The organism is Paradesulfitobacterium aromaticivorans (assembly GCF_054657415.1).
On the sequence record NZ_BAAHYT010000010.1, the window covers coordinates 287,033 to 517,718 of the forward strand.

232 protein-coding genes, 2 tRNA genes and 3 pseudogenes (2 of these 237 cut by a window edge) are annotated in these 230,686 nt (G+C 46.9%); 59 read left to right on the forward strand and 178 right to left on the reverse strand.

Annotation, left to right across the window (positions count from 1 at the left end; translation table 11 throughout):
• From ACYQ2N_RS06770 to ACYQ2N_RS06840, 15 genes are all read right to left on the reverse strand, one after another.
• Positions 1 to 185, reverse strand: partial view of a 4Fe-4S dicluster domain-containing protein gene (locus tag ACYQ2N_RS06770; protein ID WP_459998369.1) — the 5' portion only. Its footprint begins 22 nt before the window's first position; only the first 185 of its 207 coding nucleotides appear in the window; its start codon is at positions 183 to 185; its stop codon lies beyond the left edge, outside the window.
• A gap of 71 nt (positions 186 to 256) precedes the next feature.
• Positions 257 to 2,545: a xanthine dehydrogenase family protein molybdopterin-binding subunit gene (locus ACYQ2N_RS06775; protein ID WP_459998371.1), complete on the reverse strand. Its 2,289-nt coding sequence runs from the start codon at positions 2,543 to 2,545 to the stop codon at positions 257 to 259.
• 4 nt (positions 2,546 to 2,549) lie between these two features.
• Positions 2,550 to 3,023 (reverse strand): (2Fe-2S)-binding protein, encoded by a 474-nt coding sequence (locus ACYQ2N_RS06780; RefSeq protein ID WP_459998373.1) that lies wholly within the window; start codon positions 3,021 to 3,023, stop codon positions 2,550 to 2,552.
• The gene (locus ACYQ2N_RS06785; protein ID WP_459998374.1) at positions 3,007 to 3,879 is read right to left on the reverse strand and encodes an FAD binding domain-containing protein; all 873 of its coding nucleotides are present in this window, start codon (positions 3,877 to 3,879) and stop codon (positions 3,007 to 3,009) included. Before ACYQ2N_RS06785 ends, ACYQ2N_RS06780 begins: the two co-directional genes overlap by 17 nt.
• A 108-nt stretch (positions 3,880 to 3,987) precedes the next feature.
• Positions 3,988 to 5,271 carry an ABC transporter substrate-binding protein gene (locus ACYQ2N_RS06790; protein WP_459998375.1) on the reverse strand — a complete coding sequence of 428 codons (1,284 nt, stop codon included), beginning with the start codon at positions 5,269 to 5,271 and terminating at the stop codon, positions 3,988 to 3,990.
• 112 nt (positions 5,272 to 5,383) lie between these two features.
• Positions 5,384 to 6,100, reverse strand: coding sequence for an ABC transporter ATP-binding protein (locus tag ACYQ2N_RS06795; protein ID WP_459998377.1), 717 nt, complete (start codon positions 6,098 to 6,100; stop codon positions 5,384 to 5,386).
• A complete protein-coding gene (locus tag ACYQ2N_RS06800) occupies positions 6,097 to 6,582 on the reverse strand; it encodes an ABC transporter ATP-binding protein C-terminal domain-containing protein (protein ID WP_459998378.1) in 486 nt (161 codons plus the stop codon). Before ACYQ2N_RS06800 ends, ACYQ2N_RS06795 begins: the two co-directional genes overlap by 4 nt.
• Positions 6,579 to 6,854 (reverse strand): ATP-binding cassette domain-containing protein, encoded by a 276-nt coding sequence (locus ACYQ2N_RS06805; RefSeq protein ID WP_459998380.1) that lies wholly within the window; start codon positions 6,852 to 6,854, stop codon positions 6,579 to 6,581. The genes ACYQ2N_RS06800 and ACYQ2N_RS06805 overlap by 4 nt, the downstream gene beginning before the upstream one ends.
• 12 nt (positions 6,855 to 6,866) lie before the next feature.
• A complete protein-coding gene (locus ACYQ2N_RS06810) occupies positions 6,867 to 7,805 on the reverse strand; it encodes a branched-chain amino acid ABC transporter permease (protein WP_459998381.1) in 939 nt (312 codons plus the stop codon).
• On the reverse strand, positions 7,792 to 8,655 hold the full coding sequence (locus ACYQ2N_RS06815; RefSeq protein ID WP_459998382.1) for a branched-chain amino acid ABC transporter permease: 864 nt from the start codon (positions 8,653 to 8,655) through the stop codon (positions 7,792 to 7,794). The genes ACYQ2N_RS06810 and ACYQ2N_RS06815 overlap by 14 nt, the downstream gene beginning before the upstream one ends.
• 30 nt (positions 8,656 to 8,685) lie before the next feature.
• Entirely contained in the window at positions 8,686 to 11,433 is a 2,748-nt protein-coding gene (locus tag ACYQ2N_RS06820) for a molybdopterin-dependent oxidoreductase (RefSeq protein ID WP_459998383.1), read from the reverse strand.
• A gap of 79 nt (positions 11,434 to 11,512) precedes the next feature.
• Complete coding sequence (locus ACYQ2N_RS06825) at positions 11,513 to 12,202, reverse strand: DUF2848 family protein (RefSeq protein WP_459998385.1); 690 nt, start codon at positions 12,200 to 12,202, stop codon at positions 11,513 to 11,515.
• A gap of 21 nt (positions 12,203 to 12,223) precedes the next feature.
• Complete coding sequence (locus tag ACYQ2N_RS06830; protein WP_459998386.1) at positions 12,224 to 12,997, reverse strand: carbon-nitrogen family hydrolase; 774 nt, start codon at positions 12,995 to 12,997, stop codon at positions 12,224 to 12,226.
• A gap of 38 nt (positions 12,998 to 13,035) precedes the next feature.
• Complete coding sequence (locus tag ACYQ2N_RS06835; protein WP_459998388.1) at positions 13,036 to 14,244, reverse strand: tRNA-dihydrouridine synthase; 1,209 nt, start codon at positions 14,242 to 14,244, stop codon at positions 13,036 to 13,038.
• Between the two features lie 256 nt (positions 14,245 to 14,500).
• Positions 14,501 to 14,845: a cupin domain-containing protein gene (locus tag ACYQ2N_RS06840; RefSeq protein ID WP_459998389.1), complete on the reverse strand. Its 345-nt coding sequence runs from the start codon at positions 14,843 to 14,845 to the stop codon at positions 14,501 to 14,503.
• Between the two features lie 297 nt (positions 14,846 to 15,142).
• Here ACYQ2N_RS06840 and ACYQ2N_RS06845 point away from each other — a divergent pair, with 297 nt between their 5' ends.
• Positions 15,143 to 16,075 (forward strand): DMT family transporter, encoded by a 933-nt coding sequence (locus tag ACYQ2N_RS06845; protein WP_459998390.1) that lies wholly within the window; start codon positions 15,143 to 15,145, stop codon positions 16,073 to 16,075.
• A gap of 9 nt (positions 16,076 to 16,084) precedes the next feature.
• Here ACYQ2N_RS06845 and ACYQ2N_RS06850 read toward each other — a convergent pair whose 3' ends face one another.
• Entirely contained in the window at positions 16,085 to 18,553 is a 2,469-nt protein-coding gene (locus ACYQ2N_RS06850) for a cyclic nucleotide-binding domain-containing protein (protein ID WP_459998392.1), read from the reverse strand.
• A gap of 254 nt (positions 18,554 to 18,807) precedes the next feature.
• On the opposite strand from ACYQ2N_RS06850, the gene ACYQ2N_RS06855 reads away from it, so the two are divergent.
• Complete coding sequence (locus ACYQ2N_RS06855; RefSeq protein WP_459998394.1) at positions 18,808 to 19,026, forward strand: DUF2197 domain-containing protein; 219 nt, start codon at positions 18,808 to 18,810, stop codon at positions 19,024 to 19,026.
• A gap of 41 nt (positions 19,027 to 19,067) precedes the next feature.
• Here ACYQ2N_RS06855 and ACYQ2N_RS06860 read toward each other — a convergent pair whose 3' ends face one another.
• From ACYQ2N_RS06860 to ACYQ2N_RS06880, 5 genes are read right to left on the reverse strand one after another with little or no spacing between them, the layout of a single operon-like run.
• A complete protein-coding gene (locus ACYQ2N_RS06860) occupies positions 19,068 to 20,450 on the reverse strand; it encodes a sensor histidine kinase (RefSeq protein ID WP_459998395.1) in 1,383 nt (460 codons plus the stop codon).
• A complete protein-coding gene (locus ACYQ2N_RS06865) occupies positions 20,428 to 21,120 on the reverse strand; it encodes a response regulator transcription factor (protein WP_459998397.1) in 693 nt (230 codons plus the stop codon). The genes ACYQ2N_RS06860 and ACYQ2N_RS06865 overlap by 23 nt, the downstream gene beginning before the upstream one ends.
• A gap of 46 nt (positions 21,121 to 21,166) precedes the next feature.
• The gene (locus tag ACYQ2N_RS06870; RefSeq protein ID WP_459998399.1) at positions 21,167 to 21,745 is read right to left on the reverse strand and encodes a hypothetical protein; all 579 of its coding nucleotides are present in this window, start codon (positions 21,743 to 21,745) and stop codon (positions 21,167 to 21,169) included.
• Positions 21,746 to 21,747: 2 nt separating this feature from the next.
• Positions 21,748 to 22,506: an ABC transporter permease gene (locus ACYQ2N_RS06875; protein ID WP_459998400.1), complete on the reverse strand. Its 759-nt coding sequence runs from the start codon at positions 22,504 to 22,506 to the stop codon at positions 21,748 to 21,750.
• Complete coding sequence (locus ACYQ2N_RS06880) at positions 22,503 to 23,456, reverse strand: ABC transporter ATP-binding protein (protein ID WP_459998401.1); 954 nt, start codon at positions 23,454 to 23,456, stop codon at positions 22,503 to 22,505. The genes ACYQ2N_RS06875 and ACYQ2N_RS06880 overlap by 4 nt, the downstream gene beginning before the upstream one ends.
• Positions 23,457 to 23,674: 218 nt before the next feature.
• Here ACYQ2N_RS06880 and ACYQ2N_RS06885 point away from each other — a divergent pair, with 218 nt between their 5' ends.
• On the forward strand, positions 23,675 to 24,058 hold the full coding sequence (locus ACYQ2N_RS06885; RefSeq protein WP_459998402.1) for a hypothetical protein: 384 nt from the start codon (positions 23,675 to 23,677) through the stop codon (positions 24,056 to 24,058).
• A gap of 354 nt (positions 24,059 to 24,412) precedes the next feature.
• Positions 24,413 to 25,027 (forward strand): phosphatase PAP2 family protein, encoded by a 615-nt coding sequence (locus tag ACYQ2N_RS06890; RefSeq protein WP_459998403.1) that lies wholly within the window; start codon positions 24,413 to 24,415, stop codon positions 25,025 to 25,027.
• A 14-nt stretch (positions 25,028 to 25,041) separates the two neighbouring features.
• Here the strand turns inward: ACYQ2N_RS06890 and ACYQ2N_RS06895 are convergent, their stop codons facing one another.
• The 4 genes from ACYQ2N_RS06895 to ACYQ2N_RS06910 all read right to left on the reverse strand — a co-directional run bounded on the left by ACYQ2N_RS06895 (position 25,042) and on the right by ACYQ2N_RS06910 (position 28,664).
• Positions 25,042 to 25,788, reverse strand: a complete 747-nt coding sequence (locus ACYQ2N_RS06895; protein ID WP_459998404.1) for an ABC transporter ATP-binding protein — start codon at positions 25,786 to 25,788, stop codon at positions 25,042 to 25,044.
• Positions 25,789 to 25,883: 95 nt separating this feature from the next.
• The gene (locus ACYQ2N_RS06900; protein ID WP_459998406.1) at positions 25,884 to 26,669 is read right to left on the reverse strand and encodes an ABC transporter permease; all 786 of its coding nucleotides are present in this window, start codon (positions 26,667 to 26,669) and stop codon (positions 25,884 to 25,886) included.
• Positions 26,659 to 27,651 carry an ABC transporter substrate-binding protein gene (locus ACYQ2N_RS06905; RefSeq protein WP_459998407.1) on the reverse strand — a complete coding sequence of 331 codons (993 nt, stop codon included), beginning with the start codon at positions 27,649 to 27,651 and terminating at the stop codon, positions 26,659 to 26,661. Before ACYQ2N_RS06905 ends, ACYQ2N_RS06900 begins: the two co-directional genes overlap by 11 nt.
• A 197-nt stretch (positions 27,652 to 27,848) precedes the next feature.
• On the reverse strand, positions 27,849 to 28,664 hold the full coding sequence (locus ACYQ2N_RS06910) for a DUF6385 domain-containing protein (protein ID WP_459998409.1): 816 nt from the start codon (positions 28,662 to 28,664) through the stop codon (positions 27,849 to 27,851).
• 139 nt (positions 28,665 to 28,803) lie between these two features.
• Between ACYQ2N_RS06910 and ACYQ2N_RS06915 the strand changes: the two genes are divergently transcribed.
• The 3 genes from ACYQ2N_RS06915 to ACYQ2N_RS06925 are packed head-to-tail and all read left to right on the forward strand — an operon-like array spanning position 28,804 to position 33,927.
• A complete protein-coding gene (locus ACYQ2N_RS06915; RefSeq protein WP_459998411.1) occupies positions 28,804 to 30,825 on the forward strand; it encodes a glycosyltransferase in 2,022 nt (673 codons plus the stop codon).
• Between the two features lie 31 nt (positions 30,826 to 30,856).
• Positions 30,857 to 32,806 (forward strand): glycosyltransferase, encoded by a 1,950-nt coding sequence (locus ACYQ2N_RS06920; protein ID WP_459998412.1) that lies wholly within the window; start codon positions 30,857 to 30,859, stop codon positions 32,804 to 32,806.
• On the forward strand, positions 32,803 to 33,927 hold the full coding sequence (locus ACYQ2N_RS06925; RefSeq protein ID WP_459998413.1) for a glycosyltransferase: 1,125 nt from the start codon (positions 32,803 to 32,805) through the stop codon (positions 33,925 to 33,927). Before ACYQ2N_RS06920 ends, ACYQ2N_RS06925 begins: the two co-directional genes overlap by 4 nt.
• Before the next feature lie 43 nt (positions 33,928 to 33,970).
• Here the strand turns inward: ACYQ2N_RS06925 and ACYQ2N_RS06930 are convergent, their stop codons facing one another.
• Positions 33,971 to 35,062, reverse strand: coding sequence for a DUF6385 domain-containing protein (locus ACYQ2N_RS06930; RefSeq protein ID WP_459998415.1), 1,092 nt, complete (start codon positions 35,060 to 35,062; stop codon positions 33,971 to 33,973).
• Between the two features lie 225 nt (positions 35,063 to 35,287).
• On the opposite strand from ACYQ2N_RS06930, the gene ACYQ2N_RS06935 reads away from it, so the two are divergent.
• Entirely contained in the window at positions 35,288 to 35,602 is a 315-nt protein-coding gene (locus ACYQ2N_RS06935) for a peptidoglycan-binding domain-containing protein (protein ID WP_459998416.1), read from the forward strand.
• A 14-nt stretch (positions 35,603 to 35,616) separates the two neighbouring features.
• On the forward strand, positions 35,617 to 35,904 hold the full coding sequence (locus ACYQ2N_RS06940) for a glycosyl hydrolase family 18 protein (RefSeq protein WP_459998418.1): 288 nt from the start codon (positions 35,617 to 35,619) through the stop codon (positions 35,902 to 35,904).
• A 285-nt stretch (positions 35,905 to 36,189) separates the two neighbouring features.
• Here the strand turns inward: ACYQ2N_RS06940 and ACYQ2N_RS06945 are convergent, their stop codons facing one another.
• The gene (locus ACYQ2N_RS06945; protein ID WP_459998419.1) at positions 36,190 to 36,558 is read right to left on the reverse strand and encodes a hypothetical protein; all 369 of its coding nucleotides are present in this window, start codon (positions 36,556 to 36,558) and stop codon (positions 36,190 to 36,192) included.
• 190 nt (positions 36,559 to 36,748) lie between these two features.
• On the opposite strand from ACYQ2N_RS06945, the gene ACYQ2N_RS06950 reads away from it, so the two are divergent.
• Genes ACYQ2N_RS06950 through ACYQ2N_RS06960 form a run of 3 tightly spaced genes read left to right on the forward strand, consistent with a single transcriptional unit; the run spans position 36,749 to position 40,625 of the window.
• Positions 36,749 to 38,320: a spore germination protein gene (locus ACYQ2N_RS06950; protein WP_459998420.1), complete on the forward strand. Its 1,572-nt coding sequence runs from the start codon at positions 36,749 to 36,751 to the stop codon at positions 38,318 to 38,320.
• Between the two features lie 3 nt (positions 38,321 to 38,323).
• On the forward strand, positions 38,324 to 39,412 hold the full coding sequence (locus ACYQ2N_RS06955) for a GerAB/ArcD/ProY family transporter (RefSeq protein ID WP_459998421.1): 1,089 nt from the start codon (positions 38,324 to 38,326) through the stop codon (positions 39,410 to 39,412).
• The gene (locus tag ACYQ2N_RS06960) at positions 39,405 to 40,625 is read left to right on the forward strand and encodes a Ger(x)C family spore germination protein (protein WP_459998422.1); all 1,221 of its coding nucleotides are present in this window, start codon (positions 39,405 to 39,407) and stop codon (positions 40,623 to 40,625) included. The genes ACYQ2N_RS06955 and ACYQ2N_RS06960 overlap by 8 nt, the downstream gene beginning before the upstream one ends.
• A gap of 89 nt (positions 40,626 to 40,714) precedes the next feature.
• On the opposite strand, the gene ACYQ2N_RS06965 is transcribed toward ACYQ2N_RS06960, so the two are convergent.
• Genes ACYQ2N_RS06965 through ACYQ2N_RS06975 form a run of 3 tightly spaced genes read right to left on the reverse strand, consistent with a single transcriptional unit; the run spans position 40,715 to position 42,592 of the window.
• Complete coding sequence (locus ACYQ2N_RS06965; protein WP_459998423.1) at positions 40,715 to 41,554, reverse strand: hypothetical protein; 840 nt, start codon at positions 41,552 to 41,554, stop codon at positions 40,715 to 40,717.
• The gene (locus ACYQ2N_RS06970) at positions 41,551 to 42,054 is read right to left on the reverse strand and encodes an anti-sigma factor family protein (RefSeq protein WP_459998424.1); all 504 of its coding nucleotides are present in this window, start codon (positions 42,052 to 42,054) and stop codon (positions 41,551 to 41,553) included. Before ACYQ2N_RS06970 ends, ACYQ2N_RS06965 begins: the two co-directional genes overlap by 4 nt.
• A 4-nt stretch (positions 42,055 to 42,058) precedes the next feature.
• Entirely contained in the window at positions 42,059 to 42,592 is a 534-nt protein-coding gene (locus ACYQ2N_RS06975) for an RNA polymerase sigma factor (protein WP_459998425.1), read from the reverse strand.
• A 301-nt stretch (positions 42,593 to 42,893) separates the two neighbouring features.
• Here ACYQ2N_RS06975 and ACYQ2N_RS06980 point away from each other — a divergent pair, with 301 nt between their 5' ends.
• Positions 42,894 to 44,045 carry an MGDG synthase family glycosyltransferase gene (locus ACYQ2N_RS06980; protein WP_459998426.1) on the forward strand — a complete coding sequence of 384 codons (1,152 nt, stop codon included), beginning with the start codon at positions 42,894 to 42,896 and terminating at the stop codon, positions 44,043 to 44,045.
• 7 nt (positions 44,046 to 44,052) lie between these two features.
• On the opposite strand, the gene ACYQ2N_RS06985 is transcribed toward ACYQ2N_RS06980, so the two are convergent.
• The 6 genes from ACYQ2N_RS06985 to selD form a co-directional block, all read right to left on the reverse strand.
• Positions 44,053 to 44,712, reverse strand: a complete 660-nt coding sequence (locus ACYQ2N_RS06985) for a TVP38/TMEM64 family protein (protein WP_459998428.1) — start codon at positions 44,710 to 44,712, stop codon at positions 44,053 to 44,055.
• A gap of 339 nt (positions 44,713 to 45,051) precedes the next feature.
• Positions 45,052 to 45,438, reverse strand: a complete 387-nt coding sequence (gene gcvH / locus ACYQ2N_RS06990) for a glycine cleavage system protein GcvH (RefSeq protein ID WP_460000484.1) — start codon at positions 45,436 to 45,438, stop codon at positions 45,052 to 45,054.
• Positions 45,439 to 45,605: 167 nt separating this feature from the next.
• Entirely contained in the window at positions 45,606 to 45,923 is a 318-nt protein-coding gene (locus tag ACYQ2N_RS06995; protein WP_459998430.1) for a DsrH/TusB family sulfur metabolism protein, read from the reverse strand.
• A gap of 11 nt (positions 45,924 to 45,934) precedes the next feature.
• Complete coding sequence (locus ACYQ2N_RS07000; protein WP_459998431.1) at positions 45,935 to 46,300, reverse strand: DsrE family protein; 366 nt, start codon at positions 46,298 to 46,300, stop codon at positions 45,935 to 45,937.
• Between the two features lie 12 nt (positions 46,301 to 46,312).
• A complete protein-coding gene (locus ACYQ2N_RS07005) occupies positions 46,313 to 46,669 on the reverse strand; it encodes a DsrE family protein (protein WP_459998432.1) in 357 nt (118 codons plus the stop codon).
• A 33-nt stretch (positions 46,670 to 46,702) separates the two neighbouring features.
• The gene (gene selD / locus ACYQ2N_RS07010) at positions 46,703 to 47,689 is read right to left on the reverse strand and encodes a selenide, water dikinase SelD (RefSeq protein WP_460000485.1); all 987 of its coding nucleotides are present in this window, start codon (positions 47,687 to 47,689) and stop codon (positions 46,703 to 46,705) included.
• Between the two features lie 159 nt (positions 47,690 to 47,848).
• Between selD and ACYQ2N_RS07015 the strand changes: the two genes are divergently transcribed.
• Together ACYQ2N_RS07015 and tsoY are read left to right on the forward strand one after the other, a co-directional pair.
• Positions 47,849 to 48,802 carry a LysR family transcriptional regulator gene (locus ACYQ2N_RS07015; RefSeq protein WP_459998433.1) on the forward strand — a complete coding sequence of 318 codons (954 nt, stop codon included), beginning with the start codon at positions 47,849 to 47,851 and terminating at the stop codon, positions 48,800 to 48,802.
• A 46-nt stretch (positions 48,803 to 48,848) separates the two neighbouring features.
• A pseudogene (tsoY, locus tag ACYQ2N_RS07020) lies at positions 48,849 to 49,616 on the forward strand (selenoprotein TsoY); the annotation flags it as partial.
• 122 nt (positions 49,617 to 49,738) lie between these two features.
• Here tsoY and ACYQ2N_RS07025 read toward each other — a convergent pair.
• Entirely contained in the window at positions 49,739 to 50,191 is a 453-nt protein-coding gene (locus ACYQ2N_RS07025) for a hypothetical protein (RefSeq protein ID WP_459998435.1), read from the reverse strand.
• Positions 50,192 to 50,628: 437 nt separating this feature from the next.
• Between ACYQ2N_RS07025 and iscB the strand changes: the two are divergent.
• Together iscB and ACYQ2N_RS07035 are read left to right on the forward strand one after the other, a co-directional pair.
• Positions 50,629 to 51,860: pseudogene (gene iscB / locus ACYQ2N_RS07030) on the forward strand (RNA-guided endonuclease IscB).
• Between the two features lie 5 nt (positions 51,861 to 51,865).
• Positions 51,866 to 52,405 (forward strand): flavodoxin family protein, encoded by a 540-nt coding sequence (locus ACYQ2N_RS07035; RefSeq protein WP_459998436.1) that lies wholly within the window; start codon positions 51,866 to 51,868, stop codon positions 52,403 to 52,405.
• On the opposite strand, the gene ACYQ2N_RS07040 is transcribed toward ACYQ2N_RS07035, so the two are convergent.
• From ACYQ2N_RS07040 to ACYQ2N_RS07090, 11 genes are all read right to left on the reverse strand, one after another.
• Complete coding sequence (locus ACYQ2N_RS07040; RefSeq protein ID WP_459998437.1) at positions 52,374 to 52,715, reverse strand: GGDEF domain-containing response regulator; 342 nt, start codon at positions 52,713 to 52,715, stop codon at positions 52,374 to 52,376. The two genes, ACYQ2N_RS07035 and ACYQ2N_RS07040, sit on opposite strands and share 32 nt — an antisense overlap.
• Positions 52,699 to 52,947 carry a hypothetical protein gene (locus ACYQ2N_RS07045; RefSeq protein WP_459998438.1) on the reverse strand — a complete coding sequence of 83 codons (249 nt, stop codon included), beginning with the start codon at positions 52,945 to 52,947 and terminating at the stop codon, positions 52,699 to 52,701. The genes ACYQ2N_RS07040 and ACYQ2N_RS07045 overlap by 17 nt, the downstream gene beginning before the upstream one ends.
• Positions 52,948 to 53,248: 301 nt before the next feature.
• Positions 53,249 to 55,057 (reverse strand): response regulator, encoded by a 1,809-nt coding sequence (locus ACYQ2N_RS07050; RefSeq protein WP_459998439.1) that lies wholly within the window; start codon positions 55,055 to 55,057, stop codon positions 53,249 to 53,251.
• Positions 55,058 to 55,218: 161 nt separating this feature from the next.
• Entirely contained in the window at positions 55,219 to 57,042 is a 1,824-nt protein-coding gene (gene glmS / locus ACYQ2N_RS07055; RefSeq protein WP_459998440.1) for a glutamine--fructose-6-phosphate transaminase (isomerizing), read from the reverse strand.
• Positions 57,043 to 57,612: 570 nt separating this feature from the next.
• Positions 57,613 to 58,950, reverse strand: coding sequence for a phosphoglucosamine mutase (glmM, locus tag ACYQ2N_RS07060; RefSeq protein ID WP_459998441.1), 1,338 nt, complete (start codon positions 58,948 to 58,950; stop codon positions 57,613 to 57,615).
• A 16-nt stretch (positions 58,951 to 58,966) separates the two neighbouring features.
• On the reverse strand, positions 58,967 to 60,571 hold the full coding sequence (locus ACYQ2N_RS07065) for an NAD(P)/FAD-dependent oxidoreductase (protein ID WP_459998442.1): 1,605 nt from the start codon (positions 60,569 to 60,571) through the stop codon (positions 58,967 to 58,969).
• A 20-nt stretch (positions 60,572 to 60,591) separates the two neighbouring features.
• Positions 60,592 to 61,815 carry a CdaR family protein gene (locus ACYQ2N_RS07070; protein ID WP_459998443.1) on the reverse strand — a complete coding sequence of 408 codons (1,224 nt, stop codon included), beginning with the start codon at positions 61,813 to 61,815 and terminating at the stop codon, positions 60,592 to 60,594.
• A gap of 3 nt (positions 61,816 to 61,818) precedes the next feature.
• The gene (gene cdaA, locus ACYQ2N_RS07075; protein WP_459998444.1) at positions 61,819 to 62,628 is read right to left on the reverse strand and encodes a diadenylate cyclase CdaA; all 810 of its coding nucleotides are present in this window, start codon (positions 62,626 to 62,628) and stop codon (positions 61,819 to 61,821) included.
• Positions 62,629 to 62,789: 161 nt separating this feature from the next.
• Positions 62,790 to 63,809, reverse strand: coding sequence for a DUF1786 domain-containing protein (locus ACYQ2N_RS07080; protein ID WP_459998447.1), 1,020 nt, complete (start codon positions 63,807 to 63,809; stop codon positions 62,790 to 62,792).
• A gap of 92 nt (positions 63,810 to 63,901) precedes the next feature.
• Complete coding sequence (locus tag ACYQ2N_RS07085; RefSeq protein ID WP_459998448.1) at positions 63,902 to 65,050, reverse strand: DUF362 domain-containing protein; 1,149 nt, start codon at positions 65,048 to 65,050, stop codon at positions 63,902 to 63,904.
• Between the two features lie 4 nt (positions 65,051 to 65,054).
• Complete coding sequence (locus ACYQ2N_RS07090; protein ID WP_459998450.1) at positions 65,055 to 65,774, reverse strand: PIG-L deacetylase family protein; 720 nt, start codon at positions 65,772 to 65,774, stop codon at positions 65,055 to 65,057.
• 362 nt (positions 65,775 to 66,136) lie between these two features.
• On the opposite strand from ACYQ2N_RS07090, the gene ACYQ2N_RS07095 reads away from it, so the two are divergent.
• Positions 66,137 to 67,849 carry an IS1634 family transposase gene (locus tag ACYQ2N_RS07095; protein WP_459997420.1) on the forward strand — a complete coding sequence of 571 codons (1,713 nt, stop codon included), beginning with the start codon at positions 66,137 to 66,139 and terminating at the stop codon, positions 67,847 to 67,849.
• A 269-nt stretch (positions 67,850 to 68,118) separates the two neighbouring features.
• Here the strand turns inward: ACYQ2N_RS07095 and ACYQ2N_RS07100 are convergent, their stop codons facing one another.
• A complete protein-coding gene (locus ACYQ2N_RS07100) occupies positions 68,119 to 68,349 on the reverse strand; it encodes a hypothetical protein (RefSeq protein WP_459998451.1) in 231 nt (76 codons plus the stop codon).
• Positions 68,350 to 68,692: 343 nt separating this feature from the next.
• Here ACYQ2N_RS07100 and ACYQ2N_RS07105 point away from each other — a divergent pair, with 343 nt between their 5' ends.
• Positions 68,693 to 69,553 carry a CAP domain-containing protein gene (locus ACYQ2N_RS07105; protein WP_459998452.1) on the forward strand — a complete coding sequence of 287 codons (861 nt, stop codon included), beginning with the start codon at positions 68,693 to 68,695 and terminating at the stop codon, positions 69,551 to 69,553.
• 122 nt (positions 69,554 to 69,675) lie between these two features.
• Here the strand turns inward: ACYQ2N_RS07105 and ACYQ2N_RS07110 are convergent, their stop codons facing one another.
• The 3 genes from ACYQ2N_RS07110 to ACYQ2N_RS07120 form a co-directional block, all read right to left on the reverse strand.
• On the reverse strand, positions 69,676 to 70,758 hold the full coding sequence (locus ACYQ2N_RS07110; protein WP_459998453.1) for an NAD-binding protein: 1,083 nt from the start codon (positions 70,756 to 70,758) through the stop codon (positions 69,676 to 69,678).
• Between the two features lie 159 nt (positions 70,759 to 70,917).
• Positions 70,918 to 71,622: a glycosyltransferase gene (locus ACYQ2N_RS07115; protein ID WP_459998454.1), complete on the reverse strand. Its 705-nt coding sequence runs from the start codon at positions 71,620 to 71,622 to the stop codon at positions 70,918 to 70,920.
• Positions 71,609 to 72,217, reverse strand: coding sequence for a methyltransferase (locus ACYQ2N_RS07120; protein ID WP_459998455.1), 609 nt, complete (start codon positions 72,215 to 72,217; stop codon positions 71,609 to 71,611). Before ACYQ2N_RS07120 ends, ACYQ2N_RS07115 begins: the two co-directional genes overlap by 14 nt.
• A 152-nt stretch (positions 72,218 to 72,369) precedes the next feature.
• On the opposite strand from ACYQ2N_RS07120, the gene ACYQ2N_RS07125 reads away from it, so the two are divergent.
• The 6 genes from ACYQ2N_RS07125 (at position 72,370) to ACYQ2N_RS07150 (ending at position 79,711) form a co-directional block, all read left to right on the forward strand.
• Positions 72,370 to 73,365, forward strand: a complete 996-nt coding sequence (locus ACYQ2N_RS07125; RefSeq protein WP_459998456.1) for a glycosyltransferase family 4 protein — start codon at positions 72,370 to 72,372, stop codon at positions 73,363 to 73,365.
• A 73-nt stretch (positions 73,366 to 73,438) separates the two neighbouring features.
• Positions 73,439 to 73,786: a hypothetical protein gene (locus tag ACYQ2N_RS07130; RefSeq protein ID WP_459998457.1), complete on the forward strand. Its 348-nt coding sequence runs from the start codon at positions 73,439 to 73,441 to the stop codon at positions 73,784 to 73,786.
• A 47-nt stretch (positions 73,787 to 73,833) separates the two neighbouring features.
• Positions 73,834 to 75,318 carry a collagen-like domain-containing protein gene (locus tag ACYQ2N_RS07135; protein WP_459998458.1) on the forward strand — a complete coding sequence of 495 codons (1,485 nt, stop codon included), beginning with the start codon at positions 73,834 to 73,836 and terminating at the stop codon, positions 75,316 to 75,318.
• 75 nt (positions 75,319 to 75,393) lie between these two features.
• Positions 75,394 to 76,494 (forward strand): tetratricopeptide repeat-containing glycosyltransferase family 2 protein, encoded by a 1,101-nt coding sequence (locus ACYQ2N_RS07140; RefSeq protein WP_459998460.1) that lies wholly within the window; start codon positions 75,394 to 75,396, stop codon positions 76,492 to 76,494.
• 64 nt (positions 76,495 to 76,558) lie between these two features.
• Entirely contained in the window at positions 76,559 to 78,841 is a 2,283-nt protein-coding gene (locus ACYQ2N_RS07145) for a methyltransferase domain-containing protein (RefSeq protein WP_459998462.1), read from the forward strand.
• A gap of 15 nt (positions 78,842 to 78,856) precedes the next feature.
• Positions 78,857 to 79,711, forward strand: coding sequence for a hypothetical protein (locus tag ACYQ2N_RS07150; RefSeq protein ID WP_459998463.1), 855 nt, complete (start codon positions 78,857 to 78,859; stop codon positions 79,709 to 79,711).
• A gap of 96 nt (positions 79,712 to 79,807) precedes the next feature.
• Here the strand turns inward: ACYQ2N_RS07150 and ACYQ2N_RS07155 are convergent, their stop codons facing one another.
• From ACYQ2N_RS07155 to ACYQ2N_RS07170, 4 genes are read right to left on the reverse strand one after another with little or no spacing between them, the layout of a single operon-like run.
• Entirely contained in the window at positions 79,808 to 80,722 is a 915-nt protein-coding gene (locus ACYQ2N_RS07155) for an NAD-dependent epimerase/dehydratase family protein (protein WP_459998464.1), read from the reverse strand.
• Positions 80,723 to 80,727: 5 nt separating this feature from the next.
• Entirely contained in the window at positions 80,728 to 81,423 is a 696-nt protein-coding gene (locus ACYQ2N_RS07160) for a sugar phosphate nucleotidyltransferase (protein WP_459998465.1), read from the reverse strand.
• 28 nt (positions 81,424 to 81,451) lie between these two features.
• Positions 81,452 to 82,450, reverse strand: a complete 999-nt coding sequence (locus ACYQ2N_RS07165) for an SDR family NAD(P)-dependent oxidoreductase (RefSeq protein ID WP_459998467.1) — start codon at positions 82,448 to 82,450, stop codon at positions 81,452 to 81,454.
• Between the two features lie 50 nt (positions 82,451 to 82,500).
• Positions 82,501 to 83,631 (reverse strand): glycosyltransferase family 4 protein, encoded by a 1,131-nt coding sequence (locus ACYQ2N_RS07170; protein WP_459998468.1) that lies wholly within the window; start codon positions 83,629 to 83,631, stop codon positions 82,501 to 82,503.
• 182 nt (positions 83,632 to 83,813) lie between these two features.
• Between ACYQ2N_RS07170 and ACYQ2N_RS07175 the strand changes: the two genes are divergently transcribed.
• The 6 genes from ACYQ2N_RS07175 to ACYQ2N_RS07200 all read left to right on the forward strand — a co-directional run bounded on the left by ACYQ2N_RS07175 (position 83,814) and on the right by ACYQ2N_RS07200 (position 91,571).
• The gene (locus ACYQ2N_RS07175; protein ID WP_459998470.1) at positions 83,814 to 84,815 is read left to right on the forward strand and encodes a glycosyltransferase; all 1,002 of its coding nucleotides are present in this window, start codon (positions 83,814 to 83,816) and stop codon (positions 84,813 to 84,815) included.
• Positions 84,816 to 84,907: 92 nt separating this feature from the next.
• Positions 84,908 to 86,467 carry a YncE family protein gene (locus ACYQ2N_RS07180; protein ID WP_459998471.1) on the forward strand — a complete coding sequence of 520 codons (1,560 nt, stop codon included), beginning with the start codon at positions 84,908 to 84,910 and terminating at the stop codon, positions 86,465 to 86,467.
• 129 nt (positions 86,468 to 86,596) lie between these two features.
• Entirely contained in the window at positions 86,597 to 88,183 is a 1,587-nt protein-coding gene (locus ACYQ2N_RS07185; RefSeq protein ID WP_459998472.1) for a hypothetical protein, read from the forward strand.
• A gap of 217 nt (positions 88,184 to 88,400) precedes the next feature.
• Positions 88,401 to 89,351: a CgeB family protein gene (locus tag ACYQ2N_RS07190; RefSeq protein WP_459998473.1), complete on the forward strand. Its 951-nt coding sequence runs from the start codon at positions 88,401 to 88,403 to the stop codon at positions 89,349 to 89,351.
• A gap of 77 nt (positions 89,352 to 89,428) precedes the next feature.
• On the forward strand, positions 89,429 to 90,460 hold the full coding sequence (locus ACYQ2N_RS07195) for a glycosyltransferase (protein WP_459998474.1): 1,032 nt from the start codon (positions 89,429 to 89,431) through the stop codon (positions 90,458 to 90,460).
• Positions 90,461 to 90,614: 154 nt separating this feature from the next.
• Complete coding sequence (locus ACYQ2N_RS07200) at positions 90,615 to 91,571, forward strand: cation diffusion facilitator family transporter (protein ID WP_459998475.1); 957 nt, start codon at positions 90,615 to 90,617, stop codon at positions 91,569 to 91,571.
• Between the two features lies 1 nt (position 91,572).
• Here the strand turns inward: ACYQ2N_RS07200 and ACYQ2N_RS07205 are convergent, their stop codons facing one another.
• A complete protein-coding gene (locus ACYQ2N_RS07205; RefSeq protein WP_459998477.1) occupies positions 91,573 to 91,794 on the reverse strand; it encodes a hypothetical protein in 222 nt (73 codons plus the stop codon).
• A 4-nt stretch (positions 91,795 to 91,798) separates the two neighbouring features.
• Positions 91,799 to 92,176 carry a hypothetical protein gene (locus tag ACYQ2N_RS07210; RefSeq protein WP_459998478.1) on the reverse strand — a complete coding sequence of 126 codons (378 nt, stop codon included), beginning with the start codon at positions 92,174 to 92,176 and terminating at the stop codon, positions 91,799 to 91,801.
• Positions 92,177 to 92,722: 546 nt separating this feature from the next.
• Here ACYQ2N_RS07210 and ACYQ2N_RS07215 point away from each other — a divergent pair.
• From ACYQ2N_RS07215 to ACYQ2N_RS07245, 7 genes are all read left to right on the forward strand, one after another.
• Entirely contained in the window at positions 92,723 to 92,932 is a 210-nt protein-coding gene (locus tag ACYQ2N_RS07215; protein WP_459998480.1) for a hypothetical protein, read from the forward strand.
• 12 nt (positions 92,933 to 92,944) lie between these two features.
• A complete protein-coding gene (locus ACYQ2N_RS07220; protein WP_459998482.1) occupies positions 92,945 to 93,235 on the forward strand; it encodes a spore coat protein in 291 nt (96 codons plus the stop codon).
• 56 nt (positions 93,236 to 93,291) lie between these two features.
• Entirely contained in the window at positions 93,292 to 93,504 is a 213-nt protein-coding gene (locus ACYQ2N_RS07225; protein ID WP_459998483.1) for a hypothetical protein, read from the forward strand.
• Positions 93,505 to 93,516: 12 nt separating this feature from the next.
• Entirely contained in the window at positions 93,517 to 93,780 is a 264-nt protein-coding gene (locus tag ACYQ2N_RS07230; RefSeq protein ID WP_459998484.1) for a spore coat protein, read from the forward strand.
• A 488-nt stretch (positions 93,781 to 94,268) separates the two neighbouring features.
• Positions 94,269 to 95,399 (forward strand): MGDG synthase family glycosyltransferase, encoded by a 1,131-nt coding sequence (locus ACYQ2N_RS07235; protein ID WP_459998485.1) that lies wholly within the window; start codon positions 94,269 to 94,271, stop codon positions 95,397 to 95,399.
• Positions 95,393 to 96,646, forward strand: a complete 1,254-nt coding sequence (locus ACYQ2N_RS07240) for a polysaccharide deacetylase family protein (protein ID WP_459998486.1) — start codon at positions 95,393 to 95,395, stop codon at positions 96,644 to 96,646. Before ACYQ2N_RS07235 ends, ACYQ2N_RS07240 begins: the two co-directional genes overlap by 7 nt.
• Positions 96,647 to 96,773: 127 nt before the next feature.
• Complete coding sequence (locus ACYQ2N_RS07245; RefSeq protein WP_459998487.1) at positions 96,774 to 97,070, forward strand: hypothetical protein; 297 nt, start codon at positions 96,774 to 96,776, stop codon at positions 97,068 to 97,070.
• A gap of 578 nt (positions 97,071 to 97,648) precedes the next feature.
• Here the strand turns inward: ACYQ2N_RS07245 and ACYQ2N_RS07250 are convergent.
• From ACYQ2N_RS07250 to ACYQ2N_RS07325, 16 genes are all read right to left on the reverse strand, one after another.
• The gene (locus tag ACYQ2N_RS07250) at positions 97,649 to 98,806 is read right to left on the reverse strand and encodes a toll/interleukin-1 receptor domain-containing protein (RefSeq protein WP_459998488.1); all 1,158 of its coding nucleotides are present in this window, start codon (positions 98,804 to 98,806) and stop codon (positions 97,649 to 97,651) included.
• 73 nt (positions 98,807 to 98,879) lie between these two features.
• Positions 98,880 to 99,581 (reverse strand): TIR domain-containing protein, encoded by a 702-nt coding sequence (locus ACYQ2N_RS07255; RefSeq protein WP_459998489.1) that lies wholly within the window; start codon positions 99,579 to 99,581, stop codon positions 98,880 to 98,882.
• A gap of 26 nt (positions 99,582 to 99,607) precedes the next feature.
• On the reverse strand, positions 99,608 to 100,024 hold the full coding sequence (locus ACYQ2N_RS07260) for a hypothetical protein (protein WP_459998490.1): 417 nt from the start codon (positions 100,022 to 100,024) through the stop codon (positions 99,608 to 99,610).
• 15 nt (positions 100,025 to 100,039) lie between these two features.
• Positions 100,040 to 101,068, reverse strand: a complete 1,029-nt coding sequence (locus tag ACYQ2N_RS07265) for a PDDEXK nuclease domain-containing protein (RefSeq protein WP_459998492.1) — start codon at positions 101,066 to 101,068, stop codon at positions 100,040 to 100,042.
• A 114-nt stretch (positions 101,069 to 101,182) separates the two neighbouring features.
• The gene (locus ACYQ2N_RS07270) at positions 101,183 to 102,034 is read right to left on the reverse strand and encodes a hypothetical protein (RefSeq protein WP_459998493.1); all 852 of its coding nucleotides are present in this window, start codon (positions 102,032 to 102,034) and stop codon (positions 101,183 to 101,185) included.
• Between the two features lie 31 nt (positions 102,035 to 102,065).
• Entirely contained in the window at positions 102,066 to 105,368 is a 3,303-nt protein-coding gene (locus ACYQ2N_RS07275) for a DEAD/DEAH box helicase (protein ID WP_459998494.1), read from the reverse strand.
• Positions 105,369 to 105,635: 267 nt separating this feature from the next.
• A complete protein-coding gene (locus ACYQ2N_RS07280) occupies positions 105,636 to 106,484 on the reverse strand; it encodes a DUF4368 domain-containing protein (RefSeq protein ID WP_488199461.1) in 849 nt (282 codons plus the stop codon).
• 6 nt (positions 106,485 to 106,490) lie between these two features.
• Positions 106,491 to 107,237 (reverse strand): recombinase family protein, encoded by a 747-nt coding sequence (locus tag ACYQ2N_RS07285; RefSeq protein ID WP_488199456.1) that lies wholly within the window; start codon positions 107,235 to 107,237, stop codon positions 106,491 to 106,493.
• Between the two features lie 34 nt (positions 107,238 to 107,271).
• The gene (locus ACYQ2N_RS07290) at positions 107,272 to 107,475 is read right to left on the reverse strand and encodes a hypothetical protein (RefSeq protein WP_459998495.1); all 204 of its coding nucleotides are present in this window, start codon (positions 107,473 to 107,475) and stop codon (positions 107,272 to 107,274) included.
• 409 nt (positions 107,476 to 107,884) lie between these two features.
• Entirely contained in the window at positions 107,885 to 108,961 is a 1,077-nt protein-coding gene (locus ACYQ2N_RS07295; RefSeq protein WP_459998496.1) for an AAA family ATPase, read from the reverse strand.
• Between the two features lie 391 nt (positions 108,962 to 109,352).
• On the reverse strand, positions 109,353 to 110,132 hold the full coding sequence (locus tag ACYQ2N_RS07300; RefSeq protein ID WP_459998497.1) for a DUF6550 family protein: 780 nt from the start codon (positions 110,130 to 110,132) through the stop codon (positions 109,353 to 109,355).
• 291 nt (positions 110,133 to 110,423) lie between these two features.
• A complete protein-coding gene (locus ACYQ2N_RS07305) occupies positions 110,424 to 110,927 on the reverse strand; it encodes a 3'-5' exonuclease (RefSeq protein WP_459998499.1) in 504 nt (167 codons plus the stop codon).
• On the reverse strand, positions 110,912 to 112,204 hold the full coding sequence (locus ACYQ2N_RS07310) for a UvrD-helicase domain-containing protein (RefSeq protein WP_459998500.1): 1,293 nt from the start codon (positions 112,202 to 112,204) through the stop codon (positions 110,912 to 110,914). Before ACYQ2N_RS07310 ends, ACYQ2N_RS07305 begins: the two co-directional genes overlap by 16 nt.
• Positions 112,185 to 114,221, reverse strand: coding sequence for an ATP-dependent nuclease (locus ACYQ2N_RS07315; RefSeq protein WP_459998502.1), 2,037 nt, complete (start codon positions 114,219 to 114,221; stop codon positions 112,185 to 112,187). The genes ACYQ2N_RS07310 and ACYQ2N_RS07315 overlap by 20 nt, the downstream gene beginning before the upstream one ends.
• A 45-nt stretch (positions 114,222 to 114,266) precedes the next feature.
• The gene (locus ACYQ2N_RS07320; RefSeq protein ID WP_459998503.1) at positions 114,267 to 114,515 is read right to left on the reverse strand and encodes a hypothetical protein; all 249 of its coding nucleotides are present in this window, start codon (positions 114,513 to 114,515) and stop codon (positions 114,267 to 114,269) included.
• A 138-nt stretch (positions 114,516 to 114,653) separates the two neighbouring features.
• Positions 114,654 to 114,728 (reverse strand) — tRNA-Thr (locus ACYQ2N_RS07325).
• Between the two features lie 453 nt (positions 114,729 to 115,181).
• Between ACYQ2N_RS07325 and ACYQ2N_RS07330 the strand changes: the two genes are divergently transcribed.
• The 3 genes from ACYQ2N_RS07330 (at position 115,182) to ACYQ2N_RS07340 (ending at position 116,200) form a co-directional block, all read left to right on the forward strand.
• The gene (locus ACYQ2N_RS07330) at positions 115,182 to 115,448 is read left to right on the forward strand and encodes a helix-turn-helix domain-containing protein (protein ID WP_459998504.1); all 267 of its coding nucleotides are present in this window, start codon (positions 115,182 to 115,184) and stop codon (positions 115,446 to 115,448) included.
• Positions 115,449 to 115,567: 119 nt separating this feature from the next.
• On the forward strand, positions 115,568 to 115,810 hold the full coding sequence (locus ACYQ2N_RS07335; protein ID WP_459998505.1) for a hypothetical protein: 243 nt from the start codon (positions 115,568 to 115,570) through the stop codon (positions 115,808 to 115,810).
• Positions 115,811 to 115,846: 36 nt separating this feature from the next.
• Positions 115,847 to 116,200, forward strand: coding sequence for a hypothetical protein (locus ACYQ2N_RS07340; protein WP_459998506.1), 354 nt, complete (start codon positions 115,847 to 115,849; stop codon positions 116,198 to 116,200).
• A 231-nt stretch (positions 116,201 to 116,431) separates the two neighbouring features.
• On the opposite strand, the gene ACYQ2N_RS07345 is transcribed toward ACYQ2N_RS07340, so the two are convergent.
• From ACYQ2N_RS07345 to ACYQ2N_RS07390, 10 genes are all read right to left on the reverse strand, one after another.
• On the reverse strand, positions 116,432 to 116,704 hold the full coding sequence (locus ACYQ2N_RS07345; RefSeq protein WP_459998507.1) for a hypothetical protein: 273 nt from the start codon (positions 116,702 to 116,704) through the stop codon (positions 116,432 to 116,434).
• A gap of 79 nt (positions 116,705 to 116,783) precedes the next feature.
• Positions 116,784 to 117,815 carry a hypothetical protein gene (locus ACYQ2N_RS07350; protein WP_459998508.1) on the reverse strand — a complete coding sequence of 344 codons (1,032 nt, stop codon included), beginning with the start codon at positions 117,813 to 117,815 and terminating at the stop codon, positions 116,784 to 116,786.
• A gap of 134 nt (positions 117,816 to 117,949) precedes the next feature.
• Positions 117,950 to 118,201, reverse strand: a complete 252-nt coding sequence (locus ACYQ2N_RS07355; RefSeq protein ID WP_459998509.1) for a hypothetical protein — start codon at positions 118,199 to 118,201, stop codon at positions 117,950 to 117,952.
• Between the two features lie 13 nt (positions 118,202 to 118,214).
• Positions 118,215 to 118,376: a hypothetical protein gene (locus ACYQ2N_RS07360; protein ID WP_459998510.1), complete on the reverse strand. Its 162-nt coding sequence runs from the start codon at positions 118,374 to 118,376 to the stop codon at positions 118,215 to 118,217.
• A 923-nt stretch (positions 118,377 to 119,299) separates the two neighbouring features.
• Positions 119,300 to 119,878, reverse strand: a complete 579-nt coding sequence (locus ACYQ2N_RS07365) for an STAS domain-containing protein (protein WP_459998511.1) — start codon at positions 119,876 to 119,878, stop codon at positions 119,300 to 119,302.
• 69 nt (positions 119,879 to 119,947) lie between these two features.
• Positions 119,948 to 120,841: a hypothetical protein gene (locus ACYQ2N_RS07370; protein WP_459998512.1), complete on the reverse strand. Its 894-nt coding sequence runs from the start codon at positions 120,839 to 120,841 to the stop codon at positions 119,948 to 119,950.
• 207 nt (positions 120,842 to 121,048) lie between these two features.
• Positions 121,049 to 121,528 carry a hypothetical protein gene (locus ACYQ2N_RS07375; RefSeq protein ID WP_459998513.1) on the reverse strand — a complete coding sequence of 160 codons (480 nt, stop codon included), beginning with the start codon at positions 121,526 to 121,528 and terminating at the stop codon, positions 121,049 to 121,051.
• A gap of 33 nt (positions 121,529 to 121,561) precedes the next feature.
• Positions 121,562 to 121,816 (reverse strand): hypothetical protein, encoded by a 255-nt coding sequence (locus ACYQ2N_RS07380; RefSeq protein ID WP_459998515.1) that lies wholly within the window; start codon positions 121,814 to 121,816, stop codon positions 121,562 to 121,564.
• A 25-nt stretch (positions 121,817 to 121,841) separates the two neighbouring features.
• A complete protein-coding gene (locus ACYQ2N_RS07385; protein ID WP_459998516.1) occupies positions 121,842 to 122,477 on the reverse strand; it encodes a M23 family metallopeptidase in 636 nt (211 codons plus the stop codon).
• 16 nt (positions 122,478 to 122,493) lie between these two features.
• Positions 122,494 to 122,742 carry a hemolysin XhlA family protein gene (locus tag ACYQ2N_RS07390; protein WP_459998518.1) on the reverse strand — a complete coding sequence of 83 codons (249 nt, stop codon included), beginning with the start codon at positions 122,740 to 122,742 and terminating at the stop codon, positions 122,494 to 122,496.
• Between the two features lie 349 nt (positions 122,743 to 123,091).
• Here ACYQ2N_RS07390 and ACYQ2N_RS07395 point away from each other — a divergent pair, with 349 nt between their 5' ends.
• Positions 123,092 to 123,625 (forward strand): hypothetical protein, encoded by a 534-nt coding sequence (locus tag ACYQ2N_RS07395; RefSeq protein WP_459998520.1) that lies wholly within the window; start codon positions 123,092 to 123,094, stop codon positions 123,623 to 123,625.
• 137 nt (positions 123,626 to 123,762) lie between these two features.
• On the opposite strand, the gene ACYQ2N_RS07400 is transcribed toward ACYQ2N_RS07395, so the two are convergent.
• From ACYQ2N_RS07400 to ACYQ2N_RS07505, 23 genes are all read right to left on the reverse strand, one after another.
• Entirely contained in the window at positions 123,763 to 124,008 is a 246-nt protein-coding gene (locus tag ACYQ2N_RS07400; protein WP_459998521.1) for a hypothetical protein, read from the reverse strand.
• Positions 124,005 to 125,114 carry a hypothetical protein gene (locus ACYQ2N_RS07405; protein ID WP_459998522.1) on the reverse strand — a complete coding sequence of 370 codons (1,110 nt, stop codon included), beginning with the start codon at positions 125,112 to 125,114 and terminating at the stop codon, positions 124,005 to 124,007. The genes ACYQ2N_RS07400 and ACYQ2N_RS07405 overlap by 4 nt, the downstream gene beginning before the upstream one ends.
• Entirely contained in the window at positions 125,114 to 127,960 is a 2,847-nt protein-coding gene (locus ACYQ2N_RS07410) for a DNRLRE domain-containing protein (RefSeq protein WP_459998524.1), read from the reverse strand. The genes ACYQ2N_RS07405 and ACYQ2N_RS07410 overlap by 1 nt, the downstream gene beginning before the upstream one ends.
• The gene (locus ACYQ2N_RS07415; RefSeq protein ID WP_459998525.1) at positions 127,950 to 130,364 is read right to left on the reverse strand and encodes a phage tail tape measure protein; all 2,415 of its coding nucleotides are present in this window, start codon (positions 130,362 to 130,364) and stop codon (positions 127,950 to 127,952) included. Before ACYQ2N_RS07415 ends, ACYQ2N_RS07410 begins: the two co-directional genes overlap by 11 nt.
• 36 nt (positions 130,365 to 130,400) lie before the next feature.
• A complete protein-coding gene (locus tag ACYQ2N_RS07420) occupies positions 130,401 to 130,697 on the reverse strand; it encodes a phage tail assembly chaperone (protein WP_459998526.1) in 297 nt (98 codons plus the stop codon).
• Positions 130,698 to 130,705: 8 nt separating this feature from the next.
• Positions 130,706 to 131,059 (reverse strand): hypothetical protein, encoded by a 354-nt coding sequence (locus ACYQ2N_RS07425; protein WP_459998527.1) that lies wholly within the window; start codon positions 131,057 to 131,059, stop codon positions 130,706 to 130,708.
• A 20-nt stretch (positions 131,060 to 131,079) separates the two neighbouring features.
• Positions 131,080 to 131,478, reverse strand: a complete 399-nt coding sequence (locus ACYQ2N_RS07430; protein WP_459998528.1) for a phage major tail protein, TP901-1 family — start codon at positions 131,476 to 131,478, stop codon at positions 131,080 to 131,082.
• Between the two features lie 15 nt (positions 131,479 to 131,493).
• The gene (locus tag ACYQ2N_RS07435) at positions 131,494 to 131,898 is read right to left on the reverse strand and encodes a DUF3168 domain-containing protein (protein WP_459998529.1); all 405 of its coding nucleotides are present in this window, start codon (positions 131,896 to 131,898) and stop codon (positions 131,494 to 131,496) included.
• Positions 131,899 to 131,907: 9 nt separating this feature from the next.
• On the reverse strand, positions 131,908 to 132,252 hold the full coding sequence (locus ACYQ2N_RS07440; protein WP_459998530.1) for a hypothetical protein: 345 nt from the start codon (positions 132,250 to 132,252) through the stop codon (positions 131,908 to 131,910).
• The gene (locus ACYQ2N_RS07445; RefSeq protein WP_459998531.1) at positions 132,252 to 132,440 is read right to left on the reverse strand and encodes a hypothetical protein; all 189 of its coding nucleotides are present in this window, start codon (positions 132,438 to 132,440) and stop codon (positions 132,252 to 132,254) included. The genes ACYQ2N_RS07440 and ACYQ2N_RS07445 overlap by 1 nt, the downstream gene beginning before the upstream one ends.
• Positions 132,441 to 132,460: 20 nt before the next feature.
• Positions 132,461 to 132,865, reverse strand: coding sequence for an HK97-gp10 family putative phage morphogenesis protein (locus ACYQ2N_RS07450; protein ID WP_459998532.1), 405 nt, complete (start codon positions 132,863 to 132,865; stop codon positions 132,461 to 132,463).
• Between the two features lie 5 nt (positions 132,866 to 132,870).
• Positions 132,871 to 133,191, reverse strand: a complete 321-nt coding sequence (locus ACYQ2N_RS07455) for a phage head closure protein (protein ID WP_459998533.1) — start codon at positions 133,189 to 133,191, stop codon at positions 132,871 to 132,873.
• Positions 133,188 to 133,772 carry a head-tail connector protein gene (locus ACYQ2N_RS07460; RefSeq protein ID WP_459998534.1) on the reverse strand — a complete coding sequence of 195 codons (585 nt, stop codon included), beginning with the start codon at positions 133,770 to 133,772 and terminating at the stop codon, positions 133,188 to 133,190. Before ACYQ2N_RS07460 ends, ACYQ2N_RS07455 begins: the two co-directional genes overlap by 4 nt.
• Positions 133,684 to 134,016, reverse strand: coding sequence for a hypothetical protein (locus ACYQ2N_RS07465; protein ID WP_459998535.1), 333 nt, complete (start codon positions 134,014 to 134,016; stop codon positions 133,684 to 133,686). The genes ACYQ2N_RS07460 and ACYQ2N_RS07465 overlap by 89 nt, the downstream gene beginning before the upstream one ends.
• A gap of 41 nt (positions 134,017 to 134,057) precedes the next feature.
• A complete protein-coding gene (locus tag ACYQ2N_RS07470; protein ID WP_459998536.1) occupies positions 134,058 to 134,786 on the reverse strand; it encodes a hypothetical protein in 729 nt (242 codons plus the stop codon).
• 57 nt (positions 134,787 to 134,843) lie between these two features.
• Positions 134,844 to 136,175 carry a phage major capsid protein gene (locus ACYQ2N_RS07475; protein ID WP_459998537.1) on the reverse strand — a complete coding sequence of 444 codons (1,332 nt, stop codon included), beginning with the start codon at positions 136,173 to 136,175 and terminating at the stop codon, positions 134,844 to 134,846.
• Positions 136,176 to 136,181: 6 nt separating this feature from the next.
• Positions 136,182 to 136,964: a head maturation protease, ClpP-related gene (locus tag ACYQ2N_RS07480; RefSeq protein ID WP_459998538.1), complete on the reverse strand. Its 783-nt coding sequence runs from the start codon at positions 136,962 to 136,964 to the stop codon at positions 136,182 to 136,184.
• The gene (locus ACYQ2N_RS07485) at positions 136,964 to 138,205 is read right to left on the reverse strand and encodes a phage portal protein (RefSeq protein WP_459998539.1); all 1,242 of its coding nucleotides are present in this window, start codon (positions 138,203 to 138,205) and stop codon (positions 136,964 to 136,966) included. The genes ACYQ2N_RS07480 and ACYQ2N_RS07485 overlap by 1 nt, the downstream gene beginning before the upstream one ends.
• Before the next feature lie 4 nt (positions 138,206 to 138,209).
• A complete protein-coding gene (locus ACYQ2N_RS07490) occupies positions 138,210 to 138,401 on the reverse strand; it encodes a hypothetical protein (protein ID WP_459998541.1) in 192 nt (63 codons plus the stop codon).
• 13 nt (positions 138,402 to 138,414) lie between these two features.
• Positions 138,415 to 139,965 (reverse strand): terminase large subunit, encoded by a 1,551-nt coding sequence (locus ACYQ2N_RS07495; protein ID WP_459998543.1) that lies wholly within the window; start codon positions 139,963 to 139,965, stop codon positions 138,415 to 138,417.
• Entirely contained in the window at positions 139,965 to 140,516 is a 552-nt protein-coding gene (locus tag ACYQ2N_RS07500) for a hypothetical protein (RefSeq protein WP_459998544.1), read from the reverse strand. Before ACYQ2N_RS07500 ends, ACYQ2N_RS07495 begins: the two co-directional genes overlap by 1 nt.
• 100 nt (positions 140,517 to 140,616) lie before the next feature.
• Positions 140,617 to 140,997: an HNH endonuclease gene (locus tag ACYQ2N_RS23125; protein WP_488199457.1), complete on the reverse strand. Its 381-nt coding sequence runs from the start codon at positions 140,995 to 140,997 to the stop codon at positions 140,617 to 140,619.
• Positions 140,998 to 141,048: 51 nt separating this feature from the next.
• The gene (locus tag ACYQ2N_RS07505; protein WP_459998545.1) at positions 141,049 to 141,291 is read right to left on the reverse strand and encodes a hypothetical protein; all 243 of its coding nucleotides are present in this window, start codon (positions 141,289 to 141,291) and stop codon (positions 141,049 to 141,051) included.
• Positions 141,292 to 141,425: 134 nt separating this feature from the next.
• Here ACYQ2N_RS07505 and ACYQ2N_RS07510 point away from each other — a divergent pair, with 134 nt between their 5' ends.
• Complete coding sequence (locus tag ACYQ2N_RS07510; RefSeq protein WP_459998546.1) at positions 141,426 to 141,626, forward strand: hypothetical protein; 201 nt, start codon at positions 141,426 to 141,428, stop codon at positions 141,624 to 141,626.
• A 516-nt stretch (positions 141,627 to 142,142) separates the two neighbouring features.
• Here the strand turns inward: ACYQ2N_RS07510 and ACYQ2N_RS07515 are convergent.
• The 12 genes from ACYQ2N_RS07515 to ACYQ2N_RS07570 all read right to left on the reverse strand — a co-directional run bounded on the left by ACYQ2N_RS07515 (position 142,143) and on the right by ACYQ2N_RS07570 (position 150,573).
• The gene (locus ACYQ2N_RS07515) at positions 142,143 to 142,271 is read right to left on the reverse strand and encodes a hypothetical protein (protein WP_459998547.1); all 129 of its coding nucleotides are present in this window, start codon (positions 142,269 to 142,271) and stop codon (positions 142,143 to 142,145) included.
• 108 nt (positions 142,272 to 142,379) lie between these two features.
• A complete protein-coding gene (locus tag ACYQ2N_RS07520) occupies positions 142,380 to 143,291 on the reverse strand; it encodes a DUF2971 domain-containing protein (protein ID WP_459998548.1) in 912 nt (303 codons plus the stop codon).
• The gene (locus tag ACYQ2N_RS07525; RefSeq protein WP_459998549.1) at positions 143,279 to 143,761 is read right to left on the reverse strand and encodes an ArpU family phage packaging/lysis transcriptional regulator; all 483 of its coding nucleotides are present in this window, start codon (positions 143,759 to 143,761) and stop codon (positions 143,279 to 143,281) included. Before ACYQ2N_RS07525 ends, ACYQ2N_RS07520 begins: the two co-directional genes overlap by 13 nt.
• A 27-nt stretch (positions 143,762 to 143,788) precedes the next feature.
• Positions 143,789 to 144,175 (reverse strand): hypothetical protein, encoded by a 387-nt coding sequence (locus ACYQ2N_RS07530; RefSeq protein WP_459998551.1) that lies wholly within the window; start codon positions 144,173 to 144,175, stop codon positions 143,789 to 143,791.
• Between the two features lie 129 nt (positions 144,176 to 144,304).
• Entirely contained in the window at positions 144,305 to 144,754 is a 450-nt protein-coding gene (locus ACYQ2N_RS07535) for an ASCH domain-containing protein (RefSeq protein WP_459998553.1), read from the reverse strand.
• A gap of 5 nt (positions 144,755 to 144,759) precedes the next feature.
• The gene (locus ACYQ2N_RS07540) at positions 144,760 to 145,164 is read right to left on the reverse strand and encodes a RusA family crossover junction endodeoxyribonuclease (RefSeq protein ID WP_459998554.1); all 405 of its coding nucleotides are present in this window, start codon (positions 145,162 to 145,164) and stop codon (positions 144,760 to 144,762) included.
• 12 nt (positions 145,165 to 145,176) lie between these two features.
• Complete coding sequence (locus tag ACYQ2N_RS07545; protein ID WP_459998555.1) at positions 145,177 to 146,133, reverse strand: DnaD domain-containing protein; 957 nt, start codon at positions 146,131 to 146,133, stop codon at positions 145,177 to 145,179.
• Between the two features lie 23 nt (positions 146,134 to 146,156).
• Entirely contained in the window at positions 146,157 to 147,212 is a 1,056-nt protein-coding gene (locus ACYQ2N_RS07550; protein ID WP_459998556.1) for a DUF3102 domain-containing protein, read from the reverse strand.
• Between the two features lie 15 nt (positions 147,213 to 147,227).
• Positions 147,228 to 149,168: a PcfJ domain-containing protein gene (locus ACYQ2N_RS07555; RefSeq protein ID WP_459998558.1), complete on the reverse strand. Its 1,941-nt coding sequence runs from the start codon at positions 149,166 to 149,168 to the stop codon at positions 147,228 to 147,230.
• A 13-nt stretch (positions 149,169 to 149,181) separates the two neighbouring features.
• Entirely contained in the window at positions 149,182 to 149,541 is a 360-nt protein-coding gene (locus ACYQ2N_RS07560) for a hypothetical protein (protein WP_459998559.1), read from the reverse strand.
• Positions 149,542 to 149,648: 107 nt separating this feature from the next.
• Positions 149,649 to 150,125 (reverse strand): DUF551 domain-containing protein, encoded by a 477-nt coding sequence (locus ACYQ2N_RS07565; RefSeq protein ID WP_459998560.1) that lies wholly within the window; start codon positions 150,123 to 150,125, stop codon positions 149,649 to 149,651.
• Between the two features lie 298 nt (positions 150,126 to 150,423).
• On the reverse strand, positions 150,424 to 150,573 hold the full coding sequence (locus ACYQ2N_RS07570; RefSeq protein WP_459998561.1) for an FmdB family zinc ribbon protein: 150 nt from the start codon (positions 150,571 to 150,573) through the stop codon (positions 150,424 to 150,426).
• 64 nt (positions 150,574 to 150,637) lie between these two features.
• Here ACYQ2N_RS07570 and ACYQ2N_RS07575 point away from each other — a divergent pair, with 64 nt between their 5' ends.
• Complete coding sequence (locus tag ACYQ2N_RS07575) at positions 150,638 to 150,817, forward strand: hypothetical protein (RefSeq protein ID WP_459998563.1); 180 nt, start codon at positions 150,638 to 150,640, stop codon at positions 150,815 to 150,817.
• Here the strand turns inward: ACYQ2N_RS07575 and ACYQ2N_RS07580 are convergent, their stop codons facing one another.
• The 9 genes from ACYQ2N_RS07580 to ACYQ2N_RS07620 form a co-directional block, all read right to left on the reverse strand.
• Positions 150,818 to 151,318 (reverse strand): J domain-containing protein, encoded by a 501-nt coding sequence (locus tag ACYQ2N_RS07580; protein WP_459998564.1) that lies wholly within the window; start codon positions 151,316 to 151,318, stop codon positions 150,818 to 150,820. It lies immediately after the preceding gene.
• 214 nt (positions 151,319 to 151,532) lie between these two features.
• Positions 151,533 to 153,413: an ATP-dependent helicase gene (locus tag ACYQ2N_RS07585; RefSeq protein ID WP_459998565.1), complete on the reverse strand. Its 1,881-nt coding sequence runs from the start codon at positions 153,411 to 153,413 to the stop codon at positions 151,533 to 151,535.
• Positions 153,406 to 155,619: an AAA family ATPase gene (locus ACYQ2N_RS07590; protein WP_459998566.1), complete on the reverse strand. Its 2,214-nt coding sequence runs from the start codon at positions 155,617 to 155,619 to the stop codon at positions 153,406 to 153,408. The genes ACYQ2N_RS07585 and ACYQ2N_RS07590 overlap by 8 nt, the downstream gene beginning before the upstream one ends.
• The gene (locus tag ACYQ2N_RS07595; protein WP_459998568.1) at positions 155,616 to 156,536 is read right to left on the reverse strand and encodes a hypothetical protein; all 921 of its coding nucleotides are present in this window, start codon (positions 156,534 to 156,536) and stop codon (positions 155,616 to 155,618) included. The genes ACYQ2N_RS07590 and ACYQ2N_RS07595 overlap by 4 nt, the downstream gene beginning before the upstream one ends.
• Before the next feature lie 98 nt (positions 156,537 to 156,634).
• Positions 156,635 to 156,856, reverse strand: coding sequence for a hypothetical protein (locus ACYQ2N_RS07600; RefSeq protein WP_459998569.1), 222 nt, complete (start codon positions 156,854 to 156,856; stop codon positions 156,635 to 156,637).
• 24 nt (positions 156,857 to 156,880) lie between these two features.
• Positions 156,881 to 157,138: a hypothetical protein gene (locus ACYQ2N_RS07605; RefSeq protein ID WP_459998570.1), complete on the reverse strand. Its 258-nt coding sequence runs from the start codon at positions 157,136 to 157,138 to the stop codon at positions 156,881 to 156,883.
• A 50-nt stretch (positions 157,139 to 157,188) separates the two neighbouring features.
• Positions 157,189 to 157,737 (reverse strand): helix-turn-helix domain-containing protein, encoded by a 549-nt coding sequence (locus ACYQ2N_RS07610; protein ID WP_459998571.1) that lies wholly within the window; start codon positions 157,735 to 157,737, stop codon positions 157,189 to 157,191.
• Positions 157,715 to 158,170 (reverse strand): 3D domain-containing protein, encoded by a 456-nt coding sequence (locus ACYQ2N_RS07615; RefSeq protein ID WP_459998572.1) that lies wholly within the window; start codon positions 158,168 to 158,170, stop codon positions 157,715 to 157,717. The genes ACYQ2N_RS07610 and ACYQ2N_RS07615 overlap by 23 nt, the downstream gene beginning before the upstream one ends.
• 26 nt (positions 158,171 to 158,196) lie before the next feature.
• Complete coding sequence (locus tag ACYQ2N_RS07620; protein ID WP_459998573.1) at positions 158,197 to 158,568, reverse strand: GcrA family cell cycle regulator; 372 nt, start codon at positions 158,566 to 158,568, stop codon at positions 158,197 to 158,199.
• Positions 158,569 to 158,610: 42 nt separating this feature from the next.
• Here ACYQ2N_RS07620 and ACYQ2N_RS07625 point away from each other — a divergent pair, with 42 nt between their 5' ends.
• Positions 158,611 to 158,832 carry a hypothetical protein gene (locus tag ACYQ2N_RS07625; RefSeq protein WP_459998574.1) on the forward strand — a complete coding sequence of 74 codons (222 nt, stop codon included), beginning with the start codon at positions 158,611 to 158,613 and terminating at the stop codon, positions 158,830 to 158,832.
• A gap of 39 nt (positions 158,833 to 158,871) precedes the next feature.
• Here the strand turns inward: ACYQ2N_RS07625 and ACYQ2N_RS07630 are convergent, their stop codons facing one another.
• The 3 genes from ACYQ2N_RS07630 to ACYQ2N_RS07640 form a co-directional block, all read right to left on the reverse strand.
• Complete coding sequence (locus ACYQ2N_RS07630) at positions 158,872 to 159,054, reverse strand: hypothetical protein (RefSeq protein WP_459998575.1); 183 nt, start codon at positions 159,052 to 159,054, stop codon at positions 158,872 to 158,874.
• Between the two features lie 151 nt (positions 159,055 to 159,205).
• Complete coding sequence (locus ACYQ2N_RS07635; RefSeq protein WP_459998576.1) at positions 159,206 to 159,442, reverse strand: helix-turn-helix domain-containing protein; 237 nt, start codon at positions 159,440 to 159,442, stop codon at positions 159,206 to 159,208.
• 153 nt (positions 159,443 to 159,595) lie between these two features.
• A complete protein-coding gene (locus ACYQ2N_RS07640) occupies positions 159,596 to 159,850 on the reverse strand; it encodes a helix-turn-helix domain-containing protein (RefSeq protein WP_459998577.1) in 255 nt (84 codons plus the stop codon).
• Positions 159,851 to 159,997: 147 nt separating this feature from the next.
• Between ACYQ2N_RS07640 and ACYQ2N_RS07645 the strand changes: the two genes are divergently transcribed.
• Positions 159,998 to 160,393 (forward strand): helix-turn-helix domain-containing protein, encoded by a 396-nt coding sequence (locus ACYQ2N_RS07645; RefSeq protein WP_459998578.1) that lies wholly within the window; start codon positions 159,998 to 160,000, stop codon positions 160,391 to 160,393.
• 50 nt (positions 160,394 to 160,443) lie between these two features.
• Here ACYQ2N_RS07645 and ACYQ2N_RS07650 read toward each other — a convergent pair whose 3' ends face one another.
• Positions 160,444 to 161,175: an Rv1352/Rv1906c domain-containing protein gene (locus tag ACYQ2N_RS07650; protein WP_459998579.1), complete on the reverse strand. Its 732-nt coding sequence runs from the start codon at positions 161,173 to 161,175 to the stop codon at positions 160,444 to 160,446.
• A 131-nt stretch (positions 161,176 to 161,306) separates the two neighbouring features.
• On the opposite strand from ACYQ2N_RS07650, the gene ACYQ2N_RS07655 reads away from it, so the two are divergent.
• From ACYQ2N_RS07655 to ACYQ2N_RS07675, 5 genes are all read left to right on the forward strand, one after another.
• Positions 161,307 to 161,723 (forward strand): ImmA/IrrE family metallo-endopeptidase, encoded by a 417-nt coding sequence (locus tag ACYQ2N_RS07655; RefSeq protein WP_459998580.1) that lies wholly within the window; start codon positions 161,307 to 161,309, stop codon positions 161,721 to 161,723.
• A gap of 38 nt (positions 161,724 to 161,761) precedes the next feature.
• Complete coding sequence (locus ACYQ2N_RS07660) at positions 161,762 to 162,835, forward strand: type I restriction endonuclease (protein ID WP_459998582.1); 1,074 nt, start codon at positions 161,762 to 161,764, stop codon at positions 162,833 to 162,835.
• 187 nt (positions 162,836 to 163,022) lie between these two features.
• Positions 163,023 to 164,642, forward strand: a complete 1,620-nt coding sequence (locus ACYQ2N_RS07665; RefSeq protein WP_459998584.1) for a DEAD/DEAH box helicase — start codon at positions 163,023 to 163,025, stop codon at positions 164,640 to 164,642.
• 278 nt (positions 164,643 to 164,920) lie between these two features.
• Complete coding sequence (locus tag ACYQ2N_RS07670) at positions 164,921 to 165,250, forward strand: hypothetical protein (RefSeq protein ID WP_459998585.1); 330 nt, start codon at positions 164,921 to 164,923, stop codon at positions 165,248 to 165,250.
• A gap of 187 nt (positions 165,251 to 165,437) precedes the next feature.
• Positions 165,438 to 166,688 carry a tyrosine-type recombinase/integrase gene (locus ACYQ2N_RS07675; protein ID WP_459998586.1) on the forward strand — a complete coding sequence of 417 codons (1,251 nt, stop codon included), beginning with the start codon at positions 165,438 to 165,440 and terminating at the stop codon, positions 166,686 to 166,688.
• A gap of 164 nt (positions 166,689 to 166,852) precedes the next feature.
• Here ACYQ2N_RS07675 and ACYQ2N_RS07680 read toward each other — a convergent pair.
• The 5 genes from ACYQ2N_RS07680 to ACYQ2N_RS07700 all read right to left on the reverse strand — a co-directional run bounded on the left by ACYQ2N_RS07680 (position 166,853) and on the right by ACYQ2N_RS07700 (position 172,008).
• A tRNA-Thr gene (locus ACYQ2N_RS07680) sits at positions 166,853 to 166,927 on the reverse strand.
• A 62-nt stretch (positions 166,928 to 166,989) separates the two neighbouring features.
• A complete protein-coding gene (locus ACYQ2N_RS07685; RefSeq protein WP_459998587.1) occupies positions 166,990 to 168,363 on the reverse strand; it encodes a sigma-54 interaction domain-containing protein in 1,374 nt (457 codons plus the stop codon).
• Between the two features lie 435 nt (positions 168,364 to 168,798).
• Positions 168,799 to 170,223 carry a sodium:solute symporter family protein gene (locus tag ACYQ2N_RS07690; RefSeq protein WP_459998588.1) on the reverse strand — a complete coding sequence of 475 codons (1,425 nt, stop codon included), beginning with the start codon at positions 170,221 to 170,223 and terminating at the stop codon, positions 168,799 to 168,801.
• 130 nt (positions 170,224 to 170,353) lie between these two features.
• A complete protein-coding gene (speB, locus tag ACYQ2N_RS07695; protein ID WP_459998590.1) occupies positions 170,354 to 171,370 on the reverse strand; it encodes an agmatinase in 1,017 nt (338 codons plus the stop codon).
• A gap of 338 nt (positions 171,371 to 171,708) precedes the next feature.
• Positions 171,709 to 172,008, reverse strand: coding sequence for a hypothetical protein (locus ACYQ2N_RS07700; protein ID WP_459998591.1), 300 nt, complete (start codon positions 172,006 to 172,008; stop codon positions 171,709 to 171,711).
• Positions 172,009 to 172,331: 323 nt separating this feature from the next.
• Between ACYQ2N_RS07700 and ACYQ2N_RS07705 the strand changes: the two genes are divergently transcribed.
• The 3 genes from ACYQ2N_RS07705 (at position 172,332) to ACYQ2N_RS07715 (ending at position 175,675) form a co-directional block, all read left to right on the forward strand.
• Positions 172,332 to 173,450 carry a hydrogenase small subunit gene (locus tag ACYQ2N_RS07705; protein ID WP_459998593.1) on the forward strand — a complete coding sequence of 373 codons (1,119 nt, stop codon included), beginning with the start codon at positions 172,332 to 172,334 and terminating at the stop codon, positions 173,448 to 173,450.
• Between the two features lie 94 nt (positions 173,451 to 173,544).
• Entirely contained in the window at positions 173,545 to 174,897 is a 1,353-nt protein-coding gene (locus tag ACYQ2N_RS07710) for a nickel-dependent hydrogenase large subunit (protein ID WP_459998595.1), read from the forward strand.
• A gap of 109 nt (positions 174,898 to 175,006) precedes the next feature.
• A complete protein-coding gene (locus ACYQ2N_RS07715; protein WP_459998596.1) occupies positions 175,007 to 175,675 on the forward strand; it encodes a cytochrome b/b6 domain-containing protein in 669 nt (222 codons plus the stop codon).
• 37 nt (positions 175,676 to 175,712) lie between these two features.
• On the opposite strand, the gene ACYQ2N_RS07720 is transcribed toward ACYQ2N_RS07715, so the two are convergent.
• Positions 175,713 to 176,135: an AMP-binding enzyme gene (locus ACYQ2N_RS07720; RefSeq protein ID WP_459998598.1), complete on the reverse strand. Its 423-nt coding sequence runs from the start codon at positions 176,133 to 176,135 to the stop codon at positions 175,713 to 175,715.
• Positions 176,136 to 176,375: 240 nt separating this feature from the next.
• On the opposite strand from ACYQ2N_RS07720, the gene murC reads away from it, so the two are divergent.
• A complete protein-coding gene (gene murC, locus ACYQ2N_RS07725) occupies positions 176,376 to 177,725 on the forward strand; it encodes a UDP-N-acetylmuramate--L-alanine ligase (protein ID WP_459998599.1) in 1,350 nt (449 codons plus the stop codon).
• A gap of 52 nt (positions 177,726 to 177,777) precedes the next feature.
• Here murC and ACYQ2N_RS07730 read toward each other — a convergent pair whose 3' ends face one another.
• The 29 genes and pseudogenes from ACYQ2N_RS07730 to ACYQ2N_RS07870 all read right to left on the reverse strand — a co-directional run.
• Positions 177,778 to 178,329, reverse strand: coding sequence for a 5' nucleotidase, NT5C type (locus ACYQ2N_RS07730; protein ID WP_459998600.1), 552 nt, complete (start codon positions 178,327 to 178,329; stop codon positions 177,778 to 177,780).
• A complete protein-coding gene (gene nadE, locus ACYQ2N_RS07735; protein ID WP_459998601.1) occupies positions 178,329 to 179,102 on the reverse strand; it encodes an NAD(+) synthase in 774 nt (257 codons plus the stop codon). Before nadE ends, ACYQ2N_RS07730 begins: the two co-directional genes overlap by 1 nt.
• Positions 179,092 to 180,561, reverse strand: coding sequence for a nicotinate phosphoribosyltransferase (locus tag ACYQ2N_RS07740; protein WP_459998603.1), 1,470 nt, complete (start codon positions 180,559 to 180,561; stop codon positions 179,092 to 179,094). The genes nadE and ACYQ2N_RS07740 overlap by 11 nt, the downstream gene beginning before the upstream one ends.
• A gap of 344 nt (positions 180,562 to 180,905) precedes the next feature.
• Positions 180,906 to 182,288 (reverse strand): argininosuccinate lyase, encoded by a 1,383-nt coding sequence (gene argH / locus ACYQ2N_RS07745; RefSeq protein ID WP_459998605.1) that lies wholly within the window; start codon positions 182,286 to 182,288, stop codon positions 180,906 to 180,908.
• Positions 182,289 to 182,982: 694 nt separating this feature from the next.
• Complete coding sequence (locus ACYQ2N_RS07750) at positions 182,983 to 183,936, reverse strand: ABC transporter ATP-binding protein (protein WP_459998606.1); 954 nt, start codon at positions 183,934 to 183,936, stop codon at positions 182,983 to 182,985.
• An 18-nt stretch (positions 183,937 to 183,954) separates the two neighbouring features.
• A complete protein-coding gene (locus tag ACYQ2N_RS07755) occupies positions 183,955 to 184,953 on the reverse strand; it encodes an ABC transporter ATP-binding protein (RefSeq protein WP_459998607.1) in 999 nt (332 codons plus the stop codon).
• A 261-nt stretch (positions 184,954 to 185,214) separates the two neighbouring features.
• Entirely contained in the window at positions 185,215 to 186,132 is a 918-nt protein-coding gene (locus tag ACYQ2N_RS07760) for an ABC transporter permease (RefSeq protein WP_459998609.1), read from the reverse strand.
• Positions 186,133 to 186,135: 3 nt separating this feature from the next.
• Positions 186,136 to 187,065 (reverse strand): ABC transporter permease, encoded by a 930-nt coding sequence (locus ACYQ2N_RS07765; protein ID WP_459998610.1) that lies wholly within the window; start codon positions 187,063 to 187,065, stop codon positions 186,136 to 186,138.
• An 86-nt stretch (positions 187,066 to 187,151) separates the two neighbouring features.
• Entirely contained in the window at positions 187,152 to 188,780 is a 1,629-nt protein-coding gene (locus ACYQ2N_RS07770) for a peptide ABC transporter substrate-binding protein (RefSeq protein ID WP_459998611.1), read from the reverse strand.
• A 136-nt stretch (positions 188,781 to 188,916) separates the two neighbouring features.
• Positions 188,917 to 189,564 carry a response regulator gene (locus ACYQ2N_RS07775; RefSeq protein ID WP_459998612.1) on the reverse strand — a complete coding sequence of 216 codons (648 nt, stop codon included), beginning with the start codon at positions 189,562 to 189,564 and terminating at the stop codon, positions 188,917 to 188,919.
• Positions 189,561 to 190,901 carry a sensor histidine kinase gene (locus ACYQ2N_RS07780; protein WP_459998613.1) on the reverse strand — a complete coding sequence of 447 codons (1,341 nt, stop codon included), beginning with the start codon at positions 190,899 to 190,901 and terminating at the stop codon, positions 189,561 to 189,563. The genes ACYQ2N_RS07775 and ACYQ2N_RS07780 overlap by 4 nt, the downstream gene beginning before the upstream one ends.
• A gap of 103 nt (positions 190,902 to 191,004) precedes the next feature.
• A complete protein-coding gene (locus tag ACYQ2N_RS07785; protein WP_460000487.1) occupies positions 191,005 to 191,325 on the reverse strand; it encodes a DUF2935 domain-containing protein in 321 nt (106 codons plus the stop codon).
• Between the two features lie 147 nt (positions 191,326 to 191,472).
• Positions 191,473 to 192,669: an MFS transporter gene (locus tag ACYQ2N_RS07790; RefSeq protein ID WP_459998614.1), complete on the reverse strand. Its 1,197-nt coding sequence runs from the start codon at positions 192,667 to 192,669 to the stop codon at positions 191,473 to 191,475.
• 47 nt (positions 192,670 to 192,716) lie between these two features.
• Positions 192,717 to 194,351 (reverse strand): class I adenylate-forming enzyme family protein, encoded by a 1,635-nt coding sequence (locus ACYQ2N_RS07795; protein WP_459998615.1) that lies wholly within the window; start codon positions 194,349 to 194,351, stop codon positions 192,717 to 192,719.
• 115 nt (positions 194,352 to 194,466) lie between these two features.
• The gene (locus tag ACYQ2N_RS07800; RefSeq protein WP_459998616.1) at positions 194,467 to 194,598 is read right to left on the reverse strand and encodes an NADH pyrophosphatase zinc ribbon domain-containing protein; all 132 of its coding nucleotides are present in this window, start codon (positions 194,596 to 194,598) and stop codon (positions 194,467 to 194,469) included.
• Positions 194,599 to 194,901: 303 nt separating this feature from the next.
• Entirely contained in the window at positions 194,902 to 195,237 is a 336-nt protein-coding gene (locus ACYQ2N_RS07805) for an XdhC family protein (protein WP_459998618.1), read from the reverse strand.
• Entirely contained in the window at positions 195,227 to 196,015 is a 789-nt protein-coding gene (locus ACYQ2N_RS07810; protein WP_459998620.1) for an XdhC family protein, read from the reverse strand. Before ACYQ2N_RS07810 ends, ACYQ2N_RS07805 begins: the two co-directional genes overlap by 11 nt.
• Before the next feature lie 283 nt (positions 196,016 to 196,298).
• Positions 196,299 to 197,549, reverse strand: coding sequence for a serine hydroxymethyltransferase (locus ACYQ2N_RS07815; RefSeq protein WP_459998621.1), 1,251 nt, complete (start codon positions 197,547 to 197,549; stop codon positions 196,299 to 196,301).
• Positions 197,550 to 197,590: 41 nt separating this feature from the next.
• Complete coding sequence (gene xdh / locus ACYQ2N_RS07820; RefSeq protein ID WP_459998623.1) at positions 197,591 to 200,140, reverse strand: selenium-dependent xanthine dehydrogenase; 2,550 nt, start codon at positions 200,138 to 200,140, stop codon at positions 197,591 to 197,593.
• Positions 200,121 to 201,536: a dihydropyrimidinase gene (gene hydA, locus ACYQ2N_RS07825; RefSeq protein ID WP_459998626.1), complete on the reverse strand. Its 1,416-nt coding sequence runs from the start codon at positions 201,534 to 201,536 to the stop codon at positions 200,121 to 200,123. The genes xdh and hydA overlap by 20 nt, the downstream gene beginning before the upstream one ends.
• A 300-nt stretch (positions 201,537 to 201,836) precedes the next feature.
• Positions 201,837 to 202,787 (reverse strand): carbamate kinase, encoded by a 951-nt coding sequence (gene arcC / locus ACYQ2N_RS07830; protein WP_459998627.1) that lies wholly within the window; start codon positions 202,785 to 202,787, stop codon positions 201,837 to 201,839.
• A gap of 49 nt (positions 202,788 to 202,836) precedes the next feature.
• The gene (locus ACYQ2N_RS07835) at positions 202,837 to 203,841 is read right to left on the reverse strand and encodes an ornithine carbamoyltransferase (protein ID WP_459998628.1); all 1,005 of its coding nucleotides are present in this window, start codon (positions 203,839 to 203,841) and stop codon (positions 202,837 to 202,839) included.
• 66 nt (positions 203,842 to 203,907) lie between these two features.
• Positions 203,908 to 205,185 carry a YgeY family selenium metabolism-linked hydrolase gene (locus ACYQ2N_RS07840; protein WP_459998629.1) on the reverse strand — a complete coding sequence of 426 codons (1,278 nt, stop codon included), beginning with the start codon at positions 205,183 to 205,185 and terminating at the stop codon, positions 203,908 to 203,910.
• Positions 205,186 to 205,551: 366 nt separating this feature from the next.
• Positions 205,552 to 207,315: a sigma-54-dependent Fis family transcriptional regulator gene (locus ACYQ2N_RS07845; RefSeq protein ID WP_459998631.1), complete on the reverse strand. Its 1,764-nt coding sequence runs from the start codon at positions 207,313 to 207,315 to the stop codon at positions 205,552 to 205,554.
• Positions 207,316 to 207,506: 191 nt separating this feature from the next.
• A complete protein-coding gene (dpaL, locus tag ACYQ2N_RS07850; RefSeq protein ID WP_459998633.1) occupies positions 207,507 to 208,778 on the reverse strand; it encodes a diaminopropionate ammonia-lyase in 1,272 nt (423 codons plus the stop codon).
• Between the two features lie 275 nt (positions 208,779 to 209,053).
• Complete coding sequence (locus ACYQ2N_RS07855; protein ID WP_460000488.1) at positions 209,054 to 209,566, reverse strand: YgaP-like transmembrane domain; 513 nt, start codon at positions 209,564 to 209,566, stop codon at positions 209,054 to 209,056.
• Positions 209,567 to 209,706: 140 nt separating this feature from the next.
• Positions 209,707 to 210,066, reverse strand: coding sequence for a PadR family transcriptional regulator (locus ACYQ2N_RS07860; RefSeq protein ID WP_459998635.1), 360 nt, complete (start codon positions 210,064 to 210,066; stop codon positions 209,707 to 209,709).
• A gap of 32 nt (positions 210,067 to 210,098) precedes the next feature.
• On the reverse strand, positions 210,099 to 210,680 hold the full coding sequence (locus tag ACYQ2N_RS07865; RefSeq protein ID WP_459998636.1) for a class I SAM-dependent methyltransferase: 582 nt from the start codon (positions 210,678 to 210,680) through the stop codon (positions 210,099 to 210,101).
• A 154-nt stretch (positions 210,681 to 210,834) separates the two neighbouring features.
• A pseudogene (locus tag ACYQ2N_RS07870) lies at positions 210,835 to 210,918 on the reverse strand (sigma 54-interacting transcriptional regulator); the annotation flags it as partial.
• Positions 210,919 to 211,124: 206 nt separating this feature from the next.
• Here ACYQ2N_RS07870 and ACYQ2N_RS07875 point away from each other — a divergent pair.
• Positions 211,125 to 212,609: an FTR1 family iron permease gene (locus tag ACYQ2N_RS07875; protein WP_459998637.1), complete on the forward strand. Its 1,485-nt coding sequence runs from the start codon at positions 211,125 to 211,127 to the stop codon at positions 212,607 to 212,609.
• A 33-nt stretch (positions 212,610 to 212,642) separates the two neighbouring features.
• Entirely contained in the window at positions 212,643 to 213,095 is a 453-nt protein-coding gene (locus ACYQ2N_RS07880; RefSeq protein WP_459998638.1) for a hypothetical protein, read from the forward strand.
• 193 nt (positions 213,096 to 213,288) lie between these two features.
• On the opposite strand, the gene ACYQ2N_RS07885 is transcribed toward ACYQ2N_RS07880, so the two are convergent.
• Positions 213,289 to 213,597 (reverse strand): hypothetical protein, encoded by a 309-nt coding sequence (locus ACYQ2N_RS07885; protein ID WP_459998639.1) that lies wholly within the window; start codon positions 213,595 to 213,597, stop codon positions 213,289 to 213,291.
• A gap of 494 nt (positions 213,598 to 214,091) precedes the next feature.
• Between ACYQ2N_RS07885 and ACYQ2N_RS07890 the strand changes: the two genes are divergently transcribed.
• Positions 214,092 to 214,220: a hypothetical protein gene (locus ACYQ2N_RS07890; RefSeq protein ID WP_459998640.1), complete on the forward strand. Its 129-nt coding sequence runs from the start codon at positions 214,092 to 214,094 to the stop codon at positions 214,218 to 214,220.
• 97 nt (positions 214,221 to 214,317) lie between these two features.
• Here ACYQ2N_RS07890 and ACYQ2N_RS07895 read toward each other — a convergent pair whose 3' ends face one another.
• The 10 genes from ACYQ2N_RS07895 to argF all read right to left on the reverse strand — a co-directional run bounded on the left by ACYQ2N_RS07895 (position 214,318) and on the right by argF (position 229,608).
• Positions 214,318 to 215,682 carry a PLP-dependent cysteine synthase family protein gene (locus tag ACYQ2N_RS07895; RefSeq protein ID WP_459998642.1) on the reverse strand — a complete coding sequence of 455 codons (1,365 nt, stop codon included), beginning with the start codon at positions 215,680 to 215,682 and terminating at the stop codon, positions 214,318 to 214,320.
• 47 nt (positions 215,683 to 215,729) lie between these two features.
• Positions 215,730 to 216,977, reverse strand: coding sequence for a threonine synthase (gene thrC / locus ACYQ2N_RS07900; RefSeq protein ID WP_459998643.1), 1,248 nt, complete (start codon positions 216,975 to 216,977; stop codon positions 215,730 to 215,732).
• Between the two features lie 43 nt (positions 216,978 to 217,020).
• Entirely contained in the window at positions 217,021 to 218,349 is a 1,329-nt protein-coding gene (gene ssnA, locus ACYQ2N_RS07905; RefSeq protein WP_459998645.1) for a putative aminohydrolase SsnA, read from the reverse strand.
• Between the two features lie 93 nt (positions 218,350 to 218,442).
• Positions 218,443 to 219,786, reverse strand: coding sequence for a nucleobase:cation symporter-2 family protein (locus tag ACYQ2N_RS07910; RefSeq protein WP_459998647.1), 1,344 nt, complete (start codon positions 219,784 to 219,786; stop codon positions 218,443 to 218,445).
• 223 nt (positions 219,787 to 220,009) lie between these two features.
• Positions 220,010 to 223,069 (reverse strand): putative selenate reductase subunit YgfK, encoded by a 3,060-nt coding sequence (ygfK, locus tag ACYQ2N_RS07915; protein ID WP_459998648.1) that lies wholly within the window; start codon positions 223,067 to 223,069, stop codon positions 220,010 to 220,012.
• Positions 223,070 to 223,197: 128 nt separating this feature from the next.
• Entirely contained in the window at positions 223,198 to 223,698 is a 501-nt protein-coding gene (gene xdhC / locus ACYQ2N_RS07920; protein WP_459998649.1) for a xanthine dehydrogenase subunit XdhC, read from the reverse strand.
• Positions 223,691 to 224,572: a xanthine dehydrogenase FAD-binding subunit XdhB gene (xdhB, locus tag ACYQ2N_RS07925; protein ID WP_459998650.1), complete on the reverse strand. Its 882-nt coding sequence runs from the start codon at positions 224,570 to 224,572 to the stop codon at positions 223,691 to 223,693. Before xdhB ends, xdhC begins: the two co-directional genes overlap by 8 nt.
• A 15-nt stretch (positions 224,573 to 224,587) precedes the next feature.
• Positions 224,588 to 226,879: a xanthine dehydrogenase molybdenum-binding subunit XdhA gene (gene xdhA / locus ACYQ2N_RS07930; RefSeq protein ID WP_459998651.1), complete on the reverse strand. Its 2,292-nt coding sequence runs from the start codon at positions 226,877 to 226,879 to the stop codon at positions 224,588 to 224,590.
• Between the two features lie 515 nt (positions 226,880 to 227,394).
• Positions 227,395 to 228,600, reverse strand: coding sequence for an argininosuccinate synthase (locus ACYQ2N_RS07935; RefSeq protein WP_459998652.1), 1,206 nt, complete (start codon positions 228,598 to 228,600; stop codon positions 227,395 to 227,397).
• A gap of 63 nt (positions 228,601 to 228,663) precedes the next feature.
• Positions 228,664 to 229,608, reverse strand: a complete 945-nt coding sequence (argF, locus tag ACYQ2N_RS07940; protein WP_459998653.1) for an ornithine carbamoyltransferase — start codon at positions 229,606 to 229,608, stop codon at positions 228,664 to 228,666.
• A 340-nt stretch (positions 229,609 to 229,948) separates the two neighbouring features.
• Between argF and ACYQ2N_RS07945 the strand changes: the two genes are divergently transcribed.
• A protein-coding gene (locus ACYQ2N_RS07945; protein WP_459998655.1) for an MFS transporter crosses the window boundary here: on the forward strand, positions 229,949 to 230,686 show its 5' portion. 456 nt of this gene lie beyond the right edge of the window; the window shows 738 of its 1,194 coding nt (coding positions 1-738); it begins with the start codon at positions 229,949 to 229,951; the stop codon falls past the right edge of the window.

Genomic DNA, 230,686 nt, shown 5'->3' on the forward strand with positions numbered 1-230,686 from the left:
ATGGCAAAATCCGGGCACCGTAAATCGCACAGGCGGCAGTAAGTGCAGCGCTCCGGGTTCGTGACCTCAGGGGAGCCGTCTTTGGCTAGGCTATACACTGCTTGCGGGCACAGGCCCTGACAGATGCCGCAGCGTTTACAAGCTCTTGAATCAATTGCAATCTGGATTTTTCTTTGTTCACTCACCACTACCGCCACCTCTTCCAACCCTCTCTAAATAAATGCATTGTTCTTCTGATTGAGTTTATTACAAAAAATTAATTTTCTTTTTCTTTAAGCATTGCCAATACTTGCTCAGGTGTTATCGGCAGTTGAGTAAAGCGGACACCGATCGCATTGTAAATGGCATTGGCAATGGCCGCCGGAACCGGGTTCAGGGCAGGCTCTCCTATCCCTTTTGCTCCAAACGGTCCATTGGGTTCCACCGGTTCTACCCACATGGTATGAACCCGCGGGACATCTTTCGGACCCGGAACCCGGTAATCGAGAAAACCCGCATTGAGAACCTCGCCATTTTTAGTAATCATATTTTCCATCAGAGTCCAGCCAAGGCCCATACTTACCCCGCCTTCGACCTGGCCCTCTAATAAGGTTGGGTTAAGCGCCCTGCCGACATCATGGGCCGCCCAGTAATTTACCACTTCGACCCGGCCGGTCTCTGTGTCGATTTCCACCTCGGCGATATGAGTCCCAAACACATAGGCCGGGGAAATATTGCCGTATTTCGTCTTGGGATCAGGGGCAACTGTATCCGGCACATAGTAGCCATTTCCGATAATCGACGCCCCGCCATGCTTGAAAACATAGCTGCGGGCAACCTCAGCAAAATTTAACTTTTTATCCGGCGTGTCAGTTACATAGAGTACACTTTCGCGGGAAGAGAGTTCTTCAGGCTTAACTCCCAGTAAAACCGCCGCCGCTTCAAATAAAATCTTTTTTGCGGCTTCGGCCCCAGCTTTGGCCCCCATACCCCCGATCGTGGTACCCCTGGTAGCCCAGGAACCCAGACCAAAGGGTGAAATCTGGGTGTCGACTGTACCCACTTGCACATCCGCGAATTTTGCTCCTAATTCCTCAGCCACAATCTGGGCAAATACTGTATTTTGTCCTTGGCCCATATCACATTCCCCGTGGTAGAGCACTACTTTCCCGTCTTCCCCGATTCTAACCACTGCAGCCGAGCCGTCAAAGGTCGGGAAAAATCCCCTATTGCCGGATACATGGTTGCAGCAAGCTAAACCAATGCCACGCACTTTCCCCGGTTTAACCACTTCTTTTTTCCTTTGTTCCATCGCTTCCACGGCTTTATCGACGGATTCGATTAACCCGGCCGTCCCAATCTTCCATCCGTGAATATTGGTGTAATTCGCTTGAACTGCATTGATCTTGCGCAGCTCCCCAGGGGGTATGTTTAATTTTTCCGCCGCCATATCCATCATTGACTCCAAGACAAAGATTGACTGCGAGTTTCCAAACCCCCGAAATGAGCTCGTCGGAACTGAGTTAGTATAGACTGCATATCCTTCAGCTTTTACGTTTTCAAAGACATAGAGTGCATCAATCCGATAACAGGCTGTAGACATAATAGCCGGGCCATAGACAGTTCTCCCGCCGTTCCCTGCGACCACGCGCATGTGTTTCGCGGTAATTTTCCCATCTTTCCGAAATCCCATCTTGACCCAATATTGCATCGGAACCCTGGGATTACCTGCAATAAAGTCTTCATGCCTGGTATTTACAATCTTGACCGGCCGCTTCGTCTTTTGCGCCAAAACCGCACACGCAAGATGCAGGTTCGTTTCCATTTTTGCCCCAAAGGCACCCCCAATGAAAGGTTTAATGACCCTGATATCCTCCGAGCTTATTCCAAGTGCTTTGGCATAAATAAGACGCACCTTATTCGGTATTTGAATAGGAAGCCACATTGTTAAACGATTTCTGTCTTCAGGCCTTACGATTACGGCCATTGTTTCCATATAAGCGTGGTATACCTGACTGGTCGAAAAGGTTTCTTCTATAATTAGGTCTGAGTCGGTAAATCCTTGTTCAACATCACCGTGTTCGATATGGGCCTCAGCGGCAATATTCCGGGGCCAATCCTCATGAATAACCGGGGCACCCGGTTTCATTGCCTCCTCAAGATCGAAGACAGCAGGCAGTTCTTCATAAACCACCTCAATTAATTCCAAAGCCTTTTCCGCTGTATCTTCATCAACTGCAGCGACCGCGGCCACTTCTTCCCCGATAAAACGCACCTTGTCCTTAGCGAAGATATACCAATCTTCGTTGCTGGCCATGGGGCCGAACTTCACTTTAGGCGTATCCTCAAAAGTGACGACGGCTTTCACTCCGGGCATTTCTTTAGCCTTGCTTGTGTCGATCCTAACGATACGGGCATGAGCATACGGACTGCGCAAGATCTTGCCATACAGCATCCCAGGCAAACTAAGATCTGTTACAAATTGAGCCCTGCCCGTGGCCTTTTCCCAGGCATCTATCGGCGTAACGGATTTTCCGATATAGCTGAACTCGCTTTTTTCACTCACCGATTCAGCGCCCCCTTTTTTCCGAAGCGTCTAAAACTGCATCGACGATCTTCTGATAACCGGTACAACGACACAAGTTTCCGGATATTGCATCCTTGACCTCTTCTTCCGTCGGATGAGGATTTACTTTCAGTAACGCTTTAGACGTCATAATCATCCCGGGACTGCAATATCCACACTGAATCGCGCCTTTAGACATAAAACTCTCCTGAACCGGATCAAGCTCACCGTTTTCGCTTTCAAGCCCTTCGACTGTAACCACGGTTTTGCCATGAGCCTGAGGGGCTAACACTAAACAGGAACTGACAGGCTCCCCGTCCATCAACACGGTACAGGCTCCGCACTCACCCTCGCCGCAGCCTTTCTTCGTCCCGGTAAACCCTAAATCTTCTCTGAGCACATCCACCAACTTGCGGGTGGGTGCAACCAGCAACTCGAATTTGTCACCGTTAACCGTCAAACTAATCGGTATTTTCATCACTACCACCATCTTTCACCAGAGATGTAAGAGCCCGTTTAACTAGAACCTGCACCAGTTCCCTGCGATAGGAAGCCGTGGCACGTATATCATCTATTGGCTTACACTCCTCCACTGCCAGGCGAGAAGCTTCATCGATCATGCTGGTTGTTAAAGTTTTCTCAGTTAAAAACCGCTCTGTTTTGGGAACACGAATTGGCGTAGGTGCTACAGCCCCTAGACCAATGCGGGCTTCCAGACACTTGTCTCCATCCAACCTTAGAGCGCAGGCTACCCCAACAAGAGCGATATCCATTGAACGGCGCAAGCTATGTTTAAGGTAAATGCTCTTAAAATCAGATGTAAGTTTCGGCAATTCGACTTCCGTTAAAACCTCTCCTTGTTTAAGAACCGTTTGCCCGGGCCCTCGGAAAAATTCCGCGGCAGGAACCTTTCTTTCTGTGTTTTTACCTTTAATAATCATTGTGCCATTCAACACTAATATAGGTGTTGCTGTTTCTGCTGAAGGGGCAGCATTTGCCAAATTGCCTCCGAAAGTCGCCAATGTCCTTATCTGCCATGATCCTAAACCATGCGAAGCCTGAGCAAGCAAGGGATATTCCGTTTGAATAAGACCAGAGGTTTCCAGCTTCCTTATGCTTGTTAAGGCCCCAATTCGAATCGTCTCACTCGCTGTAATAAAGTCTAATTCTTTAACATTCTTCAGGTTTATTATATGTGAAACCTTAATTTTCTTATTTTCGAGCTTAACGGTTAAATCAGTCCCACCCGCCCACAAGGTGGCTGCTTGATCTTGTTCGAGTAATTGAAACAACTCTTTTAAGTTTTCCGGACTAGAGTAAATTACCTTAGACAATGAGAAATCACCCCACAATCCCAAATAATGAAAACCTTTGTTCTCTCTGGTGCGTGATATCCGGGACGTGGGAGGTCTTCCTTTGCAGGAAGATCCTCCCACTAAGATTTATTTAGTCTTTTCAAAAGTAGAGGCAGGATAAAACTTGAATTGGTCCCACTTGCCATTATTGGCAATCAAGGCATTAAAACTTCCTGAAGTCGTTCCATGATCGTCAAAGTTCACATCGCCGGATGGTCCTTCATAGTCAATGTCGTTCCCTTTCTTTAACTCGGCAACCGCATCTTTGAAAGTGTGTACTTTAACCCCAGGCGGGCTGGCAATTTTTTTATAGTTTTCATTAATGGCAGTGCCGTCTACTTTTCCACCGGCTACCATGGCCAAGGCCATAATCATAGCGGCGTCATAAGAGTTAGCTTCAAAATTTCCGCCCGGATCTTTGCCATAAGCAGTCTTATAATTTGCGGCAAACCGCTTATAATCTTCGCTTTGACTGTCCCCGGCAGGGATTTCCGTGAGAATCCCGTTCATGGTATCAGTGCCGACAAGTTTGAATATCTCCGGCACAGCGATATCGCTCGAAACCATCCACTGCCATTTATATCCACGTTGCTTCCATTGTTTTAAGATGGTAGGAGCAGTTTCTTGGCCTGATCCCAGCCAAACCGCATCTGGATTGGTTTCAGATACTTTCTTTAATTCAGCAAGATAGCTTGATTGGCGACTCTGGAAGGGTTCCATAATGCTAACGGTACCCCCGAGTTGTTGAAATTGTTGGGCAACCGCATTGGCTATGGACGTTGTGCTCTCTGCTGTTTCATACATAACAGCAATTTTACGGTACCCTTTGTCCCATAGCACATGGGCAGCAACCCTTCCATCCAAAGAATCCGACGGCACCGTCCGGTACTGATAGTCTCCCCCTGTTGTGTCCAGTTTCGTTGTGCCCGCATAGGGGGATGTAACCATTACTTTATTTTGCTTGGCAAAATCCCAGGTGGCCAATAATACATCAGAGACCATGCCGTGCATGGCAATAACGCCATTGGCTGTAATTAATTTTCTGGCCCCGCGAATGCCGCCCTCAACCGTGCTTTGGTCGTCTTCCGTGAATAACTTGACCTTCTTGCCTTCGATACCGCCTTCGGCATTAACCTCGTCAAAGGCTAACTTGGCTGCATTATAAACCGGCACCCCGAAGGCACCCATTTCCCCGGTATAAGATGTCAAAATTCCAACCGGAATGTCCCCTCCTGAATTACTGCTGCTGTTATTGCTGTTATTACTGCTAGTGCCGCCTCCACCCGTTTGTGTGCTAGCAGGAGTTTGGCCACAACCGGGCAGCACCAGCATGCTTAAGACCAAACAAGATACCAGAAACTTTTTTAACATTCCTTCCCAACCTCACTTTCAAAATCAACTCTTAAAGGTCAACTTTTGTAACTAACAGTAGCTGTCTCGAAGTCTTTTACCCATCTGCGCCGTTGCCCACCTCCTTTTCATTTCAACCAACGTTGTGGCCTAAAAACAAGGTCTCGAATTCCTCCTCATCCTCTAGGAATTCACGCCCGGTGCCTTCTTTTTTCACTAGTCCTGACTCTAAAAGGTATACCCTGTCCACATGGGCCAGCACCTCTTTGGGGCTTTCCTCAACGACCCAAATTACCGCCGTACCATCATCCCTAATTCTGCTAATTGTCTCGATCATAGACTCTGTTGCTTGAGGAGATAATCCGGATGTTGGCTCGTCAAGTATCAGTAAACGCGGCTTAAGTAACAAAGCACTGCCCACTGCCAGCAATTGCCGCTCTCCCCCGCTCAGAGTTCCGGCTTTTTGTTTATACCGTTCTTTGAGCTTGGGAAAACGCTCATAGATGGCTTCGATCGCCTGTCTGGCATTTCTGATCGTAAAGGCACCCATTTCCAAGTTTTCAGCTACGGTAAGGTCAGCAAACACGTTTTTCTCCTGCGGGACATACCCCAGACCCATCTTTGCGAGCGTATGATTCTTTAACAAAGTGATATCTCTGCCATCGAAAACCATGCTTCCCTTCATTAAAGGCAAAATTCCTGCAATTGTTTTCATCAGGGTAGACTTTCCAGCCCCATTTGCGCCTAATAATGCGATCATCTCGCCCTCTGCTACCCTAAGGTTTACTCCATGGAGGATAGGCAGTCTGCCATACCCGGATTCAACATTCTCGCATTTTAACAAGCTCATGCTATCCCCCCCAGGTACACTTCTACTACCTTCGGGTTTCTAAAGATCTCTTGCGGCGTGCCTTCTGCTATGATTTGACCTAAATGAAGTACATAAATATAATCACATAAGCTTGAAATAAAACCGAGATTATGATCTACGATGAGCAACGTCAGGCCTTGTTTCCTAAGCTTTAATAAAACTTGGACGAGGTGATTTTGAAGCGCCGGGTTAATTCCGGCCGCAGGCTCATCGAGCAGCAACACTTCAGGATCTAACATCAGTTGGCGGGCGATCTCAACGATCCGCGCTTCGCCAGCGCTCAGATTGGCGATTAGATCGTTCTTCTGCTCAGATAATCCGAAGTCCGCCAAAAGCTTGAAGGCTTTCTTCCTAATTACCTCTTCTTGCTCTTTAACCTTTTTACCGTTGATTAAACCTTGCCAAGGTTTCTCTCCGGCCTGCCCTTTAGGGACAACCATCAGATTTTCCATAACCGTCATTTGGGCAAAGCCTTGCGGTGTCTGGAAGTCCGGGCCAGCCCCCTCTTAGCGATTTCATCTGCAGTAAACCCGCTGGTTTTTTCCTGCTTAAAAAAAATCTCGCCGGCTGACGGACGGTAATACCCCGCTATACAATTAAATAAAGTGCTCTTACCAGCTCCGTTAGGCCCAATTAGACCGGTAATTGAGTTTTCGTTTACCTGAAAACTCGCTTCATGCACGGCCCTTAAGCCGCCAAAAACTTTACTGACATTTTTTACTTCTAGAACCACAGCTTCACCTCCCTAATTAACAGCATTGCGTTCAGGCAAAATTCCTTTAGGTTTGAACCGAATGATTAAGACCAGGATTAAACCCATGGCAATAAACCTGCTGGCAGCCAAAATCGGTGCCAACTCGGCCGATGCCTGCAAGAACCTAGTGGCTTCCTGAATTCCGACGATGATAGCCGCTCCCAAGATCATCCCTTTATAGTTCCCTGTTCCGCCAATGGTCAAGGCAATCCAGGCTACCCAGGTTACTTCACTGACAAACAATGAAGGAACCACTAAACTTGTAAACCAAACATAAAACGAACCGGCGAACCCAATAATGGCAGCTCCGATCACAAACGCCCACATCTTAAACTTTTCGATATCCTTACCGGCTGCCCTAGCAGCATCTTCGTTTTCCCTTATTGCTTTAAGGGTGCGCCCAAACGGCGACCGATCCAAACGGGAAAGAATATACCAAAAACAAGCAACTGCGAGCACGATTAAGAACGCATAAAAATACTGGTAGGAATTCGCAGACACAAAGAATTTGCGGAACGGTTGCTCAATCCCGATGAATCCCTTAACTCCGTTTGTCAGCCAATTCTCGTTGGTGAAGAGGTATTTAATGACTTCGGCAAAGGCATAAGTCGCAATCGCCAAATACTCTCCTTTTAACCGAATCGCAGGCAAACCAATGAGAAAAGCAAAAAAGGCAGAAATTAACCCTGATCCTAAGAAGCCTATGAACATGGGCAAGTGAAAGCCAAACATGTAAGCATCTGCAGTGCTTGGCGCAGGAGCTGTAAGAATTACATAGCTATAGGCTCCTATAGCAAAAAAACCTACGACACCGAGATCGATGAGCCCTGCCGTACCAAACCTTATATTGAGCGCCAAGGCCAGCATTGTATAAATGCCCATCAAAACAACGATTCCTGCCAGAAAAACTCCAATATTAATGGCCCTCACCTCCCAAGATTCCCTGTGGTTTAAATAAGAGCACGACGATTACCATGGCAAACGCGACAGCAGGCCTATAAGAGGCCGGCAGAATAATTACGCTCAAGTCCATGCTTAAGCCAATGATCATGGCTCCGATCATAACTCCGTACAAACTACCGAGTCCGCCTAAAACCGCAGCCGACAGAATCAACAAAATAATAGCCCATCCCATGTCCGTGTAAACGGTGCCGATCAAACCGGAAAATATTCCAGCCATAGCACCAAGAGCTGAAGACAAAAGCCAGGCCACGGAGGCAATTTTTTCGGTGTCAATCCCTCTGGCATTCGCTAAGGACAGATTACTGGCCATGGCCCGTATTGCCTTCCCGGTCAAGGTTCTGGTCAAAAACAAATGAAGCCCGAAAGCGCTGCCTAGAGCTAAAACTATGACCGCCGCTTCTGTACCTGATATAATAGGAATCCCATTAATCTCAAAAACTTTAGAAACCGGCACACTGTAAGTCTTCGCCTGCACTCCGTAAAAAGCTTCGATAGCCCCATGAATGATATAAGCCACTCCAACCGATGTAAATAATAGGTACAGGTTGCCATAACTACGGATCGGCTTATAAAAAACTTTGAAAATCAACCAGCCTACCAGAGTTGTGACCAAAGTAGCTGCTATGAACGAGAGAAAGATATTCCAACCCAGTTTCACGTTAAATGTATAACCAAGATAAGCTCCAAGTGTTAATACCTGGCCATGCGCGATATTAAGAAAATTCTCAATTCGTTTTACAAGGGAAAAACCGACCGTACCAAGCAATAAAATCGTACCCGTAACTAACCCGGACACAAGATAAGGAATATAATCCATACCCGACCTCCTCCCAATTATTTTGTAACTTTATGATCCGTTGTTCCCTTGCTCCGCTAGTGCAGCTTTAACTTTAGCCACAGTGATTGGCAGGTCAAAGAACCGGTGCCCGATAGCCCGGGAAACAGCGTTGACAATCGCCGGTGCCGTGGGAACTAAAGAACACTCGCCGGCACCTGCAGCACCGAACGGTCCATGTTCGTGCTTTACATCCAAATGAATAACCTTCGTTTCCGGAGCGTCCTTAATCCTGGGAATGCGATAATTTCCAAAATTCTTGGTTTTGCCTGTGATGTACTCCTCTTTTAACGCCATGCCCAAGCCCATTAGAACTCCGCCTTCGAGCTGTCCTTCAACATTTTGGGGATTAACAGGAGTTCCGGTATCATGTGCCGCCACCACCCTAAGAACCTTGACTTCGCCGGTTTCGGTATTCAATTCAATTTCCGCCATTTGTGTACCAAAGGTGTAGGTCTCATAAGCCAAGCCTTGCCCCTCATCATCAAGAGGAGTGACCTCGGCAGCATACTGTCCATAAGCATTAGGAATATTCTGGCTGTAAAGCTGAGCCAACCCCAGAGAAACTTCCGGGTTTTGCTGCGCTTTGACCAGGCCGTTCTTAAATACTAATTGTGTTGGCGGAATTTCTAGGACCTCGGCCGCTCCCCGCAGCAAGTTTGCTTTGAATTTGTCCGCGGCTCTGAGAACTGCGTTCCCCGTGTTGTAAGTTTGCCTGCTGGCACAGGTAAACCCACCGTCCGGTGATCCAAAGGTATCTCGGGTAGATACTTCAACCATGGCGTAGGGTATTTCCAACGCCTCAGCCACGAGCTGAGCCATGACCGTATCGAGTCCCTGTCCAATATCAGCCGCTGCTGTAACCAACCGGACTTTGCCCTCGGGACTTAACTCCAACATAACCTCGGACTTCTCCGCCAAACCTGTTTTGCCTGGGCCGAACCACATTGAAGCAATGCCAACACCTTTTCTAATTTTGCCCTCTTCCTGTTGGCTTTGGACCTTTGCTATAGCCTCTTGATAATCCGTCCGAAGAGCTGACAATGTCTCCAAATACCCGAGCCTCTCCTCCAATGTTTGCCCTGTGGCCGTCACGTCTTTGCCCACGTAGCCATTACGCCAACGCAATTCCAACGGGTCAAGGCCCAGCTTGTCAGCCAGTAAATCCAGTTGCGCTTCCATCGCAAAAGCGACCTGCGGCACCCCAAACCCGCGCATGGCTCCACTGGGAGGATTATTGGTGTAGACCGCTTGCCCGGACACTTTGACATAGGGAAGACGGTAGGGGCCGGTAGCATGGACCACCGCCCGAATGACGACGCCGGGACCAAATGAAAGATAAGCTCCTGTATCGGCGAGGAACTCCACTTCAAGGGCTTTTAAAACCCCTTCTTTGGTTGCCCCTAGGCGGTGTTTAATGTAGAAGGGATGCCTTTTCGTCGTCCCCTGAAACGATTCTTCGCGTGAGAACACGATTTTTACCGGTCTCTTCGTCAGATGCGCAGCCACAGCCAATAACCCCTGAATGGTAATGTCAAGCTTTCCGCCAAACCCACCGCCGGTAACCGTTTGAATCACCCGGACTTTGTCTACGGGCAGGTTAACCACACCGGCCAACTCCGTGCGCAAATGCTGGGCATTCTGGGTTCCGACCATCACCACCAGAACCCCCTCCGAATCAACATAAGCGACCCCTGCTTCCGGTTCGAGATACGCATGCTCATGAGCCGGAGTCGTATATATGTTCTCGATAATAATCTCGGCCTGCGCAAAACCCTCTGCGGCATTTCCTTTAGTCAGGGACTTGGCAAAGGCAATGTTCGGACTATCTTCATGAATCCGGATATTTTCTTCCGCTGCCGCATGATGTGGATCGAAAAATACCGGGAGTTCTTCATACTCCACTACGACCTTGCCACATGCTTCCCTGGCTCTTTCCAGACTGTCCGCAACAACCAGCGCCACCGCATCGCCTGCAAAACGCACTTTGCCATCTGCCAACACAGGCCAATCGGGGCGGAAAATCTTCACGCGGTTAAACCCCGGGACATCCTCGGCCGTGAAAACAGCCTCGACCCCGCGCAGCGCCAAAGCGGGACCCTTATCGATTTTCTTGATCAAAGCGTGATGATACGGGCTCCTCACAACCGCCGCGTACAGCATGCCTTCCATTTTAATGTCGTCTGCAAATACCGCTTCCCCGATAGCCTTGGCCACGGCATCTACACGCGGCAGACTTGCGCCCAGTACCTTGCCCTCATCTCCGTTCGTTATTGCCTGTCCGCTTCCGGCCATAATTGCTGCCGCCCGCTCAACCGCGTCAATTATCTTGACATAGCCGGTACACCGACAGAGGTTGCCCTGAAAAGCCCTGATGATGTCCTCTCTCCCCGGCTTAGGATTCGCATCTAGCAATCCCTTGGCCGTAATAATCATTCCGGGAGTGCAAAACCCGCATTGAATGGCCCCGGTCTCAATGAAAGCTTGCTGCAAGGGATGAAGTTTGTCCTTGGTTCCCAAACCTTCGATCGTGGTTACGCTTTTGCCTACAGCCTTCTCGACCGGAAAATGACAGGACTTTTCCACTTTGCCGTCAACGAGCACAGCACACGTTCCACAGTGCCCTTCACTGCACCCTTCCTTGGTGCCGGTCAGATTAAGATTTTCTCTCAGAACTTTAAGCAGGCTGGTTCCGCTGTGAGCCTGAACTTTTCTCTCAGAGCCATTGACCGTCAATACAAATTCCCTTAATTCATCCATTTTTTCACCCCCTCGGTTCAATTTCCATTTTTCTCTTGCTGCCGCCTTAGCACTACGGGATCCAAGATTAGGCTTTTGATTAGATCTCACCCTTAAACCAATTTAGTTGTTTAATCCGGTAGACATGGCTGATTCTCTCATTTCTTACTTTGTCAAATAGCTCAATGTGGAAATACTCGCTGAATCTCAATTCTTCGAGCGTTGCCAAGGTTCCGGAATAAAGTACGGTTCCGGTCATATCTCCGTCAACCAGTGCCTGTGCTCTCTCCATAAGTTCCTCAGGACGCATCAGAAGTGCCAGCTGGCCTTCCTGATACACAGTCTCCTTACTTTCGCCAAGCCAAGCGCGCATCTCGATCTCATCCCAATGACTGATCACGTCCTCATAACGCCAAACCGTTGGGGCAATGACGTTTGGATAAGCCTGTTTCGATTTAATAATGCTGGTTTTTTCTAATTCACGGTCAGTATGGTCACTGCCAAGGCCGACAAACAATCCCCCCTGACTATAGAGAATCACAAATTCCACTTCTCCGGAGTTGCCGTTCCCGATGACCTCCACCTCTTCGCCGGTGGTTAATTTATCCGGGAGCAGAGGGTAGAAGACCGGGGTCTCCTTGGGAGCAGGCACGCCCAGGGCGGCGAGTTCCTCAATATGCTTTCTGACCTGATCTTGATTGCGCCCTGCGAAGCCCCCGTTCAGTATTCTCTCAACATTAAAATCAATGACCTTTTTTGCATCCCCATTCACAAAAAACTTCAAATTCATTCAAAGTCCTCCCTGCCCAAATTAAAGTTGGACCCTGTCCGTTACCGGTGGAAATACTTCCCGCACCCGCTTGACTTCTGCAGCATTAATCTCTGCTGTGATTACACTTTCCTCATCCCCGGCACCGGCGATGGTCACTCCCCAGGGATCAACGATCGCACTGTGACCCAGATATTGTTTCCCTCTATTGATTCCTGCACAGTTGGCCGAGATGAGATAACATTCATTCTCAAAGGCCCTCGTCTGATTGAGTGTACGCCAGTGATCTAACCTGGGATAGGGCCAGGCGGAAGAGATCAAGAAAAATTCCACTCCCTGATCGAGCATCCGCCTAAACTGTTCCGGGAACCTGAGATCGTAACACGTTGCCAACCCGAAAACTCCATGTTCCGTTGCAACCGTTACAACCTCGGCACCGGGGGTGAGCAGCCGTGTTTCATCGGAGCCGAAGCCAAAAAGGTGAATCTTGCGATAGGTTGCAATGATCTCCCCTTGGGGATTTAGAAGGACACTGGTATTAAACAATTTGCCTCGGTCATTTTCGACAAAGCTCCCCATCATAACATAGGCCTGCAAGTCCTTGGCTTTAGCCGCCATCAGCGTTACCGTCTCACCCTGCAAGCTCTCGCTCTCTGCGGCATAGAGATCAAAATTGAAATACCCCGTATTCCAGATTTCCGGCAGGATTATAAGCTGCGAACCACGGCATGAGTCAATTTTTGTTATCATACGCTGGAGGCGTTGTGCTTTCGTTTCGTCGTCCCGAATCTGAAATTGAATGGAAGATACCCGCATTGATACACATCTCCTTAATCGGTGCGAAAATTAAGCAGTTAACGGAAATTACCGAGATAGCTTTGACCAGGGCCGTCCATGGTAATAGCGTCTTTGGGACATAGTGCCGGACATAAGCCACAGCCGTCGCACTTGCTACGGTCAATCACAGCGCTTCTCCCATCCATGCTGATCGCATCAAAGAAACACCAGTTAAGGCAAAGTTTGCAGCCTGTACATTTTTCCGGATCGACTTGGGACAGATACCGCGATTCGCGGTCAACAACATCCCAGGTTTTTAATTGACTTAAGGTAATCCCGCGCATCTCAGTAATGCTGTTATATCCTTTAGATTCCATAAAGGATTCCATACCCTTAATAAAGTCCTCAATCACCCCAAATTTTTTGGTGCCGTACATTATAGCGGTCGTAGTCTGAACCGTTGAAGCGCCAACCATGATCGCTTTAACTACATCTTCCCAAGTCCAAATTCCATTCGTGGCCGAAATGGGGATATCTAACGACCTCGCAACTTTAGCCACCCACTTAAGCATGATCGGACGCATCCAAGGACCGCCAATACCCGCAAAAGTAGAATGGAGCAAAGGTCGGCCGGTTTCAATATCAATGTCCAAAGCAGGGAAACGGTTGTGCACTGTCACTCCGCTGGCACCGACAGCAGCCACTTTTTTGGCAACATAAACCGGGTCAACAGCCTCTGCCGTCAGTTTGATGATTACAGGAATTTTCACGGAATCCACTACTATCTTCGATACTTCAGCTGCGGCCTCGGGGTCGCTTCCTAATTCCTGTCCACTTTTGTATCCTAAATCACGGGGGTGCGGGCAGCCAAAATTGCACTCAATCATATCGGCACCAGCGTTTTCCATCATTTTGGCAAGTTTACCCCAGTTTTCTAAGGTATCCCCTGAAATACTCCCGATAAGAACAGTACCATTTTTTTCGCAGTACTTCTTCGTTTCCTCCATCTCAGGCATCCATTCATCCGGAGTATAAGTTGCAAGAAATTCCGCAGAGTAATTCGAAAAAGCGTGAGGCCACCCTTTTTTATGCAAAACCGTAAAGCGCGGTGAAACATACTTTTGCAACGCTTTTTCGTAAGTAACCGTCTTTGAGATAAGTCCTCCGGCTCCGGCATCCACGCACCGTTTCATATAGTCAGCATCTTTAGTTGGCGTTGCTGATGCTACAACAATTGGATTCTTGAACTTCTTGCCCCATACTTCTACACTTAAATCAGGTTTCATGTGAGCATTCCTCCTAAAATTGATGTTAAGATTCACTAGATTTAGATTTTTGCAAAAACTGTGCCAAGATAGCTCTACATGTTTTGACCTCAATCCTACCTACTAGGCACTGTGTTTAGCCCCATCTATCCAGAAAGTCCGTGTGTACAGGTATTATCAAACTTGCGAAAAAGCTTCAAACTTTTTCGCAAGTTTGTAAAATCTGAAAATAAAGAAAGAACAAATTGTGTTCTGGCCTTTCTTTGCCCAAACTTAGTTATTTAACATAGTACCTAATCTCTAAGGTTGTACAACCGTTTGGAATACTGTAGGGGCCATGCGTCATTTGGGGCGGCCTGCAGGCGTACATTCCTTCAACATACGTCTCCTTTTTATTAAGGTCAGTTAAACTGCCTTTTAAAATATACACTTCCTCCCAGAATTCATGTACCAGCACCTCGTTCGTTGTTAAACCGGGAGGAAACTTCAAGAGCCTGGTGTATGAACCTGTATCAGGATCATCGCTAAGTATCTTCTCAATAATCCCCTCCTGTGCTCCTTCTACCTGACGCCAGCCAATGTTGAGATCGTGGTCAAAGAATTCCAATTCAGGTTTTGCCATATCATCTTCCCCCTTTAGATTTTTAATAAACAAATAAGATTCTGTTTACTGATCATATGCAAGTATCATGCCATTGCTGTTTTTATCCCCCTTATTCTCCATACTCCGTTCAAACAATCACGCTAACAGGCATTATCCTTAGTTCACAGCCGCCCCTTAGATCATCATAGGGTTTTGCGTTTTTGCGAAGTTTTCTCAATCTTGCAAAAATACCTCTGAAATGTGAGCAGAATCCGTGGTATGAATCTTGCACTATAAATTTTAGTTGTGCTAATAAATATTGCGAGGCTGATGTAAGTGGAAAGAAAAACTAGAGCTATTGTTCCTCACCTTATGCTAATCTCAGTGGCTTTTATCTTTAGTACAAATTTTATTGTAGGTAAAGCTTTAACCGAGTTTCCTCCCTTCTTTTTAGGGACGGCCCGCTTCTTAATTGCGTCTGTCATATATCTTCCATTTTTATTGTCTAGGCAAGTTGCTCGCCCCAAAAAGCAAGTTTTAGGGTATTTAATCGTAATGGGGTTTAGCGGAATCTTCTTATTTAATCCCTTGGTGTACTGGGGTCTTCATTACACAACGAGCATTAATGCCACTTTGATTAATTCCTTTAATCCCATGACAATATCGTTGTTTAGTAGTTTGTACTTGAAAGAGAAACTCCCTCTCCCTAATAAACTTGGTTTATTTGTCTCGTTTCTGGGAATCTCTTGTATTGTGGCAAGAGGGGATTTGATAAATTTCCTAACTTTTCAGATTAATCCGGGTGACTTGCTTGTGGTCTTAAGCACATTCGTATGGGCTGCTTACACTGTTTTAGTCCGCAAGACTTCAGCCTATGTTAATTCCTGGCATGGAACAATTTTTGCGACATATATCGGACTAGCGTTCTTGCTTCCGGCATCCTTACTAGAGTCCCATTGGATGCCTCTACCAACTATGACCCTTACAACTGGTTTAGCCCTTATCTATTTGGGGCTATTTCCTTCCGTTATTGCCTTTATGTTTTGGAATAGCGCAGTTTCGCGCTTAGGTCCAGCCCGTTCAAGCTTGTACTATAATTTGATCCCGATTTTTAGCTTTTTACTCGCATCCTCTTTATTCGGAGAAAAACTAAGGGCATATCATTTGGAGGGAACTTTACTTATTCTTATGGGGCTTTCGGTACCACATTTAATTAAAAAATACTTCCGACCCCAAGCAAGTGCTAAGGATCCGAAAGCATTTTTGTGATGATGCCGTTTACATTTCTGTTTTGAGCGCAGTTCCTGCCGTTTTGCCTCCTATGTTTTGATCATCTCCCTTGAGTTTCCCCCGTTCTCTTTCTTTAGCCCTTAACACCACCAGCACCACCGTCACCACGGTCAGGAGTGCCCCTATGCCAACGGCCAATGCCTGGCCGACCTGATAAGCGGGAATATAAACAGCCTGCGTAATCCCTAAAGAATTCTTTAACCCTACTCCGAGCATTAAAGAGGTTGCACCCGGAACGAAATGGAGCTGATACACTATGTGTCCAGCTAAGACTAAGGGGATGAAAGCAAACACCAGCTTAACGCGGCGCGTAGCCGCTTTCTTTTTGAATGGTTCCGCAATCAGCCAAGTAAAAACCCCTGCAGCCAAAGCCGCACCCCAATAAGACAAACTAAATGCCGCTCTCCATTGTTCAGGAGGCCAAACTCCAATGAGCGGTTCAAAGTAATTTAATGGAATGAGGATTGCCAATACGACCGCAATGAAGATAGCATACCCTTGATTAACCCGTACTAAATGCCATACCTCACGAGCGGGCACACGCAAATTCAACTGCACCGCACCGTTGGGACAATTACGCACACAGTTAAAGCACAGTTTACACGACAGGTTATTATCAAGGTAAGGCAAGTGCTGAGACATAGGACAGCCAGCAATTTCACCCGTACCCACATAGCATTCGTGGGTTGTGCACTTATTTAAGCACACAGTGGCATCAGCCCTAACCTCCAGCATCGCTCCGATCGAGGCGGTGCCCACAAACCCACCGAGCGGACAGAGATGGTGGCACCAGGCATGGCGCGTAAAGATGACGCCGGTCAGGATCGCTGCTAATTGAATAGAAAGCAGCAGCAAAGCCGTGTACCAAGGGTTAGAACGCATTCCGCTCATGATCTCAATCCAAAAAATCAGGGTAAACAAAAAAGTTACAAGAATATAATCATATTTTTTCAGAAAATCGGGCACCGGCTTGTTCAAGTGCATTTTCCGTTGCGCCAAATCCATAATGTACGAAAATGGACAAACCGTACACCATACCCTCCCGATGATCGGGGAAATGATGGCCAACGCAGGCCACCACAAACCCCAGACTGCAATGAAAACCTTGGTCACAACAGTTGTCTTTGACAGGAAGAGCAATAACAACACAATCCCCACGAATATTCCAGAGGTAATGATCCTTAGGGAATTTACCAAACGTCCCTTCTTAAAGAGGTCAGAGATCCAGTCCCACGAAAGCAGATTAATCGAGCTTCCGATTTTCTCAGCAGTCGGGCCGAAGAAGATGTGTTCCAACCCGATAACATTGTTTTCCGCCAGGAAAAAAGAGCGCTCAATCACCTGGATTAATTCCGTTACGTTCCCCTGCCGGTAGTTGTGCGATAGGAGAAGCTTCGTGGCTTCCTGATCAAGAACCGGAGCTGGGCGTTGATGTTTGCGGGCAAGCTTCTCCAACACCCCTTGGGCGATAACCGGGATATCCCGTTTGCGCTCGCGCAGCGGAGATATTTTATAAGTAGAAAGAAAGCACTCTTTTAACTCCGGAATGAGCTTGGAAGTAAGCAAGTCAGGCTCCGTCTGGACGGTAGCCACAACCAGGCATTTTTTAGCCTGCATGCGCAATGAATGTGCTAATTTAAGCTGTGCGCGCGGAGAAATGAGGTTAACTTCCCTAATCAGCACTGAGCCGCCTTGGGCAGCTTCAAGCAGGCTGCTTCCTCTAAATGCGGCTGCCGAGCCGTCTCCAGCGTCTAAGACTGAGTCCCCCCACTGGCGGTCAAAATTGCGCCCGTCAACCACCACAAACGGTGCCGCCTCGCCGCAGCGCATTTTATGCAGGTACCAGGCCAGCATCTGACGGCCTGTTCCTCTTTCTCCGATCAGCAGCAGGTTATCTCCGCTTTGGGCCAGTTCGTTAAGCTTATTCTCTACTTCACTGGTCGTCTTAACACTTCCCCAAATGCCGTAAAATTTTTCCTCATAATGCGTAAGCTGCAAAGCGGAAAGCAAGAATTCTTTATGCTTAGTATCCCACAACACATGGTTCGCTTTATTTAAGCTTTGAGACAACACCTCAATAAACTTGGGATAAAGCTTGGGCCAGCGCACAAGCATGCGTGAAAAACCTTCAGAATCGAGGGCCAGCACTCTGCAGTTCTCGACAGCACGTACACCGGCAGGAGCCGGTTTACCGGTAAAGAGGGAGATCTCGCCAAAAGCATCCCCGTCCTCAAACCAACTAACCTGCCAGGAAATCCGGCCTGCTTTTTCGATCACAGTCTCAGCCTTCCCCTGCGCCAGTACATAAAAACTATGCTTTTCCTGCCCTTGCTCAATGATGACAGACCCAGCAGCATACTCCTGCCAGAAGAAATCTTCAGCAAGTTCAATTAATTCTTGTGTGTTTAAGTCAGCAAAAAAATCTAATTTTGATAGGTAGTAAACCTTTTCCCTCATATTGCCCTCCGCTGCTGTTCGCATGCATCATGAAAACGTTTGTCCATACTTACTTATGTCTCTATATCATACTAGATTTTATGGTTTTAGAGAATATGAAAGTATTTCCCAATCTCTTAATTAATTAAGAACCCCAAACGACTGATTAAACGACAAAAAACACCGCTCAGCCCTCAAAACCAATACTCCCTCGCTAAATAGAATATATTAGGGTAACTCTGCAAGCACGGTGTTTAATAAAGGAGGGAGGGAAGATGGAAGTACGGTGTAAAGTTTGCGGGGATCTCAAGTATGTTACCAAAGTCCACAAAGACTACCACTCCATCAGTAAAAACCCAAATTACCCTTATATCTGTGAAACCTGCAGCACCAGAATCCAAACGGAAATGCAAAAACTTAAAGGCCTGCGCAAGTTCAGCCACTATCCCTCCAACGAAGACTGGAGCGAAGGCTCAGAAAACAACTCTTTCTGACACAGACTGCCCCGGAAATTAAAAATTCCGGGGCAGCTACTTTACAAAGGAAGTTCAACCCAAAAACGAGCCCCCTGCGGGTCAACATTTTCCGCCCACATCCGTCCTTCATGCTGTTCCACAATCTTTTTCGCGATGCTTAATCCTAAGCCGTAGCCTGGTACCCTGCGTGAGCGGGCCGGGTCTACACGATAAAAACGGTTAAATATCGCTTTTAAGGATTCCGGCGGAATTCCAGGGCCATCATCCTCAATTGTAATCCACGCCCGCTCCTCTTCATTCTTCAGCCTAATGACAATATGTCCCCCTAGCGGCACATATTTGCTGGCATTTTCCATAATGATGCGCAACACTTGCTTTAAGTAAAGCGCATCCCCGTGCACATATATCTCCGGAGCCACGTCGTATTGCACATGATAAGTGCGCATAAAAGGGAGCCCGGATGTGCCTTCCAGCACGAGTTCGCTTAGATTGACCAAGCTTAATGCTAAAACCAGTTCTTCCCGGGCAAGGGTCAACAAGTTTTCCACTAACTTGGTCATCATTCCCACCTCGTTCGTGATGGCACGGGCCGAATCCCTGACAACGTTAGGGTCTGCCGCACCCCAACGTTCTAAAATATCCGCGTGCCCACCAATCACCATGAGGGGCGTACGCAACTCATGGGAAGCATTGGCGACAAATTGTTTCTGCTGGGCAAACGAAATTTCCAGGCGCTCAAGCATTCGGTTGAAATTCTGGCCCAAGCGGTCCAGTTCATCCCCATTCCCTTTTAAGGGCAGGCGTCGGCTTAAGTCGCGGGCCGTTAAGCCCGCAATCGCCTCATTAAGCTTTCCTAACGGGGAGAGAACCTGCCGTGCTAGGATCAGCCCGCCGAGCGCGGCCAGGAGCAAGGCAGAGCCTCCGACAATAAAAATCTGTTTAAGAAGTGTCCTCTGTGCCAGTTCCACATCCTCTAAGTCAAGCGTACTCTGAAGGTAGGCAATGGTCTTGCCTTGGGACTGAACCGGACGTGCAACATAGAGAAAATCCTCCCCATTAAAAACCCGAATTTCCGGATTTACATTTTCGGCAACCGGTAAAAAGGATTTGCCTGAGTGCTGCAGGACATCCCCTGACAAGGAACTAATTTGGAGGTTAACCCCCTGGGGAACATTTCCTTTAAACAGCTCAGAATCCTTTATGTCCATCGCCTGCCCCTCACCACGGTCATTAAGGATATTCGAAATTTGTGAGACACTATTCTCTAAGAACTGCCGCTTTTCGCGCAATAAAGCCTGGCTATTTCCCCAATACGTTAGGCCGGAAAGCATCAAGACCGTAAGCAACAGCAACAGCATGTACCAAAGGGCAATTTTCCAGGCCAAACCTGCTTGCAGCCTCACCCGCCCGGCAAATCTTCTAATCATCCCGGCGAAGGACATACCCTACCCCCCTCACCGTTTGAAAATAGTGGGTCTGAAACCGTTCATCAATTTTGCTCCGTAAAAACCGCATATACACATCAACCACATTGGTATCCCCAAAATAGTCATATCCCCAAATCGCTTCCAGAATCTGCTCGCGCGACATAACATGCCTTGGATGCTGTAAGAAAAATTTAAGCAACTCAAACTCTGTCTTCGTCAGTTGTATCCCTTCCCCATCGAAACGGGCTTGATGGGCACTGATATCCAGTTCCAACGCGTCAAACTTGAGAACGTCCTTAGGTGTACCCTGATGGGGACGCCGCATCACCGCCCGCATGCGCGCAAGGAGTTCTTCCATCGCGAAAGGTTTGGTTAAATAATCATCGGCACCAAGATCCAGGCCAAATACCTTATCCTGAATTTCGTCCTTCGCCGTCAAAAGTAAAATAGGGGTATCTTTTTCCACTCGAACCTGTTTGCAGATCTCATAACCACTGAGGTGAGGGAGCATGATGTCAAGCAGAATAATATCCCACGTCTGGGTTAAAGCAAGGCTTAAGGCGCTGTTTCCTTCTCTGGCCGCTCTAACTCTATACCCTTGATGTTCGAGCTCCATTTTAATCACTTTGGCAATGGCCTCGTCATCTTCTACCAATAAGACATTCAACTCAGGATTTAGGGCCACTTCGCTTACCTCCTTGGTACCTCTGATGGGATTTCCTAGTGGAAACTTAGTTTCGTTCTTTCCTTTTCTTCATAACTGTGTGCATCAATAACACGAAGAACAACACGAACACCGGTTCAAGCGAGGAAACGAGCAGCACTTGATTTTTATCCACTTGGGTATTCCCCACGATTTCCACTGGGATCGCGGAACTAGAGCTGGTTTCAGGCAAACTTTTAGCAATCGCCGTCACATACAGATCATACTGACTCGTATACACAAAGCGCACGGGTAAGTTCACGATTTTTGACTTTTTTTCCCCCAGCTCTGAAATGAGGACAGGTTTATCCGCATTAAAATCCTCTAAGTTTACGGTCGAGTTCTTTTGAAGATCAGCCATAGTAATATATACCAGAATATCATGAAGCGGCTGGTTTGTGTTATTGTTCACGCTCACTTTTACCGTATCCTCTTTTCCGGCATACCCCTTCACTTCTTGGGGAGAAAGAATATGGACACCCAATGCGGGAGAGTTCCCCATATCCTGAGCAAAAACTGCGCTCGTGTTTAATGATAACAAGAGCATCAAAGAAAGGCAAAATCCTACGATCCCTCTTGCCGTAAATGCATGCGGCCATCCTTTCATGCTTACTCCCCTCCTTCAAATTCTAATTTCTTAAGTGCGTAAAGCAAGCATCCGTAAGCGACAATGATTCCCGCAAAAATAGGAACGGCCATTGCTAGGGAAGCCATGATCCCTTGATTGTGAAGAATAATACCCTTCAAGAGATTCATCGCATTCGCTGCGGGGCTGATGTGCGCGATGAACGCACCCACACCGGCTTTGGTCGCCGCTGAGGAAAGTAAGGCCGGAACGCTTAAAAGCATAAACACCATCAGGGAGGTCATAATCGCACTCTTGGACGAACCCAATACGATCGATAGCCCCATGGAAATACAGGCAAAAAGAAACACCACTCCGCTCCCGACAACGAACAGAAATGCGAGCATCGGAACAATCATGTGCGTCCCTCTGCCTAAAACTACGATATACGGAATCGCAAGGATAAAAGTTAAAAACCACATCAACAAGACCGCCACGAGCTTGCCCCAAGCTAGGTGAATTCTCGCAACCGGTGTCAGCAGGATGCTTTCCAAGGTGCTTTGCTCCTTTTCCGAGGAAAAAGAGACAGCGGCCAAGATAATGGAAATGATAAGCCCCAGACCCAGGATAACTTCCCCAAACGTGACCATCATTTCGGTCTGCGCCAGTAAACTAAGTTCTTTAACCCCTACGAAACTATACGCCATGGTACTGAAAAGGAGCGCCACAATCACAAACCATAGTTTTCCTTTCCAGGCCAGTACGTTTTCTTGAATTTCCTTCTTGCTGATCACTAAGTTCATGCCTTCTCCCCTCCCTCTTTTGCTCCACCGACTAAGTCAAGAAAGATATCTTCAATCGAGGTCTCTACGTTGCCGATTTCATGAATGTCAATTCCTTCAGCAAAGAGAAGTCCAACGATTTCCCGTTTTCTTTGGTCGAGGGCTGAAAGGTTTGTTTGGAAGAAATAGCTATAAATAAGCTCTCCTTTTACCTCTACCCTTAAACCTTCAAATCCTTCCAAGATCGTTTTCGCCGCGAGATTATCTGAGGTTCTGAGTTTTATCATGTTGTTCTTGCCGTATTTTTGGTGTAAATCTTTGATTTCCCCCTGCTCAATCAGCTTACCCTCTTTCACAATGCCAACTTTGTTGCAGAGAACCTCGATATCTTTGAGTAAATGGGAGGTTATAAAGACAGTAACCCTCAAACTTTGGTTCAAATCAATGATATGATTCTGAATCTCTTTTTGCCCCATCGGATCAAGTCCCAAGGTCGGCTCATCCAGAAAAATAACTTTGGGATGGTTAATCAGCGTCTTGGCTAGCCCTAACCTCTGCCGCATTCCACGGGAGTAGTGTCCGATTAATTTATGCTTATCTTTTAATCCGACTTTATCAAGCAGGAAAGGAATATAGCTTTTGGCTTCCCTGGGGTCTTGTTCAAATAACTTGGAGAAATAGGCCAAATACTCTTGACCTGTCATCCAGGGATAGTACCCGTGTGACTCCGGCAGCACCCCGATGATTCGTTTAACAGCCTGTACGTCTTGGTTGATGTCTTTCTTTTCTATCCACACTTGCCCCTTCGTCGGCTTCATCAGTCCGTTCAGCATCCTAATCGTGGTCGTTTTTCCTGCTCCGTTCGGCCCTAGAAAACCGTAAATATCTCCTTCCCCGACGGCCAAATTCAAGCGATCTACGGCTCTAAACCCGTTTTTGTAGGTCTTAGTCAAGTTATTTGTAACGATCAAGTTCAATACCCTCCCTTTCTCGTGCTGGAATAATAATGAATGTACACAAAACCTATCCTAACAGCCCATGATTAAATTCGGATTAAAACGAAATGTAAATTATATTAATAAAACTTCAATGTAAGCTTAATCTGTTTTTTAGGGGATTTTAATCTTTCAGGTCTAGGATAAAAACAGGGCTCAGAACAAGAGCCCAAAACATAAAGGAGGATCTCAGGATGAAAAAAACAATGTGGACAACGATTGGAACGCTCGCCATCGCAGGCGCACTGGCAGGCTTGGGCTCATTTAGCGGCACAGCCCTGGCCGCGAACTCTCCCGCGCCCACGCCACCAGCAGTCGCGCAACCGGCTGCTACCACTGGCCAAACGGTGGCCACAGCGGCTCCTCAGGCAAATGCAGTAACGGTTGACACTGAGAAGAGTTCCAGTAAAACAGAACAAGCTAAAACGCCCGAAACAGACAACGATAATGTGCAATATGAAGAACAGGGCGACCACGAAGGAAACAACGGTGTCGTGGACAAAGCCGGAGCAGCCTCGGACAAAGAAGATGGTGGCAATGAAGCTGCAGAGGCTGCGGAACCTGCGGAAACTAAATGATCTAGGCTGCACAAAGCCTAAACGAACATGGATACTACCACGCGAAAATTTAGATAGGAAGTAGACTTGGCCGACCCAAGCCAAATAGCTCAAGAAGAAGGCTGCCTCACTCGTGAGACAGCCTTCTTCTTTAACATCTCGCAAGCCCTATGCTTAACTGAACCTTTTGCCCAGCATCTCATAAGATCTTTGCTCAAATTTCTCCTAAAATCATTTTTGCTTTTTCACTCCAAAATATCTGGCCGGACACCAAAAACTTCTCAGAATCGCCTCGAACTTTGTCGAACCTTCCATCGTCTTATTATATGGTAAAGATGAAAGCACAATTAACCTGCTTGAGGGAGGACAATCTAAATGAACGTATTTGATCTTGCTGGCTACCATTTAATAAACCACTTGGCGGGGCAAGTTGCACTCGTGGACAAACTAATGGCCTTCGGGGCCCAATATGCTCTCGAACTTTACGCTCTTCTGTTTCTTATTGCTTGGTTTGTATTACCAAGCTCTGATACGAACCACCGTCACGCCCTCATGGTTATGGGATTTTCAGGTATATTCGCCCTCATTATTAATGTCCTGATCGCCCAGGTCTGGTTTAGACCCCGCCCCTTTGTCACGCTGCCACAGGGCTCATTTCACCAGCTTATCCCGCATGCTCATGATTCATCATTCCCCAGCGATCATACGGCTGGAAGTTTCGCCTTTGCAGCAGGCTCCTGGAGGAAGTCTGAGCGCTGGGTGAGTCTCAGTTTCACATTCTTAGCTGTTTTTGTGGCAGTTGCACGCATCTACACCGGCGTTCATTGGCCGACTGATGTGCTTGCCGGAGTTGTGGTCGGTCTCTTCAGTGCCCGTATCACCTGGGCTCTAAACCGCTTTTTTAAGCCGCTCACCAATCTTGGTCTGCGTATCTTTCATTATGGACAATATTCCAAGAAGCTGGTCATCGGCAAGGAAGTACCCCGTTAATTTTAGGGATTCTGTTAGCACTTTAACATCTGATAGATATAATGATAGAGTCTGCCGAAATCAGCAGCTGAAGGATCACGCGGTCGCATCAAATCATTGTCAAGAATAGCACTGATATGTTGCGGAGCCTTGCCCATGACCACAAGCCTGTTGGAGAGAGCGAGAGCCTCTCCGATATCATGGGTTACAAAAATGATGGTAACGCCGGTGTCCTGCCATAGCTCAATCAACATCTGTTGCAGTTCTTGGCGGCTTTGGGCATCAAGGCTGCCGAAAGGTTCGTCCATCAAGAGGATTTCGGAATTAATGGCCAAAGCCCGGGCAATCGTCGCTCTCTGTTTCATCCCTCCTGATAGTTGATGAGGATAAAAGTCATAGAAACCATCAAGTTTGACCATGGCCAGATACTTTCCGGCTATTTCTTTGCGTTCTTTGTCCGTGCTTCCGAGCTTGTGGATCTTCAAGGGGAAGAGAACATTATCCAGGATGTTCTTCCAGGGAAAGAGCTGGTTGAAGTCCTGAAACACCATAATGCGGTTGGTTTGGGGCTTTACTACTTCCTGCCCGTCAAGCATGATCTGACCGGAATCAGGCTGCTCAAACCCGGCAATGAGACCTAAGAGAGTGGACTTGCCGCATCCTGACGGCCCGACAATACACAGAAAATCTCCTTTGTTTACCTGCAAGTCGATCTTTTCCAGGACCGTCAATTTCCTTTTATCCACATAAAAAGACTTAGATAAACCCTTTAGTTCAAGCAAAGGTTTTACTTCTTGAAGCTCATTTGGGGTTCGGAAACTTTGTGTTTCCCATACATTATTCTTTTGACTTTGACTTGCAAGCTTTAAGAAGGTACTCAAATCGTCATACCCCATTTTTTTACCGTTGCTTTTTCTAAGCGGTTTAAAATCAAGTCCTCGACCAAGACCCCGATCAGGATGATCACAAAGATTCCGGCAAACATACCCGCCGTATCCATGAACACTCTGTTGGTAAAGATGAACCAGCCGATCCCGCCGGTTCCGCCTGCCGCCCCAAACACCATTTCAGCTCCGATCACGGCCCGCCAGGCTCGGGCCCAACCCGTCTTTAGACCTGCGATAAAATAAGGGAGGGCTGCCGGAATCATAATATGCATGGCGATTTGCACAGAACCGAGCTCATAGTTTTGCCCGACTTGCTTATAGATCTTGGGAATAGACTTAAAGCCAATCAGTAGGTTTAAAAGCAAAGGCCAGATCACGGAATGAACAATGATGAAAATGACCGAATTGGCTCCGGTGCCAAGCCAGAGAATAATTAAAGGAAGCAAAGCGAGCCCCGGGAGAGGATGGGCAATCGCTAAAAGGGTTTCTACCAGCCCTTCAACTATCTTAGATGCAAAGCCCAGTACGGATAAAACAACGGCAAGAACTAAAGCGATGACAAACCCTTCTAATATCAATTTCAACGTGTAAACAACTTGCTTAAGCAGGTTGCCATTGAGGATAGAATGATAAAGCGCGGAAAAAATCTGTTCAAGCGAAGGAAAGATTAAAGGGGAGTACTTGCCGCTGTGTGCGACCACTTCCCAGAGAACAAGCAACAAACAAATCCAGAAAATGCGCTGGATGTATTTGTGTTGTACAAACTTAGTTTTCATAATTCACGTCTTCCCACAACACGTCCTGGCTCTGCTTTATCGGTTTGGTTAGATATCCGTTACGAACCATGAAGTCCGCGAACTGAGGAATACCTCTAACCTTAGTGCTATATTCCGTATCCTCATAGGTTAAATATTTGAGAACTTCTTCTTGCGACAGCTTATAGTCTGCTGCTAAAATCTCCGCTGCTTGTTCCGGATTATTTTGGACAAAGGCTACCGCTTCAGCAACGGCTTCCACAAATGCTTTATACACCTCAGGGTTATTGTCATGCAGCTTCTTCGTAGCCACTCCCACAATGAAAGAAAAATCCTTCCCCATCGCTTCCTGACCGCTCAATAATTGATGCATCTCTTTATTCTCTAACTCTTTAGATAAGTAAGGCATGGCTGTAAAATGAGCGGTAATGTCTTTCTTAGCCAAAAGCGCATTCATGCCATCCGGATGGTTCATTGTCACCAGAAGGTTGTCGAGCTTCTTGGCATCCCCAAGCTCTCTTTCCGCCGCCATCGCCAGTAAGATATGCTGAACACTCCCAGGCTGAGGCAGGGCGATGCGGTCGCTGGTCGTAAAATCCTTCAGCGATTTGATTCCCTCCTTAGAGGTTACAAGCCCTACCGGACTTGAAGACAACCCGGTGGCTATCTTCCAGTCCATACCCTTGTCCCACCCAATTAAGAAAGGCGGGATGGCCATAAACCCGGCGTCAACTTTTCCGGCCAGCATCCCTTCCCGAATTTCCGTGGTATTGCTGAGTTGATGCCATTCCACCTGGATTCCCGGCAGCTTCTGCTCCAGGATCTTTTTTTCTTTAACGATTTGCAAAGGCGCATACGCTATCCCATACTGTTCGGCGATCGAGATTTTCGGGCTTGCTGCTTGCTGCCCCCCTTGAGAGCCACAGCCGCCCAACACAAATGTGATTATTAGTGCAAATATGAGAACAGAAAACCATCTCTGCCTTTTATTCAAATCAACCATAGTTAATCTTTCCCTTCCTTCATTTGGTCATTAACATATATTACTTCGGCACCAAACAGCAGAAATCCTTTTTTGAAATTGAAACAGATAAAGAGCATAAGAATTATACAAAAATTCAATCTAAAACCTAAAGCTCGGGCATAATGTCCGAGCTTTAGGTTCCAAACTTTCTCTTTTAGTAAATTAATTACCTGCGCTTATATTTGCCCTTGGAAAAAAATATTGAGAGTAACGGCGCTTGCTGCATTAACCGCACTGTAATAGAGCCTGGCATACTTCAAGAAAGTTGTAGCAACCAAAGTTGCAAGAGCGTTTTGATTAATCGTAACCGAACTGCCCTCATCCGCCCATATTGCCCCATCCGGGCTGGTCTGCAGTTTTACCAAAGCTTGAGCATTGGCGGCAAGGGACTGATTCGTCACGCCAAAGGTCCAGGTGCGCACCCCTAACACAGTATAGGTTGTATCCGCGCTCCCGGCCGTATCTGTAAAGTTGGCCCGCGTTGCCGAAACATCTGTTGTGGCAACTGCCATTGCCAAACCCGGTGACGTAATCAATAAGCCATTAGTCGGAGGGGTGATTGCCAAGCCTGCCGCCGGAGCGGTCACAGTGAGTCCGTTCGCCGGAGCAGTGACCGCCAGTCCTGTGCTTGTAATCGTAAGCCCGTTAGTAGGAGGAGTAATCGCCAAGCCTCCCGCCGGAGCAGTAATAGACAGTCCTGTGCTTGTAATCGTGAGCCCGTTGGTCGGAGGAGTGATTGCCAAGCCTCCCGCCGGAGCAGTAATAGCCAGCCCTGTGCTTGTAATCGTGAGCCCGTTGGTCGGAGGAGTGATTGCCAAGCCTCCTGCCGGAGGAGTGATTGCCAAGCCTCCCGCCGGAGCAGTAATAGCCAGCCCTGTCGAGGTAATGGTTAAGTTACCGCTTGAATCCGTGTTAAATGGAACATTGTTATTCCCGAAAATTTTTACGCGCGCCTGGTCAGGCGAATCCTGAAAGATCTTAAAATTTGACATTAACTTTCTCCCTTTCAAACTAATTTCGGTTTGTCCCGTGCTAATACCATAATATTCCACTAGATACCGGAAAGTTTACTTTTCCGTCACATATATTGGATATATAGCGTAAAACTGTGACAGGAAATAAGGGAGAATTATGACGGCGAAAATCAGCTTATGTATGATTGTTAAGAACGAAGGGGCTAACCTTGCCCGCTGCTTAAACAGCGTGAACGGCATCGTGGACGAGATAATAATCGTTGACACCGGTTCCACCGACAATACCACCCACATAGCTCTCGATTACGGAGCACAGGTTCATTTCCATCCATGGACAGATAATTTCAGTGATGCGCGCAACGCTTCCTTAGAATTGGCCACCGGGGAGTGGATTCTGTTCTTGGATGCAGACGAAGAGTTAGATCCTGGCAGCGGCGAGGCCTTGCACCACATAACCTCTCCTGATCGGGCCGACCCTGGGATAGAGGGTTGCTTTGTGAAAATCATTAATTACGTTGGCAACGAGGGCTGGGTTGAGACATGCCCCGACTTGGTCTTTCGCCTCTTCCGCAATCGACCCGACTACCGGTTTCGCGGCGCGATTCATGAACAAATTGTGGATGTTATTTTAGAGAGAAGCAGAGAGGCCAGGTTTACGATTGCTGAAGGGATCTCCATTATTCATTATGGTTATTTAGATGGAGAAGTCCGTGCCAAAAACAAAAAGAATAGGAATCTAGGTATTATTCAAACAGAACTGGAAGCCCACCCGCACAACAGATTGTTAAGATACCATTTTGGAGTGGAACTGTTCCGCGCGGAAAGATACGCCGAAGCAGCCCAAGTATTTACCCAAGCTGCCAACGGTATAGATCCCAACACAATTTACCTCCCGAAATTGTTGCGTTACCTCGTTCTCTCTCACCAAGCAGCAGGGCAACTGCACCAAGCCCTTGAGACAGCTCTGCTGGGCCTTAGGTTTTTTCCGGATTATGCTGATCTCCACTATTATGCCGGTCTTGTTTATCTGGACCTCAAGCAATACGGAGCAGCGGAAAAATCCTTGCAGCAAGCCGCGTCCATGCCTGAACAACCGCCCCAGTACGCATCATTCGGGGGCATGCGCGGATTTCGGGCCTATTACCAGCTCGGGAAAATTGCGGATACTTTCCTGCAGTTTGAAGAAGCGCTTAAGTATTATATCTTAAGCCTCCGTGACAATCCGCAATTCACCCCTGCTCTCGAATGCATTGTTCAAATTCTTAAACCCCACAAATATCCACAGGATACCAAAGAGAGCCTGGATAAAATTTGTGAGTTTTGCACACCTGAGGCCAACCGGATGATTGGAGAAATCTATTTTCGCCACGGCGCTTATGCTCTGGCCCTGGAACATTTTGAACGCATGACAGAACACCCTGCTGCAGATGCTACCCTCCCCTCGGAAATACGTTTATGGAAAGCAATCTGCCTTATCCAGGAAGGACGGCATTTAGAAGCTTTGCGGCTTATCGAAGAATTCTCGGCTACCAGCCCTCTGTACCCGTTGGCTAAGCTAAACAAGCTCCTCTCTTTTTGGCTCCAAGGCAGACCACAGAAAGTGCGGGCTTTGTATAAGGACCTTGAGACCCTAGGTCTGGCCGAAGACACGCGCACAGTCTTAAGTCTTTTTTTGGCGCACCCTAAGCCTTCCCCCAGCGCAAAAAAACAAAGAGGTGCCCACGCTTTAACCTTAGGATCAGACGGCCTAGCCCTGCTCGCGGACATCATTCAACGTTTGCTCGCGCTGCATGAGGTAGAGCGGGCAGACTTCCTGCTCGCGCAAGTTCAGCCCGCAAGTCTAGCCCCCAAAAATGTGGAGCTTGCCAAGCTTTATTACGATTATGATCAGGAGCCTAGAGCCATAGACCTCCTTGCAAAACATCTATCCTTCTTCCCGGACGATGCTGCGGCACACTTCCTCCTGGCCGAGGTTAACCACAAGTGCGGGAATTACCCGGAATCTGAGCAGCACTACCGCTATGCGGTGGAATTAAATCCGCATGAGCCCCGCTCCTATGTGCGTCAAATCGAGCTTTATCAAGACTGGCAGCAAAGAATCTTGGCTGAGGCCAGACAGAAATACCCTGACAGCGAAGTCCTGCGCCAATTAGCTGCACGCCTTGAAACCAACAATTAACAGAAATGTCCCCCAGGGAGGCCTCAGACACGTGAACAAGCCCACCATCACCTTAACCATGATCGTGCGCAACGAAACCCTATTCCTTAAGAACTGCCTGCGCAGTGTGAGCGGTCAAGTTGACGAGATCATAATCGTCGATACCGGCTCAAGCGACAATACCATGGACATTGCGCATGACTTTACAGAGAAAGTATTCAGTTTCCCCTGGCAGGAAGATTTTAGCGCCGCTCGCAATTACGCCCTTCAAATGGCAACCGGGGACTGGATTCTTTCCCTGGACGCAGATGAAGAACTGGTTTGGCTGACAAGCAATGAACAACCCTTAAAAAATCTCATTGTCCAAAACCCTACCATTGAAGCTTTTCTGCTGCCCCTGGACAATCCCATTTCTAATAGTGGGGAATACAACCGTTATTGCGTGCTGCGGTTATTTAAAAACAACGGAAAATACCGGTTTAAAGGCAAAATTCACGAGCAGATCAGCGTAAGTAAGCATGAAGTGGTAAGCATTGCCGAGGAACCCCTAATTCGTCATAACCTCCTTGTGGGCAGAGAGCATAACCGAAAAAGAGGGCGCAACCTTGCCCTCTTAAAAAAAACGATAGCCGAGGACCCTGACAACAACTTCCTTAAGTATTACCTTGGCCTTGAGTGGTTAATGCTAGGGAAGCCTACGCAAGCCCTTCCTCTCTTACAAGAAGCCTACCGGAACCTTACAGATGAATACCTGTTTTTCCGTGCTCCTGCCCTGCGTCACCTCCTAATTTGCTTGCATGCTTTAGGCAGGTATGATGAAGGAATCTGTCTCTGTCTGGAAGCTGACTTCCGCTATCCGGAATATACGGACATTTATTATCTGGCTGGAATTTTCTTTGAAGAAATGCATGAGTATACCCTGGCCGTTAAGTGGTTCGTTCAGGCTCTCAAAACCGGGAACCCCCCGGCTGTTTTCAGCCACATGAACGGTTCGGAAAGCTTTCTTGTCCGCTATCACTTGGGACATTGTTATGAAATGCTGGGCATGCTCGAACAAGCACACCTGGAATACGAACAAGCCCTGGCACTAAATCCCAATTACATTTACCCAGTCTATAACCTTTTCGCGATCACGCTCTTAAAGTCTGGACCCCGGCCCACGTTCGAATATTTTATGGACAAAGGAATCCTCAGCACAGCCCCTCACAGCCGAAATTTGGATTTCTGTTTGACAGTTGCTAACTTATTCCATATCTCGGGCTACCCCGACCTGGCCCGGCAATTCCTTGAAAGGCATTACCTTACGGTGGATGCTTACTCTAAACTCGGGTTACCTCAGCCCAAGCTTGATGAATTATCCTTTTCGCTCGCGAAATATAGTGTCCTTTCCGGATATCTGGCTGAGGGCAAAGGCCATCTTCGCAAAATAACTGAGACTAGCAGTTTTTATCCAAGAGCCTTGCGTGTGGGCGCACTAGCTGACCTGTTGTCAGGCGACTACCTCGGAGCACGAAATCTGGCCCTTAAACTTTGGGCAGGCAGGCCCACCCGCTGTGAGGCCTACATTCTTTTAGCCCTAACCCGCCTGCTCCCAAACCATGGTACAACAACCCGCCCCTCCCCCCACCAGATATGTGGGACCAACGTAGCAGAACAGGCCATGAACCTGCTTGACGAGTTAGGCAGCTTCCTCCCGAACTATCATTTTTATATACAAGAACCCTTGTCATCGCAACCGCCTCCCTGCAAACCTTACAAATCCTGCAAATCTCCGCAGTCCCGACCATTAACAGCCGGTAACACAATCGGGATTAACCGGCATTACGCCCGTTTGCTGGAAACACTGACCTCATTCATACTCACTCTCCCGTCAGCCGAGGTGAATTCAGAGCGTGTCAGAGGAACCGTCCCTTTGACACCGGTCGAATATTATCAGCAGAAAGCCCTGGCTTTAGCACAGTTGCTAGCCCACAAATTTGGTTATAAAGGCGAACTCATATGAAAAATGAACCAACAGTTGCTCTATGCCTAATTGTTCAAAATGAAGAAGAATTTATTCTGTCCTGCCTTAAGAGCGTCAAACAGGTGGTCGATGAATGCATTGTCATCGATACAGGCTCGTCAGATGAGACTAGGAGGCTGGCTGCCGAGGCCGGAGCAACAGTCTTTAATTTTTCCTGGTCCGGCGATTTTGCAGAGGCACGTAATTTCGCGCTCACACAAGCTAATTCAGACTGGGTTTTGGTGCTGGATGCTGATGAAACCCTCGAGCCCGTAAGCAGGGAAGCATTCCAAGATCTGCTCTCCGCACCCGCAATTGAGGGGTATTTTGTGCGGATTAAAAACCTGGTGGGTTCAGGCGGTGAGGCAACCTGGGATGAGGCCGTCCGCTTGTTCAGAAACAAACAGACTTACCGTTTTACAGGGGCTATTCACGAGCAAGTAGCCACTTCAATCTTGAACCTCAACGAGGGGCAAGGCCTCGCTCATGCTCCCCTGGTCATTCTGCACTACGGTTATCTGGATCACCAAATAGCTGAGAAGAACAAATTCGTACGCAACACGCAAATCCTTAAGCGCGAACTCAAACACAACCCAGATGATCCGTTCCTTTTATACTGCCTGGCCTTGGAATATTACCAACAAAATGAAGTTGCCGAGGGCTTGGCTTGCTTGGAAAAGTCTCTGTTACAGTTGCATGGCAAGGAGGGGTATTTCGAGCACACCCTTTATAGTTTGGCCTGGGGTCTTCTTTATCTGGGGAAGATTGAACAACTTATTGACTTCATCACTAAATCCCTGCAGATGTTTCCCAACCAAGCAGGCCTGTTGCTGCTTAGGGGCATAGGATATCTTTGCCGGAGCCAATACCAACAAGCGTCTCAAGACCTTGACCAAATGCTTGTGAAAGCTGACGTCCGGACTGTTCCACACGCTGAAGCTCATACCCGGACACCTGTGCTCGCTTACCTAGGTTTAATCCGCGCTGAACTCTCAGTCACGGCCAAACTCATAGAAAAAGGATTTAACCCTGACTTCTTTCCTATTTCAAGAAGGGCCCAGGAACTCCTGCAAGATCTGCTTGTGCTGACAGCACCCCTTCTGTCCGGCCCTCAGCAATGATCTCAGAGTTTAACATCTCGGAACAGGTCTAACGAACAGAAATCTAGCCCTGAGCCTGAAACCATATTTTAAGCGGCGTGGGGGAGCCTGCCCGGCACACCAGCCGATTAAAACGCAGAAAACATGTAGGTACTAAAACCTCAAGGTTCCCCGGCACCACCTCTTTCTCCGGAGTGTCCGTTTTCCAGCTGTACCCGTCCGGACTAATCTCTATCTTGACCAAAGCGGAAACTGACCCGTTGTTATAAACTGCATACGAAAAAACGGACAAAGTCGAAATGTCCCAGATATTCGTCACCACCGGACTTAGTCCGGCAATTAGAGTATCTACACTCTCCTGGTACAGACGCCCCGCAATCTGGACCATCGTCCGACCGTCTGTCGTCGTAGCCACCGGAAGCTCCCCGCTGCCATACACCCTTACTCCGTCACGGATAGGAGTCAAATTCCGGATATCGCTTGTCACCGTAGCATGAACATCGACTGGAATGGGAACTGAACTTATGACTTTTACATATACCGGCTTTTGAATCTGGCCAATACTGTCAACCTGTCTCACGTACAGTTGGCCTTTTTCATCAAGTCTAAGCACACGCGGCGGATATAGGCGGCTAGCCGCAACCCCGTGTATAGTCAACTTGCCTGCACCTAAAATCCCAATTTCCAGGCGCAAGCCCCCGGTTCCCGCCGGCGTGGCAAATACACGGCTGAAAGTTTCCTGTTCACTGCCAGGCATAAATGAAAATATTTGCTGACTAACGGCCCCCAAATACACCTTCAAATAAGACTTAACTCCCGCCGGTTCGGTCTCAAGCATAAGGTCTGCCTGCCAGCGCTGTGCTTCCCCGGCCTGGATCGCAGTATCCAGCGCTTGGATAATCCCGGCCTTGGGACCGGACGGATGCTCAATGGCCAGAGCCCGCGGCCCCTGGGGCGGCCCCAACCAGCTCCAAGAGGTGCTGCTATCCCCTCCTGTCCGCCCCCAACCATCGGGAAAATCTGTTGAAACGTGTTCTTGTGCCAGCAGGAAATCTCCATTATATACTTCGTTAGATACTTCGTTAGATACTTCGTTAGATACTTCGTTATACACCTGCTTGGATACCTCGCTATATATCTCAGGCTGTATGCCCATAATTTGTACCCCTAACCCACGGAACTTCCTCATATATTATAGTGGATTAAAGATATTTCAGTTAACAAAGTAATTCAAAAATATTCTATTAATACTCCTTGTGCTAAAAGGCAACAGTCCTTTGGCAACCGAATTCACTATTGCCCCTAATCCGACATATGATGTTAGACAAATACAAGAGCCTTCTACTTAAAACTTTGTCTAATTGAGTTAGGAGTGACGGTAATGAGAACCTTAAGACGAGGATCACGGGGTACGGATGTCCAAGAACTTCAAGTTTTGCTTCAAAGACTGGGCTATAATCCCGGACCGGTCGATGGCATATTCGGTGCAAGAACTGAACAAGCCGTCATCCAATTTCAGCGGAACAACGGCTTAGTACACAAATTTACAGGCGCGGAAGATAGTGCTATTCTTGCCTTTGCCCGTACACACGGAATGAATATAATCCCGCTTATCTCCAATAATTTTAGCAGCGAACTGATATCAACTGTGCATAACGACCCAGTTCGGCGGCAAAACCATACAATAATATTGTAAATAAAGTCACACAAATGAATTATACCGGGATCGACATTAACTATGAGAATTTATTCGTCAAGGACAAGGATATTTTCGTTACTTTTATCCAGGAACTTAAATCTGCCTTTGCCGCCATGGATAAGCAGTTAATTGTAACGGTACATGCTAAGACAGACCCCACTGGGATTTGGAGTGGTGCGGAAGCTCATGATTACATCGGGATAGGCCAAGCCGCAGATATCGTAAGGATTATGGGCTATGACTATCACTGGTTTGGCATGGACCTATTGCCCCTGCGAATTGGGTGGATGCGGTGTTAGTCACGAAGTCTGGTTTACCGATGCCACATCGTTCATAACCCTGTTAGATTTGGTGAACAAGCATGCTCTCAATGGCATCTGTCTCTGGCACCCCGGCGAAGAAGATCCGAAGATTTATGATGCTATTCGGGCAAAGCTGTGAGCCTGTTGAATTACCCGGTAGATCCGACTAAGGTAATTGTCTGGCCCTTAGTAATATTTTGACTTGAGGATACAAGAAGTTTGCATAAAAACACGGCAAGTGTAATCACCTGCCGTGTTCTACATGTTTTTATACTGCCCTAGTTATTTCGAAGAGTTAAACTTCCCGTTGAACTGCCCCATCATTTGATTCATCTTCGCTACATTTTCAGCCCCAATTTGCGCTTTCAGTTCGCGGTCCGAATTCATTAGAGACTGCATGCGGCCAAAGTCCTGAGACTGCATGGCCTGCTGCATATCCGGAGAACTGTGCAAGTCTTGCATAGCCTGAGAACTCATGAACTCTTGTTGCTCAGCCGGAGAAAAGTTTTGATTCATGAGAGTCTGCATTTGTGAGAACCAACCGCCGCCCAGGTCTTGGGACGAGTCTGCCAGGGCCGGAAAGGCAACCAATCCTACAGCCAGAAGAGACGTTCCAACGATAGCCACAATTTTCTTATTAAGTTTTTTCATTTTGAATGTACCTCCTCAGATTTGCGGGAATACTTTTGCCCGCTGTTATTTTGTTTACAGTCCTAATATACGCATTGCTTAAGATTATCTCATGAATAAACTTTGAATTTTTAATGAATAAATCCAATTCATATTAAAAATACCGTTCCTGCGCATACTATAATGATTAAGCTTCAGAGGAGCGATCAGTGTGTTCCGCAGGTTCTTGCAAATGCGTAAAGCTAGTAAAAAGCCAAGCTTCCCCGCCCAAATAACCGGCCGCACTTCCCGTAGCCCTTCTAGCCAGGCGCTTCCTTCTGATTTCGATGAAGCAATCACTGCAATCCAAGCAGCACTTGGGCACAGCTCCGACCTTTATGTACATAGGTTCCAGGCCTTTACAGGAGATACCGACTGTGCCTTTATCTATCTTAAGTCTTTCATAGACCTGGAATTCCTTAACCATTTCGTGCTGTCCCCCCTGCAACAGCTTGCCGACCTGCCTGCGGATATGGAACAGCTTATGAAAGTTTTGCCCTATGCCAGGGCTAAAGTATCAACCTCCCGCGCAGAATGCGCTCAGGCTGTTTCCCGGGGAGAAGTAGTCCTGCTCATCTCCGGTCTTAAATGCGCTCTTACCCTTCCCTTAAAAAAGTACGAGCAAAGATCTCTGACTGAACCCCAGAATGAAAAAGTGGTCCAGGGGCCACGGGATGGGTTTGTGGAGTCTATTTGGTCTAATATCGGGATACTCAGACAAAGGATAAAGAACCCGGATTTGAGGTTTGAACTGATAACCCTAGACACCAGGACTTCCGTTGAATTAGGTATCGTATACATAGAAGGAATAGCCAACCGGAAAATAGTTGCCGAGGTCAGGAGTCGGCTTACGCGTATTAAGATCGACAGATTGTTGGCCACGGGCTCTGTTAGCGAAATGATTACAGACTCGCCCCTGTCTCCTTTTCCAACCCATCAAGTGACCGAGCGGCCGGACCGTCTTACCTCTGCCCTTTTGGACGGCCGCATCGGGATTTTCCTTGATGGAACGCCAATCGTGATGATCGCTCCGGCAGTCTTCTGGGACTTCCTCAAGTCTCCGGATGATTATAACGAGAACCCCTACTTTACCAGTATTGTTCGTTTGATCCGCCTGTCCTCCCACTTGGTAACGCTTTTGCTTCCTGGATTCTATCTCGCAGTTACAACCATCCATCTCGAAATGCTCCCCCATTCTCTAGCAGTGATTATAGCAGGAGCCCGCACCCGTACCCCGTTTCCCACCGTCGTCGAATTACTGACCATGGAGCTTATGATCGAAGTCTTACGGGAAGCAGGGCTGCGCATGCCCGGTGCTTTCGGGCAAACGCTAAGTATCGTTGGGGCTCTCGTCATTGGAGAATCAGCGGTTACGGCTGGCCTCATCGAACCCATCATTGTGGTGATCGTTGCTTTTTCAACCCTTGCCTCTTTTGTCGTTCCCGGGTACAATGCCGCGATTTCACTGCGGGTCTTGCGCTTCCCCCTCATTTTGTTAAGTTCCATCTTAGGATTTTTCGGTCTCCTCCTGGGTGCCATGTTCTACCTCATGCACTTGGTCAGCCTGCGTTCCTTTGGGGTTCCTTATTTTGCTCCCGTAGCACCGCTCTTTCTCAAAGACATGCGGGATATGTATGTTCGACTCCCTTGGTGGAAGCAATCCCAGCGTCCAACTTACTATAGACCGGAAGACCAAATCATGGAAGGCCCTCAGCAGAAGCCGGGGCCTGAGAAGGAGCCCTAAAATATGTTTATGGAGAAAATTTCTTCCCGTCAGTTTATGTGGTTAATCATTACCGTCAGTATTGCTTCTTCCACGATCGTGGTACCGGCGATGGTCATCTTCTATGCCAAACAAAATTCCTGGCTGGCGCTCATTTTGGCAACAGGGGCCATTCTGGCAGGCCTCATGTTAAATCTGAGCTTAGTCAGGGAATTCCCCGGGCAAACAGTGGCTCAGTACGCTCAGATTCTGCTCGGAACTTGGCTGGGCAAACTTGTCGGTCTTTTCTATGCCCTGGCTTTTCTGTATCTGGTCGGGATCTGCCTAAACTTTGTCGCGCGTATGTTTACGATTGCCGTGATGCCTGAAACACCCCTCTGGCCCTTCGTCACTGGTCTTACCCTTCTGTCTGTTTACAGTGCCTGGCTGGGACTTGAACCGATTGCCCGGGCCAACGACCTGGTCTTACCCGTTACCGTGCTTTTTCTTCTTATCATTCTTATGCTGGCACTCCCTGAGGGTAAAATCTATCAGGCTTTGCCGACAACTCAAATAAATTTTGCCGAAATCCTCAGGGGGAGCTATCCCATGGCAGCCTGCTTAAGTGAAGTGTTTTTCATTCTAACTCTGGCCCCTGCCCTCAACAAACCGGAAGAACTAAAGTCTGCCACCGTAAAAGGAATACTGCTTGCCGGTCTCTTCCTCACAGTGATTACGCAGACACTTGTGGCCGTACTCGGTGTATTCCGGGCTTCAGTTTACCTTTTTCCGCTGATGAGAATTAGCCAGGAACTTATCATCCTGGAAGTGTTTGAAAAATTTGAACCCCTGGTCCTCTCAGGCTGGATTATTATTAATTCAGTTAAAATGGGTCTATTTACTTATCTTTTCGCCCTCACGGCTGCCCACACTTTTAACAAGAAGACCTACAAACCCTTTCTCCTGTTCGCCCTGTTTGTCATCCCTTTCCTTGCTCTTACTCCCAAAAGTATTGCTGAGACCATGCAATTTTGGACAAACCTAGTAAGTTTTCAGTACCTGCTTCCAACCGCTTTCTTGTTCCTGCCCGGAATCCTGCTCATTATCGCTAAGGTGAAACATCGCCATGTCTAAACGTTCCTTAAGCTTAGCCTTAATCCTGGTTCTGTTAACCTTAACCGGGTGCTGGAATCGAATAGAACCTGAGCAATATGCCTGGCTGACTTGGGTTGGCCTCGACACAGCCGCAGGTGGCAAGATCCAAGTAACCGTAGCTGTTTCTCCGCCGTTAAGTCCGGTTCCAACCGGGGCTGCCCAACCTGAGAAACTCCTGCTTTATTCCTCAGCCACGGGAGACACCTTATTTGAAGCTGTGCGCGAGATCAATGCCCATTTGCCCAAGCGCCTGTTCTGGTCTTACCTCGAAGCCGTCTTCATTAGCGAAGATTTAGCACGGGCCGGGGTAGAGCAGCATCTTGATGCTCTCTTTCGCAATGTGAGAGTCCGCAAAAACGCCTGGGTCTTCATTACGAAAGGACCGACAAGTCCCCTTTTCCAAATCAATCCGCAAATTGAGAAGAACCCTATGGATTTAATTGATTCTTTGGTCAGGGCAGAAGCAGGTTTTCTGGGCAATAGCCGGGTCATCAGGCTCAAGGATCTCCATCGTGAAATGTTTGACCCCGGTCTTGACCCAGTTGTTAGTGTCCTGAGGATTTGGGATCAGAAACAGAAGGAACTCATTCCTCCCGGAGCGGAAGTTCCTAAAGAGAGCGAGCTGGCGCTTAACGGCAGTGCCGTGCTGCGGGGAGATAAATTAGTAGGGTGGCTGACCCCGGATGAATCCCAGGTCTATCTCCTGGCCAAAGGGGAAATGAAAACAGGCTTAATCGTTGTCCCCCACCCCGACAACCCCAACAACCGGGTGGGAATTGAGGTTATCCGGGGTAATGCCAAGTTAAAACCACAAATAAGCGGCGACCAGGTCAAAGCTAAAATCACCATCAATGTTAAGGGCAAACTGGGAGACCAAGTCTTCTATGAACCCGGGCGTGCATTAGAAACTCCCAACGAGGATCCCACATTCTATCGCCAGTTGGGCGAAGCCCTGGAACAGAAAATCAAATCTGAAGTGGAAGAACTTCTGACTAAATCCCAAACAGAATTCAATGCGGACATTCTGGGGGTCGGAGAGCGCCTGATGTACCGTTATCCCAAAGATTGGGAGCAAGTCAAATCTGAATGGCGGGAGCTCTATAAAGAAGCCGTGCTTGAAGTAGAGGTTAAGGTCAACATTACTTCGTCCAATATTATGCATTCCCGCGTTCCCCACGATGATGAGGATTAATTTTCGGTTCGAGTTCAATAGATTGCGGTTTTTCATCTGAATTGAGTCCCATTAAAAGCTGCATATCCTAGGGAGCTTTCACATAGGATTTAGGATTTAGGACGAAAAATATGTCTTTTTTTCCAGAAGGAAACCCACGTCACAGCGACGCCGGTCCACCCGACACACAGAATAAAAACAAACCCGACTAGCGGAAGATTAGCGAGGGCCACCAATAGCACTGCCTGAGCAAAAAAATAGGTTAACGGCGGATGGCTGGACAGACTGGAAGCAAGCAATTTATCACTAAGATACCCCATGACCGGAAGCAGACCAATGACAGCGGAAACCAGTGCAATAACACCTATAAGCAGGGCCAAAGGAATTCCGATCACAGTGAAAGTCAACAGCACGGAAACGGTCAGGGAAATTAACGCCAGAGTGAGCCCTAACCCAAGCATGCGTACGCCCTGTTCTTGCAGCAGTTCCCTGGCGTATCTTAATCGGTTTCTAAGTGCCAGCCCCAAAGCGGAAAGCGCCAGAATACCCAAAAAACTGAGTGTCAACCGCAAGCTCCATAATCCCAGGATCAAAGAACCTGCCAGAAGGAGCTGATTAAGCAGCTCTTGGTTAAACGAGACCTCAAAGATGTCTTTATAACTGCTCTTTCCCGAGGAATCATGAACGTGTCCACCAAGATCCATCACCAAGTCAACTTTCGCGGTAGGTTCCAGGTAAACATCCCCATAGATCACCACCACGATTTCTTTAACAGTTCCCGCTATCCGGACATCATTTCCCCAGACAACAACCCTTTCAACCGTACTGTTCTCGGGAACAAATACCGGCGTTTTGCCAAAATCTCGCTCAGACTGGGCAAAAGTTTGCAGCGGTGCAGCCAATACAAACATAAGGGCACATACTAAGATGATAAACTTAAAGGGTTTCATGAAAACACCTCTCTTGAATCCGGTTCACGCAGCAAGCCCCGCATCACGTATAGACCCAGACCCATAAGAACTGTCAAAGCCATTACGGTTGCGAAAACAGTGATCGGCGACAGATAACCCAACGCCGTCTGTACTAAGCCCAAGAACGTTAACCCAATGGCATAAATTAAGCGTACCAGGGTTAGAATGCGGCGGGAAAACAGAAACAGCAGAGGACTTCCCAAGAGAATCAAAACAGCAACCGTAACCCAGGTGAGTCTTTGCATTTTTTTTGTGTGGTCAGTTTTCACAGCGCTTAGGACCATCGCTCCTAAATCGCTGCGCACGGGAACTTCGTTAATCGAATCTATGATTTCCAAGCGCATATCCTTGAGTTCCCTATAAAACTTATTACATTCAGGACAAGAGAGCAAATGGCTTTGAATATCTTTCTCTGCCCAAGGCGTTAATTCTTCATCAACATATTCCGAAATTTTTTCCAGGCAATGACGGCAATCCATTTGTCTACCCCTCCTCATGTGCCAGTTTCTGATCACTTAACAATTTTCGCATCTGCATCCGGGCCGAACTGATTCTCGATTTGACCGTACCCAGAGGGATTCCCAGGATCGACGAAATTTCATTATAATCATACCCTTGCCACTCGCGCAAGACCAACACCGTACGGTGTTCCTCACTTAGATTACTTAAAGCTTCTTTGATAATAAGACGCCGATCGTAGTTGCCATGCGCGGGTGACGCCAGTGATTCTAAAGACTCATCAGAAATTGGCGTCGCCTGCTTTTTCTTTGCTCGATCCAGGCATTGATGGGTGATAATCTTCGATAGCCAGGAGTGAAAGGCCCGCGCTTCGCTCAATTGTGGCAATGACCGGTAAACCTTAATGAAGACCTCCTGGACAACATCTTCAGACTCCATCGAATCATGCAGAAAAGCAAAGGCTGTCCGGTAAACGTAGGGCGTATAGTTTAAGATTAATGCTGACAATGCGTCTTCATCGCCACCACGGGCTCTTTCAATTAGATATGTGTCGATCACAGCACAGCCCCTTACCTTTTCTGCAAAGCTGATTGTAAAGTATGCACTGTCTAAGCATAAAGACGATTAATTCCCGGTAAAAGTTCACACAATCTTAATCGATCTTTAACATAATTGTGAACTGCCTAAACGAACTTTTTACACACTGGCGCAGTCTTATAAGTGTAAGTTTTTAACAAACATAGCCTAAACATTTTAGCGTCACAAGCAAAGCAAACAGAATAATGCATCGGGGATCTGAAAAAAGGAAAAAATATATCCAGAGCTTAAACAGTATCAGGCCTTAGAGGAGGGTTTTACGTTGAACAATTTACGCGTACTCATTTTTTCAGCCACCTTTGGCGCAGGCCACATCCGGGCGGCTGAGGCCATAATTGAGGCCATGCAAAGCAGAACTCCGACAGTTGAAATCTCTCATTTGGATTTTGGAGAATTCCTAAATAAAAGTTTAAATTCAGTGTTAAAAAACACGTATCTTGAAATGATCAAGCATACTCCCAAACTCTGGGGCACATTCTATTACGGAACAGCGAAAATATCCCCCGATTCCATGTGGCAGCGCATGCTGAATAGCCTTGGAAGGCAGGAATTCTTAAAATATATCTATTCCTATCAACCGGACCTCATCATCTGCACCTATCCTACGGTTGCGGGAGTACTGGCCAAGTTAAGGGAAAGAAAAATCCTAAATATCCCGTTAATCACGATTGTAACAGATTATACCGTACACAGCCAGTGGGTGCATCCGGGGGTTGATCTTTATATTGTCGGCAATAAATTTGTACGAGAGGGGCTTATATCCCGGGGAATTGATCCGAGCACCATCAAGGTCACAGGAATTCCGGTCAGCCCTAAATTTGAACGGCCCTTACACCGTGAAGATTTGACAAGGCGATTTGGCCTTACCCCTGATCTACCTACTGTATTACTCATGGGCGGGGCGTTCGGAGTTCTGGGCGGTATCAAACGAATATGTCAGATGTTGTCCAACTCTCAAACTCCGGTGCAATCCATCGTTGTCTGCGGCCATGATGATAAGCTATACAAGTCCTTGGACAGCATAATCAGCGAAGCACGCAACCCTGTACACAGGTACGGGTTCGTACGCAACGTGGAAGAGCTCATGAGTGTCTCGGATTTGATCGTCACCAAAGCCGGAGGCTTGACTGTTTCGGAAGCCCTGACCAAAAAATTGCCCATGATTATTTATAAACCGATCCCGGGACAGGAAAAAGAAAATGCCGAATATATCCGTACAATTGGAGCTGGGGTAGTGGCTAATACGGAAAGCGAGATGGAGCAGATCCTTACCTCTCTGTTCAATGATCCTCAGCAGATCGAGACAATGCGTCAGGCTGCAAGTCAAGCCCTCCCCGAACGGGCTGCTGAGCAAGCAGTCGAATACATGCTTAGAATTGCTGAGGATGTCGGTTTGGGGCAAAAGATTGGATAATCTCAATTCATGTAGACAGTCGACGGTTGAACATGTAACCTAAGGACCAAAATGCGATAATCATGATCCCGCCAACAATGAGCCAAACCCAGATTGCTCTGGATACCCCCAGGAAAACCAAGGCCGTTCCGACATAATAAGGAATTATCGACAAGGCTCCCGTCCATACGTACGGCCAAAATCTTACCGAGGGAATAACCCCGGCAATATAATTAACCATGAAAGCCGGAATCGGGAGCAAACGGGCAATGAGCAACCCCAAACTTCCTTTGCGCTTAACCCAATTGTCCACCATGTTAAAACGCTCTGGAGTAACTAACTTCTGTAAAAATCTTTGCCCATAGTATCTAGCAACAAAAAAGATAAGCAATGTGCTAAGAGCCGACCCCAACCAGGCAATTAAAGTCCCTAAGTAAATACCGTAAATCTTTAAATAGAGAACCAAAAGTCCTTCCGATGGTACCGGAGTCAGGTGGAGAAAGGCCATGAAAACTATGGCAATAAACATCCCCAAGAACCCCAAACCCTGAATTGAAGAAGAAATCTCATTACGTCGATCCAGGTACAGAAAAACAACGATCAGGGTCACCAAGATTCCCACAACCAAAGCGATCGAGGCATATTTTCCAATTTTAGTCCGGTCGGACAGCACACTAGTATCTGACATATACGCTCCATTTCTTAGAAACAACCTTTGTTCAAAATATAAGTATGCTTCATGATGATTAAGATTATACATCAAGGTTCCAGCTCGATCTATAGACAAACAATATTATTATACCGTGTATTCTGGCGCTGTTTATCTGCCTCAACTTTGATTAGCGATAGATTTCAAGGGTACGCCGGAGCCAAAGGCATTGGCCCCGAGTTCAGTTTCCCGGATAAATAAGTGGTAAGAGTCTGGTACCTGGCTATGCTCTGGGTAGGGGATAAACCAACAGCCAGAGCCACACGCAGAGTTTCTTTTTCTTTTCAATATTACAACTGTAGCGGAATCCAATCAGATTTACTTTTCTTCTTTAGACACAAAAGTCTCATATTCGGTAGCACTCATCATGCTTTCTAACGGTAACAGATCCTCAGCCTCAACTTTAATCAGCCAACCTTCACCATATGGATCGCGGTTCAAAAGATCGGGAGCATCCTGAACAGTCTCATTGACAGCCATAACTTTTCCATTGATGGAGGCAATAATATCAGATACGGCTTTAACGGATTCGACCGAGCCATAAGGTTCTCCTGCCTTGACAGTAGCTCCTACCTCTGGGAATTCTACAAAAACGATATCGCCCAAACTTTCCTGGGCATGATCCGTAATCCCTAAGATGACAGTATTACCTTCTACCTTAGCCCACTCGTGATCTTTACTATACTTTAATTCAGTTGGATTCATGGGCACTGCTCGCATAACTAGACCTCCTTAAATGCACTTTTTAAGTATTAGAAAATGTCCCACTTTTTCAAGCCTTTAGTAAAATAGCCCCTTAACGGGGCTATAATTTATGTGTGTCCTATTTCGTTTTTAATAATGCCCGCATCCGATAGAAGTTGTACCGATTCTTAAAACGACCCTAAGACCCGCCGATCTTCATTCATCATCATTTGGACTAAATGCGCATAATCAAGGATTTGGACGCCATGCCGCAGGTCTTCGTCCTTGAATCCTCTTAATTGCAAATCGTCAGCTAGCGTAAACCATTGTGCCGACTCCACGTCTCCGGTCATCTTGGCTTGAGCCAGGGAAGCATAGACTCCATCCTGGATCAGGCAAATCTTCACAGAACGGCCTTGTTTAAGCCATGCTGCCGCTAAAGCCAGTCCCCGTTTGGCATTGGCCGATTCCGGAGGACTGGAAATCATACATAATACTTCTTTCATCCCATACCCTCCTAAAATAGCATAACGTTAGGGGTTTCCGCCATCAGCTCAGCCAATTCGCTGTCGCTGATCCAAGTCACACCGGAAATTAAATCGTCCTCGCCTAATCCCCGCGCCTCGGCCGAAGTACGATGAACCAGTATTTGCGCCCGTGGTTCGGGCTTTGCCAAGGTGTCATTCAACGCTCCGCCCAAACTGGTGAAACTGGTATTCCCTGCATCCTGACCGACTTTTAAAACATAGATGCCATCATCGGCAAATACCGCAGTCGCAGCAAAACCATTGGCCACGGCTCCGTTGATGTGCCGGACTGCCTCGGCAGCCTGGATCACGCCGTAAGGAGCCCGCCGCACTAAAATACAAACGGACTTAGCCATTTGTCATCCTCCCTAAAATCCTAAATTAATAAAGACATCACTTTCATCCATAAGTGCAAACAAATTCTTTAATGAACTGGGGGCTGCCCCCTCCACTCTATGTTCAGCTTTAACACCACGGAACTGCAAGCACGTGCCACAGAGATCAACCCTCATACCACGGTCTATGAGTTCTTTAAACTTTTCCTCTGGGTTCAGAATTCCTTTGGGATTTTGGTTCACGCTGAAGTTATGGACAGCATCACCAGAAGCAAAAAGGGTTACACGGTGACCCTGGGCAAGCGCTGCATCCGCCAAGTTAAAAGCTGTCGTGGAGTTTTCAAAACTATACGGCGTGGTTGACAAGAGAATCATTAAATGTTTCGGCATCCTATTCACCTCACTTTCCATAAAAATCGCATTTCAAGCCCCACGTCTAACCTCGATGGGAAAATCCTTTCGTTGAGAAACATAGCCGATGATGTGTGCGGCCAGCGTTCCTACTTGGTTTAGCTTAGTTATCAGTGATTCGGCCAGGTCTGGCGGAGTTGCCATCAACAAGCCGCCGGAAGTTTGGGCATCATATAAAACCATCCGCTCCTGTGGGTTAATGCTTTCCTCCCACCTGACCAGATCACGCACATACCGGGCATTGGCATGGGTGCCACTGGAAACCCCCCCATATTTGAGAACATCCCAAACCTGGGGTAAAATCGGCACCTTGTCATACTCAAGAATTGCCGCTAGATCCGGACTCAGCATCTCTTTGAGATGACCCAAAAGGCCGTAACCGGAAACATCCGTACATGCGTGCACCGGAAAAGCCTGCATGACTTGGGCAGCCTTTAGGTTAAGTTCCAACATGACCGCGGTTAAAGCAGTCTCAATTTCTTCCCCGGCAATCCCGGAATCCACCCCGGTAGCTAAAATCCCCGTGCCCAGGGGTTTGGTCAAAACTAAAACATCTCCCACCTGAGCACCGCTTTTGCGGATCAATTTCTGCGGATGAACCAGGCCGGTCACTGTCAGTCCGTACTTTGGGGATGTATCATCCACTGAATGTCCACCGACAATCGGAATCCCGGCTTCTGCGGCTTTTGCCGCGCCCCCGGCCAGGATTGCCCCCAGCGTATCGATCGGCATGCTTCGAATTGGGAAACTCACGATGTTCAGGGCAAAAATGGGCTTGGCTCCCATGGCATAAATATCACTGATCGCGTTTGCCGCCGCAATAGCCCCAAACGAATACGGATCATTGACAACCGGAGTAATAAAATCAAGAGTTTGGACAATCGCCAAATTGTCATCAAGGCTAAAAGCAGCGGCATCGTCCTCAAGCCCGGACAACAAACCGGGGGAGTTCTGCTTTGGTATATAACTTAAAAGTGTAGTTAGATCCTCCGGACCTATCTTACACGCTCAGCCTGATCCCGGAGAATAGTTTGTTAGGCGAATAGATCGGTCGAAGCTTGACAATCCCCTTGCCCCCTTAGCGATTTTAGCTTATCATAATTTTAGCTATAACTGAAATGCAACATAGGCATAATCCCTATGCAAAAGGAGTATACCATGGATATCCAACAGCTCAAAGCCTTTTATGAAGTCGCCCGCTGGCACAGCTTTTCAAAGGCCGCCAAAGAGCTATACTTAAGCCAGCCGGCTGTCTCCCGCCAGATATCCTCTTTGGAAACAGAAATCGGACTGCCGCTGTTTATACGGATGGCTAATCATGTATCCCTTACCGACTCCGGGCGCAAGCTTCTTGCCTATGCCGAAGAAATCATTCATACATTCGAACAAGCAACCCGTACGATCCAAGACCTGCGGGATTTGCGCCAGGGGACTGTTACCGTTGCTGCCGACAGCTTTTTAAGCCAATATTTTTTACCGCGTTTTGCCGGGGAATTTCATCGCCGCTACCCCAGCCTCCAAATCCAAATCCGCACTCATCCCCATGCCGATTTACCCCAGCTTTTGACCGAAGGGCAAATTGACCTCGCCTTCTTCTGTGGAATGGAACCTGCCGAAAATTTACCGCTGACCCTGGAACCGCTGTACCAGGAACAATTGTTCCTGGTGACCCCGGCCAAGCCTAACCTAAAAGCCAAAGGTCAAGCCAGTGCCTCACCTGAAATGTATCAACCTAACCCAGCAATCCCTGATCGTTCCGGCAAAATAACCGATATCGCTGGAGCAGTTGCTGAATTTCCCCCTTTTCTCTTCCCTCCTTCAACCTATTCCTTTACCAAAAAATATACAGAACTGTTGCCACCGGAGCTCTCCTCTGCTGAAGCCCCGATAACCGTTGATTCCTTGGAAGGGATCAAAACCCTTCTCCTCAGTGGCTTTGGCTGCAGCATCCTTCCGGAAAGCCTAATTAATCTGGAATTAGAACAGCAGCACCTGCAAGGAATCCCCCTTAACTCCTCATTCCCAATAATATTAACATACCCTAAAGATTCCCGTTTACCTCATCCAGTGCTTTTACTGATCGGGATTATTCGCAAATTGATCAATCAGTGAACAGGCCAGCTATGCATCAATTGCATAGCAAATAAAACGATTATGTATTCAAACCCTAATGCTACCCACTTTAATCTTCTTTGCATTCCTTTGGTTTATCCTTCTCAAACTGGAATTTAAGGTTCTAAAAATCTGGTTAAGCCAGACCATTGATATGAGTAAATTAAATTTCGTATGGTTGCTGGACGTTTTTGCATTTGCGTTGGTTAATCTAACGGGCACAGGCATCGCTGCGATCTCAAGCAACAGAGTGATCGCTTCCATCGCAGCATTTGCATCATTTTTTACTTTAAGTATGGGATTTTTCTTATTCTTGGCTAAATTGGCATACCTCATTTACTTACAGTTGAAATCCAACAGTTTACCGGGCAAGCCAATTCTCCCCGCTTATTTTCTGGTGATTCCCATTACGTGTCTGTTTGGCTTGAGTTTTTACAGAATCGCAATGTATTTACAAATGTATTATTCATTTGACATAAAAGTTTTATCATACTTTATTATTATGTTTTCTTACGTCATCACCATCGGCTGGGGCATTTTCACCGTGTATTTGCTGGGTGGTTATTTGAAAAAGGACTTCTCCAGAAGTGAATTTTCTCCTCCCCAGTGGGGCATGGTTTGAGCGCTGGTTGGCTCCCAAGTTTTGGGGGTTTATGTTTACGGGAATTATTACCCAAGCTCATTACTCGCACTCATCAACTATGCAAGTACAATATTGGCCGCAATCGTCTACATTTTGGTATCCGTAAAATATTATCAGGCAGCAAATAAGAAAGAACATCCTACTCCGGCGTATGCCGACCATGCCTCTTAGGCCTATTTCACCATCACCCTGGCTATTCTCTGACTTCTGACGAATCAGAGAAAGGGGCGTCCCAGAAATTTACTTCCGGGACAGCCCCATCACTTACTACGCAATATGAGATAGAGTGCTTGTTAGGATTGCTTAAACCTCTTCAATACCTTAAGTTGTTTTTCTTGGAGGAGGGATCTGCGAGCCAAAAAGTTGATATCGTCTGATACATTTTCCAGCTTTTCATCATTTGCTCTTACATCAAATTGGAGTTCCTCCACCTTTGTCCCCAATGAAGCTAGGGCATCCTTAACCTCTTGGTTTATCTGCTCTTGGGCAATTCTAAAGTCGTGTAAAGCAGCGATCTGCTCGTCAAATTTATTTTCCATGCGAATTTGACTGTCTTTTATATTTCTAACATCAGTCTTTAATTCAGCTACATCTGTCTTTAGCCCGGCTACTTCAGTCTTTAGCCCGGCTACTTCAGTCTTTAGCCCGGCTACTTCAGTCTTTAGCTCACTTTTTACCCCTTGAACTTCTTTGAATAGTTTGGCAAATTGATCTAACATAAGATCCTGAAATTTCTCATTATCCATACTGACACTTCCTTATTCAGGTGTTAACTTGATTATAACACTTTAGGTGTCCAGAATTATAGGGTACATCTGTTTGCTACATAAGTATTTTTTTGTTCTTTTGAAATAACCTCTGATATAATACACTTATGTTTCAAACTAAGAAAGATAAACGATAAAGGATTGTGAAAGGTCAATCACCCCCCTCTGAAGAGGGAGGCTTGTAAAAGCCTAGTTGACTAGCCTGAGTTCTTCGAGAACTACGTTAGAGAGGTCATGGCACCATGGAATGCGAGTCCAAGTTCCATGCAACTGCCGTCGGTGATTAAACAGTTCTGAGGGTAGGAACAGTGTTGCCGACTTGACAAGCCTTTCTAACATTGGCGATGGACAAAGTACTCCGAAAGGAGGTAGGCGTTATGTTCGTCTACGTAATTAACAAACATGGCAACCCGTTAATGCCTTGTAACCCCAGAAAAGTAAGGTTATTACTTAAAACGGGCAAGGCCCGTGTTGTCAAACGAGAACCATTTACCATTCAATTAATCTACTGCTCCAGTGGGTACACTCAACCTATTAGTTTGGGGATCGATGCCGGAGCGAAAGCTATTGGACTATCAAGTACCACTGAAAAGCAGGTTTTGTTTGAAGCTCAGGTTGTCTTGCGAACTAATATTCCGGAATTATTATCCACACGAGAGAATTCCGGAAGGCCAGGCGTAACCGCACAACAAGGTATCGGGAGGCCCGGTTTCTAAATCGCAAGAAAACGAAAGGATGGCTCGCTCCATCGCTAGAAAACAAGGTGCAGAATCACCTTAAAGGGGTAAAATTGGTGTATTCCATACTTCCGGTGACTCAAACCACGGTGGAAGTGGCCCAGTTCGATATCCAGAAGATAAAGAATCCGGAAGTCCAGGGTGAAGGTTACCAGCAAGGCGAACAACTAGGATTTTGGAATGTGCGGGAATTTGTGCTCTGGCGTGATGGGCATATTTGTCAACACTGCCATGGGAAAAGTAAAGACCCTGTGCTCAATGTCCATCACATCGAGAGTCGAAAGACTGGCGGAGATGCACCGAATAACCTTATCACGCTTTGCGAGATATGCCACGATAAACACCATCGGGGTGAGATTACCTTTAAAGTAAAGCGAGGCCAGTCTTTCCGGGACGCGGCCTTTATGGGCATCATGAGGTGGGCGTTCTACAATAGGTTAAGAGAAATGTATCCAAATGTGGGACTAAGTTATGGGTATATCACGAAGAATACACGGATCGATGCAGGATTGGAAAAATCCCATATCATAGATGCCCGGTGTATTAGCGGAAGTCCGATGGCTATTACGGATGGAACTTGGTACTTAATTAAGCAGGTGCGCGGTCAGAACCGGCAATTGCATAAGGCAACAATCCGCAAGGGTGGAATTAGGCAGGAAAATAAGGCACCGAAATACGTCAAAGGGTTTAGGCTGTTTGATAAGGTTTTGTTCGAAGGACAAGAGTGCTTTATCTTTGGCCGGCGAGCCAGCGGGTATTTTGATTTGCGCTTATTAGATGGAACGAAAGTCCACGCATCAGCAAATGCTAAGAAGCTTAAACTATTGGAAAGATCAAAGTGTCTATTGATAGAAAGGAGGACGGGCGATTTCCTCCCCTCTCTGGGGTATCCATCGCCTAATGTTTCATGAAGGTAATGATTTTTACAAGTAGCCCAAATCTAGATGGCTTGACAGCAGCCTGTGGTAATATGGCCAAAGCAGGAGCAGAAGCAGCCGGTGCCGAAGCTGTTATAGTGAACCTCAATCGGCTCAAAATTGGTCACTGTAAAGCCTGTGGTAACGGCCATGGAACCTGCCGCAGCAAAAACGAGTGTCAAGTGCACGATGATTTCCAAAATTTACATGCCTCGATGGCTGATAGCGATGCTTTTATTATCATAACCCCAGTTTATTGGGGAGATATGAGTGAATCAGCGAAAGCATTTTATGATCGGATACGTCGCTGTGAGGCCCCGAAGGAAAAAACATTCTTAGAGGAAAAACCCGTCATCGCCATAGCAGCGGCAGGGGGTTCCGGTAATGGCGCAATTTCTTGTCTTACATCCCTCGAAAGGTTATTAATCCAAGTCAGAGCAGATAAGTTTGACTTAATTGGGATTACCCAAAAAAGTCGAGGGTACAAACTTGACACAATTCATGAAGCTACGCGTGCAATGGTTTGTTTTTTGCTTTAACAAAATCAAAACATTTTAGAACACGCATAATACGGGCCTCCAGCTCAGCCATAGAAAATGGTTTGGTCACATAATCATCTGCTCCGCAGTATAACCCCTCGACGATATCCCCTTTACCGGACTTCTGAGATAAAATAACTATAGCCCTGTTTCTTCCAGCATTTTTGGCGGCATACATCGCTTCATCGACCATGCCAAGGAGTTGGCTGACCGATTTATCCTTCTCGTCCACTTCCTTAATACCACAGCTAAATGTGACGGAGATAGTGTTTCCAGCATAAGCCAGAGGCTGTTTAGAAATCCAGATCAATAAAGGCCACTGAAAAGAGGGTCTTATTCCGTTTATAGCGATCCAACTCATCTTTAAAGCGGTCGTTCAAATAGCTCCTGGAATAAGTGATCAAAAACCACTTGTGATCATCGAGTTTAAGAGGGATAAAAGTTAACAATGTCCCCTGACCGACTTCGGTGTGGCCAGATGTAGAAGTCTTGACAGTATCTATCGTAGATTGGGCTCGCGATAAGTACGGAATTGCCATCAAAAGAGACATGTACCTCCCCGGCTCGGTGCCGGATAACCCCCTGAAAATTATCCTCGCTTTAGTTGACTGGAGCCTTTATTTGCACTTTATTATTAGTGGCAACCAGGGTTTCATTACCATTTTTATCGAGAAAAGATATTTCTTGATAAGCGTGATTGACATTCAAAAAACTCGGCAAGATATTATTCATGACATTTTTAATGGAGTGCCCGAAATCAGCATCCTCAGAGATTTTTCGTCATCAGCCACAAGTATTTTCTTCAACCTATTCTCCCTCTCTATTTCTTTCAAACCCTGCAATTTACAGCAGGCGCTTTATTCTTTGTTCAAGATCCTCGAGTGCAAACGGCTTGACAATATAATCGTCTATTCCGAGATTAAAGCACCTGAGAACATCTTCTTTGCTTTTCCGGGCAGACATAATGATGATCTTAATGTCCCTTGTTTTGGGGTTAGCCTTTATTTGGCGGCAGACTTCAAAACCATCCATCTTGGGCAACATCAGGTCAATTATCATTAAATCCGGCCGCTCAATTTGGGCCTTTCTAACTCCTTCTTCTCCGTCTTTTGCATTGTGCACTTCTATGTTCATGGTTTGCAGCTTACCCTGAACATAGTAAACAATAAAATCGGTGTCCTCTACTAACAGAATTTTCTTTTTCCTCCTTAGCGAATCGTTGTAAACTACAATTTCTTGTCCAGTGCTCCTAGCTAAATTCAGCGCCTGACGTGCCCGTTCCAATATACTGGTCAGCGGAAAATTATCTTCGTAGGCGAACATGACAATTCCCGACGTAAAGGAAGGCCTCAATGGGATATCCGTACCTCTATGCCGGAATTTCATCGTTCCGATATCACTTTTAATTTTCTGCAACTTTTCTGCAGTTTGTTCAGTATTTTGATCCGGTAGCAAAATAGCAAATTCTAATCCAGTCAAACGGTATACTTCATTATTCTCCTCCAATTTGTCTTGCAATTTCCGGATAAATTCCTTAAGGACTACGTCCCCTGAGGAGTAGCCTAGGGATTCGTTAATTTCTTTGATCCAACTGAGATCGATTAGCGTTAGCGATGCATAACCCTGTTCTTGACTGGCCCTTACCTTCAGTTGTTTTTCTAAGTACTCAATGGTATAAGTGTCGGTAAGGCTATCAACATAGGGAACATTCGGAAGGTGACATCCTTTCAAGGCAAGATTGATCCGAGTTATAAGTTGTTCAATCGTAAATGGCTCCGGAATATAATCCTCTACCCCGGCCTTTAGGGCCTTAATTTTATCCTCTGGCACAGAATGAGGAGCAATAAATAAAATAGGCACTTCACCTTGCTCCTCATGAACTTTGGCTATGTGTTCCATAACATCATTTTGAGATTTTCTAACATCCAAAAGAACCAGGTCGATTTTTTCTTCTTTCATTGTAGATTTAGTTACTTGAAAATTGCCCACAAATAATGAATAACCTTGCTCGAAAAAAGACTTTTCTAGTTGTTCGTTCAGTGCGTTATCGGAACCTATCAAGAGAATAGTGGCTTTATAGTCTTCTTTTTGGATATCTTCTTTAGCCTGTTTGGCCCCTTCAGCTATTCCTTGCGCCATAGGATTTTGCCCGTGCAATTGCTCCAAACTCCGATGAGTAAGTGCCAGGCCTTTAAGCAACTTGACCAGAATCTTTTCTGATAAATCTTTGCTTTCTTTGGTCTTATCTATATACTCTTCGTATTCCGCTGCCAGTTCAGCTAGTGATGTAACTTCCAAAGTTGCAGCGCTTCCATGCAAAGTATGAAAAAAACGCTCAAGCCTTTCTGCTGTTTCCTTGCTCGGCTGTAAACTGTAATCCAGCAAATCAAACAAGGCCCTGGTAAACGCTTCTTTCTGTTCGTTCAAAAATACCTGCTTGCTTTCCTGTAAAAGGTCTTTTAGTTTCTTTTCTTTATCGTTATCTTTATTTACATTTAGAGTCGCATGCTCTTGTGGTTCTTTTTTCTCTTGTTTTTCAAAAAACATTATCCTGTCCCCCGTCTGGTTAATCCGACAGAATTCTAAATACTTAACATATTTCTCCACTTTGAACCAAAATCCTTCATTAATTGAATCAAAAACTTTAAGCATGACGAAAAGCCCCCATCGCCTTGTTAATGCCTGTGAACCTAAAACTAGAAAGCACCAACTTTTTCTTCAAGTGACGAAGATAAAAGCAAGTGCTCCTAAGTATGTTTATACTTCACCAGACTTTACAACGCTACACAAAAAGAAGGGGTCTCCCCCTTCTCTTACTCCACCGTCACGCTCTTAGCTAAATTCCTCGGCTTATCGACGTCACACCCTCTGGCTACAGATACATAGTAGGCCAAAAGCTGGAGCGGCACTACCGTGAGAATCGGAGCCAGTTCATCGAGCGTCTGCGGTATATAAACCATATGGTCTACATGCTTCTGCATATCGGCGTTTCCTTTATAAGTTAGCCCTATTACTTCCGCATCACGTGCTTTAACTTCCTTGATATTCGAGAGGGTTTTCTCGTACACATCGCGCTGGGTAGCAAGCGCGATTACCGGAGTCTCTTCTGTAATTAGGGCTAAAGTTCCGTGCTTAAGCTCCCCGGCTGCATAAGCTTCGGCATGGATATAGGAGATCTCTTTTAATTTCAGAGACCCTTCCATGGCTACAGCCCAGTCCAGCCCGCGCCCGATGAAGAAGGTGTCTTCCACATTTACAAAACTCCGGGCCATTTCTTTGATGAGTTCATCTTGGTCGAGCACTTCCTGTACTTGACTCGGGATTTCTTTAAGGGCTGAAATAACTGTAGAGATTTTCTCTGTAGGCAAAGTTCCCCGCGCTTGCGCCAGATATAAGGCAAACATGACCATCCCTTGCAGTTGGGTCACGTGAGCTTTGGTCGAAGCCACAGCGATTTCCGGACCGGCCCAGGTGTAAATCACATCATCCGCTTCGCGCGAAACTGAGCTGCCGACTACATTCGTAACCGCAACTACGCGCGCTCCCTGCTTTCCGGCCTCACGCAAAGCCGCCAGAGTATCCGCAGTCTCTCCTGATTGGCTGATCACTACTACCAGGGTATGCTCATCAATTATAGGTGAGCGGTAGCGGAATTCCGAAGCAATGTCTACTTCAACCGGAATCCGGGCCCAGCGCTCAATCAGGTTCTTACCCACAAGCCCGGCATGGGAGGCGGTGCCGCAGGCAACAATAAACACTTTATTAATCTTAGCTAGCTCAGTTGCTGACAAGTCCACTTCTTGCAGCACTACCCTGTCATCTTCGAGCCGCCCGCTCATGGTATCGCGCAAGGCCCGTGGCTGTTCGAAGATCTCTTTGAGCATGAAATGCTCATACCCGCCTTTTTCTGCTGCCACTGCATCCCATTTGACCTCATAAACTTCCTTAGTGCGGGCGTTCCCCTCGAAGTCGGTGACTTTAACACCTTGTTCACTCAGAACCACCATTTCCCCGTCTGCTAAAATATAGGTCTTGCGCGTATGGCTTAGAATAGCTGGAATGTCACTCGCAATGAAAAATTCTCCCTCCCCCAAGCCCACTACCAACGGGCTGTCTTTGCGCGCTGCTACTAACAGTCCGGGGTCGCGGCGGCTAATCACTACCATCGCATACGAACCTTTGATTTGCGTAAGAACTTGGCGAACTGCCTGTTCTATGTCCTCAGCGTAAGCTTCTTCCACAAGATGGGCAATTACTTCCGTATCGGTTTCAGACAAAAATTTATGTCCTTTTTCAAGCAGTGATTCCTTAAGCTCAAGGTAGTTTTCAATAATTCCGTTATGCACAACCGCAAAATCTCCCGTACAATCGCAATGGGGATGCGCGTTAAAATCTGACGGGCGGCCATGAGTTGCCCAACGGGTATGCCCGATGCCAATAACTGCCTGGGAGAAGTCCTCTCCGATCTTATCTTCTAAATTAGCTAATTTGCCTACACTTTTGGTGACCAAAATCCCTTCTTGGTCAAGCACTGCAACTCCGGCTGAGTCGTAACCCCGGTATTCAAGCTTTTTGAGGCCGTCCACCAAAATAGGAACTGCGGCCTTTTTTCCAATATAACCTACTATCCCGCACATATTATTCAAACTCTCCTCTCGAACTTTTGAGAAGTTTACCTTAAAATCTATTCAACTTACCTAACCTTTGTTAGTGGAAACTTTCTCATATTCTCAAAAAACTTATTCGATTACAGACATATATTTTGCTTACCCATATGCTTGTGACTGGCTTTTGTCCCACAAATCGCTTTGCGTATTTGGAGCCAGCCTTACGGTGACAAGCCACCGAGAGGCATCCGCCGAATCTTTCGATAAACCTCTTCCTCGTCAACCAAAATCGATGTTCGATGCTCGATGTTCGAAAATGGTCCAGGCGCTTTACTAAAGTTTCAGTATTAAATTATTCTACTTCTTTGCATCTCTCTATATGATCACCTCCTTATATGACCTCCCAATTCACCTCCTGATAGGATTAGCTCCCATATTAGCTCTTGATTGATCATCGTTTAATCCCTGTGAAAAAAATAATTAAACACACATGAATCAATTATACGCACTTCAAAAAAAATAGCCAGTAAAAATATGTCGTAAAAACGTCCAAAACTATTAGAGTTAACTAGCAGCCAGAAACAAGGAAGGAAGCAGGACTTACACATCCCGCTCCCGGATCACCTCAATTACACTTTGCGCTAGCTTATTAAGTTCTTCCTCATCTGGACCTTCCACCATCACGCGCAGCAGCGGCTCTGTACCGGAGGGCCGCACCAAAATCCGGCCTTGGTCCCCCAGGGTCTGCCGCACTTCTTCCACTTGCCTAAGCACAGTCTCATCCTGCATGACCCGCTCTTTGTCCTTAACTTTAGTATTAAGCAGCACTTGAGGCAGTCGCTGCATCTGGGCTGCCAGTTGGGACAAGGTCATGCCTTTACGCTTAAGCACGCGCAAAAGGTAAAGAGCCGTGAGCAAACCATCCCCGGTCGTATTGTGCTCCAGGAAAATAATATGCCCGGATTGCTCCCCGCCCAGCTTCGCTCCCGTGCGCAAAAGTTCTTCCATTACATAGCGATCTCCGACCTGGGTTTCATAGATCTTTATCCCGGCCTTACGCAAAGCTAAATGCAGTCCAAGGTTGCTCATCACGGTGACAACGATAGCCTCCTCAGCCAGCTTGCCCTGTTCCTTCTGGTCGAGAGCGCATGCCACCATGATGAAGTCCCCGTCCACTAAGTCCCCTTTTTCATCGACCGCGATCAAGCGGTCGGCATCCCCGTCATTGGCCAGGCCCAGGTCTGCCTTATGCTCTTTTACCGCCCGCTGCAACTCCTCCGGATGAGTGGAGCCGCATCCGGCGTTAATGTTCACTCCGTCCGGGTTATTAAAGATCGGGATAACCTCCGCACCCAATTCTGTGAGCACTGCCGGACCCACACGGAAAGCGGCCCCATTGGCACAGTCGAGAACGACTTTAAGGCCATCTAAAGGCCCGGCAGCGTTTTTCAGAAAGTCGATATAGCGCCGGTCAGCATCTGTTATCTCAAGCACGCGCCCAACATTTTCCCCGACCGGAACTTCCCAAGGCTTTTCTTTGCTTAAGACAATGTTTTCAATTTCTTCCTCGATTGCATCCGGCAGCTTGTAACCGGTTGCGGAGAAAAACTTGATTCCGTTGTCTTTAACCGGATTATGGGAAGCAGAGATCACCACCCCGGCGCTTACGTCAAGGGTGCGGGTTAAAAAAGCAATCCCGGGCGTAGGCAATACCCCCACCTTCAACACATCTGCCCCGACGGAACAAATACCTGCAATTAGTGATGCTTCGAGCATATCCCCGGAAATGCGGGTGTCTTTACCAATCACGATGCGCGGGTGTGGGTGCTCTTTGCTGAGGACATAAGCCCCAGCCTGCCCAAGCCGGAAAGCCAAATCCGGGGTAAGTTCCAGGTTCGCAACTCCGCGTACGCCATCTGTGCCAAACAACTTGCCCAAATTCCTTCTCCTTCCCTTACTCTAAAGGTTCATACCTGCTCATCACCCGTTCGGCTGCCCGCAAACCATCTACTGCTGCACTCATGATTCCTCCGGCATAGCCAGCCCCCTCCCCTGCCGGGTAAAGCCCGCCGAGGGCGACTGACTCCCCGATTTCCGTGCGCGTGATCCGTACGGGTGCGCTCGTGCGCGTTTCCACCCCGGTAAGAATAGCCAGGTCAGATGCAAAGCCTTTGATCTTCCGGTCAAAGTTAAGGAGAGCCCGCTCCAGCACCATCCCGACCGCATCCGGCAGCACCTTGTGCAAGTCATAAGGGATAATCCCTGGCAGATAGCTTGGCTCAAACTGAAAGCTGCCCGTGACCCGCCGGTGCAAATAATCCTGAACGCTTTGCGCAGGCGCTTTGTAAGCTTCCCCTCCGGCTCTGAATGCCCGCTGTTCCCACCTGCGCTGAAACTCAACCCCGGCCAGCGGATCCGAGGAAGAAAAATCCTCCGGCCCCACCGTTACGACAATAGCGCTGTTAGCTGTACCGCTATCCCTCTGGTACTCACTCATGCCATTGATCACAACTCCGCCGGCTTCCGAGGCTGCAGCCACTACCCGCCCACCCGGGCACATGCAAAAAGCGTAAGCCCCCCGCCCGCTGGCCAAGTCCTGATACGTCACCTGATAATCTGCAGGGCCAAGTTTGGGATGCTCTTCAACACCGTATTGGGAAAGGTTGATCAGAGCCTGCGGGTGCTCAACCCTAAGCCCGATGGCAAACGCCTTTCCCTCTAAAGTTATGCCTTCCCGCTGCAAAAATGCGTAAGCGTCGCGAGCACTGTGCCCGACAGCTAAGATGACCGCTTCAGCAGGTATTTCATCTGTCCCGTTTACGAGGACTCCTGACACCCTACCCCCGCTTTGGTGCAAGCCAGTCACTTTGGAGCGGAAACGAACTTCTCCGCCAAGAGACTCGATTTCTTCTCTAATGCTCTTGACCACGCTCTTTAAGATATCTGTTCCGATATGCGGCTTGGCCAGAAACAGAATTTCCGCAGGTGCGCCGTGCTTAACAAAAATCTCCAAGACCTCTTTAATGCGCCTGTCCTGAATTCTGGTTGTCAGCTTACCATCGGAAAAAGTCCCTGCTCCCCCTTCGCCGAATTGGACATTGCTCTCCGGATCTAACTCCCCTGTCTGCCAAAACCCCTGCACTTTCTGCTCTCTGGCCTCAATCCTGTCTCCCCGCTCCAGCACCAGTGGGTGATAACCCGAGCGGGCCAGAGCCAACGCTGCAAAATATCCGGCCGGCCCTGTGCCCACGACTAGCGGGCGGTTAGTCAACTTGGCGGACGGCTGTGGCCGCAGAGCCTGTTCCTCAAGCGGCCTTGGCTTTAGTTCCGGCACGCGGACGAGAATCCGCTGCACTTCTTTAAGCGGAAGGTCCAATGAAAACTCAACCGTGTAGACAAAAAAGAGTCCGGGCTTTTTTCGCGCATCCACCGAACGGCGCAGGAGACGCAGCCCGGAAACACTGTTCGCCGGTACTCTCAATTTATGACTCATCAAAGGCAGGAGCACTTCCTCCCCATCCTCCACCGGCACCCTAAGGTTAGTCCAGATCAGATCCAAGTCGTATTCTCCTTTGTGTTCTACTGCTTGGCCTTCAGGCTAAGCGTCACATTCGGCACAGGCACCATCTCGATTCCGGGTGGAAGCTGCCAGTAAACTTTAGTATCCGGATAGCTCCCTGCCGCTAGGCCGGTGGCATCAACCCAAAGCTGTATTTGCTCAGGAGTTAATTTGACCAGATCTTCAGGCAGTCCTTTAACAGTGACGCTCACAGGCTGAAGCGCCTGTTCGACTTCAAGCGCAGCATCAACATTGCGCACTTGAACATTGATCCCGCTTACACTTTTTTCCTGAACTCCAGGGCCAACCTGAGCCAGTACCGTAATATTGGTTCCGGCCGCAAATGAGACTCCGGCGGGCAGAGCCACTTTATCTGTCCCTATTTGGAACACTTTGTCTTCACTTATGCCGGTGATATCCACCGGGCCTAAAGCTAGAGAGTCAAACCCCTTCAAGGCATCAGGGGTGCCAAACACCTGCACACTTACAGGCACCGGCACAAGCGACCTTAAGACCATCCCTGCCGCGGGCGCACCTTTGCTTGTAACCCGTAAAGGAATCATCTTGTTGGCAAAACTCTTAGGCTGGACCGGAACAATGACATCAATAATACCGGGTGAAGCCGTCAGAATCTCCACTCCCGGATCAGGCCCATAGATAGGCTTCCCTCCTTTATCCCGGAAAAGGACAGGGTGCGACACCTGCAGGGGTTCGGCAGCTCCGGCCACATTCACTTCGACCAGCACTTTGTCCAGGGTGCTTAAAACTGTACTCGGGCCTCTCACATTGACCACAGACGGTTTCAACATCGGATTACCCAGAACAAAGCCTTCAGCCGGTTCACCGGTGATCATGGCCTGCACCGGGATTGCTTTTTCTTGGACCGTATCCAACTGTAAAGTAATTTTGTTGGGTTGGATATCCTGAACCTGGATTCCGGGTGGAGCGTCCATACTCACGGTATACGTCTGTTCCCCGGGAGTTGCTCCTGAAAGATCCACATAGGCAAAAAGATCTTTCACATTAAAACTTGGATTATTTCCCCTTAAACGTACCCTCACTGAAGGAAGTTTGGTCATCACAATCGAATTAAAAGGTTGGTTCCTAATAACCAGCGGTACTGTCATCTGATCCCCGTTCAAAACCCGGTCAGAAGATTGATTCGTAACCAAAAGCCAGGCCAGGATGGCAAGAATCAGAGAAGCGACCTTATATCCGACATTGCGCCTTAAGACCTCGTGCACTGCTTACCACCTCCAGAACGGGATGGACGGAGTTGTACTCTTTTTTTGCAGCTCCCTGGTGAGTAAATCGCGCAGCATTTTATCATCCAAAAAGCGTGTAAGAGATCCGTCAATCGCTACTGAAATAGCCCCTGTTTCTTCCGAAACGACAATAGTCAAGGCATCAGATACTTCCGTGAGTCCTAAAGCTGCGCGGTGCCGTGTGCCCAGCTCTTTTTGGATATTGGGGTTTTCCGACAACGGTAGGAAACACCCGGCAGCAGCCACCCGGTCTCCCCGGATGATAACAGCCCCATCATGCAAGGGAGTGTTGGGAATAAAGATGTTGACCAGGAACTCGGAAGACACCATGCCGTCAATTTTAATCCCTGTCTCAACAAAATCCTGAACCCCGGTTTCCCGCTCAAGTACGATCAGAGCCCCGATCCTGTTCTTGGACAGAACTTGTGTGCAGCGTACCATCTCTTCCGTCAGGCGTTCCAAAGCCTCATTACCCAAAGTCAAAGGATGGCGGGCAAAAAACTTGCCCCGCCCTAGCTGTTCCAGAGCCCGGCGCAGTTCCGGCTGGAAAACTACCGGCAAAGCGATAAACAGCATTTGCCACACCTGGTCAAGGAGCCACCTAATTGTGCCCAAATGCAAAAAATCCGCGCCATTGGAAACAATGAGGAGAACAAGGATTCCTTTTAACAGTTGCACAGCCCTCGTACCTTTAATCAGCATGAGCAACTGATAAATTACGACCGCGACAACCACAACATCAAGAATACTGGTCCAGTCAAAAAGACGAAACTGGCTTAGAATTTCGGTCACGGTCTTCCTCCTCTCCGCTATTGTCTTAATTTCTGCAGTCTGGCACAATCCTATTAGTGCAATTCTACATCTTTGGGGTAAAACCCTTGCCCGTCCCCGAATTTTATTTTTTCGTAAGATTTACGAAGGTTTTTTCTCTAATAATTTGCTTCGTGCTTCGATTAAAGCACCCCTAGCCCGGCCAAGAGCCCAAAACACCCTGTTAACATCATGTCCCCATAAGGGGCTGCTTCATACCACCCCAAAGGCTTAGCCATAACCCGGCGCGGCCCCGTGACAGCCACGAAGTCCCAGCCAGGTCCCATTTCCGGGTGCAAGGCTGCTCCGTGCCCTCCTTGGTCAAACACTTCCGCATTCGTAATCTCTGCCATCTGTAAGCGTTTCACTAAAGAACTGAGGGAGGCGAGGTCGAGCACTCCTGTGTGCTGCTCGAAAATCCCGTACACCCGCTCCCCTTTGATTGCCGCTGCCAACGTATGAGAATTCCCCATGTTGACAGCGATTATCCCATTCTCTAAGTAAGGTTTTACCACCGGATCTGACATAATCCCGAGCAAAGCGGCAGTGCCAGTGTCAGCAACCACAGAATTCGGGACAATCGCCCTTACTGCCCGCATACGGGTATAGACTTCAGGAATTTCGTTTTTAAAAATTAATTCCTCCAACAACCCGCCCCGGAGCACAAACTCCTGCCACAGACGGAAACGCAGGGTGCGGTTGCTCTCCGTCTCGGTAAAGCCGTGGTCCTGGACAGCCACCGCAAACTGCTGCGGCAATTCCTCGCCAAAAGCCCCTAAAGCTTGGCTCAGAGACTCAACATCAATATCTCCCAGCCACACTTGGACTGCCTGCGGCGGGGCTTCGGCCACAAGCTTAACCCCCATGCGTTCTACATTTTCCAGGTTGTCATGGAAAGTGAACGCTGATTCTTTGGTCGCATAAGCCTTAAGCCCAGCAGCCAAATGCTTCCTTAAGGCCACACCACAGGCACCGCCTCCCATTAAATGCCCGTAGAGAAAAACATCCTGCCCCTTGGCCGTAACCTTGCTAATTTCCCTAGCCACGATCTGAGTTCTGCTCGGCACCACGAGCTTCGGACAATTCTCAAGGTTGCGTCCAGCTTGATAGACCAGGATATCCTGGGTTCCTGACCCCACATCCACCGTTAATATTCCACTCATCACACTCACCTCTTTCTCAAAGCGTTTTTTATCGTCCTAATTTATTACACTTTCTCCTGCCAGCGTGAGATCGCCACCCGGGTTTATCTGATCTACTTTAAGATTCTCCGCCCCAGCCATGGTCGCACAATCTCTACCGCCTGGCGCGGGCACAGTTCCTGACAGCAAAAGCAGCGGATACACGCATCCAGATCAACGACCGGTCGCCCCTGATCATTCATGCTTAAGGCTTGCGGCGGACAACTGTTTACACAGTCGCGACAGCCAACACATTGCTCATGCTGAAACAGAGGGTGCGGACGCAAGCGGTCAAGTACAAAGTTGCGGACACTCACAGGCAAAGGAACCATATCCAGAAAATTTACCGATACAGACTTAGGCAAAGAAAAGTCTTTAATCCGCCAAAGGGATCTGTCATCCCCTTTGAGTTCAATCTCTCCCAGCCTGCTTACCAGCCCCCGCTCCCGCGCCGCCAGAATTGTCGGTACTTTTTCCGGTTTAAGGCCAACCAGATCGGCCGCAACCACATCGAGCGCAAAGGGATCAGTGCTTACCAGTAAAGCTCCGATATTGCGCGGCCGGCCGGCCGATGGCCCGTTCCCTTCCATCCCGATAACGCCGTCCATAATGCTTAAAGACGGCTTCACCCATTCGGCAATATCCAGTAAAAGGCGCGCGAAATCCATGATATCCCGCATTTTCAAATGGTACTCAGCTTTGAGAAGACCGGGAATTACGCCGAACAGAATCTTAACAGCCCCGGTAAACGTCATCATGCCATGCGTCTTTAATTTAGAAAGAGTAATCACGACATCGACATCTGTTACACTCTTAGTCACGGTTAAGCTTTTAACAATTTTCCCTTGCGGATGAGAGACTACGGTCTGCCCCACATCTTCATTTAACAGAGCCCCTGTACGCTCCGCCACTTCCTGGAGGCCCGAACGGGCATAAATAGCGTGCAAAGCATGGACGGTATACGGTCCACCCGGACTATCCCCAATAATGGGAACTCCGCCTGCCTCCTGCACCAGGTGCACCACTGCCTCTACCACCGACGGATGGGTGGTTACCGCTTCTTCCGGCTTTTTTTTCATCAAAAGATTAACTTTTAATAGAACTTTTTGCCCCGGTTTCACAAACGCAGGCATCCCGCCCCATTCTTCCAGCCCTGCCCGCAGGGCTTCTTCGACATTCGCTGTGTAATCAGGACAATACTTAAGTGCAACCCTTGCTGCCACGCTATCATCCTTTCAAACCCGTAAACAGATCCTTCCCCTGCCCGGGGTTTTGGCTCAGTTCCCGGTCACACCTGAAAATTTCCTTACTAAAATAGCGTTCTTTATGCTGAGAAGGCATTTTTTCAAAACGCTCCCGCGAAAACACTTGCGTTTTGTGGGCACAGACAGCCTGCCATTTGCGTTCGGCCCAGGCGGACATAGGCACTGTAAAGTCAATACGCTGCCGACCTTGTTCAGCGCGGTTCCAAGACTGTACATATAATAAGCGGGGGAGGATATATTTCTCCCCCCAGTTGGGGGCAATGTTCTGTCCCGCGAGATAAACCGCGGTTTTAGTCCAGTAATGAATCGCGCGATGGTCCCGATGGCCCGAAGCTCCATCTGCCCCGAATGTTACCACAACCTGGGGTCTCACTTGTCTAAGAATACGCACGAGCTTAGTAAGGATTTCCATGGGCGGAGCTGTTGCTACATCTTTATCCCGGTAATCCAGGAACTCTATCCTGGAAATCCCCAGGATCTCTGCCGCCCGCCTAAGTTCCTGTTCCCGCACACTCCCAAGCTCTTCTGGGCGGCAAAGCCCGGCAGTTTTCCCTTCTTCCCCGCGCGTGGCGGTAAAAAGCACAACTTCTATTCCTTCAGAAGCGGCTTTCGCAATCGTGCCACCCATCGCAAACGATTCATCATCAGGATGGGCAAACACCAGCAGCATCCGTTTCCGCATTTTTCAAGTACATCCTTTCCTATGTACGGAATTAACTTCATATCATTATACCCCTTTTACGCTCTTTAGGAAAATTGCCTTGGAGTAAGCTTCCTATATATCTAAAAAAAATTTCCCCCGGGGTTAACCGGAGGAATTCATGTAGATATCTATGACACTATCTAGTGCCGTCTGAAAAAGTCCTTTGCATAACCGGAATGTGCTTTGCACTCGGGTCTTTGACACTTGCATTAAAAGAGAAATCCCTACAAGCCTTGAAAACAGGGCTTTTTTTATTGATAATCTGTCAAATTTGTCCTGGATAGTAGTGCGTAATGTTGCGTAATGTGGTATAATGTAAGGGATTGGAGGGATCCCTTATCATGAGGCTGAGCGTATCAAAGTCCAAAAATGCCATCTCGCTTTATGTCATACAATCTGTTTATGAGAACGGTAGGCGTTCTACTAAAGTTGTTGAGAAGTTAGGTACGATTGCCGAGTTACAAAAGAAACTAAATGGGCATGACCCCATTGAATGGGCCAAGTCATACATCGAGGAGCTTAATAAAAAAGAAAAAGAGCAGTCGCGTGAAATCATAGTCAAATATTCACCTTCTAAAGTAATTTCTAAAGACCATCAGCACCTGTTTAACGGCGGTTATCTTTTTCTGCAGCAGGTCTATCATGAACTTAATCTCCATAAGGTTTCTGCTGAGATATCAAAAAGACATAAGTTTTCCTTTGATCTGAATGCTATTTTGTCACGGCTCCTATACGGACGGATCCTTTTCCCTTCCTCCAAGCTCTCTACATATCTGCATTCCTCAAGGTTCATTGAGCAACCCGGTTTTGAACTACAGCATGTTTATAGGGCGCTTGAGGTCATTTCTAAGGAAATGGATTTTATACAGTCTTCTCTTTACCACAACAGTCTTAGGATCTCTAAAAGAAATACAAGCATCCTCTATTATGACTGCACTAATTATTTCTTTGAGATCGAACAGGAGGACGGCCTTAAACAGTATGGTGCCTCAAAAGAACACCGGCCTAACCCCATCATTCAAATGGGTCTGTTCATGGATGGGGACGGCATTCCCCTTGCTTTTAGCTTAAATAGTGGCAATACTAATGAGCAAGTAACACTTAAACCTCTGGAAGAAAAAATTCTTACCGATTTTAAACTTTCTAAATTTGTTGTTTGCACGGACGCCGGCCTGGCTTCCGTGAGGAATAGAAAATTTAACGACGAGGGCCAGCGAGCATTTATCACAACCCAATCGATTAAAAAACTGAAAAAACATTTAAGGGAATGGGCACTCGATCCAGAGGGTTGGCATCTTACGGATCATGATAAAACTTACGATATCACTAAACTTGATGAAGAAAGCTGCTGGGACAAATACTTTTACAAAGAACGCTGGATTAAAGAAGGTGATCTGGAACAAAAGCTCATTGTCACTTATTCCGTTAAGTACAAAAATTACCAACGTCAAATTCGCAACTCGCAAATCGAACGCGCTCAAAAGGTAATCGATACTAATCCCACCAAAATCTCAAAGAATAATCAGAATGACTATAAACGCTTCATCAAGAAAACCAGTTGCACATCTGACGGCGAAGTAGCAAGCAATGAAATTTATGCACTAAACACCGAATCTATTTCTGCCGAAGAGGTCTATGATGGATTTTATGCCGTTTGCACGAACCTTGAAGGCTGTGCGCAGGAGATTATCCGGATTAATCAACAGCGCTGGGAGATTGAAGAATGCTTCCGGATTATGAAAAGCGAATTCAGAGCGCGACCCGTATATTTGAGTCGCGAAGATAGAATTAAGGCCCATTTTACTACCTGCTTCATTTCGCTTATTATCTACCGATTACTGGAAAAGAAACTGAATAGTAAATTTACCTGCAGTGAGATCATTAACGGGCTAAGGGACATGAATTTCTACAAGGTCAAGGATGAGGGATATATACCCGTTTATACGAGAACCGATTTTACCGATGCCTTACATGGAACTTTTGGCTTCAGAACTGACTACGAGATAATAAAAAATAAACAGATGAAAAATATTTTTCGTGCGACAAAAGGATAGAAAATATTACTCACTTTTTTAAATCGCAAAAAAGCTTGGAAGTGCCGTGGGTACAACGTTTCCAAGCTTTTTGTAATCTTTAACTGTCAAAGATGAGATTATACCCCTTTTACGCTCTTTAGGAAAATTGCCTTGGAGTAAGCTTCCTATATATCTAAAAAAAATTTCCCCCGGGGTTAACCGGAGGAATTCATGTAGATATCTATGACACTATCTAGTGCCGTCTGAAAAAGTCCTTTGCATAACCGGAATGTGCTTTGCACTGGAACCTAGCCCCTTCCGCCTGCCTGCTGAGGTTGGCTGGGTACGCCCTCGTTTTTATCTCCGGTTGGGCAGGTGGACATATCCTTCATTTCAAAAAGAGCGACCAATGTCCCCATCGCCAGCATAAAACAACCTAGAAGTAAAAGAAGATTACTATCCGGCAGGATAAACTTAATGAAGAGAAAGGCCAGAAGTATCCCCCCGGCTACACCATATACGATCGGAAACTTTGGCATTCTAAATCCCTCCTTTAATATCCTCCAGATAGAGAATAATCACTATAAACAAAAGTTATCTGAATATTCTGTCTGGTATTATATATTCTTCACTCACCTTAAAGTTTCCTGCTTATTTTGCCTCCCAATCAAGATTATTTATTCACAAGCCAAGGGAACCACAGTTGTGTCCGCTTTCTTACTTCGGCATCACACAGGCAGCATCCGATCGGCTGCTCGCGCTTGATTTAAGGCAATTGGTATGATCTACCGCTATACTTAGGAATGGAATAAATGTTAAACTGAGCTTGTCCCAAAAAACACAAGTTCTATCTATTCTATAAGTCTAAAAAGGAGTGCTCATATGAAGAAGATTACGAAACTTTTGATGGAAATCCAAATATCTTTGTTAACCCTAGCCTTTGCCTTTCCGGCCCAAGCCGCTGTATATGCTGGAACTCCAAACTCTCAGCCCGGATCAGTCGTTAGCCTGCTTTCCTATGCACCAGCTCCTACCCCCTCTTCCGGATCGGTGGTCAGCCTTCGTTCTTATGTGCCTGTTTCCACTCAACCGGTGGGTGTAGCCCCAAACACCCCGATCGCCTCAATATCTCCTGTACCTGCGCCTACACCAACACCGGCCCAAGCTCCGCCCAGTACCCCAAGTTCTCCGGGGCAAGTTCCAAACGGACCAACTAACACAGGCAGCAGTGTGCTCTCTCTCAAGGGTATCTTGAAGCAGAGTGCGCCTACGTCTCCCGCTAGCAACCAGACGGCTGCTCCTTCCGTACCGGACACAACTCCAATCCAGGGCTATCCCCCCATTCTTTCTGTCACATCCCTGTCTGCTGACGAACAACTCATGGTCGACATGGTCAACCATAAGCGGGCTGCTGCGGGCTTAAAACCTCTGGCAGTGGATTACAGACTGGTGTCCGTAGCGGTGGCTAAAGCCAATGATATGAAAGACAACGATTATTTTAATCATATTTCTCCGACCTACGGCAGTCCGTTTGCCATGATGCAGGCAGTGGGCTTAAACGTGCGCTGGGCTGCGGAAAACATTGCCGGCAATAATTCGGTGGCAGGCGCTATGGCGGCCTTCATGAAGAGCCCCGGCCACCGCGCCAATATCCTCGACCCCAGGCTCACCCATATTGGTGTGGGCATTGTGTACGGCACTGCTTTCGGCAATATCTATGTGCAGGAGTTTCTGCAAGAATAGTGAACCTTCAATACTCTCTCTGTATCCAAAATAATATTACAAGATTACTAAATATAGCATGACTCCTGCCCCTGCAAATAAGGGACAGGAGTTATGTTTTTCTCATGGATAAAGCATATACCTTAAAACTCAGGCACAATGGGCTCGAGTGCCTTGTGACGCTCCAGAATAACTTCCGGCGTCTGGCTCAAGACAGCATAATCCTTTTGTTCATCACTTTCACTGCCTGGCTTCAGTGGCTGAAACCCCTCCGCAACAAGCTCTTCCTCCACAAAAAGATGATCTTCCACCATAACTATATTTCCGCGCTCCTGCAGTCTCCTGACTACATCGACAGCCCGGCTGTGCTCAAGGTCTTTTACCCCGGGCTTATAGCTTATGCCCTTCAGCAAAACCCTGCGGCCACTGCCAACTCTCTGAATAATCTCTTCCCGGTACGCCCAGTCGCTCAGCTCTGCTCCATGCAGCAAAGGAGACCCAAAAACCGCTCGTAAAAAGTTCATATCTTTGGGCAAACATTCCCCCCCGATTCCCCAGTCCGTGGCAAGCAATTCTACATTCTGTTTGCTGTTGACAGCCAGTCTGAGTTCCTGAAACTCAATCCCTTCGTTGACACAATACCGGTATATTTCTTCAGCAAATGCTATATCGACAAAACGTTTAACATTTTCCACCACTTTACTGAGTTCGGCAACCCTTACATCCGAAACCTCGACCAAGCCGGGAACCAGCCGCTGGTAAAACTGCCGTCCCTTTTCAAGGCAAGCTTGGGTGAATGCCCCCATAACACGCGGTGTATCACAGACAGTTCTGTCTTCGCCGAACATCACCCGGTGAGGAACATGAATTAGAAACAGATCCAATCCGAGGTTAAATCCTTTCTGTTCCAGATAATCCCGTATCCTTTCCATCGTCCCCGGCGGCAAGGTCGACTCTATAGAAATTAAGGATTGGGGTTGAATTAACATTTCCTCCAATGCAGCAAATAAATGCTCCCCGCTCTTTCCGGTTGACGGTGTCAGCAACCATGTATCAACCGTTGTCAACATTTTATAGTCCGAGGTTACATTATAACCCAGTTCCTGCAATTTCTTAATCTTCTCTTCATCAACATCTACTCCGGTAACCTCCCCTGAGAACTGATCTAAAAGATATTTTAATAGATTAAAGCCAATTTTACCAAGTCCGACAACACAAATGTGCATCCTGTGCCACCCATCCTTCCCCATCTTATCAGTATATGATATGGGACTCGGAGTTCACGTGACACCAACTCGTCCTGGAATCGACAATTATCTTATTTATTCATTATCAATCCTCCATTGTCAGCTATTTCGACAGCAAATCAATGCCTGAAAGATTTCTTATTGTAACCACTCTGGAAAAAGCCGTTTGGCTCTTTCTCTTACGCTTTGAATACTGACCTCGTCTGAGATCCGGCTCATGTTTTGCCCATGCCAGCGATAAGCCAGGAGAATTTCGTCTAAAAATCCACAGGCATATTGGCGGAGCAGACGCAGCCACAAATCAAAATCATGGGCTTGGGGCAGACTCTCGTCAAAATACCCGGTGCTCTCCAGCGCTGACCGCCTCATTATTACGGAAGAGCCGTTAATAAAGCAGCCTTCCATAAGCTTCCTCACCAGTTCTTGCTTGTCTGGGAAATAGGGAGAATGCACATCATATTGTTTCTTTCCTTCGCCGTCAATCACCTCAAAGCTGGTGTAGCTAAAACCCAGACTCGGATTGCTCTCCATCAAAGCCACCTGTTTGGCAACCTTATGCTCCAGAAAAACATCATCCGCACTTAACCAGCAAATGTATTTACCGGTTGCCCGGGATAACCCGAGGTTTAAGGCACTGGCTGTTCCCCCGTTTTCTTTATAAATATACTTAATGTTAGATCGGTAGGGTTTTACTACTGCAACGGTATCATCGGTAGAGCCATCGTCAATCACGAGTACCTCCAGATTGGGATAACTCTGCCCAATTACACTGTTCAGGGCAGAATGGAGATACCGGGCATGATTGTACGTGGGAATAACCACACTGACATTAGGCATTTGCATTTATCCTTCCCCCTAATGAATCACAGTTCTTCCAGGCAAGAAGCGCATCAATAGGAGACGCCCCTTCCCCATAGCTGCGGACGAAAGAAGTATTATCCTCATGGTGAAATTGCTCAAAAACAATTACTTCGTAGCCAAGCCGGGTAAAATCATCAATTTCCCAGCCCGAACGGTGCTCTTGATAGATTTCTCCCCCCAGATTAAACGGGTCTACCTTATCCTGCGCGAAAAAGCCCCGGGGTGTAAAAACAATCACATTCCTGATGGCAAGCTTCTCTGCTTGATTTAAAACAGACAGCGCCACATCCTTTTCGAAATGTTCAATCACATCGATCAGCGTAACGCTGTCAAACGACTTGGGCAGGAATATCCCGCTAAGCCCGCAAGCGTCTGAATGAACCGGAATAAACCCGTCAGAGTGCTGGCGCTTCTCCAGGTACGGGCGGTGAACATCAACTCCGACTTTAATCGGACATAATAGCCTACTTAATGTTATCCCTGTCCCGCAGCCAATATCCAGGAGCACGGAAGAGCCTTCCAGCAACTTATTGATAGCCGCCAAAAAATCTGTATGCTGTACTGAAGACACTGCCACCAAGTAACATCCTTTCTAACATTTTGTCCAATATATAATATTCCGGCATATTGTCAAGGTGCACCTTAATTTCACGAAGTTGGTTAAGAGTGCATAAACTAAACCAGTAATTTTAAGAACTTTAACTCTTCGTACGAGGAGGCAAGCGCAGCATGAAAATCGTATTCCCCGTCATCAGTCTGGAAACCGGAGGGGGAGCACGTTTTATCTATCAGTTAGCTAACGCCCTGCTGGATAAAGGACACCAGATAGAAATTGTAATACCTGAAAACAACGTCATTTCCTGGCCCGTACGCGCCAAAATAACCCGGGTCAAAGCATTAACTCCTTCCGCCATACCCTCCTGTGATTTTATCCTACCTAATTTTTTCACAACCGTACATCCTGCCTGGGAGTCTAAAAAAGGCCAAGTTGTCCGTCTTAGCCTTGCTTACGAGCCTCTCTGGGTTAAGGAGGCCGACTTTGCCAAACAAACTTATTTAATCGGAGCTCCCATCATTACCATCTCCCAATGGCATCGTCAGATCCTGTTTAATCATACCGGACTGAACAGCACCGTCGTCTCACCGGGTGTAGATACCTCTGTTTTTCATCCCTATGCGAAGCTATCCGGTAAAACCGGCAGCAAAACTATCTTCTACATTGTACGTTCCGTACCCCATGGCTACACCTGGAAAGGAGCAGAGGACTTCTTCGAAGCCAGCAGGCGGCTAAAAAAATTGTATCCCAACTTTGACATTTATGTTGTCGTTACGGAGAAAATAGCATTCCAAAGTCCAGTTCCTTGTTTAATCAAAACAGCGGATACCGATATTGAGATGGCCCGGCATTATGCTCAGGCTGACCTGTTTGTCTATGCATCGTCCTTTGAAGCCTTCGGCTTGCCCCCTCTCGAAGCTATGGCCTGCGGGACAGCCGTGGTGACGACAGATTGCGGCGGAATCCGTGATTACGCCAAGCACGGAACAAACTGCCTGGTTGTGCCACCTAAAGATGTAAATCAACTTACCTCTGCCATGTACCGTCTGTTAAACAATGATCAGGAGCGGCAGCGTTTGGCTGTCACCGGTCTTCATCACGCCCAATCCTGGACTTGGAAGCGTACCGCTGATCAAGTCGAAGCTCTCCTGCTGTCCCTTAAACCCTAAAAATATCCCACTGTTTGTCACCTAACTTGGACAAAGTTCGTATACTGTATTAACGCTGTTTGGAGGTGAGTCAATGGCTCAGTTAACCACCGGACTCCTTGAAAATACGGCGGTGTCGGGTGTAAGACCCAGTACTAATTTGATTGTCAGAATCACCAACGATGACACCGCAACAAACACCGTTTTCGTAAAAGGTTACTATGTCAGCGGGACTGCCAAGACCCAATATGTTCAAGAATTCATCACTATGGCCGCGGGCGAAGTCGTAAGCAGAAACTATTATGCGCAATTTGATGCGTTCGAGTTTCAGTTTACAACCAGCTCGGACACGGTCGAAATCTCCGCCTGGGGGAAAGATGCGGCAGGCAATTTGACTCCCGCCCAGCGCGCAGTAGTGGCAGAGCTGAACTTATTCAGCTAGGCAGTGTTTAAAAAAGACAAAGGATTACCCTAGTTGGAGGTGAATAAATGGCTCAGTTAACCACAGGACTCATTGAAAACACCCCGGTATCGGGGGTTAGACCAACCACGGAGTTGGTTGTCCGAATCACCAATGATGACACCGTTATAAACACGATCCTGGTTAAAGGATTCTTCGTCAGCGGTACAGCCAAGACCCAATATGTCGAAGAATTCATCACCATGGCCGCGGGCGAAGTTGTAACCAAAAACTACTATGCTCAATTTGATGCATTCGAGTTTCAGTTTACACCCAGCTCAGACACAGTCGAAATCTCCGCCTGGGGGAAAAACGCGACCGGCAATTTAACCACGGCCCACCGCGTCTTACCGGCCGAACTCGGCACCATCGGCCCCGCAGGAATAATCGGACCGACTGGACCCACCGGCGCAACCGGACCCACGGGTGCTACTGGACCCACAGGCTCTACCGGACCCACGGGTGCTACTGGACTCACTGGCTCTACCGGACCCACAGGCTCTACCGGACCCACTGGCTCTACCGGACCCACGGGTGCTACTGGACCCACTGGCTCTACCGGACCCACGGGTGCTACTGGACCCACTGGCTCTACCGGACCCACTGGTGCTACTGGACCCACTGGCTCTACCGGACCCACTGGTGCTACTGGACCCACGGGTGCTACTGGACCCACTGGCTCTACCGGACCCACGGGTGCTACTGGACCCACTGGCTCTACCGGACCCACTGGTGCTACTGGACCCACTGGCTCTACCGGACCCACGGGTGCTACTGGACCCACTGGATCTACCGGACCCACTGGTGCTACCGGACCCACTGGTGCTACTGGACCCACTGGATCTACCGGACCCACTGGTGCTACCGGACCCACTGGTGCTACTGGACCCACTGGATCTACCGGACCCACTGGTGCTACCGGACCCACTGGTGCTACTGGACCCACTGGCTCTACCGGACCCACTGGTGCTACTGGACCCACTGGCTCTACCGGACCCACGGGTGCTACTGGACCCACTGGATCTACCGGACCCACTGGTGCTACCGGACCCACTGGTGCTACTGGACCCACAGGCGCGACTGGACCCACTGGAGCAGTATCAGCCGCTTATGGGTACGTGTACAACACAAGTGCCCAAACTGTAGCTCCAGGAAGTGACGTCACTTTTGACAGCAACGGGGTGCTGAACGGGATTGCCCATACTGCCGGAGACTCGATTATTACACTCACTAGCGGCGGAGATTACCTGGTTACTTTTGATATCGGCGCCACCGGCCCCGGCCAATTTGTCCTGACCTTAGGCGGAGCATCCGTAACCGGAGCCAGATATGGTAGGGACCTTGGCTTAAACGTCGGGCAAGCGATCATCAGTGCTGCAACAGGTGCTACGGCAACCATAAGAAACGAGTTCTCCAGTGTACTCGGTGTCCCAGTATCCGTGGGAATTCCTACCGGATTAGGCGGCACAGGCCTAACCGCTAACGCTTCCATTAATATCCACAGATTAGACTAGCATCAAAGTTGGTACAGCCCTTTGGCCGAGCCAAAGGGCTGTACCCTTGAAAACTATCATTGAGGTGACAAACCAATGGAGCCTGAAAAAATAACCATCAGCCTGTGCATGATTGTCAGAAATGAAGAGGAAGCCATTGCCCGCTGCCTGGACTCTGTCCAGGATATTCCCGATGAGCTCATTATTGTCGACACCGGTTCAACCGACCGGACCAAAGAAATCGTCGGCTCATACACAGATAAGGTCTATGACTTTACGTGGATCGATGATTTCGCAGCGGCCCGCAACTACGCTTTCAGCCTGGCCACCATGGAATATATCCTCTGGCTCGACGCCGACGACGTTCTATTGGAACAGGACCGGCAGCAATTCCTGGCCCTGAAAAAAAAACTCAACCCATTAATGGATGCCGTCAACATGCCTTACCATCTGGCCTTTGATGAGTTTGGGAATTTAACCTTCAGCCTGCGCCGCAACCGCCTCCTCAAACGCGCCAGAAACTTCCGGTGGTATGGGGCGGTGCATGAATACCTGGAGGTAAGCGGGCATGTTCTGAACAGTGATATCGCTGTAACCCATAAAGGTACACGACATGACGACTTTGACCGCAATCTTCACATTTATGAGAAACGCCTGGCCCGCGGTGAAACCTTCTCCCCACGCGATCTCTATTATTTTGCCAACGAACTCCTGGATCATAAACAATACGAACAGGCGGTCGAGTTTTATGAAAAATTCCTGGCAACTAATCAGGGCTGGGTTGAAGACCAAATATCAGCCTGCAGCAGGCTCGCAGACTGCTTTCACTTTCTTGGCAACCAGGAAAACATGCTAAAATATATCTTCCAGTCGTTCGAATACGATACTCCCCGGGCCGAGTTCTGCTGCCGCCTGGGTTTTCATTACCTGCAACAGAGCAAATTCAAACAGGCTGCTTTCTGGTATAGACTTGCCACAGAATTAGAAAAGCCTGTGGACAACTGGGGCCCAACCAGCCATGCCGCCTGGACCTGGCTCCCTCACATCCAGCTGTGTGTTTGCTATGACCATTTAGGCCAACATGAGTTAGCCTACAAACACAATGAAATCGCCCGTACCTTCCGCCCGGATGATCCCCAAGTCCTGCACAATAAAAAATACCTGGAAGGGGTTCTGAAAATAGCGTCCGCTTCGTAGTAGCTTATCATACGAATGTGCAATTTCATAATCACAAATCACTGCTTAAAGAAGGAGTGTACCAATGGAACACCGGGTTCTGGTAGCAAGCCCCGTCCGCCAAAAAGAGTCTATTCTGGCCGAGTTTTTCCAGTCACTGGAGCTGCTGGACACCTCCGGATTGACTCTGGATTTTGCCTTTATCGATGACAATAACGAACACGATCTGCTCCTTAAATTCTCCTCTAACAAGGAGAATGCCCGTATTTTTCCCGGCAACCCCGAGAATCCCTATTATTGTAACGAAACCAGGCATTACTGGCAGGAAGGCCTGATGTGGAAGGTCGCTGCCTATAAGGATCAGTTCATTAAGCTTGCTCTTGAAGAAGGGTATGATTACCTTTTCCTTGTCGATTCCGATCTCTACCTGCAACCTCCAACCCTGAACCACCTGATCTCCTTGGGTAAAGACATCGTCTCCGAAGTTTTCTGGACCAAGTGGCAGCCAGGCCAGATCCCTCTCCCCCAAGTTTGGGTCACTGACCAGTATCAACTGTACCATACTCAAAGAGGGGAGGACGTCAGCAATGAGGAAGGCAACAAACGGACGGCTGAATTCCTGCACATGCTGGCCAAACCCGGAACTTATAAAGTAGGGATGCTAGGAGCATGCACTTTAATCAGCAGAAGGGCTCTGGCACTGGGAGTAGCCTTTAGGGAAATTTATAATCTTAACCTTATGGGGGAAGACCGGCATTTTTGCATCCGGGCTGCCGCCCTGGGCTTGGAGCTTTATGCCGACACCCATTATCCTCCTTTTCACATTTACCGGGAATCCGAACTGCAGGATCTTCAAGAATATAAAAGGCAAAAATGCATCACAGCGGAAAAAGGAAGACGTATTACCCTCGCTATGCTAGTAAGTAACGAGTCTGACAGGTACCTTGAGAGTGTCCTGAAACACGCTGTCCAGTACATCGATGCAGCCGTGATCCTGGACGATGCCAGCGATGACAATACGGTAGAAATCTGTCAAACCATTCTCCAAGATGTCCCTTTAACCCTTGTATCCAACCCTGAACCGGGATTTCACAACGAAATCATACTCCGGAAACAGTTGTGGGAAATGGCCGCGGCAACCGGACCCGATTGGATTCTGCTTTTAGATGCTGACGAAGTCTTTGAAGACAAAGCACCAGCTGTCTTAAGGGAGTTAGCCGCACACTCTGACATCTACCATTATTCTTTCCGTTTATATGACATGTGGGCTGAAAATTCTTACCGTGAAGACACCTATTGGAGCGCCCATAAAGTATATCGTCCCTTTATGGTAAGATACGTTCCGGGCTTTAACTACCTGTGGCAGGAGACCCCCCAGCACTGCGGGCGCCTGCCCAAAAACATCTATGAACTCCCAGGAGAAACCAGTCAACTAAGAATCAAACACCTGGGCTGGCTGAAACCGGAAGATCGCTTAGCCAAATACAAGCGCTACCAACGACTTGATCCTGGTGCCATCTATGGCATCCGGGAACAGTACGAATCCATTCTCAACCCGCAGCCACATTTAATCCTTTGGGAAGAAGGCTTAGGAGAAAGTTCCAGACAACCCCAGGCTGATACTCCTAAGGCAATCCCTGACGCTTCAGCTGCATTATGGGATAAAATCTGGCAAAATCCCATTTCGGAATGGGATCCTCTATCCGAGCAAATTTACCATACAATCAAGCAAGAAGTTAAAGCGCTTAGGGGCAAGAAAATTCTGGAGGCAGGCTCCGGCTCGGGCCGGATTTCCCTAAAGCTGGCCCTTGAGGGGGCTGAAGTTAGTTTGTTGGATTATTCGGATAAAGCGCTGGAAGCGGCGCAAACCCTCTTCGCCAAGTATCAGCTGCCTGCAAAATATATCAAGGCCGACTTAAGAGAACCCCTGCCCTTCGCGGACAATGAATTTGACCTGGTCTGGAACGCCGGGGTGATGGAACACTTCCTAGAAGATGAACAATTAGCCATTACCAAGGAATTGGCCCGGATAAGTCCGGAGTTTCATACATTTAACCCCTATGCCAAAAGCATTTTCTATACACTCGGCAAATGGATTGCCGAACAAAACGGTTCCTGGATATACGGCAAGGAATATCCCGTATCTTCAATGAAAGATGTATTCCGGAATTCAGGTTTTCAATTAAAAGAAGAGTATTCCATTGTCCATCTTAATTCTTTAGACTTTTTGGAGTTTATTCCGGGCGGCAGCAATGTGAAAAACGCCATGAGCTTATATTTGCAAAGCTTATCCGAATCCGGGCGAAAAGAAGTATTCAATCTCCTTGGCGGTTATTTGTTATACTCCAAAGGAGTTAAAATCAATTAAAGGGAAGGGATCCTGATGCTGGCACTTGTGCACACCCTGCCTTTTCTGCTATTAAACAGTTCAGACCTGAAAATGGCCGAGGAATGCCTGAAGAGCCTGGCAGCCGGCCACAGTGCTGCTACGCTTGTGCTTTATAATCAAGGATATTTATCCAATGAAGAGTTGGAAGAATTCTTAATCCGGTTTCCGATTAAGCACGTGATCCTGGGCAGTGGGGTGAATATAGGGATACCCGCCGCCCGGCAAGCTTGTTTCGAATATATTTGGGGAAATATCCCGGAAGCCAAATACATCTCGGAAATTCATGTCGACATGATCTTTACCAAAGACTGGGCCGACACGGTGATCGACTTCCTGGAACACAGTGACGAACCCATGCTTGCGCCCGGAATTCTCACTGTCTACGGCGAACTTCATCCGGAAAAAAAGGGGGTTAAATCGCTTGAAGTGCCGGTCGGTTACGAAAATGTACTTGAACTCCTGCCTAAACTGACCAAAGATGAAACATGTGAAGGATTTGCTCACCCTGTTATCCACAAAGCAGAGGCCCTGCAGGCGGTCGGAGGGTATGCCACTAGGCTGCTCACAGGCAAACAGAGTTATGAGGATGATTCCCTGCTCTTAAGCTACCGTTACTATATGGGCACCAGAAATAATTGGCGGCCAAAAGCATATTTAAAATCCAGGGTCTACCACATCTCCATGGCTCAGCGGGTTTTTCTGGACAATATCCAGGAGGATTTTGCCAAGAACCTGCAGGGTCTTATCAAACAGTATGGAATTTACGGACTGCGCCAACTGGCCCTTATTCACAACAACGAAATGTTTAACCTGCTCGCCGATTATGCTCTGACCAAATTGCCGAAATAACCCAATCATCATAACAGCCGCACCAGTTTTCCTTGCACAGCCAAGGAATCCGGTGCGGCCAGCTCTGGGGGCAGTTGGACCTATGCCCCCCGAAAGTTATATTCCATATACTTTCTTCATCCACTCCACGGTTTTCGGCACTCCCTCCTCCAAAAGCACCCGGGGATTATGCCCCAGGTCGGCAACTGCTTTGCGAATATCCGGCCTTTTACTCACGGTATTGTGCTTATCCTCAGGCAAATACCTTACAAGTTTAGGATCTCCCCCGGTATACTTCAGCACTAAATCGCTCAGCTCTTTAACACTGCGATATTCAATTCCCCCCACGTTGTAAACCTCACCCGGCTTAAAAGCATCGACTGCATTGGCTATCGTGGGAATTAAATCGTCCACATACATAAAAACACGGGAATATCCTTCAAAGACATCATAAGGGATCCCTTGCAGGACTCTGTAAACAAATAAACAAACCACACTTCTGTAAGGATGGTAATACTCGCCAGGCCCATAGGCATTAAACAGCCTCAGCCTTACGATCGGAGATTGGTGCTTCTTTTCAAAGTTCATAATCTGTACTTCGTTAACCCATTTGGTTAGGGCGTAGTCGTTATGCTGAATAATTGTTCTTTGTAAAGGAAGGTCTTCTGTCAACACCGGTTCCGTTGCTTCACCATAGATTTCCGAAGAACTCATAAACACCAGCTTGAATCCCTTTTTTAGCTGCCATTCGAGAATATGGCGCGTTCCGATCACGTTTGTTTTCCAGAGCGTGTCATAGTATTCTTCCCCGTTGATCCGGCCAAATTCTGCCGCCAAGTGAAAGACATAATCGTAATTCTGCTCAAAAACACGTTCCAGTTGACGGTACTCGCCAATATCCGCCCGCAGGTAACGCTCCTCTTTATGATGCTGCAAATCCACTTCCCACACTTCATGTCCGCGTGTTTGCAGCACTTCTGCCAAACGCGAACCCAGCGTTCCTTTACTCCCGGTAACCAGTATTTTGGCCATACTCCTCAGATCCCTTCTATTGAACTGCCAAACACTTTTCTCGCTTTCTCCAGGTCTTCCATCGTACCTATATCAAACCAAAGATCATCGCACTCGTAACTCACGATGCGGGCTTGCTCCTGCAGAAGATTTTGAACCAACTCCGGCATATCAAACTTTCTACCATCCGGAATCAGCTGAACCACCGGTTTACTTAAAACATAAATACCCATGCTCACCCAAAAGTTAAGGGTGGGTTTTTCCCGATAGGCAACCACTTGCCCGTCTTGAATATCCAAGACCCCTAACGAAGAAGGGACTGCTTTTTTTTGCACGGCAATGGTCATGTCCGCATCCGTCATCATATGGTGGTCATATAATGCCCGAAAATTTAGCGTAGTCAGTTCGTCTCCGTTTACTACCAAAAAATCCTCGGCCAAATTCTCTATCGTTTTTAAGGACCCGGCCGTTCCTAACGGGCTTCCTTCCACCACATAACGCACCGGTAAGCCGAACCGGCTGCCATCCTGAAAATAAGCGATGATCAACTGGGATAAATACCCTAAACTCATCACAATTTCTTCTGCACCCGCACCCCGGAGTTGCCGCACTAAAATTGACGCCAGCGGCTCATTTCCGATCGGGAAAAGCGGTTTGGGCAAAATTCTGGTAAAGGGGTCAAGACGCGAACCTCTTCCTCCCGCCAAAATAACTACTTGCATTCGATTCTCCTTCTTTATCCCTGCTGCACTAGATCTGGTATTTGCCCACCTGAAAATGATTGAGATGACTGGCAATCCAAGCAGCCGTACGTTTTATCCCTTCCTCAAGCGTTACCTGGAGTTCCCAGTTCAATAGCTGTTGGGCTAAACGATTGTCGGCCAAAAGACGGGTAACTTCACTTCGGGACGGTCGCAGCCGTTCCTGGTCAATTACGGTTCTAGCCGGACTGTTAACAGTTCGCACAATGATCTTGGCTAGTTCCCTGATAGAAATTTCCCGCCCTGAACCAACATTGATTACCTGCCCCAGTACTTTTTCAGCCTCGGCAGCGGCCAGGAAAGCAGCCGCTGTATCCGTGACAAAGGTGAAATCACGGAGTGCTTCCGTATTTCCTAAGCGAATTTCATTAGCAGTCAGAGCCTGGGTAATCATTGCGGGTATAACAGCCCGGGCAGATTGCCTGGGTCCGTAGCTGTTAAACGGCCTTATCGTCACAACGGGAAGCTCAAAAGAAGCATAGAAACTTTCGGCAAGCTTGTCGGCCCCGATCTTGCTGGCAGAATAGGGCGATTGCCCCTGCAGAGGGTGGGCCTCATTGATCGGCACATAACGGGCCGAGCCGTATACTTCACTGGTGGAAGTGTGGACAACCCGGCTGACTTCATGTTCCCGCGCCGCCGTCAGAACGTTAAGAGTGCCCAGGATATTGGTCTCGACAACCTCACGGGGGTTTTTATAGGAATACGGAATACCGACCAAGGCGCCCAGATGAAAGACCAGATCGCAACCCGCCACCGCCCGGTCGATAGCCTCAGCATCCCTGAGATCCCCGGCAATTATTTCCACATTATCTACCAGCGCCTGTTCCAAATCCTCCAGGTTCCCCTGGCCGTTCCTGGAATTATAACGGATAAAAACCCGTACTCTGGCCCCTGATTTTACCAAGGCCTCAGTCAGGTGGCTGCCGATAAAGCCGCCGGCACCTGTAATCAAAACTCTCTTCTGCTCCCAGTTCAAGCCTTTCATCTCCCTCCGGAAATTGTCACTATATCCCTATGGAATTCTCCCCCTGGCTGCTATCTCTTCAATTGAATTACCTGCCTGTAGGCATGAAGGTACCTCGGAGCCAAATTCCCCCATTCAAAGCTTAAAGCCCGGGCCCTTGCTTTTTGGGCCAACATAGGCAAAAGATCCGGCTTTTCCAGGGCGGTGCCTAAAGCCTGGGCCAGCTTTTGTACATTCCCTGCCTCAAAGGTAAGGGCGCAGGAGGAATCAGCCAGTTCGGCCAGGCCGTCGACCCAGGAAACAATCAAGGGAACACCTGCAGCCATGCCCTCCAGGGCGGTCAGGCCAAACGCTTCGCGCCAACTCGGAACAACAAGGGCCAGTGCCCCTACCATTGACTGTGTTACTTCCGCCCCGGCTTTTTTCCAGCCCAGAAACCGGATGTTATGACCAAGCTTCAGCGTGCGGACAAGCACTTGCAAGTGTTGTTCGTAATAATCATCCCCTCTGCCCATAATGTCGAGATAAACCTGCCGTCCCCCTTGCTTAGCCAGGAATACTGCCTTGATCAAGTCCTCAATTCCTTTGTACTCCACAAGTCTTCCCGCATACAAAAACCTGTTGGAATTTCCTTTGTGCCAGGATTGTCGGGGATGAGATATCCCCAAAGGCAAAACCTCCGCTTTAGACAAGGACTGGGAATATCTGCTTGCAAAGTAGTGTTTTTCGCTTTGACTAAGCAGATGGATTTTCTGACTGCGCAACAGGAGGTCGTCCTGAATCCTGAATTGGGCCTGCAAATCCGCATCTGCGCTCTCTCCCAGCTCCCGGCGCATAAAAGAATACACCGAATAAAGAATTGGAAGCCGGGCATTGGCAAGGGTATAAGCCAAAGGAGTAAAATTAATGGCATGGATATGAATCAGATCGTAAGGCTGTTTTAATTCAGGAAATTCGGAGAGAACCGTATCAATATTAATCATCCCCAGGCGACCGAAATAACGGGCATTACGGGGAATGCCGAGCATTCTTAGCTGCTGCCCCTTCAGGATCCACCGGGAAGTGCTCCAGTCACTGCGCGGGACAACTACCGTTTGCTTTACTCCCTGACGATCCAGCATATACAGCATTCCTGTCACAGCAGTACCGGCTCCGCCGTACATTTCTTCTTCAAATTCATTGGTTAAAGACAAAATATTCAAAGAGCGTGCCTCCGCGTTTTGTGGTTATTTACTTTGTTATAAGCAAGGATTCCTCTGCCGGGAACTTAATTCATTTTATTCAATAATAACCTTCTTGTTCATTTTCCTTTTCAACCGGAAAAACATATCCTATATCAGCGGGCAAAAACACCGTGGGATTTTGCCTAATGAGGAGGTAAGAAATGCCAACTATTATATATCCTCCCTCAATCCCTTGGAACTGGATGTTTCAGCGTCCTCAGCAAATCATGCGCCAGTTGGCGGCCATTGGGTATACCGTTCTATACGAGGATCTGGGGCACTTCCCCAAACCCACCATTCAGACACTTTCCCCCACCTTGTCCCTCTGTCAGGGAGTCTCCGCTCTAACAGTCCCGCATCCCCGGCCCCGTATTCTCTGGTTGACTGTACCTTCCCACATTAACCTCATCGAGCAATATGCCCCCGATCTTCTTATCTATGATGCTGTGGATGAGCCAAAGGAAGAATTTGCCAGTTGGGCACCCTATTATCCGTCTATTCTGCAGCAAGCCCATCTTATCTTCGCCAGTGCCAAAAGCATTTATGAAAACCTCTCCTCTTTGCATCCCAATGCCCATCTCGTTCCTAACGGTGTTGATTATGCGCATTTTGCAGCTTCCCGCCTGCCTAAACCCGTTGACCTTCCGCACAAAAAACCGCTCATTGGGTACAGTGGCGCTGTGGCTCCCTGGCTGAATTGGGACTTGATCCAGTTTGCGCTGCGGGAGAATCATGATTTACAGTTCGTATTTATCGGCACGCTCTTTCAGCTCAAAAAGTTTCCGTTAGTCCTGCCGAATGTCAAGTACCTTGGACTTAAATCATATGCCCAGCTTCCGGCCTATCTCCGGCAATTCTCCCTGGGGCTCATCCCGTTTCGCCTTTCCGATATGACCAAAGGATGCAACCCTATTAAGCTTTATGAGTATTACGCCACGGGTCTCCCTGTTGTAGGCACTCCTCTCCCGGAACTTCTGACTGTACCTAAGATTCATCTGGAGAGCGATCCCCATCGGTTCTCACAGCGCTTGCGGCAAATTGCCCTGCAGGGGGATTCCGAACAAAGCGAACGATGCGCTTACGCTCAAGCTAACGATTGGCGGGAACGCGCCTTAATAATGAGTCGCTGTATTCAGGCAACCCTCCTGACAAAAGGAGAATAGCTGTGTAACACCCTTATCTCAAATTGAATATGATACGATGAAAGTTCCGCAATTTCATAACGATTTTTCTATCCTAAGGGGGGAGTACGCAAATGTTATTCGAGACCCACGCCTGGGTAACCCTCGACAACGCTGTCGCTATCTACAATGTATATAGCGACGAGTTGATCGCTACCATCCCAGTTGGTGTTGCACCTTACTTCCCAAAACGCACGCCGGATGGTACCAAGGTCTATGTTCCCAACTTCGGCAGTAACACGGTCTCCGTCATTTGTACGGCAACAAACCGAGTTCTGGCGACAATTCCGGTTGGAGTTGCTCCGACAGCAGTAGCGATTGATCCAACCAGTACCACAGCCTATGTTACTAACTCAGGAAGCGGAACTGTTTCAGTCATAAGCATCCCTACTGACACCGTGGTGGCAACAATTTCAGTAGGCACAGGTCCCATAGACGCTACGGTCAACCGGGACGGAAGCCTGGTATACGTCAGTAACAGCGGCAGTAATACCGTCTCCGTGATTAACCCCACGACCAACACCGTTATTGCCACAATCCCGACAGGAACAGCTCCTAACGGACTGGTAACCAGCCTAGATAACACTAAACTCTTCGTTGTCAACAGCGGAAGTGACAATGTCAGCGTTTTCAACACTGCTACCAACACTCTTCTGGCAACTATCCCGGTAGGGACCAATCCGCTCAAGATCGCCGCCAATCCGGTCAATCCCGTATATGTCTATGTCACAAACTTCGGCTCCAACAGTGTCAGTGTAATCTCTACTACAACACTTGGCGTCATCACTACAGTCCCTGTCGGTTTGGGACCACGCGGGCTGGATGTAACAGGCGATGGCACGCAAGTTTGGGTGGCCAATGAAGGGGACAGCTCCCTGAGTATTATCAATACGAGCACCAATACAGTTGTCGCCGCGCTCCCAACTGCTTTCCCGCCGCGGGGAGTTACAGTGGGAAGAGTCGGCTCAGCCCTCTCACCGGGTGAACCAATTGATCTTACGGATCCTTACCAGCTTGAGGAAATCACCGAGTCTGTCTGCATCATCGTGGAAAAAGTGTACGCCAGCTGCCAGCAAAGAGAATGCTTCCCGGCCTTCACTGTTAATCTCCCCACCGCTCCCGGACCATTCACCTTTGTCAGCATGACCTTCACCAATGGCTTGATTGTGCCAGGAAGCATCGTCATTACTCCGATTCCTTCGCGTCCGAACTTCTCCAGAGTGCAGTTTACTATTCAAATCCCGTATACTTTAACTTTGCGCGATGCGATAGGCGCCCTTGTGACCTTAACCGGGAACTTACCTGATATCACTAAAGATATCATCCTCTACTTCCCACCGACTCGTCCCGAATTCGATCTCAATTTGCGCATCGAAACCCGCACAGAACTTTTAACAACCCCAACCTTTACCGCCACAACAATCGAAATTGCCATCGGAAGCTTCGTAGTCACCAAGGTCACCGGCTTAGTACAGCTTCTCGTTCCGGCCTTTGGTTTCTGCCCAGAGCCACCGGTGTGCGAAGAGTTCCCAAGCGGCCCGCTCAATCCATGCATTACCTTCTTCGACACCACTTTAACTCCGTTCCCGTCTGATTTCTTCCCGCCTCAGCTCGAAACGAGTGCTTGCGATTAATTTTCCTGCCCCTAATCTCTTGCTAAAAATCTTTATGCAAGACTTCTCGTAATATCTCGCATTAATAAGGGCTGCCTAAGCGGCAGCCCTTATTTCCAACAAAGGTGTATGGCAAAGGAAGTGATCCCCTTGGCTAATTTTGCAAACCGCAATGCGGCTCTTCCGGTTCTTTTGTTCTCGGAAAAAACTTCTTACTATTTACAAACGGCTCCCCAGGGAGTTTCCCTTTACACTGAAAAGGGAACGGTCCCGCTTTTTCAATTGAATGAACCGATCTTGCTGGCTCAAGCTGCGGTTAACAGCGCTCAACAAGTCCATCTGGTCATCCTCAAAGCAACCGGAGAACTCTGTTATACCCTGGTTTCGGAAGCAGGCACCCAGCAAACTGCCACTCTGGCCAAGCTGGATGTCCGCACCGCCCGCTACCGTCGCCTTATGCTTTTTCCCCTTGGCAAGATGGTACATATTTTTTACGCCTATGCCCATCAAGCCATCGCGGATCTCTGGCACATCGAACACCGTTTTTGGAACGGGCAAAGCTGGCGCAGTGTTCACTTAGGGGAAGTGGCACAGGCACGCGAACCGCTTTACACAGTTACCCTCGACAGTCAGAACAACCTCCATCTTTTGCTGCTGACTTACCATAGTCAGCGAACAGTCCTTATATCCAACCGCTTTAACGGAACATTCACGCTCTGGGGAAATCCGTTGGAAAATCTCCACATTCCCCGGGAAGTGGTCGACATGGCCTCGATCATGACGCCTGCCAACATCCATTACCTCTTTTGGATTAGCAAAAAACCCGGCGGACAATATGAACTCAGCTGGGCTCAGCGGACGCAGGCCCAGGAATTTTCCAGCACCTGGCACCAAACCCCGTCGCCTCTGAAAATTTTCAATGGGCCATACCGTGGCTTGGGTTCTATGGAAGCAGGAGGGAACCTGTGGCTTTTGCTTAATGCTGAACAAACCACTCTTTTCCTTTATCAAGGAGAGGGGTGGAAAGAAATGTTATCCACTACAGCAAAACAACGTCCGCTTCAATTCATACGAAAAGTAGCGGTTGGTTCTCATAGCACGTACTGGCTGGAAGAAGAAGGAAGTCCCCGGGTCCCGGCCTTTTACAAACAACTCGGAATCCCGGTTAATCTTCCTCCCCCACCTCAGTTCCCGTTAAACCCCCAGGGCATGCTCGTTCAGGCAAGCCGCGCCCGTCCTGTCCCTAACCCTCAATCACTTACTAATTCTCCAGTTGCGCAGTTTAACCCGACCAACCCTGCTGCTCCCCCAACTGAATCCGCTCCCCCAACTGAATCCGCTCCCCCAACAGAATCTACCCAGCCCGACTCAAGTATGCCACCGGCGCAAGACTCTGCCCAATATTCGGCCCCTTCCCCCCGCGGATCAGCATCCGCACACTCCCTGGAACCTGTTTCTAAAAACCTGCCTTCCCAAGCTTCCGAATCCAATCCGGAGTTGCTTACGAACCAGTTCTATGCCCTGGTACCAATGATTACGGAAGCCCTCAGCCCCATTTTTAAAACCGTAAGTGACCTTGGCCAACAAAACCGCACCGTGTCAGTTGTTCTGGAATCAATGCTGTCCAAGCACAGCGAAACTGAATCATCTCTGCACAAACTGGGAAAACAGCTTTCCGAATTACAGCGTGAAAAAGAAAGTACCGAGAAAGGATTTTGGGGAAAATGGTTCAGATAACTAACCATACCAATGTCGGTGAACTAATCGTGAATTATCCCGAAACCATCAATGTTTTCCGGAAATTCGGCATACCCTGCAGCGGTTGAGGAGGGAAAATTCTACTCACCATGAGCGTTGAGCAGGTTGCCCAACGGTATAAAGCGAACACGGCTTCCCTCATTCAGACGCTGCAAATGGCCGTAATCCGGGCTCAGCACCATCGGGGACACTCACAATGAAAATATTGTTCTTAAATGACTCTTCCCTGTTAACACACGGACTGGCATCGGGTTTTGCCCCGACTGATGAAATTCGCTACCTTCCGATTCATCAAGCTGAGTGGGAAGCACAACTGGGAAGTCTGGTTCATTCCTGGCACCCTGACTTCGCCCTGGCAGACGGCGTCTCGATTTCCACCGTAGCCACCAGGGTTTTTCGCCTCCTTCTCAGTCTAAATATTCCCTTGGTGTATTGGGCTATCGATGACCCTCCGGACTGGAGACGCATGTCCCTCCCCCTCTCACGCCGTGCCGCCCTCGTCCTGACCCCGGCCGAGGAATATGTCGCCCGTTACCTGAATCATGGGATCAAGGCCAAATACTTTCATTTTGCCTGTAATCCTGGCTTTCACCGGCAGCAGGAAGCTGAGCAGCCTTATGCCTGCGATCTTATACTGGTTGCCAATTATTATACTTCTTATCCCCAGCGCAAATCAGGCCTGGAAACCATTCTTTCTCCCCTTCTGTCAGGCACTTACAAGCTTAACGTCTACGGCAACGAACACTGGCTCCACAACACAGACCGTTACGAATTATCGCCGGGAATATATCAAGGTTACTTGCCTTATGCCAAACTGCCTGCAGCCTATTCCTCGGCCAAAATAGTTCTGGGTCTACACTCTGTTATAGATTCTCCCACAATGATGAGTATGCGCACTTTTGAAGTTTTAGGGTGTGGAGTCTTCTTTCTTACCCATTGGTCTTTAGGCTTGGAAAACTTGTTCCGCAACCATGTTCATCTGGTCTGGAGCCGCCACCCTGATGAAACAGCTGAACTTGTCAAGTTTTACCTGGCACGGGAAGACCTAAGAAAAAAAATTGCCCGTCAAGGGCAAGAAGAAGTTTACCGTCTCCACACTTACGAGCACCGGGTCGCAAGCATCCGGGGCGATCTGGCAAAGCTCTGACCCCAACCGCAAACCATGCTAAATATGGGTAAATATACGATCAGCATTAATTGCTTCACTGACAGGGGGAAAAACCGATGAAGGTTCTCTTCTACGCCCGACCGGACTATTACACTAACCCCGCCGGAGACACGGTACAAATGATCTCTACAGGTCAAATCCTAAAAAATCTCGGAGTTGAAATTGGGATCTCCAGCGATCCTAATATCCTGCTTGCTTCTTACGACCTTGTTCACATCTTTAATATCACGCGCATTAAAGAGAGCTACATGCAGTTTCTCAATGCTCAGAAACAGAAAAAAAAGATCGTCCTATCACCGATCTATTGGAACCCGCGCCTGTTCCTGCAAAGCCAAGCCTCCGGCCCCAACAGCTTTGCCGTGTGGAAGCATACCCAGCCGATGCGCGCCCGCCTGCTAAAGGAATGTGAACTTATCTTGCCTAACGCCAGCAGCGAGATGGAGGCAATAAAGGTTGACTTCCCGCAGACTGCCCCCTACTGCGTAATACCGAACGGCTTCCCGGACACTTTCCCACACGCTGATCCTGCTCTTTTTAGACAGCGTTTCCCGGGGCTACCCGCAGAATTTATCCTGTGCGTTGCCCGCATCTCCCCCCGCAAGAATCAAATGTGGCTAGCCAGAGTATGCCAGGAATTGGATCTGCCCTTGGTCCTGGTTGGCCCTATCAATAACCGCAATTACTTCGAGAAAGTGCGTTCTGCCCGCGGTTTAATTTATCTTGGTGCCCTTCAGGGTGAACTACTGGCTTCAGCTTACAAGGCTGCCAAAATCCACGCCCTTCCCAGCTGGTTCGAAACTCCGGGCCTTTCCAGCCTGGAAGCTGCTGCATGTGGCACTACGGTTCTATCCACAGATCAGGGCAGCACCCGTGAATACTTTGAAGAGATGGCTATCTATGTTGATCCCCGCAATCCAGAGAGTTTGCGCTCTGCCCTTGAACAGGCCTTACAGTCTAATCCAGTCCCTCTGTACGAGCATGTCCACTCCAATTACCCCTGGTCCAGAGTGGCCCGTCTCACGCTCGAAGCCTACCAGTCGGTGCTCTCCCCCCTAAGTGAGCTTGCCATTAGCGATCATTCAAGGTAACATACACTGTCACTGCCTCTTTCAAGCATCTATTCTGGTTAAACACCGGCAAAGTTACGCTTAGAAGGCCGGAAACTTAATAATATTGGCTCTTTATATTTAAGAAACTATAGCTAATACTATAATGAAATAGACCTGACAACAGGAGGAATAGATGAGCACCTTAAGTGAGCTCTTGAAAAAAGGAAATATCTCATCCTTGTCTGCTACGATAGGCAACTTTATTCTGGTTATCCTTAAAGGAATTGCCGCCTTTCTAAGCGGCAGCGGCGCTATGTTTGCTGAAGCCATGCACACCTTAGCCGATATGGTCAACCAAGGCTTTGTCTTTGTGGGTAGTGTTCTAGCTGAGCGCAAGCCAACCCGCCGTTTTCCCAGCGGCTTTGGACGCTTGATTAATGTCTTTTGCATGATCGCAGTCATCGTGGTCACAGTGATGGCTTATGAAACCATTCTTGAAGGAATCCACCTGATCCAGCACCCGGCACAGACTACAAGCTTCTGGTTAACATTTGGTACCCTTCTAACCTCAATCAGTGTTGACGGTTATGTCTTGCTCAAAGCCATGCGCGAAATCGTGCACGAGACCCGTGCCACTGCCAGCGGGTTGGGGATCATAACTACGGCAGTGCGCAATGTCGGACGGGCGGCCCCGCCCACACGGCTTGTTTTTTACGAGGACTTGGTAGCAACCTCCGGTGCTTTCCTAGCCCTGGCCGCTATAGTTGCTGTTGAATTCACCCCGTATAGGAGCTTGGATGGGATAGCAGCAGTGATTATCGGCTTGCTTATGCTCGGGGTTGCGTTTAAAGTGGGGTATGAAAATATGGTGGGTTTAATTGGGGTAGCGGCCCCACGCGAGGTGGAAGCAAGGGTTGCAAATATAATCCTTTCCGATCCTGAGATAACGGATATTAACAAAATGCGCATCATCCAAGAGGGCCGTTTTTACCATACGGAAATTTATGTGGAATTGCGCCCTGGCTTATCGCTGGCAGAAGCCGACAAGATAAAGTCCAGGGTCAAGGAAAAGCTGATGGCTGACGGGGATATTACAGATGTGACTCTAGGCGGGCTGGCAGACAATGGTACGAAGGATTGGAGCCCTTAGCTCAAGGTTCAAAGTTCCGGCGCAGCCGTTCGAGCGTCCGCTGCCAGTCTTCTTTCAATCTGGTCATTTGCACGCCCAGATTTATAAAGTCCAGAACCCCTGAGACAGCACCGCATTCCGCACACTGAACAAAGAGGACAGACCTTGTGGCCCCTTCCACTTTGTCAGCATGCACCATCTCAAACTTGGTGCTGCCACAGCGCGCGCACATTGACTCAGCCATACTTTCACCTCTTGTCTGCTGTTTCTCCTGTTTCTCCTGTTTCTCCTGTTTTTCCCTTTCCTCCTTGCTTTCCGATGAGACTAAAAATCTTATCTTTGACATCAAACAAAAACTTGGCATTGACAGCTGTAACCGCAGTAAAATAAAGTGCCTTAATTTCCGGTATAATCGTTGAAAAAATTGCCAGCAAAGCCAGTGATCCTACATAAGGCAGGACACTCGATTGCAAAAACTTAGGCAGCTTGCGCGGCTCAAATTCTCCCTTGCTTAGTGCCCGTATGATCCCAAGCATTAAATCAAGGAAAATAAGCCCTAATGCCATTTCAAACGCGACTATAACTTCTCCGGGAAGCTCCACCAGCTTAAGCAAAGAGCCGTTCATTCGATCCCTCCTGCCAAACACTCACCTCTAAAAAGCCCACACTATCGCCGTTATTACAATATAGTAAAAACAATAGCAAATTGTTCCGAACTCCCTTGCAAGTTGCGAATGCCGTTAGATTTTAGGGTTTACAGTTACTGGTCTATCGTCCTGTGTTCTCCCAGTAATATCCTCGGTTACATTTATTTACAGCTATTTCTTCGACAAATTTAGTGATAATATGGCATCGAGAAGCTTAGGTTTCTCATGTAGTGAATTTCTCTTCTTATCCCTTGTGGATACAAGGGATATTTTTTTGCCTTACCTTGAAAATAATGGAATGGTAAATATTATACATTGATTCCTGGACAAGTTCGTGCTAAATTTGTCCTACAAGAATTCCATAAAACATGATGACATTGTGCAACAACTATTTGAACCTCCGGACGCGGGGGTTCCTTTTTTTATCTCTAGTGCAATCTAAATATTCAAAAGTGCCGTATAAAACTTGCTTAAGTCAAATATACTAAGCCTTAGTTTGCAAAAAAAACGCAAGGAGGTTTTTTTATGCCTAACAACCCTGGCTTAAGCCCCCATGAAATGCTTGAGCTGCACGAAATTTTGGGGAGCAAGGTTACTGAAGCAAAGAAGATTCAAGCTAGTAAAGCTATGGTTAACGACCCGGATTTAGCAGATTTCATGGATAAAGCCTTTGAGATGAAAAAGGCCGAGATCGAAGCCCTGCAGCAATTTATTGAGCCCGCAACTATGCAATAGGAGGTAATTAAGATGGGATGGTTAGATAGTTTATTTGGTGAAGATCAGGCGCTTACAGATAAAGATATTGCCTCGGACATGCTCAAAGACTCTAAATTTGCCCTCTGCTCCATGTCGATGGCTATTACAGAAACTAACAATCCTGAGCTTAGACAGGAACTCAAAAAGCAATTTAACGCCGCGATCCAAAGCCATTTCAGGCTAGCGGATATGGCTGCCAATAAAGATTGGTATAAGCCTCATTTGAGTCCACAAGAGATGCTTAACCGTGATTTTCAGGATTCACAGGCCGTAGTAGATTAGTTAAGCTTATACGGGTACCACATAGGACCAAATCTATTTTAAGGAGGCATAATTCCATGGAAAACCAGATCACTCTGGCTGATCACGAGATGCTCGAGTTACACGAACTATTGCGCAGCAATATAGCGGATACGAAGAAGCTTGAATCAACTGTAGGCATGGTGCAGGATCCTCAGCTCGCTTCTTTTATACAAGATTTAGTTAATACAGCCAAGCAAAAAATGCGGGAGATCCAACAATTTATTAACTCAAATAAAATTGTGCAATAAGGAGGTCTAAAAATGCCTAACACCAGTATTACGGATAAAGACATCGTCACTGATCTACTGAAAGACTCTAAATTCACCATTCATTCTTTGACAATGGCCGTGTCCGAATCCAGCAACCCGCAACTGCGGGAGATGCTTAAAAATTATCTTAACTCAGCCATCGACAAGCACTTTCAACTTGCTGACCTGGCCGCCTCTAAGAACTGGTATAACCCGGCCTTAGCCCCCCTTGATCAACTGAAACAGGATGTAACGGAATCGCAAACGCTTGCTTAAACAAGGACTCACCCAGCTCACGAGCCCCGAACACACGGAGTACACCTGGACTTTCTGGGAATACATCTGGCAGGTTAACACTCCCGGACACTACTTCCTTCTGGTCAGGGCACAAGATTCCAAAGGGAATATTGAGATTAGGAGGGGTTAACACCAGCGAAAAAACTTCATTTTCGGCCAGATCTCCCATATGATGGTCGGTTCGCTCTTAGGAATACCGATGACTTATGTCTTCAAGAAGACCGGGCGCGACCACCATCTCCTAAAAGGTATCGGCATGAGGTTCGGGATTAGTGGAACTATATGGTAAGCTGCGTCTAATGGGTATATAATTATAATAGAATTTAGCGAACGGGTTAAGTCCGGTGTTCTTTGGATGACTAAAATATCCGGTTTCCGGTTATGTAAGTAAGTATGACTAAGAAGTATGCATCTAAAGGCTAAGCGGTACTAGGTTTTCGATGCTTAGACTAGGGGGTAAGACAAAAATGAAGATTTTGTTTTTACCTTTTTTACAAATGCCCACGGGACATCATCAGGTTGCCGATGCCCTTATCAGGTCTGTTATGCGCCGAGATCCCTCTGTCGAACTTAAGAAAGTCGATTTTTTAAGCTTCGTCAACGAAAAGATCGAAAAAATCTTCACCACAACTTATTTGAAATGGATAGACCATTCTCCGCAAACCTTCACCTGGGTTTATCGCTATTTTGTCTACCCTTCAAACGCGAGCAAGCATTTCCATCTTTATGAAAGCCTATTTTTAAGCAAGATGTTGGAGATGCTCAAACAGGAAAACCCGGATTTAATCGTGTGCACTCAGGCATTTCCCTCGTTTCTCATCAGCAGGCTCAAGCTGCAGGAGAAAATAGAGACACCGGTTATCAATGTTTATACCGATTTCTTTATCAATAAGCTCTGGGGACTTCAGGGCATTGATTACCACTTTGTTTGCGACCGGCCGTTAAAAGAAGAATTAATCTCTAAAGGAATCCCTGCGGAGAGTATTTTCATTACCGGAATTCCCGTTGATGAATGTTTTCTACCCAAAAAACGTCCTCTTAAGTATACTCGTCCTTATCATTTACTGATCTCCGGCGGCAACAGCGGGTTAGGAGATATTCAAACTTTCCTTAAAGTGCTCAAACCTTCGTCAGACTTTCGCTATTCCATCATGTGCGGTAAGAATGAGAAGCTTTACCGTGAGATTTCTTCCTTGGGCTTGGCAAATATCAGACCCCTCCCTTATCTGTCCTCACGTCAGGCTATGGATGACTTGTACAATGAAGCAGATGCTATTATTACTAAGCCCGGTGGCGTAACCATAAGTGAAGCCCTGATAAAATCCCTGCCTATTTTTGTTCACTCCACCCTGCCAGGGCAGGAAGAAGTAAACTTGCACTATTTGGAGAGCCATGGGCTTGTGCGCGTCTTGCAGCCTGATCAACCCATCGAGGAACAAGTAATTAGAATTTTAAGCGACCACCAGGAGCGTACGCGGTGGTATAATCAAGTTAATGCTTACCGCAAGCGCCAGGAAGGGAAAGCCTGGGAGAAAATCCTCGAGTTCATTAACAGCAGGGACTTAACTTATAGCGCCAAAGGAGAAGAAAGATGCTAACCTGGGAAGCCCCCTTTTTTCTAGCCCTAGGAAGTGCCGCAGTCTATACTGTGGTTCCTGATTTCTTCCTGCACAAATTGGGCGTCGGCAGTTGGAAAAGGCAGTATGGTCCAGGAGTGTCCCTGACTTTTGATGACGGCCCTGACCCCGATTTTACCCCTAAGATACTCGATCTTCTCGAAAAATATCAGATTAAGGCTGCATTTTTCCTTGTAGGTGAAAAAGCGCTCAAGCATCCGGAGTTAGTGCATCAAATTCAGGCCCGCGGTCATAAAATCGGTGCCCACTGCCAGCACCACCGCCATGGATGGCTCATGCATCCTGCTGCCACCGTCAGGGAATGGAAGCAGGGGGTACGCACGCTCGAAGAACTAACAGGGCAACCAATAGAATGGGTGCGACCCCCGTGGGGGATTTTCAATTTGGTATTTCTCTTCTGGTTTAAACACCATCAGTACAAAGCAATACTCTGGAACGCCGAAGGCCACGACTGGCTGGCCCACCGAACCCCCGAGGAGATCGCAGCCAGAGTCCTGTCCAAAAGCCGCGAGGGATCAATTGTCCTGCTCCATGACAGTGGAGGGGAACCCGGAGCACCGGCGAACTCGCTTATGGCTCTTGACCTTATTTGTAAGCGACTCTTGCATGAGCATAACCTCCCGCTAATTCCACTTGAGTTTCCTCAGTGGAAACGGCGTCAGCTCCTCCTCTTTACGCTCTGGGAAAAGTGGGAACAGCTTTATTCCCGGCTTTTTCACGTCCAGCGCATCGGCCTCTCGATTTTTCGTCTCTCCAAAAGTCGATATCAAGGGCCTGAGCTCTGTGACGAAAACGGCCACGTCCTGGCCCGCGCAGGAGACACTCTGGCAGAAATCCACTTTGACAGTCTCCGCTTGCAGAATAAAGAAGCGGATGCCCAAAAAATCGCCCTTAATGCCATGCGTCAAGCTAGAGAGTCTCTGCCGTTGCTCGCTCGGTATGTGGCTCAAAACCCAGATTTCCAGGATGTCAAGGTTCTATTCGGGCAGACTTTAATTCACCGGGGAGTCAAAGGGTTCGGCTTTAACGTCCATGACCTCCCCCACTCTCGGTCAAGTCGTCGTATCGGCAGGCTGCAGCAGCTCATCATGCAAGTTTACCATCCGAACGGCAAAGCCCGGCTCAATAGCCGTCTCGGGAGTGAACCCAAGTTAGTCTGGATCAGCAAGGAAAAACTGCTGAAACTTTGGCTGCCTAAGCAGGATTAAATGGGCATGGGCGCGAATTCTTCTAGTATTAAAATGTAGAATTAGAATGCCAATTTTCGCCATATGGTGCATGTGATACTGCTAGACCGCCCAATTATTAAGAAAGACACTAAAAGGTGTGAGTTAAATGCATGAATTTATCTGCTTTCCTGTTGACTTCGATGAAAAAGAGCGTTTTCAGCGCATGTGCAAACAGTTAAAACTAAAACCTGAAGAATGGTTCCGCCTTGCCATCATTGAATCTGAAATTGACATTGCCGCCCGTTCCCATGTTGACCCCGACACCAAAAAGAAGCACTCTAAGCCGGAGCAGCCAAAGAACGGCTCCGATCCAAAAGCGCAAAATAACCGACCGCGACTGGACAATAAATCCACCGATGGAAAACAGCATCCGGATAATAAACCTAACGAGGGCATAGAATAATGCTCTAACAAAGCTTGAAGCGGCCCTAGCTGGGCCGCTTTCTCCGATTTCTGAGCGTTAACCTGTCTGTCGGAGAGAGTTCTTTGTTGCCTTGATTCCACCAATCCCAAAACGAATTGCTGTTGCTGTTTATAATGTCTTCCACGTTCACTCTCTTATCACCTCAAACCTAAAGATTCCCTGAACAGGAAGCAATTAATCAAGAAATAAGTGGAAGGATTGCTGGATATTTTCCGGCCAGTAAATCTTTTCTTTGTATATTATTATATTATAGGGGTGGACAAAGTGTTTTTTGCATCCGTTTTGCTGACCGTCTTTACTCTGGGCATCGCCCTTCCATGAAACGAGAAAAATTAAAGAGCAATCTGCTGCAAAAATGGACGCGTATTTAAGAAAGAAAAAACAACCCGAAAAGAAGAAAATAAATGGGTTGCAGTAGAGTTGCAGTAGTAGGCTATTATTTAAAAAAATACTAAAAACAAAAACACCGCAAACGCTTGCGATGTCTACATTTGTTCTGGAGCCGATGGTCGGAATCGAACCGACGACCTGTGGTTGTTGGTAAGGTAGTATAAATATTATTTCTTCAACTTGCTTTGGGCAAATAAGCCAGAGTCCATTGCGCCGTTCTCAAAATCAACATCAACACATTTATAAGGCAAAGCCTTCCCGTCTTCAAGCATATTCAGGCATATTATTGGTTTCCCAAGCTTTTGATAGTATTCCAGCTCAAATTCAACCCATGCAGATTTAATGGAATTCTCGGTTCGTATAAACAATAAATTCTCTGATTGCTCCATACGCTTCTTTAAAGCTTCTTTGGTAAACTCGCTTACGAGACTCCGTTTTAGAAAATCCGAATCGCTATACCAGTCACAATAACAACTGAAACCAATGCCGTTTAGAATCTTGATCGTAGCTTCAACAACTTTCCCATCAAGATAACTATGAGAGACAAAAACACCAAACTGTTTTTTGCTTTGTATCGTATCTCTACGAAGTCTATTAGCTAAATCGGCAGGCGTCATGTTGAAATCAAAAGTTTCTGTCATATATGATTTCTGCTTGCCTTTAAAATTCTTTCGCAGTTTCACATAATGACCGCTTTTTTGTAGATGGCTAAAAGCTATCTGCCGTATTTGAGCATTTCGTTCCGAATCATTAATTTTGCTAAAGAAAGTAAGTGTTTTTTCACAAATAAACTTACCCATTTCCGATACAATCTCTATTTTCCCTTCGGTTGTTATCCCTTTTTGATGATATGCAGCGATTAAGGCATCTATATAATAGGGTTCAATTTCTTGCATACGCCTTGTATAATTCTCAATTTTGGCTGTTTTTTCTTCTATTTTTCGTTCTCTTTTGTTTTTTAGTTCGTTGTATTTTCTATCTTGGTCATCTTCTGAATAAGAAGCCTTATGCTTATCCTTATAGCCTTTACTAAGAATATTTTTCACAACAGGCATGTTAAAGAAAAACTGTTCAGGCGTTTCAGGATGGTAGCGTGTCTGCTTTCCGACTTTTTTCAGAAACCCATCTTTGTCCTTATAATTATTCTGCCTTTCAACTATTTCTTTCCACTCAAAAGGGTAAAGCTGTGAAAAAAGATTGAGCAAATCAACTCCGTTATATTCATAAGGCAAGATACCGGCAACTAAATACAGTGGTCGCTTAATTTTTTTATGTATTCGCATTGTTTCGCCAACATATTTTCGTTTTGTTATTCCAGGCATCATCTGTCGTTCCTTCAGGTTAAGCTATTTTATAGATATAGTATAGCGCCTAATATAAAGCCTTTACGGTAAAAGCCTATATTTCTTTTCTGATATCGTAATTATCCTGTTTGTCTTGGATTTCATAGGCTTTGTCTATGTAATAATCGGGGCTTCCCTTAAAATCGTCCCATTTTGCACATAGCATATAATTATAATCACCACGATAAATTGTGCTTCCCGAATCACAGTTATCGGTAGTTGGCTTTTTTTCATTGAACATATTTTTACCCATGATTGTAAAAATAAGATTTGAAGTATTATTGAAAAAAGTACATCCTGAACTACAGCAGCTCTTTTTCTCAGTAAAATATGAATATGAGCCGTATGTATCAGGGACAACAAGAGCCAGTAGCGCATTTGTTTTGCTTGTTACGGTTCTGCCGCTGGAATCAGTCCGTGAAATCTCTTTGAGCGAATATGATATCTCCTGTGGTATCCACTGATACTTTTCTACTTTTAGCTGATCACGCATTCCCTTTGAAAGCATAACAATTGTGAGCGTGCTATCATATATTCTATTTTTTAGCTTATTCCAGATTGTCGCATCAGATAGCTGAGATAAATCCTCTCCATCCGACTCCCCTTTATAAATATGCTCCGTCTTATCTTTTAACAGTCCTTCGAGTTCATCCACGTAATTTCTAACGGTACATGGATTCCAGATTGTAGCTGCACCAGTAATATCCTTAACATTACTATCAGCATACTTGTACGAAACGAAAATTTTACGCCCCATATTTTAACCCCCAATCAAACCCTTAACTAACAGGCAAAATAAATAACAACTGCAACTGCAAGCGCAAGTGGTATATAGAAACCCGCCTCCGTTTTTGATAATACGCTTTGTAGATACTTCGTTTTACTTACATCATCCGGAGCGGGAGGAGTTAAGACCATGTCCACATCTTCATCTTTCATCTTGATTGCATTGTTATATAACTTGCGATATAAGCGCTCTTGCTGTAGGTAATAGGAATCCATTAACCAAAACAACACTACCGGAATGTACGCAATCAAAAAGAAGGATTTATCCGCATCTTTGCTCGCCAAGGCAAATATGCCAGCGACAAGGGTTATCGCCCAGCCTTTCAGCATAAAGCTATTGTTGGCCATTCGTGTTACGACATTCTGTATCAATTCTAAATATCTGATTTTTGTTTCTGAACATTTCTCTGTCACCAGAAGCACCTCTTTCTAATCTTCCTCAATCTCGTATTTCCCTTTAATGCGCTTTTCGATATCCTCCGCCGAGGGCAGTGTGTCCGCCAATTCCTGCGGCACAAAATCGGACAGCTTGTACTCGCTCACGCCGATGGGCTTGTTAATATCGCGCAGTGCGTATTCTGCAGTCAGCTTATCCCGCTCTTTGCAAAGCAGGATTCCAATCGACGGATTGTCGTGTTCATGACGCAATATATCATCCACCGCCGAAAGGTAAAAATTCAGCTTTCCAGCATACTCCGGCTTAAATTTCCCCGCTTTTAGTTCAACCACAACATAGCAGCGGAGGCGGGTATTGTAAAACAACAGGTCGAGATAATAGTCCTCGTTACCAACAGAAAGATGATATTGATTGCCGAGGAACGCAAAACCCGTACCGAGTTCAATCAGCGTTTTGGCGATGTTCGCCACCAATTCGTTTTCTATTTCACGTTCTATGATGTCATTACGTATTTCAATAAAATCAAATACATACGGATTCTTTAGTGTATCCCGTGCCAGCTCACTCTGTGGTGACGGCAGCACATGATCGAAGTTGGTGGCCTTACCCGGCAAAGCTTGTCTCTCGTACAGTTTCGTTTCAATCTGATGAAGAAGAATATTCCGTGACCAGCCATTTTCTAAAGATTTATTTGCATACCAAAGATAAGTATTTTTATCAGAAATTTTATCCATCAAGGTTTGAAGATGATACCACGTCAAATCTGCAAGTGGCTCCTGCAGATTTTCATTTTCATCAAACATTTCGGCGAATCTGCGCATATACCTCAAGTTCCGAACAGAGTACCCCTTGGCATTCGGAAATTCCGACTTAATATCACGAGCCAGATTTTCTATAAACCCGCTGCCATATTTGCTGTTTTCGATGATGACCTTGCCGATATTCCAAAACAGAAGTATCTGCTCACGGTTTAACCCTAAAACAGCTCTGTACTGAGCGTCTTGAATCTGAGCCTTAACACTTTCCAGAACTTTAAAATAATTGTCATTGTTAATAAGCATGAGCTTTCCTCCTCAAATCTGCAGGCGGCACTTGCAGATTTCATCGCTACCAAATTTTACTTATACAAACATTATCTCATAAGTCAGTATTAAATGCTTTATCCTACATAAAATTTATAACACGTTCTCTACATAACTCTCCCAATACTCATCGTCGCTGGTAACACCATGCAGCCAGCAGTACAGAATTACCGCTTCAAATTCCTGCTTTTTCCCTCTGGTAAAGATCTTTTTCGGCATGCTTCTGTAAAGTGAATCAAGTCCAAACAAATTACTTTTCTGTTTATAGTCGTAATCCCAAAGCATTGAGTCAGGTACTTTAATATTTTTATATTCTCCCCGCTTATCATAATATTCGCTCTTCTGTTTATGTCCTTTAGGCCATATGTCCGGGTATTCATAAAAATAGTGAGCCCACTCATAGCAAAAATTATATATATTTACGCCATATTTTTTATAAGTATCATTAATCCATTCATTAATTCCTTCGGATATAAAAAATCCTTGGTCATAAGGTGCAAATAAACTCTTGACCTTATGGGCGTCTTTAATGAAAAGATAAATCATTTCTGATTGTCCTTCAAGAAACTTGAAACTTTTAATCGCCTTGGGGTATATTTCATACGACAAAGACCTGAATTCCGGTTCACTGTCATAAAGCAAAAAATAATCGTCCACAATAAAGTTCATTAAATTCTTGTGCATATATTTTCCGTATGATGCATAGAGCGAGACTAACCAATCTCTTACCTCGGTATCATATTCACGAATTATATTACGATATTTCTCAATTTTCTGCTCATGCAATACCGTTTTCTCGTCCGCCGGTTTTGTCTCAAGATAATTATTAAAATACTCAAATATATAATTTACGCAAATACGAGTATTTTCTGGTCGTTTATCCAGATCGTATTCATTGATTCCATCCTCTTTTTTACGTTTGAAAATGTATTCTTCCAATCGCATTCCGCTCATCCGCCTCTGCATGTAAAATAAACTATGGTGAAACCACTACACGCAAGTCACCCTGCGTAGTCTTTTTAAGAAAAAGCTCTGTCGTTGCAAGGAGCTTCAGAATATCTGAACTCAGGGTTGCTTTCGATCCTCCTGGCTGCACTATAACCACTTCAAACTGCAGCTTTGATCTCCGAGCTTTTTCCTTGAAGTAGGAGAGTTGCTTTATATCGCCTTTCAAAAACCGAGAATGACCTTCTCTAACCCATATTTCGTGACGCCGTTTAAGATCGTTATATAGTCGTGCCATGCCTAAATGTTTAACTGTTATACTTTTTTGAGCCTGTCCGCAGACAGTATAGAAATTCTCAATCTCGCCTGAAATCTGCCCACCGATAGCACCCTTGCAATGAACCAAGCATAGCTTAATCGTACTGTCATCAATATCTTTTAAGCAGACAAGGTCACCGGCTTCGCCTTTACCGTCATCATTAAAAACAACATCAAATTCGTTTTCAACAGCCTGAAAGCTTTTATATTGTATCGTATTTGTGTCTCCATTTTTGCCTATCGATTCCCTGTTTAACGGTATTGTTGTCCAATCCCAAGATTCAATCCTGTCTCTCGGAAACTCTCCTGCATTCATGGGGACTGGGATATGATAGCAGTTATACGAATATGTGCCGTCTGAATACCTGACTATCACAGGGTCAACAACGAAATATTCATGTAACGCAGTCCTTGTGCCATTGGCTTTTAGAAAATACACATCCTGTCCCGAGCTCTTTATATAGCGATATCCGGCAGGGGTACTACCATCGATCAAAAAGCTATATTCTGAAGATACATCATCGCTCGACAAGCGAATTATTATTTCACCGTTGTCTTTTACTTCAGAGATTTCAAGTTCAACCAGATAAAGAGGAACTTCTGTTGCTCCAAATACGATATACTGATCGCTTAACGCTATCTGTGCTTGTTCGCCCCATTGTACGCTTATCGGGTATTCACTATGGGGTGTGTTTAGTCTGTTTGGTCGCAGAAAATCATTCGTAATATTTGCGGCGTCAATCTCATCCTCGTTGGATACTTTCTCCCATGTGCGTATTGTCCAGTCAATCCACTCTGCAATCGTTCCAGCAGACTGTTGCCACACCTTACCTCGCTTCTGGGTACCGCCCCAGAGCACCCGATCACCATTTTCGTATCCGACACAAGCGATATTATTCAAAGCAGACTCAGCTCGCTCAATTAACGCAAGACCTTCTGTGACATTTGGCCCGAAATATGATGTAAAACTGATTGCGCCAATTCGAGAAGATCCAAGGTTTTTTACAAGCGGAAGTTCAACATTATTTAGTATATTGAAAATCACTGGCCCTTGGATGAGAACAGTTCTGTCGTCAGTTATTTTTTTCGCCATCTCAATGCATTTTAAGCCATCGTAATCGCTTGCGTAAACGAAAAGAGCCCCGTTGTCTCTGTCCCATCTTGCCAGCAACAAATGATATTGACGATCAAGTATGTCTTGGTAATTGCCCCAGCGTACGCGAGTTCTGCGGTGGACTACCGCAACAAGTATGTTATTGTCGCTACTAATGGCATGCCAACTTTCTGAATCACTGGGAAGAACTTCAGCATATTTTTCAGGACTCCAATCTTGGCATTGTGTTCTGAAAATCTGGGTTGATAATGACGGACGCAGATTCCAAAGCGAAAGGTAAGCATGGAGGTCTCCGCCTTCACGTAATTTATGTATCACATCTTGCAGTCGGAGTTCCTGCTCGATACGTTCTTCACTCAACCTTTTTATTAAGCCATCCCAGTCTGCACCTTCGGCATATAAAGCCTCGATTTTTTTCTCAGTAGCGGGATCAGATATATTTACTACGACAGTAGCCTCGCCAATTTGTTTCCAATTGCCTTTGCGCGTAAAGCGTCCAACAAACTGCAATGTGATAGCAAGAGATTTATGGGCATCATGTAAAGCAGCAACTTTTAGATTTGGTAAGTCAAATCCTTCTCCCAGCATATCAACGCAGACAACAATATGAGCTGCATTCTCATCCCTATTAATCAGTTTAGCAAGCGCCTCACGGTTTTCACGCTGACGTCCTGCTCCAGAGTAAACAAGCTGAGGAAGCATCTCCGGAGCAAGCTCCTGATAGTACTGAAACACCTTTATAGCACGATCCTTGCTCTCGCATCGTGCCATAAGTATGTGGTCGAGATGCAGTTCGTTTCGGTCATGTCGAAGTGCAGTCAGGGCTTCTTCAGCAATACCTCTGTCTCGTTGTTCTTCGTCTCCATATTCCTCTATGGTTTTCAAATGTATGGGGCGATAATATCCGGAGGCCTGAGCATCACCAAGCTTATAGTTAAAGATAATCTTCCCGTCCACACGCTTATTGTCTCTCCGAAAAGGTGTAGCAGTAAATTGTGTAATCCGTTTTTCAGAGAACATTTCACGCACTTTTGACCACTGTGATGCAGGAATATGGTGAGCTTCATCCACTATGAGGTCTGTGCAATTCTCGGTAAGAATGCGCAGGGCTTCATCCGTTGAAGCGCTTAGCGATTGCGGCAAGGCGACAATAATATTCGATTTTTCAATTAATGTTCTCGCTGCTCCCTCTGAACGAACGCCAGTCTTTAGGATTGCAACGTTTGGGCCAATTGTCTCTGGCGGTATAACTTCAACATCAGGCATTACTCCCAAGAACATAAATTTCTTTGAAATTTGTGTCCTGAGTGCATCACTTGGCACGATAACAAGAGTTCTCGGAAGCCTTTTATAGACCTGCAGTGAGAGCATTGTTTCCGTTTTTCCAGTTCCGGTAGGCAATACAACTGTGGCAGGTTCGAAACTTTTTCCAACCGCAAAATGTGCAGATAGCGCATGTAAGGCGCCAAGTTGAGGAGATCGCAAACCTTTCGTGCCATCTTCGTTATTCTCTTCACGGAAGGAGAACTTACCCTTCCAGCTTTCAAGCACCTGTTCAGGAGTGGCGAACCTACTATTAAGTAAGCCGAGATCATCCCATTTCAGCCGTGTACCAGTTCCGAGCTCAGGAAGTCTTCTAAGCGCAGGGGCTAATAGTACCAGCCGCTCATTGTTGATTTCTATTCGCCGTGATCCTTTAAGGCGCAATAACATTTCATCAAACGGGAATGCCAGTCCCGTTCTAATAACATAATAATTGCCATCCTCAGATGCATCGATCACTGCGCTTGTGCATAACCCTCGGAAAGCCAACTGAAAAACAGCATTTTTACCAACTACTACTTTCTTTAGTGGGCTTGGTGGTAGTGTGATATCCCCTTGCCAGTCAGGAAAAAGTTTCATTACAAATCACCCCCGTATACAAAATAAATTACCTCGCTGCGAAGTAATTTAAGTAGTCCAGGATTTTAAACCCACCAAATTCGAGGGGTTTAAAATCGTCTGACGGTTCTGATATTTAGATTTATTGTAACAAAAATTTCCTTTATCCACAATCCGTATTCTATCCGACAAACTCTTTCGCCAACACTTTGGCGTCCGCTATCAGGGCATCGTCTATCTCAACATCCTTCGCCATTGCCATGACCATTGGCAGTCCGAACATCTCCTTCATCCCAAATAGCCGATGAATTTATAATGGATATCCATCCGCTGGCTCTTGCTGCCGTCAGGGTTATCCGTCTTTTCATAGACCACAATCTTTTGTATCAGCTCGTTGAGGATGTGCGTGTTGAGCTCGGTGATGTCGGTGTATTCCTTGATAATCGGCAGGAACTTCTCGATGTTTTCATATACCGATTCCGCCCGCGTGATTATCTCCGTCAGCTTATTGCGCCGCTCTTTAAGGCCGGACTGCTCGGCTTCATACCCTTTGGACATGGTCTGATAGCGTTCCTCTGAGACCTTTTCGAGCGCTAAGTCCTCGTAGAGCTTGTTCATAATCTTGTCCAACTCGGCGATTCTTTTGTCCACGGTCTTTAGCTCGCGCTTGCATTTTTCGGTTTCCTGCCGTTTCTTTTCGGTCTTGGCGGCGATAAGCATCTCCTTGTACTTGGGTGCCGCCAGCTTCGCCGCTTTCGCATTCCGGCGGATATCCTCCAGCACAAGCTGCCCCATAGTCTTCCACCCGATGGCGTGAGACGTGCAGCGATCCTTGCCGTAGTTCTTATATACCCAGCAGGAGAAACCAGTATATTTGCCCTTCTTCTTATCGAAGTTGACGTTAAGGGAGGAGCCGCACTTCGAACATTTCACCAGCCCCGCAAACATCTGAACCTCGCCCTTGCTGTTTTCCCGCCTGCGGCTTTTCATCAGCTGCTGTACCGTATCCCACAGCTCCCGCGATATAATCGGCTCGTGCATGTTCTCTACGATTATCCATTCTTCCTGCGGGGCGGGGATTCTTTTCTTGTCGAAGAGACCTTTTACCTTCGTTTTGCCGAACACCACATTCCCTATGTAAGCCTAGTTCATCAGGATAGACCGCACGGAGGTGGCATGCCAGTCAAAGGGCTTGCGCCAGTAGCCGCTGTTCTTGAAGTAGTCGGGATTATTCTGATTGAAGTAGGCCATAGGGTTGAGTATTTTGCGCTCCCGCAGGATTTTTGTCATGCGTACATAACCGACGCCGTCAGCGAACAGCTGAAAAATCTCCCGCACAACGTCTGCCGCAGGCGGGTCGATGATGAGCTTGTGCCGGTCGTTAGGGTCTTTCATATACCCGAAGAGGGCATGTCCGGCGAGGTACTTTCCATCCAGCGCTCTCGCCCTGTGAGCCGCTTTTGTTTTGGAGCCGGCCTGCCTTGCGTAGAAGGAATTCATGACATTCGTGATTGCCATAATGAGGTTATCCTTGCTTTTTGCCGTGTCTACACGATCATAAAGCGAGATGAAACGAACACCTTTTTCCTCGAAATAATGCTCGATGATGAGTCCCATTTCAGCGTACTCTCTGCCGAAGCGGGACAGGTCATTGACGATGACAACATTGATCTTGTCCGCCTCGATGTCGTCCATCATGCGCCTGAAATCCGGACGGTTGAAGTTCTGACCGGTATATCCATCGTCAACATAGACCTCGCCGATAGCGATATGATTGTCCTTGCAGTACCGCGTGAGTATGGCCTTCTGGGTCTGGATGCTGCCGCTTTCGCCGAGATCCCCGTCATCCTGGCTGAGCCTGCAGTAGATTGCCGCTATTTCTTTTTCCATCAAAACACCTCTCTTTCAGCAACACACAATACCATCAATCCATTTCAATAGCTATAAAATTCTCCGAATTTTCTTTCGGAAGTTTATCGGCTTCGGCTGCCTGAAAGGACTGCTGTATAAGGTCGCCGACCTTGTCAAAAATGAGCTTGTCCCCATCGAAAAAGCTGTAGGTTACATACTGTACTCCGCCTATAATCGTGCTGTTAACTCTGAAGTCTCCCTTGAATAAAAATGGCATAGTGAGCCTCCTTGTCTTGGTTATATAAATCCCTTTATTGCGTGACTCCGGCTGTAACCCCGCTGTGGAGTCCCTTTTTTTGCGGTATTTGAGGCATTATTTTGCGGCGTGACCCCGAAGCCGACCCCAAGGGGCATTTTCTGACCCCGTTGAAAAATGCCCCCGACCCGCATTGCGGGGCGATGTTTGCCGGGGCGGGGGTGCTCTGTGACCCCGCTCCTTTAACCAGCACAGGTTTTCGACCCCATGGTTCACCCCAAAATCAGCATTTATATGTCTTTGCCTGCTTATTGTGTTTCCCATGGCCGTATTTTCACCGAAGCAATGTCCGAGTGGGGGGAAAGTGAGCCAAGATGGATCACTTTTTCTCCGATATTATGCAAATAGAATAAATAGTGAGCCAACATGGTTACATTTCGTCCTCCTGCGTCGGCTGCGACGGTTGCGTCGACAAATTTGATACAGATGCTGTATCTGTTTTGCCGTCATTGCCGACGCTATCGACGCGCTCATAGCTGAGACTAATTTCTTTTCTGTCATGAGTGCGTTTCATTTCGAAAGTAATACTGCACTCAGCAAGCTCAGCCTGGTTGCGTATCATCTTCTTGATGAGGACGTTTGGACGTATGACTGCTCCGCACACTTTCTCAACCTCGCTGGCCAATTCCGTAGCCGTTCCCGAGAAAGAGAGAAGGGACTCCATAACTGCAGAGAGATGAATGACAATTTCATCATTCGGCTGTGGTTCGTCGGTGATGCTGTCGGATAGCAAAGTCCAGATATACGTCGCCTTATCAAACTCCAGCTGCAGCTCGCGATATTCGATGTCCCGCCCCACACAGTAGAGCGTCGCAGAGTTCCCGCTGCGCTTGTCCTTTTTTAGGACGAAGTTAGAGTCGGTGGCGCCGCTGATTCCTGTTGTGCCGGAAATCATGTTCATAGGATCGTCATCGTTCATCTTGCGCAGGTGATGGATAAGCAGGATAGCAATCCGGTGCTTGTCCGCCAGCTGTCTTAAGATACCGATATCGCGGTAGTCGCTGGCGTAGGGGTTAGCGTCCGCGCTGACCTTACGTATCCTCTGGAGTGTGTCGATAACGATTAACACTGTGTCGGTATGGGCATTCAGAAAATCCTCAATCTGATTTTCCAAGCCTTCGCCGATAACCTCCGACATAGTAGCGAAGTGGAGATTCCCTGGCGCTTCATCTGTGATATCGAACAGCCGGTTCTGTATCCGACTGAAGCTATCCTCAAGACAAAGATAAAGTACAGTTCCGCTGGAGACAGGGAAGCTCCACAGCGATTCTCCCGACGCTACCCGTAGGCATATTTGCAGCGCCAGCCATGACTTTCCGATTTTAGGTGCTCCCGCGAGGATGTGCAGCCCTTGGGGTATAAGCTCGCTTGCGATGAACCTTGTCGGCGGAAGCGGAGTGGTGAGCAGCGTCCCCGCATCCATTGTGATAAGTTTGTTTTGTGACATAATGACCTCCTTTCAAAATATCCCCTCACTTCTTTAGGGAAAAAAGTGACGGGATGGACCAAAAAATTCCCCTTATATCTATAAGGAAAAAACAGGGGTTTGGACGGAAAAAATTTTTACCCTCTATAATCTTTAGGGAAAATTTTGAGGGGTTGAGTGAAAAAAATCCTCCTACTTCTTTAGGGAAAAAATCAGGGGGCTGCACGGAGTAAATTTTCCCTCTACTTATTTACACGTTGAGAAGGCCTGTTGGACCAAAATTTTTCCTCTAACACTCCTACTTACTTTCACGTTAGGAGAGCTATCTGCACGGAATTTTTTTGTGTTTTTATAACTCAGCCATTAAAAAAGACCTGCCGTGTAATGGCAGATCTTATATTGAGAAGTAGTTTTACGGGGACACTGTATCAGGATTATATGGCGGCGGGGTACTGTTCTTCTCAGGCACTTCAACGAACACGATATGAAATTCTCCATCGATTGGCTCCAGTTGCCCTGATGCCGGAGGGGTTGACTCTCTCGGCGGTACTTCGCTGCCTCCCATGGAGCCGATTTTATGACCGTTCTCATACATGTCCTCGGCGACGATACCGATGTTCTGCTTACCTCTATATTCAATCCATCCGAAGCCTGGCATCCATACATGGAGCTTGCCGCCGATATATTCTTTTGTGCCTGGGACTGGGTCGGTATTGGACGGTGGCACATCGCCAGCACCCATGATACCGACCTGCTTGTTGATATCGCCCTTACCGTGAACAGTTGTGCCGCCACCCATCTGGCCGACCTTGTTACCTGTGAGCTCGTCATTGGAATTACCGGCCATTGTTCCGTGAGAGCCGCCGCCTTCATCCTTGATCCAGCCAAAGCCATCAATGTAAATTTGCTTTTTGCCGTTTACGATGCGAACATCTCCCATACGCGGCTCGGAGGATGGTGTGGTTGGTTTTGGTTTTGGTGATTGGATTACCTGCGCTGGCTCAGATTTTTCTATTTTTTCTTCTGACGTTATAACGATGTTCTTTGGCTCATTTTCTGAGACTGCCTCAAATATGCATTCAGAGGCATCAGAAGGAAGAAAAATTTGAGAAGTTTCCTTTGACCCGGCCGTAATTTCGGCATTTACGGCGATTTTTACCGGCTCAGCGGGTAAAATCCTCGACCTCGGCACTTCGGGGCCACACAACGGCACACAATGCGATACAGGCGATAATGGCTATTCCGGTGATAAATTGCTTATTCATACGGCGACCTCCTTTAAAAAAAAGAACGGGTATCCGACTCAGCTCTGAGGCTACAGTCCGAACACCCGTTATAGTTTTGTCTCTTCAATTTGTTATTCATGTGCGCTGCCTCCTTTCAGCAACACACAATACCACGTACTTAAGAAAATAGCTATGAAATATTTACAAAGCATTTCAATGACAAAATCAAATGCGTTAAGCCTTTAATAGTAAAAAAGTCAGATTTCTTTATAATCCCATAGTTCAGGTGGAAATCGATTTAGGTTATTTTTTGTCTTTTGTTTTGGAATAGATACAACTAAAAGTTTTCTCGGTCTTGTCATGGCAACATATGCAATCCGCATTAATTCGCTATCAAGCTGCCCAGTATTGAGAAGTGACGGAGTAAGTGTGTTACCCTTAATACTCTCAACCATCAATAGTGTAGCATCGAATGACTCTCCTTTTACTCCATGCACTGATGACACCGTGGTTCCCGAGCTGGTTCTTTTTTCGAAATATACATACAGCGGCATATCAAGAAACTCGGTGCTATATGTATTACCGATTTTTGTACGAGTTTTAAGTTTTATAATATCATTTATACTCTTTTGTTCGTGGATAATAATAATGCTTTGCCGCTTTAGTTCCTCAATTTCAGCAACAAGTGCGTTATACCAGTCTTTTAGGGAAGAGCTTGCATGAGGAAGGGCGGAAAGCAACAGAATCACTTTTTTTTCCACAATGAATATTCCATCGATTTTTCTACTTCTTGCTTTATTTCATCAGACGATAACCCGTTAACATCGCCTATCATCATGCAAAACAGTGCCTTTTCACATTGAGCGGAAGCTTCTTTTCGCGAGGAATAGTACCACTGGTAGGTTGCAGATGCCAGCAAGCGTGTTTCTGGTGTTTGCCAAAGATCTTTGATATCCGTATCTGAATGAATTCTTCCTCGAGTCAATATGGAGACAGAATCGCCTTCTGAGTCAATACTCATGCTATTACAAAGTTGTTTGAACCAGTCAATAACATCTCCTCTCGTTTTTTGGGAAGCGACCTGGAGTAATACAGGCTTCGCATCAAATGCTGCGTGTTCACCTTTTGCTTCTGCAGGCTGCTTTTCAAATAAAACAGATGAAAATTTCACTGTTGCGTTACATATGTGCTGAGAGCTACGAAAATTTGCGGTTAGGTATAATGAATTCCACTGTGCATCATCAAGTTTTGCTTTAAAATATTCCGGTGTTGCGTCGCGCCACTCATAGATGGCTTGATCGGGGTCGCCAACAATTATTAGGGTGTTTACGCCATTTTCCGCGAGCGATTCTAAGATTTCCATTTGCTCACGGGACGTATCTTGTGCTTCATCGACAATAATTACAGGGAAGCGATGGGCTATCTCACTAGCGATTTGGGGATATTTTTTTATTAGCCTCAGTGAAAGTGTGGATACCTCTCTCTGTGATGCAATACCCTTCTTTATCATATCGTGTTTAAATTTCACGCAAGGACGGTTGGCTTGAGGGATATTGCATGTAATAGGTGAGTTGTCTTTATATAAGCCTTGTGGAGTCCAATGAAATAAATAAGGCGAAGAAACGCATCCTCGTTTATAGCATTCACCCTGTCCTTTTTTCGGATAGAATGTAGGCCAAGCATAACTATTTTGAAAAATTCGTGGGCGCTTTCTGATCGTCGCTGGCATCATCAAATATCCAAATCGGAGAAATATGAAATTATTTATAAAACTATCCAACGTTCCAATAAAATGGGGGAACCCAATACTTTGAGTTTCCCTTGTTGCTAAATCTTTTGTTTGCCGAAGAATTTCCTCACTCGCGACATTTGTAAAAGAAAGAACTGCAATACCTCTATAAGCATGTGGCCATGTTTCAAGATATTTCAGAAGTTTTTTTCCAACAATAAATGTTTTACCGCTTCCAGGACAGGCGCAAAGAACTACTTTCCCTTCAGCCTCTAAAAAGGCAATTTGTTCATCCGTCAGCGTTACCATCTATTTTCTCCTTCGTCACTGAAAAGATGGCATTTTGAATGTATTCTGGTACGACAAATTCTTCAACACTATCACTATCTTCAAAAGAACCATCGCCTTTTTTTATTAGGATTTTTTTATCATTAATTCTTTTGGTTAATGCTTGAGCAACCTCTGCCTTTTGTTGTGAACGTTCACGCATAAATAACCAAACACAAGCGGCTTTCTCATTAATGTCGTTTAATTGATGAACTTGATTAAAGAGTGCTTTGCCTGCTTGCGGATAGACATCAATTATTGCGCTAAGCATATAATGAATATTTATATCTGATAAAGACAGAGCGTATTCGAGTGTTTTTGGTGCACCATAAATGCCTATATGGGCAGACTGACACAACCCGACTATCTTGTTATACCGATCAGATGGACTGCCTGTCCTTAACTTTGAAACAACGTCACTCAAGATCGTTTGACCGCAGTCAAAATCTATATCTTTTGGAATATACTGCGCTTGTTCCGACTTATCTGTACAACGATCATCATCTGTTACTATTGCTGACTTAATGGTTTGCCTTTGTGGGTCGTTTGTAAAACAAAGCAATTTAGAAAAAGGCTCAAATGAAACACCATCCACATTTACCACTGTTACAGCGTATTTATCAAACGGACGATCAATCATCTTTGCCAAGCATGGCAAAATAAGGGCCTCGCTAATACCTTCAACAAATAAAATACCCTTTGCAAAAAGCATCTGCGACTTTGTTACATCAAGATACCGCTCCAAGTAATACTTGTCTCTTTTATCTAAATTACTGTCGGAAAGGGATAAACAGTTGATTCTATGAGCATTTTCGAATAATAAAACAACCTTATCAATGCCTATTCGGGAAATAAGCGTCGGGGAATGTGAAGTATATATCACCTGCACATTATCATTATTTGAGTTTTTCTCAAAAAAGCTATGTACAAGCTCTTGAAGCTGCGGATGTAGGTGAGCCTCGGGCTCCTCCACCAACAGCAGACTGAATAGTGTTTCAGCTGTGGCGGCTTCAATGTCACCTAATACCGCCGCCATAAAAAGCAAATTATTATAGCCTAAACCGTTTTGCATTATCTCAAATTTCTTACTGAGCTCAGATGAGAGAGACCCTCGAATTTCTTCACTAAGCACCTTGCTTTCCAATGCCCACACATCAATATAAATGCCTTCGCTCTCAGAATTAGTCGCTCGCGCCCATTCATCGCCGGTATAAAGCCTTTGAACTTCTTGCAGTATAGGGTTGTCATTCCTAATGTAAATCCAACGAGGTTTAAGCCATGCCCTTAAAGATGCTGCTATTGATTCAAATCTTGGTTCAACTAAGCCGATGCCTACTTTTTGTCTAAGCAAATCCTGCTCAAGCACTGAAAGATTTGAATTAATGATATCTCGGAGCTGATTTACGGACTCTTGTCCTTCAATGTTAGAGTTTGCTTGCTTGACAGCCGATAACACTTGTTCTTTTGCTTCATCTGTGTTTACGATTGAACCAAACAGAGTTGCCAGTTTTCCAGCTCGAGCAGGTTTTAATTCATTTTCTGCATCTCTGAGCGCACCCAAGTATGCAATCTGAATAGCTTCAAGGGTTTCTGCAGAGACTGGATTCCCCTCAACGGGACCACCCCATATCTGATAACGTATTTTTTCCTTGCCGTTTGGTGTTTGAACGGCATAGTAACGAACATGAAGCTCACCTTTTGTTGTATCCTCAGGATCCCAAATCTCAAATAAATCCGGCGGCACTTCATCAAGATACACATCGATGAAAGCCTCATTGCTTCGTATCCCACGTCTGTCCATATGAAAATCTGAGAGGTTGAAGTATATTTCCTTCCGATATGATATAGTTGAAAAAGCGAGCCTTAATGCATCTATGAGGGCTGATTTGCCGCAATTATTTTCGCTGATAACTGCATTGACTCCCTTTTTAAAAGATGCAGTAATACCTTCGCCATCAAATACTCTGAAGTTTCGGATGCTTACTTTAGAAATATACATGTGTTCACCTCATAAAGTTTCTTTAAACGATATTGCATGGCTTAATTACAGGCTTTTCATAACGCCCGCAAATTCATCCAACGTGTATGCGCCATCTTCGCTCACGAGCTTCTCCTTAAACACCATGAAGTATCGATATTGTCCTCCGGCTTGTGCTTGCCACATACGACCAAGATGAAGTTTCGCCTTGCTTTCATCATTCCAAAGATGATCTCCTTTTGTTTCGATCAATACAAGAAAACCGCTCTTGGTCATCACCATAAAATCTTTATCCTTGGGGGTTACATAATCCATGGTAAAAACTCCTATCTACGTATGTCAACATTATCATACATCTCTCAAGCGAACAATACAAGATAATCCTTCCTAATTAATGGATAAGCAAAAGGGCAATAAAAAACGTGTAGCCATTAAACTACACGGTTTTTGCACTGGAGCTGGTGAGGGGATTTGAACCCCTGGCCTATTGATTACGAATCAATTGCGCTACCACTGCGCCACACCAGCATATTTGTGAGGGCGGGACTTCCGTCCTTATTTTATATCATCAAACTGTTTTGGTTTTTATCCTACCTTATCAACAATCACAGACCTGCTGATTACGAATCAGCTGCTCTACCAACTGAGCTACTCCAGCATATATGTGAGGGCGGGATTTCCGTCCTCATTTTATTTATCAAGCTGTTTTTGATTTTTTCCTACCTTATCAACAATCACAGACCTGCTCATTACGAGTGAGGTTAATGACATCTGCCGCGTTAGGTACAATTTGCGCAAGCCGCCTGCAGAGCTTATTCTAGGGTTTAGTATTCTGTGAAGCCTGGTTAATTAGGGCAACGTTTAGTACATTTGGGCACCTTTTGGGCACCTTTTTCATAGCGGCAAACAACACCTAATACTACCTTATATTATAGAAGGAATTTAAGATGTCCATATGGAATATATTCCTAGGTGATGCATATGAATGATAGCTTGGGGAAAAAGCCTAGGGTAGTAAATAACCTTAAATACTACCGGGAAAAGCTCGGGGTTAAGCAATACGAATTAGAGTGGCGCTGTGAACTTTCTAAAGGCAGTTGGACGGATTATGAATCAGGAAAAAACGAGCCTAAGATTAGATTAGCCCAACGAATTGTATATGAACTAAATAGAATTGCCCGAGAAAAAGGAATTGAGATCGATCGGCCGATCACTACTGATGACATCTACCCTCCTCAATTCAAGTAACTAGCACTTCCTGAAAAAGGAAGTGCATTTTTTATTTGCTATATGAATATTTCGGGAATTTTCCCGATATCTATTTACCACAAAGGAACCACAAACGACACACGAAAGGAGGATCTGAATTGGAAGGGTATGTGATTTTAGAAAACCTCGAAGACCTGCGGGCACGCCTACGAAAGCGCCAGGACCGCGACATCCGCCAAGCTCTCAGGCGCCTTGGCCAGCTGGAGCAGGGAGAACTATCGGATCTGATCAGAGACGGAGTGCGGCATGAGTTGATTAAGAAAGGGGTATTTCATGTTCTAAATAGCCTGACCAATTGTGACAAATTTCTGTCTATAACGAGTGATATAATTAACGAGTAATTTTCAGGCAGTTTATTAAAAAAGGAGATGTTTTTAATGAAAAAAGCAGGCGGTATTATTTCTTTAATCGCTGGTATCTTCGGTATCTTATCCGCAGGAATCACACTCTTTCTTGGAGGGGCTGCATCGGCTTTCAATGCAGACGGAGCTAGTACGGTCGTTGGACTTGGCTGGGGAGGAGTACTATTCTCTTTCTTGGTTATTATTTTTGGTGCTGTGGCCATCGGGGCTAAGGGGAAAGTACCCGGAATACTCTTAATCATCTCTGCAATTCTCGGAGCGATCCTTAGAGGAACTTTGGTAGCAATCTTTATGGTACTTGCCTTAATCGGAGGCATTTTAGCATTAATCGGAAATAAATCTAAGGCTAGCGAGGAGATAAAAGCTTAGAAGCTCAGTAAATAGCCCCACCCATTTTGCCGAGTAAGGGCTTAACCTTATCCTTGTAAAACGAAAAGACGCCCCATACGGCGTCTTTCTTACATCCTGTGTAAATACCATTTGCACGCTCCGACCTCATACTTCAATTCAAACACCTGCATACGTTCGCCGATCGCGCCGCGGCAGCGGATGAAAAGCTCCCGCTCCCGAGGGCCTAATATATTCAGACCAGTTCTTCAATTAATGACTATTTCTTACTCTTTCTATTTTTAAAAAATGTTTCTTTTCGCTCGGATCGGGTAATGTAGGTTCAATAAAAACCAGTACCAACACTAAAGAAGAAACAGTAAAAAGTAGATCTTTCAGATATATCATTTCAAATAGCAATTTATCCCTAAGCACAGGGAGTAGTCCCAGGGTATGCTTTTGGATAGTGAAGAGAACAAAGAAAGCAAAGGCATATAGGATTAATATCCTTAGCTTATCATACGCTAACTTAATTTGATTTTTCACGAATCACACCCCCTCTTCCCTGTTACCTTATCCTATTATATCAGCTCTGCATCTATTTATGTTCATACTTATTGTTACTTTATTCTACTAATTTATCCTCTGTAGCAGCATTTTCATCAAGTTCACCAAATGACGGCAAAGTAATATTAAGCGATTCTACCATATGTCTAAAATTTTGTTCCTTTTCTTCCAACTTATGTCTATGGTTTTGATCTCTGGTTGTTAATACCCTGTCCCAAATAGTTGGTATTAATCCCGACGTTTCAACTTCCGCACCGGTTTCCGTGCTCTTATCTTTTTTGGCTGCAGAGCGCTTGAATTTTAATCCGCCTCCGCACAAAGCAACTGCCATCGCGAGAATTAAAGTAATTGTCGTCTCGTTACCAGAAAACAAGACGAAGCCCTCTGATTGAAGACTAATTTTCATCTTTACATCACTTTTACTTACTGATTTCCCTGAAACTTCATTATACAAATCTATTGTTCCTAGAAAAAGGTTAATCAGATCAGGTATCTCGGTTCCTGTATACTCACCTTTTTTACCTACCTTGATAACTAAATGCGCTCTATCTCCCTTGACATAAAAGCTATACATTGTTCTATCAATAGATTCCGCATAATCGTCTGCACTTGAAATGGCATAGTGGGAGCTTAACATTTTAAAGATGCCTAGATCTACTGAGTCCTTATCGCGCCAAGTTACCCATTCCACTGTTCTCTGCTTGTATAAAGGCTCCAATCCTTCATCAAGGTTTATAACATCTTTCACTATTTTTACTTCGCTCTTAATAATGCCAAAATGAATTTCCTTTGAGTTTTCATTCGGAATAACAACAACATCACCAATGTTCATTTCTGTAACAAACTTTATTATTGGGTTTACTATTCTTCCCAGTTGCTCATTTTCCTTTTTGGCGTATAGCTCTTTTGCCTTATTTAATAATTGTTCCTTAGCCACGCTATCTTTATCAGCCTTCTTAATCATTTCAATATCCGATAACTCATTCCATCCAATGGCAATATACCCGTTCTGCACAAAATGGCTATAGTACTTTCCACCAAATGTTCTAACCAACCAATATTTTCGATTCGTCTCTAGTTCCTCAGTCAAGACTTCACTTCCTTGTCTTCCTTTTGCTTACCGCACATTATTAATAATTATCGCATAAAAGCCTTGGCGAATTCCCGTGAAATTTGTCTATAACCTAAAAAATAGCCCTCCCCCGCCTAATGAGAGAGGGCTTCCTACATCCTCCACAAATACCACTTACAAGTCTGAACCTCAAACTTCAGCTCAAACGGTCTCAATACCCCGTCTACCTCACTCTGACAACTAAAGATTATCATTCTGTTTCCGGCCAGCTTCTCTTCTGTCCTGGTGATAACCCGATCTACCTTGACCACAATCTCTCCTTCGTCCCATTCTTGGATTTTGTACTTCAGCGGCCAGGGCTTACCTTCCTTGTCAAACAATGCAATCATTTCGACGGGCTTCATGTAAACTCTCATATCAACCACACTTCGCCCAGTCGCCGGTAATACACTCCGTGCATCCCCCGTGGTGGATCAGCTTGTTTTTACAGATCGGGCATTTGTCATGGGCTATCAGCCATCTCTCGCAGGGCTCCATACAGTGGGATTTACGGTCACAGGTGGTGCAGACGTCTTTCATAATGCTCTCTCCCCTTCGAACATAATCGAATGTGTGTTCTATTATATCCGAACATCGGGAGGATATGCAATGACCAAATGCAGGAAAAGCCCCCACCGCGCAAAGGGTGAGGGCAGAAATCTATAAGACGCCGGAGTCTAATCCTCGGCGTCTTTTTTATGCTCTGTGTCATTATAGACTCGGCGTACTATTTCAAAGTGGCAATTACTCCCCTTTATAGATAGAGGATCTTAAATTCACTTGTTTAATTCGGTGTTGAGCGTCTATGCCCTGGCACTACAATTCCATCTTTTCTCTTATAGGATTTAACAGGCACAATTTTCTTTTCTTGTTTACCTCTAACGCTTGATTTTGTTTTAGCCATATCCTTTATCCCCTTTCTTTTAAATCAGAATATAAGATTTATCGAAAAGGGAGTTCGCCGGGTGAACTCCTCTTTAATTAAGCTACTGGGATTTTAAAAGCTTTCTTACCATATTGACGAGCCCAAATAACTCGCCCATCAGGTAGTGTCCTGTAAGGTCTGAATATATACTTTGTCTCATCGTTAGGCTCCTGGGTATCGTAAACGACACTCCCGCTAGTCTCATGGATTTCCTGGACATTTTTAATGTTATCTTTAATATTTTCGTTATTCATAAGAGCACCCCACTTATAATGTCGAAAACCAGCGAGTACTCCTTGCAATGAAGTCAATCAAATGCTACAATATGTTTACGTTTTGTTTATCTATTTTCATATTGCATCCGGCGCCATTCAGTTGAGTTCTCTGAGCTTACGCTGTCTCGGCTCGGCAAGAAGCCAGGTTATGTATAACCTGGTATTTTTCTATTTCCAATACCCTTCATTACTATCCCTCCCTTTTTTAGTTCTACCTGTTCACCTACATCTCGTGAACTCCAGTCCAAAAATTAAGCCCTGAATTAGGGCAATGAATATATATGTTGTTTACCATTATGATCAATTTGCTCTTCCCTCAGAGCTAAACCGTAATCCCAAAGTTTTTTCAGCCTATTACTTGCACTATTTACAGCGATATCAAAAGACTGCATGACGTCGCGAGTTGTAAGGCTCTTCTTTTCTCGAAGAAGTTGAAAAGCTTCATCAAGCTTATCCTCAATTTCTCCAATAAATTGAAAGGACCCATCTTCTTTACAATATAAAAAAGGTATCCTGCCTTTAGACTTTTCCTGTAATGCAATAGCTGCCTCAAGCTCTTCTTTGATTGAATCATTGATGTTCGATACGTAAAGAATTATGTTGTTTGACTTTTCTCTTAGAAAAAGCTGAACTTGTAAAACAACTTCGTCTGCACAAGAGGAATCCGAAAATTTAATTCCAGAAAAATCTAAGTTTATTACACTACCCGAAGGGATAGAATGAATTAAATCCTCAATTGACCGTCTTATTTTTTGGCCGAAAGGACGAAAAGACAATATACCTTTTTGCTTAATTCCAGCTTGCTCAGCTTGTTCCTCTATACAGATTTTATATACATTCATCCTTTATCAACCCTTCACTCAATCGAGGTGAAACCATTGTCCTTAATATATCATGGTAAATTAAGTATGTCAAGTTCTTGCAGTCGGTCGTAAATTTATTATACACTGAGTACCCTTAAGGGAGTGATTTAATTCGCACGATTCATATACTCGATCGAAAACTACAATTCCTTTTCCAGATTTCACTGCAAGGTTACCCCCAAATTGTTGAATAATTTCTTGCGTACGTCTTAGTCCGAGACCGCCAGCCCCTGCTTTACGCCCACTAAGCCCATCAAGTGCTTTTTGAATATAAAAAACGTCATTGCGGTTCCAATTATACTTTGATTTTAAATGTGCCCGAATTCCTACCCCCAAATCACCTATTGCTACAGAAATCGCAGGATGGTTGTTCTGAGTATACTTTTGAAGCATACAATAACATTCGCCATATTCAATCTCATAATAACCAAGTCTACTATGCTCTATACTATTATTACATATTTCCACAATTGCTTTTACAGCAGAGTCTCTATATGGCTGAAGAATTTTCCCAGTAAACCATGCTTCCAAAATTTTTTCTACTCGTTCTTTTAAATTAAAAACATCAGAAGGGTTTTCAATCTTCACTATTCCTAAAACAGATAATGAATTACTTGACCTACCCCAAGGGTTCCAGAACGACAGCGATTCTGTAGTATATATAAATTCATTTTCAAAAAAATCAATCCTTTCAAAATATGGGAATATTTCACCAGTCAAATTAATAATTCGAACTCTTTCTCCTGTTAATGTAAATGCTTGTTTGGCGGCTAAGAGCAAACCAATCACTGCTATTGGCCTGAGGAACTTATGATTTCTTAAATCTAGGGTAAGCTTTTCTCCATATTTAAGTCGAGACAATCGCCAATAGAGATTATCCATATTTGCAAACGGATCGTTAAATTTTGGAGATATTTGAATAGCATCATCTACGTTTAACATTCTGTACCTTCCACTTTTATCTCGATTTTCACAATATTTCACAATAGTTTTACTTTACACTATCCCTACTTTCGCGGCAAGTGAAAGGTTGTTTGAAAACAAAAAAATGCTAGGGTTCAAACTGATAAGACCACTATCGCTTCTATCAACAACAGAGTGAAAAACGCAAAAAGCCCTCTCCCGCCTAAGCGAGAGAGGACTCTACTACTACATACTTATACTATTTCCACCGGGAGGCTCTTCTCCCCGGTCTCCAGCGCGAATCGCTGTAACTGCATCAGTATTATTGTTAATATTATTGGTTTGTAATCCCATTAAATCTAATTGGGCTTGCTCTGCAGAGATAATTTGTTTTTGAGCTTTATCCTTTGTAGGGCTGACAATATAATCATGTGCAGCGCCGGCAATCAGCGCCACCAGAAAGGCGTTTATAATCGCTAGACCGATCGTCTCAGGGCCCACATCCCCCTGGATAAACATGAGCCAAACCAGGATTCCAAGAGCCACCAGCACCGTAGCCGGTCGCACAATCCAGTCGCCGTTATCCTTGCCGGTCAGTCGTTTGACCAGTAGTTTAAGCGGATCCTTGAGGAACGAGACAATGACATATACGGCCACCACCAATCCGCCGAGAGCCAGCAGGTCTTTCACAGTGAACAAACTTTGGGGTAATGTGATGGTATCCATAAGATTTTCCTCTCTTTCTTAAAAGTTACCTACTCAATAACTTTGGTCGTCATCCATATAGCCATTTCTCGGCACTGCTGGACTTTCGATCTTTTCAAACGTCACTCGGTACTCTGCGTTCAGCTCAAACTGTTTCTCAGCTTCCGGGTTTATGATGAGCATCTCGCAGTGAGCCACTTGGGTGTATCGCCCAAAGGGCTCACCCTGCACACCCTGAAGCATAACATGAGTGCCCTCGCCTTCGCTTTGCCCCGATAAACCGTATACCCTAAACCTGCCTTCAACCATGATTTTTCTTCCTCCCATCAATTTTTCATAATCCTAATTTTGCTGTCGCAATCCGGTCAGAACCGGCATAATAAAAGTTCCCGTTCCCGTTGGTTCCCTGAACCCCGATCCAGTGTTTGTTCTTGGCTTGGTACTTTCCAGCGAAATCTTTCAGCACCATCGGGCATCCGAGCTTGTAGCTAAGTAGGAGCGCCGCGCCTACGTCTCCATCGGCATAGATAACCAGATTATCCACATCTATCACCTCACTTTCTAAGCCCTCAAGAAACTTCATCGGATCAACGTCATTCCGGTTTTCCCACGGAGCTTTCCGGACCTCGAAATGCAAATGTGGTCCTGTGCTTTGGCCAGTGCTCCCCATGATACCCAGCACAGCGCCCTCGGATACTGTCTGTCCAGCTGAGACAGCCACACTAGATAAGTGAGCGTGAATCAAATCGTGCTGGCCATCTGCAGACCGCAATATAACGTAATTCCCCCATCCGGATGGATCGGCACCTTTCCCCGGGGCATAGCGAGCTTGTATGACTGTCCCCGGGCAAGCAGCATGGATGTTATAGTCTCCGGATGCCATGTCCACGCCGGTATGATATCCCTTGATGTACCGGGTATTTTTGACTCCGTAAGGGTAAGTAATGCGGTGGTTTTTCAGCGGTATCATTGCTTATCCCCTCCTTTCATCTGGAAATGGTTAGGGCGCCAAGGCCTGCAAGAATAATGGCCCCAGCAACTGTGCGCCAGAGCCATGTATTGTTTGCCTCAAGTTTATCTATGCGGTGTGTGTTAGACTTTGACCTGGCTTCGGTTTCGATCGCTTTATCCTCGACAGCATCAACCTTCTCACGTATGCCATTTTGATTATCAATCTTTGTTTCCACTCTCACTAGGCGCTCCCGAATATCGACGAGCACTTCTTGATCTGACAACTAGCCCCACCTTCCCTCCCCTTGAATTCGCATAAAAATAACGCCCTCCATCGACGTTCTGTTAGACCGGATGCCAAAGTTTAGTAATAAGCCATACTACAAATCCAATGAAAATAAGTATTCCAAACGCTGCCCCAAAACACATAAATAAGAGATAAAGCATCTCCATGTTAACCTCCTGGTACGTCGTCATATGGGTCTTTTACGGAGTATGATTAACGTTATTTGTTATTATCTGCTCATTTTATTGGTATAAATCTACAACTGATAACTTAATTTGCCACGTGTAATTTACCTTATTTAATCAAAAAATAGAAAATAGCCAAATGATTTAGGAGGGTTACTTACTATGGCAAAAATAAAAGATAGAGATACCCTTTCAATTGTCTCAGGGCTTATTGGGCTAGCAGGGATTATGATTGTTGATGGAGTCTCTCGACGGTCAAATTTATCTAAAAGGTCGTATAGGGAAGCTGCAGCAGGGATCTTTCTCTCAAAGAGTGAGGCAACGAGTCCTAGAGGGCAGATTCTTGGTGTGATTATGAACACTGCTGTGAGCATTCTTGGAGCTAATTTTATTATAAAGCGCATGTCGCAAAACGGCCGTGATAAGCTTCTGGCTAAAGGAATTATTTCCGGAATTACCTTCGGAGCAATAGCTACTGTTATTCCAAATATTGCTCCCAAGAATCGAGTTAAGCCTAAAGATGCGACAAGTAATCTATCTTATGTTTTCAGTAACGTTGTGTACGGGTTACTTACTACCTTCGCAGCAGCTAAACTGGGACATGATTCGCTTTTTGACGTTCCCCCTCAAAACGACTACTTAAAACCAACAGAAAAGACAAGTGAACAAATGAAACTAGCCCCTGCCGGGCGGTAAAAATACATTAATTAAAGCAGGACTCTCGTCAAATAGGTGAGAGCCCTACTTTAATTCGTTTTATGGGTCTATTGTACACTAAGTGAAACAAGGTAAGCCCGGCCAATCTCCTTCGCTTCTACTTAGTTAGGTCTAGGTTAAACTACTTTCCCAAGTATCACCCCGCCATGCCCCACCATGGCCACCAATACTCTTTCCCCTGCTGCCGGTGTATAACTGCTCAAATACGGATAAGTACGCGTACTGGTCGTGCTCTCTCCGTCAAATTGCACCTGCGGCCGGCCAGACACATAACCAGTGGGGATCGCGCCCAAGCGAAAAACCGAGGAATCCCTTCCCTGGCCCTGCTGCAGGAAACCTATGAATTCTTCAGGTTTCATCATATCAATATCACCCGCCTAATGGTGTGCTTCATCCGGGCTCCGGCTTCGAGCTCAAAACTCCAGGCAGTCTCACTGTATTTCGCGCTAATGCCCAGAGCTGTGAATTCTAATGTCAGCACATCGCCGTCCGAGTGAAAAGGCATTATGGCCGTCCCAAAGTCAACTTGTTCGTAAACCTGTGATGCCTCAAAAGCCAAACGCTGTACCTTTGCATCCAGAGAGGCCTGATCTGCAGCTTCCATCATTTCCTGGTAGTCAACTATTGTTCTGCTTCTGTTTACTGTACTTGTTGGACTATCTGGATTGGTGTTTATATAAGAACTCATCATAGGATCCCGATCTGGTTCACTTACCACAAGTACCCATTTATTTGGCACGGCAAACAGGTCTAGCCCCTGCTCAACTTCAGGGAATATCACGCTTTCGTCATCATCCTTATACGTGTACTCTGAAGCTCGGACCTGCGGAGAAACGTAGGTTTGCGCCACGGCAAGTCCATTTTCATCAAAAGAAAGAGAGCGATAGTTAACCGCTCCCAGAAGGTCATTAACTATGTTGAGCTTTGTAGTCCCTGGAGGCCAGTCACGGTCAGCCGGTAGAGTCTTATCTGTGGCGGTAAGGTTTTGAGCCGTTAGCCCTGCCGTGTCCAAGACGGCCTTTACCGCTGCAATGTAGTTTGTTCCAGCCGTAATAACATATCGATCCTCCACCTTATCGTAGACTAGCACCTGAAGCAGGTCGTATGCCTCAACTTCGCGAGTTACGACCCCGGCAGAGTCAGTTTTGCGTGGCGGGGTCGAGAGAATAAAAACCCCTAAGGGCCATTCTGCACATCCACCATCCGGCATGCGTAGACGCGCCCAGGGCTTTATGCGGTCACTCAGAAAATTGATTGAGCCATCATCCCGGACTGTAAACCTTGCAGTCCGCTTAATATCAGCAAAGGTGTTATTAGCCACTGAGGCAGCTAGAACATTATCCAGCTGCCTCTTTAACGTATTTTGGGAATCCAATAGGTCATAGTGAAAAGCCATGACCCGGGAGGAAGAGTGCAAGGCTTTTTTCACCTGATCGGCTGTGTATCCGTTTCGGTCAAGTGATTGCATCACACTTCCTCCTTGTAGTCCGTCTCAAAAATCTCAACTGAAGTGGTATAGCCAAAGGTCTGGTCATCGATCGGAAGCTTTTTCACTATGCCAAAAGTCTTCCGCCCGCGACCGTCTCGGTAACAGACCGTACTCTTCCGGTAGACTAAGGACTCCAGTGCAGCAAAGTCATTTTCGTCATTCAAGAGCAGTTGTGCGCGTACCCTACCGTCATTAGTTTCGCCGAATTCAGCCACAGGCTTAGACCTCCCAGCGAACTGAAGCATTACAGCATCAGTCTCCCAATTAACACTCCGTCCGTCTCCATCGTATTGATAACGGCGAATGGTAGCAGCCGAATCAGCGACATCATGCAGCCATACGCCAGTTAGCGTAATGTTTGCGTTGGCCACCGCGCTGTCAGAAAATGTGCCGTTGTCTCCTTGGGCCCGGACTTTGTACTCGTAGGTAATACCGCTGGCCGTGGCATAGTCGGAGTAGGAGCCGTTGGCCGGGATGCCGGTAGCGATTCGGGTCCAGGATGCCTCACCGGATTTGCGGCGATAAACATCATTGCTGCTCACATTGGGTTCTGTACCGCCAGGGACCGGGTTGGTTATTCCTATAGTGATGTATCCGGTTTGCGCTGTGGCCGTAATCGTAGGTAGCGCAGGCGGTGTATACGACACGCTAATCGCTGACGTTGCCCAATCGCTCCAGAGCCCATCTGCGTTCTTTATCCGGACCTGAATTGTGTAATTAGAAGTGTTTGCTAAATCAATCCCGACCGTCTGTGCTTTATTGGTGCTAACGACATCCCCCGAGTCCCAAGCTACAGCGCTCAGGCTATCGAGTACTTGAACCTGATAATCAACCTGCCCCGCGCTCGACCACTGAACGGTTGGTCTGGCTACGGCTACTGTGCCCGTCGGTGCGGTAATTGTAGCTGATGCTGGCTGATCCCCAGCCAAGAATGTCGCCTGTGCTGAATATGGCGAACTCAGCCCTGCTTGGTCATACGTTCGCACCTTCCATACAACATTGCCGTGTGGGAGGGTGTTTGCCGGAACATCGTAGTATTGGTTTGTCGTCACCTGGCTAACCGTTGTCCAGTTAGTGCCGCCATCTGTTGAATACATCAAGTCAAACTGACTCTGTGGGTCAGGAGCGTTTGGGTCATTGTGTTGCCAAGACAGTCGAATCACTTGCGCTCTGTCCCTTGATACTCCGCCATCGGGCGAAAGGAGTGTTGGAGCTGTCGGTGCTTGGTTGTGTTGAATCGTGAATACTCCGTCCGACGTGTCCCATGCTCCGTAACTTGTGCCATCATAGGCACGAATTCGAATGTGGCACGTGCTACTTTGTGGCTTTGCTGAAAAGTCGTAAGCATAAGACGTTGCCCCCGCTACTGTTAATGCTACAATATCAGAATAATTCGCCCCGTTGTCGGTGGATAGCTGAATTTGATACTGTAGGCTAGCTTGGGCTGTATCGGGGTCAGTTGCCGCTGTCCATGTTACTGTGTGAATGGCATTCCATGTTTCTCCTCCGTTTGGAGAAGTAACTGCCGGTGCTGTTGGAGGCTCAGTGTAAGTTACGTCTATCTTTGGTAAATAAATTGTACTCTGATCAGCCCATTCCGAAGAGCCAAATGCTCGGTAAGAAGAATAAACACTCTCATTTACTAGCTTAAACATAACACCATAGTTAGCAGCACTATTGTTAACCCACCCTTGAACTAGTGATGCTAACAATGCCCACGTATATTTGTAATTAGAACCTAGCAGAGTAGAGACCGTTGATTGTGCTGTAGCGTCATAAGGAGGTTTATTATTCCAAGTTAAGGTCGCTTCGTCCCATGAACCCAAGACCTTATGCGTTGAAATTGATAAAGAAGAAGTATCTTGCCCCCCTATTTCTGTTAGCGTTATAGATGAGCTTGACACAACCGCATTCGAAGGAATTGAAGTTAAACCAAACTTGATAAATGCTCTATAAATGTAAGCCTGAGAGTCATTGTCGTTACCTACTGATAATCCTTCCATGTTTCCATAAACATAGTCTGGGTTAAGGTTAAGGACATAGCTGTCTTGTCCTGTGGAGCTTGTTGGCTGTATTGTTATAGTTGGGTCAATTATTACCGGAAAAGCAAGCCCCGACACATCTGCCGCTATGTCAAGGAGTACCCCATCAACTTCGCGCCTGAGAGTTTGTGTTACATCACGTCGAACTCCTGCCGCATCCTCAAGCCAAGCAGGTTGGATTTTTATTTCCCCGGCTGTCAGGTCATCAGCTAAATTCCCAATTACCTCAAAAGTAAAACTCGTTGGTGCTTTGCTTGTCTTGAGCGTTAGCGTTTCTTTTATGCCTGTTTCAGATATGTTCAAAGCCACATCCACATCATTCCATGCGTCTTGGTAGACAATCTCATTGTCCTTGCCCTCTGTAACATACCCTTTTGATGGGGATGCTCCGATTGGCTTAAAGGTAAGCTTATCCGCGCCCTTGTTAATGCTGTACCCACGCTTCCAGTTGCGCGGGATTTTCGCTGCAAACGGCACTTTTAACGCCTGGAAGTCGTATGTGTCCCGATTGAGCCTATTTGCCGCTTTATCTGCTCTAGCACGCTCTCTGGCTGCATGGAAGTCATCTACCCCATGCTTCGTTACCGGGAAGTCCCACAGGTCAAAATCAGCTTCATCGTGCAGTGCTGTGTCAATGTTTTGATAATTGCCGTTTTCGTCTTCGTAGTGAATATCATTGAGGTAGATTATGGCTTGCTTAGAGCCGTCAGCGAGGTGGAAGTGCTTAGCGCTAGGTGTGCGCTTCCAGATTTCTTCCCAAAGGACAGATTGATTAGTAGCCATATCTCACACCCCCGCTGCCATATGACCGTGATGTCTGGCGCAGCTCCTTCAGGATTCTCACAGTGGTCATCACTTCCTCAAGATCTTTGACCGGCACCACAACGGAGCCTGGTGCAAATTGATTGATAACCGTTTGCCCGCTTTCCCGATCGGAGCTTACTCCTTGCCGTGACGACAAATCCGGCATGCTTAATAACGAGGTCATGGAAGCTTCAACCTGGGGAATCCCACCTAAAATTGAATCAGTTATCGGACCTGCGAAGTCGAGCTTATCGAGGTCGCTCAGAGGACCCTCTTTTGCCGGTGAAAAGGGCAAGAAATCCCGTACCTTCTGAGCAATATTCTTAACTGACTCAATAACCTGTTCCGCAGCAGCCTCGATACCCTTTTTCATCATCTCGATCAAGCCCTTGCCCGCATCAAAAAACTTCTGCCCTAAGCCTGTTATGTGCCCAAGAATATTGTCAAATTGGCTCTTTACGATATTGAATATCCAGCCCAGCGCATCATCAAAAATACCCTTCACGCTATCCCAGAGCGCCTTAAATATCCGTCCGACTTCTTTACCAAGGAATCCTGCGAACTTAAGGATTTTACCTATACCCCAGATCTGGAACCAGCCCCAAATCAATTCAAAAGCGCCGGAGAAAATCTGTTTAACACTCTCCCAGACTCCTTGCCAGTTGCCTGTAAAGAGATTTGCAAACAGGCTTACAATACCCATGATTACATCCAAAGCACCGGAGATAATACTCTTTATGGCTTCCCATGTGTCGAGGACAACCATCTTAACCAAAGGCCAAGCCCACTTCATTAGGTCTATCATTGCGTTCACAATAGGCTGGAGGAATGACCATATTCCGTTCCAGATATTTATGAATGCCTGCTGTAACGTCGGCCACGTGGCAAGCCACCAGTCCTTAAGCTCAGTGAACTTGGTCAACAAGAACCCGACTATCTCTTGAATAATGGGTTGAACAAAAGCCCAAACCGCTTGAACCCCCGTCATTAAAGTTAACCAAATCTGGTTAACTATGTTCCGGAATGACTCGGACTGTTGATATGCCTGAATTAAGACATATCCTAAACCAACAAGTGCCGCAATGACCAAAGCAATTCCCGCGACCAGACCTACAATCGGTAAAATAACCGCCCATTCTGCTGCAGCTAGAGCACCAAGCCCTGCCACCAAGAATCCAACAGCACCTAAGGTAAGAAATAAGATCGCCGTCAGTGCCGCCCCCATAGCAATGAATGTTTGAGTATTTGGAGATAGTGCATTAAAAGCGTTAACGATACCTGTAAGGCCGTCTGCTACCGACCGGATAGCAGGAGCGAGAGCGCTACCAATGCTGATTTGGGCCGTTTCTGCAGCTCCACTTAATTCTTCCAAGGCACCACTTAGGTTATCTTTCATTTTTTCTGCGGCTTCTTTAGCAGCCCCGCCCGAATCTTGAAGAGCACCGGCCAGCTCATTGAACTTATCCGGTCCTTTTTCAATGACGCTCAGCATTCCCGTCGCCGCTTCAGTTCCAAATATCTGTGAGAGTGTGGCAACCTTTTGCGCATTAGTCATTCCGCTTAAAGATTTGTTCAAATCGCCGATTATTTGCGGAAATGGCTTGAACTTTCCGGATGAATCGGTCACTGAAAACCCTAGGCTATCGAGTGCCGCTTTCGCCTCTTTAGGTGGATCAGACAACCGAATCAGGGCAGCACGAAGAGTTGTTCCGGCTTGTTCACCCTTCATTCCTGCGTCCGCCATGATTCCCGTTGCAGCCGCTAACTCTTCCATGCTAATCCCCAAAGCCTTTGCGAGGGGTGCTGCGTATTTGAAAGCGTATTGCAAATCCTGAACACCTGCTGCAGATGTATTCGCTGACATGGCCAAAACGTCTGCCACGCGCGAAGCTTCGGAAGCTTCTAAGCCGAATGCGTTCAAGGCGTTGGCCACGGTGTCAGCTACCAGCGCCATGTCCTCGCCAGAGGCTTCAGATGCCGCTATGACTCCGGGCATTGCCGCGATAATCTGTTGAGCATCGTAACCTTTGGTAGCCATCAGTTCCATGCCTTGAGCTACTTCGGATGCGCTCTTGGATGTAGATGCCCCTAGATCCAAAGCAGATTGCCGCAAAGCCTGAAGATCAGAATCGGTCGCTTGCGAAATCGCTCCGACTCGTGACATCTCAGCATCAAAGTCCATAGCCTTATTCACGGCAAATCCTAGCCCGGCTGCAATAGTTCCGCCGGCGGCAGTGAAAGTCATGCCGATCTGGGTACCGACCTCTTGCACCTGCTTGCCGACTCGGCCAAAACTCTTCTTGAACTCTTTCATGTTCTTTTCAAAATCGCTAAGATCAGCGCCGATCCGGACCGCTAGACTTGCAATTGTTTCTGCTGCCACTCTCTCACCCGCCTTTTACCTAAAAAGCAGAAATCGCTACAAACGAAATTCAGATTGTAACGCTTTCCACTCATCCAGTAATTCTTGCTTGCTTAGTTTCTTCTCTTTAGGCTTGGGTTTTCTTAGAAGTTTATCCAGCTTCGGTACCCGCTTAGCCCGCTGGAGCTGAGCGATAAGCCACGCTTGCTGCACCAACCGGTTTTCGTCAAGTTCTTTGCGCCATAGATATCCATTAATTAAATCGTTGAATTCCCCGGGAGACATCGTCCAGAATTCGCCGGGCTTAAGATTGAGAGGACCATAAGCGATTTTCTTAAGTCCCTCCCAATCCACCCGGTCACTTAGTTTTTTTCCTCAGTCTCCGAGTCGTCTTCCGATTCTTCAGACTCTCGCTTAGTCTTTAAGAGTCCGGACTTTTCCAATGCTTTCATGACTGGTACAAATAACTCTTCAACGGTTTCACCGTCATCAGTAATTTTCTTCATGAGCATTTGCCCCACGCGTTGCGGTGTAATGCCAGGATCTTTCCACTTAAGCCCTGACCAGTAAAACAAACGCAGCGCCCTAAAGCCGACTTGCTCCTCGCTGACAATTACTGCAATCCCTTTGCCAAACTTTTCTTCCAGATCGGCAATGGCATTAAAATCATAGCGGAGCTGCTTTACCTTATCTCCAAAAGTCACTTCAACGTACATATTTTTTTCACCTCAAGTCATTATAGCGAGGTCAATGCGCCTGTTCCTTGGAGTTCCAGAGAGTAAGTTGCTTCCCCTTCATAAGGAGCATCCAGCTCACGGGAGGTAACCAGGGCGTAACCCTCTTCTTCATCTGTTCCGTTTTCACGAATGCGCACCTTAATCTTGGCTTTGTTTCGCATAGCATTTTTCAGAGCTAAATAAGCTGCTTCATTCGGAATATAAAGTCCGTCAGCAGAAATGCTCCAGCTATATAAGCCGTAATCAAATTCGGAAACACCGACTGAGTCTTTACTGGTCACATCAATTGTGTCGCTTTCCTCAGTCAGTGTGGCGTTACGTTGTCCGCCAACAGCGGTCCACACTGGTGCTCCATCCGTTCCGGTATTCGCCATAAGCAAGATATCGACTCCACGCACTGTCAATCACTCCTTTTAAGAATTTCGTACCCTGAACCGGAGTCTCATGACTCCATGACGGGTAATCCCGTCGGCATCTGTAAAGACTTGCAGCATCTCCAATTGCGAAAACTGCACAGAAAAACCACCGCTTAAAAGCAGTGGTTCCCGTGTCATTGATTCCAGCACAAGAGAAAGGATTTCTTGTGCTTCTTTTTTCCCGTCGTACCGAGACCATACATGCAGTGTTTTAGTGACATCTTCGCCATCAAAGGTTTTAGTGCCACCATCCGCGCTGGTATCTTCCCCTAGCGTCACATACGGATATGCCTGCCCCGGAGTAACGTCATCAAAGACACCTGTAACCTTAGCTGTTAACGCTGCATCAGTTGTCAAACGGTTAAATATAGCCGTTTGTAAAGAATTCACAGATGATTTCATCAGTTATCACTACCTTTGGATCTTCAAGGCCGCGACTGAAGCCGCACCACTGAAATCAATGTAGACTTTCCCGAGATCCGCACCACGTTGATTCCACCAACCCGTTCTAAGTGGCCCAATTACAGCATCTGAAGTTGCGTTTACAGTATGAACTAAATTTACAGAACGGCCTGCTTCATCTGGAACAGCAGTTACAGTGACGGTGATAGCGCCCGCCCCTGCGTTTTTTACGATGAGTACGGTATCGCTATCATTCGTAAATACATTTCCATTGACTGTATCTGCCGCTGCATAGGTAATCGCTGCGCCACCCTGAAACGGGACGGTCTGCACCGGAATTGATGTTCTTGGCATTATTTATCGCCACCTTCCGCTTCTACTGGTGCTTCTGGATCGATAGCAACGTTTTCGGAGATATACTTTTGAGCTTGCTTTTCAGGTAAGTTGTAGAACTCCCCTGCTACATAACGAATAACCGAACCAGGGGATGGTTCCTCTTCCTTGGTTTCAAGCATTTGGACACGAATATATTTTTTAGTCAATGAGAGTTCACCCCTTTTACTCATTGTTTGACAGCTTTTCTAATAGCTTGCTTTAACCCATTAAGATACTTCGGACGCTCTTCTTCGGCTGTTGGTTGAATAAACGGATGCGCTGGGACATGGCCGATTGTCTTACCATTCTTGACCAGGGCATGCCCGAATTCAACTAAGTGCGCGTGGGAACCCTTTCCGTGCGTAGGACCAACATCGGCTGATAGCTGATCCGGCGTAAACCTGGTCTTGATACTTGCCTTAAGGTTTCCAGTTGGCCCGGTAGGGGTATCCTCCCTCATCCTTCTGCCTAGTCTTAATCCGGATTTGCGGACAACGGCCCTCACCGCTGCTGTTGTCTCCAGATCTAACTTACTAATCCTGGTAACCGCATCATCTATTCCGGATAATTCGAACTTAAGTTTAATGCTCATTGGCTTCACTCCTCTGAGCAATATAGATTAATTTCCCGATGGCGCTCGTCCACATCAATTACAGACTGGATTGTAAAGATTCTAGTACCGTACTTAACCCTAAGTTCATCCGTTACTCCATTTCTGTAGCGAATATTAAATTCATATTCAGTATTTTGCCGTGACTGCTCTGCCGCTTGCTCCCTGTTCCAATTTGCTTGGCTTTTGGGAGTCTTAATCGAAGCCCAGACGGTTACGAGATCCGACCAGGCCTCCGTATTACCACCCTGGCCATCTGGTGTTTTGGTTTTCTGCTGAAGCGTTATTCGCTTATTTTGTGCGATCATACCGGCACCACCCGATTAATACCAAGCAGCGCATCCCTTGCTTTTTCAAGTCCTTTTTTTTCCTCAGGTTTCAGATCTTGAAGAATGCCATCGCCCAACAATTTCATGTGCAGCACCATCGCCCACTTGACTGACTCGGGAACAGCCGTGGCCGCATCACCGTACCCCGCAATAAAGCGGATCCGGACCGCATTAATCGGCTGAAGTGTTGTTGTTGGCCATGATTTGCCGTAGGACAGGTTGATCTTATTGACAAAACTGTCATTATCCAGGATGTAATCTGTGGCTGCTACGGTGGATTCAACTCCTTCAGAGTCGGTGTACTTCACGCTGGTTATCGACTGAACCGGTGAGCATGCACGAAACTCAATGTAATCCTCAGCAGGAAAAGCATCAAGAACTAACTCAAGGGTTTGGGTGATATACTTTTTCCCCTGGTAATCCTCACAGTATTCCCGGGCCTGCTTGATGAGGCTCGTTATTAGGGCGTCATCATCTGTTCCGTCCACCCTTAGATGGCTTTTCGCTTCCGCCAGGGTCAAAGGGTCTGTCGCCGGTGGGTTTATCACCTTCAGGCTCATTTACTTCACCTTCTTTAGGTTCCTGATTGGCAATTTCCCTTTTAGTTCCTTCGCTTCTACCAGCGTCATCGGTTCCGTCGCTGGTAGGTTTATCACCTTCAGGCTCTTGGGGAACATACTCGCCGCCGAGCAGCCCACACTCTTTCAGTGCAGTTGCTCGTGATGGTGTTAATTCGATAAATTCACCGGGTAATCTCAGCCCGGAGGGATCTCTAAACTGTTTAATTATGACGTATTTAATCATAATCACCACCTTAAAAGGGGGATGTTAGCTCTCCCCATGCATTAAACATTTACGTTAGTTTTAGCAGCAGCAACTTTTTGGATCGGACTGAATCTCGCCTGGCCTCGGAGCAGTACCGCGCCTGTCTGTGTGGCTGCTGAGTTGGTCACGCGAAGGGCGACGTGGTCAAATCCGTTGATGAGATCAAGGAAGCTTGCATCACATTCCACGTAAGCAATTGCTCTAGCGGTGGAAGGAACTCCAACGGCACCAGCAGAAGCGGCCAGCGTGATTGCGGTCTCGCCCGGTTCGGTTGCCGTTAGGGTTAATACCCCGACTGCTGCGGAGGCGGTTACACCCGGAACTCCGACAGTGGCAGAGTTAATTTTTGCAGCTAAGTTTGCAGTGGATGCTGTGGCATCCGCACCGATTGCATAGGTACGAGTGCCAGGTACGTCCGCAGCGGCTGCGGTAAAGTCCAGCCCATTGACTGTGTATACATCGCCCGCAACGTGAACAAGTGCGCTAGTCAAGATAGCGGATGCAACGTTGGTGTTTGCGGTTATCGTAGCAGCGTTGTTGGTGATGACTTTTGCACCGGTTCCAGCGGCATCCTGCGCCTGCATGACCTGCAAGGCACTCGTCACAGCGGCCGACATGGCCCCGACTTCAACAACAAACAGCGCTTTGCCGTACTTGGACATGGAGAAATATGCTCCCGTCCCTGCACCGTTTAGGGATGCAGACGTTAGAGCAATATCGATTTTCTGATTTTCGCTCATTAATTTCATGATTTTTACCTCCTGATTTCATTTTTAAGGGGAAAGGGGGCCATATGGCCCCAATTATTAAACAAGCATGACATAAGGAGAAACTTGCGTTAGCCCATCCTCAAGAAGAAGAGGACTCTTGACCCAGCCTTGACCGTCTACGTTCCAGAATACCTTGATGACCGTTTTGTTCTGCCGGAATAAAACATGCTCGGAAGCCGCAATGAACGGGCCACTACCATCTTTAATCAGGTAATAGGCCATATCTACCAACATCAGGTCGCCTCGATTGCCCAAGGTAGGAGTCTTACCCGTAAACTTAACCGGTATGCCGTTTAAGGTTGCGGGAATACCCCGGGTAGCATCTCCCTGAATGAAGATATAGTTGCCGTTCGGATCGGTCAATGTTGCAAGTTGTACCAGGGCAGATTGGTTGGCAATATACACTGCCCGACTCTTGGACTCCGGAAGAAGACCGGCCAAAAGGTTGACCGTATCGATATAACCGATTTGGCCCGCAACCGCACGCACAACGGCCATGGATCCAGGAGCGTTGAGAACACCCATAGGTTTAGCTACGCCATTACCGCGAATGAAGGCAAAGTCCTCAGCACTAACAATGGCACCACGAAGCAGTGTAGAAATGAAGGTATTGGCTGCCGCCCAGTTGCGCAGTAACTTGTCGGTGACGACGGTGTGAGCTGCAACTTCTTTAGGCGCCAGGGTTACCTCTTCAAGTTTACCGTCGGTTTCAGGTTTGCTATCGCCTTCACCAATCCAGTAAACTTCAACTCCGCCGAATACTCCATTTGCACCTTGGCTAAATGCTGGCACCGTAATGGCAGCATCCGGCGGGTCACCAGCAGGAATAACGGTAGCCCGTTCACGGACGATAGAAGCCTCCGGCTGGATCATTAGCATATCAGGCTTAAACTGAGTAGGAACGGCGAATCCTCCTTCAGATCCTACGCCCATGCTCCATTCATTACGGAAACTTGGCATAAACTGACTCCTGAAAGCTTCTGGTACCTCAATTCCACCCCCCTGCCCTTGGCCAGTCGGCATGCTTTGGAGCCTGCCCTTGGAATCACCAAAACGAATAGCGTGAACAAGCTCGCCAAGATTCGCGAAACCTGCATCGTCTTTCTTTTCTTTTTGCTTATTGCTTGAGTCGATCTCTGCGGGACGGAAGGTTTTGTCAGCAGACTTGTCTAATTCGGAAGCACGAGCCTGGACAGCTTCGGCCTTGGCAATAAGTGCAGCAAGATCATCAATTTCTGTTTGCAAATTTTTGTACTCAGTGTTTTCTTCTTCTGTCATGCCACGCGCCTCAGCGAGAGCCTTATTCACGATTCCTTCCTGCTTATCGCAGAGATTGGCATATTTTTGCCTCAGTTCCTGTAAATTCATGATTCCTTACCTCCTGATTTTATTTTTATTAACTTGGATTTGGGACAAGTATAGATCAACCGGCACTTGCCGGGGGTCCTCGGGTGGTATTGGCTTTATGTCGGGATTAATTTTGTTGTACTGCTCAATGAAACGCCTGATCGTCTCTGATGCGCTGTTTTGGATCGCTAATCGACTAAGCATAAATGAGTTTTGAGTCGCCTGGCCTTCATCTGGTTCGGAGGTATATAGGATTTCGTCAACAAAACCTTCCGACATAGCTGTCTTTGCGCTCATCCAAGTCTCGTTATCCATCATTTCAGATATTTTTTTACGAGACTTTTTCGTTTTTAGCTGATAGGCGTTAATAATGGTCTCCTTAACTTCGTCCAGCACATCAGCAACATGGCGCATATCTTTTGCTTCGCCCATAATACCGGTCCATGGATTATGAATCATCATGATGCCGACGGGAGAGATTTTTACTTCTTCTCCAGCCATAGCGATAACCGAGGCAGCTGAAACCGCTTTGCCATCAATCTTTACTGTCACTCTTCCTTTGTGCTCCTTAAGAGCGTTATAGATGCCGGCTGCTGCAGTTGTATCCCCGCCCCAGCTGTCAATCCAAACTACTATGTTTTTGCCCGAGTATTGTTCAAGTTCAGACCTGAAAGCATTTGGACTAGACACCGATATCCCGAACCACTCATAGATCCAAGCATCGTCATCACTAACGATCTCGCCTTCAATACGAAGCTCAACTTCGTTTTCATCGGCTTGGTTCTGCACAAAGTTCCAAAACTTAGGCACTATTTATCACCTCCAGTCTGCTTGGGTTGCTGTTTAGATGCAGTCTCAGTGGACACCATGTTGCCGTTCACCAGGTAAGCCTCGCCGGCGACACCACCGATGGGGTTTTCATCGTCTAGTTCACGCCACTCATCCGCATTAATGACACCATTTTGACGTTTGGTGTTGAGATAAGCCCCTCGGGCCGCAGCATCACCGCGAAGCAAAGCTTCGACATTGAACTTAACGTAGTATCCTTCAGCCCGTTCTTGCGGCGTGAATAGCTTCCAGTTCATAGCTTGCTCGAACCGGGTTATTACCGGAAGCATCGAGTACTGGACGTATTCAATTCCCTGATGCTCGATGTTATTGTTGGTGCTACGGTCAAGATTGGCAATCATATGGGGCGGTACTCGCATCAAACCGGAGATCTGCGTATCAGTGAGCTTAAGAATCTCGATGGTCTGAGCGTCGGTCAGCGGCATCGGTATCCGGTTGAACTTCAAGCCGCTGTGGAGGATGATTGGCAACCATGAATTAGCCAGGCCGGATCCGCGTTCAATGAAATTATTCCGCAGATCATCTACTGCCGGTTGGGTCATGACTTGATCTGTCTGTAAAACCGCGCCCACGTTCATGCCCTGGCCATAAAACCGTTCAATGAACTCACTGACTGACAAGCCAAGCCCAACATATTCACGAATCATGGATATGGTCGAATACCCTTTGATACCGTCATAACCAAGTCCAGGAACGTGAAGAACTCGTTCCGCCGGCAATATTTCAACCCTCAGTCCGTTCTCGAATATGTGGTATTCAACTTTCCCAGTAATCTTATTTCGCTTGACTTCGACCTGGTCCCACGGCCAAGGATATAGCTCTAGCACTTGCCCCCTATTGTTGGTTGTTATGATTGAGTAACAATTTCCCGATGCATCAAGTTGAGCGTTCATGGTCTCACGCCAAGTCAAGCTGGTCATTTCGCTATTCGGGGCTGCATGTATTCGGTCGTGCACCGGATGACCAGATGCCTCATCCCGTCCTTTTCCGGATCTCCTTTTCCGGTATACACTTAGTGGCAGCATCGCAAGGCTTTCCGACCGGACCCGGACGCAGGAATAAAAGGTGATGTAGCGTAGCGCGGTGTGCTCGTTAACCGTTACTCCGGTTTTCGTGGGCGCTCCGCCAATCCAAGTGTGTACATCCTTGTCGAAATCAGACATAGAGTAATTCTTAAAAAGTAAATCCCTAATGATCCCCACCTAATCACCGCCCTTTCCCGGGTCCGGGGAGCATGAGCCACAATCCCCCGATTATCCACATGATTGGTGGATAGACCATCCATAGTCCATGAAGGAGCATTAAAAAACCCGCCAATAAGGCGAGTTCTTGGAGTATGCCTGAGCTTATTTTGAGGCTAGGTAAACGAATCTTGGGTAGTTTGATTGGCAATTTCAATGTGATTACCCCCTTAAAGGAAGAATACTCCGGGTTGTTTTTGTTCTGTGTTCTCCATTCGTACAGCTATGGCCATTCCATTGATCCATGCGACAGTCAAGTCAATTCGATCCTTTGACTTGTTTTTCATGGGCTTGATGTTTTCATTGCCATCTACAGCCGTCACAACGTTACCAAAACACCACCTAGCCAGCGGGTTTTCTTCATGGGTCATCTGGCCAGACCGCATTAGTCTTTCAATTTCTTTCATGGCCGGAGACATGTTAGCCATATCCTGCCTCACTTCAAGAAATTCAACACCGCCCTTCAGAAGTCTTTGATTAAGCATTCTGCTATTCCATGGATCTGCTCCGCCATATTGGAAGTCATATTGCTTACTTAATGCTAATGTCCTAGCCTCTACGAAATCATAATCTACGGCATCTCCGGGCGTTACTTGTAAATAGCCCTGCTTAACCCATTTGTCATAAGGTACACCATCCCGTAGGATCCTCTCTTTCATTTTGTCTTCAGGAATCCAGCCTTCAAAAATAATCCTCCAATCAGGAATCCCTTCCTGAGGAGGAAAAACAAGTACCAATCCTGTTAGGTCTGTAGTGCTAGATAGGTCCTGTCCGGGGTAACACTTTTTGCCGACAAGGTCAGCTTTGGACCACTTACCAACCGTGGTGTCCCAAAGAGTTAGAGGCAGCCAGCCAATGCGCTTGAGGGAAATCCATTGGTTGAGTCGGAGCCAACGAAAAAGCCGCTCTTCGGCTTCGTTATTACGAGCACCGATAGCGGCTTGACGTATTTTTTCAATTGGGATTGTATGACCTAGAGATGGATTCACTTTATACCAGATCTCTTCATCGAAAATGTCTGCGTCTTCGGGAGCGCCGTAGATTTTGCAGTACCAGCGCGGGTCAATTATTTCACCGGATATTATCTTTTGTGCTTTCTCATGTATCTCCCACCCTATTGAGTTTCTATCCGGATCATCGCCGGATGTTGTAATAACCCACCAAATAGGTTGACGCCGTGCATCACCGGCTCCAAAGGTCATGATGTCCCAAAGGTCGCGATTCGGTTGGGCGTGAAGTTCATCAAAAATAACAGCAGAGGGTTTATATCCATGTTTTGAATATGCTTCAGCAGAAAGTACCTGGTACACGGTCTTTGTAACCTTATCTTCAAGCTTTTTTTGGCTTAAAGTTAGCTTGCATCGCTTTTTAAGAGCAGATGATTGGTCAATCATATTTACGGCAACATCAAAGGCAATTGATGCTTGTTGTCTTTCGGCTGCACATCCATAAACCTCGCCGCGCATTTCTCCGTCGCCAAAAGTATGAAGCACTCCCGCGGCGGCCGCTAATTCAGTTTTACCGTTTTTCTTTGGAACTTCAAGATATACGAATTGATATTGCCGAATTTCATCATCGGTCAAAGTCCCGTAAACATCGGACACTATTTCGTGTTGCCAAGAAAGAAGATCAAAAGGCTTCCCATACCATTCACCGTCGGTGTGTTTTAAGCACTCGATAAAGTTTGTAGCATATAAAGCACTTTCATTATCGAAGTACATTATTTACCGCCTGCCCTCTTACTGAGCAGTTTCGACATGGGGTCGTCTTCCTCTTCTTCCTTGGGTTTCTTGGGTATCGATCGCAAGGCGGATTGAATGGTCATGATGTTCTCTTTCTCAATGTCGAGCATCATCTTGCGCTTTTCCATGATCTTCTTGTCAAGCGTTAAGAACCGACTGTGGACGTTCTCTTTTTTATCGAGATAGGTAATAAAATCTATCTCGACATTTTGGTAAACTGTATATAGCTCTCTAAGCTCATCATTACAATCTCTTTTCAGAGATTCAAACTTTTTGCACTCGCTATGCAGAAGACAATATCGGTTAATTACCCCCTCATGGAGAGCGTCATCTTTGTCGATCGCCTTGAGCACTTTTTTTATTCTCTGAAATTCCTTATGTGCAATTACATCGGCTTTGACATCCGGCCACTCTTTGAGGGAGACACCCGTAATCAAAGTCCTCTCGGCTTTTTCTCTCACCTCTTTTTCCGCTTTTGTCCGATGGCCCGCCACCAGGGCCAATGGTTTTGTCGGTCTGCCGCCTGGCATCGGGACCACCTCCTAAAAAACTCTTAGTTTTGGGAAAAAAATTTGCGTTGAGGGGCTGCACTGGTCTTGGGGCAAAAGGCTCCAGAGATTGCATCCCCCCCTAGGCACCTTCGAACGGTTTTCCTTCTCCCACTATCTTCCTTTTGCCCTTCACACTGTTGCAATGGACGCATGACGCTTGATGATTCGCTGGATCCCAGAATCTCGGATCATCCGGACCGTCGGGCGGGTCAATATGATCGACGCATCCCGATACATTATCACAACCAGGCAACTGCAACTTGCAGAATGTGTTTTCTGGTTGTCTCAAGAACCACTGTGAATACTTATACCAGCGGTAATCATACCCACGCTGTGAAGCCGATCCACGCTGCTTATCATATCGCTGACGCTCTTGCTTAGCGTGCTCAAGACAATAGCGCCCTTGAGTTAGGTTAGGGCAGCCTGGTTTGGCACACGGCTTGAATGGTTTAATTGGCATTCGTATCACCCCAAAAGAAAAGAGCCCGAAGGCTCATGGAGAATACTATATTTAGTTTTCAAGAAGTATCCGTTTCCCGTCTTTTGTAATAATTTTAACTCGTTTTTCAGATATCATTTTATTAATTACAAATACTTTACTCATATGGTTTGGTGTGTTATCAATGTCTTCCAGAAAATCATTCGATAGCTCAGAGAAGTCTAATTCTGAAATATCATCTAAAAATATTTTTCCTTGTTCTTGCATTTCATTTCTTAGATTTTTAATCTCTTGTTCACTTACTTTATATAACATATAATCCCTCCTTTCGGCGATTCATCTTTTTTATCTTTTCGACAAAAGGAAAGATATTCCTGCCTTGCCCTGCGTAATATTGAAGGATTTTCCTTATTTTCCACGAACTATTTCAACTGAGGGAGGTGATGACATTGCCGAAGAAAACGAATAATAAAACACTTACCCCTGGGACAAAAGCACCATTATCCGGGCAAGGGATAGAAGTTGGTCCAATGGGTGGAAATCCCAGTAAAACAGAAGTAACTCTTGTTCAAGGAAAGAAAGTACCACCAACATCCGCACCAGGACGCAAAATTCAAATCGTTGACGAGACAAAACATAAAAAGAAATAAGGGACTGGTAATAAATAAAGCGTCTTTTATGGGAGGCGCTTTATTTATTTCATTTAAGGCGAAAGGGAATGCCCTTAATAAATATTCTATGCCTATCGGAATTCTGGGCTTCGCCAGACCCGCAACGTTTCCGAACCCCTGGAAGAACCTACCTTTCCCGGTCCCTTGTCATATTCCATCAATGTCAGAATAATATTTTACCGTAGCAACCATAGAAGGATGTTACACTAGAGCACCCGACACATAGCCTACATAGGCAATTGCGGGTGCTCGCCCATTATCCCTGCATAATAAAGGTTTTTCTGGCACATCCTATTTTCATACAACTAAATAGGAGGTAGACAGCTTTGAAGGCTATTGTATTGCTGGGAATGTTCTGTCTTACGCTAGTCGTAGTTTTATTACTACTACATTAGCTAAGATAGAACAGAGAAAATGCTAGGTTAAACAGCATTTTCTCCCCCAGACAATACAACAAAAAATAATATTTTGAAGAAATGAGCTCTCCAAGAGAGTTCATTTTATTTTGCCTTCTTCGCTTTCTTCTTGCCCTTCCTCGGGCTCAGTCGTTGTCTCGTACTTCTGCCCAGTCCACCAAGACCAGAACGTGGCAGAATCACAACGTATCAATTCAACAGGACTCAACTCAATCACCCCATAACAAAAGCCGCCCTTACGGACGGCTTCCTTTATATCATACTAACATGCTTTTGAGGCTATGTTCTGCCAAGTTTCTGCCAATTTACTGCCAAGCTATCTAATTTTTATTTCAGTTGGTACTACATTTTGTGGATAATGATTTTTCATTAGAAACTCTTTCATGCCACTCATTGCTATTTCTGGATGTAATTTAGGTCCGACAGTTATCACGGATAATGGTATTCCCTCTTCTTTTGTGGTTAAATCCCTTATTAGTGGAATTCCGATATATGGAATAAATACTCCGTTTTTGACTCTATAATTAACAAGATTATCCTCGATATTTGGTATATCAGGCCAGAATACATATCTATACTCTTGCTCTGGCCAGAAATGATGACTTTTGAAAAATGGAGAATAAAGATATAAACGTGTACACGTTTCTCTTATCTCTGCGAAAAATTCTACAGTGAGTTGTCCCTTCCATTTGCCACAAAGTTTATTTATTTCACCTTGAATAATCTCTTTCTGTTTATTGGGATCGTAAATAACCATGCCATGAAATAATTTATATTTCATTCTTAAGGCTTGCGTTTCAGCCAGATTATTTAAGATAGACATGTCTAAACCAATATTATATCCATTAAACTTGGCATAGTTTGACCAAAGTATTAAAGAATCGGCATTATATGATAGGGATAATATGTACAAATGTATTTTCCATTCTAAGAACTCCTTTAATAAACCCGCTGCAATTTCCTTATTAATCTGTTGACTAAGTTCATGCAAAATCTCCGGAACTTTTTTCAGTTCAGAACTATCATCTAGAAAGTCACCACGAGAAACCCAAAATTCTTTAGAATCAAATATATTCATTAGCGATTGCGCATCCGAATAATGATATAGAATTCCGTGATAATATCGTTGAAGCTCAAGCGATTCCACATCAATACACCCCAAGCTTAAATTAAACTTTGGTAATGTATGTTTTCGCCATTTAAAATTAATCTCCTTTATTCCCTCCACCCCAACTCCTCAAAACTAATTTGCTCCTGCGTAACATAACCAAACATCACTGCCGACGCTGCCACCAACTTATCCTTTTCCCGGTAATACGACCTTACAGCCATATTGAGTTCCTTCGCAATCTGCCAATCCTTCATGTATCCTTCCATGTACTTAAGTCTGATTAATTCTTTCCCTTCTTTACTAAAGGTAGCGAACACTTTCTCTATCTGCATGTTCTTCATCCTGAGGAAGCCGATTTCCTGCTCCAGCTGCCAACGCTGGCCGGCATAACCGCCTGTCTGATCTCCTACGGCTCCCGAGGAATGGCCCGGGCTTAGACTGACATGAGTCGTTTGACTTGGAAAACGCACTTCTAACTCCATTAGCTTGTTTTCCAGACGCACCTTATCCAGAGGATAATTCGAGAACCGACGCACCGTCAGCCGGTACCACTCCGGTTTTTCTCTTTTGGCAACTGCTCCGTCCAAGCCCTTTCCCTCCTCTTAGTTATTCCTTTATCCCAATTTTTCAGCTAGTGACAGATCTGTTCTTACTCTAGGCGTATATATCCTCTGGCTCTGGTACTCCTCAGTTTTTTTCATACTGGACAACACCTTAAACAGACTAATCTTCAGCTGCTTATTGCAATCTATAAAATCCCTTAGATGGCTATTGATCTCCATCTGATCTTTTAGCTTCCGCCGGCGCTGCCGTACCTGTTGAAGTTGTTTACAGAGTTGATAGCCTCGGCAGGCGTCAAACTTAGTGAGCTCAATTTCGTGCAGTAGGTCTTGTATTTCTTGTTCGCATGTTTTCAGATCATCGACCCAGGTGTCCCAGTCTTTTTCGATGGTGTTCAGTGTATCGAGAAAATCCCTAGCGGTCTGAATTGAATTTGTCATTCTTTCTTCACCGCCCCTCTAATCCTCTCCCACCGGCATTCGTCTACACGCGTGTAAGCGCACTCCGCTTTATCTTTGCACCCAGCGCACTGGCAGGCTTGTCCTTTACATTGACGGCAATTACACATCTTAATTCTCCTTCCACTCCCATAAACCCAGTGCACCTTTGGCTGGCACCGGTTTTTCTAAGGGCTTGATGTTTTCTAAGATCCAACCATAACGTCCTAGGCTGAAGTCACCAAACGGAAGATCGGTCCCAATCTGCTTTTGAGTTAAATCATCGGTCGGTATACAGTCAACCAAATCGCATGTGGCGATAATAAATCCTCTCGGTAAACGCTTTTCGTCCACTCCAGGCCATGATTTCGCGGTAAAATCTAATGCTTCTCCGACCAGTGGGGCCAATCCACCTTGTATTTGCCAAAAACTCAATAATGTAAACTGCTCCGAAGTCCATTTCTTCGATGCGTGAATTGCTAACGGCCCTCTGTACCTTGTCGCCCAGCTGCGGGTTTCAATTTTCTTGGCTCCCGTCGCAATCAAGGAAGCCCATGGCTGCAGTAAAGAAATTGCCTTCAACCTGATCACCTCTCCCACTCCGTTATCCAAACTTCCGTTCGCGGCTGCAGTCGGTCCACCTTAAAATCTGGCTGTGGCAGCCTAAGCACTTGCGCGTTATCCTCCGCGATTATCCCGGACTTTCTCAGGCCGTCCAAAAGAAACTTGGGTGCATAATTGTCCGGATCCCTGCGCCGGTTGTAACGAAAGTAATACACAAGCTGCACTTGTGCCTTCTCTATCCTGGGGATTTTATTGGCTAGCGCCAGGAGCCTGAGATTATTCGTCATTTCAAGCACTATACGATGCCTCTCCGTCCAAAACTTCCGCGACCACTCATTGAGGCTTGGCGGAAGCTCCGGCACACAAATCCAGATCGAAAGCTGCGGACCCAGATTTACCCTTGCGTCCCATTTTACCGCGCTTAACATATGATCACCTCGTCAGAGATAAAAGTTTTCGTACTTATCCGGGCTCGGCTGCCCCCGGGAATTCGCATGTGCCGGCGCGGTTTTTCCTCGTCGCTTGTGTTCTTTTTGGCTAGCACGCTCTGTTTCCCGGGCTTTTACTTGATCGACAGTCAATACTCCGTTATCAAGCCAGTCAATCATGATGGCACGGAGATAATTTAGATTACGTGCATTGGCAGCCAAGCACTGTCTAAGTCCCTCGACGACAAGACTATCGGGTTCAGGGCTCTCACGGGATACAAAGGAATCACACCAGCCGATAATTGTGTCTGCTTCTCCTGGGGCTAGCATCCGGCCCCAATGCTTCTCAGCCCAAGCTACTGCCTCGGTTCCGATATCCTTAGGCTTGTCCACGCTTACGGTATTTTCTGATACACTTTCCCCGGTTTCGAGCACGTTTTCCTGGCTTTCGGTAACACTTTCGCTAATTCCCTGCGCAGCTGCAGCAACTTCCTCACGCGCGTTGTTGTTGTTATTATCCAAGTCAAAGGATAAGGGATGAGGAATGTAAGGATAAGGATTGTAAGCCTGACTCGTTCCGGAAATTCCGTTACTAGCCGTGTAATTTTCACGGCTTTCCACGGTTGAGCCGTGACTTTTCACGGCAGAAGGAGAGGGAATTTCACTGGGCGCTTCTTTTGGGTGCGGCTTCTGGTGTTTTGAGAAGTTTATGATCTGTATGTAATGCTTCTCTTCGACTTCGTAGCGTAGGATGAAGCCGGATTCGTGAAGTTCCTGTAAGTACTGATCCACATCGCAATCATCATACGGCAATATGACTGCCTTGATCTTTTTGGGCCTATCCTCCAAGCGGCCTTCCCTGTCAGCCTGACCCCAGAGCCCAATGAAAAGCAGTCTAGCCAAAGGATGTAGATCAGCTAATTCTTCATTATCGAAAAAACTGGGTTTAATGTTTCGTGTGCGCGCCACCGATATCCCTCCCATGACACTAATTACAGTCGTTCAGACATCTTTCCAATGAGTTTGTTTACAGCGGTTTTATATTCCTCACGCTTTTCATGATCAGTGATCTCTGCCAGTGCTTTTAATAGGTCGTTAAATCCTTTAACCAATGAATCAAAATAAACCTTGAACTTGAGAATCTCCTCATTGCCTCGCTGATCAGGCCTTGCTTCAAACTCATGTGCCTTTTTCCTAAGTTCCTCGAGTTCACGTTCAACCTCTTCCGGCACTCTTTCGATAATCGGTGCGGCCGTGACCTCAATTGGCTGTTTCAATTCTTCGGTAAGTCTCTCTACTTGTGTTTTAGCCTCTTTGAGTTCAGCCTGCAGCTGCGCCAACATTTCATCCGAAGCACCATTTGCCTTCGCCTCTCTTAATAAGTTGGCCAGACGCTCGACTTCTGCCTTGGATTGATGCTTTTCCTTTTCCAGTGCCTCTTGGAGCATTTTTACATCAGCTTGAGTATCACGAAGAACTTTATCTGTAACACGCAGATCTGATTCCATTTGCTGCTTTTCATCAAGTAATTTCCGAGCCTCCTCGGCTTGTTCTTCAGCTATGCGTTTTGCGTTATCAGCAATCTTCCTGTCCCTTACCCAGTTGGACTCAATCTCCCTAAGCTTGGCCTCCAGTTCCTGTTTTTCCTTAATCGCCTGCTGCAGTTCACGTGTAGACATGCTGTCTATGTCATGCTCCTTAATGAACTGGTCTCTTTCATCTCGAGGGAGCCCGAGAAGAGCCACAGCCTGGGTATAGCTCAAATTTCCAAGCGCTTGGGATTTTGCATTATTATCGAAAAGCGCTAACTGATTGGAACCGTACTCCTCAAATATTCGCATGAGATTATTTGCAGTGCTTTGAGAGTAATCAACTGATTTTTCAAGCCATTCACCCCACTGTCCATGCGGGAGCATTGACTTGGCTTCAGCAAGGCGGCGACCAATTTCAATGCTGTTGAAGAGAACCATTTTGCGGGTCTGCTCTTTGATACTGTTTATCTCAGTTGCGATAAGGGACGGTGATCTCTCCATGATTAGTTCGTTCATCGCAGATCCTCCTTCTTATGCCGGGACCATTATCCGGACTTTATTTTCCTGACTCTTTGGTTTCAACCTCTTCAGAAATTCATTAGCAAATTTCCGCACTTCCGGCGGCGCAGGCTTGTTACTGAATCCATACAGCTGCCCAATCATCAGATTTTTCATATCGATTTCCAGCGTGAAGAACGGAGCTTTAGGCTCTGCAATTTTTCTCACAAAAAAAATCATCCGTGTTCCGGCCATATGGCTTTTCCAGTAGTGCTCACCGCCCACACAATGCTTTAGGGATTGACCTTCCTTAACCAAGTCGCTGCGCAGCTGTGGATAGACAATACAAAAATCGCCTTTATAGAAATCTGGCATGCCTACATACAGCTTTTTAATCGCCTGCTTGAACTTCCTATCTTCCTTCTTCGCCTTGATCAGGTTAAAGCGAGCCACAATCTGGTCATGAGCCTCTTGAAGATCACTAGGGAATCGTACGGATTTCCTGGATAAATCAACCTTTAAGGTTTCAGACATGCTCAAATAGTCTTTATAGAGCCTTAAGTAATAGCCAAATTGTTCCTTGCGTCTCCCAAGCTGCTTCTGTTTATGAAAATAATTGACAAATCGCTCAAATGACATGGATTGAAGCATCTTGGAAATATACTGAATTTCATAAGGGTATGGATCCAACTGGCGCAGCTTCTCAAATAAAGACTCATTGACCCAGGTTTTTGACAGCTTAATGATTTGATGTTCAGTTGGAGTAACGTTGTATTTCCGATACATGGGGAGATACTGTTTGCTGACACCAAGCATTCCCGAGAAACCAATGCCTTTGGATAAATCAAATTGCCATAGTCTTGCTGCCAATTCTATTAAGCCAAGCTTAAAAAGATATTCAGCGGCCGGAGTATTTTTAAGATTGTCTAGTAATGACATAAAGTCGACCTTACCAGAACCTTTCAGGCCGGCTTGCAGATCAACACGGTAGTAAGGGTTCCCGAAAACTTCTGTTAGGTTGTTCGTATAGACGAATGATTCACCGTAATGAACAGTTCCGTTCTTTTGGCGGTACCACTCCCAGCCCCAAGCGTTTATGGACTGATATTTATAGGCATAAATGACTGGCCCCTTAGGCGTTTTAAGATAGAGATTCCGATAGTAATCTTCAAATGAATAGCGGACTTCACCCTCGATATAAGTTCGGGTAATTTTAGTCCATCGGATCAATAGCTGATTCCGGACATTATAAGCAATACATATTTGGGCCTTATCCGTTGGTCCACCGCTTCTCCATCCTGAGCGATATTTGCCTTTCATTTGGCAGGTGGGGCAGGATCCGTTACCACCTGTTCTTTCTTCTTTGGGTACCACAAATTCATGACCACAGTGGCCACAGGCCGCTTTCCTGGACCCCTTTTGAATTTTTGAGATGAAAATATACGTGAATCCAAAGACGTTTGTTTCGCAGAATTTTTTAAGATCAGGCGGGTAGTCCGGAAACATTGCGAAGTGCGATTTCATTTTGGAATACTTTCTATCCATTGCCTGTGCTTGTTTCTCTGCATTAATTCCTTTTGCAAAGTAGTCCATCTCATCTATGATTCCCGGCCTGTAACGCCATGACTCTTGTCTAATCTTTAAGAATTCGTGGGCAAGCTTGATATCGCGCTCTGAGGCGTCAATATCCCAGCTGCTCGACCATGAATCTTCAAGAAGATTGCTGGGTATATTTTTGCACCATTGTTTAGCCGGCCATTCTCGGCAGGCCAGGAAGGATTTCCCGTCTGAAACAAAGCGGAGCTTCAGGTTTTTATCCTCTCTGAGAAAGATATCAATGAAAAGGATTTTACCGGATCTCTCCAGGTTTAAAACCTGAATAGAGGCAACATATTTATCTGATTTTTTCTCTTTCGGTGGGAGGCCCGGGTAATTCTGAATAGGTATTTGTTCCAACTCTTTCTTATAAAGCATCAGCCAACCTCCCTTATAACAAATCTTCCAGCCTTATATCAAAGCTAGGAGTTTGTTTTGTTGGCTCTGCCGGCGCTGGTGCGATATCAGTCATGGATGCCGGTTTCCCTTTTATCCCAAAGTATTTAAGCACAACCTCAAAGCCTTCCTCATCCGTAAGCACGGCGCAATTGCCGGACTTTTTTTTCTCGGCTACCTTACGCATCTCATCTAGGCTCTTGCCGATCGTTTTTTCAGTAACCATGATTTTCTCGGCATCCTGAGGATGGCAGTTGATATGTTGGAGCAAGAAGCCTCCGACAACCTGAACGTAAGTATTGCTTTTATTTGAGTCCATTTCGGTTTTCAGTTTGCTAATCGCATTTTCTAACATCGCTTTCTCTCCTTATCCGCACCCCAGCTTTATTCCGCAGTTCCGGCATTGGTCACACGTTCCGGTCGGGACTATGTTGGTACTACCACAGATTGGGCAGGGTTCACTCATCGTTGCACCTCCGGTATCTCATCCCATTCTCGGCCATCCAATAAGCGGCCAGATCTCTTTTTGCCAACTTTCCCGCCCCCTATCTCTGATTCAGGCGGTTCAGGCAATGGTCGCCAATGGGTGATTGATTCTGTAATAAATCCAGTATTATCAGGAATGCCGTGCCAATTGCCATCCATATACTCCGCTCTAAATATGCCATCTCCATCCGAGACCAATACCATTGTGTATTCCTCTGGCAATTGTTCACTTACAGATATCCAGCAATTATCCGTTTTGCCCTTGGCAAGCTCAGCTACTTCATCTGGACTTAATCCGGTTTCTTCATAAAGTGCGAGCCTCTCAAATGCATCCCGAACACATAAGAGAGTATTATAGGAACCCTCCAAAGCTTGTTCATCATTTTTTACATTGACTAAATACACCATGTTGTTTTTAGGGCTTCTTGCTGTCAGGCGCTCAAGCTTATTCATAATTTCTCCTGCCTTTCTTTCCATCTCCAATACCTCACGCTCACCCGAAGGCTCACATCCGCAATCCGGAAGGCCTTATTCGTGTTTCCGGAACAATATTCTTCCCATGCCCATCTCCGAAGTTGGTGATATAAGGGAGGATGAATGCTTGCCATCATACCGCCTCCACCATCTCAAAATCGACCACCCCATTTGGCTTGGCGAATAGAACCGACTTTCCACCGGCATTTACCACGCCGCCTGGTTTGGGTTTTCTCGCGTTTGCGGATTGGTTCAACATGTTCGGGTTTGAAGAGAATCATTCCACATCTACCGCCTCACCAACATCCTCCAGAAAATCATCAATATGGCATAACGGGCAATCGACAACGGCGTGATCCTCAAATTCCTGGTCAACCGCAAATTTCACTTCGCAATGTGTACAACGGTAAACGTAATATTTACTCACGATTTTTCTCCCCCCGCATATTTCCGCGCATCCAGGGCTTAATAGAACTAAGGAAGGTGCTGGCATGGGCGGAATACTTAAACTTGAAATATCCGATGACAAGAATGTACTTGAGATTTTCGAAGGCGAACCCGGTAAACTTACTCTTGCGATGTACCCAGACGATCCCAAGGACCAAACTTATCTTGAGATCGTCACGGATACAGGGGAGTTTATGGGGCTGCTAAAGCGATTGCTCGGGTAATCACTGTTCGAAATATCTCATTGCTTTTTCAGCCGCGTCTCTAAGCTTCATAAAATCCTCTTCCGTTCCGCCGGCATCCGGATGCATCGTCTTGGCCAGCTGCCGGTACCGTTCTTTCACGTCCTCCGGGCCCGCGGGGATCTGTTCGTACCCAAGGAACCGGAAGAAACTCGGCACTTCCACCGGGGGCGGGAGATATTTCATTCCCGCCACCCATGTGCTTAGCTCGTAGATCCCACGCTCGACCATACGCGCCAGATCCTCCAGCGCCAGCACGACCTGCGCGAATGCGTCAGAGCCATATCTTAGTTCAACTCCCCGGGCCTTAGCCTTTTCGATACTATGTTCGAATCGGTAAAGTTGGTTCCGGTACCTGAATTCCACCCAGCAGCCAAAGCGATCAAAATTGTAGTTGAAGTCCTTGATTTCTAGACGCTCCATGACTCTGGACAGCTTCTGCTCGTAGTTGTCCGCTGCGCCATATTGCTTCTTCGCGCCCATTAGCTCACCATCCCTACCCTAGGCTTATACTCGCATCCATGCGGCCGCTCAGTACATCTCTCGCAATTCAGAAAGCAAGCCTCCCCGCCACAGATCAGAACATTCAATCCGTCCATTGTATCCCGCATGGGCTTCGCACAGCTTAGACATTTGCACTGAGTCGTGGCCTTGGAAACAGAGTTTTTAGTATATCGGTTGGGCATTTTGCGCCCGGCTAATCCAGCCATTCGAACCCCACCGCCTTTTCTAATGGCTTACTGGCTTCTTTAGCGGGCTCGACCTGTATTTCCCGGATAAACTGACTTTCTGGTTGTGTAATTATTGGTCCCCGGGGATAAGCTGGCTTTTGCTCAGGCCTGGTAAGGTACAGGCGATCCTTCGCCCGAGTAATCGATACATAGAACAGGCGGCGCTCTTCTTCCAAATCATCTGCTTTATGGCTGGGGAAGGTATTTTGGTTCATCCCGACCACAAACACCACCGGGAATTCAAGGCCCTTGGAAGCGTGAACCGTCATAAGCTTCACTGCATCAACTTTTTCCTGAACCAATTTTTCCTGAAGGTCCTTTGTCTTGAGCCATTTTAGGAAGTAATATATACCAACCGATTCGCCTAATTCATCTTGGACACTCTGCCAGCGCTTGACTTCCTCCAGCATTTTCTTCAGATTTTCAGCGCGGTTGGCCAGATCCTTAGAGAGGTAATAACTATTTAATCCAATAAGCAACATTACTCTTTTGATTAATTCAATTGCAGTGTCCGCTTCCTCGGTGAAGCTTTTAATTAAATCGAGAAGTTGGCAGAAATCTATTGCCCCTGAAATGCTAGATGACCTCATGGTCTCCATTAGGCTTTTTCCAGATTCGATGGATCTATAGTCAAGAATTGAAAGGCTTAGATCTGCTATTCTGATTTCAGGAAAGTTCACAACTCTTCGAACAAGCGTGTCGTTTTCTGGATTGAGCGCTGCCTCGATAAGGTTCGTAAGGCTTCGGATATCAGGTTTTTTGAAAACATCATCGGAGTTGGTGACAATTTGGGCGGGAATCTGATGTCTGTCTAAGTTGTCCTTGATGACCAGCAGTTGCCGGTTAGTCCTTGCAAGGATGGCGATATCTGACCAATTCCCAAAGTTGAATTTCCGGGCTATCTCGTCGGCGATAAGTTCAGCTTCAATCTCTTCATTCCGGACCGTTACCCTTATGATGGGATCCCCCGGCCGATCACTGATCAACACCTTTTTCGTTTGGTTTTCATTGTGGCCAATTAATTCATTGGCTGCGGTAACGATCTCGCGTGTTGAGCGGTAGTTTCGCTCCAACTTAATCACTTCACATCCCGGGTGCCGGTCGGGAAACTCGATAATGTTTTGGACGTTTGCCCCCCGCCAACCATAGATGCTTTGAAAATCGTCACCGACGACAAAGAGGTTCTCCGGGTTGAGCAGCTGGATTATTTCGAATTGGATATCGTTAGTGTCTTGAAACTCATCGACAAAAACATACCGGTACCGGTTCTGCAGTTCCCGCTGCGCCTGGTCGAAAGTCAAAACATCCCGCGTCGAGACCAGTAGGCCATCAAGGTCGATTGCATTATTCCTGGCCAAACGGTTATGATACTCTGCCACCACCTTAGCTACCGGTAAGTCCGCGTCAATCTCCGAATAAAGATTATCCAAGACATCCTGGAGCTTGACTTTCTTATAACCCAGCTCATCGATACAGGAACGGATAATGGCCGTCCGGTCATCTTCGTCATAAATGGTAAAATTGGAATCCAAGCCAACTGTATTGCCCAACTCCCGGAGCACCCGGACGCAGAAACTATGAAATGTCCCTACAGTCAGCTTCTGTCCCTCGCTTATCCCTACCAGCTGCATAACCCGCTCTTTCATTTCCTTAGCCGCCAATCGGGTGAAGGTAAGCGCCAGCATGTTGCTGGTACCCACCCTATGTTCTTGATGAAGATGAGCCATGCGATGAGTCAAGACCCGGGTCTTTCCGGATCCGGCACCGGCCAAGCAGAGGATCACCGGATTTTGGGAAATAACCGCCTGCAGCTGCTGCTCGTTTAATCCATCAAGAAGACTAGGCACTTTGCTTCACCTCCCCAATGGTCTCGATGCCTAAATCAGTGACACCCCATTCTTTGAGCTCCGGGAGCAAAGTCTTTTCTTCCGTGCCGGCAATCCAATGGTGCTCGTAAACATCAACCACGCCAGAGAGGATGATGTTATCTAATTTGCCTGAGAGCTTGTCCATACCGATCAGTACCCGGCGGAAGTTTGCGCGGTCCAGGTTCTCTATGTTATCAATAGCTAAGACTTTCAGTGGCGGATTAGCCCTATCCAGGAAAGTAACCAGCATAGCAATAAGGAGTAGGAGCTGCTGGCCAGTGCTGAGAGCATCAAAATTGCGTTCTTCGCCAAAGCGGTCCCGCCAGCCAAATTGAAAGACTTCCTTCCCCGTATCCGATTCGGTGGAGAAGTAGAATTCCCGGTCGATGTCCATAATACCCAGATTAGCTTGAATGTCGGAGCGGATTGGTTCGAGAATTCCTTTGACCAATTCTCCTTGTAAGCCTTTGGCACCCAATGAATCTAACAAATCTTTTAAGCTTTGAGCATGATAAGTAGCAGTCTTGGAATCAATCATGCTGGACTTGAGGTTACTGAGAGTGGTCTTGGCTTTTTCTTGTTCCTCAAGCTTAACTTTTATTATTGTGATCTGCCCTCGAATGCCTTCCCTCTGCTTTTCGAGAATATCCAGTGGTGCAATAGGTTCCGCCGGTTGATTTTGCAGGCGCTGCAATTCTGTCCGGAGCATCCGGATTTGATCATCCCACCTGGCCCGAGCGTTAGCCATTGCCGACTTCTGCCCTTCCAACTCGGCAATGGCCTTCCTAGCTGTTTCATTCGCCTGGTTAATCTCAGACTGCTCGCGGAGGATGGCATTTTTCTTTACCTCAATATTAGCTTTGTTTGTTTCGAGCATTTTCCGTTCCTGGGTCAGCTCCTGAAGTGCCAGCTCTTGATCCGTTTTACGGTGCTCCAGTTGATCTATTTCTTTTTGGAAAACATCAAGCGCCCGCGAGAAGTCTTTATCGCAACCAATCTTGGGATGAATCACGCATACTGACTGCTGGCCTTGTGTTCTGTTGTTTTGGATTTCTTCGATTTTTGCCAGCGTTTGCCGCAGTACTTCTTGATTGGCCTGGACTTGAGCCAGGGCCAGATTGATCTCTCGTTCCTGATTGCGAAGGGTTTCAAGGCGGCTATTGGTTACTTCGAGTAATTTGTCCTGGGCCTTCATGAATGATCCAGTATCGCGTTCCCGGATCCGGCCCTGCCATTCACTGATAGCTTTATCAAGCTCCTCCATATTGTCATCAATAATGGTGTTCTCGAGCTTCTTGATTTCCTCTTGAAGCTCGGAAATCCGGGCCATTCGCTGATCGATAATGCGTTTGCGCTCTCGATCCTGGGCTAACTGTGCTTCCACTGTGGTAAGCTGTTGCTGCAGCTCCTCGAGTTCGGCTTTATGTTGGACAATATTTCGGTCAGTCTCAGTTAACTGGTTTTTCAGGTCAGCAAGCTTTTTTACAGCACCCTCTGCATTTTTCTTCTCAGCGTTCCAATGCGTTTGCTTGGCCTTGGCCCAGTCGATCATCGCCTGCAGACCGGCTTGAATATCATAGCTCTCCGGATACTGCTTCATGGCATCGCTGATGAGATTAACCATAATCCGGTATTGGTCCGGATTATTGACCTCAAGTTCGGTTGTGAGCAAATGCTCCGTGAGGTAGCTCATTACCTTAGATCGATCCCATGTTTCCGTCCGAATTGCCGAAAGACTGTAAATAAATTCACGACGCTTGGTATCAGATAGAGTGAGGAATTCGTTAAAATCCAACATTACGGGAAAGCTCCCAACCTCGACTGCGATCCGAGCCTCCTTATCGGCTGCCTTTTTCTCCCCCCGACTAGGCGAGAGAGTGATCTCCTGTGAAACCGTCACATTGTTGGCTCCATCCTTACCGCTCTTCTCCGAACGGGTAAAAGTGCGGGCAAAGGATAATCGATCCGTCACTAATCCGACGGTCATATGATCGGAGCTGGCCAACTTAAATGTTTCTGCCGGCAGCTTCCCTTTTCCGGGTACATATCCGAGAAGAGAGATCCCAAGAGCCTGTATCCGCGTGGTCTTGCCTACGCCATTGGGACCAACGATGATGTCTTTACCAGTCAGAGCCTGGGACTTTGTCTGCCCCTTGATATCGCACATGGTTATCTCTTTGATCACAAAAGGCTACCTCCACTAAAGAGGGAATCCTGGGCGCCCTCCTCTACTTCTGTTCCAGCTACAGCATCCTCCTCGGTGGCAACTTCGGTATTCTCAATAATTTCGACTCGTTTGTTATTAAGAGTAAGAGGCTCACCATCCGCTGCTTTCTGCGCAATATCCAGGAGTTCTTCTTTCGAGAAATCATGGGTAAAGCCTATCACTGGTACCATCGCAGTTTTCCCTTTTTCCGGGCCTTGGGCATCCACATAAACCATACTAAGCGCCGGGTGTTTTTTCATGACATTACGTTCAGCTATTGTTTGGGCTTTGCGTTCAGCAAAGAGTTTATTTTGTACGAAGGTTTCGATAGCCTTAAGTACTTCCTTATTGCTAAAATCAGCCCACACCCCTAAGTCACCTTCAATCTGATAAAAGACACCTTTTTGTTTTTCCGTATCAGTCAACATGGATTTGAGACACATCCGGCCAGCTGCAGAATTATATTGAACTTTTTTGACCAGGTCCTGAATGAAATACATTTGAATATCATAAAGCAGTGTCGAACTGGTGATTGTGAGGTTGCCGATTGGGCTCAACCCGATTGCCATTTTCTTGACCCATACTTTTGAGATGGTACCTGACTCTGGATCAATAATGGGGTAAGGATTTACTACTACGCTTCCGTCGGGGAGAGTCAGTTTATCAGGAGTAATAATTGAGATTCCGGCAATTTTATTGAGCTCGTTATATCCGCCGGCCGTAATCATGACTTTGCCCGATACCTCGGCCAGATGGCCTTTCTTTTCCTCAAGCTTCATTTGTGCCTTAACCGCTTTGACCATGCCGCTATCTGTACGCTTAACGAAAACCTTGCCATCCCCCAGGACTGCCAACTCTTGTGTTTGTTTTTGTACTTGCTCTTGTGGTACTGACATTTCTTTTTCCTCGCTCTCATTTATTTATTCCTGGCTAGTTTAAGCCTTTGAGACTTATCCCCGGTCACGATAAGAGGTGTGAAAATGACCTCCCCGTCTTAATAAGAGCCAAAAGCTCCCGTGCCTTCCCTGAAAAGCTGAATATTCCCCGCTTCATCCCTTTGAACTCCTTTCTTGGGAGTGAAAATGACCGCCCTAAAGCCTATTGCCCAAAATCCGTCTGAATCCCGTTCCCATCGCACGCCGCACTTTCGGCAGCGCGCAGTTTTGCGGTGGTATGCGAAACGTATGGCTTGTCCACATAAGCATTGGCCGGTCATATGTACCCCCTCCTTAGACTCTTTTCATATTTCGATACCAAGTTCCTTAAGGGATTGCTTCCAGATCTCCCTAACATCTTCATCACAATGAGCCATCGCATCTTCCCAGGTTGGCCAGCGTCCTTGTTGCTGATAGAATTTGTATTGGTAATACAAGCTTTGGGCGTTATGTGGCATCTCTGGACTGTGATCGACAGCGCACTCCTGACATACATCAGGCGCACACGGGAAAAGAATCCCTTCTTTGGCTAAATCAACGACCTGGACGTCTTTCTTTCCCACTTATTCACATTCCCCTCTCTTTTGTGGTATAATCCTGATAAGCAATTTCCTTAGCGGCTCATCAGAGCTGCTTTCTTTTTTGGCCGGGGTTTGATATAGCCTCGGCTTTCTAATTTCTGTCGGTGGGCTTCTTTGATGCTCATAGGGCTAATCCCATATTCCCGGCAGAAAACGTCTATACAAACGTCGATGGCCGTCCGGGAATCCATGAGCTCCATTAGGCTGTCGGCAATGGCTTCCCTCTGATCCTCAGTTACAGTTCGCGGAGGATTCAGGACTGCCACTTGCCTCAGGTGCTCCATTGCCTCCCCGAGTTCCTCAATGGTTTTATCTCTGACTACTGCTCGATGTAGATCTACATCCCCATCCAACCAGACCATTCCGGCAGCTCCCCCGGTCGCCTCATAGGCCACGGCCATTGCCAGCCGGTGGCTGTCGATAGTTTGTGTCAGGCCAGTCAGCACTTCGGCTGGTGCTGGGATCCGCTCGCGCTCATAATCACTGAGGGATGATTTGCCGATGTAGAGCTTTGCAGCCAAAGTTGTTAAGGAGAGATCATATTCTATCCGGGCTTCTCTAATCACTTGTCCGATGCTCATTTATGTACTCACCTCCTCCCGATGTGTAGATTATCAATACGTCCAGCTCCTGCGCTCCAAATTCGAATGCTGCTTCTCGGCTCTCCATAAATAGATCCAGCCGGTTGCCTTTGATGTCCCCGCCCCTGTCCGTAACTGTGTACGTTTTCCCAAGTGCAGGAATGTAGATCTCGGTACCGAATGGGATGCTCTCGTCGGCTGCTATGGTTCTGCCCTCTTTGACAAGCTCTCCGTTTTTGGTTATGCCCCGTCCATCCATGCCGGGATCATTTTTGGTGTAGGCAGTAATGGTCATGATCCGCTTTTCGATCTTGGGTTCAGTCTCTCCCCGGCTAATCTGAACAGACTCACGTTTAGCATCAACCTTTGCCGACAATTCGGGCGCAACCGCGATGTTTAGACATATTAAGATCAGGGCTGGAACCAGTAACATACTCACAACTACCCTGAGCATGTCGCTCACTCATCTAAAATCAGTGCATCGAAGGTGTTTTTGATGTCCAGGACTAATCGACTGAGAGCACTGTATGTCTTGGCTTGCTCAATGCTCGTCTCATCCCTGGCCACGGCGACCAACAGCGAATTGTTCAATGCATCGAAGGCTTGCTTCACGTCTTTATGCATCCCACGCTTCTTGGGTTTGGGTAGTGCCGCCTCAAATTCAGGATTGGGCGCCATCCCCTTGCACTTGTCAATTGTGATGCCGAGCTGGCTGCGCTTGTTGTAGACATCTTCCACGCGACATCCAAGAGTTGCGGCGATCTCTTTATTGCTTAAACCCTCCAAGCAAAGCTCCTTGAGCTTAGCCGTTTGTTCTTCCGACCATCTCATTTCTTATTGCTCCCTTCATATTTCTCACCGGAAACATAATGCTTGTCCATCCGAAACCCCGGAACAAAGGCGGATTGGATTCCGCCGCGTGCAGTAGTATGTTTAGCTTACCGACTCCGGCCAGCGTTTTGGTTCCCGACGGATGGTTTGCCCGGCCCGGAAGTAGGTCACTTTCCAACTTTGCTCCTGACGCTGCTTCCGGATCCTACGGACGCTCTCCCGGATGCGCTGTTCGCCGATGAGGGCGCGGACGGCGGCGCGTAGGAGCTTCTTGATGCGTTGCATGCGTATGTACCCTCCTTCCTATTCGTCATTTTTTGAAGCAAATGAGTCCTCAAAGATCGTCTTGCTGAAAGATTGGCTGACTACAAGGAGCTTCTCAAACTCTAGCTCAATAGCTTTCTTTAACTCTGCCTTGGCCTCCCAGTCAAGGCTGGAGCCGTATTTGTCTAGCCAGATTCTGATAAACGATTTAATTGGTGCCAATGTTTACTCCCTCCTTTCTTACGCCGCTGGCACTTCTTCCCTGGCCTCCTCTGGGCTATCGAAGTTCCCGATAAACTTCCCGTCCACCCAGAGTTCGTAATAGCCCCGCGGATTTGGGACGATTTCATAGGACATGGCGTCACCTCCCCTCTTATGCTCCTTTCCCTGTGAGCACTTCCACCCCACCGGTATTGATGAACTCCATAACTGCTTTAGTGGGGATCCTGATGCCTCGCCCTATCTTTGTGGCCGGGAGCTTCTTTCGCTTCACCAGCTCGTAGATGGTCCACCGGCTGCACTTCATAAGATCCGCTGCTTCCTGTGGCAAAAGCATTACCGACATATGTGTCCTTTCCGGTACCGCAGATACATTTTCTAACTGCTCCATTTCTAATCTCCTTTCACTTTGATTTCCACCAACACCAGGTTTCCGCATTTGGGGCATTTGATTGACAATACGAGTAAACCCCGAAGCGTAAATTCAGCAAGTTTCTTGTTGCAACGGTTGCAGCGCACCTGGTTCACTCAATGATCCCTCCTCTCAGATAGCGGCTTTGCATTCAGAAACATCTTCAGAAATAATCTTAGTTTCTAAGAGTTCATCTTCAAAAAAAATTGCTGGATTAGCACCAAAGGCCTTGCGGCAAATAAGTTCAAACATATCTACCGTAAGTCGTTGCCTTCCTAATTCAATTCCGTTTAGCGTTTTTGGATGAATTCCTATTTTATTTGCTACCCAAGCTTGAGTAATGCCTTTCTTCAACCTATAAAATCTGATTTTCTCATATATTTTCATACAGACTCACCACCTTTATTCTTAGTATCTAAGATTATGGGTCTATTTTAGTTCTTATTTCCTAAGATGTCAAGAGCTAATTCTAAGATTCTAAGACTTTGCTCTTATCTTCTCAGAATAATGGTATTATATGGTCGGGGTGAAATTATGAGCGAGACTTTGAGTTCAAGACTAAAGAATGCCCGCGTAAAAAAAGGAATGACTCAGATCCAAGTTATGCAACAAACAAATATTAATCATAAAACATTATCGGGTTACGAAAATAATGTTAGTGAACCCGATCTCAATACACTTAAAGTTCTAGCTCAATTGTACGGCGTCACCACCGACTTTCTCCTTGGCCGCACGGACATCCCGACCGCTGCCACCCCCGAGAGCATCTTCGACCGCGATAACGAGCCCACCGAAGTTGAACTCGAACAAATACTTCGCAATAGCCGCGTCAACTTTGACGGCGCACCATTAGATGATGAAGACAAAGAGGATATAATCAACTTCCTAAAGATGGCCTGGAATACCTTGAGAAAAAAGAAAAAAGACTAAGTAAAAATCTCAGTCTTCAATGTTGTCGGGCGTCTGGAAGAAATATTAACCTACTTCACTTTAATCTGTGCACCACTGAGCTTCAAGTACTGGCCATTCTTAACCGTAATGTAACTCTCTCCCTGAAGAATATCATTTGAAATAATGCTACCCATGGCGTGAGAACTGTTACTACTCACCTCTACATAGGACATATTCCCGCTAGGAACTACCTTGTATTCCCCTGCAGGTAGATCTACTCCCACCTTGTACATTCCCTCAGGCAACAACCCGTCAGATGGTTGAATTTTGGAGGCATCATTGAAAGCATACGCTGTACAACCGTTGAGTTTCAAATACTGACCGTCGATTACTGATATAATCGATCTGTTTTGAAAGGTATCGTTCGCGATGATACTGTTCATTTGACCGGTTGAATCTTTGTCTATTTCAAAGTAACTCATACTGCCACTGGCAACTAGCACATACTCCCCTGCTGGCATGTCGCCGCTAATCTTATACATCCCCGCCTTGTACGTCTTCACCGCCTTGTACGTCTTCACAGCAGGAGCAGGAGCCGGAGCCGGAGTTGCAGCCGGTTTTGAAGCAGAAGCGGATGTAGTTGGTGCAACAGTGGGACCACTTGAGGCTTGCGATGTCGGTGCGATCGTTGATGATGTGGAGGTACTCGAACCGTCTCCTTTAATCACCCCATAAATAATCAAGATGATAATCAGATACCCGATAGTCGCTACGATTTTCTTCCATACTTTGCCCGACCGAAACCCTGGAATTTTACTCATGTGTTTACACGCTCCTTTGTAGAGAAATATTTTGAAAATTCACTTCCTTAACTTCGCGATGCCAAAACGGTTTCCTGCAACTCGACAAACATATTCATTATTCGACTATTCTTACAACTGAGGTGGACACAATGCACTATATACAGCGCGCGGTTCGCGAACTAGTCGATGAGTACAGCACTCAGGACCCCTTTACCCTAGCTAAAGAGATGGGTATCCAGGTTTTCTATTATCCGTTCCGCAAAGTCAAGGGAATGGTCATTGAAATCGGCGCTCACAAGATGGTCGGCCTAAACTCTGAGTTGCCGGAACGTTTGCAGCGTGTAGTTCTGGCCCACGAGCTTGGGCATTATACTCTTTCCCCGGCTGGAGTCGGTTATTTCTTTACTAGCGAACATACTCTGATGGAATCAAAAGTTGAATACGAGGCCAACCGGTTTGCGGTCGAGCTCCTAGCTGGTGACGCTGATCCAGAGGAAGGTGAGACGTTAGAGCAATTTGCGGCGAGGATGGGAGTGCCCTGGGAGATGATAAGGCTGATAAAATGACTTGCTTTTTCCGAATCTTACGAAAGAAGGGGACACGCATGGACTTCATTGATCAGATTAAACAGTTCTCGAAACGGGCGGAGCAGCTTCAGCAGCACATTGGCACTGAGGAAGCGACGAAGACCTCGATTATCATGCCTTTTTTTCAATTGCTCGGATACGATGTTTTTAACCCAGCTGAGTTTATCCCTGAATTTACGGCTGATGTCGGCATCAAAAAAGGCGAAAAGGTGGATTATGCCATCGTGTTCGACGGCAAACCCATGATTTTGATCGAGACAAAATGGTGTGGGGAGAATCTCCAGAAACATGACTCCCAGCTATTCCGTTATTTTGGAACCACCCCTGCCAAGTTCGCAATACTGACCAATGGCATCATTTATAGGTTCTATACTGACCTGGACGAACAAAATAAGATGGATGAAAAGCCATTTCTCGAATTCAACCTTCTGGACATTAAGGAAAACTTGGTTCCAGAACTAAAGAAATTTCAACGTCAAAACTTCGATGTGGAAACAATCTTTAATACTGCATCCGAACTTAAATACACCAATCAAATTAAGCAGTTTATGTCCCAACAGCTCCTGAATCCATCCGATGAATTTGTCTCCTATATTCTAGGTGAAGTTTATCCTGGGCGCAAAACCCAAAACGTCATTGACAAATTTCGGGAGGTTGTAAAAAAATCATTGAACCAATTTGTGAATGAGCTAATGAACGAACGTATCAAAACGGCTTTAGAAGCCCCATCCAGTGAGATTACTTCGGATGAAACATCGGAACAAGAAGTAGCAAATCAAGAGCAGCCCTCAAAAATTCAGACTACTGAGGAAGAGTTGGAAGGCTATTTCATCGTCCGATCAATTTTACGGGAAATAATCCCTGTAAGCCGCGTCTCATCAAAAGACACCGAGTCTTACTTTGGAATTTTACTTGATAACAACATAAGAAAGTGGATTTGTCGTCTGCAATTCAACGCAAACCAAAAATCCATTATCATAGCTGATGAGACAAAGAAAGGTATCAAGCACTTGATCGAAAGTGTGGACGACATTTATAGCCTGAAGAAAGAGCTCTCTGATGCTGCTGAAAGATATGCGCAACCTTCTTGACAGGCCCCTGGGCGTATGTGGGACAAGCAGTTGGTGACATGTTTACCATTCACCATGCCGCTTGCGGCAAGGGAGACGGTCGTGGGGTATGGAGGGAGGTGATCCATGGCTGGATATATCATCGGTCTTGATACGTAGAGAGAACCATTTGGGACCCGGTCAAATCTGTTTGTAAGGGAGATAAATTATGGTTTTTGCTTATAACCCCAATTATTTTATTGAATCAGACCCAAATATTTATGGAAATGCTGACCTGCGAGAACCCCAAGTACAAGGCTATTCTCATGTATATGAACATTTTATCATTCAGAAAAAAACCACTCATGCTGTAATCGTTTTACCAACAGGAGTAGGAAAAACCGGTCTAATGGCATTGCTTCCATATAATATTAGCCAAGGCAGAGTTCTTATAATTACTCCTCAGATCACAATTAAGGATACAGTAGTAGATGCTTTAAACCCTGACATACCTGATAACTTTTGGCTTAAAAGAAAGGTGTTTGATAGGCCAAAGGATCTGCCGACATTGGTAGAATTTGAAGGAAGTAGGACACCTATTGAAGTATTGATAGTTGCAAACATTGTTGTATTGAATGTTCAAAAACTACAAAGCAGACTTGATTCTTCTCCACTAAATTTTTTACCCTCCGATTTTTTTGACATGATTATTATTGATGAAGCACATCATTCAGTAGCCAGAACTTGGGTTGAAACCATTTACCACTTCGCTGCTGCAAAGGTTGTAAAAGTAACAGGTACCCCAATACGCACTGATAAAAGAGAAATTGCTGGGGAGTTAGTGTACAAATATAAATTGAGTCAGGCAATGGCAAAAGGGTTTGTTAAAAGCCTGGAAAATCTTAATTATATCCCTGAGGAGTTATTTTTAACGATTGAAAATGACAAAGCCAAGACATACACAGTAAATCAAATTTATCAAATGAATCTAAAAGACGAGGACTGGGTGAGTAGATCGGTGGCTTACTCCACCGAATGTTCAGAAAAAGTCGTTGACGAAAGTATAAAATTACTTGAAGCAAAGCTATTAGATAATACTGTACCCCATAAAATCATTGCCACAGCTTGTAGTATTAGCCATGCTGAAGAAATTAAAGATATTTATGAAAGGAAAGGCTATAGAACTGCCTTAATCCACAGCAAATTAAGCGAAGAAGTAATTGACCAGGCCAAAAATGATATTAAAAATCACCGGGTAAAAGTAGTTGTAAATGTTTCTATGTTAGGTGAAGGTTATGATCACGAATTCCTGTCTATTGCTGCTATATTTAGACCATTTAGAAATCCGTTACCCTATACTCAATTCATAGGGAGAATTTTGCGTATTATCCCTGAGGAATTGGTATCAAAAGCATCTGATAACATTGGTCAGATTGTTTCTCATTGGCACCTAGGTTTGGAAAATCTTTGGAATACATATAAAATTGAAATTCAAGAAAGCGAAATTATCAAAAATCTTAATGAGACTGATATCATTTATGATAGTCCAGATCCTTCGGATGGTAATAAGGAACTAAGTCAATTAGATATCGGCCAGGCAAGTGAGCGAGGAACCGGGAAAATAATTGGTGACGTATACCTTACTACGGCAATTATAAAAAAGAAGCAGGAAGAAGAGAAAATCCGCGAAGAAAAGATTATTGAAATTCAAAAAATACTTCAGATAAACAGAGAAGAAGCATTAAAAGTGATAAATCTAACTGAAAACAAGGATTCTGATATTAAGCGTCCTGACAAATATTTCTCTAGTAAAAAGAAGGATATAGATGTTACAATAAAGGATCACTAAGTATAATATTGACCAGAAAGCAGATAATCTAAAAGAATGCCCTCTATTTCAAAATAATCGGTTTTCTTGGATAAAAAATAGAGGACAAAATAACGGTGGTTTTTTAGCTATATATTTTAGTCATTTTCTTAATTTTGAAATTGGAGCAAATAGAAGTTCTTGGAGTATTGATGATTTCGAAATAGCTAATCAGAAATTACCTGAAATTGTGGAATATGTTGAGAAGGTTTTAGAAGACTTTCTGAACATATAAATATCTTCCAAGGAGGGATACCAAAATGAAAGAATATATCGAAAAAATTTACAAACTTCTTCATAGTCCTCTGGTTACACCTTATAATCTATTGGAAAATGCAAAACTTCCTAACTATGAATATGTAAATTTCTACAAGGGAAACCAAGGATTAGTTTCTGAAATGAAATGCACACTCGATGACGGTAATAAAGCAATTTTTTATTACCATTTTGACCACGATGAAAATCTTCAATGTGTTTATATGTCCCAGGGAAAACAAAAACATTGTATCTTTGATAGGCAATCGGAAACTCAAAAAATGGTTTCCAACTATCAAAAGAACTCTGCATCAGAAAAAATTATTGCAATATAGGAACAAATTTTATACAATTAAAATTAAAAGAGCGCCAGAGCACCAGCGCCAGTATCCGGATCGGCCAGAGAGCCAGAGCGCCAAACAATTTTTAGAGGGCCTTCAGAGCCCCGCATATTCTCCTTAGTATTCTTAGGGAGAGGTGCGGGGTTTTTGCTTTTTAGAGCCCCAGTGTGGAGGCATGTATATGTATTCAGGGCACATTGAAAAAAAAGGCAAAGACCGCTACACAATCATAATTGAAAGTGGCCGAGATTCAGAGGGTAAACGAAAAAGAATTAAAAAGGCATTTCACGGAGGAGGACGTGAAGCTGATAAAGAACTCGCACGACTGATAACTGAGCTTGAAGCCGGAGCCTATGTTAAGTCCACCAAAATGAACTTCGGGGAATTTTTGTTGCTTTGGCTTAAAGAGTATGCCAAGGATAATGTCGCAGACCGAACCTATGAGTTTTATGAGAAAATGTTTGAGAATCATACAATTCCGCAACTTGGTCCAATTCCATTGGACAAGCTTATGCCCCTTCAGTTACAAAGGTATTATAACTATTTACGGACGGAAGGAAGAAAGGATGGTAAGCCAGGAGGGCTGGCAGAACCGACCGTATTTAAGCACCACTGCATTATTCACAAAGCTTTAAAAACAGCGGTAAAATGGCGGCTCATCCGTGAAAACCCGTCAGACTTTGTTGAAAGGCCAAAACGTCCGGACTCAGATATTGCATCCTTTTACGAGCCCGAACAAGCAATCAAAATGTTAGACTGTGCGAGAGAAAACGAACCAATTAATAAATATGCCATTCTACTGGTCGCTGTTTATGGCGGCAACCGTCGTGGTGAAATCCTTGGACTACGTTGGCAGGATATTGACTGGGAGAACAATATCCTAAGAATAAGGCAGACTGTTCAGTATACAAAGGAAAAAGGAATTTTCATTAAAGGAACAACCAAAAGTAAAAAGGGGAAACGTGACATTAAAGTACCTGATATAGTTTTGGATGCTATACGCCAACATCAAGCTAAACAACAAGAATTTAAAGATACTTTGGGCAAGGATTATAACGATAATGATCTAATTTTCTGCCAGGATGATGGTAAGCCTATGCATCCGGATACTATATCCAGTTGGTTTCCGGAATTTTTATCGGAAAATAAACTCCCGAGAATCCGCTTTCATGACCTTCGTCATACGAATATCACAATTATGATTGCAAATAAAGTGCCTGACATTGAGATAGCACGCCGGGCCGGCCATTCGGATCCTGCTACTCCTCATCGATTATATGGCCACGTTTACGCAAGTATGAAAGATGAAGCAATGGATGCAATTGAAAACGCCTTGCAAACTCCCAAGGCATCCGAAACACCTCCACCGCCTGAACCATCAGAAACCCCAAAAGCCAAAATCATTGCTTTTCCAAAAAGAAATCTTGCCTAGCATCAAAATCCTCAGAACACTTTCTGAGGATTTCTTTTAGGTAATGTATGGTGGTGAAAAGCACCGCTTAGCACATTTGGGCACCAAATGGGCACCAATTTAGCTTTTTTACCTTTTCCATAAAAAACGAAAACCCGCAATCACTTGCGGGAGTAAGGTTCCAATGGAGCCGATGGTCGGAATCGAACCGACGACCTGCTCATTACGAGTGAGCTGCTCTACCTCTGAGCCACATCGGCATTATTAGACGAATGTTATTTTACTTGATTTTTAGATTTTCGTCAACTAAAGTTTAGATTTTTTACCCCATCTTGTATTTCTTCAGCTTGCGCACTGCCGTGGGCTGGCTTATACCCAAATACTCAGCCAGTTTGACCGTGCTGGGATACTTCTCATAGACTCTGCGGATGAGGCTGCCTTCGAATTCGTCAAGCATCTCGCGCAAGGTTTTCCCTTCAACAGCGGCCGCCGTTGATTGGACTGAAATTTCAGGGGGCAAATCTTCTGCACGGATAACTTGATTTTCTACTGTCAGCACCAGGCGCTCTATCATATTTTCGAGCTCGCGCACATTTCCAGGCCAGGGATATTTAAGCAGAATATCAAGTGCCTGTTCACTCAGCCTTTTATCTTGAAAGTACATCGTGTTAAAACGCTGTATAAACTTCATGATCATTTGCAGCAAATCTTCCGACCGCTCGCGCAAGGGCGGAATGTAGATTGGAACAACGGACAAACGGAAGTAGAGATCCTGCCTGAATCTTCCTGTTCTCACAGCCTCGCTTAAGTCCATATTCGTAGCAGCGATCAAACGAAAATCCACCTGTTTGGCTTTCGTGCTTCCGATAGGGAAAAACTTTTTCTCCTGGCTTAGGGTTAAGAGCTTTACTTGCAAGTTCAAGGGTAGATCTCCCACTTCATCGAGAAAAAGGGTACCTCCCTCAGCAGCTTCCACCAGTCCTTTCTTTCCCTGCGGGCTGGCACCGGAAAAAGAGCCAGCCACATACCCGAATAATTCTGATTCCAGGAGGTTTTCCGGTATACTTCCACAGTTAATCTCGATTATCGGGCCGTTTTTGCGCTTGCTGTGGCTGTGGATAAACCTCGCGATCAGGTTTTTCCCTACCCCTGATTCTCCCGTAAGCAAGACGGCAGCATCGACTTCAGCAATTCTCTGCGCGGAAGCCAGAGCCCGTTTCATCTCAGAGCTGGAGGCAATGATTCCGTCCTTCTCCCTGCTCTTAAGTTCCAGTAGTTCGCTCTGGACTTTCTTCACTTTTTCTTCCATGATATTGGCATATTCCCTAAGGTGCATCAACTCAGTTACGTCATGGGAATAGCTGACAACAAAGCGAACATCTCCGTTTTCGTCAAAAATGGGGCTGGCTGTTACCAAAAGCTTGATTCCGGACAGGGTCTCCTGAATTAAGCTTTGCCTGGCTTGTGTTTGCAGCACTATTTTACTTATAGACGGGTTGAAGATTTTGTCACGCTCGAGCTCATCAACTGAGCGCCCGATAATATCCTGACGGGAAGCGTACATTTCATCCACTGCTTCATTAGCATAAAGGACAATCCCGTTCCCGTCGGTAATGACCACATGGTTGTTAATCGAATCAAGGATCTCTTTCCAATCCCAAGTCGCTTCTGTCACGGTCTTTTCACCCTTTTCCATTACCGCGTCCCCGCATGCACTGCCGCAGTTTAAACAGCTCCCACCGGCAGCAGCCTGAAAATCAAACGGGCATTTTTGCCACAGAAAGCTGGCACTGACAGAACTAATATAATTAAAGATCAATATAATTCTGATGATAGTACAAGCATACTACAGAAAACTTAGAACAGGGTAGCAGACAAAAAACATAAAAAGATTAACCGTCCGCACCGACAATTCTCAGCGGAAAGAGACGAATTAGTGGATCAGCGAACCTCAAAATTTGTGAGGTTTTCGGCAATACTCCCGCTCACTGTGGCTATCACATTATGGGCAACTCTTGCTCTGCTTAAAAAACATCCCTCCCATAGCAGTTATGTTATTCTGCCACGGAAGGGCTTTTTTTGTTCATTCCATGTCTAGGTCTCAATTCAATCCAATTATCTCTGATACTTGTTAAAGGCCCTGGTTTTGCGACAGCCTGTTTTGCCACTCCTGCATTTGCTCTGCCGAGATAGGTTTTGTAAGGAAACTTCCGACGACCAATGTCACCAAGCTGACAGCAATGCCGTAGATTATGGGGTCGGTAGAACTAATACCCTGGATTCCCAATCCAGCAATAACGACCGCTGCACTGATAACGATTGACCAGAAAGTAGCTTGAGCAGTGGCACGCTTCCAGAAAAAACCAGCCACCACAGGTACCAACACTGAGCCTGACAAAATGGCATAAGCTACATCTAAGGCCACCAATACATCCTGTAACCAGATTGATATAGCAATGAGCAACAATCCCAAAACAAAGGTTGCAATCCGCGATACTTTGACTAACTGCCTGTCATTCGCTTGAGGATTAACAAGTGGAATATAGATATCATTTACAAACAGGGTAGTAGACGCAATTAATGTGCCGCTGGCAGTAGACATCAAGGCCGACAACAGCCCTGCGAGAACCAACCCGGAAACTCCCGGCGAGAGTAATTTTAATGCCAGCTCTGGAAAGGCCCGTTGAGGATCTGCCAGGTTTGGCAGTAAGATTACCGCGGCCATCCCCACTAAAGCCCCGCCCAGAGCATATAGAATAGAATAAGCCCCTGCCAATACCGAACCATATTTTGCAACTTTCCCACTCTTAGCCGTAAAAACCCGTTGCCACACGTCCTGCCCAATCAGCAAACCTAAAAAGAATAGGAGGAAATAGGCCAAAATAGTCTTGTAACCGATACTCGTGAGATTAAAGTAGCTCTCCGGCAATTTCTGACTGAGTACCGCAAAACCACCGACAGCCCCAAGCGCTTTTGGCACCATTAAAACGAAAAGGCCAATCGTCATAACCCAAAACTGAATGACATCTGTAAGGGTAATCGACCACATACCCCCTACGAATGAGTAGATAAGAACGATCAAGCCGCCTACAAACATTGACATTTTGGGATCCCAACCCATGAAACTGGCAATTACCGAACCCATCCCGACAACCTGGGTAACGGCAACCATGGTTGTGTAAACAATCATCACCATGGCACTAATGTAACGGGATTTGGAATCATAGCGTTTTTCTAACATCTCGCTGATACTAAGCACCTTTAAGTTAGACATTTTAGAGGTCATTAACAGCCCTAAACCTATAATCCCTGACCCTAACATCACCACTAACCATATCCCAGAAATTCCGAATTTATAGCCGAGTTTAGCTGTGCCCAGGGTCGAGGCACCACCTAAAATTACAGCCGCCAGAGCCGGAACGAACATCCCATAATTCAAGCGTCGCCCCGCTAACAAATAATCATCGCGGCTTTTAACTCTCATAGACCCTATTACGCCGGCTCCTATCATGACGATAAAGTATAAAATAATTACCGCAAAATCCAACCCGCGCATTCTCATTCCCTCCTTTTGTTTACTTTTTCTACATGTGAACTGATGTACACGTGCTATTTATTCATTTTTATACCCCCCTTTTAATTTTAGGTACGCTCTTGGATTATCTTCCGAGGGCTATTTTTTGCCTTCAGTCAACCATTGCCAAGGTGTGGCTTGCGGATTTGTCAAAAGCGATTCCTATTCTCGAGCCCTCGCTTCGCTCCCTTTTCCCGAGAGCTTGCAAAGTGAGAAATTCATACACGATAGTGGCAGCAGCGGCGGCGGTTATTTGACCGTGATCATACGCAGGCAAGACCTCCACCAAATCGAACCCAACGAAATCCAGGCTTTTTAAGCCACGCACCAGCGCCAAAGCATCATCAATGCTGGCACCAGCCACCTCAGGCGTCCCGGTTCCCGGCGCATAGGCAGGGTCCAGAAAATCAATGTCAAAGGAAAAGAATACCGGCCCGCTTCCCACCCTGGTGCGGATCGTCTCGATCATGCGCTCCACGCCGGCTTTCTTAAACTGATTCGTGCTCCACACCTCAAAACCCAAATCGCGTGAAACTTGCAGGTCCTGCGGCCCGTAAAGCCCGCCGCGCATTCCAACTTGAATCGAGCGCTTGATGTCCAGCAGCCCTTCCTCAGCAGCGCGCCTAAACGGAGTCCCGTGATTGTATTTCTGTCCGAAATAACTGTCCCAGGTATCAGCATGAGCGTCGAAATGAATGAGGGCGACAGGCCCATGCTTTTTGGCAATGGCACGCAATTCCCCCAGGGTGATTGCGTGGTCCCCGCCAAGTACAACCGGGATTATCCCCTTTTCCACCACAGGATAGAGATTCTCCACAATCTTGTCATACGTAGCTGTGATATATCCGGGGACAACCGGAAGATCCCCATAATCCACTCCTGAAACATAATCAAAAACATTAATGTCCTGTTCCGGATTATAGGGGCGAAGCAAGATGGAAAAATCCCGGATAGCTTCCGGGCCGAACCTCGCTCCCGTGCGGAAAGACTGCCCTGTGTCAAAGGGAATCCCGGTGATTACAAAATCCATGTCACTGTCAAGCTGTTCAATGTAAGGAAGCCGCATAAATGTGCGCGGACCGCAAAAACGCGGAGATTCAAACGAATCTTTCGGTTGATACTTGCCCATAGTTTTCTCCTCCTCATTTTCAGTGTAATAGTGCGATTATTCAGTTACATATGCAAGGATAATGCCAATATTCAGAAAAGCGTATACCGTCTGCCTTTTTACGCTAATTGGGAGGATTTAATCATTGTCTAAGTATTCAATATTGAATAGCATCCGAGTTTTCGCATTATAGCAATAGCTGGCCTTAACCACTATTCAACTATGAATAGTGTATTCGTTTATGAATAACAAAAAGACGATTGGAGAACTGGTCCAAGTTTGCTCCAAACTGTAGCTTAACCGACAGAATAGGACTAGGTTGACCATGATGCCAACCTAGTCCTATTCTCATTTAAGACCTAAAATAAACGGGGAAGATCATAGCGGGGATCGAAAGGCTGAGGAATTCCAAGCCTCCGTTCCATACGCTGGAGCCACGGGGGCTCAAACTGCTCCTCATAGAGTTCCCACCACAGAGGCTCACGGCCTGGCTTGATGCCCAAACGCGCTTGTTGTTCCCTAAGCCAGCGCGGTTCAAATTGCTCTTCGAATCTTTCCCAAGCCTCGGGCTCATACCCACCACGATAGCTGAGAGGATAATAACGCACATAGGGTGGATAAGGGGTGTAAATTGGGACATAATTAACTATGCGATGCATTCGGTTCACTCCTTCTGTCTAAGACTTCGCTTGCCTACATTACCCGTAATCCGTTCTCTTGTCACCACAGCATACATTTTTGCAACGTACACCGCAGGATTCCTGCCGAACGAATACATTTCTGCTTGGCTCATTGACTTCCGCTCTTTAAGTCAAATTAGCGACGGGATTCCTACTACCATATTATTCCACGATACTTAGATAGAAAGTTGGCCACGAGTTTTTTCTTGTATTTTCGGACAGACTAAGTTCTCAGAAGACCGTGTTATGTGCTTAACGCAAGGCATCATATACAGTCTGCAACGGCCTAAAGGAGGATCTGCTTGTTAAGCCGCAGGGAGTTTTTAGGTTTAGTGCTCAAGGGCGCTGTCCTGGGCAATTTTATAAATTTGGTTACTCCTCCCTTGCGCAAGGCTCTCGCCCAAGGGGAAGTCAAGAAGATTCCTGTCGTTATGATTGAAACCGGAACTTGTACCGGAGACAGCATTTCGCTCGATAATATTTGGTCACCGACATTTGCCGATATCCTGACGAACCTTATTGACTGGCGCTATGATTGGACCATAATGCAAAGCCAAGGGAAGCAGGCTTACCAGGTGCTTTTGGATACCTATGCCAAAAACCCTTATGAATACATTCTTATTGTCCAAGGTACCATGATTCACCGTGATCAAGGCCACTATAATCACGTGGGCCTAGAAGACGGCAAATTAATCACCGGACTGGAATTGGTCCGGCGTATCGGCCTGAAAGCAAAGTATGTGGTGGCAATTGGAAGCTGTGCTACCTTTGGCGGACCTGTAGCCGCTTATCCCAACCCTACTCGTTCAACCGGTGTCCAAGATATTCTGCCGGAGAGACGGGTTATTAACGTCTCCGGCTGTCCGGCCCACCCCGATTGGACCATGGGAACACTATTTCACTTGGCCCTTTACGGCGAACCGGATCTCGACAAGTTTGGGCGTCCCAAGATGTTTTACGGGGAAACGATTCATAACAACTGTGAACGGCGGCGCTATTATGACCAAGGGATTTTTGCCACCGACATCGGGCAAAAAGAATGTCTCTTCCGCGTAGGCTGTAAAGGGCCCGTCACTTACGCCGACTGCCCTATACGCGCCTGGAATGACCATATAAACTGGCCGGTAGGGTGCAACTCCCCCTGCATCGGATGTACGGAACCCGGCTATACTGACCAAATGGAACCGTTCACTTCACATTTACCGGACATCCCATTTCCCGGCGGCACCAAAGTTGCTACCAATAGCATCGGGCTCGGGGTGCTCGGAGTAACTTCGGCAGCGATCACCGGGCACTTAGCAGTTTCCCTTTATAAAGGGAGACTGCACAAGAACCTGATTAAATCAACAGCTAAAGCTAAACATCGCCCAACCGTTGTCAAGGCGAAAGAATTTCATATTTACCATTTAAAACGCAAGTGATGCATAGAAAATGATCACTCATGACTGCTAACTTTGGGAGTGACCTTCTCTGGAAAAGAAAACCATTTTCCCGTTTACCCGTATTCACAATCCGATGCTGATTGAGGTCTGGCTCGACAACGGGGTCATAAAAGATGCTTTCATTTCCGACACCCTATATCGCGGCTTTGAAGAAATCCTAATCGGACGTCCCGCAGTTGACATGCCTTACTACACTCAGCGCATCTGCGGCATCTGTTCTTCCGCCCACGCGATGGCTGCCAGTTTCGCCGTTGAACAAGCTCTCGCCATGCAAGTGCCTCCGAACGGCATACTCCTGCGCAACCTAATCGTGGTCGGGGATTTTATTCAAAACCACATCCGCCATCTTTACTTAATGGCTATGCCGGACTATTTTAAGGGTCCGGATATCGCCCCTTTTACTCCTCACCTGGACGGAGACTTCCGCCTCAGTCAGCAGGAGGATAAGCGCATGACTGAGCATTATTTCAAGGCAATCGACATCTCCCGCCTGGGCCATGCCGCCTTTGGCGTCTTTGGCGGCAAAGCCCCGCACGGTCATGGAATTGTGCCCGGAGGAGTAACAATGGATATTAATACTGAGAGGATCAACCGCTATCGCGGTTTTTTGGTTGAGATTCTAGACTTTATTAATGATGTCATGATCCCGGATGTGGAGTTAATTGCCGAACGTTATCCGGAATATGTTGACCTTGGGCGCGGAAACGGAAATTATCTTTCAGTCGGGGGCTTTAACGGGCTTGATGGCAACACCCTCTTTCCTCAAGGTGTAATCTTAAATGGGTCGTTGCGCACAGAGTATGATGAAGGACTGGTCACAGAAGATGTCACTACTGCTTGGTATAAGCAGACCGGCCCAATACATCCCTCTGAGGAAACAACGGTCCCAGATCGGGGACAGCCTAAAGGGTATTCTTGGATTAAAGCTCCACGCTACCGGGGAGAAGCTATGGAAACGGGCCCGCTGGCTCGCCTCCTTATCGGCAAAGAAAAAGTAATAGGCTATGGGGCAATTGCCCGCTTGTGGGCGCGCACTATAGAAACGAAAAAAATAGCCGAAGCGGCAATGCTCTGGCTAACACAACTGCATCCGGGTGCAGAAACCCTTAATACTGCAAAAGGGCAAGAATCCGGCACCGGAGTTGGGCACTTTGAAGCCATGCGTGGCGCACTCGGGCATTGGATCAAGGTCGAGAACGGACGGATCAAGAACTACCAAATCGTTACCCCGTCAGCCTGGAATTTCAGTTCACGCGATGACAAAGGCAAGCGCAGTGTCGGCGAGAGCATCCTGCTCGGGCTTACTTCCCTTACTGACGAGTTAATAGAAGGAGGACGTTTAATCCGCTCCTTAGACCCGTGCTTCTCTTGTACTGTTCATCTTTTGGAAGGGAACAAAGTACGTTCCCTAGATATTGAGGTATAGCCCTTGTTTAATTTTCCTCCATCGCAAGGCTTTTTGTTTCTATAGGAATGTGTTATCTCTGCAGGCTGTCCATTTCACATAGATTAAACTGTAGAATAGAGGCAAATGTATGTACGGCGATTTTTTGCACAAACCGAAGCAAAGTCAATACCCGCGGAAGCAGGTGTTCAAAGAATTAAGAAAGAGTCAGATAGCGGATCAAGTGATCCCTTTCCAACCCTTAACCGTAAGAATTTTTCATTGGGGCTTTGCTTTAGGCTTGGTAATGATAATTCTGACCGGATTTGAACTGCACAGCCCGTTCACATTCTTGGCCTTTAATTATGGCAGAGTGTTTGAGGTGCATATGACTTTCGCCTGGCTCTCCCTCGCCTTTGCTGCTCTACGGCTCGTTGACGCTATCGTACGCAAAGATGCTTCCCTAGTACCTAAACTATCGGACTTCAAGGGATTCCTGGGAGTACTTGCTTATTACTTTTTCCTACGTGATTCCCTGCCTCCGGGGGGAAAATACAACAGCGGCCAGAAGATTATTTTCTTTTCTTGGTTTGTTGTCTTTGCTGTGGCAAGCTTACTGGGGATAGCTTCTTACTTCATGGATGAGCACTTGGTGTGGGTATGGCGTCTGCTAGGAGGATGGCAGGCCGTGCGCTGGGTCAAGTATGCTACAGCGATATATTTTAGCGCCACGATCCTGGTGCATGTCTATCTGAGTTTCACGGAAGACTTAAGCCGCTTGCAGGCCATGATTACCGGGTATGAGCGGCGGGAGCGGTGAAATCAGCTATTTCAGATTATAAAATTCAGTCCGGATCTTACTCCCACTCACTCAGGACATTGCGCAGAATTTTACCTGATCTGGTCATGGGCAGCTTTTCCCGGATTCCTACGTTAATCGCAAGCGCCAAACCCAAGTTGAACTTCTGGCGCAGATAATCCTGAACCCCTCGACTGAACTCAGTAAGGTTAAACCCGGCAAAGTTAGTTCCTTCATCTAAATTGGAATTTCCACCGACTTCTCCGGCATCAGGCTCCAACGCCAAAAATACTTTGAGCAGCGGCTGCTGACGGTAGCGGCACTCGGCAGCCACTCCCGCTTCGAGGACACTTGGATATTCCAGCAGAGCAGACTCGATCCGGGAATAACTGATAAATCTATCGAGCATAATGCCGTCACGCTGGTATCCGTCATAGAAGCCCATTTCATCCTGAAGCACCGCACTTACGCAAGTTCCCATTTTCAACCCTGCTTTCTGTGTAAACTCCTCCTGTTAACATTATACTTTTTCCCCGAGGTATTTTAATGAATTTTCCGCCAATTGCAAAAACTGCGGTGTGAACGGTCGAATTCCCTTGTCCAGTGCAAAATACTGGCGCAAATTTCCTGGTATAATAATGATACTTTTCTGCGCGACATTGGTTATAATGTAGGGTAGGGTTAATAGCAAGCATTGCAACTTAAGAAGGGAAGATCCGCTTTGCCATTACATATTCATTTTGTAGGAATCAAAGGAACAGGCATGAGTGCCCTGGCTCAAGTGAGCGCCAAAATTGAAGGAGCCTCGATTTCCGGTTCTGATGTGGAAGAACGGTTTTTTACGGATGCAGTATTAGAACGGGCGCAAATCCCGGTTTTAAGTTTCTCCCCGGAGAATGTGGCCAAAGCTGATCTAGTTGTCGCTTCAGCCGCCTACACCAAAGAGCATCCTGAAATCGCGCGGGCTTTGGAGCTGAAGATCCCTGTGCTTTCCTACCCTCAGTATTTGGGACGTCTTATGTCTAAAAAACGCGGGATAGCGGTTGCCGGCACTCACGGCAAGACAACCACTACCGCCATGATCGGACTCATCTTGCTCCAGGCAGGAATTGATCCCACAATTGTCGTCGGGAGCGATGTCCCCAGCATCGGTGGGAACGCCTATTCCGGACACGGGGAGTTTTTCCTGGCAGAATCGTGTGAGTACCGCCGCCATTTTCTCAATTATTCCCCTGAATATCTGATCATCACCAACATTGAGTTTGATCATCCGGACTATTTCAGTGACTTAAGTGATGTTATTACAGCTTTTACCGAGTTTGCCGCAAAAGTACCGCCTACAGGCCGCATCTTTTTATGGGCCGAAGACCCTAACCGCGCAACCATCAAGAGCAAGGCACCAATTACAACTTTCGGCTTCGCCGCGGACGCAGATATAAGAGCGACCGATATCATGTTTCACGATCAGGGAAGCTCGCTGAAGGTAATGATTGATGATAGTTTTGTTGGAACTCTTGAACTGCATGTGGCCGGAAAGCATAACATCTTAAATGCCTTGGCCGCAATTGCTCTCTGCCGGGAAATAGGAATCCCGCTGACGCAGATTATTACCAGCCTGTCTCAATTTAACGGCACTAAGCGCCGTTTTGAACACATCGGTAATCGGGATGGAGCGCTCATCGTTGATGACTATGCCCATCACCCGACAGAAATCCGCACCACTTTGGAAGGCGCGCGCCTGTCCTATCCGGATCGGCGCATCCGGGCTATATTCCAGCCCCATACCTTCACGCGCACGGAAAAGCTTTTGGAAGAATTCTCCCTAGCATTTGGTTCAGCCGATGAAGTAGTGATTGCCGAGATCTTCGCTTCAGCCCGCGAGCAAAACCTTCACACCATCTCAGCCACAGTCCTGGCGGAGCTTATTCAAAAGCAAGGGATTCAGGTCCGCTATTTCTCCACCCTCGATGCCATTAAAACCTATGTGGCGGAGACAATCGCGCCTCAGGATTTGGTGCTAACCCTGGGAGCGGGGGACATCTATAAAGTAGGCCAGGGTCTGGTCGTGTGATCTTAGGAGACTATGGATTAGGGGCAAAAGCCCCTTTTTTTATACGGCTTTTTCATTTTAACCCCCGAATTCCTGCCAAAATCTCTTCCCAATTACGGCAGCGCGTCACCCCGGCAGCAGCCTCTTCCCGGTTGTAGCTGGCGTCAAGCAGTAATACCGGCACCCCAGCCATGGCTATAGCCCTGGCATTTTTCATGTAATCCTCGACAAACACTTTCATGTCCCACTGCTTGACCAGATCAACTTTGCTCTTGAACCCGGTAAATAGCACATGCTCAAAAGGAATCTCATGTTTGCGAAACCAGCTCAAGGTAACTTCTTTTTCCGCCGGAGTCCGGGCCGTGATATAAATAATCTCATATCCTTCCCGGATTAAGCTCTCGATTCCCTCTTTGGCACCTTTGACAGGCTGCGGCAGCCCGAGCAAAGTCTCAACATTTTTAACGAAGAAGTCATTCATATCATCCCACGGCACATCGAAGAGGAGATGCATTTCATAGTCTGTGATGGCCGTAATATTTTTTTGATAGTGCCTATTTAACTCCTGCAGCCAGAGAGGGTAACTGTCGCAGATCACGCCGTCAATATCGACCCCTATCCGCATTAATCCAACCTCGCAAGCTGCGGCAGGTCTAAAGATGGCGGCAGATGCCGTTTGTGTTCGCTCTGGCGGTGCAGGGCTTCGATTTTCGCTTTACCCTCGGTCGGAACCTCTTGTCCGAGCAAATACCGGTCGATTAGATCATAGGTAATTCCCATCTCCCCCTCATCCGTCTGTCCCGGCCATAGCCCCGCCGTCGGCACCCGGTTAGCAATTTTATCCGGAAGGCCCAGAGCTACGGCCCAGGCCCGCACTTCTGTCTTGGTCAGTGAGCTGAGCGGGAGCAAGTCGACCCCGCCATCCCCGTATTTGGTAAAATACCCGGTATAGCTTTCGGGCGCATTGTCCGTGCCCACGACTAAATAATTGAGGGCATTGGCAACCGCATACAGCGTGGACATACGCAAGCGTGCCTTAAGGTTGCCTTGGCTCAGACGCTTAAGGTCAGGATGATGCCCAAAGCTGTCCAGTTCTGTCTCAACTTGTCCGATAATACGCGTATGGGGTTCGCCCAGGTCAATCTCGAGTGCAGGCAAGTCAAATGTACGCGCTACCAATAACGCGTCTTCCCGATCCTCCGGGTTGGAATGGCTCGGCATAATAACTCCGATAGAGTTATCCGGAAACGCCCGCTGGCACAGCCCTGCGACCACGGCTGAGTCTACTCCTCCCGAAATCCCTATGACTAAGCCTTTACTCCCAGCTGCAGCTGTTTGATCCCGCAGCCACGCGACTGCCGTGGCAATCCGCTTCTCCAGTTCTTGTTCACTCCACATCCTTTACTCCCCCTTTTTCATAAACCTCAACTTTAGTATGCACTTCTAACAAAAGGTTTTGCTTAAGCTCGAATAACTTCGAAGATAAATCCACGATGTAATGATGCGGATTAGTCAGACGTTTGACTTCGTCCCATAAGGTGTTCATCTCCTGCCGGGCATACTCCTGGATTTGCAGCAGGCTAGGCAAGTCGTACACTCGTTTTCCCCGCCTGAATACCGGCACCAAAAGTTCGCGAGTATGAAAATTTTTTAAAGTCTTGCGCTTCCAGGTCTGAATCGGGTCAAAAATTGTGAGTTCCTGTTCCTGTTCGAAGCTCTCATCCTCAAGCGCAATCAAGTCTGCCATGGCTTTGCCATACCGGTTGTAGAAACGGACGACTTTCTTCACGCCAGGATTCGTGATTTTGGTGATGTTCTCCGATACTTTAAGGCGCGGCTCCAGCTTCCCTTCTTCTCCTTCAGCCGCCAGCTTATAGACCCCGCCAAGAGCAGGAGATTCTTTCGAAGTAATCAGATGCGTGCCCACACCCCAGGTATCAATCGCTGCTCCTTGAGCCCGGATGGCCCAAATTGTCTCCTCGTCAAGGTCGTTTGAACCCACGATAATCGCTTGGGTCAGGCCTGCATCGTTGAGCAGCTTCCTGGCCTCACGTGAAAGATAGGCCAGATCCCCGCTGTCAATCCTTATCCCTATAAAATGATGCCCTTCCTGCTCAAGCTCCAAACCAACTTTGATGGCATTGGGCACCCCCGACTTTAAGACATTATATGTATCTACCAAAAGCAAACACTGGTCCGGAAAAGACCGGGCATACGCGCGGAAGGCTTCCAATTCAGACGGAAAACACTGGACCCAACTGTGGGCCATGGTCCCGGCCACCGGGATGCCGAAGCGCCGTCCAGCCAGGACATTCGAAGTAGCCTGACAGCCCCCTACAAAAGACGCCCGTGCCCCAAGCACTCCGGCATCCGGACCCTGAGCGCGCCGTAACCCAAACTCCATCACCTTGCCCCCGCCCGCTGCCGCCACGACCCTTGATGCTTTGGTGGCGATCAATGTTTCGAAATTTACGAGGTTTAAGAGCGTTGTCTCTAACAGCTGAGCTTCAAAAATGCGGGCTTTTACCCTGATCAGGGGTTCGTGTGGAAAGACCGGAGTCCCTTCGGGAATCGCGTCAATATCTCCGCTAAAACGAAAATCCTTTAAAGCCTTGAGAAAGCTTTCGCGGAAAATACCTAATCCTCTTAAGTATTCAAGATCTCCTTCACTAAACCTCAGGTTTTCAACATATTCGACCACTTGCTCCAAACCGGCAACCACCGCATATCCACTCCCTTGCGGCAGGGTGCGAAAGAATAAATCAAACACGGACACTTTATCCTGACAGCCGTTTTCCATATACCCTTGAGTCATGGTCAACTGGTAGAGATCAGTGAGCATCGACAGATTCTGCATCAATATATCCCCTTTTCTTCCCAAAGGTTTTCTAGGTAACCCACCCTGAAAATAGTAATTTTTCATTTACCTCTTTCGCGTCATTTCGCCATTTATTTAAGACTTGTCCCTGTGTTATCCACAGGTTATCCAGGGGTTATCCTTGGTTTTTTCGCCTTAATCCACACTTTTATCCACAGTATTCACAGTTTTTCGTATGCCTTTGTGGATAACCACCGCCAGAAGCCGCTTATAAGCTGGATTTGGCTGACTTCTCAAACCCCATACCGGTATTAATAGTATAAGCTCTAAATTGACAACGAAATTTTAGCCCGTTTCTCCTAAAAACGACATTCGCGATGTCCTCACCCCAAAAGTTTTTTAAGCTCCGCCTTGCTCTGCGTAATAGCCTTCGCTACCACCTCTGGTGCAGGACCTCCCGGAACCTTACGGGCACGCACACACTGCTCAAGCTTAATCTCAGCAAACAAATCTTCTGCGAACGCGGAAGAAAAGTCACGATACTCAGCCAAGGTTAAATCTTCGAGTCCAAGCCCGCGCTTCGTGCAGTGTAAGACGATCCGCCCGATTATTTCGTGGGCTTCTCTAAACGGGACTCCTTTTTTCGCCAGATAATCCGCCAAATCAGTCGCATTGGTAAAGCCGCCTTTAGCCCCTTGGGCCATGATGTCCTGCCTAACCTGCATCGTACTGAGCATGCCTTCCACTACCAGCAGGGACTTCTGCAACGTATCCACCGCGTCAAATACCCGCTCTTTGTCCTCCTGCATGTCTTTGTTATAAGCGAGAGGCAAACCTTTCATTACGGTGAGAAGAGCCATTAGATCCCCGTACACCCTGCCTGTCTTCCCTCTTACTAATTCCGCCACATCCGGGTTCTTCTTCTGCGGCATAATGCTTGAGCCGGTAGAGTAGCCGTCATCCATGATTACAAACTGAAATTCTCCACTCGACCACAGGACCAATTCCTCGCACAGGCGGCTTAAATGCATCATAGCTATCGCTGCCGCCCCCAAAAACTCAAGCGCAAAATCCCGGTCGCTGACTCCGTCAAGACTGTTAAGGGTGATCCCGTCAAACCCCAGTTCCTCAGCCACCATCTCCCTGTCCAGGGGAAAGGTCGTCCCGGCCAGGGCTCCGGAGCCAAGAGGGGAAAAGTTCAGGCGCTTGCGCGTGTCTTTCAGACGCCCCAAATCCCTTATAAACATCTGGACATAGGCCAGGAGGTGATGGGACAAAGTTAGGGGCTGGGCTTTTTGCAAATGCGTATATCCCGGCATCCACGTCTCCAGGTGTTCCTCTGCCACTTTAAGGAGTGTCCGGATTAAGGCTGCCAGCAAATCTTGGCTCTGATCTATTTCCTCCCTCAGAAAAAGGCGCAGGTCTAAAGCGACCTGGTCATTGCGGCTGCGGGCAGTATGAAGCTTCTTGCCCACCGCGCCGATTCTCTCAGTCAGGATCTTTTCGACATTCATATGTATGTCTTCCGCGCCAATCTCGAATTCGATCCTGCCCGCACGAATATCGTCCAGAATCTCCCCGAGTGCTTTAATAATCGTGTCCGCTTCTTCTGATTTTAAGACCCCGATCTTGCCTAACATGCGCGCATGGGCGATACTTCCCTGAATATCCTGCTTATAGAGACGCCGGTCAAAAGAGATCGAGGAGTGAAAGTCTTCCACCAGCGCATCGGTCGTCTTTTCGAAACGTCCTCCCCAAAGTTTCATGCATTTCTTCCTTTCATCTATTGTTAAGAGCGTACTAAAAGTTAAATCGTACTCACAAGGGGCTTTTAGCCAATAAAAATATAGTCTAGGTATTATTGTACACCAATTCGCCAGAAAACTTAAGCGAATTGCCCACAACAAAAAAACAGACTTCATTATTATCTTTCCATGTTCCGTAAGGGCAGAGAGCCGTTAGGCTCGATGGGCTCACGGAAGCCATGCTGTTTACTATAAGTGCTTGTTCCTTGTGAAAACATATGGACAACTGACACTAAACTGAGATACTCTGGTAATACTGTGGCAAAAAATTCAGGAGAGAAAAGAATACAAGTCCTATCTAGAACAAGACAGGGATCAACAAAATGTATAGAAAATAGAGAGAACAACGGATTGGGCCTAGCACCAGCGTCGCTCTCTCTCACTTTTTTCCAAGCAATAATTCCACTAATATGGGAAAATTGTATGTTTTTTTGTTTTTGGAAATAGTAGCAATTAATTAAATTAAGTGGCCTTAGCTTATCCAGTTAAGATATTTTTTCAGGTCAAAATTGTATTCTCCATAAAAGTTTATATGCTCAGTATATCAACTACCCTTTGACATTCAATATTATTTTTCAAATGATGTTTAATCCACCCGGTACCGAGCCTTTCCCCTCTCCTCTTTCGAAAATCGAATCTGCCGATAGGAGCCGCTCTACTTATATAAATGGCAGGATACATAATGATCTTCTTCAACTTTAATCCAAGGCGGAGTATTAAGTTGGCATTCCGGCATGACTTTTGGACACCGAGCAAAAAAGCGACAACCGCTTGGGGGATTGATTGGAGAAGGGACATCCCCTTCCAAAATAATTCGCTCCCGTTTCCGTTCCACTTCAGGGTCGGGAATTGGAATTGCAGATAATAAGGCTTTGGTATATGGATGAAGCGGTTTGTGATATAAAACATTGGACTTGGCGACTTCAACCAATGATCCTAAATACATCACCCCAATCCGATCAGAAATGTGCTTGACCATCGCTAAATCATGAGCAATAAACAAATAGGTCAGCTCTTTTTCTTGTTGCAGACGCTTAAACAAATTAATGACCTGGGCTTGAATGGAAACATCCAAGGCCGAGACCGGCTCATCTGCAATGATAAATTCGGGTTCAATCGCAAGGGCACGCGCAATTCCAATTCGTTGCCTTTGTCCTCCGGAAAATTCATGTGGGAAACGGGAAGCATGTTGTTCGGGAAGGCCGACTGTTTGCAGCAACTCTGCGATCCGATCCCGCCGCTTCGCTCCACTATACAATCCATGAATATCGATCCCTTCGGCAATGATATCTCCGACAGTCATCCGCGGATTTAGCGAAGCATAAGGGTCTTGAAACACCATTTGCATTTCGCGATTAAATTTCTTTAATTTTTTTCCTTTCAACTGATGAACATTCTCTCCATTAAAAAGAACCTGTCCCTCAGTTGTACCATATAAGCGTAAAATCGTACGTCCCATGGTTGATTTTCCGCATCCCGATTCCCCAACTAATCCAAATGTTTCTCCCCGTTGAATGGATAAACTGACATTGTCCACAGCTTTCAAGACGCCATTCGTGACGTGAAAATACTTTTTCAAATTACGAACTTCCAAAATAGGATCAGCCACGGTGTTCCCTCCTTATCTTTAACGAATATCCGCTTTTTTCACGCGCTTGTCCATTAACCAACAAGCTGCACTGTGTTCACCTTGTATAATTTGAGGTTGCGGATCCTCCTTTAAACAAATGTTTAAAGCGTACGGACACCGTGCAGCAAAAGCACATCCTGCCGGAGGGGCTAACAAATCCGGCGGCATTCCTTCAATCGGAACCAGTTCACCCTTTTCCTCATCATCAAGACGGAGGACGGAATGTAAAAGCCCCTTGGTGTAGGGATGCCGTGAACGATAGAAAATGTCATCCACAGTTCCCTGTTCCACTATTTTTCCGGCATACATGACCGCCACCCGTTGGGCAATCTCGGCAACGACTCCCAAATTATGCGTAATCATAATGATGGAAGATCCTATTTTCTCTTGTAAGTCCTTCAACAAATCAATGATTTGAGCTTGAATGGTTACATCTAGAGCGGTAGTGGGCTCATCAGCAATCAATAATTTCGGACGACAGGCAAGCGAAATCGCAATCATCACCCGTTGACGCATCCCGCCCGAAAATTCATGCGGATATTGTTTGATCCGGGTTTCCGGATGTGGAATACCTACCAACGTAAGTAGTTCGATAGCTTGTTTTTGCGCTTTTTCTTGCGTGAGTCCTTGATGTTTGACTAACCCTTCGGTAATTTGCTTGCCAATAGTCATGGTTGGATTTAAGGATGTCATCGGATCCTGAAAGATCATCCCAATTTCAGAACCGCGAATTGATTCCATTTCTTTCGGGGTGAGTTGAAGCAGATCGATCTTTTCGTCAAAGAGAATTGAACCTCCTTTAATAACCGAAGGAGGGCTCGGAATTAAACGCATTATGGTTTGGGAGGTAACCGATTTTCCGCACCCGGATTCCCCTACAATGGCCAAGACTTCCCCTTTCTTCAATCCAAAGGAAACACCGCGAACAGCCTGAACTTCTCCCGCATACGTATGAAAAGAGACTTTAAGATCTTTCACTTCCAGAATATTTTTCACACGAACACCTCCTCAATTGATTAGCTATTCTTTGAGAGCGAGCAATTTCGGCAAAAGTCTATCCTCAGGCGGTAGCGTTCCTTAGAAGTAGCGCCTTCGGCGATATTGTATCCTCAGCCGGCAAGTTATCTTTAAGAGCCTGCGGCTTCGGCGATACTGTATCCTCAGCCGGCAAGTTATCTTTAAGAGCCTGCGGCTTCGGCGATACTGTCCACCGGACAGTATCGTACCGGACAGTATCGTACCGGAGACTTTTGTCCTTTATTTTCTCAATTTCGGATCTAGCGCATCGCGCAAACCGTCTCCCAGAAGGTTAAACGATAACATCATCAACGAAAAAACCAAAGCAGGGAAAAACAATCTCCATGGATAGAACCGCATGGAACCAACCCCGTCCGAAAGAAGCATTCCTAACGAAGCCAGGGGAACCTTGACTCCGAGCCCGAGAAAGGAAAGAAAGGCTTCAGTAAAAATAGCTTGGGGAATCGTAAAGGTAATCTGAATGATGATTAAGCCAAGAGCGTTCGGGATTAAATGTTTTGTGATGATGCGCCAAGGGCCCGCTCCCAAAGAAGTTGCGGCTAACACGTATTCATGTTCCTTCAAGGAGAGGATTTGCCCCCGGACCAGACGCGCCATTGAAATCCAACCGGTTATGCCGTAAGCGAGCACAATCGTCCAAATCCCCGCTCCCATCATCACAATTAATAAAATAGTAATTAACAAATACGGAATAGAGTAAACTATTTCAATAAATCGTTGCATAATATTGTCAATTTTCCCGCCGTAATAGGCAGAAATTCCACCATAAAGAACTCCAATAAATAAGTCCATGAGGGCAGCCATAATCCCAATGAACAACGAAATACGCGTTCCCCACCAGACCCGGACCCAAAGATCCCGTCCGAATTCGTCGGTCCCAAACCAGTGAAAGCCATTCGGCATCATATTTCTCGCTTGCAGATTTTGCACTTCATACCCATATTTTTGTAAAAAAGGACCGATAATTGCCAATAATGTTATGCCTATCAAAAATACAAACCCGGCCATCGCAAACTTGTTCTTCTTCAGCCGACGCCAGGCATCTTGCCAATAGGTGATGGACGGTCGAGTAAGTTTTTCTTCCTGAGTAACCTGTTTGGCAACGGGATCAAACAGGTTATTTCCAATTTCCTGCATTTTCTAATTCCTCCCTTTCGCTAAACGAATTCGAGGATCAATAAATCCGTAAGCAATATCTGTTAAGAAAATAACGACGATAAGCAGGAGGCTGTAAAAGATGGTTAAACCCATAATTAAAGTGTAATCGTTAGAATAGACAGCTTGCACAAAGTATTTTCCTAAACCGGGTACAGCAAAGATCTGTTCCACCACCAGAGTTCCCGTAATAACATTGACCGCAATCGGTCCCAGGATCGTTATAACCGGCAGAATAGCATTACGCAAGGTGTGTTTAACGATAACGAAGAACTGGGACAATCCTTTCGAACGGGCCGTTTTAATATAATCCGAATTAATGACATCAAGCATAGAAGTACGCATCATCCTCGCCGTTATGGCAATCGTCATAAAGGACAAGGTCAATGCAGGCAAAATTCGATTGGCTGGGCCATCCCAAAGACCGGCGGGTAAAATTCCCCATTTGACTCCAATAAGATATTGCAAAAGGGGTCCAAGGACAAAAGACGGAATGGATACACCGACAATGGCGATAAACATCGCTGTATAATCCCAGGATTTATTGTGTTTTAGAGATGCGGTAATTCCCAGAATCAACCCAACCACAACAGAAAAAATAATCGATTCGATCCCAAGTTCAGCGGACGCCGGAAAAGACCGTTTTATAACGTCAGTAACCTTAGTGGTCGGATAAGCAAAAGATACTCCTAAGTCCCCTTGTACTACATTAATGAGATAGTCTTTGTATTGAACGGAAAGCGGCTGATCCAAACCATATTGTTTGGCCAATAACGCCCTTTGTTCCGTAGTAAGTTTCTCGGAATTTGCGAACGGATCTCCTGGTAAATTATGCATGAGCACAAAGGTCACGGTAACAATCATCCAGAACGTGATCAACATGTAGATTAAACGCCGAAGGATAAAACGGCCCATTCATCGCACCTCCCATAAATTAAAAAGGAAGGGGCTCCGGACGGAACCCCTCTATCTTCCATATCTTAGATCCTTCGTGATCCAAACTATTCGATAAATGCTTCTTTAAGATCCCACTCCGAACCATAAGGGAAGAATATAATATTTTTGGCATTCGGTCGGACCAAATAGGAATAGGCACGGAAGTTTACGGGAGCAACCGGCATTTTATTGACCAAAATCTTTTCTGCTTCTACCAAATATTGATTTCGTTTCGCAGCGTCTGATTCCGCTCTTGCTTTTTTGATCAATTGATCGTATTCCGGATCATTAAATTGACTTTCGTTAAAAGAAGATGTCGATTCATGCACATCCAGGAAAGTCATCGGCTCATTATAATCCGCTCCCCAGTTAAATAACAACAGGTCAAATTGATGTTTTTGTCCGCGGTCAATCCGTAGTTTATGTGGAAGCGCCTCCACCGTGACATCAATTCCAAGATTTTGTTTCCATTGTCCTTGGATAAATTCCATGGCCTTTTTCCCATCTTCTGTATCATCACCTGTGAATTTTAAGTTCGGGAACGAGGTTAATCCCACTTCCTTTAACCCTTCGGTTAACAATGTTTTAGCTTGGGCAGGTTCATATTTTGGCAGCACGTCTCCGGCAGTAGCGCGGAATTCTTTATTGTCGCCGCCCATTGTCCCAAACGGTACAAATCCGGTGGGCGATTTGCTGCCATCGTGGAATACAATATCTACCAAACTTTCACGATCAATTGCTAACCCCAGAGCTTTACGGACTTTCTCGTTTTTGAGTACTGGAACATCTTGATTCATCTCGACATAGGTAATATAAAGTTGGGGCTGAACTACATAATCCGGCTTTCCTTTCCATTGATCCACTTGGTCACGCGTAATGCGTGCCACGTCGATGGCATTTGATTGGTATAAGTTGGCTAATGTATTATTATTCGATGCGATTTGCACAACGACTTCATTCAGTTTTACTTTGTCTTTATCCCAATAGTTTTCGTTTTTAACGAGTGTCAGACTTTGTTCATGATCCCATTTTGTTAACTTGAACGGACCATTGAACAATAACTTATCGGCATCGGTCGCGTACTTATCGCCCTGTTTCTCAACAAATTCTTGTTTTTGTGGGAAGAAGACCGGGAACGCAAGTTGAGCGGTCATAAAAGGAACCGGATTTTCCAACGTGAAAGTGAGCGTTTTATCGTCGCTTGCTTTAACCTGGACTTGGTCAGCGCTTCCCTTCCCGGTCATATAAGCTTCTCCGCCTTTAATCCAAGCAACCATAAAGGCATAATCCGCTTTGGTGTTCGGATCCAAAGTACGCTTCCACGCATATTCGAAATCTTTGGCTGTCACTGCGGAACCATCGGACCATTTAATGTTATCACGCAGTTTAATGGTATAAGTTTTTCCTTCGTTTGAAATCTCGGGCATCGAAGCCGCTAAAGCCGGTACGGGCTCCCCGTTTTTACCTAAACGATAGAGACCTTCTTCCACCTGATTAAGAATATCAAACGATACGGCAGCCGAAGCTTTTGAGGTATCCAGAGCCTGTGGTTCTGCGAGCAAAGTCATTCTTAATACCTGGTTGGAATTCCCTGCACTACTTGATGTGGCAGTGCTTCCACCACACCCCGTAAGCAGAGTGCTAAGTAGCAATGTAGTTGTAATTCCGGCAATTAGCCTTTTTGAGATAGCCATCTAACATCCCCCTCATTTTTACCATAATTTTCAGCTTAATTATAGCAAGAAGCTTAGACCAAACTAAAGAAATAAAAATGAGAAAAAGTAGATGCTTTTTGACAGTTCAATCTAAAGAAAATCCCCAGGGATGTCCCTAGGGGGTTGAAGGCTCGACTCGAATCCAATGATACCGATTTTTCGGTCTTCCCATTTTTTGATAACTAGGTATAGGCTGAACCTTGCCATTTAGAACAAGATAGGTCAGGTATCGATAAACGGTAGGAGTGGCTAGCCCTAATTCTTGCGAAATCTCCTCTACTGTGGAAGGTTGCCGAGAAGCTGCTAGATATCGTTCTATATAGGATAGGGTTGATTTGCTAATTCCTTTGGTTACAAACACTTCGTATTGAATTTTTGGGGTTGCTTGAACAGTTTTCGTCATATCCAGCAACCGTTTATGCAATTGAACGCGAGCAATTAAATCCGGTGCTTTGACAGGTTTAAGCGCAAAATCCGTGGCTCCTTCATCTAGAAAACGATCGGCAATTTCCTGCCTTTCGTCAACGGTAAGTACAAGAATAGGTACCTGCTGATCTTGTTCCCGAATCAGTCGAACCGTCTCTAGTCCATCAGTTTCGGGCATATGATAATCCACTAAAATGATATCCGCTCCATGGTTGAGGAACCCCTTAATTCCCTCTCTTCCATTAGGATAGGCTACGGGATTCCAACCGACAAACGTAAATATTTCACTTAACATATAGCGAAGAGAGTGATCATCATCCATAATTAAAATTTTCATGAGCTTTCTCCAAGTGGCAGAGTTATCCAGACCATGGTTCCCCGCCCCACTTCACTTTCTAAATTAACGGATCCTCCGTGTCCTTCCGCAACCTGTCGTACAAAAGCCAGTCCAACACCAGGATGGTTTTTCGTACTGTATCCGGCTTTCCAGATTTTTTTTACCTTATCTTCCGAGATACCGCATCCGTTGTCTTCTACCTCTAATTTTACTTCATTTGTCAACGCTTTTGCGCGCAAGACAACTCTTCCATTCTCCCGTTCTTGAATAGCATCCAACGCGTTGTCAATCAAATTTATGATCGCTCTGGTCACCCTGATTTTATTAATATAAAGACTCGCTTGGGGTTCTCCCTCCATTTCAATATCCACCGCTAAATTCGTGCCACTTAGACGACTAGCCCGAACATAATCGATTAGTTCCTTCAGTTTACACCAGTCCTTGCGATCCTCATACAAAATTTCTGAAATCATTTTGCTCATCGAATGAATAGAACCATAGATGGTTTGACAGTATTCTTGCATCTTAGGATCCGGCCATCGTATCTCGATCAATGAAACCAGTCCTTCGATTGCAGCTAGCGGAGTCTTAAGATCGTGGACAAGATGGAGAACTTCACGTCCTGAACGAGATTCCTGGGCTTCAAGCTGAGCACGATGCAGGTCCTGTGAAATGGCCCACTTCTCCGTGTATAAAATAAAGTAAATCCATAATGTGATGGCACTGGCTACAAAGATAAAGAACAATACATTCGCATAAAGCGCTAGAACCTGACCAAATCCGATTTGAATCGCCGCCTGTTTAACCTTAATTGATAAGGAACCTTGTCCAAAACCATAAGGAGTTAAATAAGGGACTTGATTTAACCAAGTAACACCAAAAATTAGTTGGGACAAAACCAGCAGTTTCATTCCCATATTTAATTTGTTTTTACTTAATTTCTGGATGACCACGATCGTAAGCCAAAGAAAGATATCTGTGGCCCCAAAACTATAGTTTAATGGCGTCATTTTATTAACAATAACATAAGCGAGCGGCACGATAATCAGGGGGATTATGGTTTTCAATCCGGAACGATTGAAAGCATCTGCCATCCCATCTCCCAACATCACCACACTGAGAAACTGGGGAGTGGCGATGATGGTATTAATTGACACAATGAGAAAGGCATTAATCATTACTGCGTTTCCGTCTGTTTTATGGTTCATCGTTTGGAGTAATTGATCCAATCCCAAAAGTTGAGGCTTTATCCAATAAGGAATCAAGATTCCCAACAAAAATAATCCTATCCCAATCGCTATCCATATTTTCCATGACTTAACTACTTTTCCCGCCACATTACCACCTTCCTACTCATGTTATTTTAACATAAAATACAACCGGTACAAATAAAACGCCCTCCTGAAGTTGAAGTCAACGCGGGAGAGCATAGTTGCTTATTCATACCCGGAAGCGGGTTGCGGCATCATTACTATATATCATTTCCCATTTATTGGAATTGAAAGCATTCTTATCGACATATTCCGGGAAGGTCGAGTAGATACTGGCTTCACGGCCCGCACCCCTCACAGAACCGGACTTGCGGTATTCCCGCATCCGGCTCTTCATTTCCCCGTTTGCCAGCATTACAGCCTCCTGTAAGACTTCGGCAAATTGTGACTTAAACATATCTGCCTGTGGCGCAAATGCGGCATCTTTTGCTACAAAACCAGCTTCGAAAAATATGGAATGTTCTTTCATAATCCGCCCAAAAAAGGGTATTCACTGGTAAAGGCACTCGTCCTGACTCTGGTCTTTTTTTGATCTCGATTTCGAGATCCATTCCTGCAAGATATTTTAGAAAGCTCTAAGCGTTGGGGAATGACCAACTTTTTCAATCCTTATTCGGAGATGGATGGTGGCTATATTTTAAGCATGTTGCTGCAAGGCTTTTCCCGGCTTGGTAACGGATCCCCTGGCTCTGACATCCGGTAGGGTAAAGGCGAGTACAATCCCAAGTACCGGAAGCAGGCTGATAATGTTCATGGTAAAGGGCAAGCCCATGTGGTCAGCGATTGCTCCAAGTAATGTTACCCCGATAGAACCCATACCGATTGCAAAACCGAGCAACAGCCCCGAAGCCAGCCCGATGTTATGAGGTAAAAGCCTTTGCCCAAAAACCACGGTGGTGGAAAAAGTTGAGATTAGTGACGCGCCGACAATAAAAGCTAAAACGGGGATCCAAGTGCCGTTTAAGTGCAGAAACGGGTAGACCGTGATTAGGGAAACGACCATAGAAGCCAACAGGCCGTTCCGCCCGCCGAAACGGTCGGCAAAAGGCCCGCCCAAAACCGTGCCTACTGCCCCGGCAATTAAAAACGTACTCACCAGATATTCAGGTTCAGCAATACCTTTAAAACCGGGAAAATAAAAGGGAATGAAATAAACCAGACCGGAATGTATCCATGATCTTACGGTTACAAACAGTATCAAGAGTATTAAGCTTCCTATCCTATCGCCGCTACTGGCGGTTTGTTCTGTATTCTTTTTTTGTTTGGTCGAGTGTTCCGCTAGAATTTTCTTAAATTTGGGCAACAAAAACATAAAGACCAGAGCAGCCAATACTCCCGGAATCATTACACCCTGAATTGAGCCCAGGTTGGCAAAGCTCAGTACAAACATGGCTAGCATGGGGCCAAGTCCAAAGCCGAGATTTCCTCCCACCGAAAAAACCGCCATCGAGGACCCGGCCTTGCTCTCCTCGCTGGCAAAATGGGCCACTTTAGACCCTTCCGGGTGGTATCCCGCCACCCCGATACCGCTCAATAGTACCGCAAGCAACAGTAATGCGTAAGAGTTAACTATACCAGTCAGTGCCAAACCAAAACCAGAAAGGAAGAGCCCCAGAGGCATTAACCAGGGCATGCTATAACGGTCGCTTAACACCCCGAAAACCGGCTGGATAATGGCCGAACTGAAGGTAAATGCCAACGCAATCGTACCGACTTGAAAGTAGCTGAGATGAAAACTTTCCACCAGTAAGGGCGTTAAGATAGGAAGGACCCCCTGAGCCAAATCGACAATCAGATGACCCATGCTCAAGATCCATAAATACGGGTTAATCAATTATTTCGCCTCTTTTTTCTATCGCCTTTTCTAAACATTTGCAGATTTCATCTTTCCGTTTGAGCCGCCACTAAACTTATTGCGCCGTATTTTTCCCTTAAACGCGGTTTTTCAATCTTGCCGGTGGGATTACGCGGGACTTTATCAAAAATAATATTTCTCGGATGTTTGTAACGCGGCATTGGAGCGCAAAATGTTTTTATTTCTTCTTCAGTACACTTGCAGCCCGATTTTAGTTCTATGATAGCAGCCGCTATTTCACCAAGACGCTTATCCGGCAATCCAATGACTGCTACATCCTTAATTGAAGTATGCGCACGGAGAAAATCTTCAATTTGTACCGGATATAAGTTCTCTCCACCGCTGATAATCACATCTTTTTTCCGGTCAACCAAATAAATAAAACCATCTTCATCCATCCGGGCCATATCCCCGGTAAATAACCAGCCATCCTTGATTACTGCCGCAGTCGCTTCCGGGTCGTTGTAGTAGCATTTCATCACACCCGGTCCCTTGACAACCAATTCCCCAACCTGTCCCTGAGATACAAAGCATCCATTCTCGTCGGTAATCTTGACTTCCCAATTGTGACCCGGTATTCCGATAGCGCCGACTTTATGAATATTCTCAGTACCTAAATGGACACATCCGGGACCGATAGATTCGCTCAGACCATAGTTCGTATCATAAAGATGGTCGGGAAAATACTTTTTCCAGCGATGAATTAAGCTGGGGGGAACTGGCTGGGCACCGATATGCATCAGCCTCCACTGGGAAAGATCATAATCTTCCAGCTTCAGATCTCCTCTTTCAATGGCATCCAGAATGTCCTGTGCCCAGGGAACCAAAAGCCAGACAATGGTAATTTTTTCTTCAGAAACTGTTTTGAGTATCCATTCAGGCTTAACTCCGCGAAGCAATACGGCTTTGCTCCCCGACAGCAAACTGCCGAACCAATGCATCTTGGCGCCGGTATGGTAAAGCGGCGGAATGCATAAAAAATTATCTTCATGCTTTTGACCGTGGTGTTTATTTTCCGTATCACATGCCGACATCAGGCTTCTGTGCGTATGCAAAATTGCTTTTGGAAATCCCGTAGTCCCCGAGGAGAAATATACTGCCGCATCATCTTCGTCCGCAAGTTTAATCTGCGGGGCTTCAGAAGAACAATTGGCAGTAAGGCGGTCATAGCTTTCAGCAAAAGTAGGACGGTTTTCTCCTGCAAAAAAAAGTGTCTTCACTTTAGGTATCTGATCATAAATCGTTTCCACCCGGCCGATAAATTCAGGCCCGAAAATCAAGGCAATGGTTTCGGATAAACCTAAACAATATTTTATTTCCTCCGCCGTGTAGCGAAAGTTTAATGGTACTGCGATAGCGCCGGTTTTTAATATTCCAAAATAAATCGGCAGCCACTCCAGGCAATTCATTAAAAGAATAGCGACCTTATCCCCTTTTTTTATTCCCCTCTTCAGCAGTAAATTGGCCAGTCGATTTGCTTTCTCGTCAAAAACACGCCAGGTCATTTCCCGTCGGTATTCACCTGCCGGGTTGTTTTCAATCAGTTCATACTCACGCCAGGTGACCTTATGACTTTCCTGGAGATCCAAATTAATCTCAGTCAGGCATGTTTCCTGTCCATACATCTCGGCATTGCGCGATAGTATTTCCGTGATGGGCATTTTCTCTTTCCTCCCGTTCTACCAACACAACAAAAGATATTGTGTAATTTAAAAATAAAAAGGCCGTACTTCAAAACAGCAAAAACTACACTAAATTATAAAGCGAGACAAGCCGTTAATCAACAATTTCAGCCCTTTCATCTATTTTATTTTCTGTCTTTACTCCGCACCGGCTGCAATACTGGTGGGTACGATCATACACATTTAGAGCCCCCCTCATACAGAAGTCACTTCGATGTTTCTGCATAAACCATCTGCATCAATATACCTTGCTTATCGATCATGGGATTTTCAGGAATGCATAAATCCGTTTTGAAGTTCAAGCATTCCTGTAACCCCCCTGTGCCAAAATAGAAAAATTAATCCAAGAAGAAAGCCAGAGCGTTTTTAATATAACGCCCTGGCGGTTCATGCATTATATACTTATATAGCTCTACCACAGTCTCAACGTGCCCTGTCCATCGGAACATATAGTTCAAAGAATCTTACAATAAAATAACATCAACGAATGCCGCAGTCTCAGCTTCAGACAACTTGGTATCAAGCTCAATTACTGCCTGTTTTGCTCATATTTCCCCTGCACCGGCTCAACAAAAACCTCCATGATCCCGCCGCAAACCATCCCGTCCTCTTCCGCAACATCATGGGTAAGGTTTACTTGCACAAGGGTAGACTTTTTGGTATTGAGCGCCTGAAAAGCATGCTGGCGGACTTCCGACTCCCCGCAGCCCCCGCCAATTGTCCCTGCCGTACGACCGTCACGATAAAAGAGCACCTGGGCACCCGATTTCCTGGGGGTCGAGCCTTTCGTGGCGACGATCGTGGCTAAAGCGGCCTCTTCTCCTTGATCCAACCGCAAAATAGCTTCTACAACTTTACTGTCCACCGCTCTTCCCCTCCTTTTTTATTTTCAGTCCCAGACTGTACCCTTGACGGTTGACCATGATAATTTCAGCTATGATGCTGACGGCAATCTCTTCCGGAGTCTGAGCCCCGATGTCGAGGCCAATCGGGGTGTAGACGTTGTTAAGCATGTCTTCCTCCCAGCCGCTTGCCCGCAATTCCTCAAACAAAGCTGCGATCTTGCGCCTACTCCCTATCATTCCGGTATAAGCTGCCGCAGGCTTGGCAAAAATCTCTTCCAGGCATGTCCGGTCATGACGGTGGCCGCGCGTCACTACGATTACATAGGTACTTAAGTCAATCATCTGGTTCCGAATGGCCCGCCGAAAGTCCTCGCAGATCACGTGGTCAGCCTGGGGGAAGCGCCCTGGGTTGGCAAAAGACAGGCGATCATCGATTACAGTCACTTGATACCCTAGAAGCTTGCCCAGAGAGACCAAAGGCAAGGCAATATGCCCTCCGCCCAAAATGAGCAAATGCGCCTGGGGAACGATCGGGTCGATGAAGACCCGAATCGTGGCATCATGCCAAACGGTCTCTATTACCTTGGTCGTCCGAGCTTTAATAACATCAGCAATTCCTTCCTGAAACCTCAGAAAAAGCTCGGAATCCATTTCTTGCAGGAGATCATGTCCTTCATGATCTGCCACAAACTTTGTGCCTGGGAGGCAAAGCTCAGGATGACCGCTGATGACCGTCCCCACAGCACCTGCTTGATTGGCTTGCAGCATGGAATTCAGAAGAGAATAGGTCTTATTCATAATTCTACCAGCCCCTGACTTTTTTGATATCCTTAACTTTGAGGCTTTTTGTATAGTTTACTCAAAAATAAATAGAGAAGCAAGAAGGAGACAATTATAAATAAAGGCCAAAGGCCGGGACCTAACTATACAGAAAGCACAAGGAATAAAATTTAACCTTGCGCTTCTGAGCTAGACTCTTTCGGCATGAAAAGCCCGCTTTTTTTATCTTTACTTGAAACCAAATTCACACTTTAGCAATCACCTTTCGTGAGGACTTAGAGCGGGTATACAGTGGGCACACTTACCCCGCATACAGCGGAAAGCGGGCACTCAGCTGCTGCACGCGTGCACGGGCTTCAGCGTACCTATTATCTTCTGTATCCTCAGTTAGAACGAGGTTGATAATCGCGGCGACTTCCTTCATCGCCTCAGCATCAAACCCCCGGGTGGTAACCGCAGGTGTGCCGATGCGAATGCCGCTGGTCACAAATGGGCTTTCCGTGTCAAAGGGTACAGCATTTTTATTCACCGTGATCCCGATCTCATCCAGCCGGTGTTCGGCTTCTCTGCCGGTAAGCCCTTTACTGCGCAAATCCACGAGCATTAAATGGTTGTCCGTACCCCCGGAAGTAAGTTCAAAGCCATACCCCATAAGTGCTTGGGCAAGCTCCCTGGCATTCTTGACCACATTCTGCTGGTACTCAGCAAACTCAGGCTGGAACGCTTCTTTAAGTGCAACGGCTTTGGCGGCGATTACATGCTCCAGCGGCCCGCCCTGGATACCGGGGAAAATCGCTTTATCAATCGCACTTGCATATTGCCCGCGGCACAGAATCATTCCTCCGCGCGGCCCGCGCAAAGTTTTGTGGGTTGTCGTTGTGACAAAATCAGCGTAAGGCACCGGAGACGGATGGAGACCGGTGGCCACGAGCCCGGCGATGTGGGCCATATCCACCATAAATAAAGCTCCTACCTTATCCGCAATTTCCCGGAAACGGGGGAAATCAATCATCCGTGGATAGGCGCTGGCTCCGGCTACGATCATACGCGGCTTGTGGGCAATTGCCAATTGTTCAACTTCATCATAGTCAATCGTCCCGGTTGCGCGGCTGACACCGTAAGGAATAAAGTTAAAGTATTTCCCGGAAATATTGACCGGACTTCCATGCGTCAGGTGCCCTCCGTGCGCTAAGTTCATGCCTAAAATCGTATCTCCGGGGTTCACCATGGCAAAATAGACAGCCGTGTTGGCCTGAGCGCCGGAATGGGGCTGGACATTGGCATGCTCCGCCTGGAAAAGCTCCTTGGCCCTAGTTCTGGCTAATTCTTCAATCTGGTCAACGAATTCACACCCGCCGTAATAGCGTTTGCCGGGGTATCCTTCGGCATATTTGTTGGTCAAAATTGTCCCTTGAGCTGCCATCACAGCGGGGCTGACAAAGTTCTCCGAGGCGATCAGTTCAATTTTGTGGCGCTGCCGCTCCAACTCTTGGTCAATGAGGGTGCTAATTACCGGGTCAAGCTCTCTTAACTTGTTAACTCCATCAAACATGTCTTATCCCCTTCTCTTAGATTTAGCCAATGGCCTCACCATTATTTTCGGTAAGCTGTACCTTCCAACGGCAGGCTAAACCGTGTTTTGCCATCGTATTTGTAATAGGCCGCAGCCACAGCCGGGGCCACTGGAATCGTAGATATTTCTCCGATCCCTTTAGCACCGTAAGCAAGCGAGGACGGGTTTTTCTCGATCAGAATCGTTTCCACCTCCGGCATATCTGTGGAGCGGAAGAGCCCCAGAGTTCCGTACTTGACCTTGGGCACCCCTTTGTCCAAGGGGAAATCCTCGCGCAAGGCATACCCAAGGCCCATGGCAACCCCGCCCTCGACCTGCCCTTCAATCGCTTTCGGGTTAATGGCGCGCCCGATGTCATGGGCTGCCACGACTTTCTCGACCTTGCCGGCTTCGTTTAAGAGCACCACCTGGGTAGCATAACTGAAGGCCACATGGTTAACCGGGTTCAGCTTATCCGAACTCAGCGGGTCGGTCTTGCCGAAGTACTCGCCGTAAAATTCCTGGCCCTCAAGTTCGCTAAGCGTTGCCTGATCCAGAGCCTGCTGCAGCTTGAGCGCCGCTTGGCGCGCCGCTTCTCCCGTGAATAGAGTCTGGCGTGAAGCCGTGGTTGTGCCCGCATTCGGGGTCAGGAAAGTGTCCGGAGAAGCCACTTCGATCAGCTCCGGTTCAAGGCCGGTCGCTTCATGCACAATCTGAGTGAGGATTGTGGCCAAACCCTGGCCGATACAAGCGGCGCTTGTTAAAACTAAGACTTTGCCGCTTGCGATCTTGAGGTTGACGCGGCCTATATCCGGAAGTCCCACGCCGATACCGGTATTTTTCAAAGCGCAGGCAATCCCTGCATAAGGATGGGACTCATAAACTTCGCGTACAGCCAACAACGTTTCTTTGATGGCAGTGCCCTCATCCGCAATCTGCCCGGTAGCCATCGTCAAACCGTGTTCCAAGGCATTGCGTAAACGGATCTCCCAGGGGGAAAGTCCCACCTTCGCAGCCAACTGGTCTAGGTTCAGTTCACACGCAAATGCAGCCTGGGGTACGCCAAAGCCCCTAAAAGCCCCCGCAGGAGGATTGTTGGTGTAGACACACTGGCCAAGGATATCGGCATTCGGTACATGGTACGGCCCGCCGACATGCGTACAAGCCCTTTCCAGTACCGCCGAGCCCAAGGACGCATAAGCGCCGGTGTCAGCCACAATTCTGGCCTTGATGGCGGTGATTTTCCCATTGGCATCACAACCCGTGCTAAGCTCTATTTCCATGGCGTGCCGTTTGGGATGAACCAGGATGCTTTCCTGCCTGGTCAAGGTAAGTTTCACCGGCTTGTGGGTCTTCATCGCCAAGAGTGCAGCATGGTGCTGGACGCTTAAATCTTCTTTCCCGCCAAACCCGCCACCGACAAGCTTGCTTACCACGCGCACTTTGTCCGCCGGCAGGCCCAGGATTGCCATGATCCCGTGCTGATCATCATATACACTTTGATCGGCAACGTACACGGTAATTCCGCCATCTTCCTGGGGCACCGCCAGCGCACTCTCCGGCTCCATAAAAGCATGCTCGGTCGGCGGTGTGCTGAAGTGGTTGGTGACTACATGCGCCGACGCGGCCAAGACTTCATCCACGTTGCCCCGTTTAACCTTGGTTGTACTCAAAAGATTCCCTTTGGGATGGATGTGCGGGGCTCCTTCAGCCAGAGCGGCTGCCGGGGTAGTTATGGGCTCAAGTTCTGCGTACTCCACTTTTATTAGAGCTAAAGCAGCGCGCGCTTGCTTCTTGGTGTGGGCAGCTACCAGCACCAAGGCATCCCCGATATAGCGGGTCTCTTCCCCCACTGCCACCAACGCAGGCCAGTCATGGAAGATATGCCCCCAGTAGCGCTCACCCGGCACGTCCGCGGCCGTCAGGACCGCCTCCACTCCCGGATAAGCCTGGGCCGCACTTACATCGATCCCTTTAATCAACGCTCTGGGAGATGGTGTGCGCAAAACAGCGCCGTACAACATCTTGTCCAGATACATGTCATCCACATATTGCCCTGTACCCAGGGTTTTGGCCTGCGCATCAACGCGCGCTAAGCTGCTCCCGATCCCGGCGGAAGCAGTCGTTTTGGGCTTAAGTTCTCCGCGCAGAACCTGAGCCGCCATCTGAATGGCTTTCTCAATCTTCACATAGCCGGTGCAGCGGCAAATATTCCCGCGGATTGCTTCCTTAATATCCTGGTTTGTTGGGTTAAGGTTAGTATCCAACAGCCCTTTGGCACTTATGACCATTCCCGGAATACAGAAACCGCATTGCACGGCCCCGGCTTCGGCGAAGGCCCAGGTATATGCTTCTTGTTCAGGCTCTGACAAGCCTTCCACCGTCACCAGCTTTTTGCCGACAGCTTTAGAGACAGTAAGCACGCACGCCCGCATTTTCTTGCCATCCACCAGAATGGTGCAGGCTCCGCACGCCCCTTCCCCACAGCCGTTTTTGAGGGAGGTAATGTGCAGGTGGTCGCGTAAAAATTCTAAAAGGTTCATATCTTCTGCTGCTGTGTAGAGGTTCCCGTTAACTTCTAGTGAAAACATCTTCTCCCACCTTTCTAGGCTGAAATGGCTTACGGGAAAGATAATTCCCTCCCGGATGTCCGGTAGCTAACTGCCCGTTGGCGACGACTTGGCGCCCGCGCAAGAACACATGCCGTGCCTTGCCGATCTGCGGGAATCCCTCATATGGGGTGTAATCGACATTATGGGCCTGAGCCTGGGTAGAAATCACCCAGTTTATACTGGGATCCCATACCACCAGGTCGGCGTCACTGCCCGGGGCGATGGTACCCTTGCGCGGAAAAAGCCCGAAAAGCTTAGCCGGTTCAGTGGCCGTTAAGGCAACCATTCGATTTAAGCTAATCTTCCCGGGGACTACACCATAGGTGTACATTAACCCCATCCGGTTTTCCACCCCCGGCATCCCATTCGGGATCTTGCTAAAATCGGCCAGACCCGCCTCTTTTTGACCTTTAAAATTAAAGGAACAGTGATCCGTAGCCACCGTATTTATCAAACCGGCGTCTAAGCCGTGCCAGAGGGCCTCTTGGTTGGCCGCAGCTCTTAAGGGCGGAGAGATCACGTACTTGGCCCCTTCAAATCCATCCAGACGGTAACGGCTGTCATCCAGCACCAAATACTGGGGACACGTTTCCGCATACACCTGAACACCCCGCCTTTTAGCCTCAGCTACCGCGTTAAGCGCACCCTCACAGGTAAGATGCACGATATAAAGGGGAGCTTGGGCGATTTCCGCCAAAGTGATAGCCCGGGCTGTTGCTTCCTCCTCGGCCTCCGGCGGTCTGCTCAACGGATGATAAGACGGTGCCGTCTGCCCCTGAGCCAGGGCTTTGTTAATTAAGACCTCCACAATATCCCCGTTTTCACAATGGAGAGAAATCAGCAGGCCTGCGTTTTTGGCCTGGCGCAAAGCTTGCAGCAAGACGGCATCATCCACTTGCAGCACATTTTTGTAGGCCATGTATAACTTAAAGGACGTTACGCCTTGCTTGTCCGCCAACTCCGGCATTTCAGCGGCAATCTCTTCAGACCAGTCCGTAATTGCCATATGAAAAGAATAATCTGTATAAGACTTCCCTGCGGCTTTCCGCTGCCAAGTGGCAAAAGCCTGAGCCAGAGTTTCCCCTTTAAATTGAGTCGCAAAATCAATCACCGTAGTTGTCCCGCCGAGTATAGCTGCCTTGGTGCCGCTGGCGAAATCATCGGCCGTCACAGTTTCACCCACCGGCAAGTCAAAATGCGTGTGGGGATCAATCCCGCCCGGCAACAAATAGCAACCTTTGACATTCAGAATTTGATCCTGGGGCTGGGCTAGGCCGGAGCCAAGAGCTACAACCTTTTCCCCTTCAATGCGGACATCGGACTGATAATAATCGGCTGCGGTCACAACCGTGCCTCCACGCAAGACTATTCCCATAATTCATCTTCCTTAATTATGAAATTCAGTATTAATTTTCAGCGTAGCACTCAGGAGTCAGGAGTCAGGAGCCAGGAGCCAGAAGAACGGATAACTAAAACCCTAAAGGAATGCAAGAAATAGATCCATTCGGCCATGAGTTAAATTTTTAGTAATGGCCTCATGGCGTGAATGTCCACCGGACATTCACGTTACTGAATTCTGACTACTGAATTTTGAATACCTGCTTAACCTCACGCATTTGATATGCCGAAACAGCGCGGAGACACCTCCGCCAGGGAAGGATCTCCGCGCTGCCGGTTAAGGGTAAATATGCGTACCTGTCTTTCCGGAGACCGCATCTTCCAAAGATTCAGGGTTGGTGATAATGGCTTGTTTGCCGCCCCTCTCCAGGAAATTGATCACCGCCAGGATCTTGGGCAGCATGCTGCCCGGCGCGAAATGATTTTCTGCTACATACTGTTTTAGTTCGGCTAAGGTTACCCTATCCAGTGCTTTCTCCTCCGGTTTGCCGAAATTCAAGTATACTTTCGGCACCCCGGTCGAGATAATCAAAACATCCGCCTTGATTTCGGAAGCAAGCGCACTCGAGGCAAAGTCCTTGTCGATCACGGCGTCAACCCCTCTGAGGCTGCCGTCAGCTTCCCGAACCACGGGAATACCGCCTCCGCCCACGCCGATGACACAGTACCCGTCCCGCACTAACGTGCTGATTACTTCTTTTTCCACAATTTCCTGCGGCAGAGGGGAAGCAACCACCCGACGATAGCCCCGGCCAGCGTCACTCACCATTACCCAATCAGGATTTTCTTTTTTAAGCACTTCCGTCTGTTCTTCGTTGTAGAACGAACCGATAGGCTTACTCGGCTTCTGAAAAGCCGGGTCATTCGCATCCACCACCACTTGGGTCACGATCGCAACCGCAGATTTGTGCAGGCCGCGTTTCCTGAATTCATTGTCCAGCGCCTGCTGGATCTGGTAGCCAATCGCCCCTTGGGTATCAGCGCCGCAACTTACCAGAGGAACCCTGTGCATATGGGCCACACCACTGGCTATTTCCGAACGGAGCAAGATGAACCCGACCTGGGGACCGTTGCCATGGGTTACAATGACTTCATAGCCCTGTTCAATCATCCCAACAATGTGTTCAGCGGTTTCACAGACTGCGGCATATTGATCCTCCACACTTTGGTGTTCGTTGTCACGGATAAGGGAATTGCCACCGATTGCTATGACAGCAAGTTTACTCAAGTTGCACCACCTTTTTATCCCATAGCTATGCCATTAGAACGACTGTACTTTACCTTCCGCCCATTAAGAGGGTCATCACAGCTTTGGCTGTATGCAGACGGTTTTCGGCCTCATCATAAATGATGGAATGTGGTCCGTCGATGACAGAGTCTTCAACTTCGTTATTGCGGTCAGCGGGCAGAGCATGCATGTACATCACATTGTTGTCCGCCAAATCCATCTTGGCTTGTGTGCACTTCCAGGACTTCTGGGCTCTGAGCTTGTCATCGACCACAGTGGCAGCTCCTACGGTGGTGGCTCCTGTCTGGTCGTTGACCCAGCTGCCCCAGTTTTTCGGAATCACGATGTGAGCGCCTTCATACGCTTCTTGTTCATTGTTGGTAACGGTCACGGTGCCGCCGTATTTGGCAGCGTTAGCTTGCGCTTGCTCAATGACCCAATCGGGAAGCTCCCAACCTTTCGGATGCGCGAGCACGACATCCATGCCATAGCGCGGGAAGAGCAGCACTTGGGATACGGGTACGGAAATAGGTTTCTTGTGGCTCTCGGCATAAGCCCATATAATTGAGACTTTCACCCGTTTCAGATCCCCGATTTTCTCTTTCATCGTCATGAGATCAGCCAAGGCTTGGAATGGATGATAGAGATCACATTGCAGATTCATGATCGGTGCCGTGGACCACTTAGCCATCTCATTAAGATACTTGTTGCCGATGCCCCAGTTGCAATAGCGGGCAGCGATCCCGTGGCCGAAGCGGGAAAGGATAATCGCTGTATCTTTAGCGCTTTCTCCATGGGCGATCTGCATGCTGCTGGAATCGAGGAAACCGGCATGCCCGCCTAATTGAGCAAGTCCTGCTTCCATCGAGTTCCTTGTCCGGGTCGATTGCTCAAAGAACATCAGGAACATGGTTTGGTTCTGCAGGTACGGCGTAGGAATTCCCATCGCAAATTTTTTCTTTAAGTCCAGGGAAACTTCCAACATGGTGTCTACTTCTTCTTTAGTGAAATCTTCAAGGTTGATAAAGTGTCTGCCGCGGAAAATTGATTGCATTCTAATAATCCTCCCTTAATCTTATGATAAAAGTCATTATCCAGTTAAGTTTGAATACTTAAGAATCTAATCCCGGATCTTCATTAAATTTTCAGTGGTCGTCGGCATCTTGTCCACATACTTCTGGAGATAAACCTGGGGAATAGCCGCATACAAAGCGCAGGCATTCACGAGTTCCTTCTTCCAAGTCCGTTCGTTCGGGAAGTGAGCTTCGGCCTCATGTCCAGGGCCAAACCCGATGCAAGGAATGCCGTAACGGCCCATAATGGAAACTCCATTCGTGGAGAATGTCCACTTATCGAGCACAGGTTCTTCCTTAAACAGTTCCCTATAGGAATCCATTAAGGTCGAGCACAGAGGATGATCTTCTTCAATCAGCCACGTTGGAAAATACGATTCTGTCGGATAGACCAGACCGGTGTAAGCAGGGCGCTCATAGGTGTACATGCTGACTTCGGCCTTAGCGGCTTTGACAGAAGGCAGGTTGCGGATCTGATTCAAAGCATATTCCGCATCCTCGCCGGCCGTAAGACGGCGGTCAATGGAGATTGTACAACTGTCAGCCACTGCGCAGCGCGAAGGAGAAGTAAAGAAAATCTCGGAAACCGTTAGGCTGCCTTTCCCCAGGAAGGGATGATCTTTTAAGTTCTCATGCAAAGCACGCAAATCCAAGAGGATGGGGGCAATTTTGTAAATGGCGTTGTCCCCGCGTTCCGGAGCCGAGCCATGGCAGCTTACCCCCTTGGTCGTGACTTTGATTTCCATGCGCCCGCGGTGTCCGCGGTAGATCTTGCCGTCTGTGGGCTCTGTGCTCACCACGAACTCCGGACGCAACTTGTCTTCGTTGATGATGTACTGCCAACAGAGGCCGTCGCAGTCTTCCTCCTGGACTGAGCCCACAACGACCAGCGTGTACTCGTCTTCCAGGCCCAATTCTTTGATGATCTTGCCGGCATACACCATGGAGGCCATCCCGCCCTCCTGGTCGCTGGCACCGCGGCCAATGATTACTTCATCATCTTCATAGCCTGCGTAAGGATCGTATTGCCACAGGCTCCTATCTCCCACGCCCACGGTGTCAATGTGGGCGTCCATCGCAATCACATGTTTGCCATGCCCAACATAGCCGAGAATATTGCCCATGGGGTCGATCTCTACTTTATCGAAGCCCACTTTCTCCATTTCCTCTTTGATGCGCAAGACCACTTTTTCTTCCTGACAGCTTTCACTGGGAATAGCGATCATGTCGCGCAGGAACTTACTCATTTCCGGTTCGTACTTTTGCGCCAGTTCCAAGATCTTGGCAAAGTCCTTGTCCAATGCAAATTCCCCTTTCTCGTCCATTCAAAAATCCCAAAGCGCTGATGTAATTACTTGTTGCCACACTTTTAGTTTATTTTTGCAAAAACTATGCCAATGAATCAATTCGCCAGGATTTTTTACTCTCGGCTCGTTCACTTGCCGCTTTCATACTTATTTCTTTGGCCGGTTTCGCACTTATTTTCTCCCTGCCACATCTCTTGCTTAGGTAGCGGTTGCGTCGCTGCGTCTCAAATTGATACACTCATATTCGAACCCCGGCTCGAATCGTCCCTAACCCCGGAGAAATCAGGGCTGAGGCTGATTTTGTCTCATCTTGATACGACAGTCTAACATTTGTACACAAGCCTTTTTCAGAGCGTAGTCGCGTGGTGCGATCCGAATAAATGCTTACGCATACGTTTTGCTCTCGGAAATATTGTACTCTTTAATCTTGCGGTAGAGCGTCGCGCGGCTGATGCCCAGAAGCCTGGCCGCATCTTCCTTATGGCCGTCAGCAATGGCCATGCTCAAGGCTTTCATGATCGCTTGCCGTTCCAGGGCTCTTAGATTTAGGGACAAGTCTTGTGGATCTGGCTTGTGTTCTGTTTTCAGCCGTTTGGGCAGGATTTCCGGAGTAATCAGTTCACCAGGAGCCATGGTCACACAGTATTCGATGACATTCCCCAACTCCCTTACATTGCCCGGCCAGGAGTATTTTATGAGAACCTCTTCAGCTTCCGGAGAAATTCCTTTTACCTCTTTTCCGGTCAGCTGAGAGTAGTGTTCCAAGTAGAACTGAATTAAAATTGGAATATCTTCCATCCGGTCACGCAGGGGTGGAATCGTTAAGGGAATTACATTTAACCGATAATATAAATCTTCCCTAAACTCCCCTGCCAAAACCATTTTCTCCAAATCCCGGTGGGTCGCCGCGATAACCCGTACATCCACGGGGATGGACCGGGTGCTGCCGATCCGTTCTACCCGCCGTTCCTGCAGGACGCGGAGCAACTTGACCTGCAAATGCAGGGACATGTCCCCGATTTCATCTAAGAAAATCGTACCCTGGTGTGCCAACTCAAATTTCCCCAGTTTGCCGCCACGGCGAGCACCCGTGAAAGCCCCTTCTTCATAGCCGAACAACTCACTCTCCAACAAATTTTCGGGGATTGCGCCACAGTTTAAGGCAATAAAGGCATGGCCCTTCCTTTTACTGCTTTGATGTATAGCCCTGGCCAGGAGTTCCTTCCCTGTGCCGCTCTCACCCTGAATCAGCAGGGTTGCATTGGTCGGAGCGACCCGGAGCGCAATTTTCTTAAGTTCGCTCATTTTACCGGAGTTGCCAATTATTTCAGAGAAATCTGTTTCAATCTCATTGACGGTAGCTTCTTTAACGATTTTCTTAATTTGTTGAAGGTCTTTAAGCGTGATCACCGCGCCTTCGATTGTTCCGCCTTTATTGATGGGTACGGCATTGCAATAGAGCTGGGTCGCTACCCTTTTACCCTTAATCTGGCCGGAAAAACTCTCCCCCTGGACAACTGCTTTCCAAAAGCGTTTTTCATCCAACAACTGAGCTAAGATCTGTTCCTGCCCTTCCCCAATATCTAGCATTTTGGCAGCCAGGGTGTTGTAATGTGTCACTTTCTTTTCATTATTCACCAACAAAATTCCGTCATGGAGGAGGTTTAGGACCGTAAGCAATTGGCTTGTCAGAAGCTCACGTTCCCGGCTCTGGTAATGCTCCACCACCTTGCCCACTAAGAGCTCCGCCATTTTCTCCAGGAAACGCAGGAGGGAATCTTTGTTGCCCTTGAGACGCTTTGTTTGCTCTTCATCGAAACTCAATAAGCCGATTGTCCCGATAATCTGGTCAGCGGCGCGTATGGGCATGGCCACTTCATAGAACTCCAGGCACTGCCCCCGGCTCACGCAAGGCTGGCACAATTCGTGAAACCCGGGATTGTCGATGATAACCGGAATCCCCGTCTTCATAACATGCCGGTAGACGAACCCATCGTCTAAAGGACGGTCACACAGTTTCCGGTATTTTCCCGTGCCGGCTACCCTAATTAAATCCGCATCCGCAATCTCAACTTCGAGCTTAAGCGCGGCAGCAATTGCATCTGCCGTTTGTTGGACCGTGCTTTTGATGTCGCGAAGCTGGTACATTTTATCCCCACCCTAAAATAAGACTTTTGTATCATATTGATACTCCTAAAGATTTAATTCGCTAATTTTAGAGCTTTTCCTACTTCTATTTATGAGAATTGGTTTATTAATTTTTAAGAAAAAAATAGGGGAAGTCAGGAAACCCTTACTCTGGATCTCGCTTGCTTCCCAAAATCTAGTACAAAAATTCTTTACCGCGCAGCCGAAGGAATTTCCCCATCCCACACAATACTGCGGTATTTAAGAGGATCAGTATCTCCCTCGGTGTTAAACAGGAGTATGTGCGAATTCTCGTTTAGTCCTAGAGCCGCACGGGCTTCGCTTAACCTCTCATCATGAGCCAGAGCCCACAGCAGCCCGGTCGTGACTGCGCCGGATTCCCCGGAAATAACCTTGGGATCCCTACCCAAAGGATTGCCTAAAATCCTCATCCCTTTAGCGGCAACCGCATCAGGACACGAGACAAACAAATCACTAAAAGCACGCAGCATTCTCCACCCAATGAGGTTTGGTTCCCCACAAGCTAGTCCTGCCATAATCGTGTCCATATCCCCGCCCACAACCCGCGGTTTGCCGTCAGCGGCTACAGCTGAGCGGAAAAGGCAAGCTGCTTTATTAGCCTCCACCACAATGGTTTGGGGTCGGCTCTCCCGGTACAAAGACGCAAAATAGCCCTGGACAGCCCCGGCGAAGGCTCCCACGCCAGCCTGGACAAAAACATGCGTTGGTTTATCCGCGCCGAGCTCAGGCATTTGCTCAGTTACTTCCGCTGCCATCGTGCCATAGCCCTGCATGATCCAGGTGGGAATCTCCTCATAACCCTCCCAGGAGGTATCTTGAACGAAGACCCAACCGTTCTCTGCCGCTTTGGCTGCAGTCATGCGCACCGCATCATCATAGTTGAGATCCGTAATCCAGGCCTCAGCCCCTTCAGCCCTGATCTTTTCCAGACGATACAGGGAAGAGCCTTTGGGCATATAGACTACGGCTTTTTGTTTAAGCTGCCTTGCAGTCCAAGCCAGCCCGCGGCCATGGTTGCCGTCCGTCGTGGTGGCAAACGTAATCTCACCCAACTGCGCTTTGATTTCCGGAGAAGTAAGCACAGGGAAAGGAAGCTCGTTAAGGTCACGGTTTAGGCGCTGGGCCAAGTACCTAGCCACGGCATAAGATCCGCCTAAGGCCTTAAAGGCATTGAGCCCAAAACGGTGGGATTCATCTTTGACATAGATTCCGCCCACGCCAAAGGTCTTGGCCAGAGACTTGAGAGAATGGAGCGGAGTGGGCCGGTAATCCGGAAAAGTACGATGGAAAGCGCGGGCCTTAGCTATCTCCGTTTTATGAAAAAGAGCGGTTGACGTGCCCTCTCCGTATTCTTTCAACATCCTGTTCTTAACCCATTCTATGCGTGCGTAAGGAACGATTTCCTCAGGTGCTTGCCATGTGCTGAGAGTTTGCGTTGACATTGTATCTCCTCCTAAGTTGAATGATCAAAGTTAATATACCTATGGTTTTATGCAAATTTAATGCCAACATTTCGCACATAATTAATGCTTTAGCGTTGTAATAAGATCCGTACAATTGCCGTGATTATCAGCGGTCTGCGTTTATTCCGGTAAAATGCGTCTCTACTGCTCTAAAGCCTGTTGCAGTAACGGAATTGTTCCAGAGAAAGGGAAAGCCCGCAGTTACAGCGCTGCGGGCTTAAGAATTTATTAGAGTATGTCTCCTTGCTCAAAGATTATTTTCTCTTGCAGGTATTCATGCCGAAAAGCGAATAAAGGGGACACCATCCTAATAAGGCTGTAAAAAGTGGAACCAGACCGAAATGATCACCTTCCATATTCTTTAAGATGCGACTGATGACCTCCCGCGCAGTTCCGAGTTCGATAGCTAATTCTTCATGAGTTTTGTAAAGTATGGCCTCCCTTTCAGAAGTATGCTCCAGAAGAAAACGGATAAGACGTATGTCAATTCGTTTGAACGTAATCTCCTCGATGAGAGCCATGACGCTACCCAGACGTTTGGCCAGACTTTGGTAGGTAAACATCTGAACAGCAGGAATTTGTTGCAGCCAATATTTGTATAACCCTTTCGGAATCATTAGCGCCTCCACATCCTGCTCAACGATAGCCGTCGCAGGATAAGGTATATTGCCTAATGCACTAGAAAGCATAATAATGCAGGTTTCACCCGGTTTAATACGATAGAGCAGAATTTCCCGTCCTGATTCAGCAGTTTTCAGAACCTTGATCGAACCTAATTATTAAAGTCACCTCTTTTAGATGTTCACAAAATGCGTTTAGTTTAGTGAGCTCATTGTGGAGTACTTCAATCCCATGTTATGTAACCTCAAAGAGATGGGCATGGAAAAATCTGCTCTAATAAGATTGCTTACGGGTTCGGAAAATCTCTTGCGGTGTCTTGAATAAATGTACCATAGTGCGACAAAAAAAATTCGAAATTTGCATGACGTTGACGGATATCTTGTTCATATTCCTGAAGCGCTAATAAACCCTTAGGAATAATGGTGTACCATTTTCGGGGTTGACCGGTCTCTCTCAGTTCCCAATTTGTTTTGACCAAACCGTTCTTCTCCATTTCTTGTAAGCTTCGGTAAACGACAGCGCTATCGGATAGCCAATAAGGAAGTTCGGTTTGTAATCTTGACAGAAGTAAAGCTCCATAAGATGGACTATCTGTCAAAAATAACAGTAAAAAGGCCGGAGTATGCCGCCCATGCATTTTACGCATATTTCACCACTTTTCCATGGTATTCCCATTGCTTAATCCGTATTTTTCATGATTGAGCCACGTAATAAAATATGGACCGGATGAAAAATTTGGACCCAAACATCTTCAAAACCTGCTTGTTCCAGTGTCATTATCCATTCTTCAAGTGAGCGGCGTTCACTTAACGGTGGTCCCATCGGCGTCTCTTTTTTCTGCCATTCAATAACCCAAATCTCACCATTGTTATTGAGAATTCGCTTGGTATCCAGCAGATATTTTAGCGGATCGTTTAATTCATGCAGAACATTGGAAACAAGAGCTATATCCACATTCTTATCCGGAAGGGGCACACTCTCTCCCTGGGCCAAATAAGTCTCAATCCGCTCCGCGATCCCGCGTTCTTGGGTCGTTTGTTGCAGGAACTGCAACCGTTCCGCATTGATATCAACTGCCTTTACTATCCCCTGCGCCCCGACAATTTCCGCAGCTTTAAGTGAAAAATAACCCTGTCCACAGCCTAAATCGGCTAAACTCTGCCCGGTCTTTAGCCCGAAGCGTAAGAGAATTTTTTCGGCTGGGAGGATCTTTTCCCTCATCTCATGATTGTGATTATGGAAATGTTGGTGAGTTGACATTACGTTTTCCTCCTTGTCATTTCTGCTCTACTCTTTTCTCGTTAAAAACAGTATCGTGCTAATTACAGTATGATGTTATTTTAACTATACTGTAATTAGCAGTATCCAAAAGATAAAATAACACTGAAGCATAGCAAAGTCAAGTGACTGATATACCGATTTCATCAAGGAAAAGAGTCCCATGATCAGCAAGCTCGACCAGTCCCAGTTTATGCGCTCCTGCGCCGCTAAAAGCACCGAAGATAGAACATGGCCTTTCAGAAGTTCTAGCCCTTCCCGGGCCGTTCCGGCCTCGATCACCATCATCAGCGACCGTCGCTTACTGCGGTAATAATACGATCTTCCTTATTACCAACAAAACCTATTGACTTAATCAGCATTAAGAGTATAATCTCTTAATGAGAACAATTATCATAATCATTTAATTGGAGGGGGTGATAAATAATGCATAAAATTAAAACTACATTGCTCGTTTTAACAGTTCTGGTAACAATGTTTAGTCCTATCAAGGTGTGGGCCTCAACTCAGGCATCAGACAACATGGCCAAAGCGGACCTTTATATCGATCAAGCATTGGCGGAGACAAACCAAGGGCAATTACCCGAAGCAAAACAAAACTACCAAAAATTTCGTGATATGTGGGGACAAATCGAAGATGGCGTAAAACAAGAATCCGGAGACGCGTATAAAGAGATTGAATCCAATATGGGTCAAGTGGATTATGCCTTCATCCAAAACAAACAGGAAAACATAGCCCAGGCCTTTCAAGGGCTAAAGAATGTGAATGAAAAGTTCATTCGGGGTGAATTCCCCAAGGGTCAACAGTTTAAACAACAAAATATTTCATTAAGTGATTTCATCATCCTGTTACAACAAACGAAGCTTAAGGCTCAAGACCATGAACAGCAATCGGCGCTGTCCGGGATTTCGAAAGTACGGGAATCCTGGTTAAGCGTAGAAGGAGTTGTAGTTGCTCAATCCGCAGCCGTTTATAGCGATTCGGAAAGAGACATGGTCACTGTCAATGCAATGCTTTCGGCGAATCCACCCAATTATCAAGGCGCGATTCAATTGTTGGATCAGATGATCAATTACCTGAGCCCACTGGCGAGCAAATCCGGGTATACGTTTTGGGATGCCGCGATGATCCTAATACGTGAAGGCCTTGAAGCTCTCTTGGTTATTGCTGCTTTACTGGCTTTTGTTAAGAAGTCTGGCCGAACCAAGGGAAACGGATGGATTTGGCTTGGGGTTTTAGGTGGAATGATCCTCAGCATTATTATCGCGATCGTTGTAAAGTTTGTCTTCTCTTCCGGCACATTCGGTAATAACAATGCCCTGATCAATGGATGGACCGGAGTAATTGCAGCTGTTATGCTCTTATACATGAGTTATTGGCTGCATAGTCAATCCAATATTGCAGATTGGCAAAAGTACCTTCGCACGAAAAGTGAATCAGCTTTGGATTCCGGACGGATGGTTTCCTTGGGAGTTCTTTCTTTTCTCGCCGTCTTTAGGGAAGGAACAGAAACAGTCCTGTTCTTTATAGGGATGGTCAATCAGATTAATATGAAAGAACTTGTGCTTGGTTTAGTAGTCGGGTTTGGCTTACTTGCAACTCTGGCTTATTTAATGATTCGATTAGGATTGAAGCTTCCTATTCGCCCCTTTTTCATGGTTTCCAGTGTTATCGTCTTCTATTTATCTATTAAGTTTACCGGAATGGGGATTCGTAGTTTGCAATTGGCCGGTACAATCCCATCAACAACTGCCTCGAATATCCCCAATATCGACTTTTTAGCTCTTTATCCATCGTGGCAAAGCACCCTTCCCCAGATTGCTTTAGTGATCAGTGCGTTAGCCGTCATTCTTTGGAAACGGAGAACAGCTAAAAAACCCTTGACCAAAGAATCGCACGAAACAAAATAATAAGATTAAGTAAATATTTAGGAGGAGAGTTCAATGAAATTATCTCGTATAATCCTTGCTTCAACTATTGTAATCAGTTTAGGTCTTGCCGGATGTGGCGCAACCAACACAACAGCCACGACACCAAGCCAGACGGAACAAAAGGGATCGCAAGATACATCTAAACAAGAGACATCTAATCCAACCTCTTCGGACATTAAATCGGGTGTGACAAAGATGCTTAGCATCACAGCCGATTTGAAAACGGCTATAGACACTGGAGATGAAGCAAAAGTTAAAGTAACTGGGCCTCAGTTAGAAGATGTCTGGAGGCCCTTTGAAGATAGCGTAAAAACGAAGTACCCGGATCTTTATAAAAAAGTAGAACAATTTCTTGATCCAACGATAGCAGGAGCTAAGGCAAGCCCCTTGGATAAACAAGCACTCGGAAAATTGAATGGAGATTTAACCCAGGCATTAAATGAGTTAGCAGCAAAAGAGAAGTAACGATTAAAGAAATTGGAACAATGAAAAAAGCCTACGGCAGTTACGACAGTCTTATAAAACTCATCTGGTGAAACGTTAGAAAGCCCCTCCCGTTGACTGGGAGGGGCTTTCTAACGCCGGTGTCATAGATGGACTCACACCCATTCGGGTGAGGAATCTTAAATCGAGATACCATTGAGACATGCATTTTGGGCTAGCTGGAAGCCCCTACCTCAACATGAAATGTAGGTGGGGGAGGTTCACTAGCTACAGCTGTAAATCCCGTTTTGACCTGTTTAAAATTCTTAAGTAATGATTGGCTTCTCAATTTGCATTGCAGCATCCCTTCCAGTATGTTGGTCTTAAATTGAACCAAGGCATTGGTCAAACCAATAGCTTTTTGATTTTTTATAACCGATTCGATAGGAACCGGAAAGTTCCTGGGTAATTTGTTCTGCCCGCAGATTCTTATGCTAATCATTCCATATGACTTCACTTCTTTTGCCTTCATGTCTTCAAACAAAAGTAGATTTTCCGGCAATCATTCTTGCTTTGCACCTTTTAGGACTAGTTACATATTCTATATCAACCCCAAATATTACCACATTGCATTACACGAAAGGAGGATAGATCTTATGGTTGGTTTCAGACGTTTTCCATTTTTTAGTCCGTTTTTTAGCCCCTTCTTTTTTCCGTTCTTCTTTCCGTTTTTTAATCCATTTGTTTTCCGGCGGCGGTTTTAGCTAGTAAGAGTTAGCCGCTTATGCCCGGCTCTACTTTATCCTTGCTTTGCCCAATTCTATTGATTAATTACACCTTTCCCAATTTATGGCGACTTCATTGGGCAAAGCATATCATGTACTATTTCTGGAAAAGGAGGATATGCAGATGGCGTTTGGTACTGGCGTTGTAGACGGTTTTCCTCGCTCTATGACAGGCATCGCGATCGTAGTAGTTATCATTCTTCTGCTTATCGCAATGGGTATCGTATTCTAAATTAGAAAGGAGGAAATGATTTTGTACGGAATGGGTTTCGGTGGAGCAGGTTGTCCTCCTGTTGCCCCTGTTGGTGGGGGCGTTGGCGTTGGTGCAGGTATTATTGCCATTGCTATTTTGATTCTTATCGCACTTGGCATAATATTCTAAGATCTATTTATTACGTCGGCTATCATCTTGACGAGGATGGTAGCCGTTGTCTCCATAACCCTTTCTATCTATGCAATTGTCTCATACACGAATAGTGCTATTCCTGTTCGCGGAGCTTCTTTATCTCCTGGTCATAATGTTCAACTTTAGCAAACTCTTTTTCCCAGAATTCCTCCTTTTTCATGGCATCAAGGTATTCTTGGGCATAGCCAAAAGGAAGCCAATCCTTTTCTTTTTGCTTGTAGAGCTGCTCTTTGGCTTGGGCGCTGCGGAAATCAACAATATTGTCCGTGTTGGCTTTAAGGAAAATATCCCGCGCCCAGCGCCGCAACACAAAGTTCTCTGTCTCCAGATAACGGCTTTCCAAATCCTCTAAGACAGAGGGATAACGGTCAAAGCCATCCGTGGCAATGGTTACGACATTGTCATCGGGACCTAAGCGCAGGTGATGAGCCATCTTAATCGCGCCTAAGATATTACACACTCCTGATACCCCAAAGAGGCCGTGCAAGGCCGAGGCTTGTTCCGGGGACACACCTAGCTCTTCCAGGATGTCCGCCCCATCTTGGAGGATTTTGAGACCGCGCACTGCATCATCATCCGGAATAAGCACCACAAAATCCGTGGTGTTGATGTTATGAATCAGGGTGCACATTTTGTCCCCGATACCCTCAATCCGGTGCTGCCCACGCCCGCCATCAGCCAGAGTAGAACACTCATACGGTTCAAGGGCAGCAATTTTGGCTTCGGGAAACACCTGCTTAATCTGATCCCCGGCAGCAATCGTCCCTGCCGATCCTGGAGCGGAGGTAAAACAGGCAATACGTCCGTTGCCGATCCCCTTGACTGCTTCAATTGCTGAGTTGCCTGTGACATAGCGATGGAAACGATAGTTAGGCATGAGCTCAAATTGGGCAAGTGGGCGGTTTTTGGGGTCTTTTTTCAATTCATACGTCCGCTGCAAGGTTAGGATTACGTCTGACTCAGTTCCTGGCGTGAGGTCGAGCTTAGCCCCGTATTTCTGGATGCGCTCGTAGCGTTCCTTGCTCATGTTGTCAGGCATAATGACCACGGCGTCATAGCCCATTAAGTTGCAGATATAGGAGACACCAATGCCAAAGTTCCCGGTAGAGGGTCCAAGAATCGTGTGCTCACCCGGGATAATATCCCCATCGACACACCCTTCAATCAGAGTAGCATAGGCGGGGCCGACCTTATGGGAACCTGAGGGGAAATATTTCCCCAGCATCACTACTATATTCGCTTCTGTCCCTGTCAACTCTTTCGGAAGCACGACCTTACGCACTTCGCCGCTTTCATCTTTCCAGGAAATATTGAAGAGATTGATCGGGTCAAGCTCGTTGCTGTCTTTGGCAGTCAGCGCTTGTGCGCGAATTTGCGGGTCAATCGTTTGCGGGTTTAACATTTCTGAATAAGTGGGTCCAAAAGGAATTTTTGCCATGTGTTTTTTCCTCCTAATGATGTTACTTTTTTTAATCTAAATATGCCCTAAGCCAATCCTTTTTTTTCCAAGCTTCTGATAAGCTCATCAAGAACGGGCTCGACTTTAATCGGTTCTCCTGCTGCCGCAATGGCATTCTTGACATCTTTAAGTCCATTCCCGGTCACGATCGACACAATCCTGGCGTCAGCAGGGATCATTCCTTGCTCTACTAAGCGTCTAAGCCCGGCCAAACCGGTTACTCCGGCAGGCTCGCCAAAGATGCCGCTCGTCCGTCCCAAAAGCCGCATGGCATCAAGAATCTCCTCGTCACTAACCGCTACCATTGTGCCGCCTGATTCCCTTACGGCCCGCAGGGCTTTATCCGGGTTGCGCGGCACGCCGACCGCAATACTGTCAGCTAAAGTGTTCTCCGCCGCCGGACGCCAAGGACGATTTTCAAGGAATGCGTCTGTTAGGGGCGAACATCCGGTAGACTGGACCCCCACTATTTTTGGCAGCCGATCGATCCACCCCACCTGGTACAGGTCTTTGAACCCTTTCAAAACCCCGGCAATGGTACAGCCATCCCCAACCGAGAGCACAACCCAATCCGGAACCTGCCAGTTTAACTGTTCCGCGATCTCCAACGCGACCGTCTTTTTCCCTTCCACCAGATAGGGATTTATGGCCGCATTGCGGTTATACCAGCCCCAGCGCTCAATAGCTTCTGCCGACAGGCGGAAAGCCTCTTCATACGAACCCTGCACACTGATAACATTGGCACCGAAGATCAGGAGTTGGGCGACCTTCCCTTGCGGGGCTCTGCCCGGAACAAAAATGTAAGTCTTTATCCCCATGGCTGCCGCACTCCCGGCCAGAGATGAAGCCGCATTCCCGGTGGAAGAACAGGCGATAGTAGCAGCCCCTTCTTCCACCGCTTTAATCACGGCGATAATCGAGGCCCGATCTTTGAGAGAAGCGGTTGGATTTTGCCCGTCATCTTTCACATAGAGATCACTCAGCCCCAGGCTTTGAGCAAGCCCCGCCGGTTTATAAAGGGGGCTCCACCCCACTCTCAGGTGTGGGCGCGGGGTCTCAGGCTTAATCGGCAACAACGGCAGGTAGCGGAAAATTGAGTGTTCTTTCCCTTTACCCAATTCCTCCCTGGTCGTTTCCTTCTTAATGGCCTGGTAGTCATACTCAACGTCAAGAATCCCTTCCTTGGCTCCACAGGACGGACAGGTATAAATACCAGGCTGGGCCGGAAGTTCCTTACCGCATTTGATGCAGCGAAGTCCTAGTACATTTTTCAAGTTGATCACCTTTATATCCTTATATATCTGCTATATATATCTGCTATATCCTTTGCCAGAGATTCTGTGCCAGCTCCCGCGAACGGGCCAAAATCGCCTCTTCGTCAATACCGACTAATTCCCTGTTTAACATGCGCACGCGCCCGTTCACTACCGTGGTCTCAACCGATCTGCCGGAAACGCCGAAGAGCAAGTGTCCGCTCCAGTTGGCCGCAGTCATCGGCGTGGGCGGAACATAATCCACCACAATCACATCGGCCCAGGCACCCTCGTGTAGTTCCCCAAACGAACCGCCGAAAAGCTGTGCAGCCATATGCGGGTTATTGCCATAAAGCATCTGGGGCACTTCCCCCCAAGCCACACTGGGGTCGGCTGCCACATGCTTTTGCAGAACATTAGCCACTTTCGCGCTTTCGAACATGTCGCACGTATACCCGTCCGTCCCTAGTCCAACCATGACGCCTTGGTTCAGCATTTTGAGCACCGGAGCGGCTCCCACGGCATTGCCCATGTTGGACTCAGGATTGTGCACGACCTGGGTGCCCGTCTCTTTCAAAATTTCCATTTCCGCATCGTTAACATGCACACAGTGGGCTGCAATCGTCTTCGGCCCTAAAATGCCGAATTTATTTAAACGTTCTACCACCCGCAGCCCGGATTTAGCCAAGCTGTCCTCCAAATCCTCAATCCCTTCGGCCACATGAACGTGAAATCCGCTCCCGGAAGTCTGGGCCGCCTCCCGGCACTGGGCCAGGGCTCTGTCAGACAAGGTGAGGGAAGCATGCAGGCCAAACAGCCCGGCTGTCATCGGATTAGCCTGGGACGCGCAGGTAGAGATAAAATCAGCGTTTTCTTTGATCCCTTCCTCCGTAATCTTGTCCCCGTCCCGCTCGCTCACTTCATAGCAGAAAGCAGCCCTGACCCCGATTTCCTCCGCCGCTTTGGCCATTGTGTTTAGGCTCCCCGTGACAGCATAAGGACTGGCATGATGGTCGACAATCGTTGTGGTCCCTGTTTTAATACACTCAATCAGCGGTCCCAGCGCACTGTAATAGACATCATCCAGGGACAGCTGTTTATCAAGCTTCCACCATAACCCTTCCAGGATGTCGCGGAAGCTCTTGGGGGGCTTGCTCTTGGCATCCATGCCCCGGGCAAACGTACTGTAAAGATGCATGTGCGTATTGATCATCCCGGGCATGATCAGATGGCCACGGGCGTCGATAAACTGCGCCTGCGGGAAGCGCTCACGCAACTCGGCGCTGTCCCCGATCTCCTGAATTTTAGCACCTTCGATTAAGACCGCACCCTGTGCGATAACTTTGTTGTCTTTGCCTAAAGTTAAAACGGTTCCATTCCCAATCAGGAGCATATTTAGCCCTCCTCCCCAAATCGTGGTTCGATGTTCGATGTTCGTGGTTCGATGGAAGGGTGGGGCAAGCCGAGCTTCCCCACCGCACATTTTTTAGACTTCCATTCCGGCATTCGTTGCAAGTTCTTTTTTCATTTCCTCGCTCGAACCGCCGCCGTTGAAGAAAGCATTAAGGATGATAGCGGTTAAGGAACCGAGGGTAATTCCACTGTGAAGGAACGTCTGGCTCCAGGCCGGGAAATGATTGAAGAAGGTCGGAGCCACCAAAGGAATAAGTCCTATGCCCACACTGATGGCCACGATGAAGATATTGTGATTGTTCTTTTGGAAATCGACTTTGGATAAAGTCTTAATCCCGCTTGCTGCCACAATGCCGAACATGGCAATTCCGGCTCCGCCGAGGACAGCGTTAGGCAAAGAAGCGATGATCGTTGCCAGTTTGGGGAACAAGCCCATTAAGACCAGAATTCCACCGGAAGTGGCGACGACAAAGCGGCTCTTAATTCCGGTCAGGCCGATCAGACCAACGTTTTGGGCAAAGGCGGTATACGGGAAGGAGTTCATGATTCCGCCAAACACAGTTGCCAAGCCATCCGCTCTAAGGCCCCGGGTCAAGTCTTCTTCTGTGATCGGTTTGTCGACAATTTCTCCGATCGCCAGGAAATCCCCGGTCGATTCCACCATGACCACCAGCATCACTAAGATCATGGCTACAATAGCCCCCACATCAAATACAGGCAGGCCGAAATAGAACGGGGTGTCGATACCGAGCCAAGGAGCCTTTGAAACCCCGTCAAAATTCACAAGACCAAGAGGAATAGCAACGATCAGGCCGACGATTAGGCCAAGCAACACCGCAATGTTAGCGATAAACCCTTTGAAATACTTGTTAATCAAGAGAATGGTTAAAAGCACGATCCCCGCGACCGCCAGGTAAGTTACGGAACCGAAATTCTTATTCCCTAATCCTCCTGCGGCCCAGTTAACTCCAACTGGCAGAAGAGAGATACCAATCACGGTAATGACACTCCCTGTGACAACAGGGGGAAAGAAGCGCAAAAGTTTACTAAAGAATGGCGCTAAAAGGAACGTAACAAGACCGGCTACAATAATCGCGCCATAGATAGCAACCATGCCACCTTCTTTGGCAATTAAGACCATCGGAGTGACCGCGGCAAAGGTGACCCCTTGGATAACCGGAATCCGAATCCCCAGCTTCCAAAAGCCAAGCGTCTGCAGCAAAGTAGCAATACCGCAAGTAAGCAGGTCAGCGTTGATCAGAAAAGCGGTTTGCTCTTTGGTAAGGCCGGCGGCTGCCGCGATAATCAGCGGAACGGCCACTGCTCCGGCATACATGGCCAGAACGTGCTGTAACCCATACAGGAAAAGCTGTCCGGCAGGTAGGATTTCATCAACGGGGTGTTTACTATTGGCCAATTTAGTTCCCCTCCTACTTTTTTAAGGATTTGTCACCTTAGAACTTTGTAACTTAACAGTGCGGGGGTTGTTTGCGGGCCTTATCTTATAGTTTGTAATATTTTTTAGTTTGTTATTTTCTCTAGCTTGTTATTTTTTCCTGCCCATTCATCACCCGCCTTTTCCAAATGTCTAACCTTAAAAACAATCACCCTGGAACTAGCCCCGCACATGGCTACCTTAATTAATCTTGGCTGATCAGGTAATTATAATTCTTGTAAGCTGCCCAAATAAGCGCGGCCACGGAATCCTCAAGTACCCTGGATTTCCCGCTAGCATCAAATTGCGCCGTCAGGATCTTGCCGTCAAGCCGGACCTTGAATACCGGCTCTGCTCCGTCCTCCAGCAACAGGAAACCGGAATTCGCGCTGTTGGCTAAGTCTTCTTTACTCCAGAAAAGGGTGAATTTATCTTGATACGGGGCACCATCACTGGGACAGAACGTCGCGCAGTTGCCGCACTCGTTGCACATCCCGTCCACGTGGATGACTTGGTTAACATTTTTAAGACCGTCCACTTTAAGCACGACATTGGCCCGATTCGGGCAGACTTCGGTGCAAATGTTGCACACATAATTGCATTCCAGGCACCTGTGAGCCTCTTCAGCACCGCTACCTGCGGCCTGAAGGACACCTTTCCTGGACGCGATTTGTGTGAGGCGTTTATCATTGTCAAAGGAAATTGTCGGCGCAATTGCTTGTCCGAAAGTAAGATTTTCCTTGACAACGATCGCTTTGGCAGCTTTGGTAGCGTGGGCAATCGCGGTCACGACCGTAGCTGGTCCATAGAGCGCATCCCCGCCGACAAAGACATTTTCCACACTGCTTTCCAGCGTCTCGGGGTTGATGTTGATCTTTCCTTGAGCATCCACTTCGAGACCGTTTTGGCGGAGAAGGTCGTAATCCACCAGTTCACCCGTCGCCGCGAGGGCAGTGTCAACCGGAATTGACTCAAATTCCCCTTTAACTGCTACCGGGCTGCGGCGGCCCGAAGAATCAGGCTGGCCCAGCTCCATCTTCTGGCATTTAAGAATCCCATCCTTGAGAGATATGGGAGCAAGGAGTTCTTTGAACACTACCCCGTCTTCCAGAGCCAGGTTCAGTTCCTCCCTGTCAGCGGGCATATAGGCTTTGGTTCTGCGGTAGATGATATAGACGTTATCCACTCCGGGGAGGCGTTTGGCTGCCCGCGCAGCGTCCATCGCCGAGTTGCCGCCGCCGATGACAGCCACATTCTTGCCGGACTTAAGCGCATTCCTGTTCTTATTGAATTCTTCGAGGAACGGAATCGCCCCCATTACCTTATGATTGTCCCCTTCCAGCCCTAAGGAATTTGTTTTCCCGGCCCCGATCGCTAGATAAACGTAAGTGTAACCTTTCTCCTTGAGTTCAGGGACGGAGAAATTCGGGTCTGCGCCGAACTCGAACTTAACACCCATGCGCTTGATGAGTTCAATATCGTTGCTAATCGCCCCACGGGCAATCCTAAAGTCAGGGATCACATATTCCACAGTGCCCCCCGCCTTTTTCCTTTTGTCAAAGATTGTGACCTCAAGGCCGGCTCGCGCCAGGAAGTAGCCTGCGGCCAGGCCGGATGGGCCAGCCCCGATAACTGCTGCTTTGGCCGGGCTCTTGGGCGCAGCCGGGCTTAACCTCTCGATAAAACCGTCATATCCGTTGGTGGCAGCCATAAGTTTTAGATCCCGGATTAGGACTGATTCGTCATAATCGAGGCGGGTGCATTTAGTCATGCAGTTGTGGTTGCAAATTGTACCGGTTATAAACGGCAGCGGGTTTTTGTCCACCACAACCGCGAAAGCCTCCTGATAACGGCCCTCTCCGACCAGACGGGTATATTCCGGGATATTCTGACCGATCGGGCAGCCGTATGTGCACGGGGCTGCGAAGCAGTCGGCAAGCGGCAATTTCCGCTGGATCTTGCGGCTACCACCTGGTCTCTTGTCTTTGAGGTGGTTGGGGTCAGCGAAGGCACTTGCAGCCAGCTCTTGCAACTTGACGAGGTCAATCCGGGCAGACTCGCTGTTGTCTAAAGTCGGTTCCAGTTCGGCTGCCATCTGCTCCAGCCGCGTATACCCGCCCGGTTTGAGCAGGGTGGTGGCTAAGGTAATCGGCCGGATGCCGGTGGCAAAAATGCTAGCGATGTTAAAGAAGTCCGCACCGCCTGAAAAGGAAATCCGCAGATCCCCGTTAAATTCGCTTGCCAGTTTGAGGGCCAAGTTTATGGTCAGGGGATAGAGTGAGCGGCCTGACATATACATTTCTTCCCCCGGCAGCTCACCTTTGGTGATTTTCGTCGGCAAAGTATTGGAGAGTTTAACCCCGAATTCTCGCTTATTTTCTTTGGCAACCGCTTTGAGTCTTTTTAACATGGCTACGCCGTCTTCATATTGCAAATCGTGCGTGAAAGATTCCTCTTTGAGTTCAACATAGGTGTACCCCATTTTGTCGAACGTGTCACGCACAAAGCGGTATCCGAGCAGAGTCGGATTCATCTTCACGAAAGTGTGCAGTTTCTTTTCACTGAGCAGGTAGCTGCTGATGGCCTCAATCTCAGCCGGCGGGCAGCCGTGCATGGTGGATAAAGTAATCGAATTGCAAATATTCGCGGAAATACCCTCAATATACTCTTTATCAACGTTTTGGAATCTCTCTGCCTCTGCTTCAGCGAGCAAGACAGCCTTGCACTCTTGGAAAACCGCAGTGTTTGCAGCGTCCTTCAAACCTTCGATAAAGCCGTCAACCTTAGGGGACTTGATCCCTTTCAGGTCATACCCGACGCTCATGTTGAACATAAAGCGGCGTCGATCAACATTAAACAGTTCCTTTTGCAGGATGTGCAGCACGAACCACGCTTTTACATACTCAGCCATGGCCTCTTCGATGGCAAGTTCGGTCGACCATTCTGTGTTATAGCATTCGTCCTCAGCCCTGATGCACGGTTTGGGAAATTCCAGCTTGTCGAGAATTTGCACGGTCTTTAACTCGAAAAACCTACTGCCGCTAAGGTAAGAAGCAATGATGTTTTGGGCCAATTGTGTGTTGGGTCCGGCTGCAGGACCGATAGGCGTGTCAAGCGCTTCGCCGAACATGGTAATAAACTTGCCGCTCTTATTACTGTAAAACTTGCCTTCCGGTATGCCGAAAATCGACTTGTTGTGCCCGTACTCCTCAAATACCCAGGTTACGAGCTTCTGAAACGGGATTTGGCGCATAATATCGCTCATTTTCTCCGCTCCCCCTTATTAAAGTTACAATTTAGGTACTCAGAATTCAGTAGTCAGTACTCAGAATACCACGAGAATATGCTCCCTCATTCTGTCTCCTGACTCCTGAGTTCTGACTCCTGTGTAAATTATTTGTGGTCGTGGTGACCGCATTCACATTTATGATCCTTAGAATCGAGGGACTTTTCCGCTGCCTTAAGGATATTATTGTAACCTGTGCAGCGGCAGAAATGCCCGGACAACTCTCTTTTAAGCTCCTCCCGCGTCAACTCTTTGCCGCTCTCCGCCAGCGCCGTTGTCGTCAGAACCAGGCCGGGAGTGCAGAAACCGCATTGAACGGCCCCTTCTTCGACAAAGGCCTTTTGCACCTTAGACAGCTCCCCGTCATGGGCCACCCCTTCAATCGTTGTAATGCTCTTGCCTTCGGCCCAGACAGCCAGATAGATGCAGGAATCAATGGGCATACTGTCAACCAGCACGGTACACGCGCCGCATTCCCCGACCCCGCAGCCTTTTTTGACTCCAGTGTACCCTAAACGATTGCGTAAGACCTCAAGCAAAGATTCGCGTACATCAACTTCGACGCTTACCGCTTTCTCATTTACCGTGCAGGAAATTCTCTTAAGCAAGTTCTTCACCTCCAGCCCTGACAATGGCAGTTTTGAGTGCCCTTTGCGTGAGCTCCTCGACTAAATGTTCCCGGTATTCCTTGGAAGCCCGCCAGGAGGTCCTGGCTTTCGTGGATTTCACGGCCAGTTTGCCGATTTCTGCTAAGGTTGCGGCCGTGATCTCCTGGCCTTGGGCAAATTCTTCAGCCTCAACACATCTTAACGGGGTCGGTCCGGCTACACCCAGCCCGATTCTTACTTCGGCCAAGGTGCTCCCGTCTACCCGGCACATGGCCGAAACTCCTAAAGTAGCGATATCCATGGCCTTGCGCGTGGCAAACTTGATGTAATGCCCACCAAAGCCCTGATACTCTTCCGCTGAGATCACAAACTCAGTCAGGAGTTCTCCAGGCTTCAAATCAACTTTGCCCGGACCCAGATAAAATTCCCGGATCGGAACAAGCCTCTCGCCTGCGCTTGACTCAAGCCTCAAGCTAGCATTAAGGGCGAAGAGTGTGGAGGCGCTGTCCGCCGAGGTCGCCCCATTACAGATATTCCCGCCCATGGTGGCGATGTTGCGGATTTGGGGGCCGCCCATCGAGATGGCCGCTTCCCCTAAAACAGGGATATTTGCTTGAATAACGGGGTCGTTAAAAATTTGATTGAAAGTGGCCAAAGCCCCGATTAGGATTGTACCGTCTTTCGACTGCCTGATGCTTTGAAGTGACTTGATGCCGCGAATGCTTAAAAGTTCTGCCTCCTCGAACTGCCCATGATGCATTTTAATGAGGACATCCGTGCCTCCGGCAATGATTCTGAGCTGAGGATTTTGAGCCAAAAGCTCAGTTGCTTCAGGAACTGTGTGCGCGTCCCAGTATCCCTTAATGTTATACATTAAATCACCGCCTTCCTAAATTAATCCGGCTTCCTTGAACTTCTCGAACACGCGCTGCGGGTTCATAGGCAAGCGGTCAAAAGCCACACCCGTTGCCTTCAGCACCGCATTTCTGATGGCAGGTGCCGGGGAAATAGCCGGCGGTTCTCCCAAAGACTTCACTCCGAAAGCGCCGGTCGGGTCTTCAGTTTCCACAAACGCCGCGCCGATTTCCGGAGTATCCATCATGGTCGGCAGCTTATAATCAAGCAGGTTGTTGTTTAACGGCTTGCCGGTTTTTTCATCAAAAAGCATTTGCTCCATCAGGGCATACCCAATTCCCATGCTGACCCCGCCGTGCACTTGCCCTTCTGCCAGTTGCGGGTTGATAATCTTACCTGAGTCGTGCACATTGTAAATTTCCAAGACTTCTACTTTTCCGGTCTTGATATCAACTTCAACCTCTGCAAAAGTCACGCCAAATGACATGGCATTCACACGGGCGTTATTGGATGTATCGCTTGTAACCGGTTTGGCAAAAACAGTGTCATAGTACGTATGCATGGCCGCTTCAGCCAAAGGCATCAGGACTTGGCCTGAATGCTTGTAAACGATGTTTTGCTCTTTAAGATCCAGCATCTCAGCCGGAATATCCGTCATTCCCCAAACAAAGTCCAGAATCTTCTCTTTGACTTCCAACGCTGCCTTATTCACAGCCATCCCGGTAATATAAGTCTGGCGCGAGGCATAGGCCCCGGTATCGAACGGGGTGATGTCCGTATCCTGAGTGGAGATGACATGCACCATATCCATGGGAAGCCCCAGGATCTCAGCCACCATCTGCGCAAACACGGTATCACTGCCCTGGCCGATCTCCGTGGCTCCGATTTGAAGCTGAACCGAACCGTCCTGGTTAAGCACGATGCGCGCTCCGGAAAGTTCCAAGCCCACTGGATGGGTTCCGGAGGCATAGGCGAAACAGGCTAGGCCCAAGCCCCTACGCTTGTCCCCGCTCTGCTGCCTGTAGCTGGCTTGTTTCTCCTCCCAGCGAATCAACTCTTTGCCCTTGTCGATACACTCCTGAAGGCCGTTGCTGTAGACTTTATTCTTGCTTAAGGGATCAACATACCCCACCCCGGCCAAATTCCGGCGCCGGAATTCGATGGGATCAAGATTAAGTTTTGCTACGATATCATCGACATGACTTTCAAGGGCGAACTGGATTTGCGGAACGCCATAACCCCGCATGGCCCCTGCCGCCGGTAAGTTGGTGTAGACTGTGACCGGGTCATACTTGATCGATTCAAAAGCATAAAGCGGTCGGAACTTTGTTCCCGCACTCATGGCGATAGAATGCCCATGGGAAGCATAAGCCCCGGTGTTGGAAATTGCCTCGATCTGGATTCCTTTTAATTTACCCTCTTTGGAAACCCCGGATTTAATTTTGAATTTAAAAGCGTGACGCGTCCGGGTATCAATCATGCATTCTTCCCGGGAGAGTTCAAGCTTAACCGGCCTGCCACCGACAGCCAAGGTCATGGCTGCGTTTAAGGGTTCAACACAGACATCCTGCTTATTGCCAAACCCACCGCCGATATAAGGCTTGATCACGCGTACCCGGCCCCAGGGGAGTCCTAAGGCCTGAGCCACAATTCTCCTCGTAATATGGGGAATTTGGGTTGAGGACACAATGATCATCCTGCCGTCAGAATCCAGATAAGCGTAGGAAATATGGTTTTCCAGGTGGCAGTGCTGAACAATGCCGGTCTCGTATTCCCCTTCAAACACATAGTCTGATTCGCTCAAGGTCGCTTCAATATCTCCAATATGATACCCGCGTGCAGCCAAGATATTCCCTTCACAGTCGTCATGGATTAGGGGAGCGCCTTCCTTAAGCGCCGCTTCCGTAGTTGTCAAAGCCTCCAGAACCTCGTATTCGACCTCAATTAATTTCAGCGCTTGTTCCGCAATCAGCTCATCTGTTGCCACTACCGCTGCAACCGCGTCCCCAACGAAGCGCGCCTTATCCGTTAGAATTAATCTGTCTTCTTTATCCCGATGGCTGGGATCAAGGGCATAAGGATGCCCGGCAGTGGCGAATTTAAGGTGCGGTACGTCCTGGTAGGTTAAAACTGCCTCAACCCCCGACAAAGCTTTCGCTTTACTTACGTCAATGCTTTTGACCAGCGCGTGGGCATAGGGGCTGCGCAAAATCTTGCCGACCAACATTTCCCTTTCAAAGAAATCATCGGTATACTTGGCTTTACCCGTTACTTTGGCCACCGCATCCACTCTCTGCACACTTTTTCCTACTACAGAGTAAGCCATGACTCCCCTCATCCTTTCTTTGCCTTAAAATCTAATCATTGTGCTCTCAAATCACCTTTGATCTGCCTCTAATTTTATCTCATCTGATTTACCGCCGAAACTCTCATCATAAAACCGTTATTAAAGCAAAAACCGTGCCAGCCAGCAACCTGTCATTTCGCTGGCAGTTGTTTAGTGTTTTTGTGTCTTTAATGTGCTAAAATAAGATATCGTTTACACCCATTTAAGAAAATCATCCCTCCTTCTGCCCTTCCAAAATCTCATAATGAGATTCAATGAAGCACTTTATTTCACAAAGCGATAACATATGGGGATTTTCTAAGGATTAACATGGTTTGTCTCGTTTTAAGACACCTGTTTTATATTGACATGAATTTTAGAGACTCTGTCTAATATTGACATGCAGCGAAGACTCTGACAACAAGTACATATTTCCAGTCAAAAACAGTAATTAAGCCTCGCACCGTTTAGATGCGAGGCTTAATTCTAGGGCCACCGAGCGCAGTCCTGACTTATTAACGAAGTCCGGATTTCTTCTCCATGAGTGCTCTAACTTTGAGAGGAAGCCCAAACAAGTTGATGAAACCTTCCGCGTCTTTCTGATTATAGACGCCATCCCGTCCGAATGTGACAAATTCCTGATTATACAGAGAATACGGGGACTCTACTCCGACCGAAGTACAATTGCCTTTATAAAGCTTGATGCGGACCGTCCCACTCACATTTTGCTGAGTGACGTCAACAAAAGCGTCTAACGCCTGCCGCAACGGAGAATACCAAACGCCGTCATACACAAGCTCCGCATATTTTAAGGCGATTTGCTCTTTGTAATGGAGAGTCTGCCGGTCAAGCGTCAAGTGTTCCAGGGCCTGGTGAGCGGTATAGAGGATAGTGCCGCCGGGAGTCTCGTAGACCCCACGCGATTTCATGCCAACTAAGCGGTTTTCCACCATGTCCACAATTCCGACGCCGTTTTTCCCGCCTAGTTCGTTCAGCTTCTCGATCAGGGCAACCGGGGATAATTTTTCGCCGTCAAGAGCAACGGGAATGCCTTTGTCAAAGGCAAGCTCAATATAAGTGGGGGTATCAGGTGCATTTTCCGGGGCGACACCCAGCAGATAAATGTCTTTCTGAGGTTCATTCCACGGGTCTTCCAAGTCGCCGCCCTCATGACTTAAATGCCATAAATTGCGATCCATGCTGTAGGGGCGTGCTTTCGTAACCGGAACGGGAATCCCTCTGGCCTGGGCATAATCGATGGCGTCTTCCCGTGACTTGATATCCCACACGCGCCAGGGAGCAATAATCTCCAAATCCGGATTAAGCGCTTTCACCGTTAATTCAAAACGCACTTGGTCGTTCCCTTTCCCGGTTGCCCCGTGGGCAATCGCCACCGCTCCTTCCTGGTCCGCGATTTCCACTAACCGCTTGGCGATCAAGGGACGGGCAAACGAGGTTCCCAGCAAATACTGTCCTTCATAAACTGCTCCCGCTTTGAGCGTGGGATAGATGAAGTCGGTGATAAACTCTTCTTTCAAATCTTCAATAAAAATCTTACTGGCTCCGCTTTTAATCGCCTTTTCGTTAAGGGGTTCAAGCTCTTCGCCCTGGCCCAAATCTGCAGCCATCGCGATGACTTCATACCCGTAAGTCTCTTTCAGCCAGGGAATAATGATGGAGGTGTCCAACCCTCCGGAATACGCTAACACAACCTTTTTCATATCTTGCTCTCCTCCCGACTCGTGATCTTTGTCGATAATACTTCTTTTATAACATAACCGAATTTACATTACCAGCGCCATAATGGCCTTGTGAGCATGAAGACGGTTTTCGGCCTCGTCAAAGACTACGGACTGCGGGCCTTCAAATACCTGATGCGTAATCTCTTCCCCATGGTGAGCAGGCAGGCAGTGCAGCACAATGACATCCTTTGCGGCCACTTTTAACAGCTCCGTGTTGATCTGGTAGGAAGAGAAAGCCTGTTTCCGGATTTCAGCTTGCTGTTCTTGGCCCATACTGGCCCACACATCGGTATACAGGACATCCGCGCCCTCTGCAGCCGCTCGCAGGTCAGATATTACTTCTACTTTGCCACCGTTGGCCTTCGCGTCTTCCTGCGCCAATGCGATAATTTCCGGATTGGGCCGGTAGGCATCGGGACTGGCAATGACCACGTGCATTCCCATTTTGGCTCCGCCAAACATCAGAGAATGAGACATATTGTTTCCATCCCCGATGTAAGCTAATTTAAGACCCGCCAGTTCACCCTTATGCTCCTGGATGGTCAAAAGGTCTGCCAGCACTTGCGTTGGATGAAGCAGGTCGGTCAGACCGTTAATCACCGGAACCGTGGCATATTCCGCCAGGTCCAGCACTTCCTGATGGCTGAAGGTCCGGATCATAATGCCGTCAACCATGCGCGACAGCACCCGGGCTGTATCGGCGATGCTCTCCCCGCGCCCCAATTGAATATCCCGACTGCTTAGAAAAAGAGCTTGCCCCCCGAGCTGATACATCCCAACCTCAAACGCAACCCTGGTCCGGGTGGAAGATTTGGTAAACATCATGGCTAAGGTTTTCCCTTGCAGGTGCGGATGCGGAATGCCTTCTTTACGCTCCCGCTTCAAATCTGCAGCAACCTTTAGCATATAAGCAATCTCTTCTTGCGAAAAATCGTGCAAAGAGATAAAATCCCTGCCTTTGAATTTTTCTGTATTTAGTTGTGTCATCTCTTATCACCATTCTCTCTCTTCTCGATGTGTATGATTATACTATTTAATGTATAAAAATTCAATAGAAAATGTTCTGGCAGTTTGTGCTAGAAAGCGAGAAGTCAAGGAAATATATTTGCAATATCTGTGCCATGTCAAGTACGTTAAAGAGATAGGCCTGCCTAGTTTTTGTTTAGAAATCACATGGAATCGGGAATCATGGGAATCAGGAATCATAGGGACCGTTCTCATGATTCAGAGCATTAATTTTTAGAAATGAATATGCAGGAGATTAAATTTAACTGCCGAATAAAATACCTCAGGAACTTTTTAGAATCTTCAGAAGGCAGGGAACATATTGAGCATTCTCACCAAGCAGTCTGTGCGAGGTACTGTAGCCGAGCCACTGTGGACCAAGAACTTTTTTCTCGTGCTCCTTTCCAATTTTGCAACCTATATCGGTTTTTACCTGTTGCTCCCGACTCTCCCTATTTACATAAAAGAAATGAGCGGCAAAGAAAGCTTAACCGGGCTGGCCATGGGAGTATTTCTGATTTCCGCGGTCCTGATCCGGCCTTTTGCCGGACGAGCGCTTGACAAACACGGCCGCCGCGGCATTTATTTAACAGGATTGGCGGTTTTTACGGTGTGTTCTCTGGCTTTTAACTGGGTCCACGGATTAGCTGTCTTTCTTCTTTTCCGGTTTATCCAAGGTTTTGGCTGGGGCTACTGCAATACCGCAGCCGGGACGGTCGCCGCCGATGTGATCCCAAAAAGCAGGTTAGGGGAAGGAATGGGCTATTTCGGACTGGCCATGAGTGTGGCGATGGGAATTGCACCCGCTATTTCCCTGTTTATCATTGAGAAATACACTTTTAATGTGCTTTTCTCCGTCTCGGCCTTAGCCGTTGCGGTTTCCTTGCTGGCAGCCGTTTTAATTAGGTACAGAAAAGCAAATCTCAATCCTGGTACCGTCAACGCGGTGCTCATAGAAAAGCGTGCCCTTCGTCCCTCTCTGGTCGCTTTCTTCATCACTTTGGTTTATTCCTCTGTCTTATCTTTCCTGGCTCTTTACGGAGAGCAAAGGGGAATCAGC

Excerpts from the sequence above, each read along its gene's own strand:
- ACYQ2N_RS06780 (WP_459998373.1), bottom strand. The coding sequence starts at position 3,023 with ATGAAAATACCGATTAGTTTGACGGTTAACGGTGACAAATTCGAGTTG.
- ACYQ2N_RS06790 (WP_459998375.1), bottom strand. The coding sequence starts at position 5,271 with ATGTTAAAAAAGTTTCTGGTATCTTGTTTGGTCTTAAGCATGCTGGTG.
- ACYQ2N_RS06795 (WP_459998377.1), bottom strand. The coding sequence starts at position 6,100 with ATGAGCTTGTTAAAATGCGAGAATGTTGAATCCGGGTATGGCAGACTG.
- ACYQ2N_RS06800 (WP_459998378.1), bottom strand. The coding sequence starts at position 6,582 with ATGACGGTTATGGAAAATCTGATGGTTGTCCCTAAAGGGCAGGCCGGA.
- ACYQ2N_RS06815 (WP_459998382.1), bottom strand. The coding sequence starts at position 8,655 with ATGGATTATATTCCTTATCTTGTGTCCGGGTTAGTTACGGGTACGATT.
- ACYQ2N_RS06820 (WP_459998383.1), bottom strand. The coding sequence starts at position 11,433 with ATGGATGAATTAAGGGAATTTGTATTGACGGTCAATGGCTCTGAGAGA.
- ACYQ2N_RS06825 (WP_459998385.1), bottom strand. The coding sequence starts at position 12,202 with ATGAATTTGAAGTTTTTTGTGAATGGGGATGCAAAAAAGGTCATTGAT.
- ACYQ2N_RS06830 (WP_459998386.1), bottom strand. The coding sequence starts at position 12,997 with ATGCGGGTATCTTCCATTCAATTTCAGATTCGGGACGACGAAACGAAA.
- ACYQ2N_RS06835 (WP_459998388.1), bottom strand. The coding sequence starts at position 14,244 with ATGAAACCTGATTTAAGTGTAGAAGTATGGGGCAAGAAGTTCAAGAAT.
- ACYQ2N_RS06840 (WP_459998389.1), bottom strand. The coding sequence starts at position 14,845 with ATGGCAAAACCTGAATTGGAATTCTTTGACCACGATCTCAACATTGGC.
- ACYQ2N_RS06850 (WP_459998392.1), bottom strand. The coding sequence starts at position 18,553 with ATGAGGGAAAAGGTTTACTACCTATCAAAATTAGATTTTTTTGCTGAC.
- ACYQ2N_RS06855 (WP_459998394.1), top strand. The coding sequence starts at position 18,808 with ATGGAAGTACGGTGTAAAGTTTGCGGGGATCTCAAGTATGTTACCAAA.
- ACYQ2N_RS06860 (WP_459998395.1), bottom strand. The coding sequence starts at position 20,450 with ATGTCCTTCGCCGGGATGATTAGAAGATTTGCCGGGCGGGTGAGGCTG.
- ACYQ2N_RS06870 (WP_459998399.1), bottom strand. The coding sequence starts at position 21,745 with ATGAAAGGATGGCCGCATGCATTTACGGCAAGAGGGATCGTAGGATTT.
- ACYQ2N_RS06875 (WP_459998400.1), bottom strand. The coding sequence starts at position 22,506 with ATGAACTTAGTGATCAGCAAGAAGGAAATTCAAGAAAACGTACTGGCC.
- ACYQ2N_RS06885 (WP_459998402.1), top strand. The coding sequence starts at position 23,675 with ATGAAAAAAACAATGTGGACAACGATTGGAACGCTCGCCATCGCAGGC.
- ACYQ2N_RS06890 (WP_459998403.1), top strand. The coding sequence starts at position 24,413 with ATGAACGTATTTGATCTTGCTGGCTACCATTTAATAAACCACTTGGCG.
- ACYQ2N_RS06900 (WP_459998406.1), bottom strand. The coding sequence starts at position 26,669 with ATGAAAACTAAGTTTGTACAACACAAATACATCCAGCGCATTTTCTGG.
- ACYQ2N_RS06905 (WP_459998407.1), bottom strand. The coding sequence starts at position 27,651 with ATGGTTGATTTGAATAAAAGGCAGAGATGGTTTTCTGTTCTCATATTT.
- ACYQ2N_RS06910 (WP_459998409.1), bottom strand. The coding sequence starts at position 28,664 with ATGTCAAATTTTAAGATCTTTCAGGATTCGCCTGACCAGGCGCGCGTA.
- ACYQ2N_RS06915 (WP_459998411.1), top strand. The coding sequence starts at position 28,804 with ATGACGGCGAAAATCAGCTTATGTATGATTGTTAAGAACGAAGGGGCT.
- ACYQ2N_RS06925 (WP_459998413.1), top strand. The coding sequence starts at position 32,803 with ATGAAAAATGAACCAACAGTTGCTCTATGCCTAATTGTTCAAAATGAA.
- ACYQ2N_RS06930 (WP_459998415.1), bottom strand. The coding sequence starts at position 35,062 with ATGGGCATACAGCCTGAGATATATAGCGAGGTATCCAAGCAGGTGTAT.
- ACYQ2N_RS06935 (WP_459998416.1), top strand. The coding sequence starts at position 35,288 with ATGAGAACCTTAAGACGAGGATCACGGGGTACGGATGTCCAAGAACTT.
- ACYQ2N_RS06940 (WP_459998418.1), top strand. The coding sequence starts at position 35,617 with ATGAATTATACCGGGATCGACATTAACTATGAGAATTTATTCGTCAAG.
- ACYQ2N_RS06945 (WP_459998419.1), bottom strand. The coding sequence starts at position 36,558 with ATGAAAAAACTTAATAAGAAAATTGTGGCTATCGTTGGAACGTCTCTT.
- ACYQ2N_RS06955 (WP_459998421.1), top strand. The coding sequence starts at position 38,324 with ATGTTTATGGAGAAAATTTCTTCCCGTCAGTTTATGTGGTTAATCATT.
- ACYQ2N_RS06960 (WP_459998422.1), top strand. The coding sequence starts at position 39,405 with ATGTCTAAACGTTCCTTAAGCTTAGCCTTAATCCTGGTTCTGTTAACC.
- ACYQ2N_RS06965 (WP_459998423.1), bottom strand. The coding sequence starts at position 41,554 with ATGAAACCCTTTAAGTTTATCATCTTAGTATGTGCCCTTATGTTTGTA.
- ACYQ2N_RS06970 (WP_459998424.1), bottom strand. The coding sequence starts at position 42,054 with ATGGATTGCCGTCATTGCCTGGAAAAAATTTCGGAATATGTTGATGAA.
- ACYQ2N_RS06985 (WP_459998428.1), bottom strand. The coding sequence starts at position 44,712 with ATGTCAGATACTAGTGTGCTGTCCGACCGGACTAAAATTGGAAAATAT.
- gcvH (WP_460000484.1), bottom strand. The coding sequence starts at position 45,438 with ATGAATCCAACTGAATTAAAGTATAGTAAAGATCACGAGTGGGCTAAG.
- ACYQ2N_RS06995 (WP_459998430.1), bottom strand. The coding sequence starts at position 45,923 with ATGAAAGAAGTATTATGTATGATTTCCAGTCCTCCGGAATCGGCCAAT.
- ACYQ2N_RS07000 (WP_459998431.1), bottom strand. The coding sequence starts at position 46,300 with ATGGCTAAGTCCGTTTGTATTTTAGTGCGGCGGGCTCCTTACGGCGTG.
- ACYQ2N_RS07005 (WP_459998432.1), bottom strand. The coding sequence starts at position 46,669 with ATGCCGAAACATTTAATGATTCTCTTGTCAACCACGCCGTATAGTTTT.
- ACYQ2N_RS07015 (WP_459998433.1), top strand. The coding sequence starts at position 47,849 with ATGGATATCCAACAGCTCAAAGCCTTTTATGAAGTCGCCCGCTGGCAC.
- ACYQ2N_RS07025 (WP_459998435.1), bottom strand. The coding sequence starts at position 50,191 with ATGGATAATGAGAAATTTCAGGATCTTATGTTAGATCAATTTGCCAAA.
- ACYQ2N_RS07035 (WP_459998436.1), top strand. The coding sequence starts at position 51,866 with ATGATTTTTACAAGTAGCCCAAATCTAGATGGCTTGACAGCAGCCTGT.
- ACYQ2N_RS07050 (WP_459998439.1), bottom strand. The coding sequence starts at position 55,057 with ATGCTTAAAGTTTTTGATTCAATTAATGAAGGATTTTGGTTCAAAGTG.
- glmS (WP_459998440.1), bottom strand. The coding sequence starts at position 57,042 with ATGTGCGGGATAGTAGGTTATATTGGAAAAAAGGCCGCAGTTCCTATT.
- ACYQ2N_RS07080 (WP_459998447.1), bottom strand. The coding sequence starts at position 63,809 with ATGAGTGGAATATTAACGGTGGATGTGGGGTCAGGAACCCAGGATATC.
- ACYQ2N_RS07090 (WP_459998450.1), bottom strand. The coding sequence starts at position 65,774 with ATGCGGAAACGGATGCTGCTGGTGTTTGCCCATCCTGATGATGAATCG.
- ACYQ2N_RS07095 (WP_459997420.1), top strand. The coding sequence starts at position 66,137 with ATGAGGCTGAGCGTATCAAAGTCCAAAAATGCCATCTCGCTTTATGTC.
- ACYQ2N_RS07100 (WP_459998451.1), bottom strand. The coding sequence starts at position 68,349 with ATGCCAAAGTTTCCGATCGTATATGGTGTAGCCGGGGGGATACTTCTG.
- ACYQ2N_RS07105 (WP_459998452.1), top strand. The coding sequence starts at position 68,693 with ATGAAGAAGATTACGAAACTTTTGATGGAAATCCAAATATCTTTGTTA.
- ACYQ2N_RS07110 (WP_459998453.1), bottom strand. The coding sequence starts at position 70,758 with ATGCACATTTGTGTTGTCGGACTTGGTAAAATTGGCTTTAATCTATTA.
- ACYQ2N_RS07115 (WP_459998454.1), bottom strand. The coding sequence starts at position 71,622 with ATGCAAATGCCTAATGTCAGTGTGGTTATTCCCACGTACAATCATGCC.
- ACYQ2N_RS07125 (WP_459998456.1), top strand. The coding sequence starts at position 72,370 with ATGAAAATCGTATTCCCCGTCATCAGTCTGGAAACCGGAGGGGGAGCA.
- ACYQ2N_RS07130 (WP_459998457.1), top strand. The coding sequence starts at position 73,439 with ATGGCTCAGTTAACCACCGGACTCCTTGAAAATACGGCGGTGTCGGGT.
- ACYQ2N_RS07135 (WP_459998458.1), top strand. The coding sequence starts at position 73,834 with ATGGCTCAGTTAACCACAGGACTCATTGAAAACACCCCGGTATCGGGG.
- ACYQ2N_RS07140 (WP_459998460.1), top strand. The coding sequence starts at position 75,394 with ATGGAGCCTGAAAAAATAACCATCAGCCTGTGCATGATTGTCAGAAAT.
- ACYQ2N_RS07145 (WP_459998462.1), top strand. The coding sequence starts at position 76,559 with ATGGAACACCGGGTTCTGGTAGCAAGCCCCGTCCGCCAAAAAGAGTCT.
- ACYQ2N_RS07150 (WP_459998463.1), top strand. The coding sequence starts at position 78,857 with ATGCTGGCACTTGTGCACACCCTGCCTTTTCTGCTATTAAACAGTTCA.
- ACYQ2N_RS07155 (WP_459998464.1), bottom strand. The coding sequence starts at position 80,722 with ATGGCCAAAATACTGGTTACCGGGAGTAAAGGAACGCTGGGTTCGCGT.
- ACYQ2N_RS07160 (WP_459998465.1), bottom strand. The coding sequence starts at position 81,423 with ATGCAAGTAGTTATTTTGGCGGGAGGAAGAGGTTCGCGTCTTGACCCC.
- ACYQ2N_RS07165 (WP_459998467.1), bottom strand. The coding sequence starts at position 82,450 with ATGAAAGGCTTGAACTGGGAGCAGAAGAGAGTTTTGATTACAGGTGCC.
- ACYQ2N_RS07175 (WP_459998470.1), top strand. The coding sequence starts at position 83,814 with ATGCCAACTATTATATATCCTCCCTCAATCCCTTGGAACTGGATGTTT.
- ACYQ2N_RS07180 (WP_459998471.1), top strand. The coding sequence starts at position 84,908 with ATGTTATTCGAGACCCACGCCTGGGTAACCCTCGACAACGCTGTCGCT.
- ACYQ2N_RS07190 (WP_459998473.1), top strand. The coding sequence starts at position 88,401 with ATGAAAATATTGTTCTTAAATGACTCTTCCCTGTTAACACACGGACTG.
- ACYQ2N_RS07195 (WP_459998474.1), top strand. The coding sequence starts at position 89,429 with ATGAAGGTTCTCTTCTACGCCCGACCGGACTATTACACTAACCCCGCC.
- ACYQ2N_RS07200 (WP_459998475.1), top strand. The coding sequence starts at position 90,615 with ATGAGCACCTTAAGTGAGCTCTTGAAAAAAGGAAATATCTCATCCTTG.
- ACYQ2N_RS07205 (WP_459998477.1), bottom strand. The coding sequence starts at position 91,794 with ATGGCTGAGTCAATGTGCGCGCGCTGTGGCAGCACCAAGTTTGAGATG.
- ACYQ2N_RS07210 (WP_459998478.1), bottom strand. The coding sequence starts at position 92,176 with ATGAACGGCTCTTTGCTTAAGCTGGTGGAGCTTCCCGGAGAAGTTATA.
- ACYQ2N_RS07215 (WP_459998480.1), top strand. The coding sequence starts at position 92,723 with ATGCCTAACAACCCTGGCTTAAGCCCCCATGAAATGCTTGAGCTGCAC.
- ACYQ2N_RS07220 (WP_459998482.1), top strand. The coding sequence starts at position 92,945 with ATGGGATGGTTAGATAGTTTATTTGGTGAAGATCAGGCGCTTACAGAT.
- ACYQ2N_RS07225 (WP_459998483.1), top strand. The coding sequence starts at position 93,292 with ATGGAAAACCAGATCACTCTGGCTGATCACGAGATGCTCGAGTTACAC.
- ACYQ2N_RS07230 (WP_459998484.1), top strand. The coding sequence starts at position 93,517 with ATGCCTAACACCAGTATTACGGATAAAGACATCGTCACTGATCTACTG.
- ACYQ2N_RS07235 (WP_459998485.1), top strand. The coding sequence starts at position 94,269 with ATGAAGATTTTGTTTTTACCTTTTTTACAAATGCCCACGGGACATCAT.
- ACYQ2N_RS07240 (WP_459998486.1), top strand. The coding sequence starts at position 95,393 with ATGCTAACCTGGGAAGCCCCCTTTTTTCTAGCCCTAGGAAGTGCCGCA.
- ACYQ2N_RS07245 (WP_459998487.1), top strand. The coding sequence starts at position 96,774 with ATGCATGAATTTATCTGCTTTCCTGTTGACTTCGATGAAAAAGAGCGT.
- ACYQ2N_RS07250 (WP_459998488.1), bottom strand. The coding sequence starts at position 98,806 with ATGATGCCTGGAATAACAAAACGAAAATATGTTGGCGAAACAATGCGA.
- ACYQ2N_RS07255 (WP_459998489.1), bottom strand. The coding sequence starts at position 99,581 with ATGGGGCGTAAAATTTTCGTTTCGTACAAGTATGCTGATAGTAATGTT.
- ACYQ2N_RS07265 (WP_459998492.1), bottom strand. The coding sequence starts at position 101,068 with ATGCTTATTAACAATGACAATTATTTTAAAGTTCTGGAAAGTGTTAAG.
- ACYQ2N_RS07270 (WP_459998493.1), bottom strand. The coding sequence starts at position 102,034 with ATGCGATTGGAAGAATACATTTTCAAACGTAAAAAAGAGGATGGAATC.
- ACYQ2N_RS07275 (WP_459998494.1), bottom strand. The coding sequence starts at position 105,368 with ATGAAACTTTTTCCTGACTGGCAAGGGGATATCACACTACCACCAAGC.
- ACYQ2N_RS07285 (WP_488199456.1), bottom strand. The coding sequence starts at position 107,237 with ATGGAAAAAGAAATAGCGGCAATCTACTGCAGGCTCAGCCAGGATGAC.
- ACYQ2N_RS07290 (WP_459998495.1), bottom strand. The coding sequence starts at position 107,475 with ATGCCATTTTTATTCAAGGGAGACTTCAGAGTTAACAGCACGATTATA.
- ACYQ2N_RS07295 (WP_459998496.1), bottom strand. The coding sequence starts at position 108,961 with ATGTCACAAAACAAACTTATCACAATGGATGCGGGGACGCTGCTCACC.
- ACYQ2N_RS07310 (WP_459998500.1), bottom strand. The coding sequence starts at position 112,204 with ATGGTAACGCTGACGGATGAACAAATTGCCTTTTTAGAGGCTGAAGGG.
- ACYQ2N_RS07315 (WP_459998502.1), bottom strand. The coding sequence starts at position 114,221 with ATGTATATTTCTAAAGTAAGCATCCGAAACTTCAGAGTATTTGATGGC.
- ACYQ2N_RS07320 (WP_459998503.1), bottom strand. The coding sequence starts at position 114,515 with ATGGATTATGTAACCCCCAAGGATAAAGATTTTATGGTGATGACCAAG.
- ACYQ2N_RS07330 (WP_459998504.1), top strand. The coding sequence starts at position 115,182 with ATGAATGATAGCTTGGGGAAAAAGCCTAGGGTAGTAAATAACCTTAAA.
- ACYQ2N_RS07340 (WP_459998506.1), top strand. The coding sequence starts at position 115,847 with ATGAAAAAAGCAGGCGGTATTATTTCTTTAATCGCTGGTATCTTCGGT.
- ACYQ2N_RS07355 (WP_459998509.1), bottom strand. The coding sequence starts at position 118,201 with ATGAAGCCCGTCGAAATGATTGCATTGTTTGACAAGGAAGGTAAGCCC.
- ACYQ2N_RS07360 (WP_459998510.1), bottom strand. The coding sequence starts at position 118,376 with ATGAAAGACGTCTGCACCACCTGTGACCGTAAATCCCACTGTATGGAG.
- ACYQ2N_RS07365 (WP_459998511.1), bottom strand. The coding sequence starts at position 119,878 with ATGAATGTATATAAAATCTGTATAGAGGAACAAGCTGAGCAAGCTGGA.
- ACYQ2N_RS07370 (WP_459998512.1), bottom strand. The coding sequence starts at position 120,841 with ATGTTAAACGTAGATGATGCTATTCAAATATCTCCAAAATTTAACGAT.
- ACYQ2N_RS07375 (WP_459998513.1), bottom strand. The coding sequence starts at position 121,528 with ATGGATACCATCACATTACCCCAAAGTTTGTTCACTGTGAAAGACCTG.
- ACYQ2N_RS07380 (WP_459998515.1), bottom strand. The coding sequence starts at position 121,816 with ATGGTTGAAGGCAGGTTTAGGGTATACGGTTTATCGGGGCAAAGCGAA.
- ACYQ2N_RS07385 (WP_459998516.1), bottom strand. The coding sequence starts at position 122,477 with ATGATACCGCTGAAAAACCACCGCATTACTTACCCTTACGGAGTCAAA.
- ACYQ2N_RS07395 (WP_459998520.1), top strand. The coding sequence starts at position 123,092 with ATGGCAAAAATAAAAGATAGAGATACCCTTTCAATTGTCTCAGGGCTT.
- ACYQ2N_RS07400 (WP_459998521.1), bottom strand. The coding sequence starts at position 124,008 with ATGATGAAACCTGAAGAATTCATAGGTTTCCTGCAGCAGGGCCAGGGA.
- ACYQ2N_RS07405 (WP_459998522.1), bottom strand. The coding sequence starts at position 125,114 with ATGCAATCACTTGACCGAAACGGATACACAGCCGATCAGGTGAAAAAA.
- ACYQ2N_RS07410 (WP_459998524.1), bottom strand. The coding sequence starts at position 127,960 with ATGGCTACTAATCAATCTGTCCTTTGGGAAGAAATCTGGAAGCGCACA.
- ACYQ2N_RS07425 (WP_459998527.1), bottom strand. The coding sequence starts at position 131,059 with ATGTACGTTGAAGTGACTTTTGGAGATAAGGTAAAGCAGCTCCGCTAT.
- ACYQ2N_RS07435 (WP_459998529.1), bottom strand. The coding sequence starts at position 131,898 with ATGAAATCATCTGTGAATTCTTTACAAACGGCTATATTTAACCGTTTG.
- ACYQ2N_RS07440 (WP_459998530.1), bottom strand. The coding sequence starts at position 132,252 with ATGCCAAGAACATCAATTCCGGTGCAGACCGTCCCGTTTCAGGGTGGC.
- ACYQ2N_RS07450 (WP_459998532.1), bottom strand. The coding sequence starts at position 132,865 with ATGAGCATTAAACTTAAGTTCGAATTATCCGGAATAGATGATGCGGTT.
- ACYQ2N_RS07455 (WP_459998533.1), bottom strand. The coding sequence starts at position 133,191 with ATGATCGCACAAAATAAGCGAATAACGCTTCAGCAGAAAACCAAAACA.
- ACYQ2N_RS07460 (WP_459998534.1), bottom strand. The coding sequence starts at position 133,772 with ATGAGCCTGAAGGTGATAAACCCACCGGCGACAGACCCTTTGACCCTG.
- ACYQ2N_RS07465 (WP_459998535.1), bottom strand. The coding sequence starts at position 134,016 with ATGATTAAATACGTCATAATTAAACAGTTTAGAGATCCCTCCGGGCTG.
- ACYQ2N_RS07470 (WP_459998536.1), bottom strand. The coding sequence starts at position 134,786 with ATGAAATTAATGAGCGAAAATCAGAAAATCGATATTGCTCTAACGTCT.
- ACYQ2N_RS07475 (WP_459998537.1), bottom strand. The coding sequence starts at position 136,175 with ATGAATTTACAGGAACTGAGGCAAAAATATGCCAATCTCTGCGATAAG.
- ACYQ2N_RS07495 (WP_459998543.1), bottom strand. The coding sequence starts at position 139,965 with ATGTACTTCGATAATGAAAGTGCTTTATATGCTACAAACTTTATCGAG.
- ACYQ2N_RS07500 (WP_459998544.1), bottom strand. The coding sequence starts at position 140,516 with ATGCCAGGCGGCAGACCGACAAAACCATTGGCCCTGGTGGCGGGCCAT.
- ACYQ2N_RS23125 (WP_488199457.1), bottom strand. The coding sequence starts at position 140,997 with ATGCCAATTAAACCATTCAAGCCGTGTGCCAAACCAGGCTGCCCTAAC.
- ACYQ2N_RS07505 (WP_459998545.1), bottom strand. The coding sequence starts at position 141,291 with ATGTTATATAAAGTAAGTGAACAAGAGATTAAAAATCTAAGAAATGAA.
- ACYQ2N_RS07530 (WP_459998551.1), bottom strand. The coding sequence starts at position 144,175 with ATGACAAATTCAATTCAGACCGCTAGGGATTTTCTCGATACACTGAAC.
- ACYQ2N_RS07540 (WP_459998554.1), bottom strand. The coding sequence starts at position 145,164 with ATGTTAAGCGCGGTAAAATGGGACGCAAGGGTAAATCTGGGTCCGCAG.
- ACYQ2N_RS07550 (WP_459998556.1), bottom strand. The coding sequence starts at position 147,212 with ATGAACGAACTAATCATGGAGAGATCACCGTCCCTTATCGCAACTGAG.
- ACYQ2N_RS07555 (WP_459998558.1), bottom strand. The coding sequence starts at position 149,168 with ATGCTTTATAAGAAAGAGTTGGAACAAATACCTATTCAGAATTACCCG.
- ACYQ2N_RS07560 (WP_459998559.1), bottom strand. The coding sequence starts at position 149,541 with ATGTTAGAAAATGCGATTAGCAAACTGAAAACCGAAATGGACTCAAAT.
- ACYQ2N_RS07565 (WP_459998560.1), bottom strand. The coding sequence starts at position 150,125 with ATGAATAAGCTTGAGCGCCTGACAGCAAGAAGCCCTAAAAACAACATG.
- ACYQ2N_RS07575 (WP_459998563.1), top strand. The coding sequence starts at position 150,638 with ATGGGCGGAATACTTAAACTTGAAATATCCGATGACAAGAATGTACTT.
- ACYQ2N_RS07580 (WP_459998564.1), bottom strand. The coding sequence starts at position 151,318 with ATGGGCGCGAAGAAGCAATATGGCGCAGCGGACAACTACGAGCAGAAG.
- ACYQ2N_RS07595 (WP_459998568.1), bottom strand. The coding sequence starts at position 156,536 with ATGTCAGTACCACAAGAGCAAGTACAAAAACAAACACAAGAGTTGGCA.
- ACYQ2N_RS07600 (WP_459998569.1), bottom strand. The coding sequence starts at position 156,856 with ATGACCGGCCAATGCTTATGTGGACAAGCCATACGTTTCGCATACCAC.
- ACYQ2N_RS07610 (WP_459998571.1), bottom strand. The coding sequence starts at position 157,737 with ATGAGCATCGGACAAGTGATTAGAGAAGCCCGGATAGAATATGATCTC.
- ACYQ2N_RS07615 (WP_459998572.1), bottom strand. The coding sequence starts at position 158,170 with ATGTTACTGGTTCCAGCCCTGATCTTAATATGTCTAAACATCGCGGTT.
- ACYQ2N_RS07620 (WP_459998573.1), bottom strand. The coding sequence starts at position 158,568 with ATGAGATGGTCGGAAGAACAAACGGCTAAGCTCAAGGAGCTTTGCTTG.
- ACYQ2N_RS07635 (WP_459998576.1), bottom strand. The coding sequence starts at position 159,442 with ATGGAGCAGTTAGAAAATGTATCTGCGGTACCGGAAAGGACACATATG.
- ACYQ2N_RS07640 (WP_459998577.1), bottom strand. The coding sequence starts at position 159,850 with ATGAAAATATATGAGAAAATCAGATTTTATAGGTTGAAGAAAGGCATT.
- ACYQ2N_RS07645 (WP_459998578.1), top strand. The coding sequence starts at position 159,998 with ATGAGCGAGACTTTGAGTTCAAGACTAAAGAATGCCCGCGTAAAAAAA.
- ACYQ2N_RS07650 (WP_459998579.1), bottom strand. The coding sequence starts at position 161,175 with ATGAGTAAAATTCCAGGGTTTCGGTCGGGCAAAGTATGGAAGAAAATC.
- ACYQ2N_RS07655 (WP_459998580.1), top strand. The coding sequence starts at position 161,307 with ATGCACTATATACAGCGCGCGGTTCGCGAACTAGTCGATGAGTACAGC.
- ACYQ2N_RS07660 (WP_459998582.1), top strand. The coding sequence starts at position 161,762 with ATGGACTTCATTGATCAGATTAAACAGTTCTCGAAACGGGCGGAGCAG.
- ACYQ2N_RS07665 (WP_459998584.1), top strand. The coding sequence starts at position 163,023 with ATGGTTTTTGCTTATAACCCCAATTATTTTATTGAATCAGACCCAAAT.
- ACYQ2N_RS07670 (WP_459998585.1), top strand. The coding sequence starts at position 164,921 with ATGAAAGAATATATCGAAAAAATTTACAAACTTCTTCATAGTCCTCTG.
- ACYQ2N_RS07675 (WP_459998586.1), top strand. The coding sequence starts at position 165,438 with ATGTATTCAGGGCACATTGAAAAAAAAGGCAAAGACCGCTACACAATC.
- ACYQ2N_RS07685 (WP_459998587.1), bottom strand. The coding sequence starts at position 168,363 with ATGGAAAAGGGTGAAAAGACCGTGACAGAAGCGACTTGGGATTGGAAA.
- ACYQ2N_RS07690 (WP_459998588.1), bottom strand. The coding sequence starts at position 170,223 with ATGCGCGGGTTGGATTTTGCGGTAATTATTTTATACTTTATCGTCATG.
- speB (WP_459998590.1), bottom strand. The coding sequence starts at position 171,370 with ATGGGCAAGTATCAACCGAAAGATTCGTTTGAATCTCCGCGTTTTTGC.
- ACYQ2N_RS07700 (WP_459998591.1), bottom strand. The coding sequence starts at position 172,008 with ATGCATCGCATAGTTAATTATGTCCCAATTTACACCCCTTATCCACCC.
- ACYQ2N_RS07710 (WP_459998595.1), top strand. The coding sequence starts at position 173,545 with ATGCTGATTGAGGTCTGGCTCGACAACGGGGTCATAAAAGATGCTTTC.
- ACYQ2N_RS07715 (WP_459998596.1), top strand. The coding sequence starts at position 175,007 with ATGTACGGCGATTTTTTGCACAAACCGAAGCAAAGTCAATACCCGCGG.
- ACYQ2N_RS07720 (WP_459998598.1), bottom strand. The coding sequence starts at position 176,135 with ATGGGAACTTGCGTAAGTGCGGTGCTTCAGGATGAAATGGGCTTCTAT.
- ACYQ2N_RS07730 (WP_459998600.1), bottom strand. The coding sequence starts at position 178,329 with ATGCGGATAGGGGTCGATATTGACGGCGTGATCTGCGACAGTTACCCT.
- nadE (WP_459998601.1), bottom strand. The coding sequence starts at position 179,102 with ATGTGGAGTGAACAAGAACTGGAGAAGCGGATTGCCACGGCAGTCGCG.
- ACYQ2N_RS07740 (WP_459998603.1), bottom strand. The coding sequence starts at position 180,561 with ATGCAGAATCTGTCGATGCTCACTGATCTCTACCAGTTGACCATGACT.
- argH (WP_459998605.1), bottom strand. The coding sequence starts at position 182,288 with ATGAAACTTTGGGGAGGACGTTTCGAAAAGACGACCGATGCGCTGGTG.
- ACYQ2N_RS07760 (WP_459998609.1), bottom strand. The coding sequence starts at position 186,132 with ATGCAGGAAATTGGAAATAACCTGTTTGATCCCGTTGCCAAACAGGTT.
- ACYQ2N_RS07765 (WP_459998610.1), bottom strand. The coding sequence starts at position 187,065 with ATGGGCCGTTTTATCCTTCGGCGTTTAATCTACATGTTGATCACGTTC.
- ACYQ2N_RS07770 (WP_459998611.1), bottom strand. The coding sequence starts at position 188,780 with ATGGCTATCTCAAAAAGGCTAATTGCCGGAATTACAACTACATTGCTA.
- ACYQ2N_RS07775 (WP_459998612.1), bottom strand. The coding sequence starts at position 189,564 with ATGAAAATTTTAATTATGGATGATGATCACTCTCTTCGCTATATGTTA.
- ACYQ2N_RS07795 (WP_459998615.1), bottom strand. The coding sequence starts at position 194,351 with ATGCCCATCACGGAAATACTATCGCGCAATGCCGAGATGTATGGACAG.
- ACYQ2N_RS07800 (WP_459998616.1), bottom strand. The coding sequence starts at position 194,598 with ATGCAGAAACATCGAAGTGACTTCTGTATGAGGGGGGCTCTAAATGTG.
- ACYQ2N_RS07810 (WP_459998620.1), bottom strand. The coding sequence starts at position 196,015 with ATGAATAAGACCTATTCTCTTCTGAATTCCATGCTGCAAGCCAATCAA.
- ACYQ2N_RS07815 (WP_459998621.1), bottom strand. The coding sequence starts at position 197,549 with ATGTTTGATGGAGTTAACAAGTTAAGAGAGCTTGACCCGGTAATTAGC.
- xdh (WP_459998623.1), bottom strand. The coding sequence starts at position 200,140 with ATGTTTTCACTAGAAGTTAACGGGAACCTCTACACAGCAGCAGAAGAT.
- hydA (WP_459998626.1), bottom strand. The coding sequence starts at position 201,536 with ATGGGAATAGTCTTGCGTGGAGGCACGGTTGTGACCGCAGCCGATTAT.
- ACYQ2N_RS07835 (WP_459998628.1), bottom strand. The coding sequence starts at position 203,841 with ATGCAATCAATTTTCCGCGGCAGACACTTTATCAACCTTGAAGATTTC.
- ACYQ2N_RS07840 (WP_459998629.1), bottom strand. The coding sequence starts at position 205,185 with ATGGACGAGAAAGGGGAATTTGCATTGGACAAGGACTTTGCCAAGATC.
- ACYQ2N_RS07845 (WP_459998631.1), bottom strand. The coding sequence starts at position 207,315 with ATGTACCAGCTTCGCGACATCAAAAGCACGGTCCAACAAACGGCAGAT.
- dpaL (WP_459998633.1), bottom strand. The coding sequence starts at position 208,778 with ATGTCAACGCAAACTCTCAGCACATGGCAAGCACCTGAGGAAATCGTT.
- ACYQ2N_RS07860 (WP_459998635.1), bottom strand. The coding sequence starts at position 210,066 with ATGCGTAAAATGCATGGGCGGCATACTCCGGCCTTTTTACTGTTATTT.
- ACYQ2N_RS07865 (WP_459998636.1), bottom strand. The coding sequence starts at position 210,680 with ATGTCAACTCACCAACATTTCCATAATCACAATCATGAGATGAGGGAA.
- ACYQ2N_RS07875 (WP_459998637.1), top strand. The coding sequence starts at position 211,125 with ATGCATAAAATTAAAACTACATTGCTCGTTTTAACAGTTCTGGTAACA.
- ACYQ2N_RS07880 (WP_459998638.1), top strand. The coding sequence starts at position 212,643 with ATGAAATTATCTCGTATAATCCTTGCTTCAACTATTGTAATCAGTTTA.
- ACYQ2N_RS07895 (WP_459998642.1), bottom strand. The coding sequence starts at position 215,682 with ATGGCAAAAATTCCTTTTGGACCCACTTATTCAGAAATGTTAAACCCG.
- ssnA (WP_459998645.1), bottom strand. The coding sequence starts at position 218,349 with ATGCTCCTGATTGGGAATGGAACCGTTTTAACTTTAGGCAAAGACAAC.
- ygfK (WP_459998648.1), bottom strand. The coding sequence starts at position 223,069 with ATGAGCGATATTATGCGCCAAATCCCGTTTCAGAAGCTCGTAACCTGG.
- xdhB (WP_459998650.1), bottom strand. The coding sequence starts at position 224,572 with ATGTATAACATTAAGGGATACTGGGACGCGCACACAGTTCCTGAAGCA.
- xdhA (WP_459998651.1), bottom strand. The coding sequence starts at position 226,879 with ATGGCTTACTCTGTAGTAGGAAAAAGTGTGCAGAGAGTGGATGCGGTG.
- ACYQ2N_RS07935 (WP_459998652.1), bottom strand. The coding sequence starts at position 228,600 with ATGAAAAAGGTTGTGTTAGCGTATTCCGGAGGGTTGGACACCTCCATC.
- argF (WP_459998653.1), bottom strand. The coding sequence starts at position 229,608 with ATGACACAACTAAATACAGAAAAATTCAAAGGCAGGGATTTTATCTCT.